A 230686-nucleotide genomic window follows, 5' to 3' on the forward strand; every position below is an offset into this window, starting at 1 on the left:
CGCCGCCGCTGTATCACAAGTTGTTCGACTTCGTGACGCCGTGGACAGGTGTGGATCTGTTCTTCGCGATCTCCGGGTTTCTCGTATGCAAGACGTTGATCGAGCATCTGGCACGTGAACCGAGGGCGTTCGCCTTCGCAAACTTCTGGCGCAGACGCTGCGCCAGATTGCTCCCGGCGCTGGTGTTCTGGGCCGTCGTTTCGATCGCCGTGGGCGCGCTGGTGGGGACGTCCGCGGTCCAGGGCGCATGGGACGCGACGAAGGGCGCGCTTGCAGGCGTTTTCGGCGTTGCCAACCTCTATTGGACCTATTGCGCACAGCACGGCGTGACTCGCTGCGTTCAAGCGGATTACAACAGTCACTTCTGGTCGCTTGCGCTCGAGTGGCAGTTGTACGTACTGCTCGCCTTGCTCGTCGCCTTTTTCCGGTTGAGGACGGCGATGGCAATATTCGCCGTGATTGCCCTGATCGCCTCAAGCTTTCCCGCGCCGAGTTTCAGCTATGCGTGGTCTTTACGTCCTCAGGCATTCTTTCTCGGCGCCCTCATCTTTGTCGTCGTGCGGGCGCATCCAGGATTGCTTGTTGGTCGCACGGTTCAAAGTACCTGGTTCAGACGCTCAGCGCTGTTTCTCGGGCTGCTCATGACGTTTTGCGCGCCCAATTATCTGAAAGAGCCGTACGTGATTCCGACGGTGAGCGTTGGCGCGGCCATCGCTTTGTTCTCGACGCTGAGTGTGGGGCTGACCTATCCCACGCTTGTGTCGCGCGTGCTCGAATGGATTGGCGAGCGTTCCTATTCCATTTACCTGTGCCATTTCTCCGTCATCTTTTGCCTGCGAAAGCTGACAGCCGCCATACCGGGATTCGGAAACCTGTCGTCCACGTGGACGTTCTTGCCCTGTGCGTTCGCCGTGGTGTTCATCTCTTTTGTGGCCTCGGACTTCAGCTATCGAAAGATCGAACTCCCGATGATCAAACGCTTCTCGTCGAAAAAGAAACCGCAAGCGCTGGACGGTCAGCCTCGTTTGTCCGACAACGCCACGCGCTGATTCCACGGGGCGTGGCGCGGATCGAGACGGCGGGTACGCCGCCCGCCCGCGCTCCATGAGGTAATGGCAGCGTCGTCGAATTACGTTGGGGTAGCGTCCGGAACGTCGATCACGAGGTCGGATTCGGCGACCGCGACACAAGGCAGGATAAAACCTTCCGCCTTCTCTTCCCGGCTCAGTCCGGGCCATTCAATCGTGTAAGAGACCGTGCCGCTGACCAAACGGCAGATGCACGTGCGGCACGTCCCATTACGGCACGAGCGCGGCAAACGCAGATTCGCAAAGCCGGCGGCTTCGAGAATCGTCAGCGAATCGGGCGCTTCGAAGCTGTAGCCGAGCGGCTCGACGCGAACGAGAGGCGGGCGGGGAGAGTCGGACATCGTGTGAGTCTGTGACGGATTGCGCCACACTTTACACGTTGCCGCTTCAGTTGCGTCTTCAATGAGTCGTGCCACCGCGCCGCAAATACCGGTACACCGTATTGCGCGCCAATCCCAACTCACGTGCCGCCGCCGACACATTACCGTCGAGCCGTTCGAGCGTTTGCGCAATCAGCGTGGCCTGCCATGCCTCCATCTTGCTGGTCGCCGGCTGCCCTTGCGTTTGCGACGCGGCGCGAACCTCATCGCAGAACTCTGAGCCTGCAAGCGCCGCCGGCGACTGCACGCATGGCTCGGCCGCGGTGTCGACGCAATCCTGCAAGAAGTCCTCGGGCAAATCATCGAGTTCGATCTGTTCCGCGCCTTCGGCCATGATGCTCGCCGTGCGCAACACGTTGGCCAGTTGCCGCAGATTGCCCGGCCAGCGGCATTGCGCGAATCGTTCGTGCACGTCGGCGGACACGCGACGCGGCAAGCGTTCGCCATCGGGCTGCAACTCGAGCATGCGCGTGACGAGCGCGCGAAGATCGGTGCGCTCGCGCAGCGCCGGCAAAGTCACGACGAGTCCATTGATCCGGTAGTACAGATCTTCGCGGAACGTGCCGGCTTCGATCATTGCGCGGAGGTTGCGGTGAGTCGCGCAGACGATGCGCAGATCCACCGGAATCGCCCGTGTCCCCCCGAGCGGAACGACGTTGCGCTCCTGCAGCACGCGCATCAGGCGCACTTGCTGGGCGAGCGGCATGTCGCCGATTTCGTCGAGGAACAGCGTGCCGCCGTCGGCCTGCACGATCTTGCCGACGTTGCCGCGCTTCTTCGCGCCGGTGAACGCGCCGTCTTCGTAGCCGAACAACTCGGCCTCGATCAGCGTATCCGGCAACGACGCGCAATTCAGCGCGATGAAGGGCGCGGCCCGGCGCGGCGAATCGTGATGGATGGCGCGCGCGAGCCACTCCTTGCCGGTGCCGGTCTTGCCGAGCACCAGAATCGGAATATCGCGGCCGCGCAGCTTGGCGACGCGCCGCAGGATCGCGGCGACTTGCGCGTCGCCGGTGTCGAGCGTTTCAAGCGTGGCAAGCGGTGCGGGATCGGCCCAGCGCGGCGCATGACGCGCGTCGCCGGACAACGGCCCACGTGCTGTGCCGGCGAGGCTCTCCGATGGCGCGACATAACGTGGCGGCGCATATTCGCCGCGCGCCACCACGCGCACACCGCTCGGCAGCGTCAACAGAATGCTCTCGCCGGGCGCGCGCGCGATCTGCTGCAACAGCCTCGAGAAGGCCACGCCGAACAACGCATCGAACGGTTGGCGTTGCAACTCCGCGAGCGGTTGCCCGAATTGAAACAGCGCACTGCGGTTGGCCGACAGAAACGTGCCGTCCGGCGCGAACGCCGCGAGCCCTTCGAACAGCGTGCCGATGAATTCCGCGCGCGCGTGAAAGTGAACGCGGATCGCGTCGACGAATTGATTGGAGAACAGATGATTTTCGATCATCTGCGCCGACATCCTCACGAGCGCGAGCGTGTGCTTATGAAAGCCGCGCGTGTCGCCGCTCACGTCGAGCGCGCCGATGGTGCGCCCGAACGGATCGGCAATCGGCGCGCATGAACAGGTAAGGATCCGGTTGGCGTGCAGGAAGTGCTCTCCCGCGTGCACGACGGTCGGCTGTCCATCGACGAGCGCGGTGCCGATCGCGTTGGTGCCGCGATCCGCTTCGGCCCACGACACCCCCGGACATAGCGCGACGCGATTGGCTTTTTCGACGAAGTCGCTGTCGCCGAGACTGTGCAGGATCACGCCGTGATTGTCGGTGAGCAGCACCATGCTCTGCGTATCGACGATCTGCGCATGCAGCGTCTCCATGACCGGAAGCGCATGCGTAAACAGCGATTGATTGCGATCGACGAGTTCACGCAGCGCAGGCCGGGGCAGCGGATGAAAGTCCGGCGTCTCCGACGCGCGCAAGCCGATTTCGAGCGAGCGGGCGTGAGCTTGCGCGATGACATCGGGCCGACTGATAGCGGGCGGCGTGGCGGAACGTTGGGTCAAGGCATGTCTCCGGGGAAACGGACACGGCGGGTACGTTGCCCTCCGCTCGATGCCGCAGCGCAACATACACGCACACGGCCGAACACCGATATTACAGGACGAAACGCGCCGCGCACGGCAGGGAAAAAACGGAGGCGGGCGGCGCGGGACGCCTCAAAAAAACGCGCACGGCACCAAAATCAGGCAAACGGAAAGGAAAACTTGCGCCGTGGCCGAACTCGTCTAAAGTGAATCAAATCACCTCCGCGGGCCGCGAACTATTCCGCTGCCGCAGTCAGGTGACGAGCCCGCGTCGTCAGCATTGGACAAGGAGGTTGACGCTAGCGACACGATCAGACGCAACCGGCGTGCGCACTACCAGGCTACACCATGCGCAGCACCTACCTTCCAGGTGAACACCCATGCAGATCCTATTCCCGAATGAAACTCCTGAATATTCAGGTCGCGAACTCACCTTGGCGTTCCCGGCGATGGTCGATGGGCAGAGGGTGGAATGCATGATCACGGCGGAGGCACTGGAAGACCACTACGGCGCCGCATCGCCGCGTCTGGAGGACATGGTCGGCGCATTCGACACGCATCGCGCACGGATCGAAGCCGCTACGCGGCGCCTGATATCGGAAACGAGAGCGCAATGTCTCGTGCTGAGAAGCGGCTATGTGCGCTTCTACGAAGCCAACTGGCGTAATTGACGGAGGGCGTTTCCGACCTTCGGTCGGTCAACGCCGCAGCAGGAAAGCCGCGCAAGAAGCAGAAGCCAGGGAAACCCACGCGCGGCATCGAAACCTTCAAACCGTCCGCGGCCAGCCGTGCCGCCGGCGTCCAAACTTGAGCGCGAACGCGCTCAGATCATCCGCCGCAGCGTCCGATCCTTGAACACCACGTGATGCGCGATCGCGGCCAGCGCGTGCAAACCGATCACCCAGTAAAACGCGTTACCGAGCCACTCGTGCGCCGTCTTAAGCAAGGGACGCGCGACAGGATCCGCGCCGACCAGCGTGTAGTTGATGTTGACCCACGCCAGCGTGACTGGATGTCCGCTGGTGTTGATCATCAGGATGCCGAGCAACGGTTGGACGAAGATGAAAATGTACAACGCGAGATGCGCGGCCCGCGCCAGAAAGGCGAGCAGCCGGTTGCTGTCCACTTCGGCGGGCGCGCCGGCCCATAGTCGCCATAGCAGACGCAGAGAGGCCAGCCCCAACACCAGTGTGCCGCACCAGAAATGCACGCTGCTCCAGAACGCGCGGCTGTCGCTGCCCTTGGGCCCGCGAATCTCGATCGCCAGATAAGCCAGCGCGATCAGCAGAAACATCGCCCAGTGAAAGAAAATGGCGGGCGCCGTATAGCGGTCCGAGGTGCGGCTGTAAGACATGTAGGGGACTCCCGTGTCCAGGTCAATCGTTTTTATGAATCGTCGGATGATAAACGGTGCCCGACCGGAATGGGCACCGCCTATAAAACCGTCGTTGATCCAGACCCGGGTTCGGCCCACGAGCGCCCCGTGCGCCTATTCGCTGCCGAGATAGAAATAGCGGAACAGGAAAATCGCCGCGATGATCCACACCACCAGCTTCACCTTGCGCGCCTGGCCGGTCAACAGCTTCAGGCCCGCATACGAAATGAAGCCGAACGCGACGCCATTGGCGATCGAATACGTGAACGGCATCAGCAGCGCGGTGAGCGCGGCCGGCACGACTTCCGTGGCGTCGTCCCACGGCAGGTCGACAATTTCGCGCAGCATCAGGCAAGACACGTAGAGCAGCGCCGGAGCCGTCGCATAGCCGGGCACCACGCCCGCCAGCGGTGCGAAAAAGAGCGCCGCGAGGAACAGCAGGGCCACGGTGATGGCCGTCACACCCGTGCGTCCGCCGGCTTGCACGCCCGACGCGCTTTCGATATACGCGGTGGTCGACGACGTGCCCAGCATCGAGCCGGCCAGAATGGCCGTGCTATCGGCGAGCAGCGCGCGGTTCAGGCGGTGCATCTTGCCTTCCACCAGCAGCCCGGCGCGATTGGCCACGCCCATCAGCGTGCCGGTGGCGTCGAACAGTTCGACGAGGAAGAACACCAGAATCACGTTCAGCACGCCGCTCGACAGCGCGCCGCGAATGTCGAGCTGGAACAGCGTCGGCGAAATGGACGGCGGCGCGGAGACGATGCCGTGAAACTGATTGCCGCCGAAGAAAAAGCTCAGCACCGTCACGCCGACAATCCCGATCAGGATCGCGCCGCGCACCCGCAGATGGTCCAGCGTCACGATCGCGAAGAAGCCGATCACCGCGAGAATCACGTGCGGGTTGTGCAGATTGCCGAGCGTCACGAGCGTGGCCGGGCTGCCGACCACCACGCCGGCCGACTTCAGCGAAATGATCGCGAGAAAGAGGCCGATACCGCCGGTGATGGCAATGCGTATCGAGTGCGGAATGCCGTTGACGATCACCTCACGCACGCGAAACAGCGTGACGACCATGAACAGGCAGCCGGAGATGAACACCGCGCCGAGCGCGGCCTGCCAGGTGAAGCCCATACCCTTGACGACGGTGTACGCGAAGTACGCGTTGAGCCCCATGCCCGGCGCGAGCGCGATCGGATAGTTCGCGTAGAGCCCCATGATCAGCGAGGCGAGCGCGGCCACGATGCAGGTCGCGACGAACACGGAGTCCTTCGGCATGCCGGCATCGCCGAGAATCGCCGGATTGACGAAGATGATGTAGGCCATCGTCAGGAAGGTGGTCACACCGGCGAGCACTTCAGTGCGCAGGTTGGTGCCGGCGGCTTCGAAGCCGAAGTAGAGTTTTATGGAGTCCATGAGGCGGGTCTCTCGTCGTTCAGAAAGCGTTTCTTGTGGTTGGGACGGTGAAGGCGCCGCGTCGCCGGGATGACGGGCGCTGTGGCTACGGCCGGATTGTAGTCAGGATTGGCGGCCGCGTGCCGCATTGTGTGGCTGAGCGGCGGTGTAAAGGCTCATACGGCGGGCGGCTCGTCGGGAGATTGTGGCGCCGGCGCATCAGGCTGCGGCCGTTGGCGCGCCAGCCAGCGGTCCAGTTCGCCCGCGAAGGTCTTGCTGTCGCGCTGGCTGAAGGCCGAGGGGCCGCCGGTATCGACACCGCTGCTGCGCAACTGGTCGAGCATCGAACGCATGCGCAGCCGTTCTTCGATTGTGCCGGGCGTGTACCAGTTGCCGCGCGGATCGAGCGCGTGCGCGTTTTTGGCCAGCACGGCGGCGGCGAGCGGGATGTCGGCGGTAATCACGAGATCGCCCGCGGCGACACGTTCGGCGATGAGGTCGTCGGCGGCGTCGAAGCCGGCCGGCACCTGGATCGCGCGGATCAGCGGCGAGGGCGGCACGCGCAGAAACGAATTGGCGACCAGCGTCAGCGTCGTGTTGGTGCGGCGCGCGGCACGGTACAGCATGTCTTTGATCACGACGGGGCAGGCGTCGGCGTCAACCCAGATTGACATGGTTCGGATTCCGGCTGCGGGTTGTCGAAGGGGCGAGATGATACCTTGCCAGCGCGCGGGGCGGCGCGGCAAGCGAATTTACGATGTTGGGGAAAGCGGGGAAGCGGAAAGGCATGTGGGGCCAACCGCGCCCACGACCGTTGCAGTCGCAGGCAGCCCCGCATGCCGCGCGGCGGCTGGCGCTTACTGCGTCATCGTCCCACCCGATTCCTGCGCACGCCGTGCCGCGACGATGCGGCCCGCGCGTTGCGCATTGCACGGATAGTCGATCCAGTCGAGCGGATCGTAGCCCGCGGCACGCCATTCGGCCAGATCGGCCTTCACCTGCGCGCGCGTTAGCGGCGCCGACGGGTCGTAGGGCCGCGCCGAAGTCTGCGCAAACGCGGTGCTCATGCTCACGGCGGCCAACAGCGCGCCGAGTCCAACTCGAGAAACGATTTTCATGACGAGCTCCCATGGAGCGGTTAAAAACGACCCCGACATTTTAGTTTTGGTATGCATTTCGAGTGAGGCGATTGAAGGCAATGCACCATTTCGCCCAGTGAATCAAACCGGGCAGAATGATTCTGTGACTCATGGTGCCGACGGCTTGCTGAAACGGTCCAACACGGCGCTCAAAAGGTCGATCGGCAACGGAAAAACAATCGTCGAATTCTTGTCGGCGGCAATCGTCGTGAGCGTTTGCAGATAACGCAACTGCATCGCCTGAGGCTGGCGCGACAGCGTCTGCGCCGCTTCCAGCAGGTGTTGGGATGCCTGCAATTCGCCTTCCGCGTGAATCACCTTGGCGCGCCGCTCGCGCTCGGCCTCGGCCTGACGGGCAATCGCGCGGATCATCGTTTCGTTGATATCCACATGCTTGATTTCCACGATCGACACCTTGATGCCCCACGCGTCGGTCTGCGAGTCCAGCACTTTCTGGATATCGGCGTTCAGCTGCTCGCGATCCGCCAGCAATTCGTCGAGTTCGTGTTTGCCGAGCACCGCGCGCAAGGTCGTCTGCGACAACTGGCTGGTCGCTTCGAAGTAGCGCGCCACCTGGATCACCGCTTTCTCCGGATCGACCACGCGGAAATACACCACGGCGTTGACCTTCACCGAGACGTTGTCGCGCGTGATCACGTCCTGCGGCGGCACGTCGAACACGACGGTGCGCAGATCCATGCGCACGGCCTGCTGCACGATCGGAATGATCAGGACGAGGCCCGGCCCCTTGACCTTCCAGAAGCGCCCGAGCATGAACACGACACCGCGTTCGTACTCCCGAAAAATCCGTATCGATGAAGCAATCAGCGCGGCCACCAGCAGAATCAGAATGCTGGTAAAGCCGAATGTGAAACCGATCATGAGCTTTCTCCTTGTTGTCGTGCTTCCGTGGGCACCACGGTCAACGTCAGGCCGCGCCGCGCGGTGACACGCACCGCATGACCCGCCGCGACCGGGGCCGCGCTGGACACCCGCCAGCGTTCCCCATGCACTTGTGCCCAACCGGCCAGCGCACCGTCCGCCGTGAGGTCCGCCGGCGACACGCCGCCGTCGAGCACCACGCCGACGCTGCCGATCAGCGCTTCCGAACCCGTCACCACCGGACGGCGCCGCGCACTCAGTGCGAGTCGCGATACGCCCAGCACGAACACCACGCTGAACACGGCGACGGCGGCGATCATCGGTAAAGGGATGCCGTAGCCGGGCACGTCGGTGTCGATCAGCATCAGCGCGCCGATCACGAATGCGACCACGCCGCCGAAGCCGAGCGAGCCGAAGGTCGGCAGAAACGCCTCGCCGATCAGGAACGCAATGCCAAGAAAGATCAGACCGAGGCCGACGTAGTTGATGGGCATCATTTGCATGGCGAACAGGCCGAGCAGCAGGCTGATCGCGCCGACCACACCGGGCAGCACGAAGCCCGGATTGGCGAATTCGAAGAACAGGCCATACATGCCGATCATCAGCAGGATCAACGCGACGTTGGGATCGGTGATCACGGCGAGGAAATGGCTGCGCCAGTCGGCTTCGAGCGTGACGATCGGGGCGTTGGCCGTGTTGAGCTTGACGCTGCCCGTGCTCGTGACGAGCGTGCGGCCGTCGACCTGGCGCAGCAGGTCGGGCACATCGCGCGCATTCAGGTCGACGACGTGCTGCGCGAGCGCGTCCGCCGCCGATAGGCTCACGGCCTCGCGAACCGCGCGCTCGGCCCAGTCGACGTTGCGTCCGCGCATCTGCGCGAGGCCGCGGATATACGCGGCGGCGTCGTGGACCTGCTTGCGCATTTCGGTCGATTGGGTGTCGAGCGGCAGGGCGCTGGGGGAGTCGGTGGGCGCGGATGCCGCGGGTTTTGCAGACCCGCCACCGCTGCCACCGCCGCTGCCGCCACCAATACCTGGCAAGCCCGGCGTTCCACCGCCTCCCGGCGGCTCGGCGCCACCGATGCCCATCTGGATCGGCGTCGCCGCGCCGAGATTGGTGCCCGGCGCCATCGCCGCGATGTGGCTTGCATAGACGATATACGTGCCGGCGCTCGCCGCGCGCGCGCCGCTCGGGGCGATGAACGTGGCGACCGGCACCGGCGAGCCGAGAATCGCCTTGATGATCTGCCGCATCGACGTGTCGAGCCCGCCTGGCGTATCCAGTTGCAGCACGGCGAGTTGCGCGCGATCGTCAGCGGCGCGCTGCAGGCTGCGCACGATGAAGTCGGCGCTGGCCGGACTGATCGCTCCATTCACCGGAATGACGACGACGCTGTTGGGGGCGACGGCCGCGCGCAGCGTCACATTCGATTCGCACGATGCGAACCCGAACGCCAAAAGCATGCCGAGCACGGTCATGCCGCGCATCAACCGGCCCGCCATATCGCCACGGATAAGCGACGTGCGCGAGCCGGACTGCCGGAACGGGAGACGTGGATACGTGCTCATCGCTGACGGCTGCCGCGCGCGGCCGACAGGTATCGGCCGGCGCGGGCCGATACCCCAAAAGAAGGCTGGCCTGCTCCTTACAGCTTAGTCCGATTCCGCCTTGCGCGTGAAGTCCGCGCGCGCCGGCCGGTAGTCGGTCGGCCGCATGCCGGTCCACTTGCGAAACGCACGATGAAACGCGCTCGGTTCGGCAAATCCCACGGAAGTCGCGATGTCGGCGACGGTACGGTCGGTGTCCTGCAGTTCGCCGATCGCGATGTCGCGTCGCAGGTCGTCCTTGATCGACTGGTACGTATAGCCTTCCTGTTTCAAGCGCCGCCGCATGGTGGCCTCGGCCATGTGCAGGCGTTCGGCGATCTGATCGGCGGCGGGCCAGCCGGCCATCGGCATCGCGCGCAGCATCTTGCGCACGCGCGCCGCGAGCGAGCCGGGATTGCGGTACTTGACGATGAAGCTGCCGGGCGCGTCGCGCAGGAAGGGTTTGACGGACTTCGTCGTCTGGATCACGGGCAGGTCGAGAAACACCGGCGCGAGGTCGACGTACGACTCGGCCTGCTCGAAGCTCATGTGATCGCAGAACATCAGCCGGTACTCGTGCGCAGCGGACGGTTCGGCGCAGCGAAAGCGCGCCTCGAGCAACGGAATGCGCCGCCCGACCAGCCAGCACAACAGCCCGTACACGACGATGAAGTAGGTCGCATAGGCGAACATGGCCGGCGGCGGCGCGCCGGCGTTTTCCACGAAGCGCAGGCGCACGCGCTGCGCGTCCGTTTCGATCTCCGCGCCGAGGTCGTCCAGCACGAGACGCATGAAACCCACCGCGCGCGCCAGCGCCTGCGCGCCGTTGCGCGCGGTCAGCGCCGTCTGCGTCATGGCGATGAAGCTGCCGCTTTTCATGCGATGCGAATCCTGGCCGAAGAACTCGTCGTCCAGCGCTCGGGCAATGGCGGCCCACAGCGCGCCGTATTGCGCCGACGACACGCGGCTTTTCGGCGACGCCAGCATCGGCGCCGCGATGCCGGCGGCTTCGGCAAGCGGCAGCGCGTCGAGGCCGCGCGAGCGCGCCAGCGCGAGCGCTTCTTCGACCATGCTGACGGAAATCGTGCCTTTATCGTTTTTCATGCGGGTCCGGTTTGACGGAGAATCTGGCAAAAGCGCTCAACGTTTTCCTTGTGGAGATTCGCCAAGTGCCTGAAATCGTGGGTATTTGTGGAATCATATCGTACTAGTATGGCAAATGCGCTCAGTCAGAATGATCGGGCTGAGCATCGAACCCGTGCGGCGGCTTGCCTACACTGGGCCTCAACCGATCGCGCTCGGCCTGCCTCGGGCGACGCCGCCACAAGGCGCGACACGAGCCGCCATCTGACGTACAGCACAGGACCGAGCGCCATGGACAGCTTCTACACCGACGAACAACGGATGATCCGCGACGCGGCTCGCGACTTCGCCACCGAACAGCTCGCGCCGCACGCGGGCCAATGGGATCGCGACGCGCAACTGCCCGCCGAGGTCGTCAAGCAGATGGGCGAGCTCGGTTTTCTCGGCATGATCGTGCCGGCGGAGTGGGGTGGCTCCTACACGGACTACGTGGCCTATGCGCTCGCACTCGAAGAGATCGCCGCCGGCTGCGCCGCCTGCGCCACGCTGATGAGCGTGCATAACTCGGTCGGCTGCGGGCCGGTTCTCAACTTCGGCACGGCAGCGCAAAAAGACCGCTATCTGCAGGACCTGGCGACTGGCCGCCGCATCGGCGCGTTCTGTCTGACCGAGCCGCAGGCCGGCTCCGAGGCGAACAACCTGCGCACCCGCGCCGTGCTGCGCGACGGCAAGTGGATTCTCAACGGCAGCAAGCAGTTCGTGACCAACGGCTCCCGCGCCGACCTCGCGATCGTCTTCGCTGTCACCGATCCCGACCGTGGCAAGCGCGGCCTGTCGGCCTTCATCGTGCCCACCGATACGCCGGGCTTCAACGTCGGCAAGCCGGAGCACAAGCTCGGCATTCGCGCTTCAGACACCTGTCCGATTTCGCTGGACGACTGCGCCGTGCCGGAAGCCAATCTGCTCGGCGAACCGGGCGAAGGCTTGCGTATCGCGCTGTCGAATCTCGAAGGCGGGCGCATCGGCATTGCCGCGCAGGCGGTCGGCATTGCGCGCGCCGCGTTCGATGCCGCGCGTCTCTATGCGAATGAACGCATCCAGTTCGGCAAGGCGTTGAGGGAGCATCAGACTATCGCCAATATGCTCGCCGATATGGCCACACGTTTGAATGCAGCGCGCCTGCTCGTGCATCACGCGGCGCGGCTGCGCACGGCGGGCAAGCCGTGTTTGTCGGAGGCTTCGCAGGCCAAGCTGTTCGCGTCGGAACTGGCCGAGGAGATCTGTTCGAACGCGATCCAGATTCACGGCGGCTATGGTTATCTGGAGGACTACGCGGTGGAGCGCCATTACCGCGACGCGCGCATCACGCAGATTTACGAAGGAACCAGCGAGGTGCAACGGATGGTGATCGCGCGGCATGTGTAGTTGCAAATGAAGTGGCGTTTGAGTGCAGAATAGCTTGCCGCAGGATAGAAAGCGGTGCAGCAGCGGGACAAAAAAGCGGAAGCGTATACCGCGCCATTAGGAGACGACGATGACTGCAGCGAAGGCCTTTTTCGACGCACGCGATCTGTTATTGCGCCATCGAACCGACTACGACCGTGCCTACCGCGAATTCGCGTGGCCGGCACTAGGCGAGTTCAACTGGGCGCTCGACTATTTCGACGTGATCGCGCGCGATAACGACAATCCCGCCCTGTGGATCGTCGACGATCCCGCCACCGACGGCCTGCGCCTGTCCTACGCGCAGATGTCGGAGCGCTCGGCGCGCATGGCGAATTTCCTGCACGGCGTAGGCGTGGGCCGCGGCGACCGCCTGCTGCTGATGCTGCCGAACCGCGTCGAACTGTGGGATGTGATGCTCGCGGCCATGAAGCTCGGCGCGATCGTGCTGCCCGCCACCACCCAGCTTTCCGCCGACGACGTGCGCGATCGCGTGCAGATCGGCGGCGCGAATTTCGCGGTAGTCGATAGCGCGGAGCTGGCCAAATTCGATACGCTCGAAGCGCCGCTCACGCGGCTGTCGGTGGGCGCGCCGCGCGACGGCTGGATCGATCTGGCCGCGGCCTATGACGCATCGCCGCAATTCACGCCCGAGGGCGTCACGCAGGCCACCGACCCGATGCTGCTGTACTTCACATCAGGCACCACCTCGAAGCCCAAGCTGGTCGAACATACGCATCAAAGCTATCCGGTCGGCCATCTGTCGACGATGTACTGGATCGGCCTGCAACCGAACGACATCCATTGGAATATCAGCTCGCCGGGCTGGGCTAAGCACGCGTGGAGCTGCTTCTTCGCGCCGTGGAATGCGCAGGCCTGCGTGTTCGTTTTCAACTTCCCGCGCTTCGTGCCGAAAGACACGCTGAATGCGCTGGTGCGTTTCAATATCACCACGCTGTGCGCGCCGCCGACTGTCTGGCGCATGCTGGTGCAGGAGCATCTGAGCGACTATCCGGTCAAGCTGCGCGAGATCGTCGGCGCTGGCGAGCCGCTGAACCCGGAGGTCATCGAGCGCGTGAAGCACGCGTGGGGCATTACGATCCGCGACGGCTTCGGCCAGACCGAGACCACCTGTCAGATCGGCAACTCGCCGGGCCAGCCGGTGGTGGCCGGTTCGATGGGGCGTCCGCTGCCGGGCTACACGATCGAGCTCATCGATGCCGACGACCATCCCGTCACCGAAGGCGAAATCGCGCTGCCGCTGGCCGAACGGCCGCTCGGTCTGATGACCGGTTACGCGAACAACGCCAACGCCACCGCGCAAGCCATGCGCAATGGCTTCTATCGCACGTCCGACGTTGCGCTGCGCCGTGACGATGGCTACTACGTCTATGTCGGCCGCGCCGACGACGTCTTCAAATCGTCCGATTACCGCCTGAGTCCGTTCGAGCTCGAAAGCGTGCTGATCGAACACGAGGCGATCGGCGAAGCCGCCGTGGTGCCGAGCGCCGACGCGCTGCGTTTGTCGGTGCCGAAGGCGTTCGTCACCGTGCGCCAGGGTTACGAGGCCGGCCCCGAACTCGCGCGCGCCGTGTTCGCGTTCTCGCGCGAAAAACTCGCGCCGTACAAGCGGATTCGCCGCCTGCAATTCAGCGAACTGCCCAAGACCATCTCCGGCAAGATTCGCCGCGTCGAATTGCGGCGCCGTGAAATGGAACGCGAGGCCGAGCCCGCGCGCCTGCCCGATGAGTATTGGGAAGAAGATTTCCCGGATCTGCGTTGATTCTTTTTGTCCCCAGTCACTGTCCGGCCGCCTCGCGGCCACTGCAGAGGAGTTTCAGCATGAGCGCAATTGCTGCCGTTGCCACCGTCAAGTTGCTGATCAACGGCGAGTTCGTCGAATCGAAGACCACCGAATGGCGCGATATCGTCAATCCCGCTACGCAAGAGGTGCTGGCGCGCGTGCCGTTCGCCACCGCCGATGAAGTGAACGAAGCGATCCGTTCCGCCCACACCGCGTTCAAGACCTGGAAGAACACGCCGATCGGCGCGCGTATGCGCATCATGCTGAAGTACCAGGCGCTGATTCGCGAGCATATGCCGCGTATCGCCAAGACCTTGAGCGCGGAGCAGGGCAAGACGATTCCCGATGCCGAAGGCGATATCTTCCGCGGCCTCGAAGTGGTCGAGCATGCGTGCTCGATCGGCACCTTGCAGCAGGGCGAATTCGCGGAGAACGTGGCGGGCGGCGTGGACACGTACACACTGCGCCAGCCGATCGGCGTGTGCGCCGGCATCACGCCGTTCAACTTTCCGGCGATGATCCCGCTGTGGATGTTCCCGATGGCGATCGTGTGCGGCAATACGTTCGTGCTGAAGCCTTCCGAGCAGGACCCGCTCTCGACCATGCAACTGGTCGAACTCGCGCTCGAGGCCGGCGTGCCGAAGGGCGTGCTGAACGTGGTGCACGGCGGCAAGGAGGTGGTCGACGCGCTTTGCACGCACGAACTGGTCAAGGCCATTTCGTTCGTCGGCTCGACGGCGGTCGGTACGCATGTGTACCGCCTCGGCAGTGAACACGGCAAGCGCGTGCAATCGATGATGGGCGCGAAGAACCACGCCGTCGTGCTGCCCGATGCGAACCGCGAGCAAACGCTGAACGCGTTGGCCGGCGCGGGATTTGGCGCAGCGGGGCAGCGCTGCATGGCGACGTCGGTGGTCGTGCTGGTGGGCGCCGCGCAGCAATGGTTACCGGATCTGGTGGCGAAGGCGAAGACGCTCAAGGTCAACGCGGGCAACGAACCGAACACGGACATCGGCCCGGTGGTTTCGCGCGCGGCGAAGCAGCGCATTCTCGGTCTGATCGAAACCGGTGTGAAAGAAGGCGCGACACTCGCGCTCGACGGCCGCGACGTGAAAGTGCCGGGCTACGAGCAAGGCAACTTCATCGGCCCGACGGTTTTTGCAGACGTCACCACCGAGATGGAAATTTACCGCCAGGAAATTTTCGGCCCGGTGCTGGTGGTGCTGAACGCGGCCACGCTCGATGACGCGATCGCGCTGGTCAACCGCAATCCATTCGGCAACGGCGTAGGGCTCTTCACGCAGAGCGGCGCGGCGGCGCGCAAATTCCAGAGCGAGATCGATATCGGCCAGGTCGGTATCAACATTCCGATTCCGGTTCCGGTGCCGTCCTTCAGCTTTACCGGCTCGCGCGGTTCGAAACTCGGCGACCTCGGTCCGTATGGCAAACAGGTCGTGCAGTTCTACACGCAGACCAAGACTGTCACCGCCCGCTGGTTCGACGACGACACCGTCAACGACGGCGTCAACACGACCATCAGCCTGCGCTGAGTCCATGCGTCCACGGGAGACATCATGAAAATAGGCTTTATCGGACTCGGCAACATGGGTGCGCCGATGGCGCACAACCTGCTCAAAGCCGGCCACGCGGTCAACGTGTTCGACCTCAACGCGCAAGCCGTGCAGGCGCTCGTCGATGCGGGCGCCAAGGCAGCCGGCTCGCCGAAAGCGGCAGTAACCGACGCGGAATGCGTGATCACCATGTTGCCCGCCGCTGCGCACGTGCGTAGCGTACTGACCGCGGACGACGGCATCTTCGCCGGCATCGCGAAGGGCGTGACCATCATCGATTCGAGCACGATCGATCCCGCGAGCGTCAAGGCGTTCGCCGAACTCGCGCGGCAGAACGGCAACACCTTCGTTGATGCGCCAGTTTCAGGTGGCACCGGCGGCGCGGCGGCGGGCACGCTGACCTTCATGGTCGGCGGCAGCGCGAGCGCGTATGAGCAGGTCAAGCCGGTGCTCTCGACGATGGGCAAGAACATCGTCCATTGCGGCGATACCGGCACGGGCCAGGTCGCGAAGATCTGCAACAACCTCGTACTCGGCATCACCATGGCGGGCGTCGCCGAAGCCATGTCGCTCGGCGAAGCGCTCGGCATCGACGCAAAAGTGCTGGGCGGCATCATCAATACGTCGACGGGACGCTGCTGGAGTTCGGACACCTACAATCCGATGCCCGGCGTGATCGAGACGGCGCCATCCACGCGCGGATACACAGGCGGCTTCGGCACGGATCTGATGCTCAAGGACCTCGGCCTCGCCACCGACGCCGCGAAAACCGCGCGTCAGCCGCTCTATCTCGGCGCGCTGGCGCAACAGCTTTACCAGACGATGAGCACGAAAGGCGCGGGACGTCTCGACTTTTCGGCGGTCATCAAGCTCTATCGCCAGGACAGTCAGGACGGCAAGGACGGAGGCGCGGCATGATCGAACTCGACTACGCGCACGACGGCACCGTCGCGCAACTCACGCTCAAGCGGCCACCCGCCAACGCGTTTACGCCCGAAGGCTTGCTGCAATTGCAGCAGACCGTCGAACGCCTGAACGGCGAGGCGCGCGTGCGCGCAATCGTGATTACCGGCGATGGCCCCAAGTTCTTCAGTGCGGGTGCCGACCTGAACACCTTCGCCGACGGCAACCGCGAAGTCGCGCGCACGGCGGCGGCGCGCTTCGGCGCGGCGTTCGAAACCTTGCAGAACGCACGGCCTGTGGTGATCGCGGCGATCAATGGTTATGCGATGGGCGGCGGGCTCGAATGCGCGCTGGCCTGCGATATTCGCATCGCGGAACAGCATGCGTTGCTGGCGTTGCCCGAGACCGCGGTCGGCTTGCTGCCCTGCGGTTGCGGCACACAGACGCTGCCGTGGCTGGTCGGCGAAGGCTGGGCCAAGCGGATGATTCTGACCGGCGAGCGCGTCGATGCGGCGACCGCGTTGCGCATCGGTCTGGTCGAAGAAGTGGTGGAAAAGGGCGCGGCGCGCGAGGCCGCGCTGGTCATGGCGGCGCGCGTCGCCACGTTGAGTCCGCAGGCGGTCGGTTTCAGCAAGACGCTGATTCATCAGGGCCGCAACGGCGTGCCGCGCGCGGCGGCGCTGGCGCTGGAACGCGAGCGCTTTGTCGATCTATTCGACGGCGCCGATCAGCGTGAGGGCGTCAACGCGTTCCTCGACAAGCGCACGCCGCGCTGGCAGGTGACGCAGGCCGCTCAGGCCGACGCCTCGCAGCAGGAGACGCGTCAATGAGCGCCTTGCAAAGCGTCGCGCACGATACGAGCCTCGAAGCGGAACGCGAGATTCTGTTTCGCGTGGTGAATCGCGTGGCGATCATCACGCTGAACCGGCCGGCCGCGCTCAATGCGCTTTCGCACGCAATGGTGCGCGAACTTGCCGTACTGGTCGAACATTGCCGCACCGACGACGGCATCGTCGCGCTCGTGCTGAAAGGCGCGGGCGCCAAGGGCTTCTGCGCCGGCGGCGATGTGCGCGAAGTGCAGCGGCTCGCGAAGAACAGCGACAGCCGCTGGCTCGCGTTCTTCGTCGACGAATACCGGCTCGACTACGCGCTGCATACGTTTCCGAAGCCGGTGGTCGCGTTGCTCGACGGCATTGCGATGGGCGGCGGCATGGGACTCGGCCAGGGGGCGCGGCTGCGTATCGTGACCGAGCGCAGCAAGATCGCCATGCCGGAGACGCGCATCGGCTTTCTGCCGGACGTCGGCGCGACGCGTTTTCTGAGCGTGATGCCGGCGGAGATCGAACTCTATGTCGGGCTCACCGGCGCGACCTTGTCCGGCGCCGACGCGTTGCGGCTGCAACTGGCGGATCTGTGCGTGCCGGCCGAATGGCTCGCCAGTTTCGAAGAGCGTCTGCAGCGCATGCCGCTCGAAGGCGATCTGATGGCCGCCTTGCGCGGTGTGTTCGAGCCGCCGTGCAATATCATTCCGCACGCGCCGCTGGCGGCGTTCACGCAACTGATCTTGCGGCACTTCGATCGGCGTTCGGGCATCGATCGGATGGTGGCGACGGTGCGGCACGACCTGGAGCGCGAGCCGCCGCGCGAGGTGAAGCAGTGGTTGCAATCCACCTACGACGCGCTGACCGGTCATTCGCCCACCATGCTTTACGTCACGCGTGAGGCGCTTTTGCGCGGCCGGCAGATGACCTTGGCGGAGTGCTTCCGCATGGAGCTGGGGATCGTCAAACGCGTGATCGAGGAGGGCGACTTTTGCGAAGGCGTGCGAGCCCAGTTGATCGACAAGGATCGCAAAGCCCGCTGGGCGCCTGCCACGCTCGCCGCGGTGCGGCCCGAGCGCGTCAGACATTTCCTCGCTTCGCCGTGGAAGCGCGAGGCGCATCCGCTGGCTGCGCTGGGCGCGGAGCAAGGCTAAAGTGGCATTGCGCTAAAGCGGGGTGGGCGCTGCGCCCGCTCCCCGCGTGCAAGCCGACGAACCGGGCGCCATGCCGCCCGCCGACGACAACGTCCTGCGCTCGCAGACGGACCGGCACGAGTTGCCGCAGATCATTTCGACCCCTACCCGGCGGCGCACCGCGCCGCAAAGCCTCGCAGCCTCGAAGTCGGCCTGTGCGTCGTCTTCGCGCGGCTTTTTTAGCGAGCGGACGGCGGCCGGGAACGAACCATGCTAGTGAGTTTCAGCTGACCTGACGCGGCTAGCGTCGGTGCACGTGAAAGAGGGCCGCAAGCCGCGACTCGATGCTCGGTAAACTGCGTTCCAATGCGCCAGGCGATCACGTGCATTCGCCGCTGTCGGTGTGGGCTGCGCCCGGGACAATGCAAGTTGTGCATCGAGCGCCGTCAGGGTTACCGCCGCGCTCGTTCAAGCACGACGCCCGGCGTTTTCCGTGCAATTCAACCATTTAAGGAAACCGTCATGGACAGGAATCGTGTCGAAGGTGCAGCGAAACAGTTCAAGGGTTCCGTGAAGGAAGCGATCGGCAGGCTCACCGGCAACCGGACGACGCAGGTCAAGGGCGCGGCGGAGAAACTGGCCGGCAAGGTGCAGTCGAAAGTCGGCGAGGCCGCCGATGCCGTGCGCAATCGCGTAAGGCGGTAGCAGTATCGACGGAAAGCAGGATAGAGCGCCGGCTCCCGCCGGCGACGGTTTGTTGACCCGGTTCAAAGGAGAATATCGATGAATTCAAACCAGTTCGAAGGTACGGTGAAGGATGCTGCGGGCAAGGTGCAGGGCGCCGTCGGCGGCCTGACCGGAGATGCGGAACTGCAAGCCGAAGGCAAGGTCCGCCAGTTCGCCGGCAAGGCACAGGCGAAATACGGCGAGAGCGTCGATCAGGTTGCCGAAACGACGCGCAACAATCCGATCGGCGCGCTGCTGATCGCGGTCGGCGTTGGATTTCTGCTCGGCAAGCTGATCTGATTACGTCGCGCGCCGCGCCGCCCGGTGCGTCTATTGGGTGCCCGGGCGCCGGCGCGTCATTTCTACCTCGCGTTTTACCCTGCCTCTCATTCCGCGGGCGCCTTGGCTCACCAACGCCCGCATTGTCTGCGATGCCTGTCCGATGTTCCCGGCGCGTTCGAGGTGCCGGATCTCATCGTCTATTCGAGGAAGGTTCATGCTGGGATTCGATGTTCGCACGGCCAGACAGGTCTGGACCGCGCTTCTGATCGGGCTGCTGTTTTTCTGCATCTATATGGCGTCGTCCACCGTGCTGGTGGTGGTGTTCGCGGTCTTCTTCAGTTATCTGATCTATCCGATGGTCGATCTCGTCGAGCGCATCCGGCCGCGTCGTGTGCCGCGGGTGGCGTCGATCGCGCTGGTGTTCGTGGTGGTCGTCGCGTTGATCGCGGTGGTCGGATCGATCTTCGGCGTGCAGTTGCAGGATCAGGCGACGCATCTGCTCGCGCAACTGCCTCAGTTGATGAAGTCCGATGTGCCCAATCGCTTTCCGTTGCCGCATTTTCTTGAGCCGTTGCGCGAGCGGATCGTGGATTTCGTGCGCGGCCAGATCGAGACCGGTTCCGACAAGGCCGTGCCGATGGCGCGCAGTGTCGGCCTCGGCGTGATGCACGCGGCCAGCAATCTGATCTACCTCGTGCTGATTCCGATTCTGAGCTTCCTGTTGATCAAGGAAGGTCCGCGGATGCGCGAAGACTTTCTCGATCTGCTGAACGACCGGCATCGCACGTTGTGGGCGGAGATCGTGACCGATCTGAACGTGCTGTTGTCGAAGTACGTGCGCGCGTTGCTGTTTCTGTCGCTGGCTACGCTGATCTGCTATGGCGTGGCGTTCTCGCTGCTCGGCGTGCCTTACGCGTTTCTGCTGGCGGTGAGCGCGGCCTTGCTGGAATTCGTGCCGTTTGCCGGGCCGCTCGGCGCTGTCGCGATCACGCTGGTGGTGGCCGTGTTCAGCGGCTATCCGCATCTGCTCTGGCTGGTGATTTTTATCGCGCTCTACCGGCTGTTTCAGGACTACGTGCTCAATCCCTATCTGATGAGCGAAGGCGTGGAGATCAGTCCGTTTCTTGTCATCGTCGGCTTGCTCGCCGGCGATCAGTTGGGCGGCGTGGCGGGGATCTTTCTGGCCGTGCCGGTGATTGCGATGCTGAAAATCATCATTGGGCGGGCACGCGTGTTCTATGCGGCTTCGCGCGATGAAGGCGAAGCCGCGCGCCGCGCGTTGACCGGCAAAAATGATTGACGCATTAGTCCGCGCGGCGCCTTGCAAGACAGCGCCGCGCGAGGCGTGCGCTCAACTTTCGCCGATCGCTTCACCGTGCATCATTCCCGGCGCGGGCGCATCGCCTTGCGCGCGGCGCACGCGGGAAACCCAGAACACGCCGGCCAGCGCGACTGCAACCGAGGCCCAGCCGACAGTCTCGTACCCCACGACCTGACCACCCGGCGAGCTGCTGAGCATCAAGCCGCCGATCCACGCGCCGCAGCCCGTGCCCAATGCCTGGAGCGCGCTGTTCGCGCTGAGAAAAGCGCCGCGCCGCGCAGGCTCCGGCACGGTGGTCAGCAGAGCCTGCATCGGCACCATCCGTCCAGACATCAGCACCATGAAGATCGGGAAGAACATCACCAGCGCGTAGAACGGCAGATTCGGCAGATGCGTGACGAACGGCACTGTCACGTTGCAGAGATGGTCGAGTAAGATCGAGTGATGAAAAATGCAAAATCGCTTTACCACGGTCATCGCTTTACGGCGGCGGTCATCAGTTGCGCGGTACGCTGGTATTTAAGGTTTCAGCTCAGTCTGCGTGATATCGAAGAACTGCTGTTCGAGCGCGGGGTTATCGTCAGCTACGAAGCGGTCCGACGCTGGTGCGATAAGTTCGGTGCGAGCTTCGGCCACCGTGTGAAAGCGGCGCGTCGCAGGCCCGGCACCACGTGGCACCTTGACGAAGTATTTGTGACGTTGCGCGCCGAGCCTTACCTGTTGTGGCGCGCCGTCGATCAACACGGTGCCGAACTCGATATCCTGCTTCAGAAGCGACGCGACAAGGCTGCAGCGAAGCGGTTTTTCAAGCGCGTGCTTGCTTCGTGTGCTGAGGTACCGCGCAAGATCGTGACCGACCAGCTGCGCAGCCATCCGGCGGCAAAAGCCGAGATTCCCGAACTTGCTAACGTCAAGCACGTCTTCGTCAAAGCCAGCGCGCGGATCAATAACCGGGCGGAAAACAGTCATCAGCCGACGCGCGAACGCGAGCGACGCATGCGCGGCTTCCGCGATCCTGAACGCACACAGGCTTTCTTATCGAGCTTCGGTCCGATCCGGCAGCACTTTGCGCTCAAGCGACATCTGCTACGCGCCTCACTCTATCGCAAACAGCTCGCCGCACGCTTTGCCACCTGGCATCGTTTCACTGAGGCCACCCAAGATCCGTCCGTTTTCTGAGCGAGCGTTTGTCCTCTCCGCTATTGCGCCGCGAACAATTTAACGTGACAGCGCCGGCCTTGTTAATGCTTCAAGTCTCCGCCGGTGAGATCGGCTCAAGCCGCAGTGCGCCCCAGCCAAGCGGTGCAAATACACGGCCGCCGGCCAGTTCGACCAGTTCCACAAATTTCTCGAGGGTCACGCCCGCGGCAATGTGAACCGGGGCGTTGCTGATGAAATCCTGCGTGCGCAACCATGGCGCGTCGCCTCGATTGATTTCGTTGACGCTGCGCGCGCAACCGTCGTAACCAGCGTCGGGCGGCAGGAGCGGCCCGTCAAACGCGACGGTCAGGATCTGTTGTGCCGCATCTTCGTAAGGCAGACCGGCGTGTTTTTCATAAGGCACGCGCTCCCATCCGTCGCCCCATTGCTGATCGAGCGGCAAACGCGTGAAATAAGCCCACGGCGCACGCACGAAACAGAGCCCGTAAGTGTGGCGGACGCCGTCCAGATCGGTTGTGAGTGCCATTGCGTTATCTCCCTGAGGTGCCAGTGAAGCCAACGCTTCACACGTCGTTGCGGGCGGCAAAAAGGCCGTGTTCCGGCTCTATCTGTTGACTGTCGATACACTGCACGTGCCAGTGGCCGGACATCAGGGTGCGCCCGCGTTCCGCGCACCACTGCGTGCGCCCGGTCTGGCCCTCGAACGGCCCGTCGGCGTCGTTCAGATCGAGTCCTTCGAGTACGCAAACCGGCATCGAGCCGTCCGCGCTGCACACAAGCGTATTGCCGCAATCCACACGCAGTGAGCCCCATTCGGGCAGATCGAGACCAAAATGACCTTCGCGCGACCACTGTCGCGTGTCCTTGTCGAGCCACAAGATTGCGAAGGCCATCGGATGAACACGGTCGAACGTGTCGAGGTGGACAGTGAGGCGCATGTGAATCTCCAGAATTTACGATGGTGTTAAACGAAGCCGGATCGCGGGGTGTTATTCCCGAGGAGGCGGCCTCACTGATTCAATACCCACTGCACTAGCGTATGCGCATCTTCCGCCGACAACGGGCCGCCGCGATCAGCTGGCAATGGCATTGCCATGTCCCCCCAGTGTGCTTTGCCGCCAAGCCGCAGCTTGTGTTCGAGCATGAACTGCGCATTCGGTGCATCTCGGTATCGTTCAGCGATTTGCTGGAACGACGGCGCGAGGAACGGGGCATCGCGCGTATGGCAAAACATACAGTGTTGCTGATCGACCAGAGCAGTCGGTTCCGTCTCGGCGTGCGCAGCAGAGGCAGTCAGCACAAACACGGCGCATGCCGCGAGAGAACTTTGGGATAGGATGTTCACGGCACCCGCTCCTTTGCAAGGGTAATGAGGTTAGTTTAGGGGCGGTTACCTGCTTGCCGTTGACCTCGGTCAACCGGAACGGAAGGTCTGAATTTGACGTAGCGCGCTAAGCTCCTATGCTGGTGACAGACGGGCGTCGCATTGAGCGGGTCGCCCTGAAGTGTGGTGCACGACGCGTAGGTGTGCAGACACGCCGCTGCGGCTCCCTTCCTGCGCGACAGAACGGGCGGTGGTTATGAAGATTTACTTTCCTGAGGAACATCCGGAATATTGCGCGCGCGATCTCGTCGTCGCGTTTCCTGCCGAGGTGGATGGCGCGCGCGTGCAGTGTGCCATCACTGCTGAAGCGCTCGAAGATCATTTCGGCGCCGCGTCACTGCGCGAGGATGATCTGATCACCGCATTTAACTCCAACCGGCATCCGATTGAACACGCAGCGAGAAGACTGTTTAGCGAGATCGGTGCCAAACCGGTACTGATGCACCGCGGCTACTTTCGTTTTTGCGGGTGAATCCATGGAGCGGCGGAGCGCAACGCCTCTTTCGACGCGCCACGCCAGCTTAAAGCCGGGTATTTGCGCTTGAGAGCGTTTGAGGAGATTCGATGCGCGCAATGGTATTCGACGGAAATGAGTCATTGCTGCGTGAACGGGAGATGCCAGATCCTACGCCCGGTCCCGGCCAGATCCTGGTCGATATTCACGCGTGCGGCGTGTGCCGCACCGATCTTCATCTGGTCGACCATGAGCTCAAGCATCCCAGGCTGCCTGTCATCCCTGGCCACGAAATCGTCGGCACCGTAGCCGGGCTCGGCGCGGGCGTAACGGGGTTCGCCGTCGGCGACCGGGTGGGGGTGCCATGGGTCGGCTACACGTGCGGGCACTGCCGCTACTGCCTGTCGTCGCGGGAAAATCTCTGCGACGAACCCGGCTTCACGGGCTATACGATTGACGGCGGTTACGCCGAGCGCACCGTCGCCGACAGCCGCTACTGCTTTCATCTGCCAGAGCAGTACACGGACATCGCGGCGGCGCCGCTGCTATGCGCCGGTCTCATCGGCTATCGCACTTTGAGCATGGCGGGCGACGCGCAACGGATTGGCATTTACGGTTTCGGTGCCGCCGCGCATATCGTCGCGCAGGTTGCGCGTCATCAGCAGCGCACGGTGTATGCGTTTACGCGCTCCGGCGATCAAGCAGCGCGCCAACTCGCGCTGCGTCGCGGTGCGGCGTGGGTCGGCGGCAGCGACGAGGCGCCGCCTGACGAACTCGATGCGGCGTTGCTTTTCGCACCGGTCGGCGCGCTCGTTCCGCAAGCGTTGCAAGCGATCGCGAAAGGTGGTGTGGTGGTTTGCGGCGGGATTCACATGAGCGATATTCCGTCGTTCCCTTACGCGTTTCTTTGGGGTGAGCGGCGCGTGGTGTCGGTGGCAAATCTGACGCGCGATGACGGGCTTGCCTTTATGCGGATCGCGGCTGAGACGCGTCTCACGATTGAAACGACGAGTTATCCGCTGGCGGAGGCCAATCGGGCGCTGAGCGATCTGCGCGATGGCAGGCTGACAGGTGCGGCGGTGCTCGTCATCCGATAGCGTGGTGAGTCTCGATCGTTGGACTCGTTCCACGATGGCGACGTTGAGCGCCGCGAGCCGAAATGCGAACCGATCCCGGCTTTAAATCCTCACCAGGCCTTCGTGATCTAGAATGCGGATGTCCTTGCCGCGTGCATCGAGCAATCCGTCGCGCTGGAATTTGGAGAGCATCCGGCTTACCGTTTCGAGCTTGATTCCCAGGTAGCTGCCAATTTCCTCGCGTGTCATGCGCAGATGAAATTCGGCCGGAGAATACCCGCGCATTCTCAGGCGGTCCGACAGATTCAGCAGGAACGTTGCGACCCGCTCTTCGGCGGACATGGTACCGAGCAACATCATCTGTGACGACTCGCGCACTATCTCGCCGCCCATCATCCGATGCACGTGTTGCTGGACGACTTTGACTTCGCGGCACATGGTTTCGAGCAGATGGAACGGGATAATGCAAACCTTGCTGTCCTCGAGCGCCACGGCATCGCAGCTATGGTAGCCTGAGCCGACGCCATCCAGGCCCAGCGAGTCGCCGGCGAGATGAAAGCCGGTAACCTGTTCGCGGCCGTCGCGATGCACGACGACGGTCTTGAACGAGCCGGCGCGCACCGCATAGATGCTCTGGAACGAGTCGTTCGCGCGATAGATCGTTTCGCCCTGTTTGATGGTCCGGGACGGGCAGACGAGCGATTCGAGTCTTTGCAAGTCCTCGGTTGTCAGTCCTTGCGGCATGCAGATGGAGCGCATTGTGCAGGTCGTGCAGCGCAATGCGTCCTTGCGCGGCGCGCGCACGCTTGCCGGCATTTGCCCGGCAGTCGGCGATGCTTGCGTACAGGCAAGCGCGGGCGAAATGACGGAGTAGGCGGTGACGTCAGACATGATGTGCTCCTGGTTGAAAAAGGGCGCGAGTGCGATGTTCGCCGGCGAGCCGCTGGATCGTGTTTCGCGCGAGATCGAACTCGCCGGTCTTGTCGAAGAAGTAGTGCGCACCACCCGTCAGACATGCGTGCCGGAACCAGGCACCGGAATGATTCGTCAGCACCATGACAATCACATGCGGCATTTTTCGTGCAAGCAACCTGAGCAACTCCATGCCAGTGCCGCCGCTCAGATGCAGCTCCGTCACGACGAGATCAGCCACGCGCGTGTCGATGCCCGCGAATGCCGCACCGGGTTCTTCAGCTTCGCCGACGATCTCTACCCCGTCGAGCGCGCCGAACAGTGCGGCCAAACGGCGGCGCACTGACACTGCATCGTCGACAAGAAAAACACGCAGGTCGGGGAGATTGGGGCTCGAGTTCATGGCTCGAAGTATCGGCCGCGCTGTCTCAAAATAGAATCGGCATGGAATGATCTTCGAGTAGGAGAGTGTGAAGGTCTGTAGGGCGTTTCCTACACGAACGTGATGTGGATCAGAACGATCGTGGCTGCGCTGCGTGCTGCTTGCGCGGCAGGTCGGAGCGCGGAGGCGGCTACCAGATCCTTACTGGTCGCCCGGAAGTGGGAGGCTGCGAAGGCGTTCAGATGTTGTCTTCTTCGTCATTCACCAGTTTGTGACGCATCGCATAGCGCACCAATGCCGCCTCGTGTGGCATCTGCATTTTTTCGAGGATGCGCGTCTTGTACGTGCTGACGGTCTTGCTGCTCACACACAGTTCGGCCGCGATCTCGGTGATGGTCTGACCCGCGGCAATGCGCTTCAGGACGTCGAATTCCCGGTCGGACAAACGCTGATGCGGCAGCACATCAGCCGGCTCGTTGAGGCTTTGTGCGAATCGCTCGGCCATCGCAAGGCTCACATACACGCCACCCGCGGCGACCTTTGTGACGGCCGACACCAGCTCGGCGCTCGCGCTTTCTTTCGTCAGGTAACCTGACGCGCCGGCCTTGAACGCGCGCACCGCGTATTGCTGCTCGGCGTGCATGGTCAGCACGAGGATGCGCAGCGCGGGCTTTTCTTCCTTGATCTGTTTGATCAGCTCGACGCCGTTGCGGCCGGGCATCGACAGGTCTAGCACGAGCACGTCGGCGACTCGCTCGCGGATCAGCGCGACGGTGCTGACGCTATCGTTCGCTTCGCCGACCACTTCGAAGCCGCTCGTGCTCTGGAGAATATGACGCAGACCGTCGCGCACCAGCGCATGGTCGTCGGCGATCAGCACGCGGGTCATGTGTGCATCTCCTGCATTTGTGCGGTCTGCGCCGGAATGGTGACGGTCAACACAAAGCCTTTGCCGTGCGCGGTATGAATGTCGACCGCGCCACCGAGCATGTGCGCGCGTTCGCGAACGCCGAGCAAGCCAAAAGACTTGGCCGCCGGCTCGTCCGTTCGATGCGCGCCCTGGCCATTGTCGGCGATGCTCAACACGAAGGTCTGATTCTTTGCGCACAGGCTGAGCGTGACCACCGTGGCGTCGGCATGGCGTACAACGTTCGTCAGCGCTTCCTGCACGATCCGGAACATCGCAGTGGCGCCCGCCGGGCAAAAGCGCGTGTCTCCGGTTTCGATGTCACGCTCCACGTCGATGCCGTAGCGGTTGGTAAAGTCGTTCGCGAGCCATTCGATCGCGGGAATCAGGCCGAGGTCGTCGAGCATGACCGGCCGCAGATCGGCGGCAATGCGGCGGACCGAAGCGACAGTTGCATCGATCAGCCGACGCATGCCTTGCAACTGCTCTAGAACCGGTACGCTTGCCGACGGCGCCAGCGCCTGCTCGACGGACGAGATGTCCATTTTCAGCGCGGTGAGTTGCTGGCCGAGATCGTCGTGCAATTCGCGTGCGATACGCGTTTTCTCGTCTTCGCGGACTTTCTGCAAATTGGCCGACAGTTCGCGCAATTCCTCGCGCGCCTGCCGTTGCGCACGCTCCGCTTTGACGCGCTCTGTGATGTCGCGCAGCATCACCGTGTAAAGCCGGGTGTCGCCATCGCGGATCTGCGAGATTGAGGCCTCGAGCGGAAATTCTTCGCCGTTGGCGCGCAAGCCAGACAGCACACGTTGCTTGCCCATTTTCCGGTCAGAGACGCCGGTCACGCCAAACTGGCCGACATGCTGCGCATGCGCCGCCCGGAATCGCTGCGGGATAAAACGGGCGAGCGGGGCGCCGATCACGTCCAACTCGGAGCAGCCAAAAACCTGTTCCGCCATCGGATTAAAGATGACCACCCGCTGCTGTTCGTCGATGCTGATAATCGCTTCCATCGACGAACGGATGATCGCCATCATTCGAGCCTCATTTACGGCAGACTGGCCAAGCCCGACGCTTGGCTCGTCGCGTCTGGAGGAGCCATCGCGACCCGCGAGCACGATCACGCTTGCGGCCAGCAGAACGGCGGCGACGACACAGATAAACAACGCGGGGTCGAACCAGCGCCGTGCGGCCAGCATGGCGGCCAGCGTTACAACGAACGCTGTCGCTGCCGCGCACTCGGGCCGCGCCGCAAACATGCGGCGCAGGCCGCGCAAATCGGCGCTGCGCGAAGTGGGCGGCTTACCGCTGACGGGCATGTGCGCCTCTCAGGAACGTCTACGAACTGGGTTGGGTCGCTGCTACCGCAGGCGTGTACTCGACGGCACGCGGGGCAGCACCGCAGTCCGACCGTGTTTGCTCCGGCCGAATTGCTAGGTTTGCACTTATTGTCCGTGAATCTGTCCGTGAATCGTCAGCTTCATGCCAGTGCGGCCGGGAGGCGTGCTTCTAGCCCTGAGTGCACACGCCAGCGCGCCAGCCCGGCTCTTGGCGCGCCACTCAATGCGCCATCAACACCGGCACGGTCATCGCCGCCAGCATGGTGCGCGTGACACCGCCAAGCAGCCGTTCCTCGACTCGCGCATGGCCATACGCGCCCATAACCAGCAGGTCAATGTGACGGTCGGCCAGCGCATTAAGCAGCGTGGCGCCGGTGTCGACGCCGGGCACCTTAGGCATCTCCGTGAAACTCGTCTCGATGCCGTGCCGCTCCAGCCAGGAGGCCACGTCGATGCCGGTCGGCTCGTCACGGCGCGGATGGCTCTGCACTTTCATGACGGTGACAAAACTGGCGCAGCGCAGGAGCGGCAACGCGTCAGTCGCGGCCCGCGCGCTTTCACGGCCGCCGTCCCAGGCGATCATAACGTTGTCCATCTGCGCGCGGATCGGGCCAGCATGGGGCAACACGATTGCGGGCCGCCCTGAACCCATGATGACGTCCTCGACGAACTGGCGGGCCACATACGCACCCGTGTCCTGCGGATCATGCTGGCCAAGGATGAGCAGATCGGCATGGCGTGCATGCAGAGTCGCTGCCGCCGTCGGCGGGCCGCCCGGCGCTCGCCACTCGACGCTGCCCCCGGCTCGTTCGGCGACGGCGAGAAACGCAGCTTGCGCGCTCTTCAGATTGTGGTCGCGCTGCGCCTCGCAGGCGGCGCTCCATCTGCCCTCGCCGTGCAGAAAGAGCGGCTTTGTCAAATCTTCACAAACTGCGTAAAGACCGATCAGATGGGCGTCGTGGCGTGCAGCCACGTCGAGAGCATAGTCGAGCCGGGCAGCACTATGGGTGCTGTCGTCGAGGTGCACCAGCAGGGTTCTGCAATTCATGACGGATCCTTGACAGGCTCTTGTACGGTTTGGGCGACTGTCGCAGCGGACGGCCCGCAATGCATGGAGATCAGCAACACAGGGCAATTGGCGATGCGCAGAAAATGTTCGGCGACGCTGCCGAGCACCAGCCGACGCACGCCGCGGCGCCCGTGGGTGCCCAGCACTACGACGTCCGCGTTGAATTCCTGCGCTGCGGCCCGGATGCGATGAGCGATGTCCTCGCCCGTGAGATCGGTTTCGACTATACGCGTCGCGCCTTTCACGCCTGCGCCGGCCATCAGTGTGGCGGCGTCGGCGAGCACGTGTCGGCCTTCCTCTACGAGAGCGTCGCGTACATAGGATGGGTCGTAGCCGGGCACGTCGTAGGACATCAACGGTACGTCCACCACGTAGAGCGGCTGCAGTTGCGCCTGCGACTCACGTGCCAATTCGATGGCGGCGGCCAGCGCGCGCGACGAAGTTTCGCTGCCATCGACCGCCACCAGAATCTGTTTGTACATGGTGAACACTCCTGAACGGGAAGAAATCGTGCCGCACCCGGCGCGACATTAGTGCGACATCAGCACAGGCACTGTCATCGAGCGGAGAATCGTGCGCGTGGCGCCGCCCATCACCAGCTCACGCCAGCGGGCGTGACCGTAGGCGCCCATCACCAGCAGGTCTGCGCCGTTGTCGGCCACCTGGGAGAGCAATATCTCGCCGACCGAGTCGCCCGCTCCCGTTTCGATGTCGGCGACCTCGACGCGTACACCATGCCGGGCGAGCACGGTGGCGATGTCCGCGCCGGGGATGCGGGCGCGCTCGAACTCGTGCACGCCGTTGACCGTGAGGATCGTGGTGTTTTCTGCGGTGCGCATGAACGGCAGCGCGTCGTGCACGGCGCGGGTGGCTTCGCGGCTGCCGTCCCATGCAACCAGAACCCGGCAGCCAGTCGACCTTTCATTGCTCGCATACGGCACGAGCAAGACCGGGCGGCCGCACGACAGAATGAGGTTTTCCGGAAAGAAGTCGCCGACATACGATTCCGGGTCCCCCGGATTGTCCTGGCCAGCCACGATGAGGTCGGCACAGCGGCCCGCACGCTGCACGGCGAGACTGGCTGGTTCGTCGATGGCGACCCATTCGCCCGGCACCTCGGCACGCCGCAGTTCGGCGTGAAACAGCCGTTCGAGCGCCGCGCGCCGCTCCGCGCGTAACTCCTCATGCGTCCTGTAATACTCCGCGGTCCCGGCCATCACGTAGAGAGAGCGCGGATCCGGGCTGAAGACAGCGAATGCGCCGGTCAGATGCGCGCCGAACTGTTTGGCCAGACGCAGCGCGATTTCAAGTCGCGGATGGGCGTTCGGGCTGGTGTCGAGATGGACAACAATGGTTTTGAAGCTCATGGCAGTCGCTCCTGGAAGGGACGGTGATGCGCGAATAAGTGAGCTTGAGTCTAGGAACGATGGCGGCGCCGCAGTTGATGCAGATCAACAGCGGCGCAGGCGCGCCTGCGTCAAAGCGTTGTTTGACCTGCGTCATGAACTGGCGCCCGCTGCCGCCTATGCTGCGGACATGCGTTGCGCCCGTTTGCGCGCCCGAGCGACAGCGATTAATGTTTCTACAGAAGGATCGAGCCATGTCTGACGCCCGCATTCTAGTCGTTTTCTTTTCGCGTACCGGCACCACGCGCGTGCTCGCATCCACGCTCGCCAGGATGCTGTCAGCCGACCTTGAGGAAATCTGCGATTGCACCGAACGACGTGGTGCAATGGGTTATATGCGCTGTCTTGTCGACTCGTGGCGCAAGCGACCGACCGAGATCGTCCCAGCGGGGCTTGATACCTCGCAGTACGACCTCGTGGTGGTGGGTACGCCGGTCTGGGCCGGCTCGGTGTCGGCGCCAGTGCGTGAGTATTTGCTCGAGAACCGGTTGAAGTTCCGGCATGTGGCGTTTTTCAGCAGCTTCGGCGGCTTGGGCAGTCAAGCGGCGTTCGACGAAATGCGTGCACTGGCAGGGAGAGCGCCCGTCGCGGAGTGCAACGTGCGCGCCACCGAGGTGCAGCGGGGCGTCGTGGCCGCGTCGCTGGCGCGTTTCGTCAGCGTGCTGAAACGTCATCTCGCGCATTACGAAGCGCTGGAGTGGGCCTGCTAACCTGCAGGCCATGTCTAGGCTGGCAGTAGCATCATCACGGCGGCCGCGCCCATCACCAATGTCGCGATCGTTCCGAGCGCGAGGAGCGGGCGGCTTGCGGTGAAGTCCCCCATCACCGCCCGCTTCGAGACGAGCAGCAGAATCACCACCATCAGCGGCACGGCCACCACGCCGTTGATGACCGCGCTCCAGAATAGCGCTTTCATCGGGCTGATCGACGAATACTGGATGGCCAGCGCGGCCAGCACGCTCACGGCGATGATGCCGTAGAAGCCGCGCGCATCGCGCAGGTTGCGCTCAAGTCCCTCCTGCCAGCCCACGGCCTCCGCCAATGCGTAGGCACCGGAGCCGGCCAGCACCGGCACCCCGATGAATCCCACGCCGAGTATGCCGAGCGCGAACAGCAGATAGGCGAAGTCGCCGGCCAATGGCCGCAGCGCGCTCGCCGCCTGAGCGGCTGTGGTGATGTCAGTCACACCGGCCGCGTGCAACGTCACGGCGGTCGCCAGCATAATGAACCAGGCGGTGAGATCGGAATAGAGCATGCCGCTCCACGTGTCCCAGCGGATGCGCCGCAGTTCCGCGCGCGCCAGGCGGGCGTCGCTGACGAGTGGTGCGCTGTCAGTATGCGCATGCAAGTCCTCGACTTCTTCCGAGGCCTGCCAGAAAAACAGATACGGGCTGATCGTCGTGCCGAACACGGCGACCACCATCGCCGCCGCATTTGCATTCACGGCCAGGTGCGGCCAGAGCGTGCGCAGCGCCACGTCGCGCCACGGCACATGCACGATGAACAGCACGGCAGCGTAGGCGAGCAGCGAAACAGTCAGCCATTTCAGAAAAAACACATAACGATGGTAAGGCACGAAAATCTGCAGCAGCAGCGTGGCGAACACGAAGCACACTGTCATAACGTGACGGTCGACGCCAATGACCAGTTGCGCGACTTCGCCCATTGCGGCCACATCAGCGGCAATGTTCAGCGTATTGGCCACCAGCAATAGGAGCACCACGCCATAGAGCACGACGGGCGGAAACGCGTCCTTGATGTTGGCGGCCAGACCCTTGCCGGTCACGCGGCCGAGCTTCGCGCACATAGACTGGACGGCCGCCATCAACGGAAACGCGAGCGGCATGGTCCAAAGCATGTTCAGGCCAAATTGCGCGCCGGCCTGTGAATAGGTGGCGATGCCGCTCGGATCGTCGTCGGCGACGCCCGTAATGAGGCCGGGTCCGATCCGCGCAAGCGGGTGTTCCTTTAAGCGCGCTAGAAGCGAGCCGCGGCGTTTCAGCGGTGTTCCGTCAAGATCCACGGCGTTTCTCTCAGCGTACGCGTGCCGCAGAGCCTGTCAGCGCATCGGCACGGGGCGCGAAAACTGTAACGGGATTAGTGGCTGTGCAGCGCCGAAGCCGCGCCGTACACCACGCGTGGGTCATGCTGGCCTTTGTACACCGCTGAAGCCGAGCGGTTCAACCCAAGCAGTGTGTACACAGCGGTCTGCGCGGAGCGCACCGAATATTCTACGGTGAACACGACGTCGTTCGGCAACTCGCAAAACTGCCCGACGAATGCGAGGTTCGCCCAGCCCTCGGGCACCACTTCCGGCCTGTCGCCGCGTTTGCGCCGCAGGAACTGGCTGGTGATGAACGGCATGAGGCATGGAATGCAGATCGCGTCGTCGAGAATCGGCGCCGCTTGCTCCTGAATGCGCAGATGGCCGAGAAGCTCCGTCAAGATTTCGCGGCCGGTGCATTCGATCATCGGCTTGCCGACGAAATTGCCCGGCCGGTCGACGAACAGCCCATAACCCCAGAACACCTCGACGTCCTTCGGCTGTCCCATGAAATGCGGCTGGTGCGGCAGGACGATCGAGGCGAGCCAGTTCGATTGAGCAAACGTGATCAGACCGCCTTCACCTGGCACGTTGCCGGTCAGGTCGCGGACCAGACGGGAAAGTGTCGGATCGTGCAGCGTCGCGGTAAAGGAGAGCCATCTGGATTCGTCGACGTGATCGGCGAAGATAGACGGATGGCCGAATTCGGTGCGCCCGGCGGCGATGGTTTTCCACAGCGCCCATGCGCCGCTGCTGTCGTCATGATTGAACGCGGCAGGGCGGTTCGTGCTGCCGAGGCTCGATCCTGCCGTCATTGAACCGAGCGTCACGATGACCTTGTCGTCTTCGCCGACCGGAATCTCGACACGGCGATTGTCCTGCTCGCAGACAATGCCCGCGACGCGGTTCAGTGCGCCACTTTCGTCATATCGCAAATCGATAACCCGTGTGTTGGCGCGAAATCGCACGCCGCGGTCATCGAGCCATTTGCGCAACGGCCGCACCATCGAGTCGTACTGGTTGTAGACGGTGCGCATGATGCCGTGCAACTGATTGAAGCCCGGCGTCATATGCGCGAAACGCAGCAGATAGCGGCGGAATTCGGCGGCGCTATGCCAGGGCTGAAAGGCGAACGTCGTGCACCACATGATCCAGAAGTTGGTTTCGAAAAAGGCGGGATCGAGATGGTCGGAAATCCGGCTGTTGCCGAGCAGCGCTTCGGGTTCGAGCGAAAGACGGCCAAGCGTGAGCAACTGCATCTCGGTGAGCCCGTAAGCGGGCGCGTCTTCGCGGCGGCCATCGCGCACGAGGCGCGCTTTCGATGAAGTGCGGATCGTCTCGTTCCAGTCGAAGATTTCCTTCGTGACGCTGCTGCGGCCGTCGAGCGTGGGGATCGAGTCGAACAGATCGTAGGTGCAGAGGTACTTGCTCTCGAGCATGCGGCCGCCTCGCACGACGTAGCCTTCCTGTGGCGAACCGCCGCCGTCGAGGCTGCCGCCCGGTTTGTCGAGCGCTTCGAAGATCGTGATCAGACAGCCGGGCACATCGGCGTCGCGAATCAGAAAGGCGGCGCCCGCCAACGACGCGATGCCGCCTCCGACAAGATAGAAATGCCCGCGTGATTGCGCTTGTTCCCGGGCCTGATCCGCGACCGGCTGCACGGCGGGATGTGCGGAATGCTTCATGTGGTGGTCCCCTGATGGCCGTGGAGGTGGTACCTAGACCATACTCGCGCGGCAGGAACGCCCGTTGAGTTGGATCAACGGACTGCGACTGGAGCCGTTCGTCCGGCGCCGGGAATCTTCCGGCCTGGCAAAACAGATGGACCGGCTTTACACGACCCACCACGCGAGCACGGCCGCGATCAGCACGACCGCCCACGACGGCACTCGCCACCACCCGAGCAGCATGAGCGCAATGACGACCAACGCGAAATCACTTCCGGTGTGTACTGCGCTGGTCCACACCGGGTCGTACAGCGCGGCGAGCAGAATCCCGACCACGGCGGCGTTGATGCCAACCATGGCGCGGCGCATCGGCGCGAACGCGCGCAACTCGCCCCACAGGGGCAGCGCCGCGCCGACCAGCAGGAAAGAAGGCAAGAAGATTGCCACGGTGGCGATCAGTGCGCCCGTGATGCCCGCCGGATGTCCGCTGCTGGCGGCGCCGAGAAACGCGGCAAACGTAAATAGCGGGCCCGGGACCGCCTGCGCCGCGCCGTAGCCAGCCATGAACGCGTTCGCGGACACCCAGCCGCGCGGCACGACGACCGCTTCCAGTAGCGGCAACACGACGTGTCCACCGCCGAATACCAGCGAGCCGACCCGATAGAAGGCCGTGAACAGATCGAGCGGATAGTTGTGGAGCCAGGCCGCTATCGCGGGTAATCCGAACAGCAGCAGGGCGAAGGCCGCAAGGCAAGCGAGCGCGCCGGTTTTGGACCCGGGCATGCCGAGCGGCACACTGGGCACCTCGGTCGGTGGCTTCAGGAATGCGATGCCAGCAATCCCGGCGGCGATGATGGACGCAAGCTGCCCGTGGGCCGCGCCGAGCAGGATCACGGTGATAGCCGAGGCCGCCGCTATCGTCGCGCGTGCGCGGTCGGGGCAAAGCATGCGTCCCATCGACCAGACCGCCTGGACGACCACCGCGACCGCCGCGATCTTCAGCCCCCGCAGCAGGTGAAGCGAAGCCGAATCCGACAGATGCGTGAAGCCCGACGAAAAAGCCACGAGCAGGAGCGCCGACGGCAGCGTAAAGCCGAGCCAGGCCGCTACCGCCCCGGCTATACCGCCGCGCAGCCGCCCGATTGCGATGCCGACCTGGCTGCTTCCCGGTCCCGGCAGAAACTGGCACAGCGCGACCAGGTCGCTGAACGTATGTTCGTCGAGCCAGCGTCGGCGCATGACGAATTCGTCGCGAAAGTAGCCAAGGTGAGCCGCCGGGCCACCGAACGAAGTCAGGCCGAGCCGCAGAAAGATGCAGAAGAGGGCCCACGGCGAACTATGTGCCGGAGCGGCGAGAGACGTCTTGATGTCCGCGTTGCGCATGAAAAGCTCGTGTAAGTAACTCTGTCATGGGCTTCGGAAAATAGCACGAGCCTGCCCTTCGAGGTGCAGCGTCGCATAATCGCGCTCGTAATAAACCGGTCGGACGCACGCTCAGGCCGACATTGCCGAGCTGTTGATGCAAGTCAACCGGCGAGTGCGAATCGCGTCGATGATCTATTCCTTGCGACCAAGGTTACCCGCGCAGAAGAACAATTTCGCATCGAGTTCACTATTCGTTGCGATCTGAGCATGGGAGCGGGTGCCCCGATCCCTACCGAGCTTCGATAGAGACGTGATCTCCACGTCGCAGAGTGAACTGTTTTCGCTGCGGCCGGACGGCTGATCGGGCGCGGCGTCGCGCGAATCCGCATTCCGGCGATCCTTCTATATTTTTGCAGGAGACAGTCATGTACTCGAACATTGTGGTGCGGCGGACGGTAGTAAAGCCTCGAAGCTTGCTCTCTGCGAAATCGAGACGGGAAAAATTTGCGATCGGCACTTCTGTATCGAAGCTCACTGTTCGCTCCATTTCTTCAGGGGAAAGCGGTTCCTCGTTTGCGAGTTGTCGGATCAGCACGAGCGGCCCGGCATCCGACTCCGTGTGAGAAACAGCGGCACGCGCCTGTACGCGCTGTTCAAGTTGACGAGCTCGCGCATGGAAATCGAGCAGGAACACGGGTATGCCAAGCGCCTGTGCGTGGGCGATGAAACGGGTGCGATGCCGACATTTGAGAAATGTCGCGTCGACCACGGCAGGATACCCGGACCGCAACACCTGTTGCACCAGTCGCAGCAACAGATCGTAGTGCAGATCAATCGCACTGGCCGAGTAGGCAGCCGCGGGAAGAGGCCGTGTATCCACCGCCGCGAAGGGGCGGGCGCGTTTGCGCTCGGCGTCGCTCGACAGTCGCACGGCGCCTAACAGATTCACGAGCGCTTCGCTCGCCACCGACTTGCCTGATCCGCAATAGCCATGGCACAGCAGCAGGTAAGGACTCGGCGGCATGATCAGACGCTCGACAAGTTTCAGGTATGGAGCGGCTGGCGCGAGGCCTGTTTCTTGAGGGTGATTGCGTGCTTTCAGCAATGCCACGAGGGCGCGCACCAGCGCGCGATAGACGATGTAGTAATGCACCGTCGGCAGCGCGGCGAAATCGCCGCTCTGCTGCAGCCAGACGTTCAACAGCCGCGCCGCGAGATCCTGCCGCCCGTGTGCCTGTAGATCCATGAGGGAAAAGCTCAGGTCGCTGGCGACGTCGATCCAGCGCAAGGCGTCGTCGAATTCAATGCAGTCGAACATGAGCACGCGCTTGCCGCGCCGCACGACGTTATCGAGGTGCAGATCGCCATGGCATTCGCGTACAAACCCGCTTGCACGGCGAGCATCGAAGTGGCCCGCAAGGCGTTGGCCTTCGTTCTCACACCAGACGGTGATTGGGATTGGCAAACGGGTCCCGCTTTCGCGCCGCATTCGCAAATTGGTGTCTCGAACGCAACGGAAAGCCGGGCACCAAGAACGCTGCGTCGCAATCCTTCCTCGATACAAAGGGCTTTAACAGAACGGCCGAGCCGAAGGTCGGGGATCTTGCTGTCTTCACCTGCTACGACCTGTCTGGAAAAACGATGGGTCTCGGTCATGTTGCCTTTGTCAAGACGCCTCCGGCAAACGGACACGTAGTGCTAGTCGGCGGCAACACGAGCTCGGGAGGGCACTCGAGTACTATTTGCGAGAAAGAATTTTTGACAGGGAGTACGAAAACGAGTCGTACTGTCGGCAACAAGCGTGTTCCGTGCGTCATGCGCTTAAACACATATATCCAGGCACCTTAGGTGATAGCCGTGAAGAGGCTCCTGCACGTATTGCTCTTTGTAACGAGTTCTGGTGCATTTGGTGTGACGCCAAGTGAAATAGTATCCATCAATTCACATGCTGTTGTGTATCTCGAAGTTGAGAATAGTGCCGGAGAAATGGTCACCCACGGATCTGGATTCATCGTTTCTCAAGATGGATATGTACTGACTGTCAATCATGTCAAGCCGCTCACCGGTCAGCAGCTGGTAGCCGTGATCGGTCAGAAATCAGGCACCAAATTTCCTGTCACGTTTCGTGATGCGGACGAGAATTCGGACATTGCCCTTTGGCAGCTACCGCAATCGGCGACGTGCCGTTACTCGGTTGCCGTAAGCGACAACGATGTGAAGGTGCTGGACCGTGTTGTTGCTCTGGGATTTCCAGAAAATGAAGGGCTTGCGCCGTCTCCCATATCAATCACCAACACGACATCGCAGCTGGGATTTTACAAGGCTGACGGTCTTCTCTCACCCGGCAACAGCGGAGGGCCTGTCTTCAATGAGTCTGGTTTCGCGATCGCACTGGTTGAGGGAGGGGGGATACCGGGATCGCAGAACAATGACCTGATACCCATTGCACCCGCAATAGCACTGCTAAAAAAACATAGTGTGCGCGCTGGATTTGATAAGCCAGTGATATTCGCGGATTCTTGCTACGCGAGCTGCCGCACCAGGGAAAATGGAATTGAATCGTGGAGGAGTCAGACGGAATGGCATGACAGTACGGGCTGGATGGACGGCGGCAGCGATCCGGTCAGGGAGTGCGACAAGCTGATGGCTGCCAGGCTGGTTGGGCATCTGGATAGCGAGATCGAGCTGTTTCCGGGGAAGAAGGGGAGGGACGAGGATTCCACGAAAGATCTGCTGGGACACGTGTCCTATATGTACAAATGTGGCGGAACGCTCAGATCTGGGCCAATCTATGTGCAGAAGCAATCTCCAAGCTGCGGGCTCTGGCAGTAGTCAGGGCAGGTAAGGGCGCATCTACTTCTTCACGGTCTCCGTTCCCGATAATGCGGTCAAAAAGCCCAGTTTGCTGTTTACCCTGGGAAGATTGGTTCTTAGCCCCGTCTTTACTATCGTGCTAGTACCGACCATGCGCTTCGATACCCAATGAGTCGGGATTTGCGCCTGGTGCGGTTGCGGTTCAGGCGCCCATTCAATATTCGTTCTCCGCAAAGGACGCGACCAATGGAGCAGATGCTTCGAGCGTTCGTAATCTGTTGGCTCGGCCTTTTCGTGACCGGCGCAATCGCTGACGATGACCCATCGTCTCTGTTGTCGGGCAGCTCTTCGCATGAGTGGATCTTTCAGCGAATCGTACTTTCAATGGGCGCTGGCGACGAATGTGCCGGTGGCGAGACGTACACGTTCTCGAAGAATCATCAGGTCGCGATCAGGCGCTGCACGAAAGGCCATCTGCTAACGACGCAGCGAAAGTGGTCTGTGTCGACCAAGGATGGAGATACATTGCTTCAGATTGACGGTGATGGTGCATCACCGTATCTGCTTCAATTTAAAACAGATGCTCAAGGGCGCCGCTTGATGCGGCTTCGAACAAAGCCGCCAGACCAGAATCGCCCCGTAGTGGACAAGGAGTTCAAGCTCAACGAGGACTAGCCCGCAATGGATGAGGATAAAAAGCGCAACTGGGACGTCTGGCTTGCGGCGCTTGCACCAGTGATCACGGTTGCAGGCATTCTGGTCGGCGTCTGGCAATTTAACGCCGGGGAACGGAACCGCGTTGTTCTCGAAAACGAACTTCTGACGAAGAAAGATGAGATTGAATTTCATCGCAAGCTGTGGCTTGAAAAGCTGGACACATACCGATCTATCGTTACTCTCGCGGGGAAAATAGCTGCTGCTACAGATTCAGGCCATGTCGACCAGAAGAACTTCAACGTCTTGATCTCACAGTTGGTAGCGGCCTACTGGGGGCAAAGTATTTTTGTAGAGGACAGTGATGTGGCCGACGCCTTGGGGGATTTTTATCGGGCGGCAGACTCTTATCGATCGGGTTGGTCGGGAACCGGTCAGTCCAAAGACAGCAAGCCGCTTAAGATCAAGGCCGACAGGCTGGCGCAGGCCTGCAAGGCATCAATAGCCCGGGATGCACCTCCCGGCGGAGCCGGGAAATGATTCGTCGCATTGTGTTTTTTGCGATAGTGTTGACTGCGATGGTCATCCCCGGCGCAAGGCTCTGGGCCCAGCAGGCTTTCCAGGTGTTCTTTCTTGCGGCGGGGTCTTCCTACTATTTTCTGCCGGCAAAGGCTGGCGAGCACGGATTTGAGAACCTGACTGGGGCGAATTCAAGTGCACGACGCGTGTCACAGATACTTCTCCAGCACGGGGCGATGTCGGGCGTTACGTTGGTTTCGGCCCAGGGCCATTACCTCACGAAGGGGGACTTCTACGCCGCACTGCAGGCTGTCGCCGGCCAGATAAAAACCAGACGTCCGACGAAGCCTCTGCTGGTTGTGTACTTCGCTGGTCACGGTGTCTCCGAAGGCGTCGCGTGGAATCATTTTTCGGTCCCCGGCGATTTTATATATGGGAGTCCAATGGAGAGACTGGACATCGAAGAGCTTGCGAAGCACACCATTTATGCGAGTGAACTGGTCGATACGCTCGAGTCGATGAAAATCCCATTCGTTCTGTTGCTTGACACCTGCTACGACGGAAAGGCGCGATCCTTCGAATCGCCGGTGCTGACCAGCCAGGCTTCACGGAGTCTCGCATCCGTGGCTGCGATCCTCCGGTTCCAGAACGAATTTCATGCTCCGAACCCTGTCATCTTTTCCGCCGAGCCAGGCACGAGGGTGCCTCTGGCGCCTGACCCAGCGAGCCCTGAAACTGATTCGTTGGCCCCGATCGCGCGCCGGCTTTATCTGGTTGACCAGGAGATGAGGAAATCGAACAACAGGCTATCGGTTGCTGACTTTGTCTCCAGGATAACGTCCCCGGAACTGGATGCGCAAACACGCCCACCTGTGACACACGTGAGCGGACCGAACAGCAAAGACATTTTCCTCGGGAAGGCAGTCGTCGATGCAACGCGGAACCAGAATATTCGCCAGGCGACAGGAACAACAGGGGCAATCTGTTGCACGCCTGCCGCATCTGTCGCGTCTCAGGCGGGGTGGAAGCAGGACCACCGGATATGCGGCAGCCTGAAATTCGAAGGACCAACTGGCGAATTCATTAGCGGAGGCCACAAGGTCGACATGTCCAGCTCTAATACCTGGATAAAAGTGAGCGAACCTGACACGCAGAGTATGGAAATCACATTCGACGGGAAAGATGGTTGGGAGCTCGATATCGCGGCACCTATGCATGAAAAACTTGCGACAAAGACGTATCAGCGCGCTCAGAGGTATCCGTTTCAGGACGATGGCAGGCCCGGGCTTTCGCTTTCCGGTTCGAGCCACGCTTGCAATGAAGTTGAGGGTAAATTCACAGTCAACGAGTTGGACCGCGATTCAGCCGGGGAAATTGCGCGTTTGAATATCACTTTCCAGCAGCGCTGTGTGGGCACCCCGCAATTTCTTCAGGGCACTGTTCAGCTAGGCGTCCATTGATAGGGGGGCGTGCGGAAGTCGCAGTGACCTCAAGACAAGTTACCTTTGAACCGCCGCATTCGCACTTTCGAGCGTGTAGCGTATTAGCGGGCGAGGGGTTAGCTGGGGGGGATAGACGGCTACGTGGAAGTCGGCATACGACGCGCGCCCATTTCTCGCCTCCAGTAGCGCGGGCATACGTCGATAGGACCTGGTACATCCTCATAACAGTGGCGCTATTCCTCCAATCCGGACCTGCCGATGTCTGGAAGTTGCCGCTAGGCTGAATGTAGAATCGGCGGAGATGACTGAGGTACCGATTCATTCAGTGCTTTAACGCCGCACTCGGACAGCTCGCGCACAGACTCTTTGAGGTAGATGCCAATCTCGTCAACTTCGTCACGTTGCTCAATCGGGAATTGCGTTCCTTGTGTTGGCCGTCTCCTGCGGAATGTCTCATAGGCCTGCTCGAGTCGCTGACGACCTGCGCCAAACCGGTTTCACGGGTATTCGACAAACAACGCTCCGTTGTTGAAAAGATAGAGCACGGCAACCCGGCTTCTGACGTCATCGAGATATCCAACGCTCGATGTGATTGGTAGGCGCAAAAGCCCATCCGAAAACGTTTCCGTCAAACGGCTTGTTCTCGGGCCTTGCTCTACGACTGTCCTCGCGTTGTCCGACACGAGCGATAGTGGGTCGTTCTCCCATCCGTCCAGGCCGGTGAAAATTAGGACCTTTCGCTCGCAGCATGCGTCTCCGATGATTGGGCGCAACAAATCCGTGTCAGCATAGTAGCGGTCTCCGGCATGCCATCGCAAAGAAAGCAGCCGAGTTAGCACTTCGTTGTCTGACGCCTTGATGAAGGCGTGCGGCAGAGCTCGCTTTTCACCAGCCGCGAGAATTGCCTTCGGCTGCAGATACCATCGTGTCATGAGTGTCTGCACCGCTTGTGCAAGACCGTAGTGGATGTACGCATCCCGAAGAAATTCGGGATAGTCATCGCATAGTTCAGAAAACTGCATGGAATATTCGGGGCTCGGTTTCAGCTCGGGGATACTTACTTCAAATATGCGGTGAACCCACTCGGCGGCGCAGCGCATTTTCGCAAGATGTCTGGAGAGCAGCTCGCGTATGTCCGAAAGGCCGGCACGTGAATTCAGGATGTTGGCCTTGTCAGGGTGGTCCTCGCGGAGCCAAACTTCCAGAGCGGTTGCATCAATGTTCTGCCAGAACTCAACGTTGTTATCCTGATGCAGCTCAAGCAGCGCCTTCGCGTTCTCAAAGAGCTTCAATACGTCGTCTCGCGGTACAAGGGAGTCGGTGTGGTTGAACATGATGTCAGATATCAGTTGGTGTAAGTGGTGAGTGGTTCATGCCCTGATTCAGAACGGGATGTCGTCCATCCAGACATCCAAACTTGGTTTGCCGACCGCAAGACCGGCGATTCGGTTGACCATGAATCGACACGGCAGGATGCCATCCAATGTGGCAGACACGAGGGCAGGGTCCCTACGTGCTTGTTGCTCGAGCAGTTCCGCCTCTTCCAGTCGCTTTTTTCCTAACGTCATCTGACTCCATGGATATTCGACGAAGAGCGCATGCTGTGGAAACACATAAGCCACTGCGAGATGACTGCGCACCTTCTTGAGCAGATTGCGATTCGCAACAATAGGGATGCGTAGCGCTCCACCTGCAAATGCCTCACATGCGACTGGATTCCCGTCAGTGTCTATGCGGAGGATGAGCCTCGAATCGGCGCGCTGCGTGAGTGCGGAAACGTCCAGGTCGCTGCATTTCTCGCAGGGAATTACTAGCACGAACTGCTCGTCGGTAAGTTCTCGAATTTGGTCGGGAAGCGCTTCATATGACACACGGTTGTATGTGCCGAAATGCAGTGGCGTCTCGGTTGGCTGAAAAAGGTCCGGCCAATCAGCAGGGCTGATTCGTGAATGTTGCGCTTGACGGGCGCTATCATGTTTGCGCACCCGAGTTTGATGCCTTCGGCGTTCAATAAGCGTCTGCGCAGCCTTGGATAAGCCAGGATATTTGAGGCAATCAATTGCGAGCTGGCGGTCTGAAGAAGATAGCGTCTCCAGCCCAGCCTCATCGTTCAGGAAGCGAACGCTGGAATCGTATGAGCGATTTGCATATCCTGACGCGCAGTGCATCACGGCGCAGTAATGCATCAGTATCTCGCGAACCAGAGACACATTCTTAGAGTGGTAAGGTTCAGGGTTGTCCCAACCTGTGCCGAAGACCCATTGACCTATCACTTCTACGTCAAGATGCTCGTAGTACTCGACAGTTCCGTCGTCGTGAATATCGATAAGTCGAGCAGAGTCAGCGAGCATCGCTTTCAGGTCACGTGACGGATAATCTGAGCAAAAGTCGTCGAGTGCCCGCATCGCGTCGTCGGTGTAACGATAGCGATACGATTCGCCATCGTCGTTGCTTGTTTCAATAGTTTGTGATTGCATCGTGATGCTGGATTTGAGTTGTTCGGTATTTGTCGTGTAGAACGCGTTTTTAGCTCAGAGACTGACGATTGAACACGACTCCTTGAACGGTCTCGTCAACTCGGCGTATGTCTGTGCGGTAGTGATTCAGCTTCATCCGGCCAAGCACGGCGGCGCGTCGTGCTTCGACGTACGTGCACAGACGCGACCACTGCGCCGGCTCAGCCTTCGGTCCCAGCAATGTGGCTCGCAACCCGTCATCCCTGACCTGTCCAGCGCCGAACATCGCGAGGTCGGGGACCCGGAACAGATGGGAAGCGGCACATGTGAGATCCGTCTGCTTGAGTCTAAGGAAGAAGTTGCCAGCTTTGGCGGGGCGAGATGGTCGACGTCGGGAACGACCCGTTTAATCTTGCTGCTCCCTTCGATTGATAGTCCGATTGTCCAGAACATGTACTCCCTGGTCTTCGGAATTGCTTGTGCGTCTCGCCTCTAGCTCCGCGAATGTCGGATGATTTTTAGACTGCGCGGTCAGGTCACAGATGCAGAGGTCTTCGTAAAGCTCCGGTGTAACGGGGATAGTCTCTAAAATCTTTGAGTCGTCAAACAGGTAGATGACGAGAAGTCTGCCAAGTTCTTGGTGTGGCCGAGCGTAAATCGGATGGAATGGTAGTGAGATTTTCCCATCACGAAGCGCCAGATTGGCTTGGCGTAAGTCGTCAGGTCGAGTCATGACGACAGCGCCGTATCTGGCGTTGCTCGCGGGAAATTCGGCTGCCTTTCTCCCGGGCACCGCCACGATAACGCAGCGCTCGTTCTGCAGGAGGTCCTCCGCTAGCAGAACGTCCTCCGCAAGGGCGTTAAACGAACACGGGTGATTGACCTCCGAAACATACTCTTGGATGAGCCACATCAGTTTCTGGTCAAGGTCGGCGTCGGACAGTTCTTTCTGGTTAACTCGCATTGTTTTCATCGTGTGTCTCGTTTGGAAAAAAGTTAAGCGTTGCCAGCGTGGTGCTGGTTGTTGAGGTGAGTTTTGTACAGAGCTTCGCCGATACGACGGACAAGTGGCACGACTAAGGCGTTACCCATGAGCATCGCTCGCGTGGTGTCGGATACTCCGGTATGAGATGTAAATCCACGAGGAAATCCATTCAGCGCTTCGAGTTCCTCGGGCACGAGGCGTCGAAGCCAACCAGTGGTCTCGCGGATTGCATGTTTTGTCCGCGTCGCGGTGGTCCCGCCTTCGGACGTGATGATTGTTCTTGATGGGCGGTCTAGCGGGTCGGGGAATGCCATCGCCCCTTCGGAATAGGTGTAAGTAAAGCCGTTCACGGTTCGGGGAATGCGCTTCGCTTCTTTGGCAGCGCGCCACTTTTCTTCATCTTCTGACTTGATGTAGAACGCTGTGGGGACTGCACCCGTCTTACTCACGATGTCTGCGAGCGTCAGCGGATGAGCGTGCCCTGTGAATTCGCTGAAATCATCAATGTCGGCTGCGTCGACGGTGAACGTTCTCACGGCGCCGTTAAGCATCAATCCGCAGTTGGCGAACCTCGACTTTCCATTCGAGAGAGGCTGATAATGAAACTGCTCGTCGAACGGGTCCGAGCGCAGGCTCAGGGCAGGTGCCGCGCCATCCAGCGGGTTCCGGGCGATGCAGGGCAGCGCTGCGTTAAGGACCGTGTGCGTGAGCCATCCCGAGGCGTCAGATGCGAGACCTTCGCCTTGCATCTTCTGGTAGGTCTCGGTGGACTTGTGATAAGCGACGATGAACACGCGCCGGCGACGCTGACCGTTCCCGTATTCGGCTGCATTGATGGTGCGCCACTCGACGGCATACCCAAGGGAATGCAGTGTAGAGAGGATGACAGAAAAATCTCGGCCTCGGCACGAAGCGGGACTTGAAAGTAGGCGGTCGACATTTTCAAGAATCAAATACTTGATTGGCTCCGCGTCGTGTACGCGCTGCTGGAGCAGTTTCGCGATTGCCCACCACAAGACGCCTTTTGTTCCTGCGAGACCATTCGATGCTGACAAGGGTTTCGCGACGCTGTAATCTTGGCAGGGAAATCCGCCAACCAGAACGTCTGGGCGCGCGTTCCTTATAGCCTTCACACCTTCGTCCGAGTCAAGTACCTTGAAGATGTCCTCGTTGATATGAACGCCGTCAGGCCAGTGAGCTTGATAAATTTCGCTTGCATGCTGTTTTTTTCTGGAAGGCTCGAATTGATTGCTGAGCACGACCTGGAAGGGGCCGCCGTGTACTGCTTCGAGACCCAAGCGGAATCCTCCTACACCTGCAAATAGCTCAACGACGCGAAGTTCGCCCGTCGGATTAATATTGTCCTGCGCTGACATCCTGTTTCCCGTTGGTGGTGGAAACAGGTACAGCGAACGGGTTTTAGCCTCTTACGAGAAAATTTTGAAACGTTGAACGCTGAACAGGGCGCTTCGAAATTCCCAACTACTGGTGCCAGCCAGCCAGCCAGCGAGCGGTTAGGTGAGGAAGTACGGATCTGATTGGCGCGTTGGGCGACACTTGGGTGTCGAGGTGGTTCGCGGCGTACGAAAAGCATGAAGCTGGTCGGACCTCTTCGTCGGCGTCACTTGTATGGCCGATGGGCCATGTGAACTGACGCAATTCTGCTCGAGCGAGGCTGTCACGGCCGCACCAACGAAACGGCGGACCAAAATGGTCCGCCGCGAATCGTTCATGTACCTTCGCGAGCGCTCGTTACTGAGACGCCTCAACGGCGGCCGAAACACAGCGGGGCACCTCGATATCATGTCCTTAGCTGCAGCCGTTCTTGAGGCTCGCGATCGGTCAAATGGGCCTAGCTGTGGGCCGCCTGCTGGGCGGCCATCGCAGACAATTGCTCAGAAAGATTGCGCCGGGCGATTAGCTGAATAAGTATCCGCCAAAGGGTTGGCGTGGATTCGGCCGCCTAGGTCGATAACTTGCTCTAGCATCGTCGGCTTAATTTGCGTCCCGTCAGGAAGCGAATCTAGACTTTTCTGTGCCAACCAATCCGTCCATGGGCCGTCTGAGATGTAGAGGGTGCTGTGATAACGGGGGTGCACATCCGTGATTCGTCGAAGGTCCGAAAAATGCTCGAACGGGTATTGAACCAGGATGCACTGCTGGTCGAATATGAACAAGACAGGAATGGCGCGCCGGAAACGAAAGAGTGTCGGCCACAACGCGTTGTATTCGCACCAAAAAACCCGACTTACAGACAGTTGAGTTTTGCAGACTTTTCCCGGCCCGGTCTCTTCGGAGAAGAAGCATTCAAGCCCGGGAGCTTCACCCAACGTTGGCGCAGTTTGAAGGCGCTCTTCAGGTAACCTCACTGCAAGGCATTGCCGTTCGCTGACCATTCCGCGAAGCGACTCTGGCAGATCGGCGCGGGAAATCAGATAGCAGGTATGTAGTGCATTCGGGGTATGTCGGATTTTTTCGGCGGCGTCGGACGTCTGGCGAGTTTCTACGATAGCAGTCATCCAATTTCGTTCCGCCGAGGCTTCTGCCGAGCCGCGACGCTTCAGCATGTTTCGAAGGAGCGAGGTCCATGCGGGTACTTCGTCCTCGGCAGTGTCATCGGCGCGCAAAAACTCTGCGATGACCAGCGACGCTGTCGGTTCGTCGGCGCGCAGCACCAGCGCACGGACAGTTTTTCCCATTGCATTCCAGATGTGCTCAACCTGTTCAGCGCAGTGGCGGAATCGGGCAAGTTGGTCGAAGAATGCTCCAGCCTGTCCGGCTGCTAACACCTCGGCTGCCTGCTCGGGCATATCCTCCTGTAACCAGGCTCCGAGGACGGACGTATAAACGTGAGCCCAATGCCTGCTTTCGCGGCCGTCGTCATTTGCGACGAGTTCGCGGCGGATATGCTTGAGTGCCGTTTCCAGCGGTTCGGCCATGTGCGAGTTGAGAGATGCCGACGTGTCATCTATGAGGGTCTTGAGTTGTTCGCCGGTGGGGAATAAACTCTTTGTGCCGAAAGGGAGCGGCTCGCCGAGGTCGCCGACCATTTCGTCCTCTTGATACGGCGTGGCACTGGAGGCGCGTAGGACCCTTCTGAAACAGAGGCGCGCTGAGAGGTCTGCTGGGCGCCAATCACCGTAGTCCAGAGCATATTGGATATCATGAAGTCCGAGATATCCTACGTCCTGCAAATCGGTGCATATTTCCGCTTCGGCGCGCAGATGGTTTTCGAATCTAAGTGGCTCGGCGAGGATGCGAAGTTCCTGATACTGGACGAGTCGCAGCCGAAACCTGTCGAGAAGGTCAAGCCCGCGCAGTTGCTGGATAAGCGACGGATTAATCTGTTCCAGGGTCCAGATGAAAACCTCCGGGATGAGCCGTACTCCTCCGAAGCCAGCAGTGCTGTCCATCTCTGCGAGAAGACCGACGGAGTAAATCAATGATGCTTCGATGGTCATGACGCGTGTACGGGCGATGTTTGTTTCCATGTTTGGCTCCAGGATGTGTTGTGGAACCTGTAGAAACTGGGTTTTAGCCGTTGGTCTGATGTCATGAAGTCCGGTGCTTGGCATGAGTCGATATCTGCGTTTGCCCTGCGACGAAAACGTACGTGTGCAGATTTGCGTGCGGCGTATTGGGCGATAAAGACAGAGATTGTTGCCGTTACGCAGATGGAAACGGTGGACTCGTCGGCTCGCCGCGAATCGGCTGGCGCCTGCCGAAACCCGACAGGCGCCACATCAAACCGACAAGTCGGAGCAGGAGCCTACCGCTCCCGAATGTTCTCACCGTTGGGCATCAACTCCATTCATGCCCATGAACTGCGTTTGCGTGACTGACTGCCGAAAATTCGGGTGCGTGGCAGAATCATTGTTCTAATCAACGAACAAAGCTGGAGACCACGTGATTCAAGGCATTGCCAGATTTTTTACTCAGGTCGTTCATCGCTTCCTGCCTGATCCGCTGATTTTCGCACTGATTCTTACTGCAATCACATTTGCATTAGCACTCGGTTTAACGCCACAGACGTCAACCGACCTCGTGTATATGTGGGGGAGCGGTTTCTGGAATCTGCTCGCCTTCACCATGCAGATGGCGATGATTCTGGTGACGGGCCATGCGCTCGCCACTTCTGGCCCTGTTAAGCGCTTCCTATCTGCACTGGGTGGGGTTGCGAACACGCCAGCGCAGGCGACAATGCTGGTGGCTTTCGTCAGCGCGGTGGCATGTGCGATTAATTGGGGTTTCGGGCTTGTGCTTGGTGCGATGTTTGCCCGAGAAGTGGCGCGGCGTGTCAAAGGTGTCGACTACCGTTTGCTCGTGGCGGCGGCCTACATGGGTTTCCTTACCTGGCACGGCGGTCTGTCCGGCTCGGTTCCCCTCGTGGCCGCTACCAAGGGCAACCCGATGGAGAAAATCATTGGGCTCATCCCGGTTTCCCAGACGCTGTTTACGGGCTACAACGCTTTTGTCACGCTTGCGTTGATTGTCCTGCTGCCGCTTCTGGTACGCGCGATGATGCCGAAGCCCGAAGATGTTGTCGCGATCGACCCCGCGCTCCTCATCGATGAGCCTGTCGCTGTAAGGAAAATCACCCGGCAATCGACGGCAGCAGAGCGCATCGAAGAAAGTCGAACGCTGTCGGTGCTGGTGGCATTGCTCATCGTCGCTTATCTCGTCATCCGCTTCGCAAAGAAGGGGTTTAGCCTCGACATTGATACCGTCAATATCGTGTTTCTTGCCGCCGGCATCCTGCTGCACGGTACGCCAATGGCTTACGCACGTGCCGTCGGTAACGCGGCGCGTGGCACGGCCGGCATCATGATCCAGTTTCCGTTCTATGCAGGCATACAGGCAACGATGGACCATTCGGGGCTGGCTGGTGTCATTACGAACTGGTTTATCACAATCGCAAACGTGCACACTTTCCCGCTTCTGGCTTTCCTGAGTTCGGCGGTCATCAATTTCGCGGTCCCGAGCGGTGGCGGACACTGGGTAGTGCAGGGGCCGTTCGTCATGCCCGCTGCGAAGGCTATAGGCGCAGATCTCGGCAAATCGGCGATGGCAATCGCTTACGGCGAGGCATGGACCAACATGGCGCAACCGTTCTGGGCGCTGCCGGCGTTGGCTATTGCGGGCCTCGGCGTACGGGACATCATGGGGTACTGTGTGACGGCGTTGCTATTTTCCGGCGTAGTGTTTATCGCTGGCCTTTACCTGTTCTGATTCAGGCAGCATGGTCGCTCACCTGTGAGGCTCTCGGCGTAACGATCACGAGCATTATTTAGTCGGCCCTGAACAATTCGTTTCCCGAGCGACCGACGTCACGCCATCATGTCGGCGGCAATGCAGCGGTTAAGGAAAGCCGCGAGAATGAAGACACAAAAAAGCCGCAGCCTCCTCAAGATCATGCGGAGGTTGTGGCCGGCCCCGCACAGTACCGCGTGCATCGCATCTCCGAGCGCGCCTTTGAGCCAGTTCCTATCGAGTTTTCCGTCTGTCTTCATGTGACCGATGGCTGGCTCGATTGCGCTGCGCCGTCTGATCATCGCACGTAGTCCGCGTGTGATGCCCCGCCGCAAACCCGGGTGGTAGATCTTCACGCCGTCGACGGCGACGCCCTTGTAGCCACGGTCGACGATGGCGACTTCCGGCGTGGCGTTGCACAGGATTGCTGCCTGTTCCAGCGCTTCAGCCAGCGTATGACCATCGTACGGATTGCCAGGCATCGAGCGCATGCCAACTACCAGTCCTTCCTTGTGAGTCGTCGTGATCGACACCTTCACGCCGAATTCGTACGGCTTGCGCGCCTTGCCTTTGGCCAGGCATTCGACTTCCGGCGCATGCAGCGCGTACAGCTTGTTCTTGTCCTTCGGCTTCTGCGACAGAATCCGCTTCGTCCTGGCGATCAGCTCCTGCAGCGCAGTACGGCTTGAGTCTGCCACCTGAGCGATCTGCCGCTCAACATCTCGCATGACGCGACCAACGCGCGAACGCAGCGTGCGCAATGCCTTCCTCATGCGCTTGAACTGCTTCGCGTGAGCGTAGCGGCCAATTTGCAACCCAAGACGCGGCGCCTCACGGTTGTAGTTCTGCCGCAGCTTCAGGCCGTGCCGCGCTGCGGCCTTCACCAGATGTTCGCGACACCGCTCGAGCAGCCGCGAATCGGTTGGATGGGAAATCGCCTTCTCCATGACCGTCGTGTCAACGATCACCCGCTTCACGCTCGCGGCCTTAATCACGCCAGCACGTTTTGCTGCTTCAATGGTCTCGGCCAGCAACTCCTCAACGCCGGCTTCGCCCAGTCGCTTCCTCCAACGCGTCAGGCTCGACGGGTCGATCGGCGGCTCCGTCTGCAGGTACGTTTCGCCCGTAAACACCTGCCAGTACGGGTTCTCCACCCATTGCCAGACGACTTCTTCGTCGGACAGATCGAACGCGTGCTGCAAATACAGCAGCCCCGCAATCAGGCGCGGTGAACTCGCCGGTCGACCCTTGTGCGACACGAAGCTCTCGCTCATCAATGCACCCAGCCGTTCCCAGTTGATCAGGTCAGTCAGGCGCACCAATGGATGCTTCAGGTTGATCTGTTCTCGCAGAGGTTGCCGGAAGAAATCTCCCTCCGTCACTGGCGTCTTCGGACCCATCTGCACCTCGTCGAAAAATGCAGGATTCTCGCGTTAATATGCCAGGTTCCTGCAATTCCCACAACCGCATTTCCAGCTCAAAGCCCCATACCGCGAGGCTTTGAACGTTGTTCAGGTCCGACTATTTACTACTGCGACGATTGTCAGGCATGGATTGACAGGGCAAAAAAGCGGAGGCACGCGCCTCCGCAAATTACTTGGATCAAATCGGTTGATCTGTCAATCTTCCGTAGCATCGAGAAGCTGATAGTCATCGAACATCAGCGCAGCTTTTTCCGCCTTCGCTTCGTCACGCGCTTCGTTGGAGCGCTTCCGAACCTGGAAAGTCATAGAAAACGCCCGGTCGATGTCGTTGTGGTAGAAGTACTCGCACAGCCTCGCGTTCGAGTTTTTGAACAACTAGAGAGTGACGAGACGGCCATCGTCTTCGTGCCATATCTCAGGAACGATATCGCTGGAAATGATAACGCGACCTCCTGCGAGAACAAGTGACGTCGCTTTTTTTCCATTTCGCTTGACCTGAACGTATACGCAAAAATATTCGCACTGGATTGGGATGTCTCGTGGCAATAGGTCGTCGACCACGATGACCACACACTTCTCCGAATCGTCGACTGAGTGACCAAACAATTCTGGCAGCGGCACGACAAACATCTGCGGCGAGTCGGGCTCTGCCGCACGACGTTGAACCCATTCGATGAACTCCTCGAGGATGTCCTCTTCGTCAAAGTCCTCTGTTTGTCGTCCGTCAACTAAAACTTCGATTGTCTGCATCATTGACCTTGCAAATTGCAATAACGCGAGGAGTGTCCACCGTCCTTCGGCCGGTATCGGTTGTCCACATTGTCTGCCGGCTGCTCATTGAGTCGGTATTTGAAAGATTCACATTTGTCAGCTACACCCTACGGAATAGGGTGGGCGGACCTTTCGAGTGCCACTATGATGGTTCAACCGCGACCACGATGTGCTCGAACACCTCGATGACCTGTTCATTGCTATGTGCTGGCGCTGCGGCCTCCCGGAGAGTGGAACAGGCACTGCTCTGGGCAACCTGTTGAGCGGCCTGCAGGTCCTCGATGTGTGTAGCCAAAATCGTGTACTCAGTGAACTCAAGGCTGTCCGCAAACATCCACGCAATGAGGAGCTGACCATTCATGTCGGCGCCTGCGGCCTGAATTGTTTGTCCGGATAGGGCCACAGCTCCGCCGGCGAGAACTACACATTCGGTGTCGGTTCCGTCGGGACGCGTTCGAACCGCGACGCAAATCTGCTGCGCAGCGTGGTCAATTTCCCCGGCCGGAATCTCCGGCAATGCAATCACGACGAACTTTTCGTTCGAGCGTGCAGGCGAGCGTTCAGGCATCTCAAGAATCTCAGACCGGGGCACGACGTAAGCGGTCCGGTCCGGGTTGGCTTTGCAGTGCTTGAGGATTGCTGCGGCCAACTCATCCTTGATTCCGGGCGCAGCGCAAAGGCTGTCATACATATCTCATTGTCCTTTCAGTTATAGCTAGCAGCGGTTTGCCGCTGTCGGTCTCTTGTCGTATAGCAACCTGCTCCCGTTGTGTCGTTCGCTGGTGATGCAATTAAACCGATTGTCGTTCCGTTAAATTAAGAATATCGAATGAGTCAGGAAAACTCAATAGGTTGCCAAAAATTTATTTTAAACGGGACATATCGAAGGCGCTGCTCATAAAAATTGAAAACATAAGAATTTATACATTTCTTGGGCCTGTATGATTTGATAATTGTTATCAAATGGATGACGAAGTAGATTTGGCGAAAAATGGTATAAAAGGCATGCCAGGCAAGGGTTGATGAAATCTCGTGTTGCTGAAGAATCAGGGCATCGGTCGAGACCAGATTGAATTTAATTATTTAAACTGGCTTAAATACTATGTTGCCTGTCTTGAATAACGTGGCTATGATTTGCGCAATTGCTGGGAACAGTGAATCACGTTGGCTCTACGAACTAGGATATACACGGTAATGGATTTCTCACACACTACATTGAAGGTCTTTGCGGATTATGTGAGCAGCGCGCTCGCGCAGCATGGATTCAGCTTGATTGTCCCGCAACTGGCGGAGCGCCGCGCACCAGGGATGCGACAGGGCGTCCTATTTGCGACTGAGGAAATGGCGGGTCGCGACTGGGTGAGCGTGCGCACATACTCAGTCTTCTGCCACGAACTGGACGACGGCCCGACACCTGACAAGCTCATGACTTATGACACCGTGGCAGGAGTTTGCTCGGGCAGCATGATGTCCGACGAAAGTGGTTTTTTGTCGACGCTCGAGATGACAATGGGAATTTTTCTGCCTGACATTCTGCGCTACGGAAGCGTCGATGCGATTGTTAAAGATGTCGAGAGTTACCCCGGCTCCGCGAGCCGTCACCTCGGAAGCAACCCTGTCGCCGCGAGGTTCAATCTCGCGCATTGCATGGAGACAATTGGACGGCAGTCGGAGGCGAAGACGTTGTACGTCGAAGCTGCAGAACAATTACAAGAGAGCGACGATGCTTTGGCACTGATATACGCTCACATGGCTCGACGACGCGCCGCGACGCTTGCTTGCGTCGGCACGATTCAGGCCTCTTCAGCGAAATCTGATGATGCGACGAACGCCCCCCGTGACCAATTGGCGCTCGCTGAGACGGACGAACCCTATCGACCGTTTTACGTGGGGTTGCTGCGATATCTGGAGAGTGTCCGCCAGAATCCGACGGCTAGTTACCCGTCGCTCCTGTTTCGTGCGATGGATGAGGTGTACGAGGCAGAAGCGCGGCCGGGGTTTTGGAAGTCGGTGTCCTCGAACGCAGTCATGAACGTTGTCAAACAATACGCGCCCAATTTCGAGCGAGAAATGACTGCTTCGTCACCGGACGAACTCACTGAGTATGTCGAGGACCTCGAGCTTGGTTTGTACATGCGGTCATTCGACGAACTCTGCGCCGAGCGGTTGCTGGCGCTGCCTCCAGATGTCCGGCCGGAGACGCGGGAGGATATCTACGACTGGTTGATGGCCGACTTTGACCACAGGGGTGAAGAAGACGAGTCGGAATATCTGGAGCGAGATGGTTTCAAGGGCGCAGATGGTGCCATCAGAGCAATGGAAATTCTGTCCGGAACGATTGCGCCGACTTGAGACGCGGACGCGTCGGATTGCGTTAGATAGCCAAGACCGCGTCGAGAGGGGCCACGCGGTTCCAATGTCGGTCCCAAGTCTGAAATCGCGTCGCAGACTTGACGACGGACTTGACAGCAACGAATCGAGCGGCGCTAGAGGCAGGTCGAACGTCGTGAGTCTTGGCATCCACCAATAGTCGTCAGTTCGACCCGCTAGGATATTCGACAGCTAGGGAATCTCTGCAAAAGTCCTGGCGTCGACGCGCGGGTGGACTATCCTGGAAGATAGGAAAGTTTAAGGGGTTCTTCAATGACGCAACTTGGCCTTGGTCTGGATCTGTCAACGAAACGTACGCGCAAACGGGAATTTCTCGATGAGATGAGACGCGTCGTGCCATGGTCGAGGTTGATTGCGTTGATCGAACCGCACTATCCGAAGGGAAAGACTGGACGGCCGCCGTTCCCCATTGCGACGATGCTGCAGATCCACTTCATGCAGCAGTGGTTTGGTCTGTCAGACCCGGCGATGGAAGAAGCGCTTTATGACGTACCACTGTATCGTGAATTTGCGGGGCTGGACGAGGGGATGACGCGTTTGCCGGACGAGAGCACGATTCTCCGGTTCCGCCACCTGCTCGAAACGCACGGCCTGGCTGTGCAGATGCTCACGTTGGTCAATGAGATCCTGAGCGAGAAAGGCTTGATGCTTAAAACGGGGTCGGCGGTCGACGCTACCTTGATCTCTGCACCCAGCTCGACGAAGAACGGCTCTGGTACGCGAGACCCGGAAATGCACCAGACGAAGAAGGGAAATCAATGGTACTTCGGGATGAAAGCGCATGTCGGCGTGGACGCAGAGTCGGGCCTGGTGCACACCGTCATCGGTACAGCGGCCAACGTTCACGACATCAATGCGGCCGAAGCGTTGTTGCACGGCGAGGAAACGGATGTGTACGCTGACGCCGCATATCGGGGTATCGAAAAGCGCTGCAAGGCAAAGACGGTTCGTTGGCATATCGCGATGCGGCCAGGCAGGCGTAGACAACTTGACCTGAATGATAGTCTGGACGCGATATTCGATCAGATTGAACGCCTGAAGGCTGGCATCCGCGCCAAGGTCGAACATCCGTTCCGAGTCCTCAAACAGCAGTTTGGCTACACGAAGACCCGGTACCGGGGTTTGATGAAAAACACCGCTCAGATCACGACACTATTTGCGCTGGGTAACCTGTGGATGGCACGTAAGGCTTTGCGCAAAGCGTGAAATGCTCCGAGATTGAGGCCACAAGTCTCAGCAAACAGGGGCGTCGCGGTTCTAAAGCCGGCCGATAAACCTGTCGGCAGATTCTCGTGGCTGACTTGGTTCAAGTGGCACAACGTCGGCGCTCTGAAAACGAGTTGTGCAGACGTTCCCTAGGTCCGGGTCGCTGACAACCCGCTCGCGCAGAGCGGAGCCGGAGCATTCGTCATCTCGTCATCGATATCGTGACCTTCACGGCCAGCCCTAAAAATGTGCATGTAGCTATCAGAAAGTCGATTCGCAGGGTATCGGTTCCGAACGTAATGGGCCCCCCGGGCCTGGCGACTGGCAGCTCGACATAGCGTTTTCCGACAGGCGCAAATGTCGGGTCGATGGCGGTGAGGTTGTCCACGAGGCGAGCCAGTTGTTTCATGTCTGCGGACGTCAAGGATGCGCTCGCGTCATGAGCTAGCTGGTTACGCATGCGGATAATCTGCTTAGCAACGGCTGCAAGTGGAATCGGGAAGTCGAGAAGCACCGCGACACCCAGTTATGTGGCAAACGTCCGTGGTTCCGCAACGAAGTCAGTCAAAGGACCTCTGAGTTTCGCATCGACGTAGCTGTTAAGAAGACGCTCAACCAGAAGATGCAGCCGAAGGACGCATCCGAGCTCATCTTCGGTCTCCGCTGCGGCGATGAAAACTGCCGGCGCCATCAGCTTGTTCAGGTCGAGGTCGTTGTCGCGTTTTTCTTTTGGCATCGCTTTCTACGTTTGCTAAGAAGTGGTATATCGAGATGAATCGTGGGCACCGTCACCACGGCTGGATAGTCATATTGACACCGTCCTGCCTAAGCAAGGTCGGAAGTCCAGTTGGCCCGACCATATGCAGCGCGCCGACAACTATCAGGCGCGGACCCGGATCGCGAATCAGGTCCAGGATTTGGGCATCCAACTCTCATTGCGTTTGTCCAACAGGACAGAGAAGGCCTGCGGCCAACGGTGTCGACGTTCCATGGCCATCTGCTCAAAGAAACCAATATCGCCGCGTGACCAACTGGCAACCATGGACGATATTTCGCTCGACCCCACGTCGTCTTGATGCAACAAGTAGTCGAGCAGCGAAATCTGCTCATCGTTTGGTGCGGCAGTCATAGCCGTCATTTGATCCGCAATCGTCTCTAGCGCATCACGAGACTTGACATCTCGCGTGGCACGGTCCCAGAAGTGACGGTCGACGCCGAGATCAGTCGAATAGCCATTTTTTGACGCTGCTGTCATTTGCGACGTTATCGCCACTATCGCCGGCTTGAGCATATCGATTCGCTCACGAGGGAGGCCAAGATTAAGCCAATGACCGACAGCTCGCTCATAAGTTGTCGCGGGGAGTATCTGGCTGAGTTTCATGCCAGACGGCAAAAACATTGGGCTTGGATCGACGGGAGCGTCCAAGTCCAACTCGAAGACCACAAATGTCGCTTCTGCAAAAGCCTTTTTCACCGGCATAGGGACTCGGAGATTCTTATGGTTTTCTAGAAAGATGACGAACGGAGTGTCTTCCTGTCTGGGGCACTGCTCTGCAGCGACGGCAGTCCTCTTGGTTGAAGGGCATCGTGAGCGGTATGGAAAGACGGTTGTTCATTTGGGCGTATCGGGAGTCGTCGTTATGTATATTCTTGCGGGAACCGTCACAGCATTCTGATGCCCTCAGCAGAGATCTGGTGTGCGGCAATTCTCGTGAGTCGCCCTGAGCTATTAGTGGACCGCAGCTAGATTTGGTGCCGAGTCATTGTTCGCTGACGTTCACTGTTCGGTTCGTAAGCACGATGATGGGCAGCGCGCTACTCTCCAAATCTACAGGGCCAAATATTGACTCCAGTTCTTCGTAGGAAGGGTGAGCTTTTGATTGGGAGCTCATCTCGTGAATCCACACTTCTTCCTGAAGCTCGTCGGTGTTCGGAACGATATCCAGGAACATGGCGTCGTCGAACATGTACAGAATCAGGAAGCGCTTCTGTAGATGTCTGAATACATGGGTTGGCACGCAAATTCGTTCCCGTCGCAGACGCACGCACGCATATCGGCCAAGCGGAGTGTTTTCAACGACAGCATCTGGCGGCGCACTTGAGGCGGGGAAGTTTGTTGACAGGTGACCGGGAAGGGCGACTACGACGCATTGTTCCTTCTCGGTGATTTCTTCGTGTAGTAAAAATGCTTCCGCTCGTACCTCGTACGAAGATGGTTCTCCAGAGGTGTGAAAGTCCTCCCGGAGGAGGTTGGCGAGCTCCTGGTCAATTTCGTCATCAGTGATAACGCGGGACACAAGGTTGGGGCTGCTTTCAATGACGGGCATGTCTGATTTTTTCTCGAGTGGAATGAACGGGTTCCGCATCAGATTGGACACGGCTCACCGTATGTAAATTTCAAGCCGGCGTCCTCTCCAGGTACGCTGGCGCGTGGTCCTCATGCAGATTTCGTTATCGAGTTCCGCGAATTACGTTGTTTGATCGGTGTCGCGCCGAGGGTCAGCGCACCTCGTAGCCGACGCGACATTTATAAATGTGCGCCAGTGACCATCCTGTCTCCTTGAACTGGCTTTGTGCGAACGCGCCAGGTCATTCGGACACCACGCCCTATGAGCGCGGGAGCGACTTGTCCATTTCTGCGATTACCCGTACGGCGATAACCATTGCGGTTTCAAGAACCTGTCGGTGACTGGATGCATCGGTAGCTCTTCGTCATGGAAAGGAGATTTGCGTGGAAAATATGTGTATGCAAATCTGTAGGCACCGGTTTTTATCTGCACTGTGCCCTGACATCACTCGCGTGCCGGTTCGACCGTCCGCCATGCACAAGAGCGCCAGATTGGCCGCGACGCAGGCCACTGCAGGTTGAGGGGCGAACGTGACTGATTGGCTCGGGTTGTGCTCTTTCGGCGGGAGGGGACGCATTGCTTCCGAGTGTGCCGACGCCGTCGCGACGTGGGCGACAGATCGGGCTATCTCAACGGGATAAATTGCGGGACTTCCACAGTGCCATCAGAGCGACGCCACCTCTGCTACAGGCCGACTGGCGGCACGGTTTCTCCGCGTTGCAGGGGAAACAGTTAAAGGTGAGATCTGTTCGTTGCTGTCGATCGCTGCGACTTCACCGCAAGACCGCCCGTCGAGGTTTTCCCGTCGGTTCAGTCGAATGACAGCGCATCGGCGGCAATGACGGCCCCATGATGCCGGAATACCTAGGCGCGAAAAATCTTCCAGTCGGTGATTCCCGCCTTCTCATGCGCGCAGTAAAGGCATTCGCTCGTGCTTTCGTGCATCGTCGCGTTTCTATGCACGTCGATGCCGAATCGTTTGCTAAATCGCGCCCAGCATAGTCTATCGTCTCCGTTGACCCAGAGAGTGTCTCCGTTCCCTGAAACGGCGACCTCGTATCGGTGCGCTTCAATCCCTTTGCCACCAATGTTCGTTCCCTTCGTTGGACGCCAACATTCTATATGCCTCCGCACGCCGCGCGCGACGATGGGCGCGGGCGACCGTGCGTGGATGCGATTTGTAGAGCGGTGAAATCGCGAAGTATCGACTTACGTCGTTATGCGGCTGTAGATCGCAATCGCGAAATTGACAGCCGGGGCTGCGTTCTACAAGTGAGTCGGGGACTGCGAGGGAGTTGGCGGAAGCTGGTGCAGCGACTCGGGAGCCAAAAGGTCGGCAACCCGACGTCGAGCGCGGTCGCAATTTTGTCCAGAAGGTCCAGCGTAAGGTCGAGGCTCTTGCGTTCAATCTGACTCGCATAGCCCCACGGGAGTCCGGCGCGTTTTGTCAACTCGTTTTGAGATATCTCACGCATGGTGCGGTATCTCTGAATGGTTGCCGCGACCGACGTACGGAATGTTTGTACGCGTTCTTCTGAAGGGGGCGGGTGGTCGTCTCGTCCGAAAAAATAACAGGGATCGACGCAGAGCGCGGCTGCGAGGCTCATGATCGTGCCAAGCCTGGCGTTTGCAGATTTGTTTTCAATTAGGTGGGGCGTATTTCTGCTGATGCCTGCTTTTTCACATAGAGCGTCGCCCGAAATGTTTTTTTCTTTACGGGTTGAGAGTATTGATTTTGCAAGCCGCTCTTTTGCGAGCAGCGGAGTCTCGGGCATATTGAAAAGTCGACGTGAGGGCGTAGCGAATGATAACGCGAGGAATTGCGTACGCGGCCAGAGGTCGGACATGTCGATCCATCGACATTGCCAAACTTCACAATGTCCGTCCCCGCAAACGCGTAGCCAGACTAGAAAAGTAGTATTTAGCAGGCGGGGGGCGATGTGATCTGCCTGGCGGATTGCGCGACGGCAAATTTACATTGATCCTATGGAGGCCGGGAGGTGAGCCACCGAGAAGTGGGCTGGCTCAATCACCGAGAGCAAAATCTCATGCACGCGATGTCATGCAGCAGTCCGACCTATCCGCAAATGAATTGGTGTTTTAAACCCATGGGTGTGCCATGGCGGGTAAATTTGACTCAAATAGTTGTCTTTCTGAGATGGAAGGTCGAGATCTCCTGCAATCTCGGAAGTTAGATTTGACACCAAATCAAATCAAACTCCGCGTAACAAGCCACACTCGAGCGGCAACTACTACGATACATCGAATCGGTGCCCGTGTAGCGTACAGGGTCGTGGCGACTTTAAACAAAAAGTTCGAAAGGAGGCGTGATTAGGACAAAGGCTAACGACGAATACAGTGAGATATCTTGTATTTAAAAGATAAACGTCTGTGCAGCCAAGGCGTGATGGCGAACGCGTGCATGATCTGCGGGCCGAGCGGCATCATCACCATGAAGTCCATGATGATGGTGAACTGCGTCAGCGCGAGCAGCCACAGCAGGCGGCGTTCGTGCTTTGCGCTTATTGAGTACATCGATCGATTCCTTGTTGTTGTTTTTAGAAGTACAGTGCTCGCGCGGTTCGTGCCGCCGTCTGCGGGATCCCGCACGCGGTAAGGCGCACGCAATCCCGCAGACGGCCGACGCTCAATCGTCGAGCGTTTCGTGCACCGCCTCGGCGCCCTGTTTCCAGTAGCTGGCCGCGCGAATGCGTGACTTGTCGACGCCGCGTTCCGTGCACAGGTGATAGCGCACTGCGCGCATGGTCGCGGCTTCGCCGGCTGCCCACACGTAGCCTTCGCCGTCCTCGGGCAGGTAGGTGTCGCGCACCGCCTGCAGTAACGCCTCACCGCGCAAACCCGCTTCGCTGCGATAGCGCCAGACGAGATGCAACTCGGCCTGCGTCGTGAATTCGATCTGCGCCGACGGATCGGCCACTTCGATCACGGCCGCGACGCGCGTGCCGGCCGGCAGTTCTTCGAGGCGCCGGGCGATGGCGGGCAACGCGGTATCGTCGCCGATCAGCAGATGCCAGTCGAAGCCCTTCGGTATCACGAGCGAACCGCGCGGGCCGCCGATACCGAGATACTGGCCCACTTTGGCTTGCGCCGCCCACGTTGCCGCGGGGCCCGCTTCGTGCATCGCAAACTCGATGTCGAGTTCGCGCGCTTCGCGATCGAAGCGGCGCGGCGTGAAATCGCGTGCAATCGGACGCGGCTGGCCGGCGGGAAACACCGGACCGTCGGGGCCCGCTTCCGGCAGCACCGGTTTGTCCGCGCCGGGTTCGGGGAAGAACACCTTGAGGTGGTCGTCGAACGAAGCGGAGACGAAGTCGTGCAGATCGTCGCTCGTGAAGGTGACGCGGATCAGATGCGGGGTCAGCGCGTGCACCTGCTTGACTTGCAGCAGACGGAATTTCAGCGGATGGCGCACGCGGTGGACGGCAAGGTCGGTCTGGCTGTTGGTTTGGTTCGCGGCTTGATGGTCTTTAGTCAGCATAAGAGTGCTTCTCCTGTTCGTTCGATGAGCGAGCGTTCGCGCGCAAGCGGGGCTCCCGGAGCGCACGAGCACCCCGGCAACGGGCAGTGCGATGTCAGGCGGCCGGATCGGCGTTGTCGCCGTTTTCGCTGCTGTCCGGTTTGACTTCGCTTTCGATTTCTTTGGCTGCGCGCATCAGAATTTCAGCGATGCGACGCTGTTCCGCCGCCGACGCGTTGTCACGGCGCAGCAACGCATGTTTCAGTGCGCGGCGCGCTTCGCTCAGCTCGGGCAGCCAGCCGCCTTCGCTGATGTCGGCCGGCTCTTCGCCGGCAAACGCGCGGCGCACCGAATCCATCTTGCGGGCGATATGGCTCAGCTTGGCCAGCATCAATTCGACGCGGTCGCGGTTGACGGCCAGATATTCGCGGCCCGTTTCCGACAGTTCGTAGCGCTTGCGGTTGCCTTCGAGTTGCACGGTCACGTAGCCGAGTTCTTCCAGATACGTGAGCGCCGGATAGACCATGCCCGGGCTCGGGCTGTAAAAGCCGTTCGAGCGCGTTTCGAGCGCCTTGATCAGCTCGTAGCCGTGGCTCGGCTGCGAGCCGATCATCGACAGGAGCAGCAGTTGCAGGTCGTCGGAACTGAATTTGCGGCCGCGCGGAAAACCGTCGCCGTCGCCGCCGAAGCCGCCCGGGCCGCCGCCGAAGCGCCCGCCACGCCCGCCACCGCGATGCTCGTGATGACGGCCGATGGCGTGCCACAGCGCGTGCAGCGAGAAGCGGTCGTAGCCGTGACGGCCTAGGCCGCCGCGCAGGTCGTCACGGAATTCGTCGCTGAATTCGTCGCGGTCATCGCGGCCGCGTTCGCCATGACGGCGTTCGAAGCCGTCACCGCGTGCTTCGCCGCCGCGTTCACCACGATGGTCGTGGTGATGGGCGAAGGCATGCCAGAACGCATGAAGTGCGCCGCGTCCGTGGCCGGTCTGGAAACTGTCGTCCGCCATGCGCGGGCGGGAAAAACGGTGATGATGACGCATGTTGGGTACTCCCGCTTGTGTCTTAAGATGTGTCTTAAGATATATATCTAAAGATAGTTTGTCAAATTCCTTTTTTGCAATGGTCGTCCTCAAAGGGTGCTGTTGCATGCCAAATCGTCATTGAATAAATGACATTCATGCTCTCGTGAAATTGATTGGAAACGCCGAGAATGCTTCTCAGCGCGGCATTGGCCGTAATCCAGGAGCGACGAACATGTTTGCAATTACCGGTGTAACAGGGCAGGTTGGCGGTGCGGTGGCACGCGCGTTATTGGACGCGGGGCATGCAGTGCGCGCCGTGTTGCGCGATGAGCGCAAGGCGGAGGAGTGGGCGAAGCGCGGTGCCGATGTGGCGATCGCGTCGTTCGAAGACGCCGACGCGCTCACCGCCGCGTTCTGCGGCACGGCGGGTGTCTTCGTGATGGTGGCGCCGAACTTCGCGCCGCAGCCGGGTTATCCGAACGCGCATGCGGCCGTGGCGGTGCTGAAGGAGGCGCTGACGAAGGCGAAGCCGGAACGTGTCGCGGCGTTGTCGTCGATTGGCGGGCAGCGCGAGTCCGGCCTCGGCCTGATTACGCAAGTGCATATTCTCGAAACGGCGCTCGCCGGTCTGCCGATTCCGACGGCGATCCTGCGGCCCGCGTGGTTCATGGAAAATTCGCTATGGGATATCGCACCAGCCCGCGACACGGGCGTGATGCCGAGCTTTCTGCAACCGCTCGAGCGCGCATATCCGATGATCGCCACCGCGGATATCGGCCGCGTGATCGCCGGCACGCTGACGCAGTCGTGGCAGGGCCGTCGCGTGATCGAGATCGAAGGTCCGCAGCGCTACACGCAGCATGAGATCGCCGCGCTGCTCGGCGGCGTGCTCGGGCGGCCGGTGAAGGCGCAGGCGGTGCCACGCGAACAGTGGGAAGCGCTGTTTTTGGCGCAAGGTACGGCGTGGCCGGCGCCGCGTATCGAGATGATCGACGGGTTCAACTCGGGGTGGATCGATTTCGAGGATGGGGTGAATGAGCGGGTGATAGGGGCGATGGGGTATGAGGCGGTACTGGCGGAGTTGGTGAGGCGGGTGGGGTAGGTCGCGATAGGGGGTGTGGTGAGCGCCGCGCGCTCACCCGTCCATCACACTCAAAAAATCGACTGCCCCGTATAAGTCGTCAGCCACTCGAGCGCCAGCACCCCCGCCGCCGAGTTCCCATTGCTATCCAGCGCCGGCGACCACACACACGCCGCCATCTCGCCCGGCAGCACGGCAACGATCCCGCCGCCCACGCCGCTTTTCGCCGGCAAGCCGACCCGGTAGACGAAATCGCCCGCCGCGTCGTAGGTGCCGCAGGTCAGCATCAGCGCGGAAAGACGCTTGGCTGAACTCGTGTCGAGAATCCGTTCTCCAGTGGCCGGCGCCACGCCGTGATTGGTCAGGAACAGCGCCGCCTTGGCCAACTCGACGCAGCTCATCGAGATCGCGCATTGACGGCAGTAAGCATCGACCACCACCTCCGGCGGCATCTCCATGTTGCCGAAGCTCGCCATGAAATGCGCCATCGCACGGTTACGGTGAGCGTTTTGCAACTCCGATTGCGCGACGCGCAAATCGTAGTCGATGCTCGTTTCGCCCGTCAGCCGGCGCATGAATTCGACTAGCGCCGTCTCGGCTTGCACGAAGCGGCGGCACAGCACATCGGTAACGACCAGCGCGCCCGCGTTGATGAACGGATTGCGCGGTTTGCCGCGCTCGCTTTCAAGCTGGACGAGCGAATTGAACGCGGTGCCCGACGGCTCTCGGCCGACGCGTTCCCACAGTGCGTCGCCGAGCAATTGGAACGCGAGGGTGCAGGCGAATAGCTTGGAAATGCTCTGAATGGAAAAGCGCGTGTCGGCGTCGCCGGTGCGGAAGACCTCGCCCGATGCCGTGACGATCGCCATGCCGAAACTGTCGGCGGGCACCGTGGCGAGTTCGGGAATGTAATCGGCCACTTTGCCGGTGCCCAGATAAGGCTGCAGATCGCCGTGGATCTGTTCGAGGATGGATGCGTAGTTCATTGGGCCTGGACCGTTGGAGCCGCGATTCTACTGGCAAGCTGGAGCGAATTGTTCGTCCGCACAGCGACGTGCGCCGCGACCTGGCACAAGCGACGTTCGACGAGCGTCCCTGACCGGCTATGCTAATCTTGCTGCCTTTCTGGCAACAACCGGGCAAAACGGACTCCACGATGGAGACTTTTGATCCAGACGGCGTCGAGCAACCGGTCTTCGTGATCGGCGAGCGGTACGAGACGCTGGACGAACCGTTGGGCGCCTACCGTCGCGCGCGGCTGATCCACGTGAGCGCCGGGGTGCTGATCGTGCGCACCGAGACCGAGCGCTGGGTGGTGCCGCCGGGTCACGCGGTCTGGATGCCCGCAGGTTTTCTGCACCGCTTGTCCGCCACCCGTCCCGTCGAATTTCATTCGCTCTTTGTCGCGCTGGACGCCGCGCCGCTTCCACCTCACAGCGGCGCCGTCGTGCCCGACTCGCTGGCTGCGGCGTTGCTGATCGCCGCAGCCCAACTGCCGCACGACCAACCGTTCGACGAACCGGCCGCGCGTCTCGTACAAGTGTTGCTGGACCGGCTGCCGGGTCTGCGCACTGCGCCGTTAGGGTTGAACTGGCCGTGCGATCCGCGCGCCCAGCGGATCGCCGACGCGCTGAGCGCCAATCCGGCGGACGCCGCGGTACTCGAAGACCTGGCCGCGGCCGCCGGCGTAACGGCGCGCACGGCGGCGCGCCTGTTCGTCAAGGAAACGGGGCAAACCTTCGGACAGTGGCGCCAGCAACTTCGCCTGCTGGTGGCATTGGAACACCTCGGCGCCGGCGCGAGCGTCACGCAGGTAGCGCTCGAGGTGGGCTACAGCGACGTGTCGTCGTTCATTGCGGTGTTCCGGGACGCGTTCGGCGACACACCCGCACGGTATTTCCGCTAACGCATCGCCGTCGCCCACGGTAACAGGCTGCTCACGCCAGCCTTAAAAGACACCCGTCGCGCTCAATGCGCGCCCGCCGCATCCGGGCCACCCCCGCCCTTGGCCGGCCGCGTAATCCAGATCAGCGGAATGATCAGAATGAAGATGACTGCCGAGATGAAGAAGATATCGTTCAGGCCCATCATGGCCGCCTGCGTGTTCACGGTGAAATCGAACAATGCATGGGCCGATTGCGGATTCAGATGCAGCAGCGACTGGGTCGAATCGATCTGCTGATTGAACGCCGGGTTGTTGATGGAAGCCTGCTCGGTAAGCCGTTCGTGATGCAGCACCGTGCGGTTGTTCCATTCGTTGCCGGCGATCGAAGTGCCCACCGCGCCGCAAAACACGCGGGCGAAATTAGACAGACCCGCCGCTGCGGGAATCTTGCCTGGCGGCTGGCCGGACAGGATGATCGCGGTCAGCGGCACGAAGAACAGCGCCATCGGAATGCCTTGCAGCAGCGTCGGTATCACCAGATGCCACGTGTCGATCTCGATCACGTATTTCGAGCGCATGTAAAACACGATCGCGAAGCCGACGAACGCCAGCGTGGCGATCACGCGCGCATCCGAGCGCGGCAGCACGCGGCCCATCACCGGCGCGAGCAGCACCGCGAATATGCCGAGCGGCGCGGTCACGAGACCAGCGTCGACGGAACGGTAATTTAGATACTCCTGCATCCATTGCGGCAGCAGCACGAGGTTGCCGAAGAACACGCCATACGCGACCGAAATCGCAATCGTGCCGCCGAGAAAATTGCGCTGCTGAAAAAGCCGCAAATCGACGATCGGATTTTCCTCGGTCAATTCCCACACGAGGAAGAACGCGAAGCTGATGAGCGCGGTGATGCCGAGAATCACGATCACCGGCGACGAGAACCAGTCGAGATCCTTGCCCTTGTCCAGCATGATCTGCAACGAGGCGACCCACGTGACCAGCAGGCCGAGTCCGACCATGTCGATGGGCGGCTTGCGGGTCGGCGACTCGCGGGTGCGGTAGATCATCCACGTGACGCCGGCCGCGAAAATGCCAACTGGAATGTTGATGTAGAAGATCCATGACCAGCTATAGCTGTCGGTGATCCAGCCGCCGAGCGCCGGGCCCGCAATCGGGCCGACGGTCGCGGTCATCGCCCATAAGGAAAGCGCGGTCGAGGATTTCTCCTTCGGATACGAGCCGAGCAGAATGGCTTGCGACAGCGGAATCAGCGGGCCGGCCACGGCGCCCTGGAAGATCCGCGCGAGCAGCAGGATCGGCAGCGTCGGCGCAATGCCGCACAACCACGATGCCAGCACGAACATCAGGATCGCGCCGACGAACAGCTTCACCTGGCCGATGCGTTGCGTGAGCCAGCCGGTGAGCGGAATCGACACGGCATTGGCCGCGGCGAACACGGTGATGACCCACGTGCCTTCATCGACCGAGACGCCGAGGTTGCCCGAAATGGTTGGAATCGCAACGTTCGCGATCGACGTGTCCAGCACGTTCATGAAGGTGGCGAGCGCGACGGCAATCGTGGCCAGCACCAGTTGGCCGCCCTTCAAAGGCGGCGGTGGTGCGGGCGGCGCCGAGGCGGGCGCGGAAGTGGGCTGGCTCAAGCGGTTCTCCGGATCGGTGTGCCGCGGGCATGCTGCGTTGACGTTGTATTTCGTGCCCGCGCGATGGGTCGGGCCGCAGATCCGCTGAATGCTCGCAAAAGCATACCTGTATTCACGTTTGGACGTCATCGGCGCGTGCAAGGGCGACGGCGAAAACAAATCCGGCAGCGTATGCTCGCGGCTGAGGCTGCACGCAGCGGCACGGCGCGATCCATCGCCGCGCCGTGCACGGCGCGTGCGGAATGACCATTCACGAATCGACAGAAAGAAGGAAAAGAATATGGCCTGGGAGCAATTCGAACACGGCTGGCGGCGCGCGCCGGTGAGCGCGCCTGCCAAAGGGCTGGTGGTGCTGATGCATGGCGTCGGCAGCAACGCGCGCGATCTGATGCCGCTGGCGGACATCTGGAGCGAGAGCCTGCCCGATGTGGCCTTCACCTCGCTCGACGGCACCGACGCCTACGACGGCGGCTTCGGCGGACGCCAGTGGTTCAGCCTGCGCGACGTCAACGAAGGCAATCGCGAGGCCCGCGTCGCCGCAGCCTATCCGGCGTTGCGACGTATGCTCGAAACCGAACTCGCGCACTGGCAGGTGTCGTTCGGGCGCCTTGCGCTGATCGGTTTCTCGCAAGGCTCGATCATGGCGATGCACCATGTGGCGACCAGCGCGGAAGGCGCGGCCGGTGTGGTCGCGTATTCGGGGCGGCTGGCCTCGGTGATCGTCGCGCAGAACGGCACGCCGCTCACGCTGATCCACGGCGAAGACGACGAAGTGATCCCGGTGCAGGAACTCGAATACGCCGCCGACGCATTCAACAACGCCGGCTATACCGTCGACGCCTATGCGCTTCCGGGCATTGGCCACACGATTAACGCCGACGGCGTCGGGCTCGGCCAGGAGGCGCTGGAACACGCGTTGGGCGCTTTGTCGCGCGATTGACACGGTCTTGAAGAAAAGCGGCTCTAAAGATTCTGATCTGCTTGCCGTTAAGGGTTCATGAGCATGAAAATCACCCCCGCCGCGCGGACCGCGCAGCGCCCTACTGGGCGTACCAAGCGGCTCGGGTGACCGGGGGCGCATTTTCCAGACTGCCCGGGTACGGGCGGATAACGACACATCAGAGCCTTCCTATGGCCAAACCGACGCCGCATTACCCGCTTTTCGATCGCTTGTTCCGGCAATCCGTGACGGTGGATCTCGGCACGGCCAACACTCTTATCTACACCGACAACGGCGGAATCGTGCTGAACCAGCCGTCCGTCGTGTGCTTCCGGAAAGACACCTCCGACCGGCCAAAACGCGTCGCCGCGGTCGGCACTCAGGCGCGCCAGATGCTGGGCCGCGCGCCGGTCAACCTCGAAGCCGTGCGGCCGATGCGCCACGGCGTGATCGCCAACTTCTCCGCCGCCGAACACATGATCAAGCAATTCGTCGAGATGGCGCGCCCTCGGCCGCTGTTCAGCCGCCGCGCCGCGTTCACCTTGTGCGTGCCGGCCGGCGCGACCCAGGTCGAGCGTCGCGCGATCAAGGAAGCGGCCGTGGCGGCCGGCGCATGGAAGGTGAGCCTGATCGGCGAATCGCTGGCGTCGGCGGTTGGCGCGGGTTTGCCGGTATCGGAGGCGACCGGTTCGATGGTGGTCGATATCGGCGGCGGCACGACGGAAGTCGGCGTGATCGCGCTCGGCGGCATGGCGTATAGCGGTTCGATTCGCGTGGGCGGCGACAGCTTCGACATGGCGATCGTGAGCTACGTGCGCAATCTGTACGGCGTGCTGATCGGCGAACAGACCGCTGAGCACGTCAAGAAAAGCATCGGCTCGGCCATGCGCGACGTGCCGCGCGAGCATATGAACGCGACCGGCCGCAGCGTCGACGACGGCTTGCCGCGCACGGTTCAACTGAGCAACCACGATATCGCCGATGCGATCGAGGGGCCGCTGCGTCAGATGATCGGCGCGGTCAAACGCGGGCTCGAAGAGGCGCCGGCCGAACTGGTGACCGACATCGCCAACAACGGCATCGTGCTGACGGGCGGCGGTGCGCTGCTCGGCAACCTGAGCCGTCGCCTGACGGACGAAATCGGCCTCGACGTGCGCGTCGCCGATGAACCGCTGACCTGCGCAGTGCGCGGCGCGGGCACGGCGGCCACCGCCGGTCTGCTGGACGAATTCGCTTACGAATGATTTTGCGCGGAGCTTGCCGTGCTACTGCCGTCGTCGGAACGGTCGCGTCCGTCCGCTGAAGCAGGCTGCCATGCCGATCGACCGGCTATGTGACAATACGCTTCACGTCCCAAATTCAGGGACGCGTACGCGATTCCTTTCCCCATTCCATTTCGAGCCGACAGCGCTGCACTCATGCGTTGCCGCGCTGTCCGTGACCACTCGTGAATCAATCTGTGTCCGCTTCGCCGACTTCGGCATCTTCTGCATCTTTCATCGAACTGCGAAGCGGTTTGCGCATGCCTTACGTGGAAGCCGGGGAGGGCGAACTGCTGCTGTTCGTGCATGGCTCGTTGTGCGACTACCGCTACTGGCAACCGCAACTCGCGGGCCTGTCGAAGCACTACCGCTGTGTCGCAGTGAGTCTCACGCACTACTGGCCGGCGACCGATACCGATACCGATGCCGAGCCCGGCCTGCCGTTCAGCTGGAGCGAGCATGCGAACGAAGTGGCGCAATTCATCGAGCGGTTCGGCGTGGGGCCGGCGCACGTGGTGGGACATTCGCGCGGCGGTTGCGTGGCGTTTCATTTCGCGCGGCGCTATCCCGAGCACGTGCGGACGTTGACGCTCGCCGACCCGGGTGGTCCGTTGCAGATTGCCGGACGCCCGCCCGCAAGTTTGCCGGAGACGGTCAACGCGTTGCGCGCAAAAGCGGCGCAACTGATCGAAAGCGGGGATGTGGAGGCCGGCTTGCAGCTGTTCGTCGACTCGGTCAGCCGGCCCGGTTTCTGGGCGATGAGCACGGCGGGTTTTCGCCGGATGGCGACCAACAATGCGCACACGCTCGCGCGGCAATTCCGCGATCCGTTGCCCGCCTATGTTCCCGAGGAAGCCACCGAGGTGCGTTGCCCGGTTCTGCTGATCGACGGAGAAAAGAGTCCCGACATGTTTCGCCGTACCGCGGCCGCGCTGCAAAACTGGCTGCCGGATGGACGCCGCGAAACGGTGCGCGGCGCATCGCACGGAATGAACCTCGCGCATCCGTCGGCGTTCAATCGCTACGTCGACGAATTCATTCGTTCAGTGAGCGAGCAACGAGCGCAATGAGCACGTAATAAACGTGCAATCAATGCACGACGACGCCGAGCCGGGTGGCTCGCGCTCGCGGCGATGATCCGCGGGCTGGCTCAACCCCGGCGACGCTTCAAACGCTCGACCTCATGCCTTACGATGCGCGTCTTTATCGAGCGCGCGTTCCGCCGCTTCGCCAACGAGGCCGTGATAGTACAGATGCACGCCGATCGCGAGCGAGTCGTTGCGAATTTCGTGGAACGCTTTCCACGCTTTCACGGGGTCTTTGAACAGCAGATAGTGGGCTTCCTGCGCGATCAGATCCGCGACTTCATGCAGGCCGTGGCCGTGCAGCACATCCACGAGCGCATCGAGGCTGCGATGGGTGCGCGCGTCGGTACGCGGGTAGAGCATATGCAACACCGCCACGTCCTGCGTCTTCAGCGCCGCCGACAGCGCGACGACGATGTCCTGGTGATTCAGCGCGGTGACGATGTTCTCGTCGGTGTGGACGTGATCCGGAAACAGCGTTTCGAGCGAGGCGTTCATGAGGTCCTTCCTGTTCTTCTGGCTGATTAAAAAAGCCCGCCGCAGGACGGCGGGCCAAACACAGCGATGTGTTCGCAGGGGAAGCAAAACACGAATGCAGTATCGCAGATGCACCCTTGCCTCCGCAGCCTGACTGCCGCAAAACATTGTTGCAGTAAGTGTTCAGCTTTCATTTTGCTGGCAGTGCGTGCGGACGAGGCGCAGCCGGTTTCCCCGCGACGTCAAGCCTTGTAGGAGGAAACGCCGGCAACGAATGTTGCGCCAGCCGAGATGCATTGTTGCGATCAATCGTCGCAATTGGAGGCCCGCGGGACCTTAAAATGCGAAGCGGAGCCTGAGCATGCCAAAGCGCATATGACGATCGAGCATGCCGGCACGTGTGCGATGTGAAAGTAAAAGGAACGTGTAGATGAACTCGAAGACACACGCAACGCTGAGCTTTTCCGACAGCGACCAGACTATTGATTTGCCGATTTATCAGGGCACGCTCGGACCGGATGTGATCGACATCCGCAAGCTATACGGCCAGACCGGCAAGTTCACGTACGACCCGGGTTTCATGTCGACGGCGGCATGCAACTCCGAAATCACCTATATCGACGGCGACAAAGGCGAGCTGCTGTACCGCGGTTATCCGATCGATAATCTGGCGCAGAACGCCGACTTCCTCGAATCCTGCTACCTGCTGCTGAAGGGCGAATTGCCGAATGCGCAGCAGAAGGAAGAGTTCGTCAAGACCGTCACGCAGCATACGATGGTGCACGACCAGATGCACTTCTTCTTCCGCGGCTTCCGTCGCGACGCGCACCCGATGGCAATTCTGGTCGCCGCGGTCGGCGCATTGTCGGCGTTCTATCACGACTCGCTCGACATCAACAATCCGCTGCACCGCGATATCTCCGCGATCCGCATGATCGCGAAGCTGCCGACGCTGGTCGCGATGGCGTACAAATACACCGTCGGTCAGCCGTTCGTTTATCCGAAGAACGACCTGTCGTACAGCGCGAATTTCATGCGCATGATGTTCGCCAATCCGGCGGAAGAGTACAAGGTCAACGACGTGCTGGTGCGCGCGCTGGACCGTATCCTGATCCTGCATGCGGACCACGAGCAGAATGCATCGACGTCGACCGTGCGTCTCGCCGGTTCGTCGGGCGCGAATCCGTTCGCGTGTATCGCGGCCGGTATCGCGTGTCTGTGGGGCCCGGCGCACGGCGGCGCGAATGAAGCGGCGCTGAACATGCTGGAAGAAATCGGCTCGGTCGACAACATCCCCGAATTTATCGCGAAGGTGAAGGACAAAAACTCCGGCGTGAAGCTGATGGGTTTCGGTCACCGGGTCTACAAGAACTACGATCCGCGCGCGAAGCTGATGCGCGAAACGTGCTACGAAGTGCTGGAAGAGCTGGGCCTGCACGACGACCCGCTGTTCAAGCTCGCCATGGCGCTGGAAAAAATCGCGCTGGAAGACGACTACTTCGTGTCGCGCAAGCTGTACCCGAACGTCGACTTCTACTCGGGTATCGTGCAGCGCGCGCTGGGCATTCCGACGGCCATGTTCACGTGTATCTTCGCGATGGCGCGCACGGTCGGCTGGATTGCGCAGTGGAACGAAATGATCGCCGATCCGGAACAGAAGATCGGCCGTCCGCGTCAGCTGTTCGTCGGCGAATCGCAACGCGAAGCCACGCCGCTGGCCAAGCGCTAAAGCGTCGGGGCGGTCACCCGCCTCACGCCCGCGCGGCGCTCTCACGAGGAGCGCCGCGCCATCCCTCTGCACGTCCTGTGCCACTGAAAAAAAACCGAAACTCCTCTGTGATAAGTTCGTCTGACGCGGACAGACCCTCTACAATCGGAAGCGACTCAGGTAGCAACCGGATCTGGACCGAACGCAAAAGCGTGAACGCAGCAGCGAACCCATAGGAGTGACCCTGATGCAGCAGCCAGAAGCCCTCGGCGGCCTTTCGGGCGGAATCGATCACCGCGAACCCGAGCCGGACGGCGTATTCATCCCGACAGAAAACCTCAATGTCGCGAGCGCCACTCAGCATGTGCTGAAGTCGGGCGACACCTTCATCGTCAACGATCCGCTCGGCGATATCACCGGCCACGACGACGGCCTGTTCGTCAACGACACACGTGTTCTCTCGCAACTGCGCCTCACCTTCGGCGGGCGTGCGCCTTCGCTGTTATCGGGCAGCGTCAGCAGCGACAACACCTCATTCACCGCGCATCTGACCAACCGACCGTTGCCGCCGCTCGGCGGTGTCAGCACGCCTGAAGGCGTGATCCACGTCGAGCGCGTGCGGGTGCTGTCGGGCACCGTGCTCAACGAAGCCATCGAACTCACCAACTACGGCACGAGCGATGCCGTGGTGCCGCTGTCCATCTCGTTCGCCAGCGACTTCCGCGACATGTTCGAAGTGCGCGGCCTGAAGCGCGACAAGCAGGGCCGTGTCGAACCGGCGCGCGTCGAGCACGGCGAGGTGCTGCTCGGCTATGTCGGTCTCGACGACGTGGCGCGCAATGTGCGGATCGCTTTCTCGCCGGAACCGGACAAGCTTTTCGCCGACCGAGCCGACTACACCGTCAAGCTGCCGGCTCAGGCCTGCGTGTCGATCTATCTGTCGGTGGCGGTGCAGGTCGTCGCGCAGACGGACAAGCCCATCGCCGGCGTCTCGCAGCCCACGCACGCGTTGAGCGAAGCGCACCTGTCGCAGATCGACGCGGAGCGCCCGCGCGTCGGACGCGCTGCCGTGCGCGCCGCGCTCGTCGACGCCCACCTCGTGATGCGTGAGCGCCGCCGCGTCACCGCGCGCGTGCGTTCCAGCAATCCGCTTTTCAATGCATGGATCGACCGCTCGCTCGCCGACCTCGGCCTACTGACCACGGACCTCGTGACCGGCCCGTATCCGTACGCCGGCATTCCGTGGTTCTCCACGCCGTTCGGCCGCGACGCCATCATCACGTCGCTCCAGACGCTGTGGCTGCAACCGCAACTGGCCGCGGGCGTGTTGCGTTTTCTCGCCGAACATCAGGCGCGCGAGAACTCGCCGTTTCGCGACGCCGCGCCAGGCAAGATCATGCACGAGATGCGGAAGGGCGAAATGGCCGCCACCGGCGAAGTGCCGTTCGCGCTGTACTACGGCGGCGTCGACACCACGCCGTTGTTCATCGTGCTGGCCGGCGCGTATGCGGCCCGCACGGGCGACCTCGCGTTGATCGACGAACTGTGGCCAGCGCTCGAGCGCGCGGCGCAGTGGGTCGCGGGCGTGTGCGACAAGAACCGCTACGGCCTGTTGGACTATCAGCGCGAATCGGACGGCGGTTTGGCGAATCAAGGCTGGAAGGACAGTCACGATTCCGTCTTTCACGCCGACGGCCGCTTCCCCGACGGTCCGATTGCGCTCGTCGAAGTGCAGGCTTATGCGAGCGCCGCCTTCGACACCATGGCTCACTTCTCGAAGCTGCGCGGCCTGCACGATTCGGCCACGCAATACAGCGAACGCGCGAAGAAGATCCGTCAGTGCGTCGAAGAAAAGTACTGGATGGACGAGGCCGGCTTCTACGGCATCGCGCTCGACGGACACGGCGAACTGTGCCGCGTGATGGCCTCGAACGCGGGTCACCTGCTGGCCTTCGGTCTGCCCTCGCGCGAGCGTGGCGAATCGGTGGTGCGCGCGCTCGACTCCACACTGTTCCACACCGGTTGGGGCGTGCGCACGCTGGCCGCGAGCCAGTCACGCTTTAACCCCATGGCGTATCACAACGGCTCGGTCTGGCCGCACGACAACGCGCTCTGCGCGCGCGGCCTGTCGCGCTACGGCGGCAAGGCGGCGGCCGTGCGGCTGTTGCAGGCGTTGTTCCAGGCGGCGGTCAACTTCGACATGCGCTTGCCCGAACTCTTCTGCGGCTTCCCACGGCGGCGCGGCGAGCCGCCCACCGCGTATCCGGTCGCCTGTTTGCCGCAGGCATGGGCAGCGGGCTCGCCGTTCATGATGCTCGAAGCGTGTCTGGGCATCGCGATCGACGCCGAGCGGCGCGAAGTGGTGATCGAGCAGCCGATGCTGCCCGAAGGCATCGACTGGCTCGAAGTGGGCGATCTGCGGGTGGGCGATGCTTCGGTGTCGATCACGTTCCGCCGCATCGGCGATAAGGTCGTGGCCTCGACGGAACAGGGCGACGTGCGGGTGGTGGCGCTTCTTTAAACAAGCGCTGAAAGCACGCTGAGCACGCCGGAACTGCTGTTGGATGCGAGGTGCCGGGTGGTAACATTTGTTGTCATCCTTATCGACCGTTCGCCCGGTACATTCGCATGCCTGACAGTTTCGACCAGCTCGCCGCCCTGATCCGGGCGCGCTTTTCCGAACTGAGTCCGCAGTTCCAGATGGGAGCGGGTTTCCTGCTCGATCATCCCGACGAGGTCGCGGTCTCGTCCATGCGCAAAGTGGCGGAAAGGGCGCAGGTGCAACCGGCTTCGCTGGTGCGCCTGTCGCAGCAACTCGGTTTCCCCGGCTGGAACGAATTGCGCAACCTGTTCGTCGCACGCGTGCGCACGCGGCCCGAGCCGCTCACGAGCCGCGCCCGTTCGCTCGTCAAATCGAAAGATGCGCTGGCAAACGACCTGCTGGTCGCACAGCAGCACAATCTCGAGGTCACCGCCGCGCACAACGGCCGCGTGATCGTGGAAGCGGCGCGTTTGCTGCGGCGCGCGCCGCATGTGCATGTGGCCGGCTTCCGGTCCTGTTACGCGGTGGCGTTCGGTCTCGTGTACGGTTACCGGCTGTTCCGTTCCTCGGTGTCCTTGCTCAACGGCGAGGCCGGCACGCTGGAAATGCAGTTGCGCACGATCGAGCGCGATAGCGCGACCATCGTGATCAGTTTCGCGCCGTATTCGGTGGAAGCCGCGCGCGTAGCCGAAGCCGCGCTGGAAAAGGGCAGCAAGCTGATTGCCATCACCGACAGCGCCGTCTCGCCGATCGCCTTGAACGCCGACAAGGTGCTGATCTTTTCGCACGAGAGTCCCTCGTTCTTTCCATCGCTGGTGGCGGCTACGGCGCTGGCCGAGTCGCTGGTCGCGCATCTGCTCGCGCTGGAAGGCGCGGATGCGGTCGAACAGCTCGCCATTGCAGAGCAGTCGCTGCATGCGAAGGGCGCCTACGTGCCTTGAACATTCCTGTCTGACTGGCCAGAGGTCTTGCGTGAAAGCAGGACCGCTCTATCTGGATCGGCGTTCCGTCGTTTGACAACAAATGTTGTTTTAACGTATAAATGCGTACCGATTGTTGAGTGAGTGTGATGGTGACGTCGAAGCAGGGTTTGAGTCTTTTGCAGGTGAGCGGCGAGCCGTATGACCTCGGCTACCGGCTGGGTGAACTCGCGCGGCCGGTTTTCGCCGACTACATGAATCAGAGCAACGCATGGGAGGCGGTTCGGCGTTGGCGCGGTGCTCCGTTCGTGCAGGCACTGCGCGATGCGGCGCATGCGCATTTCCCGACGTTGCTCGCCGAGCTCGACGGCATGGCGGCGGGCCTCGGCTGGGCGGCAGAAGACGTGTTTCTCTGGAACTGCCGCGGCGAACTGATTCACAACGCGCCGGACGGTTGCACCACGCTGGCAGCGGTCGTTGGCGACACGCGCTTCATCGCGCATAACGAAGACGGCGCCCCGTTTCTGCGCGAGCGTTGCGCGTTGGTCGAGGTGCAGCCGGCCGGCAAACCCGGCTTCGTGAGTTTCTATTACCCTGGATCGCTGCCGGGACATACCTTCGCCGCGAGCCGCGCCGGCGTCGTGCAGGCGATCAACAATTTGCGCATTCGCTCACCCGTCGCCGGCGTGCCGCGCATGCTCCTCGCGCGGGCCGTGCTCGACGCCGCCTCGCTCGATGAAGCGTTGCAGATCTTGCGCGACACGCCGGCCGCGAGCGGCTTTCATCACACGCTCGGCTGCGCGGGCGACACGCGCGTCTTCAGCGTCGAAGCCAGTGCGCAGCGATGTTCCGTGCAAACGGTGGCGAACCTCTACGGCCACGCGAACCACATGATTCATCCAGGCTGCGAGGCCGAAGCGCAAATCGTCACGGATTCTTCGCGAGACCGTCAATTGCGCGTGGATACCTTGTTGCCTGCGATCACGCGCCCGTTGCAACCCGCCGCCTTGCTCGACGTCTTGCACGATCGCGCGCCCTCGGGCCTGCCGATCTACCGCGACGACCCGCGCGATCCGGACGACGAAAACACGCTCGCCTCGGCGCTCTTCGACATTGGCAACGCCGGTGTGTCGATGAAAGTTTACCGGCAGGGGCAGTGCGCATTCGACACCTTCATCGCCCGCACGGCATCTGAACGAGGCGGCGCTTAAGCGCTTGCTGCCACCACAGGAAACCGAACACCATGTCCACCGTTTTTCATCGAACGCCTAAACAGTCGCTGCCGGTCGCCGTCGCGGGCGATGGCATCGAGATCATCGATTCCACCGGCAAGCGCTATATCGACGCGTCCGGCGGCGCCGCCGTCTCGTGTCTCGGTCACAGCAACCAGCGCGTGATCGACGCGATCAAACGGCAATCGCAGCAGTTGCCATACGCGCACACGTCGTTCTTCACCACCGCGCCCGCCGAAGAACTCGCCGACCGTCTGGTGGCGAGCGCGCCGCAAGGGCTCGACCATGTTTATTTCGTGTCGGGCGGTTCCGAGGCGATCGAGGCGGCGCTGAAACTCGCGCGCCAGTATTTCGTGGAGAAGGGCGAACCGCAGCGCCGCCATTTCATCGCGCGTCGGCAGAGCTATCACGGCAACACGCTGGGCGCGCTGGCGATCGGCGGCAACGCGTGGCGTCGCGAACCGTTCCTGCCGATCCTGATCGAAGCGCATCACGTGAGTCCGTGTTACGCGTATCGCGAGCAGCGTGCCGACGAAACCGAAGAGGCCTTCGCGCAGCGTCTCGCCGACGAACTCGAGCAGAAGATTCTCGAACTCGGCGCGGACACGGTCGCCGCCTTCGTCGCGGAAACGGTGGTCGGCGCGACGGCCGGCGCGGTGCCGCCGGTGCGCGAGTATTTCCGCAAGATTCGCGCGGTATGCGATCGCTACGGCGTGCTGCTGATTCTCGACGAGATCATGTCGGGCATGGGCCGCACCGGCTACCTGTACGCCTGCGAGGAAGACGGCGTGGCGCCGGATATCCTGACCATCGCCAAAGGGCTCGGCGCGGGCTATCAGCCGATTGGCGCGACGCTCGTGAGCGACCGGATCTATCAGGCGATCGTCGGCGGCTCGGGGTTCTTTCAGCATGGCCATACCTATATCGGCCATGCCACCGCTTGCGCCGCGGCGCTCGAGGTGCAACGCGTGATCGCGGAAGACAAGCTGCTGCCCAACGTGCTGGCGCGCGGCGAACAGTTGCGTGGCCGGTTGCGCGAACACTATGCGCAGCATCCGCACATCGGCGACGTGCGCGGCCGGGGGCTGTTCGTCGGCGTCGAACTGGTCAAGGACCGCGCGAGCAAAACACCGTTCGACGCCCGGCTCAAGCTGCATGCAGCGATCCGGCGCGAGGCGTTCGCGCGTGGTTTGATGGTGTATCCGATGGGCGGCACCGTCGACGGCCAGATCGGCGATCATGTGCTGCTGGCACCGCCGTTCATCTGCACCGAGCGCGACATCGACGAGATTGTCAGCCGGTTCACTGATGCGGTCAGCGGCGCGCTCGCCGCCGTTTGAGCATTCCGACACCACTAATCACGAGAGCGATCATGACCGAGCGTTTGCCTCACTTCGACCCGTCCGCCGCCACGCCGGTACAGAAAGCAGTGCTCGACGAAATTCTGTCCGGCCCGCGCGGCAATCTGAACGGGCCGTTTCTCGGCTGGATTCATAGTCCGGAACTGGCCCAGCAGGCGCAGCGTCTGGGCGCGTTTTGCCGCTATCGGACGGGTTTACCGCTGCGCCTGTCGGAACTTGCGATTCTGGTGACCGCGGCGCGCTGGCAGGCGCAGGCGGAGTGGTACATCCATTATCCGATCGCGCTGCAAGCCGGCGTGTCCGAAGCGGATGCCGAGACGATTCGCGTGGGAAAGCGCCCGGATTTCGCGGACGCCGACGACGCGTTGATCCACGACTTCGCGAGCGAGTTGTACGACACGAAGCGCGTTTCGGACGCGATCTATGCGAAGGCGGTCGAACGCTTCGGACATCAGGTGGTCATCAATCTGGTGGGCCTGCTCGGCTATTACGCGTTGGTGGCCATGACGCTGAACGTGTTCGGCATGCGCGCGGTCGGGCAGGAGAGCTTGCCGTTCGCTGAATAGGCGGGCAGCATGGCGGCGCCGTTGTGCAATTGCGCGGGCGCTGCGAGAGCCAACTTTAGCGCGGCCGGCTTCGGCGCGATCAGCATCGAGACGCGGCCGGGTTCGGCATCGAACGCAGCCTCTTTTACAACGCATTCGCCCAACTTTTCCGCCGCACAAGACAAAGCGCCCGATTTGCGAACTTCGCAACCGGGGCGCTTTTTCCTGCGACTACACCTTCACCTTCCATGCACTGCCTGCACCGGCAAGAGCCGCGCCGCGAACCGCGCGGCTTACCGGCTTATTGACCGCGATACGTCGAGAACAGGCCTTGCTGCACTGCGTCTCGCGCGCCGGCATCCGACGAAACCGCCTTGACGCCGCCGATGTCCTGCGAACCCTGCGCCACGGCGGCCACTGTCGTTGCGCTTTGCGGCACGGTCTTCGGATAGTCGGTGTCGTTCTGATTCAGGAGGCCCGCTTTTTGCGCGGCAACCAGTTCAGCGCGCACTTGAGCGCGGGTCACCGGACCATTCGCCTGCTGGGCGAACGAAACAGCCGGGACGATGAGCGCCGATGCAATAACGACTGCGGAAATAAGCGATTTCATGATGACCTCCAGTATTCGATTGTTGGTCAGATCGGTTGACTGCTGTGTCCCGACCCGTTGAAGCCAGTCTATTTCTTCCGAGGTCGGTGAAAAAGCCGCTTTCGGAGTAAAGATTATTACTGTTATTGAAATAGTTTCTGAGGCGGCTTCTGTTTGGTCGATTGCCGGCATCGTCACGACGCTGGCACACGGAAGCGCCTATGATGAAGTTCGGTCCACGCCCGCGCCGGCGACGCCGCGCGACACTCGCGACCGATGCCGAAACCGCAAACCATCCGGGCGGGACCGTTGCGGCGGGCATCAGATTCGGTCGCGCAGCGCGCGCAGCAGGCAAAAACAGGAGAGAGCGATGAAGCGCAAGGCATCAGCAGTCTGGCAAGGCGGCCTGCAAGACGGCAAGGGCTCGATTTCCACCGACAGCGGCGTCCTCAAGGAGACCCAATACTCGTTTTCGACACGCTTCGCGGACGGCATCGGCACGAACCCGGAAGAGCTGATTGCGGCTGCGCATGCGGGGTGTTTCTCGATGGCGTTATCGGCGGAATTGGGCAAGGCCGGCATTACGCCCGAACGCATCGGCACGACGGCCACCGTCACGCTCGACAAGGACGGCGGTGGTTTCTCGATCACCGCGGTGCATCTCGACGTGGCCGTGAAAATCCCCGGTGGCGACCAAGCCGCCTTCGACAAGGCGACCGCCGACGCCAAGGCCGGTTGCCCGGTGTCGAAAGTGTTGAACGCCACGATTACATTGGACGCGAAGCTCGAAACCTGAGTTCGCGACTTTCCTTGGTGATTCACAAGCGATAAAGCCGGCGCACGGGTCAAGCTCGGCGCCGGTTTTTTGTTTGCTGGCTTTTGTTTGCTGGCCTTGGAGACGCCGGTGACGTCGCACCTTCGCCTTCTCGCAGCGCTACGAAACCGGCCCGGCGCGAAGACGAGCCGACTTCATCCGGCTCGATCATATAAGGCGCATCAAAGCGTTTTCCCCTCGGCCTGCTGAACGGTGTGCATGGCGGCGGGCGTTCCTTTGACCCGGCTCTTCACGAGCTTGTCGAGATCGAAAGTGGAAGTCTTGCCGACGCTCGGCAGGCAATCGCGCACCCATGTGTCGGCCGCGGCATGGCCCGCCTGGCGCAAGGCGCGGAAAAATTCGATGGAGGGCGTGTTCTTCGATGCGGCGCCGATCTCGTCCATGAAGCGGTCGGCGCGAATCACGTGAAAGCGCTTGGGCGTGTACGGTTTTCCGTGGTGGACGAGGCCAGGGTTTTCAGAAGCGAGTTCGTTGATCAACTGGATCTGACGGACCTCCGTGACCCACGACGCGCCGAAGCTGACTTCGTTGATCCGGTTGTTGATCTCGCTGGGGCGTTCAGGCGGCCCATGCTTCGTACAGAGCGGATCGATGAGAACGCTCAGAATGTCATCAGCCCACTCGACGAGCGGCGCGAGCGCCGGATTGGCCATGTAGCCGCCGTCCCAATAGAACTCGCCATCGATTTTCACCGCCTCGAAGAGCGTGGGAAAGCATGCGGAGGCCATCAGCGCCTTCGCCGAAATTTCGCCTGGACCGAAGATACGCAACGCGGTCAGGTTGACGTTGGTCGCGGCCACGTAGAGTTGGGGCACGCCGTCTTTCGGGTGATTGACGACCCCGAAATCCGGAATCACCGTTTCCATGATGGAGCCGATGGAATTGGTCAGCCACGGCATTGCATACGGAGAGCTTAACGGCTCCAGCATGCTTTGGGCGAGCACCACCGGATTGAGATCCACATTCCAGCGCTCGGGAGACTTCAGAAGGCTCGTGGGGAAGTTGTAGAACGGCTGCCATTTCGACGCGGCGCCGACCAGCGTCCATAGTTGTTCGAGTGCCCGTTTGGCATCGGTCGGACTTCGGCTCAGCCCGTAGGTGCAGGCCGCGGCGTTGAGCGCTCCGCCGCTCGCGCCGCTGATCGCGAGAATCGACAGTGTGCCGCGCTCGACTTCGTCGAGCAGGCGGTCGAGCACGCCCCACGTGAACGCCGCGTGCGCGCCACCGCCCTGGAGGGCGAGACCGATCGTGGGAATGTCTTTTTTCGTTGCCATCCTGACCTCCGTTGTGCGGTCGCTCAGCAGTCGTCGAACTCATAGGGGAAAACGAAAGTGCCGACGCGGTTTTAACCGTTGTACTGCACCGCACGAATTTGTGCCATGCCGCTTTCTGGACGTGCCTTCGCGCCGCCCTTACGGAAACTTGTCTTGCTTTGTTGAACGCTTAGTCATAATATCAGCTGCATGAAGCAATCAGGCGATTCGAAACAATCCGCGAAGAAAGCCGGCGAGGTCTGCTCTCGGGGCCGGCCGCGCGAGTTCGACACGGACACGGTATTGGCAAGCGCGAGCCAGGTGTTCTGGAACCACGGCTACCACGCCACGTCGATCGACGACCTGTGCAAAGCCACCGGCCTGTTGCGCGGTAGTCTCTACGGCGTGTTCGGCGACAAGCACGGCATCATGCTGGCCGCGCTGGATCACTACGCGGAAGGTTCGGTCGCGCGGCTCGCCGAGCGGCTGAACGCCCCGGTGCCGCCGGAAGAGGCGCTGCGCAACGCTTTGCTGCATTACGCGCGGGTCGCGTGCGCGCTGACCGGCGAACGCAGTTGTCTCATCACCAACACCACGCTGGAGATGCAGCCGGGCGACGAAGAACTGCGCTCCCGCGTTGCCGCGATTCAGCGCCGCATGGCCACGCTGCTGGCGGCGTCGGTGATACGTGGTCAGGCGAGCGGCGCCTTCAACTCCACGCTCGACGAAAAAGCCGTCGGCGATTTTCTGCTCTGTGTCATGCAAGGTCTGCGCGTACTGGGGCGGGTCGCCCATAACGAAGACGCGCTGACCGGAATCGTGGACGTCGCCTTGCGCGCGCTCGTCTAAATTTTTTTGCGGAATTTTTGAACGATCAGTCATGAACAGTGAAGCGATCAAGTCCGCTCCGGCGGCATTCGTTGGACCCCAAGGCGCCGCAGCCTCAGCGGTGACCTGTCCTGGCCCCGCGGCCGCGAGCCTGGCAACGGACGCGGCAACATCGATCGACAAGTCCCAGCCGCGCTTCGAACGGCAAGGGCTTGCGCTGGCGGTGCTATTCGTCGGCGCCTTCCTCGCGCCGCTCGACTACTTCATCGTCAATCTCGCGCTGCCCTCGATTCACACCGGCCTGAACGCCACCGACGCGCAATTGCAACTCGTCGTCTCCGCCTATGCGTCGGCGTACGCGGTGCTGTTGATCACGGGCGGGCGGCTCGGCGATCTGTTCGGCCGCCGCCGCATGTTCATGACGGGCATGGCGGCGTTCGTGGTCGCCTCGGCGCTGTGCGGCTTCGCGACCAGCGGGCACATGCTGGTGATCTCGCGGATCGTGCAGGGCATCGCCGCCGCCGTCATGGCGCCGCAAGTGCTCGCGACGATTCGCGCGGTCGTGCCGCTGCATCAGCAGACCAAGGTGATGAGCCTGTATGGCTTCGTGTTCGGCTTGTCGTCGATCGTCGGCCAGTTGGGCGGCGGCGCGCTGATCACGTATCACCCGTTCGGGCTCGACTGGCGCATCATTTTCCTGATCAACATTCCGATTGGCATTGCGGCGTTTATCGGCACGTGGAAGTTCGTACCGGAGAATCAGCCGGCCGCCCGCACCGGCATCGACGTGAAGGGCGTGGCGCTGCTGTCCGCCGTGCAGCTGCTGGTCATCTACCCGATGACGCACGGCCGCGAAGCCGGCTGGCCGGCGTGGACCTTCGTGATGTTCGCGCTTGCCGTGCCGGCGTTCGCGCTCTTCGTGATGACCGAGCAGCGCGTCGAGCGCGGCGGCGGCCATCCGCTGGTGGACCTGCAATTGTTCCGCAACCGGGCCTTCGCGCTGGGTCTCGTGCTCGCGTTCCTGTTCTACTGCAATAGCGCGTTTTTCCTGACCTACGGGATCTTCCTGCAAACCGGTTTGCACTGGACGCCGCTCGCCTCGGGCATGGCGATCATGCCGTTCGCGATCGGTTTCGTCGTCGGGCCGCTGACCTCGCCGGCGGTGGTCAAGCGCATCGGCGGCCATGTGCTCACGCTCGGTTTTTCGATGATGACAGTCGGCTTTACGGTCACGGGCTGGTCCGCCACCCAGTCGGCCACGCCGGATCTGCTGTTCTATTGCGGGCTGGTGTGCGCAGGCGTCGGTCATGGCCTGCTGCTGCCGTCGATCATGCGCATCGTGTTGCTGGAGGTCGTACCGGAGAAGGCCGGGCTTGCTTCGGGCGTGGTGTCGTCGACGCTGCAGATCGGCTCGGCGTTCGGCACGGCAGCCATCAGCGGTGCGTTCTTCGGCGCGATCGGCGGCCGCGCGGCACCGGGCGACTACGCGCACGCGTTCCAGATCAGCCTCGCGATCAACGCGCTGCTGATGTTCGTGTGCATCGGCTTGAGCGTGCTGCTCGTGCGGCACCAGCAACTCGCGCTGCGCCGCCCGGCGCAGCCGGTTTGAAAATCCGGCGGCGGCAATCGTTTCAACAAAGTTGCCGGAAATTATTAGGCGGTTTTTTAAACGCGGCCGATTATAAGCATTCAACATTTACCGGTGAGTTCGTTATTCACAGGTAATTCTGCTGTGGCGCATCAGAATAAACCCTGAATAGCTGTCTGCTGACGCATTAGATATGACGAAACCGCATTCGCATTTTCTACGCGTGGCGCCGGCATTCCGCAGTCAGTCTCGCGATCGTGCAGTGCGGCATGAAGGGGCGGCCTGACAGTGCATTGAAGGGTTTTCCCGATTTTTCCCCTTCCACAGCCGGCAGTGGAAGCCATTCCACTGCCGATGAAAACGGTATCAATAAAAAGCACTTGCAGCCATTAATTTCGATTGTTAATCTTGCCAAACCTTTTAGAGCTTTCCTTCAGCAGGTCTAAAGTCGAAAAAGCCGGCGCAATGACTTAAATACCGTTCAACGGTTCCGTAGGGGGATGAATATGCTGACCGCTACCATTGACGCATTCCAGACACCGCTCACCGCCCAGTTCAATACCGGCGACGTCGTCACGCTGAAGGAAGGGGGCTCGCGCATGACGGTAACCTACGCAGGCCCCGTGGCGCTCAATCCCGGCGACTGGCTGATTTGCGAATGGTTCGATGAACACGGCGAACTGCGCCGCGAGATGTTTTCACCCACCAGCGTACGCGTCGAACCGCGCTCGATTCCCGCCGGTTCCGTGCTGTGGAACCGCATGAGCCGCGCGGCCTAATAGCCCGCGTGGTCGGCCGGTGCTTCGGCCGGCCAGTCAGTTTTCCGCCTCGCCACACCACGCCTGATTTACTTGTCCGAGCGATCCCGCGCGCTTGTGCGTCGTTGCACGCGCACCAGCAGCGCGGACGAAAACGCTCGCATCCTCACGAGCTTGCGCGTCTCCACGACCTCGCCCGCGATGTTCTTTGGCGGGTTCGGTTGCAACGACCAGTAGAGCGCGAGCAGCCAGCCGAACACGGTCCAGCCGAGACAGGCGTTGAAGAGCGCCAGCGTCAGCACGTCATGACGCTTGCGCCGGTCCGCCAGTACGGCCGGCAAAAAATAGAGCGCCAGCGCCAGCACCGCGGCGATGGCCTGCACGACGACGTTGCCCCCCATGAAGCGGCTCCCTCCCAATAGGCGATCTATGCCGCGATTGTCGCGCGATTGTTTTGTTTGCGTAAGCGCGTCGCAAAGGCGTTGCGACGCGCGTGAGAAGGCTGCCACGGGCAGTTCGCCCCCGGTCGTTCAGCGAGTCCGATGCACTGCGAGGGGTTCAGCCAATCCCGCATCGGGACTATCATGATCGTTTCGACAGAACATATCCCCACGGACCGCCATCATGATCTCCGACGATACCCAGCAGACTCAACGCATCAACCCCGAGACGCTACGCGAATTCGTGGACCGCAAGTGGAACGACGAGATCGTGCCCGCGCTGACGGACTACATCGCGGTGCCGGCCAAGAGTCCGGCGTTCGATCCCGAGTGGGTCAAGCACGGCTATCTGGAGCGCGTGATCACCGACGCGGCGCAATGGGCCGAACAGCAGCCCGTGCGCGGCCTGAAACTTGAAATCATCCGCTTGCCGGGCCGCACGCCGGTGATCTTCTTCGAGTCGGCGGCGACGCGTTCGGGCAGCGAGGAAACCATCGTGCTGTACGGCCACCTCGACAAGCAGCCCGAGTTCGACGGCTGGCGCAACGACCTCGGACCGTGGACGCCCAAGCTCGAGAACGACAAGCTCTACGGCCGCGGCGGCGCCGACGACGGCTATGCGATCTACGCAAGCATCACCGCGCTCGCCGCGTTGGATGCGCAAGGCGTCGAGCGTCCGCGTTGCGTCGGTCTGATCGAAACCTGCGAGGAGTCGGGCAGCTACGATCTGCTGCCTTATGTCGACGCGCTGCGCGAGCGGCTCGGCAAGGTCGGTCTGGTCGTGTGCCTGGATTCGGGCGCGGGCAACTACGATCAGCTGTGGCTCACCACGTCGTTGCGCGGCCTGGTCGCCGGCGACCTCGAAGTGCAGGTGCTCGACGAAGGCATTCACTCGGGCGGTTATGGCGGCATCGCGCCGTCGAGCTTCCGCATCATGCGGCAACTGTTCGACCGTCTCGAAGACTCCGCCAACGGCACGCTGCTGCCGAAGGGTTTCCATGTCGAGATCCCCGCAGACCGTCTGCGGGAAGCGGAAGCCACCGCGCAAATTCTCGGCGACGACGTCTGGAAAAAGCTGCCGTGGGCGTGCGGCCAGGACGGCCGCCAGGTGCTGCCCACCACGACCGATCCGCAAGAGGCCTTGCTGAATTCGACGTGGCGTCCGTCGCTATCGGTGACCGGTGCGGCCGGCTTGCCCGCGTTGGCCGATGCCGGCAACGTGCTGCGTCCGCGCACGGCGTTCAAGCTGTCGCTGCGTCTGCCGCCGATGATCGAGGCGGAGAAGGCCGTCGCCGAACTGAAGGCGCTGCTCGAAGTCGATCCGCCGTACAACGCCCGCGTGACGTTCAAGCCGGACGCGGGCGCGGCGAGCGGCTGGAGCGCGCCCGATCTCGCCCCGTGGCTCGCCACCGCGCTCAACGACGCGTCGCGCCAGCACTACGGCGCCGACGTCGCCTATATGGGGCAGGGCGGCACCATCCCGCTGATGAACGTACTGAAGGCAGGCTTCCCGAAATCGCAGTTCATGGTGTGCGGCGTGCTCGGACCGAAGTCGAATGCGCACGGGCCGAACGAGTTCCTGCACGTGCCGTACGGCAAGAAGCTCACGGCCGCGGTTGCCGAGGTGATCGCCGCCGCGCCTTGAGCGTTTCCTTCAACTGTCGTTTGCCCTGAACCCGTCACGTCCGCCGACCTTGTGAATGACCGATAACTCGACCGCTCAACCCGTCACGCCCCGGATTCCGGCCGATCAATTGCATGCCTATGTGAGGGCGATCTGGGAGCAGGCGGGTAGCACGCCACGCGAAGCGGAACTGGTCGCCGATCATCTGGTGGGGGCGAATCTGACGGGGCACGATTCGCATGGCGTGGGGATGATTCCGCGCTATGTGGCGTCGCTCGCCGACGGCGAGCTTCAACTGAACCTGCACGCCGACGTGGTGAAAGACGTGGGCGCCGTGCTGACTGTCGAAGGCGGCAGAGGCTTTGGCCAGGTGGTGGCGTTCGAGGCCATGGAGCAGGGCATCGGGCGCGCCAAACGCCTCGGCATCTGCGCGGTCGGCTTGCGTGGCGCGCATCACATCGGGCGCATCGGTCATTGGGCCGAACAGTGCGCGCGTGCGGGTCTCGTGTCGTTCCACTTCGTCAACGTGGCGGGCGATCCGCTCGTCGCGCCGTTCGGCGGCGCGGACCGGCGCATCGGCACGAATCCGTTTTGCGCCGCGTATCCGCGGCCCGGCAAGCCGCCGCTCGTGCTCGACTTCGCGACCAGCACGGTGGCGTATGGCAAGACGCGCGTCGCCTATAACCAGGGCAAGCAGGTGCAGCCGGGCGCGCTGATCGATCACGAGGGCCGCGCCACGCTCGAACCCAAGGTCATGCACGAAGCGCCGTTCGGTTCGCTGACGCCGTTTGGCGGACATAAGGGCTTCGGGCTCGCGGCCATGTGCGAGATCTTCGGCGGCGCGCTGTCGGGCGGCTTTACCACGCACTCGACCACGCTCGGCACGACTAACGCGATCATCAACTGCATGCTGTCGGTGATCGTCGATCCGGCCGCGTTCGACGCTCCCGATGCGCAAGCCGAAGCCGACGCGTTCATCGACTGGGTGAAGGCCTCGCCGCTCGCGGCGTCCGCCGACCGTATCTATGAGCCCGGCGAACCCGAACGCGTGACGCGCGCGCAGCGCGAGGCCGAGGGTATTCCCGTGGATGCGGCCACGTGGGCGCAGATTCTCGCCGCGGCGCTCGCCGTCGGAATGAGCGCGGAAGAAGCCGGCCGCTGGTCCGCGCGTCTGCAATAAACGACTCTGATGCAAAGCCGCGGGCGCGATGGGTCGCCCGCGTATTGATCGTGCGAAGCGGATACACCGTCTGTTAGCCCACCCGTCACAGAAAGAATCATTCGCCGCTCATCATTTTCGATTGCATTTTCTAATCGAAGACTATTTCTCTCTCTTGCCAGTCCGGCAAGAAATTCAATCCTCGGCCGTGCGCAAATTGATTCCCGTCGCGCGCCTATTTGTGGGTCAATTTCGCTCATCTTCGGTGCGCAAGCGTTTGCGTCGATGCGACATGCCGCCGAGCGTTCTCTTTCCCGCAGAACGCCTGCTGGCGGGCTTTTGAACGCGGCTTGCATTCATCTGTTGGTTACCCCGCTCCCATCCGATTCCGGTCTGCTTTAGGCTCGCATTGCAATACCAGTGTTTAACCTTAAAAGGACCGATCAAAATGAATCTGCATAACCATCACGCCTGCCGTCCGTTCCTCGAAGCCGGCAATCTTTCGCAAATTTCGGCTTACTACGAAGAAGGCCGCAACGTCATGTGGATGATGTTGCGGGCGCAGCCGCGTCCCTGTTTCAATCTCGATCTGGTCCATGACATCCTGGAACTCGCGCAGGCAGCACGGGAGTCGGGATTGCCGATCGATTTCTGGGTCACCGGTTCGTTGATTCCGACCATGTACAACGTCGGCGGCGATCTGGATTTCTTCGCGGATGCGATCCGCGCTGGCAAGCGTCAGGCGCTGATGTCCTATGCGCGGGCCTGTGTGGATTGCGTGCACGCGGCGTCGCGGGGATTCGACACGGGGGCGATTTCGATCGCGATGGTGGAGGGCACGGCACTTGGTGGGGGCTTCGAGGCCGCGCTGGCGCATCACTTCCTGCTTGCGCAGACCGACGCACGGATGGGCTTCCCCGAGATCGCGTTCAATCTGTTCCCGGGCATGGGCGGTTATTCACTGGTGGCGCGCAAGGCCGGCATGCGGCTCGCGGAGGAGCTGATCGGCGTCGGCGAATCGCATACGGCCGAATGGCACTACGGCAAGGGTCTGGTCGATCAGTTGTTCGAACCCGGCGAAGCCTATATGGCGACCCGTACTTTCATCGACACGCTCAAGCCGAAAATGAACGGCATCCGGGCGATGCTGCGGGCGCGTCAGCGCGTGCTGCAACTCTCGCGCGCCGAGCTGATGGAAATCACCGAGGATTGGGTCGACGCCGCCTTCACGATCGAGGAGAAGGATCTCGCCTTCATGGAGCGGCTGGTGATGCTGCAGAACCGTCGTACCTCGAACCTGCGTCAGACGGCGAGCGCTGCCAACTTCGCCTGAACTGACCGGGGGTCGACCACAATAAGCCGCAAGGGGGGGCGGCGCCGGAAGCTCAGGCAATCAGCCTGAGCTTCTGTCTAGCCTGCAACCAGCGCTCGAATTCAGCCGCCGGCATGGCCTGGCCGTACAGGAAGCCCTGCACGTAATCCACGCCCAAGCCCTTCATGAACACTTCTTCCGACTCGGTCTCAATCCCTTCGGCGACCACCTTGAAATTCAACTCTTGCGCGACGGCCACCATGGAGCGCACCAGTGCCTGCGCTTTTTTGTCGGCGTTGATCGAGCGCACGAAGCTGCGGTCGAGCTTGATGACATCGAGCGGAATCCGGCCGAGCTGCGAGAGCGACGAATAACCCGTGCCGAAATCGTCCAGATGAACCTGCGCGCCGAGCTGGCGGAACTGCTTGATCAGATCGATCGCGGCCGTTTCGTCTTCAATCAGGCAGCTCTCGGTCAGTTCGAGATCGATCAGGCACGGGTCGAGCTTGGCGTTCTGCAGCGCCTCGCTGAAATGGCGGACCACGGCCGTATCGACCAGTTGCCGCGCCGACACATTGATCGCGATGCGCAGGTTGTAGCCGTCCGCCTTCCATTTGGCGGCCTGTTTCGCGGCCGTTTCCATGACCCAGCGGCCCAGCACGCCGATCAGCCCGGACTCTTCCGCGTAACGGATGAACTCGGTGGGCATGATCTGCCCGCGTTCCGGCGAATTCCAGCGCACCAGCGCTTCGACGCCCTGCACCACACCGGTGGCGAGCGACAGTTTCGGCTGGTAGTGCAGCGTCAGCTGGCCTTCTTCGAGGCCGCGCCGCAGGTTGGTGTCGAGCCACATGTACTCGGCGACGCGGCGGTTCATTTCCGGCGAGAACACGCGGTGCGTGCGTTTGCCTTCGTCTTTGGCGACGTACATGGCCGTGTCGGCCGAACGGATCAGCGATTCGAGGCTGTCGCCGTGTTCCGGATACAGCGCGATGCCGATCGAGCAGCCCGTGTAGACCTCCACGAGCCCGAGGGCGAACGGCGTGCGCATGCGTTCGAGAATGCGCTGCGCGGTGGCTTCGAGTTCGTGCGCCATGCCCTTGCCGGCGAGCACGATGAATTCGTCGCCACCGAGGCGCGCGAGCGTATCGCCTTCGTTCAGGCACTCGCTGATGGCCGCCGACACGTCGCGGATCAGGCGGTCGCCGAAGACGTGGCCGTAGTGGTCGTTGACCTTCTTGAAGTTGTCGAGATCGAGGAACAGCACGCCGACTGCTTCGCCGGGGGCGGCGTCTTCGATGGCGGTGCGGATTTTGTCCTGGATCGCGTTGCGGTTCGCGAGGCCGGTCAGCGAGTCGGTGTTCGCCAGTTCGGTGAGGCGTTCCTGCGCGAGCCGTTCCTCGGTGATGTCGGTGCCCGAGCAGATCAGGAATTGTTCGTCGATGCCGCTGCCGCTCTGGACGAACTTATTGCGGAACAGAAACAGCCGTTCGCCATGCACTGTCTTGACGCGCCGCTCGACCTCGTACGACACGCCGCGATTGAAGAAGCCCGCAATGTTCTGGCTGGAGGCCGCGCCGTCTTCGGTGGACATGAACAACGCCCACACGTTGCGGCCAACGATGTTCTCTTCCTTGACGCCCGTGAGTTCTTCGGCAAGACGGTTGAAGCGCTGTATTCGACCATGCCGGTCGACGATCACGACGACCGAATTCACTTCGGACACGACCTGTTCGGCGAACGAGAGGCCGTGGACCAGATCGCGAGCGACGGATTCGGTGTCGTCATAGGCCGAGGCGGTGCCGGCCCAGCTGTTGCTGCTGAGCTTTTTACCGACGAGATGCAAACGCAACGGTTCGCCGAACAGCCGCACGTCGAGGACAAGATGCGAGGTGACGCCAGTGAGGCAGCGAATTTGCGAAGCCTGCTGAGGATTCAGCGGAATGGCGACATTGGCCGGCACGTCGCCAGTTACGGGCGTGAGTTCAAGCGCGTTGCTGTCGTTCGACAGACGCCAGCATGGGCTGCTTGTGCCGAACTGGGCATATAGCACCTGCTCGTGTTGGTCGTCGTTCATGAGATCCCCGGGCGGTGTGTGCCGGTGGCCGCCTTGAAGGCGGAGTCGGCAAACAGTCTTCATCATACTTAAGACTGTCCCCATTGTAGCGAAGCGATTGGAATTACGGCTTATAAACATTAACGGTCAGTAAGACTCCCGCCTTTAGGCTTTTTTATATCCTTTTTTACGTGTTCTTTTTCGGCCATGCGCAGGCAATTTACGGCAACCCGCGCGCATTCTAATAGCTAAAACCGCCGCGCCAGCCACGTGCGAGCCTTTTCCCTTTCGACGGGAACCGCTTCCAGCGACGGTTCGAACCAGAAAGTCCCCGCCACGAGCGTGGCCGCCACGACGCCGTCGCGATACAGAATCCGGTTTCCTGCTACTGCGGGCACCCGTTCGCCGACCAGCAAAGTGCCCGCGAGATTCAACGGATCGGTCCCGGCGACACAGACAAAAGCACCGTCGTTCGCATGCCGCCGAACTTCTCGCAGGACGGGAATCGCTTCAGGGAGAGCAAATTGTTCGCCGGCGAGGCCATTCACAAAGCGCCCACCGCGAATCACGCCACGCGCTTCGAGCCGCTGAAAAACGCGCAGCAGGTCTCGCCACGGCGGCAGCCACTCGGCTTCGCGTTCGAGCAGACGCCAGAACACCACGCCATAACGGCGCAATAGCGTCATCGCGACATGTTCCAGCACTTCAGGTGGCAATGGCCGGCGGCGCTCCGGCACATTCTCTGTTGCAGCAGCAGCAGCAGCGGCGGTGGGCCGGCTGACCAGCGCCCAGCGTCCCGCGTCGTCCATGCCGCCGATCAGTGCGCTCGACCGCGCGCGCCGGTTGCTGGAAAACGCGTTGCGTTTGGCGACCGGCTTCAGCAGGGCGCGCAAGCCGGCGAAACTGTCGGAGTTCACGAGACCCGCGGCTACCAGTTCGCCCAGCGCGCTCTCCAGTTCCATACGCAATACGCGAACTTCGGCGAGCAATTCGTCGAAGAACATCGCGCCGTGTTGCGCGAGCGCGTCATACACGCTTTGCGCGCGCGCCGACAACTCCGGTTGCTTCGACGGATCGAGCAACGCGCTCCACACGCGCACTTGCGCACGCGGCAGCAGCACGATCGGCGTACTGCGGATCGGCCCGGTAGCGCCGCGCGCGCGTTCCGTCAGGCGGGTCCAGACTATCTTGCCGGCCCGGCATAGTTCGTCGAGCGAAGTATTCGCGTAGGCCTTCACGCGCGCGGGCAGAATGTCTTCCTCCCACGCGCCCGCCGCGGCCTGGAATCCTTCGAGCTGTTCGAGGACTGCGGCCAGCGCGTCGCGCCCCTCGCTGCGCGTGTCCGGCGTCAGATGCTGCCACTCGAACAGAAAACGCATGAAGTCGTGCCGTTCCACCGGCCCGATTTCGCGCCGTAAGCGTTTCACGGTGTAACGGTGGATCCGCGCGAGGAGATGTCGTTCGCACCATTCTTCTTCGGTGGCTTGCGGCGTGAAGCGGCCGCGCATCACGTAGCCTTCGGCTTCGAGGCGCATCAGGCTCTGTTCGACCGATGCCGCGGGCAGCGTCAGCGCTTGTGCAATCGCCTGGACCGGCAATGGGCCAAAGCCGGTCAGACGCGCTCGGAGCACGTCGATCAGGGCGTCATCGGCAGTCCAGGTGTCCGTGTAGCCTTTCGGCGCGGTGAGCGGCGGCGCAAAGCGGGCGTCGGGATAGAGCGACTGAAAACAGGTGAGGCGTTCGACGGGCAGCCACACGGCGGAGTCACCGGCGAACTGCAGGCGGGTGGCGCGGCCGGAGTCGGCCAACGACGCGAGCCAAGCCGGCCAGCCTTCGTTGCGGCGCGCTTCGGTCTCGGTGACGCAGGCAAGGCCGGTCAGCGCTTCGTGCATCTCGTCGGCGTTGCGCGCCTGCGGCCACGCTTCGTCGCGCACATTTTCGATGGCTTCGGCATCGAGCGCGCCGAGATCGTCGGCACTCGACGGATCGGTCCAGCGGCGGTTCAGCACGGCTTGCGTGCGGCGTTCCTCGATCGGCGCGTCGTCGAGATAGGCGTACGGTTTCGCGTTGAGGATTTCGGCGGCGAGCGGCGAGGGCGCCGGCAAATCGCGCGCGACCAGTTGCACGTCGCCCTGTTCGATACGGCGCAGCAGCGCGAGCCAGCGTTCGCTGTCCATTGCTTCGTGCAAACAGTCGTCGACGGTTTGGTCCACTAACGGATGATGCGGCAGTTCGCGTTCGCCGACCACGTTCTCAAGACACGCGGCCTGTTCGGGAAACACGTTCGCCAACAGATCCTCGCTGCGCATGCGCTGCAATTGCGGCGCGGTCTTGCGGCCACCGGTGTAGCGCGGCAGGCCGAGCGCGGTGGTCGCGTTCCAGCGCCAGCGCACGCCGAACAGCGGCGCATCGAGCAGCGCCTGAATCAGCAGATGCTCCGCGCTGTTCGAATGCAGATAGCGCCACACGTCGTCCAGTACGAAGGCATGGCTGCCGGTCAGCGACAGCACGATCGCGTCTTCGGTGGCGGCGGCTTGCAGTTCGAAGTTGAAAGTCCGGCAAAACCGCTTGCGCAGCGCGAGGCCCCACGCGCGGTTCACCCGGCTGCCGAACGGCGCATGAATGACGAGTTGCGTGCCGCCGGATTCGTCGAAGAAACGCTCCATGACCAGCGTGTTTTGCGTGGGCAGCACGCTGAGCGCGGCGCGCGCACGGGCGAGATAGTCGACGATCTGGCGCGCGGCGGCTTCGTCGAGTTGCAGATTGTCGACCAGCCAGTCGATCGCGTGGTCGATGCGGGCGGGGAGGGTTTCGACTTCGGCGCCGCCTTCGTCCGCCGCCGCGTTTTTTTCGGCGAGAAGACGCCCGATCTGTTCGCGCAAACGCGCGACGCCGAACGACAGTTCGTCGCTGCGCCCCGGCGCTTCGCCGAGCCAGAAAGGAATATTCGGCGGCTGGCCTTGCGCGTCCTCGACTCGCACGCGCCCGCTCTCGATCCGCAGAATCCGGTACGACGCGTTGCCGAGTTGAAACACGTCGCCGGCCAGACTTTCTACGGCGAAATCCTCGTTGACGGTACCGATATTGATCGCCTGCGGTTCGAGCACCACGGCATAGTCGGCATTTTCGGGAATCGTGCCGCCCGACGTGACCGCGACCAGCTTGCCGCCGCGGCGGCCGCGCAGCGTGCCGCTCACCACGTCGCGATGAACGTAAGCGCCGCGCGGACCGTTGCGGCTCGTGTAGCCTTCGACGAGCATGCGCAGCACGGCGTCGTACTGCCCACGCGTCAGGTCTGCGTACGGGGCGGCGCGCCGCATGAGATCGAACAGCGCGTCCTCGTTCCATTCGGCGCTCGATACTTCCGCGACGATCTGCTGGGCGAGCACATCGAGCGGCGCACGCGGAATGCGCAGCGCGTCGAGCTCGCCGCGCCGCACGCAATCGAGCAGCGCGGCACATTCGATCAGATCGTCGCGCGAGTTCGGAAATAGCCTGCCTTTAGGCATCCCGCCGACATGGTGGCCCGAGCGTCCGACCCGTTGCAGGAACGGAGCGATCGCACGGGGCGAACCCATCTGGCAGACCAGATCGACGTCGCCGATATCAATGCCGAGTTCCAGCGAAGCCGTGGCGATCAGCACGCGCAGTTCGCCGCGTTTCAGGCGCTGCTCGGCGTCGAAACGATGCTCTTTCGCGAGGCTGCCGTGATGCGCGGCGACCACGTCCTTGCCTAACCGCTCGGTCAGATGACGCGCGGCGCGCTCGGCCATGCGGCGCGTGTTGACGAAAATCAGCGTGGTGCGATGCATCGCCACCAGTTCGGCGAGACGATCGTAGACGCGCTCCCACACCTCGTTGGGCATCACCGCTTCGAGCGGCACGGGCGGGATTTCGAGCGCGAGATCGCGTTCGCGAATATGACCCACGTCGACGATCGCGCAATCGGCGGGAATGCCGCTGTCGATACGGCCGCCGCCCACCAGAAAGCGCGCCACCGCGCTTACCGGCTTTTGCGTCGCCGACAAGCCGATCCGCGGCAAGCGTCTTTGGCATAGCGCGTCGAGCCGCTCCAGGCTGAGCGCCAGATGGCTGCCGCGCTTGCCGCCGGCGAGCGCGTGAATTTCATCGACGATCACCGTGCGCACGGTCGAGAGCATACGGCGGCCGGAGTCCGAACCGAGCAGCACGTAAAGCGACTCCGGTGTCGTCACGAGAATATGCGGCGCGCGCTTCTTCAACGCGTTGCGCTCCTGCTGCGTGGTGTCGCCGGTCCGCACGGCGGTGCGGATATCCAGCGGCGGCAAGCCGCGCGCGTCGAGTTCCGCAGCGATGCCTTGTAGCGGCAGTTGCAGGTTGAGGCGGATGTCGTTGGAGAGCGCCTTCAGCGGCGACACGTAGACCACCAGCGTTTCGTCGGGCAGTGCGCCGCCGTTGGCGAGGCCTTGCTGGACCAGATCGTCGAGCGCGGACAGGAACGCGGTGAGCGTTTTGCCCGAACCCGTCGGCGCCGCCACCAGCGTGGAGCGGCCGCGACGAATCTGTGGCCACGCGGCGGCTTGGGCGTCGGTCGGCGCGGGGAAGGTCTTGAGGAACCAGCTCGCGACCGCGGGATGGAAATCGGCGAGCGCGCCGGCCGTCGAGAGACCGATGGCGGGCGTTGCGACGGATGCGGCGGCGGGCGCCGCGCCCAAGGCAGCAGTAGTGGAAGCCGAAGTCATGCTTGCATAGTTGGGGGCGGGGCGTGCCATATCCAGAGGGCGGCGAAAGCAGCTGGTTGCAAGGATCAGGAATCAGTCTGGCAGGTTTCCTCCGGTCTTGCCGACGGCTGCAGGTCGGCATTTATGTCGCGATCGAAAGCCGCGCTGCGGAAATTTTTGCCGCGTGACGCGCGCCTGGGTCACGCGCTGCCGGATTCCGCCAATTGCAGTACTCTCTACGCCTCACCCATCCACGAACCACGATGGAGTCTCGACGATGCGATACAACCAGTTGGGCCGTACCGGTGTGTTTGTTTCAGAGCTATGTTTGGGCACGATGACCTTCGGCGGCGGCGGGGGCATCTGGAAGCAGATCGGCGATCTGCAGCAGGGGGACGCGGAGCGGCTGGTCGGCCGGGCGCTCGACGCGGGCATCAATTTCATCGACACCGCCGACGTCTACTCGGAGGGTCTGTCCGAACAGATCACGGGCCAGGCGCTGAAAAACCTCAAGGTGCCGCGCGACAAAGTCGTGGTAGCCACCAAGGTCTTCGGCCAGACAGGCGAGTTTCCCAATGCGCGCGGCGCTTCGCGTTATCACATCATCGACGGCGTGAAGGCGAGCTTGAAGCGTCTGCAACTCGATCACGTCGACCTGTATCAGATCCACGGTTTCGATCCGGCCACGCCGATCGAGGAAACCATGCGCGCACTCGACACGCTGGTGCAGCACGGCCATGTGCGCTATGTGGGCGTGTCGAACTGGGCCGCGTGGCAAATCGCGAAAGCGCTCGGCATTTCCGAGCGCCTTGGGCTCGCGCGCTTCGAAACGCTGCAGGCGTATTACACGCTGGCGGGCCGCGATCTCGAACGTGAACTCGCGCCGATGCTGCACAGCGAAGGCCTCGGCCTGATGGTGTGGAGTCCGCTCGCGGGCGGGTTGCTGAGCGGCAAGTATGGGCGTGAGCAGCAAGGCGAAGCGGGCAGCCGTCGCACGACGTTCGATTTTCCGCCGGTCAATCGCGAGCGCGCTTATGACTGTATCGACGTGATGCGCGATATCGCCGAGGCGAAGCAGGTGTCGGTCGCCCAGATCGCGCTCGCGTGGCTGCTGCATCAGCGGGTCGTGACGACGGTGATCGTCGGCGCGAAGAAGGTCGAGCAGCTCGACGACAATATCGCCGCGACCGGCGTCTCGCTTACCGCGGATGAGCTCGCGAAGCTCGATCAGGTCAGCACGCTACCCGCGGAATATCCGGGCTGGATGCTGGAACGTCAGGGCGAGCCGCGCCGCAAGCAGCTTGAAGAGGCGCGGCATCCGGCGGCGTAGTGGCAGCGGTTAGCGAAAGCAGCCGCAGCCAACCGGGCGGGCTGCGCGCCGTGTGGGAAGAACACGGGCTGTGAACGCGGTGCCCGGCGCAGTGCTCAATCGCGGCATCCTGCCGACGGGGAACAGCGGGTCGATGAGCGCAACGGGGCGCGAATGTCGGAGCGGACGCCTATTCGGCTGCCGCTCCGGCCACCTGCGCCGCTTCAGCTACACAAGCATCTCGCGGTGCCGCCGCTCATTCCGCAGCAGCCTGCGCCGCATCAGCCGCCTGCACGGTATAAGCCGCAGCGGCATCCATCGTGCGAGCCGAGTACACCATCGCGGCGCCGGCATTGATGGCGACCGCCACGCCCAGCGCTTCGGCGATTTCCTCGCGCGTCGCGCCATGCTTGAGCGCTTCGGCGGTGTGCACGGTAATACAGCCGTCACAACGCAGGCTGACCGCCACGGCGAGCGCAATCAGTTCGCGCGTCTTGGCGCCGAGCAGGTCCTTCTTCTGGCCGGCGGTCGAGAGCGCCTGATAGCCCCTGACGGTATCCGGCGACAGCTTGGCAATCTCACCGATACGGCCGACCAGTTCCTGACGGTAATCGATCCAGTTCAACATGGCAGTGCTCCTTGGTCTGATGCGCGTCGGCGGGTGCCGGCGTCGTGAGACAAGTATTGCGCCGCTCCGCGATATCCTGAATACTCGATTCGCTCAACTTTTAGCGCGATCGTCTCATGGATACGCTCAGCCGACTGATCGACCTTGCCCGGCCCCAGGCCAGCCTCGATCTGCGTTGCCTGCTTTCGGGCGCTTTCGATATCGATCATGGCCCGCTGGAAGCGGGCATTGCCCCGTTTCATCTGGTGCTGGACGGCGCATGCGTCGTCGAAACAGCCGACGGCGCGCAGCGTGCGTTACGCGCGGGCGACTTCATGCTGTTTCCGCGCGGCGCGGCGCATCGTGTGCGCGATGTCCAGCGCTCGGCCGCCACTGCACCGTTGACGCAAAGCCATGACGGCATGCTGCCTTTGCGACGCAACGACGGCCACGACGACGCGCGCATCCCTGCCGACCTCGATCTTCTCTGCGGCCGCTTTGTCTACTCGCCCGGTTCGTCGGCGTTGCTGCTGAACGCGTTGCCCGATCCGTTCCATGTCTCGCTGAGCGGCATGGAAAGGCTGGGCTCGTTGCAAACGGTGATCGGACTCATGCGCAGCGAGGCCGAACGACGCCAGGCGGGCGCGCTCGCGATCGTCACTGCCTTGAGCCACGCGCTGCTCGCCATCGCGCTACGGGTGCACGGCGAGCAGAACGCATCGGCCTCAGGCGTGCTCGCGCTGCTTGCCGACGCGCGCCTCGGTGCTTCCGTGCAAGGCATGCTGAGCGAGCCCGAACGGGCATGGACCATCGCCGAGCTCGGCGATCTCGCCGCCATGTCGCGCGCGACTTACGCGCGTCATTTCAATGAGCGCGCGGGCATGACGGTGATGGACTTTCTCACGCAGATCCGCATGACCATCGCGTGCGATCTGCTGCGCCGCACGCAGCGCAGCGCCGCCGAGATCGGCGAGGCGGTGGGCTATCAATCGGAGGCCGCCTTCGGCAAGGCGTTTCAGCAAAGTGTCGGCGTGCCGCCGGGACGCTACCGGCGTCGTCCGCAAGAGAACGATGGGGCGGAAAACTAGTTACGGCTTGCCCGGTTTGCCGAACCAGCGACGCTCGATCCACGACATCAGAAAGGCCACCAGCAACGCGCAGATCGTGCCGAGCGTCACTTCGCCGAGGCGCATCAGGGCTTTGTCCCACGCGGGCCCCATGCCCGGCACCAGCAGCATGATCGTCGCCGTAATGCCGCCGAGACGTGCCGCGCTGCCGACGTTCAGGGTCCAGCACAGGGCAATCGCCACGCCCACCGTCGCCGCATAGGCCGCGAAATAGCCGGCGCCGAACGTGGCGCCCAGCAGTCCGCACAAGCCGCCGACCATCGCGCCGATAAACTGGTCGCGCGACAGGTTGCGGGTGTCGACATAGCTATGCTGGCTGACCGCGATCGCCGTGATGGCGGCCCAGAAGCTCTGCTCGGTATGCAGCAGGCGGCCGATGGCAACCGCGAGACTCGCGCCGGCGACCGCCTGCACGGCCATGAAGCTACCTTCGATCAGGCGCTCGCCGAGCGGCAACGACTTGAGAAAGGCAAACAGCGAGTTGGCGGCGCTCGCCCGTGCCGTGCGTCGGGAATCGTCGGGTGGGGTCATCGAATGTGAGAAGCCTTGTTGCAGCATGAAGGTCCCGTATTCTAGCGACTCCAATTGACGGTCGAGCTAACCTTCATGACTGCGCAGCCGGCGATACCAGCTCATCAACGGTGTCGCCGAGACCCCGTGAATTACCACGGACGCCGCGATCACCGCCAGCGTGAGCGGCACGAGTGGGGCGACGTCGGCAGCGGCGCCGTTTTCGAGTGCGTACGCGAGGTAGTAAAACGAACCGATGCCGCGTATGCCGAACCAGCTCATCAAACGGCGCTGCGTCGGCGTCGCGCTCGACCCGAGCAGCGACAACTCCACCGATACCGGCCGCACGAGCACGAACAGCGCGGCGGTTAGCGCGATGGTTTGCCAGGTAAAGAGCGGCGTGTGCATCGTGGCGAGCACGTTGCCGACCATCGCCATGACGGCGACCTCGGCGATGCGTTCGAGTTCGATCGTGAAGCCGAGCACCGACTCCGTCATATACGCGTGCGCCTTGCTTGGATTCGCCGCGGTCGCTTCGACGTCTTCGGAATCGACGGTGCCGATGGTCTTGCGAGGCGACTCGCCGCCGCTCGCGCGATGTTCGACCCGGCGCATCGCAACGCCGGCCGCGAACACGGCCAGAAAACCATAGGTATGCGCGAGCTGCGCGGCGCCGTACGACAGCACGATCAAACCAAGCGCGAAGAAACCCTCGAGCCCAAGCGCCTGCGCGTGGCGGGTGCGCAGCCATGCCACCGCGTGGGTCGTGGCCCAGCCGAGCGCGCCGCCGATCGCGATCGCGCCCGCCACGCCCCACACGATGCTGCCCGCGAGTGCCAGGCTCAACAGATCGCCCGCGTCGGCGGCGGGCGCCGCGCATAAGGCCAGGCCGAGCATCGCGAAGGGCAGTGCGATGCCGTCGTTCAGCCCGCCTTCGCCTGAGAGCGCGAAGCGCAGCAGGTCGTGGTCGCCGGGGTTGTGCACTTGCACATCGTGGGCTAGCACCGGGTCGGTCGGCGCGAGGATCGCCGCCAGCAGCAAGGCCGGCCCCCAGCCGAGATGCAGGACATACACACCGAACAGCGTCAGCAGCGGAATGGTCGCGAGCATCGCGAGGAAGCCGAGACGCAGCGGCACGGTCCAGAGTTTTTCGAGCATGCCGAGCCGAAGCCGCAGGCCGATGGCAAACAGCGAGACGAGCAGCGCGACTTCGGTGACGATACGCAGCAGACGCGCGTCGGCGATCATATCGAGGCGCAACAGGCCGATACCGGGCGGCCCGAGAAAGTAGCCGATCGCGAGATAAACCATGGCGGCGCTGACGGGCAGCCGCCGTAGCGTCGTTGCCGCAAGGCCCATGAAAACGAGCACGGCGCCAACGATGAGAAACCACAAAGTTTCGTGCATGAGCATCCGGTGAGGGCCCGCATGCGCGTGCTGCATGAGTGGCCGGTTGAAGAAAGGTGCGCCCGGACGCGTCAGTCACTGACGCGTCATTTAAGGCGCGCGTCCGAATGCTTCGCGCAGCTTGCGCTTCGCTTGCTGCAAGGTGTCGCGGCGCGCTTTCGGCAGGTTCCTGCCGGCGCGATTGATATAGAAGTTCAGCATCGACATGGCCGACTGGAACGGCGTGCCTTTGCGGCGGCGGCTTTTCGTGGACGAGCGTTTGAGCGATTGTGCGATCGACTCCGCGCTGCCGGTTTTGAACACATCGTGCTCGATATCCATCGCGTCACTGGTTTCCATCACGTGATGCGACCACTTCTTCGGACTGCTGGCGCGATGCGCCGCGTGTGCCTGAGCGTGCCGCTGGCGCGGCGGCCGGCCCGACTTGCCGCGCGCAACGGGGCGTTTGGACTTGCTGGTGGGTTTCCGGGTGGCCAAGATGCCGCCTCCTCATCGGGTCGTGCGCGCGCTGATCGCGCTTATTGTGCGCTCAAAGTGAATCGCGCCGGCTGCCGCGATGGCGGCATGCCGGCGCATCGGTATCAGCACGCGGTGGCGGCTTACGGCCACGCGCGCCCACCATGAGCACGCGTTACAACTTCAGCCCGCCAGCCTCCGGCGCGTCCGACGACGCGGGCGGAATGTCGCCCACGCCGTAGTCGTCGCGACGCGAATACGAGTCGCGGCCCCAGTAGGGCTCGCTGCCGTAGTACTGATGCACGGACGTGGCCCACGTCTGGTCCGCCATGGATGGCCAGTGATCCTTGTCGAAGCCCGGTGCGTTCTTCACGCGTTCCGCAGTCATGTTCAGCACGAAGCACTTCCGGCCGGTATCGAGCGTCAGTGCATGCCATGGAATGGCGAGCAACTTGTCGCCGATGCCGAGAAAGCCGCCGCTCGAGAGCACGGCATACGCAACGCGGCCCGAGCCGACGTCGAGCATGATGTCCTTGATCTTGCCGATGTCCTCGCCGTCGGTGCTTAGCACCTTGTTGCCGTCGAGAGTGGACGCGGCCATCACGTCCGGGCCCGGGCCGTCCACGGTCGCGCTGCCCTCGCCGACGATCTGGGCGCCCTGATCTTGCCGCATGCCGGCTTGCGTTTGTGTCTGGTTCAGCATGATGAGGCTCCTCTACAGGTTAGGTGTGTGCAAGATTAAGCAACCGGCGTTCCTTCATGCGTCGGAAGGCATGCACCCAATGCCGCTGTCGGTTACGCATGCTCGCGAATGCGTGCGTTTGCACGGAGCATGCGTGGAACGTCACGCTAAACGCGTAAAGCGTGCTGACGCGATTGAAAATATTTCGTCCGGATAGAGGAGGACAACTGAGGAATAGGCGTTGGTGAGCTGGGCGGCGACGAGTTACGCGGTCAGGATGGCGACATGCCCTTGCCATGAGGCATAGCCCTTGCGGGATGTTCAACCAGCAGCGCGAACAATCACATACGTGCGCTGTCCATCTATCCTCGGAGACTTTGATGAAACATACAAAAGCATTGCTGGTGTCGGCACTCCTCGCGATGTCGGGCGCGGCGTTCGCACAAGCGGGTGGCGGCAACGGTAACGGCGGCGGCGGGGGCACCGGCGGCTCGGGTAACGCTCACGGCGCGGCGACCGCGGCACCGACCACGGATGGACAACCCACCTCGGGAGCGATGAGTTCCAGTGGCTCCAAATCGCATCACATGTCCAAGTCGAAGACCAAGAAGCCGATGGCCGATTCGACCAATACGCCGGGCGCGGACGCAAGCAGCGCGACGAAAGGTCAGTGAGCGCGCGGTGAAGCGGCGGGGCCAACGTGACGAGTCAAGAAGTGCGACGACCCCCTGAACTGTGATCTTTCTAAGGCGCCGTCTGTTTCGCCGCACGCGACGCACCCGCCGCGCGCCCGCCCGCAACCCGAGGTGCAGCCGCTCGCCGTGCAGCTTGCGCACCAGTCTTCGCGTCGACCTTCGCGGCCATCGCTTTGCGCACCACGCGCGACTTCTTCAGCAAACTCGTGATCGAATCGTCGATGCTCTCCGCCATCGCCGATTCGCGCGCCTTGCGCCCTGTCGCGCCCGCCTGCCGCGCGAGCTTCGCCGCGCGTTTGTCAGCCTGAGCGAGCAGCGTAGCTAACGCGACTTCGTCCACTCTCAGCCCGCGGCGCGATTCAGCGGGCGCGAGGCGCTGCAATTCGTCCGCTTCGAACGATCTGATCACCGCCGGGTGAATGTAGCAACGCTTGCATACGGCCGGCGTATTGCGCAGTAATGCTGCCACATCCTTCACGGTCGCGACGATATGACGGCGCGCTTCCGCCGCACTGCTGCACATCAGGCGGCGCAGCGCGGCCAGGGCATAGACGCTGCCGGCCCACGTGCGATAGTCCTTGGCCGTGAAATCCGCACCGCTCGCGCGGCGCAGATAGTCGTTGATATCGGCCGAGCCGACGGTGCGGCGCGTGCCGTCATCGTCGAGATACTGGAACAGGTCGTGGCCTGGCAGTTCGGCGCAACGCCGCACGATACGCTTGACGCGCGGATTGTTCACCGTCACGTCGTGTTCGATGCCGCTCTTGCCGCGAAACCTGAAGCGCAACCGGCCGGCTTCGATCTTCACGTGCTTCTTGCGCAGCGTGGTCAAACCATACGACTGGTTATCGCGCGCATATTCGACGCTGCCGATGCGAATCAACGTCGTATCAAGCAGCTGCACGATCGCGGCGATGACTTTGTCGCACGGCATGCCCGGCAGATTCAGGTCGCGCGCGACACGGGCGCGGATCTTCGGCAACGCGTGGCCGAACTCGGCCATTCGTTCGTATTTGTCGGCGTCGCGCGTTTCACGCCAGCGCGGGTGATAGCGGTATTGCTTGCGGCCGCGCGCATCGCGGCCGGTCGCCTGGATATGGCCGCGCGCATCCGGGCAGATCCACACGTTTTCATACGCCGGCGGAATGGCGAGTGCGTTGATGCGTTTGATTTCGTCTTCATCGTCGATGCGTTTGCCCGCCACGTCGAAATACACAAAGCCGCCTTTTTCGCGCTGACGCGTGATGCCGGGTTTCGTGTCGTCGGCATGGCGCAAGCCTGGCGGCATGGCGGCAGGCGTGGCCTGTTTTGCGCTGTCGTCGTCCGTGCGCTCAGGGCGGCGTTGAATCGGAGTGGTGGTGGCAGCCATCGTCGCAGGTAGAAATTTCAAGCAAAAGGCGCGTGACGCCGGTGACCGTGCCTGCAAGCAAAGGCAATGCCCGGCGCTGGCGTTGGCACGGCGTGGATGGTTGCTTCGGGTTGCTTCGCGGCTGAGCGGAACAGTCCTTGCGAACGCTCGCTATGGGTAATGAACGAACCGAATTGACCAAGGAGAGCGCCATGAGCAGCACCCTGAATCCTGATGAAGAGCCGCAACAGGTCGTCAAACAAACCGCCGGCACGACCGGCGCGCTCGGCCCAAGCGATTCGTCCGATAGCGGCAGCGACGTCGCCGGTGCGAAGCGTCATGAGTTCGACGTGGATACCGAACTGGACAATCACGCGCTCGAAACCGGCGACAGCGAACTCGGCAGCGATACGGATCGTGCCGGCACAGGCGAGCGCGCCGCTGCCGACGGCGATTCGACACTGGTGCCGAATGCCGATATCGAGCCCGACCGGGTTATCGACCCGCTGGCGAACGACGATGACGGCCTCGACGATGACCCGCAAGGTCTGTAACCCCGGTTTCCGGCCGGTATTCGATGAGCGTATGGCCGGGCAGGTCAACCGGGCGCGTGGGCACGTCTTTTGCTGACCGAAGGCTAATGAAGAAGGGCCGAGTCACGCAACACGCCCGGCCCAGCGCTTAAACGCCGGAGCGTACGTATTTCGCTTCGATGTATCCGTCGACCTGGGAGAAAGTGCATGAAATTCCGGTATTCCCTACAAGCCATGACTGTCGCGGTGAGTTTGAGCGCGGCGTCCATCGGCATGGTCTACGCGCAAGCGAGCGACGCCCCGGCGAGCGATGCGCCGGTCAGCGGCACGAAGCTTTCGCCCGCCGATCAGCAATTCGTGCAGGACGCCTCGCAGTCCGACGCCACCGAAATCGCGGCCAGCAAGGTCGCGCTGAAGAATTCCAGCGATCCGCATGTGAAGAAATTCGCGCAGCAGATGATTACGGATCACACGAAACTGTCGCACGCGATGGCGGCGCTCGTCTCGCAGAAGGGCTTCACCTCGACGCCGTCGGCGGATTCCGCGCTGGTCGGCAAACTCCAGACGCTCAAGGGCAAGGAATTCGATCAGGCCTACGTCGAGCAGGTCGGGGTGGAAGCGCATCAGCGAGCGGTCGATCTGTTCCAGCAGGAAAGCACCAGCGGCACCGATGCGCAACTCAAGGCGGCGGCCCAGCATGCGCTGCCGACCATCAAACATCATCTCGCGATGGCGCAGCAACTCGCCGGCGCAATGAAGGGTTCGCCATGAACGCGATCCTGCCGCGGCCGGCCTATGAGGATTCCCTTATGCAGATCACTTTTTCCGACGACAAGCCGGTCTTCGACGGAGCGAATCTGACCGTGCGCTTTATGGCGCGGGTGGACGGCGATCCGGTCGTATGCACGATTACCGCCGAGGCGCTCGAGGATCATTTCGGCGCCGATTCCGCCCTGGAAGCCACACTGATGTCGGCCTTCGACAAAGGCCGTCAACGTATCCGTTCGGTTTGCGCGGAAGCACTCGACCAGAACGACGGTGAAGGCGTAGTGTTGCATAGCGGACTGTTCCGAGTGGAAGGCATGGAACCGGATCGCGGCACCACGGCGTAGTGCCGGCGCGTGCCCTCGCTCGCTCGCGTGCGCTGTGCGGCGCGGCGAAATGCGGCGGCATGGTCCGCAAACGCTATCCAACGATGCATGGAGGCCTCATGTCACTCATCGTCGCAGCACGCTTTACGACTTTTCCCGCCGCAGAAGACGCGGCGGCAAAGCTCTTCAACGCAGGTTTCGTCGAGGAAGACGTCACGCTGTTCTTCGTCAATCCGCGCGGTCAGCATGCGCGTTATCCGATCGGCGGCGACACCGGCACCGATGCCGGCGCGAAGGATGCGCCCAAAGGTGCCGGCATGGGCGTCACGATCGGGGCGGTAGTCGGCGCCGTGGTGGGCGTCGGGATCTTCGCGGCGTTCTCCGCGCCGATCATCGTATCGTTGATAGCGGCGGGTGTCGGCGCGTATGTCGGCTCGCTGATCGGGGCGATGTTCCGTACGCGCGACGCCGGCCACGCGGGCCATCGTTCGGCATTCCATGAGGAGACGCGCGATTCCGGTGTGCTGGTCGCCGTGCACGTCTCGCCGGACAATCAGTTCGATGCCGCGCGCGTGCTGCGCGAAGCCGGCGGCTCGGCGATCGAGCGGGCGAGCGGACGCTGGCAGCAGGGGCGCTGGGCTGACTTCGATCCGTTGAAAAAACCGGTGCCGCTCGGCGAGTTCAGCGAGAAGAGCGCTTGAGTCGTTGAATGTTTTCGTTGCGGTAATTAGCAGAACGGCCCGACATCAATCGGGCCGTTCTTTTGTGCCTGTCTTTTTGTGCCTGTCTGGCAGTACGCAAACCTCTGCTCAAACCCAGATTTGCGGCGCATCACGTTGCGGCTGGGGTGCGCGATCCACCTGACGTTTGTCGCGCGTCGGCTCGCAAGCGGCCGGCACGAATCCATCATGCGTCACGCCGCACGAAGGCGACGTAGCCTGCGCATTCGAGGACGGCGCTTCCTGCGCCAGCACGTGTTCGCGAATCTGCATTACGGCCGCCGAGCTGATGATCGCGACGGCGGCCAGAAATTCTGCGCTTCTGATCTTCATGGTGGTACTCCCTGTCGTTGTTGGCTGCCTATTGTTTTCAATGCATTGGCACGTCTTGCAGTGTGTTGTTGCGTTGCACGCGTGCTGGGGCGGAGCGTATTAAGCAACCGCTGTGCCATCGACCGGAAGCCCGCTGTGCGGGGCTTTGCCAGCAATCGCGACGCGTGGCGGCGGGCAACATTTACGCGTGTTGGCAAGATTGGACGTGCCCGTCGACGCAGCGCGCAAACGTCCATAGCGATGTGCGCCGGGCACGCCTCGTGCGGATAGATCGATGAACTCCATCGTCGGAGGGCGAGCGCCTCGCAATAGGACAACCCATCTCCGGCGGCAGATTCCATGACTAACGAAACCCTTGGAGGTATTGAATGGCTACGAACGTTGTTTCCGTGCTGAACGATCTGGTCGAGACGTCGAAGGATGGCGAGAAGGGCTTTCGCAAGGCAGCCGATGATGCGCACGACGCGCAGCTGAAAACGCTGTTTCTATCGCGTGCCGAAGACTGCACGCGCGGCGCGCGCGAGTTGCAGGACGTGGTTCAAGGACTGGGTGGCAAGCCCGAAACGGGCGGCAGCATGAGCGGCGCGCTGCATCGCGGCTGGGTCGACGTGAAGTCGGCCGTGACGGATCGCAGCGACCACGAAATTCTGGCCGAATGCGAGAAGGGCGAAGACGTCGCGAAGAAGCGCTATCACGATGCACTCGAAAAGGAGTTGCCGGCGGATGTGCGGGCGATCGTCGAGCGGCAGTATCAAGGCGTGCTGCAGAATCATGACCGCGTGCGTGATCTGCGCGATCAATATGCGGCGGCGAAGCGTTAAGAGCAGGTGAGCAATCGGCGCTCGACAGGGCGCCGGTTGTTTGTTGCCCGTACTCGATTGCAACGGGCTCAATTCCATACCGAGCCGCACGTAAAAAAGCCATCCGCAATGCGGATGGCTTTTGTGTTTCCTGAAGCAGGAGTTCCGGGAAACGCCAACCGAGGCCGACGCTTCCCGGACAGACCGGCCGATTTTAGTCGGCGGCGATCTTCAGATGGTTCTTCACGCTCGACACACCCTTCACGGCCTCTACGACTTCCCCGGCCGCAGCCTTGTCGTCGGCGGAAGGCACCGTACCCGTGAGCCACACCACGCCCTTGCGGGTCTTCACGTGGATGTGCGTCGACTTGACGTTCGTCGCGGCCAGCAGATCCGCCTTGGCCTTAGTGGTGATGGCGCCGTCGTCGACATGCTGGCCGACGGTTTCCGATGCCGCCGACGGAGCGCTGCTCTGCGCCATGGCGTTCGTAGCGTTCAGTGCGAAAGCGACACAAGCGATGCTACCTGCGGTCTTCAGAAGTTGGATGGTCTTCATGGTTTCTCCTTCGGGTGTTGATGAAAATTGCGGTCTTGTTGCCTGCGGTCGATCGCGGTCGAAACCGCTGATGACACGCGTGGGATCGTTGCCGCTACGGTTCCGTCAGGGCCCGTTATCGACACCGGCCGACGGTCTGTGCATGCGTTTCGCTTCCGTGTTGCTTCTGCGTTTCGCGTGCAAAGACCGGCGTCCGTCCACATAGTGCAAGGACGCAAGCGGTGTGCCCGACATGGCGGCAAAAGACTGCCATCACGGAAAAGCCGTTACGACACAGGTATTTAGGCTGAGGAATAAGACGTCGCGAAGCATCGACGCAAGGCGGGACGGCTCGCGGCGGCAGGGACCGGAATTTGCCGGGTCCTTGTAAAAAAGGCGCCCGGCGGCCTGCGCAATTGGCGGGCCTGAAAACGCAAAGCCTAGAAAAAACAGGGCGTTGCGCGAGTTGGTACGACAGTTGCTCTAGACGGGCTATTCACCATTTTTCGGCTATCAACGGGACCTCACTACAATGCCTTCCATTGAACTACGCACAAGGCAGTCTCTCGCACTCACGCCGCGTCTTCAGCAATCGGTGCGTCTGTTGCAGTTGTCGTCTCTGGAGTTCCAGCAGGAGTTGCGCACCGCGCTCGACACCAATCCGTTCCTCGAGTACGACTCGTCGGAGACGGAAGACGTGGCGCTAGCAACCGCAACCTCTGGCGAAGACGGCGGCGCGCTGCCCGCCACCGACACGGTCGCCACCGCCGAGCCCGATGCGCTGCCGGCTGAATCCGGCGCCAACGATACACTGGAAAGCGCGGGCCAGGACGACATGCCGGGCGACTTCTCCGGCGACTACAGCAGCCGCAGTTCGACGCGCCAGAACGGCGACTCGGACAGCAGCGACCCGGCCGAATGGGCGCGCTCGCAGCCGACCTTGCGCGAGCAACTGCACGATTCGCTGCGCCTCTATCGACTCGACGACCGTGATCGCGCGGTGGCGCGCTTCATCATCGAGGCGCTCGACGACGACGGCTATCTGCGTCAGGAACTCTCCGATCTCGCGGACAGCGTCGATCTCGAACCCGAACTGACCGAAGAAGAATTGCTGGTGGCGCTGCGTCTCGTTCAGTCGCTCGATCGCCCGGGTCTGGGCGCGCGCTCGTTGTCCGAATGCCTGTCGCTGCAGGTGAATGCCTTGCCCGCTGAGACGCCGGGGCGCGATGTCGCGCGGCAAGTCGTCGAACATCATCTGGAACGGCTCGCGCGCCGCGAGCAGGCCGAACTGCAAAAGCAGATCGGCTGCAGTGCGGAAGAGTTGCGGGTGGCTTGTGCGCTCGTGCGCAAGCTCGACCCGAAACCGGGCAACAGCTACGGCCGCACCGAAGACAACTACGTGGTACCGGACGTGATCGTGCGTCAGGTCCGCAACAAGTGGGTCGTGACGATCAACCCGGCGGTGCAGCCGCGCGCGCGCATCCATCGCATGTATGCGGAACTGTTCGCGCAGTCGGCCGGCGCAAGCCGCTCGCCGCTCGCGCAACAACTGCAGGAAGCACGCTGGCTGATCCGCAATGCCCAGCAGCGCTTCGATACGATTCAGCGCGTGGCCGAGTGCATCGTCGCGCATCAGAAGGCCTTCTTCCAGTACGGCGAAATCGCGCTCAAGCCGATGGTGCTGCGCGATGTCGCCGACGAACTCGGCCTGCACGAATCCACCATCTCGCGGGCCACCGGCAACAAATATATGGCCACGCCGCGCGGTATTTTCGAATTCAAGCATTTCTTCCCGCGCGAACTGGGCACGGAAAGCGGCGGCACCTGTTCGGCCGCGGCGGTGCGCGCGCTACTCAAGGAAATGATCGCCGCGGAAAACACGCGCGATCCGCTTTCGGACGTGACGCTCGCCAAGATGCTCGCCGATCAGGGCGTGCTGGTGGCGCGCCGCACCGTGGCGAAATACCGGCATCTGATGAAGGTGCCGCCGGCGGAGTTGCGCCGCCAGCTTTAAACGCGCCGCGCCCCGCAGAGTCGGGGCAGCGCTCAAGCGCCACGCGAGACGGTCCGTCCGCGTGGCGCTTTTTCGTATCTGGACGTTTCGCGCGCGCCCCTTTACATTGGCGGGTCCATGGGAAACGGGGTGCAGTCAATGAAGTACTCGAATCTGGTCGAACGCTTGCAGGGCCGGCGCACCTCCGCGTGGGAAATCCATCGCGTCGCGCAACAGGCGGAGGCGAGAGGTGAAAACGTGATCGTCCTGAGCGTGGGCGATCCGGACTTTGCGACGCCCGCGCCGATCGTCGAGCGTGCAATCGAGGCCTTGCGCGGCGGCGATACGCACTACAGTGCGGTGTCCGGCCGCGAGCCGGTGCGCGCGGCGATCGCCGCGGAACACACGCGCATGACCGGCTGCGCCGCGAGCGCCGCCAACGTGATCCTGACCGCGGGGGCGCAGAACGGCGTGTTCGCTGCGTCGCTGTGTCTGCTGGAAGCGGGCGATGAAGTGATCGTCCCCGAGCCCATGTATCTGACCTACGAGGCCTGCGTGCGCGCGGCCGGCGCCACGCTCGTGACGGTGCCGGTCGATCGGGCGCGGGCGTTTCACGTCGACTGCGATGCGCTCGAAGCCGCCGTCACGTCGCGCACCAAAGCCATCTTCTTCGCGACGCCGTGCAATCCGACCGGCGTGGTGATGCAACGCGCCGATCTCGAACGTATCGCGCGGCTCGCGTGCCGGCACGACCTATGGGTACTCTCCGACGAGGTCTACGCCGAGCTGACGTTCGAACGCGAGCACGTGAGCATTGCCGCACTGCCCGGCATGGCGGAGCGCACCGTGACGCTCGGCAGCCTGTCGAAATCGCATGCCATGGCGGGTTGGCGCGTGGGCTGGGCGATCGGGCCCACGGAGCTGATCGAGCATATGGGGCGGCTCGCGCTTGCCATGCTCTACGGCTTGCCCGGCTTCATCCAGCAGGCTGCATTGACGGCGTTGCAGCACAAGGCCGAGATCGCCGCCGAGATGCGTGAGATCTACCGGCGCCGGCGCGACGTGGTGTTCGAGCGTTTGCATCGTGTGCCGGGCTTGCGATGCCTGTTGCCCGAGGCGGGCATGTTCATGATGGTCAATGTGAGCGGCACGGGCCTCGATACGGTCGACTTCACCTGGCAGCTGTTCCGCGCACAGGGCGTGTCGCTGCTCGACGCGAGCGCCTTTGGCGAGACGGCGAATGGTTTCGTGCGACTGGGTTTCGTCGTCGACGAAGCGCGTCTGATCGACGCGTGCGAGCGCATCGCTGCATTCGTCGGCGCATTGCCGGGTCGTTGAGTCTTTCGCCAACGTTTCGTTTGCTTTTCGATTGGCGTAACGCGGCGATGCGTCGTGGGAGGAATCCGCGTCGTCGCCAGTTTTCGATTGACGCCGCAAATGCTTGCGTCAAAAATCGAGCGCCGAGTTCGTCTTAAGCTTTGACCTTCGGGACATCGGCGCCTATCGACTCTCGGTTGGAAACCCCATGGGCCTTCGCTACACCTTCTGGTTGCGCCAATCCTTGATGGCAGGATCGATGGCGGCCGCGCTCGTGGCGATGGCGCTCGTGCTTGTTGCGCTCGCCACGTTCAGCACGATGTGCGCGGCGGCTGAACCAGACGACTCGCCGGAAGCCGCCGCAAGCGCCGATACTGAGGCATGGGCGCCGGACGCGCCTCGCGTCGTGAGCGGCCAGCCCAAACAACGTGCGGAGCCGAACGGCCAACCGCAGCAGGATTCGCACGCGGCCGCAACACGCACACCTCGGCAGCCGCGCCCGGGCGCAACGGCGCAGAACGAAGCGTCGGGCAGCGCGGCGCAGCGCAACGCGAAACCGGAGCCGGCGGCGATCCCCGTGCCGCCGGAAACCTCGGCGGTCACGCAGCATTCGATCCGGCTCGATGGCCGCAAGATCGACTACACGGCCACCGCCGGCAACCTGCTGCTGCGCGACAAGACAGGACAGGCCAACGCGAGCGTCTTTTACGTTGCCTACACCGTCGCCAGCAAAACGCCGCAGGCGCGGCCCGTTACGTTTCTTTTCAACGGCGGGCCGGGCGCCGGCACTGTCTTTCTGATGATCGGATCGTTCGGGCCGAAGCGAGCGCGTACCGCGAGTCCCGATATCACGCCGCCCGCACCGTATACGCTCGCCGACAATCCCGACAGCCTGCTCGACAGCACCGACCTCGTATTCATCGACGCCGTCGGCGCGGGTCTGTCGAGAATCGTCGGCCGTGGCACGGGCAAAGACTTCTGGGGCGTCGACAAGGATGTCGACGCGTTTTCGCAATTCATCGACCGCTATCTGACGGTGAACCAGCGCTGGAATTCGCCGAAATATCTGCTCGGCGAATCGTATGGCACCGCGCGCGCCGCGATGCTCGCGTATCAGTTGGGGCAGAACAATATCGCGCTCAACGGCGTGATCCTGATGTCGTCGGTGCTCGATTCGGCTGCGTTTTCGGCAGGCTCGGATTTCAAAAGCGAAAGCTATCTGCCGAGCTTCGCGGCGATCGCCTGGTATCACGACAAGATCGTGCCGAAGCCGGCCAGTCTGCCGGCTTTTCTCGATGAAGCGCGCGCGTTCACACGCGGCCCCTATGCGCAAGCCCTCGCACAAGGGGATGCGCTGTCCGACGCCGAGCGCGACGCGATCGCCGCGCGCGTCGCGCAATTCACAGGGCTAGATGTCGCCTACGTGAAGCGTAGCCGGCTGCGTCTTTATCCGTCGCGCTATCGCAGTGAATTGCTGCGCGATCAGGCGCGCAGTATCGGCCGTTACGATGCGCGCTTCGAAGGCATCGACTTCGACAGCGTCTCTGAGCGCCCCGATTACGACGCCTCGGTGAGCAGCGTGTCGAGTGCTTTCGACGCGGCGCTGCACCAGCATTTCGCTGAGGACTTGCACTTCACGCCGGCCGACCGCTACCGCGTGTTCAACGATGAAGCGTTGACCCAATGGGACTGGAAGCATCGCGAATGGTGGGGCGAGCATTTGCCCGTACCGTATGCAGCCGGCGATCTGGCTGAAGCGATGCGGCAGAATCCGCAATTGCGCGTGATGTCGGTGAACGGCTATTTTGATCTGGCCACGCCGTTCTACGCGACCGAATATGCGCTCGCGCATCTGGGCGTGGACGGCCCGCTGCGCGCCAATGTGCGAATCGCCTACTATCCGACCGGTCACATGATCTATCTCGACGACGCGGCATTGCACACGCTCAAGCGCGATCTGGCGAGTTTCTATGCGGCGGGTGCGCGCTAGCCGGTTCCGAACAACTCGCAACGCGGTCGGGGCTTGCCCGATAGCCGGATTCGGCGTGTTCCGTTGAACGGTATAATTCGTTGCAACGTCGTGGCATGACCGCGACGTTGCAACGTATCGTGCCTGGACGCTTATCCACCGCCTCAAAACCGCTCGCTCAACCGGCTTCACTTACCGCTGCCCATGCCATTTCTCCCGATCCAGTCCTTCACGCGCAAACGGCTGTCCGACGTGGTGTCCGACCAGATCAAGCAACTGATCTCGGACGGCACGCTGATGCCCGGCGACCGCTTGCCGGCGGAACGCGATCTGGCGACGCAACTCGGCGTGTCGCGGCCGTCGTTGCGGGAAGCGCTGATTCGGCTGGAGGCGGACGGCTACATCGAGACGTCGGGGCGGGGCGGTTTTACGGTGGTCGATGTCACGGCGCCGATCATCTCCAAGCCGCTCGCCGAGTTGCTGCTGCAGAATCCGCGCACCAGTGCCGATATTCTGGAGTTGCGTCAAGGGCTCGAATCGATTTCGACGGTGTATGCCGCGGAGCGCGCCACGGCCGCCGACCTGAAAAAGATCAGCGTGGCGTTCGAGGCATTGAAGGCCGGCTCGCAGTCGCAGGATCGCGTGAACCTCGCGGAACTGGACGCCGCGTTTCATCTCGCGATCGCCGACTCCACGCACAACATCGCGCTCGCGCACGTGATGCACGGCATCCATACGCTGATTCGCGAGGGCATGCGCCAGTACCATCGGCTGATCGATTACGACGACGCGATGGAAAAGCAGTTGATGAGCCAGCATCAGGCCATCTACGACGCCGTCATGGCACGCGACGCGCAAAAGGCGCGCAAGGCCGCCGAGCGTCATTTGACCTTCGTGCGTGAGATGTACAAGGAAGACGCGGCGAAGCCTTCGTCGAGCGTGGTTTCGTGATTGCGTGAATGTTGTCTGGGCGCTAACCAGGCGGCCGTGTCTTTGCGGTTTCAACTCTTCGCTTTTAATCCCCTTCAGTTCTAATTCATTGTCGCGGATGCCTGCGCGCGACGCGGCATCCCTGCCATCCCGCGATTGACACCGTTTCGCAACTTCCTTATATTCTTGGTCAGACCAACCTTACCAGTCTGACTGACGCGGCGAAAACCCGGTCAATCGAGCCATGGCGGCACGACGCCAAACTGGTTCCCCCATGCGATTCCGCAGTAGAGTAGGCGAATCGCCGGCTGCGCTTTTTTCTTTCAAAGAGCTTATGAAAGTCGCCCTGTTCATCCCGTGCTTCATCGACGCGTTCTATCCCGAAGTGGGGATCGCCACGCTCGAATTGCTCGAACGCTTCGGCATCGAGGTCGACTATCCGCAGGAGCAAACCTGCTGCGGCCAGCCGATGGCCAACAGCGGCGCGCATGCCGAGGCCGCCGGCACCGAGCGTGTGTTTGCGCGCAACTTCGCGGGTTATGACTACATCGTCGGGCCGTCGGCGAGTTGCATTCATCACGTGCGCGAGCATCTGACCGCGCTCGAACAAACCGACGAAGTGAAGAAGGTCCGCGCGAACGCCTACGAGCTCGTGGAGTTTCTACACGACGTGGTCGGCGCGCGTGAATTTCCGTGGGCGGAGTTTCCGCATCGCGTGGGATTGCACAACAGTTGCAGCGCGTTGCGGCATCTGAAAGAAGCCTCGATTTCGGAAGTGGCGGGCACGCCGTTTTCGAAGCCGCGCACCTTACTCGAAGGCGTGAAGGGCATCGAGTTCGTCAGGCCGGTGCGGCCCGACGAATGCTGCGGTTTCGGCGGCACGTTCTCCGTTACCGAAGAGCCGGTGTCGGTGCGCATGGGGCAGGACAAGGTACGCGATCATCTGAACGCGGGCGCCGAATACATCGTCTCGGGCGACATGTCGTGCCTCATGCATCAGCAAGGCTGCGCGGAACGCATGAAAGCCGACGCGCGCTTCATCCATATCGCGCAGGTTCTCAATGGAGCACGCGCATGAGCAACCGGATCGATCACGCGAAAGCCGCGGGCGCTTTCATCGACAAGACCGAGCATGTGGCGTTTCATGACAAACGCCTGTGGGATTTGCGTGAGAAGCGCGATGTGCAGGCGCACGGCATTGCCGAATGGGAGACGATGCGTGAACTCGCGTCGGGTATCAAGGAACACACGCTGTCGAATCTGTCCGCGTATCTCGAACAGTTCGCGGCGGCGGCGGAGGCGAACGGCGTGACGGTCCATTGGGCCGCCACCGCCGAAGAACACAACGCGCTCGTGCACCAGATCATGTCGGAGCGCGGCATGACCACGCTCGTCAAAAGCAAGTCGATGCTCACCGACGAATGCAAGATGCGCGAGTATCTCGAACCGCGCGGCATCTCGGTGATGGAAACGGATCTGGGCGAACGCATCCAGCAACTCGATCATCAGGATCCGAGCCATATGGTGGTGCCGGCGGTCCATAAACTGCGCGCCGATGTCGCCGAACTGTTCGGCCGTACCATCGGCACCGATCCGAAGAACAGTGACATCCACTACCTCGCGGAAAGTCAGCGGATGAATACGCGGCCGTACTTTGTGCGCGAGAAAACCGCCGGCATGACCGGCTGCAATTTCGCGGTGGCAGAGACCGGCACGGTCGTGGTGTGTACGAACGAAGGCAATGCGGATCTGTCGGCGAATGTGCCGCCTTTGCATATCGCGTCGATCGGAATTGAGAAGCTGATTCCGAAAGTGTCGGACCTCGGCGTGTTCATCCGCATGTTGTCGCGCAGCGCGCTCGGCTCGCCGATCACGCAGTACACCTCGCATTTCCGCGCGCCGCGTCCGGGCACGGAGATGCATTTCATCCTCGTCGATCACGGCCGCTCGGAGCGGCTTGCGATGGAGGACTTCTGGTATTCGCTCAAATGCATTCGCTGCGGCGCGTGTATGAATACGTGTCCCGTGTATCGGCGCAGCGGCGGGCTGTCGTATGGCGGCACGTACTCGGGGCCGATCGGCGCGATCATCAATCCGACTTTCGATCTGAAGCGCTATAGCGCGTTGCCGTTCGCGTCGACGCTCAATGGCAGTTGCACCAACGTGTGTCCCGTGAAGATCAATATTCACGAGCAGATCTACAAATGGCGCACGGTCATCGCCGAGCGCCATGAAGTGCCGTTCGTGAAGCAGGAAGTGCTGAAAATGGCGGGGCGGCTGCTGGCGAGCCCGACCTTGTATCGCGCGACAGTGTCGTCGATGAGCAGCGCGCTGCGGCGGCTGCCGAATTTCGTGCTGTATAACCCGCTCAACATCTGGGGCAAGCAGCGCGAGTTGCCGGAGGCGCCGAAGCTGACCTTCCACGCCTGGTACAAGAAGAATCGCGGAGACGGCAATGGCAACGCGTGAAGCGTTTCTCGACAAGGTGCGGCAGGCACAGCCACCGTCGCGGCCACGGCCCGAGGTGCCGCTCTTCGACGCGGCGGGTGGCGATCTGCGCGCGCGCTTCACGGCGGCCTTGCAGGCGATGGGCGGCACCTGCGTCGAAGCCACGTCCGCGACCGACGTGAGTGGGCTGATTCGCGAGCGGTTTGGCGCTGACGCATCGGTGGCTTCGGCGACCGCTGAAGTGCCGGGCACGCGCGCGCTCACCGCCGACACGGAACCCGCATCGTTGCAGGACATCGACGTGGGCTTGGTGCGGGCACGTTTCGGCGTCGCCGAAACCGGCTCGGTGTGGTTCAGCGAACGCGAGTACGTGGTCAACGCGTTGGGCTACATCGTGCAGCATCTGGTCGTGCTGCTCGATCCGGCGCAATTGATCGACGGCTTGCAGGACGTGTACCGGCGCGACGATTTCCGCGACGCGCGTTACGCGGCGCTCGTCACCGGACCTTCGGCGACGGCGGATATCGAGGGCGTGCTGATTCGCGGCGCGCAAGGCGTGCGTTCGTTGACGGTGGTGTGGCTGGCGGCGCAATGAAAATGCAGTAGCGGCGGCACGATCGAATGGCACAATGCGGCATCCCGTTCGATAAGCCTGCCACTCTGCTGACATGGAACTCCGGCATCTCCGATACTTCGTCGCCGTTGCGGAACACGCGAGCGTGCGCGGCGCCTCCGAGCAGCTTCATGTGACCCAGCCGGCCATTTCGCGGCAAATCCAGGACCTCGAGGAAACCTTGGGCGTCGCGCTATTCGAGCGCACGCCGCGCGGCCTCAAGCTGACGCTGGCGGGCGACGCCTATCTGCGCGAGGCGCGTGGCATTCTGAAGCAGGTCGAGTCAGCCGCGCGCGTCGCGCAACGGATCGCGGCGGGCGTGTCCGGCCATGTGCGCATGGGGTTCGTCGAAAACGCGGTCTGGGGCGGCCTCGTGCCGAACGCGCTGCAAGCATTCCAGCAGGCGGCGCCTCAGGTCGGCATCGAACTCACGCCGATGAACACGCCCGAGCAACTGGGCGCGATCGACGCGGGCCAACTCGACGGCGGCTTTATCTATCACTTCGGCGCGCTGCCCGAGCAGTTCGTCAGCTTGCCCTTGCTCGAAAACGGCGTCGTGCTGGCGGCGCCGGTCGCATGGTCGTTCGGCCGGCGCAAGAGCGTGCGCGCCGCGCAACTGGCCGGCAAGCCCTTCATCACGTTTCCACGGCGTGTCTATCCCGCGTACTACGACCGCCTGATCGGCGCGTGCGAGCGCGCCGGTTTGACGCTCGACGTCGTGCAGGAAGTGTCGACGGAAGCCGCGATTCTCTCGTTGGTCTCGGCGGGTGTGGGCGCGGCGATCGTCAACTCGGCCAATCGCGAGCGGCCGCCGGCGCTGGTGCAATTCCTCGCGCTGTCCGATCTGTCGATCGCGCTGCCGCTTCATTTTGCGTATCACGAGCAGCACCGCAATCCCGCGCTCGCGCAGTTCATCGCCTTGCTCAAGGCGCAGAATTGAACGGCTGGCGATGCCTCGCCGCGATGCCTTCAAGGCATCGGCTTCCCTAAAAATCGGCATTGGCGCTGGTTTTTTGCCTCGACGATATTGAATGCACGACTACGGCGCGTCATCCGACGACGGCGCCGTGGCCCGCTTTCTTATCGGGAGACAACCATGCCGTCCACATCATCACTGATTTCCACCGACATCGACTACGAGCGCCACGGTCTGCAGAACGGCACGTTGCGCGTGCCGTATTCGCACGATCGCTCGGCGTACGGGCACATTCCGATTCCGATCGCCGTGCTCAAGGGCTGTGACGGTCCCACGGTGTTACTCACAGGCGGCAATCACGGCGACGAATACGAAGGGCCCGTCGCGTTGATGAAACTGATCCGGCGCATGCCCTCGATGTCGATCAAAGGCCGGCTGATCGTCGTGCCGGCGCTGAATTTCCCGGCTTTTATCAACGGCTCGCGCACCTCGCCGATCGACAAGGGCAATCTGAACCGCGTTTTCCCCGGCGCGCGCAACGGCCACATCACCGAAATGATCGCGCATTATACGGATACCGAACTGTTTCCGCGCGCCGACGTGGTGATCGATCTGCACGCGGGCGGCGCGTCGTTCAATCATCTGCCGACCTTGCTCGCGGCGCCCCCAGCCGACGCGTCGCGTCGTGCCGAATACCGGCGGCTGGTGCAGGCGTTTGCCGCGCCGCAAACCATGCTCATGGATCTGCTCGGCGAGGACCGCACGTATGGCGCGGCCGTCGAACGGCACGGCAAGCTGTTTTTGAGCGGTGAATTCGGCGGCTATGCGGCCTGCGATCCCGACGGCGTCGCGATCGTCGAGGACGGTCTGCGGCGCGTGCTGCATACGCTAGGTGTCACGCCTGACGATCGTCCGCCGGCGCCACGGCACGACACACGCTGGTTGAAAGTGGACGGCGCGCGGCACTACGTGTTTGCCTCGCGGGCGGGCGTGGCCGAACCGGTGTTCGCGCTCGGCGATCAGGTCAAAAAGGATCAGTTGGCCGCAAGGGTATTCGATCCGTACGCGCCGTGGAGCGAACCGCAGGAAATCCGTTTTGCGGGCGACGGTGTGGTGGTGTGCATGCGTTCATTCGCACGCGTCGAGCCGGGCGACTGTATCGCCGTGCTGGCCGCGGATGCGCAATGGCAATGACCCAGTCGCTTGAACCGAAGCCAGCCGGAGATTCGCCATGAATGTAGTCACCACCGTGTCCGGTGCCGACGACGCCGATACGCGCCGTGGGCACAGCTACGTCGTCGTCCTGTTCTTTGTCTGCTTTGCGTTTTCGTATCTCGACCGGCAGATCGTGAGCATTCTCGTGCAACCGATCAAGGAAACGCTGGCGCTCACCGATACGCAAATCGGCTTGCTGCAAGGGTTTTCGTTCACGCTGTGCTACGCGACGGCGGGCGTGTTCATCGCGCGGTTGATCGACCGTTCCAATCGCGTGCGTCTGATCGCCGTGTGCGTGGCGATCTGGGCCGTCTCCACGGCGCTGTGCGGCTTTGCGCACAATTTCGGCGAGTTGCTGGCGGCGCGCGCGGGGACGGCTATCGCGGAAGCGGGCTTGAGCCCTGCGGCGCTGTCGATCTTCAGCGATCTGTATCCGCCGCGCAAAGTCACGCGGGCAAGCAGCGTGTTCATGCTTGGACCGTACATCGGCGGTGGCGTCGCGCTGTTCGGCGGCGGCATGCTGCTCGGTTCGATCGAGCACGGCGCGGGCGCTGCGTGGCTCGCGGGCACCGGCTTGAACGGATGGCAGGCGGTGTTCGTCGCGGTCGGATTGCCGGGGCTGGCGCTTGCGGCGATCGTCGCGTTGTCGGTGCGGGAGCCGCAACGGCGTGGTTTGTCGCCCGCACTTGGGGCGACCGCCGCCGAGCCGGCCGCGCGTGGTGTCGTTTCGACTGACCATGCGTCATCAGTCGCTTTCGTAGCCGAGGCCGCGCAGGACAGTACGCCGCCGCTGAAAGACGTGCTGCGCGAACTGTTCGTGAAGAACCGCTTCTGTCTCCCGTACTTCGCCGCCTACGTCGCGCTGATCACGCTGTTCTACTCGCACGCGGCGTGGTTTCCGACGCTGCTGATCCGTCATTTTCATCTGACGCCGCGCGAAGTCGGACAGATGGCGGCGCCAGCCTATATGTTCGGCGGCATACTCGGTGTGCTGAGCGCGGGCTGGCTGGCCGGGCGCGTCAGCGATGCCGCCGCCGTGCGCAAGGTGCTGGCGCTGTCAGCGTCGGCGGCCGTGTTGCTGGTGCCGGCCGCCGTTGCGATGCCGCTCGTCGGCGACGTGCATATCGCCGTGGTCCTGTATGGCGCATGCGCGTTTGCGGCGAGTGTCGCGATGGCGTTGGCGCCGGTGCCGATCCAGATCGCGATTCCGAATCGTATGCGCGGACGTTCGATTGCTTTGCTGGTGTTTCTCACCAACGCGATCAGCGGCGGAGTCGGACCGTTCGCGGTCGGCTTTATCAATGAGCGGCTCGGCGGGCAGAGCGCCGGTTTGGGTGTGGCGCTGGCGTGCGTCGGCGGCGTGGCGGCCGCGCTCAGCGCGCTGCTGTACGGCGTGGCCGCTCGCCGGACGCCCGTGTTGGCTCGTGCATGACGCAGTTTGCGTGGCGATGTCTGCGTGAACCGGAGCATGGTGCGGCTTGCGTGGCGGCGCCCGAGTGAATCGGAGCATGACGCAGCTCACATACCGATGCCCGCAAGGCATCGCCACGCGCAGAAAACGGCATTGGCCGGCAAGCCACGGATTTGCGATAGTGAAGCCATTCATCGCGGCAGCGTGACATAACCCATCCATTCGCTGCCGCCGCACTTTTCACGGAGTCACATCATGCCGACCGAGGTTCTTACGCACCGGGTAGGCGACGCGCGCATTACCCGCGTCAGCGAAACCTGCTTTCCGTTGGCGCCCGCCGTGCTTTATCCCGAATGGGCGCCGTCCGCAGCCGATGAATTGAGCCGCCGTCTGTCGACGGCAAGTCTCGATCTCGAACGCAACGAAGTGACGCTGAGCGTGCACACCTGGGTCGTGCAGATGGACGGCCTGACCGTGCTGATCGATACCGGCATCGGCAATTTCAAGGAGAGGCCGTTCAGCAAGCTGTTCCATCAACTGAACAACCCGTACCTGGAGCGTCTCGCCGACGCGGGCATCCTGCCCACGCAGGTGGACGAGGTGCTGCTCACTCATCTGCACGCGGACCACGTCGGCTGGAATACGCAGTGGCTCGATGGCCGCTGGCAGCCGACTTTCCCGAACGCGAAATACGTGTTTCCGCAAGCGGAGCAGGATTTCTTCGCGACCCCGGCGGGCGACAGCCGCCGCATGGTCTTCGAAGACAGCGTCGTGCCGGTGATCGAATCTGGCCAGGCGGTGACGATTCCTGCCGAGGGTGGCACATGGCGCGAAGGTATCGTGTTTCATCCCACGCCGGGGCATAGCGCCGGACATATGTCGATTTCGATTCGCTCGCGCGGAGAAGAGGCGCTCTTTACCGGCGATGTGATGCATAACCCCATCCAGGTTTACCGGCCGGAATGGAACTCGACGTTCTGCCTCGACGCGGCGTCGGCGCGAAGCTCGCGGCACTGGTTGCTCAACTACGCGGCCGATCGCGACGCGTCACTCTTTACTGCGCATTTCCCGCAGACATCGGCGGGGCGGGTGAAGCGGGGCGCGGACGGATTCGAATGGGAGTATGTCGACGTCGCGCCATGACGTTGCCTTAAGGCAATCTGGCCGGGCTCGCCACGGATTTTGCTATCATCACTGTATAAACATACAGGTTTCATGAAAGTGCCGTGGCAACGACTGCCTCTCCCTACGCCCTCTACTATCTGCTGAACTTCGAGCGCGCCCTGGCGTGGCTCGCGCAGCGTTACGACGATCTGTTCGACGCGCACGAGCAAGCGTTCCTGCGCGAGTTCGCCGCGTTGCCGCAGTCATCGCGCGCGCTGCTGGTTCGCATGCTGATGCGCAAAGGCACGCTGTTCCGCGCGAGCCGCCTGTCCTACGACGAGATCGGCTGCCCGTCGCAGGCGGCCGCGCCGATCGCGGCGCTCGGCTGGGTCGACACCGAACCGGGCCTCACACTCGACGAACTGTTCGCGCTCACCACGCGCGCCGAGTTGATGGAGATTTTCGCGGACGCCATCGCGTTGATTCCGGGCGCAAGGAGCCTGCGCAAGCCGGATCTGCTGGAAACACTTCGCCCGTTTTATGCAAGCGAGAGCGACGAGGAAGACGCCACGGCGCGCCCGCTTTCGGCATGGCACGGTCGAACTGAGGACCGCGTTTTTCACGTGGCGATCGCGCCGCTTTGCGAACGTTTGCGTCTGATGTTCTTCGGCAATTTGCAGCAGGAGTGGTCGGAGTTCGTGCTCGCCGACCTCGGTGTGTTCCAGTACGAGAAAGTGGCGTTCGCGCCTTCGTCGCGCGCGTTCCAGCAGCGCGCGGACGTCGACGTCTATCTCGCGTTGCACGTATGCCGTGAAGCGCTCGAATGGCTGCCCAGCGGCGAGACCGAAGCGGTCGCGGTCGACGAACTCGTCGCCACGGTCGCCGCCATTGAAACTGCCAACCCCTGGCTTGAAACACGGCGCGCGAAACTGTTGTTCCGCATCGGTTACCTGTGCGAGCGTCGGCAGAACTGGTCGGCCGCGCTCGCCGTTTATGAGCGTTGTGCGTGGCCCGGCGCGCGTCATCGGCGCATGCGCGTGCTCGAACGCAGCGAGCGTTTCGACGATGCCTTCGCGCTGGCCTCGCAAGCCGCCGCCGCGCCGGAAAGCGAAGAAGAGGCGCAACGCATCGCGCGCATGCTGCCGCGTTTGCAGCGCAAGCGCGGCGAACCGGTCGCGCGGATGCCCGCCGCTCGCCCGGTCGAGCGCAACATGCTTGTGTTGCCGCGACCCGAGGCGCCGATGCCGGTCGAATACGTCGCCCGCGATCATCTGACGTGCGAGACCGCGCCGGTGCATTACGTCGAGAACGCGTTGATCAACTCACTGTTTGGGCTGTTGTGCTGGGAGCCGGTTTTCGCGGCGTTGCCCGGCGCGTTTTTTCATCCGTTGCAGCGCGGTCCCGCCGATCTGCACGCGCCGGATTTTCATGCGCGCCGCGCTGAGCACTTCGCCGCGTGTCTCGCGCAACTCGACAGCGGTGTCTATCGCGAGACGATTTTGCGGCATCTGCATGGCAAGGCAGGGCTGCAATCGCCGTTCGTGTTCTGGGGGCTGCTCACGCCAGAGCTCGTTGCATTGGCGCTCGACTGTCTGCCGGCCGCTCATCTGAGGTTGTGGTTCGAGCGCTTGTTGCGCGATGTTCGTGGCAATCGTTCCGGGTTGCCGGATCTGATCCGCTTCTGGCCTGCTGAGCGCCGCTATGAGTTGATCGAAGTGAAAGGCCCAGGCGACCGCTTGCAGGACAATCAGATCCGCTGGCTTGCGTATTGCGCGCAGCATGGAATGCCGGTGCGCGTGCTCGATGTGCGCTGGGCCGATGAAGCTGTAGTCGCGGAAGGTGGTGGCGCGGTTGAAGCTGCTACCGAGGTCGACGCTGAGGCCGGCGCTGAGGCCACCACCAAAGCCGCCGAGGCCGCCGCATGACCTACGTGGTCGCCGTACGGGCGATGTGCGAGTTCACCGCGAGGCGCGGCGATCTCGATCTGCGCTTCACGCCGGCGCCGACCTCGCTCGAAGGCATGGCGGGCCACGTGACGGTCGCCGGCCGGCGCGCGAGCGGCTACGAAACCGAAATCACGCAGACGGGCACGCATCGCAGCCTGACCGTGCGCGGGCGCGCCGACGGCTACGACCCGCAAGCGAACCGGCTGGAAGAGGTCAAGACGCATCGCGGCGATCTCGAACGCATGCCCGCCAATCACCGCACGCTGCACTGGGCGCAGGCGCTCGTCTACGGACATTTGCTGTGCCGGACGCGGGAGCTAACGGAGCTGACTGTAGCGTTGGTGTACTTCGATATCGGCACGCAGAAAGAGGTGCTGTTGACGCAAACGCATACCGCGCGCGAGCTGGAGATTTTCTTCGTCGAGCAATGCGAGCGGTTTCTCGATTGGGCGGTGCAGGAAGAGGCGCATCGGGCCGCACGCAACGCGGCGCTCGACGCGCTGCAGTTTCCGCACGGGCAGTTTCGCAGTGGGCAGCGCGAACTGGCGGTGTCGGTGTATCGTGCGGCGCGCGACGGCAAGCCTTTGATGGCGCAGGCGCCAACCGGCATCGGCAAGACGCTCGCGACGATTTTTCCCTTGCTCAAGGCTTGCGCATCGGACCAGATCGACCGGATGTTCTTTCTGACCGCCAAGACCCCCGGCCGCGCGCTGGCATTGGACGCGATCGAAACGCTCCATCAAGGCGCCACGCGTCTGCCGCTAAGAACCCTCGAACTGGTCGCGCGCGACAAAGCCTGCGAGCATCCCGACAAAGCCTGCAATGGCGAATCCTGTCCGCTCGCGCGCGGTTTCTACGACCGGCTCGACGCGGCCCGCAGCGCGGCGCTGGCCGGTCCGCGCCTCGACCGCGCGGCGGTGCGCGAAGCGGCGCTCGCCAACGACGTCTGTCCGTACTATCTGGCGCAGGAACTGGCGCGCTGGGCCGACGTGGTGGTCGGCGATTACAACTACTACTACGACAGCAGCGCGATGCTATACGCGCTTACGCAGATCAACCAGTGGCGCGTGGGCGTGCTGGTCGACGAGGCGCACAATCTGCTCGACCGCGCGCGGCGCATGTACAGCGCGTCGCTCGATCAGGCGGCGTTCCGGCTCGCGCGCAAGACCGCGCCGGCCACCTTGCGCAAGCCGCTTGAACGGCTGCAACGCGAGTGGAACGCCGTCAAGCGCGCGCAGACCGCGACCTATCAGGTCTACGCCGACGTCCCCGGCAAACTGCTCTCGGCCGCGCAGAATCTGATCGGCGCGGTCACGGATCAACTGGCGGAAGCGCCGCTTTCCATCGACGAAGCGTCGCTGCGCTTTTTCTTCGACGCGATGCATTTCGTCGCGCTGGCCGAGCAGTTCGGCGAGCATTCGATCTTCGATATCACGCTCACCACAGACCGTTACGCGCCGCGCGACAAAACGAATGCCACGCTGTGCGTGCGCAACGTGATTCCCGCGCCGTTTCTCGCGCCTCGCTACGCGGCCGCGCGCACCACGGTGATGTTCTCCGGCACGCTCAACCCACATCATTTCTATCGCGACACGCTGGGCCTGCCCGAACAGACCCAATGGCTCGAAGTGGAAGGGCCCTTTCGCGCCGAGCAGTTGCAAGTGCGCGTGGCCGGCAACGTATCGACGCGTTGGCGCGACCGCGAGCGTTCTCTCATGCCGATCGTCGATCTGATCGCGAAGCAATACGCGGCGCAGCCGGGCAACTATCTGGGCTTTCTGAGCAGCTTCGAGTATTTGCAGCGGGTGGTCGCGCTGATGCGCGAACGGCATCCGGATTTGCCGGTCTGGGCGCAGGAACCCGGCATGGACGAAACGGCGCGCGACGCGTTTCTCGCGCGCTTTCGCACCATGAACCAGGGCGTGGGCTTCGCGGTGCTCGGCGGCGCGTTTTCGGAAGGCGTCGACCTGGTCGGCCGGCAATTGATCGGCGCGTTCATCGCCACGCTCGGTTTGCCGCAGATGAACGAGATCAACGAACAGATGCGTCGCACGATGGAGACGAAGTTCGGCAACGGCTACGACTACATGTATCTGTACCCTGGCTTGCAGAAAGTGGTGCAGGCGGCAGGGCGCGTGATCCGCACGGAGCAGGACCAGGGCGTGGTGCATCTGATCGACGACCGCTATCGGCGGCCGGAAGTGCGGCGGTTGCTGCCGCGCTGGTGGGACGTGCAATAGCGGGGCAGCCCGGCGCTTCGTCAGCGTGTCTCTTTACCTCTCAGGTAATCGACCTGCCTACCGCCGCCCGGCACAGTGGCGGCACGGCATCACGATTTCCACTTGAGGCAAGGAGAGACTTCCATGAACGCAACCGCCCCGTATCTCGCCGACGAACCGAACACCATCCGCACCGCCGACAACACACGTCTTTTCTTCCGCGACTGGGGGCAGGGCACGCCGCTCGTATTCCTCTCAGGCTGGACGCTGAACTCCGACATGTGGGCGTACCAGATGGAACCGCTGTCGCGCCTCGATTGCCGCTGCATCGCGTACGACCGGCGCGGGCATGGCCGTTCGAGCGACCCGGGCCGCGGCTACGACTTCGACACGCTCGCCGGCGATCTGGAAAGCGTCTTGAGCGCGCTTGATCTGACCGGCGTCACGCTGGTCGCGCATTCAATTGCGAGCGGTGAAGCGGTGCGTTACCTGACGCGTTACGGTTCGGCGCGCGTCGCCCGGGTCGCGTTCGTCGCGCCCGCTGCCACGCCGTATCTGCTGAAAACCGACGACAACCCTAACGGTATCGACGCCGCGTTGTTCGAGCAGGGCCGCCTCGCGCTGAGCCGCTCCTTTCCCGACTGGATCGAGGCGAATGCGCCGCCGTATTTCGGGCCCGGCGTGTCGCGCGCGCCGATGGACTGGACGATCCGCATGATGATGCAAACCTCGCATCAGGCGATGCTCGAACTGGCCCGCGTCCAGACCATCACCGATTTTCGCGCGGAACTGGCACGGATCGAGGTGCCGTCGCTGGTTCTGCATGGCGACCGTGATGCGTCGGCGCCGCTCGAACTGACCGGGCGGCCCACCGCGGCGCTGATACCCGGCGCGTCACTGCATGTCTACGAAGGCGCCGGTCACGGTTTTTACTTCACTCATGCGGAGAGGTTGAACCAGGATTTGCTGGCGTTCCTGGGCCGCCAGCCGGCTTAGGATCGACGGGCAACTGGTCTTCCACCGGCGCGTCGGCTTTGCCGGCCGCGTCGTCGGACGGCGCAGCGGCGGGCGGCTCGTCCTTCGCTGCGTCAGGTGAGTCAGGTGCGTCTTTGCTCATGTCATCCGCTTCGATCCTGGCCGGCGCGCTTTCCGGATCCCACGTCAACAGGTGGCGCTGCGGGTTCGCGATCTCGATGCCTCTCTCCTGGAACTGGAAGAGAATGCGCCGGTTGAATTCGCGCTGCACGCCCCAGCGCGCGCTGTCGCGGCACTGAATCTGGCCGGCCAGCGTGATGGCCGAGCCGTCGAGCGCATCGACGCCCCAGAAGCTGAAGTCCGACAGAATGCCGTCCTTGAACTTGTCGTCCTCGCGCAAGGCGGCGCCGATTTCCTTCAAGGTGTCGATGGCGAGATCGACATCCTGGCCGAACACGATGTTGACCTTCACCGCCGCATTGCCGATGCCGCGATTCGTGTTGTTCACCGTCGACACCGAACTGAACGGCACGATGTAGAGCGAACCGTCGCCGCCACGCAGCCGCACGGTGCGGATCGACAGATATTCGACGGTGCCGGACACGCCCGCGAGCGTGACCCAGTCGCCGACCTGCATCGCGTTTTCCATCAACAGGAAAATGCCGGTGATGAAATCCTGCACCAGTTTTTGCGAGCCGAAACCGAGCGCCACGCCGAAGATACTCGCACCTGCCAGCAGCGGCCCGATGTTCACGCCGAGTTCGCTCAATCCAGTGAGCACCACCACCAGCGCGATGACGCAGAAGAGCGCGCTGCGCAGCATCGGCAGCAGGGTGCGCAAGCGCGCCGCGCGCACGAGGTCGCCGCTAGTGGTCCAGCGGTCCAGCCGCTGTTCGACGGACACATTGACGCCTTCCCACACCAGCAGCGCGATCACGGCTGCCACGCCGATCGTGATGATCGCCGATGCGAGCCGGTGCCCGATCGTGCCCGTCCGGAACAGGTCGACCACATGGACGCCCCACACCTGCAACAGCGCGAGCGCGGTCACGATGCCGATGATCCACGCCACCACGCGGCGCAGCAGCGGGTAATAGCGGTACGCGTGCAGATGCACGAGCGACTTCGTTGCGTCGCCCTCGACATTGAAGAGCCGCGCCAGCGCGCCGAACAACACGATCGACACGACCCGCGCGCCCACCAGCACCGCCAGCGAAATGCCGCCGAGGTGCAGCAGCGTGTGATAGCCATTCTGCACGTCGAGCGCCCAGATGAACCACAGCGCCATGACGACGAACACCGCGGCCCACGCCCAGACCTCGGCGAAGACATTGCCGACGATCTCCAGCGATTTGCGCTCGGCGACGCGCTTGCGGATCAGTTCGCCGACCGGGTTCGCGCATTGCAGCAGCAGGATCGAAATCAGGACGTGGCCGGCGAGCGCGACCACTTTCATCAAGGCGAGATGCGCCGCGTCGTTCAGGCCGAGCGACTGCGCGATCTCCGCGACCGCGGAACCCGCGCCCACCACGCTGACAATTCGCACCACCCAGCGCTGCACGAAGGCGGCCCACGCATCGCTCATACGGAGCAGACGCAGACGTGGCGCGGCCGGTTGCAGGAAGAAACCGCTGACGATCACGATCACCCGGCACAGCACGTAGATGTCGACCAGTGAATCGAGCGCGCGGTCTTGCGGCGTGCCGTCGTCGGTGAAGATCGACATCAGCGCGCTCGCCGCGCCGACGAACACCACAAGCGGCAACAGCCGCAGCACCATGGTCAGGAGTGCGCGCGGCAGGCGCCGCAGGAGCGTCCAGTGATGTTTGGCGTTCTGCTTGCCTTTGGCTTCGGTGACCTTGCCTTTGGCCTTCGTAGCGGCCGAGGTGCCTGATGGCACGGCCTCGGCTTGTGCCTGCGCCGCACTCACCGGCGAAGCCGGCGACACGGGCAAGGGCGGCGCGGCGTTCGGCGCGTCGGCGGGTTGAGGCGCGACGTCGACGGGCAGATCGGCTTGCGCGGCGTCGTCTTCGTCTTCCCGTTCGCGGCGCGCGGCCAGCGCCCTGTAGGCGCGGCGCAGCAGGTGGCGCGCGAGCCATTCGAGCACGAGCGCGGGGATCAGCGCGGCCAGCAGCGACCACGCGACGTGGCCCAGCACGGCACGCGCTTGATGGTTGGTCGATTGCCAGTTCCACCAGGCACGGACCGATGCAACATCCAGCAGCGCGGCGACCGAACTGCTCAACGACGTGCCGAGGTGGACCGCCCAGTGCGCGCCCTGGCGGGCCAGTTGCGAGGCGAGGCCGTTGGACTTGAACGCCGCCGGCACGATGGCGCCGGCGCCGCTCGCCGCAGCGGGCGCCGAGGCGGCGGCGGGCGCGGAAGCGGGCGGGGCGCTCAGCGCGCCGGCGGCGGCGATGGCCTGCAGCGTGTCGGCGACTTGCGCGCGGCGCTTGGGATCATTGAGAACGGCGAGCGCCTGGCGGGCCTGCTCGGGAGTCAGCGTGACGCCGACGCCGGAGGCCGACGATGCGGGCGTAGCCGGCGCGGTGGCGGCGAAAACCGGCGCGGCGATGAAAGCGAGAAGGAAGAAAAACCAGATTGGGAATAATTTGCGCATAGAGTGTAAAGCGGGGGACAGATGCGGAAGGCTGTGCCGATACGTACGGACCGGTTCGGCGGCGTGACCATGAACCGACACGCGTTTGGTCGTACAAGTTCCTTGGGCGGCCTTGGCGCGAGGTGCCGGAAAGCCGGCGAGCCCCGTGCGGCGGCACCTTGCAGTAGCAAAAAACCTGCCTGTCGGACAGCACCGGATTGTCCCATGCCGGCTGCGACGCGTAAGAATTCCCCCAACTTCCGCCTCTGCGGGTGCTTCCGGGACTGCAAAGCCTCTGCAATCGCAACCGCTCCGACTCCGCAAATGCCGCCGCACCGCACCCGCACCCGCCTCGCAATCACTCCGTCGCCGCTGCCCTACGCACCTGCGGCACACCCAGGGTGCCTTCCACGACTTCAGTGAAGGTGCGCTCCTCGCGCAGAATGAAGCGCTTCGTTTGGGCTAGCTTGAAATTGTCGCGTGCCTCGGCATCGGCGCGCAGCCTCGCCCGATACGCTTCATAGGCCGCGAGACTGTCGAACGCGATCAAACCCCACGCGATGTCGTTGGTCCCCTCGTGCGGCAGGAAATAGCCGATCAGATGGCCGCCGCAGCGCGGAATAATGCGGCCCCAGTTGCGGGCGTATTCGTCGAAGGCGTCGCGCTGGAAAGGATCGATCTGATAGCGGATGAAGCAGGTAATCGCCATGTGCAAGCTCCCGGGTTATTCGAAGGTCGTGGTGTGAAGCACCGTGACTGCAATATGGCGCGCGCCGGGCAGCGATGTTTCAACGCGGTCTGAACTATGGATGGGTGGCCGTGCGCAAGGCGTGAATCAGGCGCCACGCATCTAAAGCGGCCGTTGCGAGCGGATCGTCAAAAACGCCAGCGCTGCACCGGCCAGCGCGCACAACGCCGACACCAGCGCTACCGCGCGCAACGCCGCGCCGAGCGCGTCGGCTTGTGCCCGCGCCACTTCGGCTTGCGCTTGTGCCGTATCCACGTTTGTTTGGGCCGCGTCGGTTTCCGCGTGCGCCGCCGTCGTATCTGCCCGCGCCCCACCCACTTTCCCCTCCGACGCACCGGTCCCAGCGGCCGGCGACGCAGCGCCCGAATCCATGCCAACCTGCGCCAGGCTGGCCGCTGCGCGCGTCGCCGGCGGCACATGCAGCGCATCCAGTCGCGCATCGAGTGCCGCATCGTGCGACCACACGAACACGATTCCCAGCACCGCGATCGCCAGCAGGCTCGCCACCCGCGCCACCGCGTTATTGATGCCCGAAGCGACGCCCGTGCGCGCAGCGGACACCGAAGTCATCACCGTCGTCGTCAGCGGCGCGACGGTAACGGTCATGCCAAGTCCGAGCACGGCCAGCGCGGGAAGAAAGCCGCGCCAGTACTCGCCGCGTACCCACGGCAGCGCGAGCATCGCGAAGCCGGCCGCGGCGACGACCGGCCCCGCGGTCAGCAAGGCCCGCGCGCCATAGCGGCTCGTCAGGCCGCCGGTGAAGCGCGACAGCAGGCCGATGGTCACCGGCACCGGCAGCAACGCCGCGCCCGCCTGAGTCGCGCTGTAACCATAAGCGCGGATCAGCGTGAACGGCAGGAAGAACAGCGCCCCGCCGACCCCAAAGTAAAGCAGCAGCGTGACGAGATTGGCGCCGACGAAGTCGCGTGAACGGAACACGTCGAGCGGCATCATCGGATTGCGGGTTTGGGCTTCGAGCGCGACGAAAGCGATCAGCACCAGCAGCCCGCCGAGGATCGACGCCAGCACCCAGCGGTCGCCGAAGCCGCGCGCCGAGGCAAGGGTCAGGCCGTAGGTCAGGGCGGCGAGTCCGGCGGTGACCGTGGCCGCGCCCGGCCAGTCGAGTCCGGCCGCCGCATGTCCGGTGGTCCCGCTGGCGAGCGTGGACGAATTCCCATCATCATTCTGCCGGCTATCCGGCACAGCCATGACCGCCAGCGCGACGGTCGCGCACGCAATCGGCACGTTCAGGAAGAAGATGGCCCGCCACGAAAACGCATCGACGAGCCAGCCGCCCGCCACCGGCCCGAGCGCCGAGGTAATCGCGCCGACGCCGGCCCAGGTGCCGATCGCCTGGCCGCGCTCCTTGTCGTCGAACACCGCGCCGATGATCGAGAGGCTGCTCGGCACCAGCAGCGCCGCGCCCACGCCTTGCACGGCGCGTGCCGCGATCAGGGCGCCGGCGCCCGGCGCGAGGCCGCAGCCGATCGAGGCCAGCGTGAACAGCCCGATTCCCGCGATGAACACCGTGCGCCGGCCGAGCTTGTCGCCGAGCGAGCCGCCCACCAGCACCAGCGCGCCGAGAAACAGCAGATAGGCGTCGACGACCCACTGGATCGCCGCCACGCTCGCGCCCAGTTCGCTCTGGATGGACGGCAAGGCGACATTGACCACGGAGCCATCGATGAAGGCCATGCTCGAGCCGAGGATGGTCGCGGCCAGCGCGAGTTTTTTACGCCGGCACGGGTGGACGAGACTGAGAGGCTGCGTGCGGATGACGAGCGCGTCGCACGGGCTGGCCTGAGCGGGCAGGACGGACGAGGAACGGCGCTCGAGCGCCGGTGCGTGCGGGTCGGCCAAGTCCGCTCCCGGAGGATGGATGAACGGCCTTCAGCATAGCAATGCGGGCGCATCGGCGAAAGGCGCGAGGGATGTGGGCGACGCTGCCAACGCACCATGCCACGTCATTTCGCGCCATGGTGCGCGCGAAGTGGCGGCGCGCGCGGCCGATCAACTTCCAGCCGGCGAAGTCCAAACTGGACCCGCCAGAGTCAGGCGAAGCAAAAGCGACGCCGAACTTACCCGCTCACACCAGCGAAGGTGCCCGCCGCTCCGCCTCGCCGTCGGCATCCGCGCCGCCGGCCGCGTTCGACGCGCGCCCGGCCGCCGGCTCCTGGTGCAACCGGTTGGCGTGCATCAGCCGATACAGCGTGGCCCGCGAAATGCCAAGTTCGGCCGCCGCCTCGGACAACTTGTAGCCATGCCGCTGCAAAGCGTGTTCGATCGCGTCTTTCTCGGCCTTGCTGCGGATTTCCGCCAGCGTCACGGCCGGCCCGTTGTCGGCTTCCGGCAGGCCCAGATCGCTGGCCGTGATAAAGCGGCCCTCGCTCATCACCACGGCGCGGCGCACGCAATTGATCAGCTCGCGCACGTTGCCCGGCCACGGATAGTTCGACATGGCGACGATCGCGTCGCTCGACAGGCCGCGCAGTTTGCGTGCGCCGTCCTGTTTGTACATGCTGAGCGCATAGTTGGCGAGCAGCTTGATGTCGCCGCCGCGCTCGCGCAACGGCGGCTCGACGAGACGCAGCACGCATAGACGGTGATACAGGTCGGAACGGAAGCGCCCGTCTTCGACCGCCTTGTCCAGATCGACGTGGGTCGCCGAAATCACCCGCGCATTGACGTTGATCGGGCCGTTGCCGCCCAGCCGCTCGATCGTGCCTTCCTGCAGGAAGCGCAACAGGACCGCCTGGCATTCATGCGGCATATCGCCGATTTCATCGAGAAAGAGGGTGCCTTCATGGGCGCTCTCGATCCGGCCGATCTTGCGCTGGAGCGCGCCGGTAAAGGCGCCGCGTTCGTGGCCGAACAGTTCGGCTTGCAGCAGGCTCGGCGGAATTGCCGCGCAATTGATCGCGACGAAGGGGCGGCCGATGCGCGGCGAGCGTTCGTGAATCGCCTTGGCGGTCAGTTCCTTGCCGGTGCCGGATTCGCCGGCGACGAACACCGGCGCGTCGGTCACGCCGCATTTGTCGATGCGCCGGTACAACTGCTGCATCGCCTCGCATTGCCCGACCATGCCGTGCCGGCCGGCCGAAGGCTCCGGCGCGACTTCCACATGCCGCAGGCTCGACAGGCCATGTGCATGGCCGAGCGCGAACACGAGCCGCTCGTTGAGCCACGGCCGTGTGACGAAGTCGAAGCAGTAGTCGAGGATAAAGCGGCTGACCAGTTCGTTTTCCGCCTGCCCCGGCGCGATCTGGGCGACCCAGTTGGTCTCGACGCGCCGCATGCAGGACGCCAGCGCGGACAAATGTTGGGATGTGCAGTCGCCCGGCAGTTCGACCAGGCCGACCTTGATATTGCCGCGCTCGAGCATACGCTCGGCGACGGCCGTGCTTTTGGCATGCACCGCTTGCCAGCCAGAAGCCGCCAGAAAAGCGGCGAGTTTCTGGTCCGGCGAATTCGACACATACAGAACGGTACGTTCCGTGTCGACAGGCGTGCAAGTCGTATTCATGTTACCCCCGGTTTGATGCAACTCTCAGGACTGTTCTGCGACGTACGCGACAGACCGGCACGATGCCGGCTTCCGGCCAACTGAGCCAGCCGGTCCGCTTGCGCGGGCCCGGACATGGATTGATCCACCGCTTTGGGGTTCTGCTCCTCCCAGCCCGGCGGTCACGATTCACGGCAGCGGCAATCTCGGGGGGCATGGAGCGGGCGGCGCAAACCGCGAGGTGCTACATATCGGACGAATGGCGGGAACGGTGTTCACCGTTGTAACCGTCACACGATCTTTTCCCCGAATCACTCAAACCGTTTTTAACCTCGTTGGCCTGATACAGGCGCTCTTGTTGGCGCATGGGCTTAACGATAAGCGAAACCGCTTTCGAGCGCCATACAAACAAGTCTGGATTCAGAAACGTTTTCCACGTCACCCCATTGTCCTTGCGGTTCAAAAATGGTCGGTCAAGTCCCGCTATGGGCGGCATCCCACATAGCGCTTCAATTCGTTTTACGGCAAATGCGAAACAGAACTGTAGTTCGAGATTTGTCTTGTCTCACGCGTGCGACACATCGGGCATGGGTGCTCCGGCCACCAGGTAGGGTTCCGAAGCATCGGCATATTTGACCGGGATGCGACGCAACGCCCGGCCACGCGCGGAACGTGCGGATTTTCCCGTGAGCAGACGGTCACCAACAGCTTGCTGCGGCGCGTCGGCGACCGCGCGAGCACGTGTCGAATTCGAATCAACGCGTGCTGCGAAGGAGGCCCGGACCGGGTGCGGCGCAGCAACGATCACGGTGGCATAAGGGTTTGAGGGTGCATGGCATAGCCGTTGCAATAAGCACTTCACAGCGAGTGCTGTTGCCGCCCGGTCCCAGGTTCAAGGAAGCCAGAATAAGAAGAGACCGGCGGCAAAAAGACTTCGTAGGCGCGGCCGGGGAAGCCAATGCGTTCTACGAGAGTGCGGCGGGGCCACTGAAAAACAGATGTCATAAAAGAACGGCGCAATGATCGGTACAACGTACCGGTCATTGCGACCGGACGATGCAAAGGTCGACCTCGCCACTTTTTCCGTCTGTTCCGGCGGATGTGAAGGGGATGGCAAAAACAACACGTACCGCGCTCGTGGAGTTGGCGAGCGAACGCTACGCACAACAGCAAGAAAACAGCGAAAGAACAGCGACGGGGCAGCGCGCGGTCGAGGACCAACCGGGCGCGATGAAGCGGGGAGGAATGGCCAGAGTCTCCATAGAGAGGCGCGGGTTACGAGGTGGACCGGGCGCCGTGTCCGCGAAGTTGCGGACACGGCTCACCTGGACAGGGCAGTAAAAGAAGCACATCTTTTCGGGGGTTGTCATGACCAGACAGATCACCAAACCGGCCGGCACAGCACGGACGGATCGTCAAACCACGACTCACTCAGTGGGCGTCTCCTTTCAACGACATATCGCCGCGCCGCGTGCCTTGTTCGCCGCGCCGCCGGTCGATCTGACGACGCTGGTGATCGCCGAGGCGATCAAACGCCGGGCGCAAGCGGAGATCCAGCGCGAGGCGCTGCGCGACTCGGTGTATGAGATGCCGGTGTCGCAGGAACGAAACTACGAACGCGGTGCGGACATTCGCCCGTCCTATTCCGACGAATAAATAGAACATTGACCGCTATCGAGGTGGCCTCGCCAACCGAACGGCGTCAGACCGGCGGAGAGCCGACATGATCGACATCTTCCTGATTTCATCCAGCATGGAGCGTGCGCCGCAAATCGTCGCTCGCCTCGAGGCAAGCGGCGTGGCTTACCGGTTGCGCACCGCTCAGGGCACGGCCCGGCAAGTGCGGGCGCACGACCGTGCGATTCAGAGCGCCGATATGCTGATCGTCGACGACGCCGATCTGAGCGCGCGCGATCTGGACGGCGTCGAGGAAGCGCTGGCCTGCACGCCGGCCCTGCATTGCGTGCTGGTTACTGCGGCGCCGTCCACCGCCTTGCTGGGTGTGGCGATGCGCGTCGGCGTGCGGCACGTGCTGTCGTGGCCGGTCGACGCCGACGAGATCACCACCATTCTCATCCAGGCCGACGCGCGGAAAAACGCCATTGGCCGCCGCGCCGGCCGTGTCGTCTCACTCGCCTCGAGCAAGGGCGGCAGCGGCACGACGCTGATCGCCGTAAATCTCGCGTATTCACTTGCCGCGCTGAGCAACCGGCGTGTGCTGCTGATCGACCTGAGCCAGCAATTCGGCGACGCCAGTCTGCTCATGGCCGACAAACCGCCGCCCACCACGCTTGCCGATCTCTGCTCCCAGGCGGAGCGTCTCGACGCCGCGCTACTCGAATCATGCGTGATGCATGTCCACGCAAATCTCGATGTGCTGGCGGGTGCAGGCGATCCGCTCAAGGCTGCCGAACTGCTGCCCGCGCAGTTGGAGTGCATTCTCGCGCTGGCGCGCGAGCGCTATGACGCGGTGCTGATCGACATCGGGCAGAGCCTGAATCCGATGACGATCCACGCGCTCGATCGCAGCGACGCGATCTGCATGGTGGTGCGCCAGAACCTGCTTTACCTGCACGGCGGCCGCCGCATGCTCGATATCTTCAGGGAACTGGGCTATCCGGCCAGCAAGGTGCGGGTGGTGGTGAATCACTACGACAAGAACGCCCAGATCAATCTGTCGAAGCTCGAACAGACGCTCGGCGCGAAGGTGGCGCATCAGCTTCCGCGCGACGACAAGCAGGCCAACGACGCGCTCAGCCGCGGTGTGCCGCTGGTGACATCGGCGAGAGACAGCACGCTTGCACAAGGCATCAGCCTGCTGGCGGACATGCTATGGCCGTGCAGCGCCGAGCGCCGCAAAGGTGTGCTCGGCCGGCTGTTCGCTTCGCGGCCGAACGTGCCGCCGCAGCTCAAGCCGGGGCATTGAAACCGTCCTGTCAAGCGGGACAGACTCGTCAGAAGCGAATCCGCGCGTCCGTGGCCTGATCTGGACAGCGGGCCCGTGCCGCTGCTACGCTGCGACACTGGGAGGCCGGCAGCCCCTGGCGTAGCCGGCTCGAATAATAATTCGCATATCGAAACGAGTCGGCAATGACATGGACCACTCCGCCGCCAAGGCGTCATGGCGAGCATTGTCCTGCGAAAAATGCGAGCGGTGAGCCGGACAGTGTGGCGGATCGCGTCGACGCACAGTCGCGCGCTATCACGGCGAGCGGCATGCGCAAGGCCTCGGTGGAAGTGCTTGCGCGTTGCGCAGCCGCGCTCATGTTGAGTCTCTTCGCCTATGCGGCGATCAAGCGTTGGCAGGAAGAGCCGAATCGCATCACCTTGCTGTTGCTGGTGGTGGGCGCGTTCGTCACGCTAGGCTTGTCGCTATTTGCGCGCGTGCCGTTCCGGCGCGACTGGACGCCGTTCGCTTTCATCTGCGCGGTAGGCGGCACGTTCTATTTTCTGGCGGTGCGCTTATCGAAGCAAGGTGCGGTTTCGCGTGATTCCCGGCGTGTTTTGACGGTGTATCGTGTCGTTGTGGCCGGCTATATGCGCGGCCCGTCCGCTTACTTTTCAGAGCGCCTGTGAGCGCAGCATCGTCCATGCAAAACGAGTCCAACGGTCTCAACGATATCGCGTCGATCCTGTCCAATCCGATTCTCAACACGGATTCGTACAAGGCGTCGCACTACCTGCAATATCCGCCCGAAGCGTCGGCGATGTTCTCGTACATCGAATCGCGCGGCGGCCGCTACGACTGCACGCTGTTCTTCGGCCTGCAGATGCTGATCAAGGAATATTTGTGCCGCCCGATCACGCCGGCCATGATCGGGCAGGCCAAGGCGTTCTTCACGGCGCACGGCGAGCCGTTCAACGAAGCAGGCTGGCGCTACATCGTCGAACACCATGGCGGCTATCTGCCGGTGCGCATCCGCGCGGTGCCGGAAGGCTCGGTCGTGCCGACGCACAACGTGCTCGTCACGGTCGAATGCGACGATCCGCAGGTGTTCTGGCTGGCGTCGTATCTGGAGACCATGCTGCTGCGCGTGTGGTATCCGATTACGGTCGCGACGCAAAGCTGGCATCTGCGCAAGACGATCCGCGGCTATCTGCTAAAGAGTAGCGACGACCTCACGCAATTGCCGTTCAAGCTGCACGACTTCGGCGCGCGTGGCGTGTCGAGCGCGGAGTCGGCGGCGATCGGCGGCGCGGCGCATCTCGTCAGCTTCATGGGCTCGGACACCGTGCTCGGCGTGGTCGCCGCAAACCACTACTACAACGAGACGATGGCGGCGTTTTCCGTGCCGGCGGCCGAGCACAGCACGATCACCTCGTGGGGCCGCGAGCGCGAAACCGACGCGTTTCGCAACATGATCGCGCGGTTCGGCAAGCCAGGCGCGATCGTCTCCGTGGTGTCCGACTCCTACGATCTGTTCGCCGCACTCGACGCCTGGGGCACCGAGTTGAAGCAGGCGGTGCTCGACTCCGGCGGCACGCTGGTGATCCGGCCCGACTCCGGCGATCCGCAAACCATCGTGTTGCAAACCCTGCGGGCACTTGAGGCGTCGTTCGGATCGGTAGTGAACGGCAAAGGGCGGCGCGTGCTCAACAATGTGCGGGTGATTCAGGGCGACGGCGTCAATCCCGATTCGATCGAAGCGATCCTTGCCGCCATAGACGAAGCCGGCTTCGCGGCGGACAACATCGTGTTCGGTATGGGCGGCGCGCTGTTGCAGCAGATCAACCGCGACACGCAGCGCTTCGCGATGAAGTGTTCCGCGATCCGGTTAGGCGACGAGTGGCACGACGTGCTCAAGGATCCTGTCACGGACGCCGGGAAGCGCTCGATGAAAGGGCGGCTGACGCTGCTGAAGAATCGCCACACGCGCGAGTATCGAACGACGACGCTGCCCGTTGCGTGGGACGAGCGCACAGTCGAGGGCGATTGGGAAGAAGCGCTGGTGACGGTGTTCGATTCCGGCAAGTTGCTGGTCGATATGTCGCTTGCCGAAATCAGGAGTCGCGCTCACGCGCACGAAGGCTAGTGCGCCGCGTTGCTCGCTTCCCAGACTGCAACACCTGAAGCGCGGATATTGATCCGGCACGGTGCGTCTTCGCGCAAGTGGGTATCTTCATTGGCAATGTCGAACCGGACGCCCGCGATATTCACTCGGACATAGCGCTCGCCGCGCCGTAATTCGACTGCGTCGACCACACCGGCATGCGTGCCGTCTTGCTCGACAACAATCGCATGCGACGATACGCGCCACATGACGCGCTCGCCGGCGCGCAGACCGAGTCCACTGTCGCTGATTCCGATCACGAAGCCCGGCGCGATCTCGACTTGCCCCGACGCGCTCATCACGCCTTCGCCGACGTTATGCAAACCGAGCAGCCCGGCCACGCGCATCGACGCTGGCCGTTCAAACACGGCATCGATAAACCCCGCTTGCAACACGCGGCCCTGTTCGACGACCAGGACTTCATCAGCCAGCAACGCGGCTTCATCCGGATCGTGCGTGACGATGATCGTCACCGCGGCGATCTCGCGCTGCAAAGCGCGCAACGACTGCTGCAAGCGGCGCCGCCGCGGCGTATCCAGCGCGGCGAACGGCTCGTCGAACAGCAGCAGTTCGCTATGCCGTGTCAGCGCGCGCGCAAGCGCGACCCGCTGCCGCTGGCCAAACGACAGTTGATGCGGCAAACGCGCGACGAGTTGCGCGAGACCCAGATGGTCGAGCCAGTAATGCGCGCTGGCGGGATCGGCATCGACGGGAAAGGCCAGTTGCTGCGCGACCGTCATATGGGGAAACAGGCCGTAGTCTTGCGGCATATAACCGATCTGCCGACGCTCGGGCGGCAGCGTATTCAATGGCGTCGCACCGAGCGTCACGCTGCTCGACGCGTTGGATTCGAGCCCCGCGATCAGACGCAGCGCCAACGACTTGCCCGATCCCGACGGCCCGATGATCGCGAGGCGCCGCGTGGCCGGCGTCCATGCGAGGTCGAGATCAAAGGCGCCCAGCCGGCGTTGCAAATGGAAAGCGAGGCGCAGATTGGCGGGTTCGCTGCGGCTCGCCGTCAGGTCCGCGCCGGGTTCGAGCGCGTCGTCGCCGTTTTCGGTCTGCTCGAGCGCGGTCTTTTGCCGAAGGCTGTAAATCGACAGCGCCGCGCAGACGATCGCGATGGCGAGCGTCGGCAGCAGCAGGGGCATCATCGCCGGCAGCCCCTGGCCGCCGAAGACAACGTACGTATAGACCGGCAACGAATACGGGTGATAAGCCACCATCACGGTCGCGCCGAATTCGCCGAACGCGCGCAGCCACGCAAGCGCGAGTCCCGCGCGAATCGCCGGCCATGCGACCGGCAACATGACGCGGAAAAAGCGGCTGCCGGCGTGATGGCCGAGCGTCGCGGCGACGTCGTCGAGCACGGGGTCGACGGCGCTGAACGCGGACTTGGCGGCGATGATCAGGAAGGGCGCGGCGACGAAGACTTCCGCGAGCACGATGCCGGCGAACGAATCCGTCAGCATGCCATTGGTGAAGCGGCCGACCCAGCTATACGGGCCGAGCAGAAACAGCAGCAGCACGCCGCTCGTGAGCGGTGGCAGCGCCAGCGGCAGTTGCACGACAAAGCCGAGCAATGCCACCTTGCGCGAGTTCGAGCGCGCCAGGAAATAGCCGAGCGGCACGCCGCCTAGCAGGATCGCGAGCGAGGCGACGCTCGCGCTTGCCGCCGAGATGCCGACCGCCGACCACGTCGCGCGCCAGTCGACATTCGCCCAGTCCGCTGCGCCGAGCTGCGGCACGCTCGCGACAAATGGAGCGCACAGATAGACGGCCAGCAGCGCCGCCAGCCACAGCAGCGGACGCGCAGCGGTATGTTTCACCGCGCTTACTGCGCGGCGGCGTCGATCACGGCTTGCACCGAAGGCGGCATAGCCTGCACGTTGCCGCTCACAGTCGGTTTGATGACGTCCACGCCATGTTGTTTGAGCAGCGCGCGGCCTTGCGTGCTCAACAGGAAGTCCACGAAGCTGCTCGCGCCTTCACGATTCGGCGCGTCGTTGAGAATGGTCAGCGTATAGCTGGCCTTGGCCTGCAATTCGGGCGCCGGGCGGATCGCCGGAATCTTCAGGTCGGACGTCTCGGTGGAATAGAAAAAGCCGGCGTCGAGCTGGCCGGATTGCAGACGGCCCACCAGCGTTTCCTCGGGCAAAACCTGCTCGGGATTCTCCGCCGCGCCGAGCGTTTTCTCGACGAGGTCCGGCTGATGGTAGAGATCGGCCGCCTTGGTCACCATCTCGACGGTGAACGCGCCCTTGGGGTCGAGCTTCGGATCGGTCCGGCCGATGCGGATGCCCGGCTCCTGCAGCACCTGATCCCAGCGCTTGCTCTTGAACTGTGGCGCGAACTTGCTCTGCGGGTTGTAGCCGATCATCAACGGCGATTCGGCGAAATTCACATACCACGTGACGTGATCGCCATTCGCGGCGCCCATCAAGCTGTCATTCACCTTGGGGCTCGCGCTGATGAACACGTCGCCGCGGCGCAGCTTGCCCTTGATCTCGTTGGCGATCTTGTTCGAGCCCGCCGCGTAGCCGCGGAAATGCTGGCCGGTGGCCTTCTCGAATGCCGGGCCGATGCTGCGCTCCATCAGATTGACGAGCGAGCCGGCGTATAGCACGTTGACCGTGTTGTCCTGCGCGAAGGCGGGCACGGCCGTCACGATGCCGGAGACGACCACGAGAGAAGCGAGCAGCTTGCGAATCATGCGATAACCCCGATACGTTATTAAGAGCGCTATATTACGACGTCATCGCATGGCGTTGTGTGACGACGTCGCTGCGCTTCAGTTGAGCGGAAAGCTGCGCACGTAGCTAGTGCCGCTCGCGCTGGCGGCGCGGTCGATCGCGTAGAGCTTGCCGCGTGGCGTGTCGACGGCTACGCCGCGGGCGTCCTGAAAGTCGTTTGCAAGCACGCTGATCGTGCCGTCCGGCGCGATCCGGCACAGGCCGGTGGCATTGCACTTGGTGTACAGCTTGCCGCCCGCGTCGACGGCCATCAGATCCGGGCTGTTGATCTGCACGAACGCGCCGCTCGGCGCCACGGCCCGCGATCCGCCGAGCAACGTGCTCAGACTCGCTTTGACGATGTCGTTGTTGGCCTGGTCCGAGACGTAGACCGCGTCGCCCGACACGGCGATCCCGACCGGCTTGCCGAGTCCGCTCAGCAGATCGCGCTCGACTGCCGTATGCGCGGCCGGATCGTACGTGATGAGGCTCAGCCCGCCTTGAAGCGGATTGCTGCCGATTTTGACGAACCACGTCGACAGCAAACGGTTGGAGCCGATCGAGATCAGCCCAAGGCGGCGGCGCGCCGGATCGGGGCCGCTCAGCGCCGCGATCGCATCGACGCCCGTGATGCTGAACACCGCGCTCGCCGTGCCGAAGCCGAAGCGTTCGATCATCAGCGTGGACGCATCGGCGAAGCTCAACTGGCTCAGGCTGTTCGACTGGCCGGCCACCACCGGCACGCTCGCGTAGTGCGCGAAAGTGCGGCCGTCGGGCGAGGAGAGCACGCTGTTGGTCTGGTCGTCGGTGATGAAGACGGCGCCGTCCGCGGCGCGCACCGCGATGCCGTTCGGCGACGCGCTGACCGCGATCTTTTGCGGCGTGACGGTGACCTCGTCGCCGCCGCAACCGGCGAGCGCCGCGACCAGGCCGAGGGAGACGAAAGCGAGACGCGTGGTGCGTTGCCAGGCGGGTGAGAAGCGCATGTGATCTCCTGAGTGGGCCGCCTGCGCACCGGCTGGATGCCGGCGCGCCCACGCGTGCCGTGATTGTTATGAATGCGGATGTGGCCGGCCGAGTGGCCGATTCGTCCGATATGTCCGGCGATATAGTGCGTATCGACGCAGTTTTGCGCGCAAGCCGCCATCGCAGCGTAATATACACACGGACATAACGTGTGAACAAGCCGCTCAGGCACACATGCTGGAGATAAACGGATATGGATAGTGTGAATGTGATTGCCGCGCCCGCTGTGGACTGCGCGCTCGTCCTGAGCGGACGATTCCAGCGGCCGCTTTCATTCGACCTCGATGAACTCAAACGCTACGAAAGCGTGACGGCGACGCCGTTCGATCTGCGTTGCTATACGACCAACCGCTTTATCCGCAGCGTCGAGCCGTATCGCGGCGTGCGCCTGATGACGCTCATCACGGAAGCAGGCCTGCCGAATAGCGTGCCGGGCGAATTCAAGCGGACGGTGTTCGTCGCGGTGGGGCACGACGGCTATGTCGTGACGTTTTCGTGGCATGAACTCTTCAACACGCCGATCGGCGAGAACGTGATGGTCGCCTATGAATGCGGCGGCCGCGCGCTCGACGCTGAAGATGGTGCGCCGATTCTGTTTTCCGGTTCGGACATCCTGCCTGCGCCGCGTCATGTCAAACGGCTCGCGCGGATCGAGGCGCATGTGTTGGGGCCGTTGGTATAGGTGGGCGCGAGCCGCGGCCGGCAGGCGTAACATGGTCCGCTGGTCCACGTTGCATCGCCGCCATGTCTGACGATCCGCTTGCACGCGCTATAGGTATTGCCGCATCGGGCGCGGGAGCGCCGCTGTGGGCGCTGTCGTTGCCGCAGGATGTGCAGGCTGCAACGCGCATGGCGCATTGGCTGGACGCAGCCGCGAACCCCGCATCGCCCGATACGCAACTCTTCGCCAAACTGATCGCCGCGCGCGACGCGCGCAACGAACTCGCGCTGCTCGGGCTCGAACAGCCGGCGTGGCGCGCGCTGCTGGCGCGGCACTTTGCGCGCGCCGCCGTTCCGGCCGCGCTGCCGTTCGCGGTCACTTCGAGCGAGCACGCGGCTTTCGTCCGCACGCTTCACGCGCTGTTGCTCACGCACGCCAGCGCCACGGTCCATGCGGACGACGCGAAGTGTCTCGCGGCGATCATCGCCCATGCCTGTTTGCGCCCGGATCATCTGTGGCGCGATCTCGGTCTGGCCGGCCGCGACGAAGTCACGTGGATGCTGACTCGTTATTTCCCCACGCTCGTCGCGCTGAATACCGTCAACTTGCGCTGGAAGAAATTCCTCGCGGAACAACGCGCGTTGTCGTTGGGTCTGCAGCCAGGTCCGGCACCAGGTTGTCCGGGCTGCGAAGACTACGGGCATTGCTTCTCGGAGCTTCATACAGGGTAGTGTTGGCCGTTCGGCCAGGGTGGCAGCGCGAGGCGCTTCGTGTATGCTTTCGCGCATGGCTGACACCCCAAAAACCACACCCGCGCCCGCGGCAAAAAAAGCCGCGAAGACGCGCCCCGAAGTGCGCTTCAGAATGCGCATCCGTAGCGGAGACGCGGTCGCGCTCGGGCCGGGCAAAGTCGAACTGCTCGAAGCCGTGCGCGAATTCGGCTCGATCTCGGCGGCGGCGCGCAGCCTCGATATGTCGTACCGGCGCGCCTGGCTGCTGATCGACGAACTGAACCGTTCGCTCAAGTCGCCTGCCACGCATTCGGAGCAGGGCGGCCAGAGCGGCGGCGGCTGCACGCTCACGCCCGTGGGCGAAACCATCATTCGCCTTTACCGCGACGTCGAAGTCGAGGCGCAGCGCAGTTGCGCGAAGCAGATCGCCGAGTTGACCAGGCTGATCCGCTCCTGAGCGGCCGGGTTCCTGAACAGGGCGCGCTCAACCGTGCCGCAGGCAAAACGCCGAAGGCGGCGGATTGCCCAGTTGCGCAAGATTCTCCGGGTGCAGGCGCGCCATCAATTCGACGAAGCTCGCCACGCTTGCCGTGCGCAGCGGGTGATAACCGATCTGATGGCGCTCGCAGACGCGCTTGAGCGTATTCGTCGAATCATGGTCGATGCAGTCGACCGGAAACACGACGAGATCCGCGCCCGGCAACGCCGCGGCAAGCAGGCCCTTGCGATCTTCCACGCCGCCGTCGTGCACGATGAGTTCGCCGCCTACCGCTTCCACCAGCCGTTTGAGCGCGGCATTGGAGCCCGGCCTGCCGCCCACGTACACGACCCGTTTGCCTTGCACGCTGTCGAGGCTTGCCCGGCGCGTGCCGGCTCCGCTCGCCGCGTCGGCTGCATCCACCGTCGCGCGTTCGAGAGCGTCGCATTCGCTTTGCACCAGCTTAAGCAGCGTCAGCGTCTGATCGTGGCTCCGGCGTAGCGCGAGTGCCGCGTCCTGTTCCTGGAGCGCGCGCTGTTCCGCGGCCTCGCGGCGGCTCGTATGCAGGGCGACGCGCTGATCGGCGTCGGCCAGTTTGTCGCGCAGCCATTGCGCTTCGGCTTCGAGACCGGCGGCGTCGGCGGGTATCTGGCGGGTTGAATGCGCCGTGAGTTGGGCGATCTGCTCGTCGAGCGCCGCGATCGACGCGTCGCGCTGCAGGCTAAGTTCCTGCAAGCGGCTCTGCTGACGCTCGATCTTTTCTTTCAGGGCGGCGTTTTCCTCTTCCAGCGCGACCAGGCGGCGAATGTCCGCGCGATTGGCCGCGCCCACCAGATGCGACAGCATGTGCAATTCGCCGAATGCTTTCTGGCGCACGGGCATGGTCGCAAACGGATGCGTCATCAACGCCCAGTAGGCGGGCGGGATGTCGCCGCTCTTCAGCGCTTCGTCCCAGAGCTTGAGCAGATCGACGTCGTCGGCGGCTTGGTCGAAGCGGCGGATCGCACCCGCATAGTGTTCGTCGAGCAGTTTGTGCAGCGCTTTGGCGGCTGCGCCGCCTTCGATCGCGAGTTCGACCGCCGAATGATGAATCTCGAGATCGCTCGCGTCGCGGCGGTCGAGTCCCTTGAATTTGGGCACCAGCTTGCGCAACTCATGCGTGCTCAGACACGTGCCGATGATCGAGCAATGCAGATGGCTGTCGAGTTCGGCGAGACGAGCGCGCCGTTTGGTGTTGGTGAACGACACGTTGGCGGGCGCGCAGCACGCGTCGGCGGCGTGCATGCCGGTGCCGGCAAGCTCGTCGCCGGACAGTTTTAGACGCGTGGGCTGGGCGAGACGGAACGGGGGGGTGTGCATGGGAATCTCGAATCCGGTTCGGTGTCAGGCGGGTTGAACGTGCCTGTGAAGCTCATGGCGCACATTCGCCTCACGAGCGCGGTCGGCGATATATTCGAAAAGATATAACGACGGGCGAGAGAGAACGTTCATCTGCGGTTGTCGCGAATCAGTCGTTGGAGGGGGCGAGGGCGGGCTCGGCGACGCGTGCTTTTCGCCGGGCCGCCGTGCCGCCGGCTGAGCTTCGAACAGTGGCGGGGCGCTGGCTGGCCACCGGACTCGTCTCACTCGCCGCGCGTGCGTGCCGTTCGAGCACATGCCCGACGCACAGGCCCACGAAGGCCGCGTCGAGCCGTTCGAGTTCCGCGACCACCTTGCGCAGCGCGGCCAGGTCGTTGCTGAACGTGTCGGAAAAGATCGCGTCGCGCAGTTGTTCGGCGGAGCGCGCTTCTTCGATCGCCGCTTTCAGGTCGCGCAGACGCGCGAACGCCGCGGCTCTCGCCCGCTCGGCGAGAATCGACAGCAACTGGTTCAGCGAATGCGAGCCGGACGTGCCGACCGAGGCGAAATTCAACTGATCATCGGTCAGCATCAGCACGAAACGCTGCACGCTGCCGTAGAGACGCCGGTAGGCGTCGACGACATCGCGGATCGATTCGGCGCGGCCGCGCTCGGACGCCGACTTCACCGCGACGATGGTCGACGAAAGCTCGTTCGGCAAGCGCCCGAGGCGTCCTGCCGGGGCGGATGAAATGGATCGACTGCGCACCGCTACTGGCTCCTGCTGGCTCGTTTCGCCTCGTCGGGCGCGGCTCACGGACGCACCGAAGGCGCGCCGCCACGCACCACGAAGCCCACCGTGATATTCGGCAGGATATAACGAAAAGCGGCCCGCGTGTTGAACAGAAGCCGTTTCCCGGCCCGTGGGACTAGCGTCGGACCGGTGTCACTTGCGCCGTGCGAAGTCGAGGAAAGCCTTGACGGCCGGAGCCCGCTCGTACTTGCGGAAGGCAATCGCGATCTCCGAAGCGATGGATGGCCCGGCGATGTCTCGGTACACCACACCCGGCAACGCGATGCAGTCGGCCAGCGTATGCGGCACGACGGCGACGTAGCCGCCCAGCGACACGCAGGCCAGCACCGAGGCGAGCGTGCCGGGGCGCGGTCCGAGGCGCGCGGAGAAGCGTCCGCGGCGCGCCACTTCGAAGGTACCGGCTTCCTGTTCCGGCAGCACGAAGCACTGGTCGCGCAGTTGCGCTGGTTTGACGCTCGCCGAGGCCGCCAGCGCGGAATCGGCCGGCAGCGCGAGGACGAACTGGTCGCGATGCACGGTCGTGGCCTGAATGCCGTCAGCCAGCAGCATGGGCGGGCGCAAGTAGGCGGCGTCGAGCAGGCCGTCGCGCAGCATGGCGGCAATGTTGTCCATCGGCACCTCGCGGATCGAGATGTCGACGCCCGGATGCGTGCCGCGAAATCCGCCGACGTCGCGCTGCAACACGCCCGCATAAGCCGCCGACGCCACATAGCCGACTTCGACGCGCCCGAGCTCGCCACGCTCGGCCAGCACCGCGCGCTCCTCGCCGCGCGCGAGGTGGTCGAGCGCGACGAGCGCCTCGGCGAGATAGGCGCTACCCGCCGCGCTCAGCGCCACCGAGCGCTTGGTGCGATGAAACAGCCGCACGCCGAGCAGCCGTTCCGCTTCCTGGATCAGCTTGGTCAGCGACGGCGCCGCGATCCCCAGTTCGTCGGCGGCGCGCGAGAAATGAAGCTGTTTCGCGACGCAAACGAAGGCGTGGATGTGGCGGAGTTCGAGTTGCCGCATGGTTTTCTGTATTTCCATTGGCGTTAATTATTTTGTGATTCTATGCCAATGACAGGCAATACACGGGTCGCTACGATGAGGTGACTTCGACTCACCGCCATTTGCCTCCCTATGCCGCCTCCTTCCCCACACCAGCGCCCAACACCCGTCAACCCTGCGCTCGTGCTGGCCACCGCCTCGGCCACCTGCGCGCTGATCGTGCTGGACACCAATGTCGTGGCGGTCTCGCTGCCGTCGATCGCACGCGCGTTCCACGCGAGTTTCGCCGATGTCGAATGGGTCGTCAGCGCATACATGGTCGCGTTCGCGTCCTGCCTGCTGCCCGCGGGCGGTCTCGCCGACCGCGTCGGCCGCAAGAAAATGCTGCTGATCGGGCTGGCGGTGTTTTTTCTGGCGTCGCTCGGATGCGGCGCGGCGCCCACGGCCGCGGTGCTGAACATCGCGCGGGCGGTCAAGGGCGTCGGCGCCGCGATGCTGCTCACCGCCGCGCTCGCCGTGATCGCGAACACGTTTCACGAAGGCCCCGCCCGCGTGCGCGCGTGGGCCGTGTGGGGCACCTGCATGGGCCTCGCGACCACGGTGGCGCCACTGGTCGGCGGCGTCATCACGCAATGGTTCGGCTGGCGCTGGATCTTTCTGCTGAATCTGCCGGTGTGCGCAGTGCTTGCGTGGTGCGCGTCGCGCGCGATCGTCGAGTCGCGCAATCCGAAACCCGGTCCGCTCGATCTCGCCGGCAGCGTGTTGTTCGGCAGCGCGCTCGCGCTCGGCATCTGGGCGCTGATCGAAGTGCCGGCCGATGGCCTCGCAAGCTGGCCGACCGTCGCGCGTCTCGCAGCCTGCGTGCTGTTGTTCGCCGCCTTCGTTCAGGTGCAACGAGTACGGGCACATGCGATGGTCGATCTCGCGCTGTTCCGGCAACCGCGCTTTGTCGCCGCCGTGCTTGCCATGTTCGGCTACGCCGCCTGCGCGCAAGTGATGATGACGTTCCTGCCGTTATATCTGCAGAACGCGTTCGGTCTGTCGGCGGTGGCGGCGGGCGTCGGTATGCTGCCGTTCGCGCTGTCGATGGTGATCGGGCCGTACATCGGCGCCGCGCTCGGCAGGCGTGTGTCGAGCATGGCCGTGCTGTCGGCAGGCTTGCTGCTGATCGCCCTCGGCAATCTGCTGACGGCGTTGGTTGCGGGCGACGAACGCTATGCGCTGGTCGCGCTCGGCATGATCGTGACGGGGCTCGGCGCCGGCATTCTGAACGGCGACACGCAGAAGGCGATCATGGCCTGTGTGCCGCCGGATCGGACCGGCATGGCCTCCGGCATCAGCACGACGACGCGCTTCACTGCCATCGTCACGTCGGTCGGGGTGCTCGGCGCGGTGCTCGCGGCGCGCACCCACACGGCATTTCTCGCGGCGGCGCCGTTGACGCCCGAGGTGAAAACCGCGCTCGATGCCGGCTTCATGTCGCGCGTGCTGGCCGGCGACACGGTGCAGGCCACGGCTAGCCTGCCGCCCGCCGTGCGAGCCACGCTGATGTCGGCCGCGCACGCGAGCTTTGCAAGCGGCTTTGCCGCCGCGCTGGGTCTGGCCGCTGTCATTGCGGTGTCGATCGCGGCCGGCGTGTGGTTGCTGGCCGGCAGATGCGAGGCCGCGCGGATGCGTGGCGCGGCGTCGAACGGATAGGCACGCCGCGTCGCCCGTTGGGCGCGGTTTTCCGATATCGTGTGCGGCGTGCCCGCCGTCGAATGATCGCCGGGCGCCTTTTCCGGATCGACTTCAAAAACGGCCAGCGCACGACATCAAAACAATGAGCCATCCCAACGCCAACACCAACACCGAACTGATCCAGCGTTTCTACACGGCGTTTCAGCAGCGCGACGCTGAAACCATGGTGGCCTGTTACGCGGACAACGTCGTCTTCAGCGACCCCGCGTTCGGCGAGCTGCGCGGCGAGGAAGCGCGCGATATGTGGCGCATGCTGGTGGCGCGCGCGCAGGACTTCTCGTTGACGTTCGAGGGCGTCGAAGCGGACGACCGTAGCGGCCGCGCCCGCTGGGTCGCCAGTTATCTCTTCAGCCAGACGGGGCGCGCGGTGGTCAACCGCATCGACGCACGTTTCGTGTTCCGTGACGGCCGCATCGTCGAACATCGCGACAGCTTCGACTTGTGGAGCTGGACGCGCCAGGCGCTGGGCCTCAAAGGCACGCTGCTCGGCTGGTCGCCGCTCGTGCAGCGCGCCATCAGGGCGCAGGCAAGAAAGGGCCTCGACCTCTACCGGCGCCGCCAGCAGCGCGGCTGAACCGCGGGCGACCGTCGGAGCCGGCGCCCCTGCGCTTGCTATCATTCAGCCACGTGATGCTGAATTTCTTCAAGCGGACGAATGAGGAATGCTATGCCAGTAGTGGATGCCGCATGGGAAGAGTGGCTGAGCAGCAACGTGGCGCGCGGCTGCAGTCCCGATTCGATGGTCGACGCCATGGTGCAGGCCGGTTTCGCCACCGACGCCGCGCGCGCCGCCGTGCACAAGACCTTCGGCCAGGACCCGGCTAACCCGGCGAATCCGGCCTTTGCCGCGGCGGCCGCGACCGAGGCGGCGCTCGCCAAAGCCGCGCCGCAGACTTATCACTACGACGATCCGCCCGTCGCGCGCGGCAACGTGATCCGCGCGCACGATCGCGACGTGCGGGTGCTGATGCGCTGCGAGCGTCCTCAGGTGATCGTGTTCGGCGACGTGTTGTCGCCGGACGAATGCGCCGAGATGATCGAGCGCTCGCGTCATCGGTTGAAGCGTTCCACCACGGTTAATCCCGATACCGGCAAGGAAGACGTGATCCGCAACCGCACCAGCGAAGGCATCTGGTATCAGCGCGGCGAAGACGCGTTCATTGAAAGGATGGACCGGCGCATTGCGAGTCTGATGAACTGGCCGGTCGAAAACGGCGAAGGGCTGCAGATTCTGCACTACGGCACGACCGGCGAATACCGACCGCATTTCGACTACTTCCCGCCCGATCAATCCGGCAGCGCGGTGCACACCGCGCAGGGCGGCCAGCGCGTCGCCACGCTCGTGATCTATCTGAACGACGTGCCGGACGGCGGCGAAACCATCTTCCCCGAAGCGGGCATATCGGTCGCGGCAAGACAGGGCGGGGCGGTGTATTTCCGCTATATGAACGGCCAGCGCCAACTCGATCCACTGACCTTGCATGGCGGCGCGCCGGTGCTCGGCGGTGACAAATGGATCATGACGAAGTGGATGCGCGAACGTGCTTACGGCTGACGTCAGCCGATTCTATTCAGCCGGCTGGCCGGCGGTCGCGTTGCCCGGCGAGCCGGCGAACAGTTGCTTCAACGCGCCGCGGCCGCTTGCGTAGCCCATCCGCATGATCATCAGGCCGATCGCCGCGCCGGCGATGTGATCCAGCATCGGCATGCCGGCCAGACTGCCGGCGAGTCCCAACGTCGCCACCAGCGCCGACACCGCGTCGACGCGCGCGTGCCACGCGCTGGCCAGCAGAATCGCCGAACCGGTGCGGGCGCCTTCGGCGCGCATATAGCGAAACAGGGCTTCCTTGGCGAGCATCACGAAGCCGCTCACGGCCAGCGCACCGATATGCATCGCGGTGCCGCCGCTTAGCGTCGAGGTTTGCGCGACGCTGGTCCAGAGCATCTCGGCGGCGGTGATCATCAATACGGCGGCGATGAACAGCGTGGCCAGCGCCTGCTCGATGGCGGCGTCGGCGCTGGTTTTGGCAGCACGCGGGTGTCTTGTGGTGAGATACAGCACGATCAGCACGACGCCGTCGGCGGCGAGGTCGCTCAAGGTGTGGACGCCGTCGGCAAAGAGCCCGTCCGAATGCGCCATGAGGCCGATGGCGATCTGCATCGCCGAAAGGAAAGCGTTGAGCAGCGCGCTGGCGGAGGCGGCCTTAAACAAGGCAGCCGCCTTCGACGGAATTGCTGCGGGGCTCGCGCGCGGAATGCTGTGGCATGGGCTGGGGACGGTTTTTGCTGTTTGTGCGGCTTCTGTTCCCGCAGCAAATTAACCGTCCAACGTGGCACGCCGATGACAGCGCCGCGAGGGTTCGCGACGCGCGCCGCGCTCAGGCCGTCTTGTAGACGTCCGGGTTGTGCCGCTCCATATAACGCTCCGGCGTCGCGAGCCCGGTGAAGCCGTGCGGCTCGTACACGCGATGCGCGTCCGTCGTCACCAGCACGATTCTTCGCAAGCCCTGCAGCGAGGGGCTGGCGAAAACGTGCTTCATCAGCGCGGACGCATATCCGTTGCCGCGATAGTCAGGCAGCACGAACACGTCGCACAGGTACGCGAAGGTCGCCTCGTCCGTGATCAGGCGCGCGAACGCGATCTGCTTGCCGTCGATATACCCGCCGAAACACAACGAGCCCGCGGCGGCCCGCTTGAACGTCTCGCGCGGCATGCCCTTGGCCCACGGGGTTTCTTGCGACAGGAACGTGTAGACCATCTCCATGTCGAGAGCGGCCTTGTCATTCGAAAACGTCAGTTCGTGTGCTTGCAACGCGTCTCTCCAGCCGTTTATCAACGTGCTTTTTCGTCAACCCTTCGCCGGATCTTCGCTGCCGCGCGAACCGCCGCCGATGCTCTGGCCGGCATCGCGTGCGAGACCCATGTAGCCGATCACGGATGCCAGCGTCACTACGCCCGCGAACAGAAACGCGAGACGGAAATCGTCGAGCGTGAACACGCGGCCCGTGATCTCGCCATTGAAGAACGCCGCCGCGCGCAGCGACACCGCGCCGAATGCGATGCCGAGGCCGATCGTCATCTGCGCGGCCGCGCTCCACAGCGTGCTGGCCGCGCTCATCTGCGGTTGCGCGACGTCGGCATAGGCGAGTGTGGCGAGCGTCGAGAATTGCATCGAACGCGCCACGCCGTAGATGAACACGACGAACAGCACCAGCGCGAGCGGCACGTTCGGGCTCAGCAATCCGCACGCGATGATGAACACGCCGGCCACCGTCACGTCGACGATCGCCACCATGCGGAAACCGTAACGTTGCAGGATGCGCGTGGTCAGCGCCTTCATGCCGAGGTTGCCGAGCGCGCTCGCGAGCAGCAACAGCCCCGACTTGAACGCCGACAAGCCGAAGCCCACCTGGAACAGCAGCGGCATCAGATAAGGCACCGCGCCGATGCCGATGCGCGTGAACGAGCCCGTCACCACCGTCACGGAAAAGGTGGGGATTTTCAACGTCGAGACGTCGATGAGCGGATGCGGATGACGCTTTGCATGCTGAAACGCCACCACGCCCACCAGCAAACCGCCGAGGATGATCGCCCCGGCGATCCACGGATTCTCGCCGGGCTGGCTTGCCAACTCCGCGCCGTAGAGAATCGCCGTCAACGCCGCGCCGCTCAGCAGCAGGCCGACCACGTCGAGCGGCTTGCGTTCGGTGCCGCGCAGGTTCGGCACCAGCGCGAGCGCAACGGCCATGGCCGCGAGGCCGAACGGCACGTTGAGCAGAAAGATCCAGCGCCACGACGCGTAGGTCGTGATGAAGCCGCCGATTGGCGGGCCGACCACCGGCGCGGCAATCGCCGGCCACGTGATGGTCGAGATCGCCTGCATCATGCGGCTTTTTTCGGTGCTGCGGACCACGATCAGGCGACCCACCGGCACCATCATCGCGCCGCCTATGCCTTGCAGGAGACGGGCGGCGGTGAACTCGACTACGTTCTGCGACAGGCCGCACAACACGGAAGCCACGGTGAACACGCCGATTGCGCTGAAGAACACCGTGCGCGAACCGCAGCGGTCGGCGACCCAGCCGCTCGCGGGGATGAAGATCGCCAGCGCCAGCATGTAGGCCGTCATGCCGAGACTGAGGCTGTTGGGACCGACGCCGAACGAGCGCGCCATCTGCGGCAACGCGGTCGCGATCACCGTGGTGTCGAGATACTCCATGAAGAAGGTGGCCGCGACGATATACGGCAGCCAGCCGACGTGCGCGTTGCGTGTCTCGCCGGCGCTCATTGCGCGGCTCCCGTCGCGCTGCTTGCCGTGTCGTGCGAGCGCCTGTCAGCGCCGATGCAGTGCCGGCGCTTCGCGCGCGATGGTTGGGCCTTCATGTTCTTGCGACTACCTTTTGAAAACGTGTTTCCGGCATCCGGACGAGGCGGACGAGCGACGGGATCGTGGCGGCAGTTGACGCGTCGGCGAAGCCATCGAGGATGGCGCGCCGGCAATGGCAAAACGACTGCTAGCCCTGAATGCTAACGCAATAAGTGGCGCCATACCGTCGACGACGGCAGGCGCTGCGCAAGGCGAGCGGCGCACGTGATGCACCCGCGGGGCGGCACGCCGGCAAGTCCGCAAGCCCACAAGCCCGCAAGCCCACAAGCCCGCAAGCCCGCAAGCCCGCAAGCCCGCCCGCCCGTTTGCCCACCCACCGGAAACACAGTTTCCTGAACACCACTCACTCTTTCGCGGCGTACTCGCGATCCAGCTTGTCGTACAGCGGCTTGTTGACGAGCCGCTGACGTTCGCTGAACGGCGCGACCAGCGTGGCGTCCTCGTCGAGGCGCCCATTGCTCTTCAGCGTGCCGAGCGCGCGCTGCATGCCGAGCACCGCGCCTTGCAGCGCCGCGTTCGCATACAGCACGATGCCGTAGCCGAGCTTGGCAAGCGCCTCGCGCGATTGCACGGGCGTCTTACCGCCGATCACGATATTGATCAGTTGCGGCTTGTCGAACAGCCCCGGCAGACGTTCGATGTCGGCGAGCGATTCGGTCGCTTCGATAAACAGGATGTCGGCGCCGGCTTCGATGAAGCGATGGCCGCGCTCGATCGCGTCCTCGATGCCGTGGACCGCGGCCGCGTCGGTGCGCGCCATGATCTGCAGATTGCCGTCTTCGCGGGCATCGACTGCCGCGCGGATCTTGCCGACCATTTCGCTTGCGCTAACCACTTCCTTGCCGGAGAAGTGGCCGCATTTCTTCGGCATGATCTGGTCTTCGAACTGGATCACGTCGGCGCCGCTGCGCTCGAGCACGCGCACCGTCTGGCGCACGTTCAGCGCGTTGCCGAAGCCGGTGTCGGCGTCGACGATCAGCGGCAGCGCGACCGCGTCGCGAATCCGTGCCGTATGTTCGGCGACTTCGGCAAGGCCGATGAAGCCGAGGTCGGGCAGGCCGAGCGACATATTGGTGACGCCCGCGCCGGTGATGTAGATCGCTTCGAAGCCGGCGTCCTCGATCACGCGGGCGCTCATCGCATTGAAGGCGCCGGGCACGAGCAGCCCTTGGCGTTCGTTGACTTTGGCGCGGAAGGCCGCGCGGCGGGTGGCGGATGTGGTCATGACAATGTGTCTCCAGAAGGAAAGGTCGAATATAGAACGCGGGCGTGATTTTGCAGGAAGCGTGCCATTTCGCGGGCTCGGTGGTTTGTCCCAAACAATCAGCAAGTTAGCGGGGGAAGCGGCGGCGCGGCGTTCCATGGCACAATGAGCGTACTGTTCCATGAAACGTTTCGTGGAACGTTTCAACCTAGACCGGAGCGCCGCGGTGTCCACTTACACGTCGTCCCTTGCGAATTCCGATCCGGGCCGTCCAGGCATTGCATTGGTGAGTATCAGCCGGTTGCAGTCGCTTTGCGAGACCGTCGCGCCGCGCTATGCCAGCCGCGCGAAATTCTTCTCGGTCCGGGAAGGCTACGGCGCCGCCGTCACCGCCTTGCAGGCCTACGTGGACGCAGGCTCGGTCGACGTCGTGCTGGCCGCCGGTTCGAACGGCGCCTACCTGCGCGACAACCTGAACGTGCCGGTCGTGATGGTCAAGGTGAACGGCTTCGACGTGCTGAGCGCGATCACCCGCGCCACGACCACCTCGCCGAACGCGCAGATCGGCCTCGTGCTGCACGAAACGATCTCGCACGAACTGGCCGACCTGAGCGCCTGGCTGAAAGTCAGCCTGAAACAGCGCGCCTATCGCTCGATCGACGAAGTGCGACTCGCGGTCGACAGCCTCGCCGCCGAAGGTTGCAGCGTCATCATCGGACCCGGCATGGCTTGCGACTTCGCCCAGCAGGCCGGCCTCGCGAGCGTTTTCCTGTACTCGCTCGGCGCGGTCGAAGAAGCGTTCGAGCGCTCGGTCGAACTGGCGCGCGTGAGCCGCCAGAAGGAATCGAAGCGCGTGCGCCTGAACACGATCGTGGCGCATCTGCGCGACGGCGTGGCCGCTTTCGACGACGCCGGCCAGGTCGAAGCCGTCAATCCGGCCATGCTCGACTTGCTGGGTCTCGACCGCGAGCAGGACGTGCCCGCGCAAGTCGAGCGCGCCGTCGGGCCCTTGCTGCGCGAAACGCTCGAGCACGACCTGCCGATCGAGGAGCGTATCGAGCAGATCGGCGGCCGGGCGCTGATCGTCAATTGCGTGCCGATCGTGGAACAAGGCGTACGCTCCGGCTCCGTGATCACCTTGCAGGACGCGCTGGTCGCGCAGCGGATCGATCGGTCGCTGCGCACTAGTCAGCGGCCGAAGCATCTGGTCGCGCGGCATCAACTCGACGATCTGATCGGCAACTCGGCGGCGCTCGAACGCGTGCGGCGGCTGGCGCGCGCCGGCGCCGCGCACGATGCCACCGTGCTCCTGAGCGGCGAAAGCGGAACCGGCAAGGAGCTGGTCGCGCAAGGCATCCACAATGCGAGCCGGCGGCGCGGCAATCCGTTCGTCGCGTTCAATTGCGCGGCGTTGCCGGAAGGGCTGATCGAAAGCGAACTGTTCGGCCACGAGGAAGGCGCGTTCACGGGCGCGCGGCGCGGCGGCAAGCCGGGGCTGTTCGAAATCGCCCACACGGGGACGATTTTCCTCGACGAAATCGGCGAGATGCCGGCGGCGCTGCAAAGCCGTCTGTTGCGGGTCCTGCAGGAGCGCGAGGTGATGAAGCTCGGCTCGGGACGCGCCACGCCGGTCGACGTGCGGGTGATCGCCGCCACGCACCGCGATCTGCACGCGCTCGTCGAGCAGGGCGCGTTTCGCGCGGATTTGTATTTTCGTCTGAACCTGCTTCAGTTAAAATTGCCGCCGCTGCGCGAACGGCGTGACGATGTGCCGCAACTGGCGCGTCACCTGTTAAGCCGCAGTGCGCTCGAATATGGCTTGTCGGAGAGTGCGCTCGAGCGGGTGCTGGCGTTTCTCGCACCCCTGTTCGAGCACTACGCGTGGCCCGGCAATGTGCGGGAGCTGGAAAATCTGCTGACGCGCGCCGCGATCTATCTCGGCGATGCAGCCGGCGTTGCTGGTCAGGATTGGCAGGCGATGTTTCCGGAATTCGGCCGCATGAAGCAGGCGGTGGCCGTCAAGGCGAGTGCGAACGGCACAAACGGCACAAAAAACGGCACAAACGGCGCGAATGCCGCCGCTGAACCGGCCCAGAGCCGCATCAGCCCGACCCGCGAGGACGTGCTCCACGCCCTCGAACAGGCCGGCGGCAACCGCGCCGCGGCGAGCCGGGCGCTGGGAATCGGCCGCACCACCCTCTGGCGGCTTCTGAAGGACTGATCCACGGTGCGATAGGCAGAAGTAGCGAGGTAAATAGTGTCAGACTATCGCTATCATTAAAACACAACGCTTTACCTATTAAGCGTCGTCTGACATACTGACTCCACTTTCCAACCACTCCGAAAGAGGACTCAGCAAAATGCCGATCATCAACAGTCAAGTCAAACCGTTTAAGGCACAGGCTTTTCACAATGGCGATTTCCAGACCGTCACTGAACAGAGCCTGAAGGGCAAATGGTCGGTGTTCGTTTTCTACCCGGCTGACTTCACCTTCGTGTGCCCGACCGAACTGGGCGACCTGGCCGATCGTTACGCCGAATTCAAGAAGCTCGGCGTCGAAATCTACAGCGTATCGACCGATACGCACTTCACGCACAAGGCATGGCACGACACGTCGGACACGATCCAGAAGATCAAGTACCCGATGATCGCTGACCCGACGCTGGCAATCTCGCGCAACTTCGACGTGCTGATCGAAGAAGAAGGCCTGGCACTGCGCGGCACGTTCGTGATCAATCCGGAAGGCGAAATCAAGCTGGCCGAAATTCACGACAACGGTATTGGCCGTGACGCCGGCGAACTGCTGCGCAAGGTGCAAGCTGCGCAATACATCGCCGCTCACCCGGGTGAAGTGTGCCCCGCCAAGTGGACGCCGGGCGCTGAAACGCTGACCCCGTCGCTGGACCTGATCGGCAAGATCTAAGGTCTCACGACCTTGCGCAGTTAGCGCCTCACGGCGCATCACCGTGCGGACCGCTTCTTACAGTGGTTCGCGCGTCCCCGGGCCGCACACGTTCTATCCGGATGCGTGCGGCGCCGGGAACCCAACACCCATCGTCACGGAATCGAATAGCCATGCTTGATGCCAATCTCAAGACTCAGTTGAAAACGTACCTCGAAAAGGTTAGCAGGCCTATCGAGATCGTCGCGTCGCTCGACGACAGCGCAAAATCGCAAGAGCTGCTGGCATTGCTGAACGATATCGCGACGTTGTCGGAGCGCGTCAGCGTGATCGAGCGTCGTGGCGACGCCGAGCGTAAGCCGTCGTTTTCGATCGGCGAGCCGGGCAAGGACACGGGCATCCGTTTCGCCGGCATTCCGATGGGGCATGAATTCACGTCGCTGGTGCTTGCGCTGTTGCAGGTCGGCGGCCATCCGGTCAAGCTCGAAGATGCCGTGATCGAACAGATCCGCAATCTCGACGGCGACTATCAATTTGAAACGTATTTTTCGCTGTCATGCCAGAACTGCCCGGAAGTCGTCCAGGCACTGAACGTGATGGCGCTGATCAACCCGCGCATCCGCCACGTGGCGATCGACGGCGCGCTGTTCCAGAACGAAGTTGAAGCGCGCCAGATCATGGCGGTACCGACCATGTTCATGAACGGCGAAGTGTTCGGCCAGGGCCGCAGCGGCGTGAAGGAAATTCTGGCGAAACTCGACACCAACGCCGGTGCGCGTGCAGCAAAGGAACTGGAAAAGAAGCCGGTGTTCGATACGCTGATCGTCGGCGGCGGCCCTGCGGGTGCGGCTGCGGCGATTTACTCGGCGCGCAAGGGTATTGCGACGGGCGTGGTAGCGGAACGCTTCGGCGGTCAGGTGCTCGACACGCTGGCCATCGAAAACTTCGTCTCCGTGACGGAAACCGAAGGACCGAAGTTCGCCACGGCGCTCGAGCAGCACGTGAAGAGCTACGAAGTCGACATCATGGACGTGCAGCGTGCTGAAGCGCTGATCCCGGGCCGCATCAACGAAGTGCGTCTGGCGAACGGCGCGGTGCTCAAGGCCAGGACCATCATTCTGGCGACGGGCGCGCGCTGGCGCGAAATCAACGTGCCGGGCGAGCGCGAGTACCGCAATCATGGCGTGGCGTACTGCCCGCATTGCGACGGTCCGTTGTTCAAGGGCAAGCGCGTCGCGGTGATCGGCGGTGGCAATTCCGGCGTCGAGGCGGCGATCGATCTGGCGGGCATCGTACGAGAAGTGACGCTGTTCGAGTTCGGTGCCACGCTGCGTGCCGATGAAGTGCTGCAACGCAAGCTGCGCAGCCTCGCGAACGTGACGATCGTCACGCAGGCCCAGACCACGGAAATCACCGGCGACGGCAAGAAGGTCAACGGTCTGGTCTACAAGGATCTGCGTTCGGGCGAAGTGAAGCAGATCGAACTGGAAGGCGTGTTCGTGCAGATCGGTCTCGTGCCCAACACCGAATGGCTCAAGGGTACGGTCGAGTTGTCGAAGCACGGCGAGATCGTCGTCGATGCACGCGGCGCGACGTCGGTGCCGGGCGTGTTCGCCGCCGGCGATGTGACCACGGTGCCGTTCAAGCAGATCGTGATCGCCGTGGGCGAAGGCGCGAAGGCATCGCTCTCCGCGTTCGATCATCTGATCCGCAATAGCGAAGAAGTGGAAGTGGTTGGTGAAGCCGAGGTTGCAGTCGCGGTTTGATGCAGTTGTGTGAGCAGTGGACGGCGGCCTTTGGGTCGCCGTTTTTGTTTGGCCTTCGCGCCGCTACAAAAACCAACGGCCACCTGTCGGTGGCCGTCGCATGCGGGATTCCCTGTGTGCCTTATCGCACAGTTTCCAGCAACTTCAACGCCGATCGATCGAATACTTCCCGGCGCCCGTCACACACAACAGCAACAGTCCGCCGATGATGCTGATGTTCTTGTAAAAGTGAATCATATTGTCGTACTGCACCGCGCCGGTCATGTTCCAGTAATGGTGGCCGATAAACGCGGTGCCGAGCGTATAGACCGCGAGCAGCAAGGCAAGCGGCCGCGTAAAGAAACCGACCAGCAACGCGATGCCCACGACAAACTCCATCACCACGGCGATCACCGCCGACAACTCGGGCACCGGCGCGCCGCTCGATGTCATATAAGCCACGGTGCCGGAAAAACCGGTGAGCTTCGACCAGCCGAACGTGACGAACAGCACCATCAACAGAACGCGGGCGACGAGGATGACCGCGTCTTTCTGATTTTCAAACAGCGTATAGCGCATGATTTTTTTCTCAACAGGGTAAGAAGAGGGTGGCTCGCCGGAATGTCTCCGGCGAGCCCGTACTTAGCTCATTCGGCCGCTTAAGCCCACAACTCCGACATCTCGATGTTGCGCAAGTCGAACACCAGGACTTCCGCGTCGTGACCTTGCGTGAAAGTCAATGCTTCTTCGCCGCGAACACGCGCACCGTCGCCTTCCTTGAACTCGACGCCGTTCACCGTCACGCTGCCGCGCGCCACGTGGACATACGCATAGCGATTGCTCGCCAGTTCGAGCCGCGCCGTTTCGTCGCCGTCGAACAGGCCGGCATAGACCCGCGCGTCCTGTTGCACCGTCAGCGAATCGTCCGCACCGTCCGGCGAGAGCACGAGACGCAACACACCGCGCTTCTGGTCCGCGCCGAAGTGACGCTGCTGATAGCGCGGCGGCGTGCCCTTTTGCCCCGGCGCGATCCAGATTTGCAGGAAGTGCACCGCGTCGCTCTTCGACTGGTTGTATTCGCTGTGCGCGACGCCGGTTCCGGCGCTCATCAGCTGGATGTCGCCGGGCACGATCACCGAGCCGGTGCCCATCGTGTCCTTGTGTTCCAACGCGCCTTCCAGCACGTACGAGAAGATTTCCATGTCGCGGTGCGGGTGCTTGCCGAAACCTTGGGCCGGCGCGACACGGTCGTCGTTGATCACGAGCAGGTCGGAAAAGCCGTTCTGCTTCGGATCGTGATAGTTGGCGAAGGAAAACGTATGACGCGAACTGAGCCAGCCGTGCTCCGCGCGGCCGCGTTGATTGGCGTGTCTGATTTCAAGCATCTTTTTTCTCCTTGGGTTGTGCGATCCGGCCAGATGTTTGTCCGCGATCCATGAATGAGAGTGTAGGTCAATCCACATCGGTATAATCGCCATGAAATCGGAAACACTGTCACTGTGGAGTGGACAATACGATGCAGCTCGATGACATGCGGATCTTCGTCGCCACGGTCGACGCGCATAACTTCACGACGGCCGCCAACCGGCTGTCGCTGTCGAAGCAGTTCGTCAGCCGCCGGGTGATGGCGCTGGAGGAAACGCTCGGCGTGCAGTTGCTGATCCGCAATACGCGCAAGCTGGCGGTGACCGACCTCGGGCAGGAGTTTTACGAGCGCGCCAAACGCATCCTCGGCGAAGTGGAAGACGCCGAGCAGGCCATGTCGCTACGGCGCGCCGGGCCGCGCGGCCTGCTGCGCGTGAGCGCGCCGATGTCGTTCGGCATGGCGCATCTGTCGCCGCTCGTGGCGATGTTTCTGCGCGAGCACGGCGACGTGCGCTTCGAGATGGAATTGAGCGACCGCACCGTCGACGTGGTCGGCGAGGGCTTCGACATGGCGATCCGGATCGGCACCTTGCCGGATTCCACGCTGATCGGGCAGAAGCTCGTGGAGATCCGGATGGTGGCCTGCTGCAGTCCCGGTTATGTGCGGCGCCGTGGCGCGCCCAAGGTGCCCGGCGATCTGGAGCGCCATTCGTGTCTGTTATACGGACACGGCGGCGCGGTGAGCTGGGAGTTCGTCGTCGATGGCGTGACGAAGGGCGTCGAGGTCCACGGGCCGTTGCGCGCCAACAATGGCGAGCTGGTGCGCGATGCGGCCGTCGCGGGTCTGGGGATTGTTCGGCTTCCTGATTTTATCGTCGCCGATGCGCTCAAAAGCGGTCAGCTCGTGCCGGTGCTCGACGCATTCCTGCCTACCGCGACGAGCGTCTACGCGGTATATCCGCAGCACAGGCAAAGCTCCCTCACGATCCGGGCGTTCGTGGAATTCCTGAGGGAGCACTTGAGCAAGCGCCTGGTTTAGCCGTTGCGGAAAATGAAGCTGTAGCCGTTCAACGCCGGCACGCCGCCGAGGTGCGCGTACAGCACGCGCGAACCTTCGGGGAATTCACCGTTGCGCACCATCTCGATCATGCCGTGCATGGATTTGCCTTCGTAGACGGGATCGGTCAGCACGCCCTCCAGGCGCGCGCACAGGCGGATCGCTTCCAGCGTGCCGTCATTCGGCAAGCCGTATTCCGGGCCGCCGAAGCGCTCGTCGAGCACCACGTCCTTGCTGGTGATATCGCGTCCCAAGCCGACTTGTTCCGCGGTTTGCTTCGCGATGCGGATGATCTGCTCGCGCGTCTGCGCGGGCTTCGCCGACGCGTCGATACCGATGACGCGCTCAGCGCGGCCGTCTTCGGCGAAACCCACCACCATGCCGGCCTGCGTGCTGCCGGTTACGGAACACACGACGATGTAGTCGAATTTGAAGCCCAATTCCGCTTCCTGCTGGCGAACCTCCTCCGCGAAGCCGACGAAACCGAGCCCGCCGAGCGGATGGTCGGAGCAGCCGGCCGGAATCGCATACGGCTTGCCGCCGGCGGCCCGCACGCTTTCCAGCGCGTCTTCCCAGCTTTTGCGAAAGCCGATGTCGAAGCCGTCGGCGACGAGCCGCACGTCGGCGCCGAGAATGCGCGACATCTGGATGTTGCCGACCCGGTCATAGACCGCATCCGAGTAGTTGACCCAGTTCTCCTGCACCAGCACGCACTTCATGCCCAGATGCGCCGCCACGGCCGCCACCTGACGCGTCTGATTCGACTGGATCCCGCCGATCGACACGAGCGTGTCGCAACCCTGCGCGAGCGCTTCGGGGATCAGGTATTCGAGCTTGCGCGTCTTGTTGCCGCCGAACGCAAAGCCGCTGTTGCAGTCTTCGCGCTTCGCATACAGATGCACTTTGCCGCCGAGGTGGTCGCTCAGGCGCTTGAGCGGCTGGATCGGCGTCGGCCCAAAGGTCAGCGGGTAACGAGGGAATCGTTGCAGGTTCATGGCAGCTCCGTGGTCGGGTAGGTGGGACGCGAACGGCAACCGGTCGCGTTGATCAAATGGTAGGGAAAACAGCTGGAAATGAGCTTGCGAAAAAATTGGCTTCGGCATACTTTTGCAAAGCTATAGCCGTTATCTGCTTAAGAAAACGACCGCATAGGAACTCATGAACGCAACAAAAATTCGTAGAACTCCGACAGCGGTGGCAGCCTCCGCCACCGTGCCGGCCGATCCGCTGCAGGCGCTCGACCGCATCGACCGCGCGATCCTGCGGCAGTTGCAAACCGATGCGTCGATTTCGAACGTCGCGCTCGCGGCGAAGGTCAAGCTGAGTGCGCCGGCGTGTTTGCGGCGGGTGGAGCGGCTCAAGGAGTCCGGGCTGATCCGCGGCGTCGTGGCGTTGATCGACCCGAAGGCGGCGGGGGCGGGGATGCTGGTGATCATCGGCGTGGTGCTGGATCGGTCCACGCCGGAGTCGTTCGCTGAGTTCGAGAAAGCGGCGCAGCAGGTGGCCGGCTGCATGGAGTGCCACGTGGTGACCGGCGAATTCGACTATTTCATGACGATCCGCACGCGCGACAGCGACAGCTTCAATCGCCTGCACGCGGAGCAGTTGCTCTATCTGCCGGGCGTCCGGCAGATCCGCTCGTTCATGGTGCTCAAGGAAATCCTCTCGACCACGAAATTTCCGCTGTAATTGCCATCGCGGCGGCCGCCGTGGCACAAAAAGACGCGCATGCTGTCATTTATCCCGCTCTCGTGCGACCAAGCATCGGGACCACTCGCGGGCGGCGCGATCAGCGCCGGAACGGGTGAACGGTACGGACTTTCCGGAGCGATCATCATGGCTTGCAACAGACGGATATTCTTCAGGTTAATCGGCGCGCTGTCGCTGGCCGGCGGCGCCTCGATGTGGCGCACGGCGCGCGCGGCGCAGCCGGCTCAAGCGGCTCAAGCGACAAACGGCAGCGCGGCAGCCGCCTACGAGGTCACGCACAGCGACGCCGAATGGCGCAAATTGCTGACCGACGCGCAATACCGCGTGCTGCGCGAGGCGGGCACGGAGCGCCCGTTCACCAGTCCGTTGAACGACGAGCACCACGCGGGCACGTTTGCATGCGCCGGGTGCAAACTGCCGCTTTTCTCATCGAAGACCAAGTTCGACAGCGGCACCGGCTGGCCGAGTTTCTGGCAACCGCTTGACCATGCGGTCATCACGCATACCGACAAGTCGTTCGGCATGACGCGCGACGAAGTGCTATGCCGGCGCTGCGGCGGCCATCTCGGCCACGTGTTCGACGACGGCCCCAAACCGACCGGCTTGCGCTATTGCATGAACGGTCTGGCCATGACATTTACGCCCGCATCGGGCGCGTGATCCGAGCGAATCAGGATGGACCTCATGAACTTCTACAAACGCATTGACGGCAGGCCGGCGCGCTCGCGCGTGGCGGCGATTTCACTCTCGGTCGGATTCGGCGTGCTCGCGCTGCTGCTGGCGCAGCGCATGGCCTTTTCATCGGAGGCCGCCGTCGTGATCGCGCCACCGGCGCTCGACGAACCGGTGTCCGCCACGACCGCGCATGAAGAAACCGCGGTATTCGCGGGCGGCTGTTTCTGGGGCGTGCAGGGCGTATTCCAGCATGTGCGCGGCGTCACGAAGGCGGTCTCAGGGTACTCGGGCGGCCAGCGCGACACCGCGCAGTACGAGACGGTCAGCGGCGGCGAGACGGGGCACGCGGAGTCGGTGCAGGTCACGTTCGATCCGACCAAGGTCACTTACGGCCAGTTGTTGCAGGTGTATTTCTCTGTGATTCAGGACCCGACCCAACTGAATCGCCAGGGGCCGGACAGCGGCACGCAATACCGCTCGGCGGTGTTTCCGCTGAACGACACGCAGCGGCGCGTCGCGCAAGGCTATATCGCGCAACTCGACAAGGCGCGCGCCTTCCCGGCGCCGATCGTCACGAAGACCGAGCCGTTCAAGGGCTTCTATCCGGCCGAGTCGTATCACCAGAACTACCTGACGCTGCATCCCAATTCGGCGTATATCGCGATTAACGACATGCCGAAGGTCGCCAACCTGAAGCGCCTGTTCCCGAATCTGTATCGCGACAAGCCGGTGCTGGTCGAAGCATCGCAGTAGGCCCACGCGCGTGCCCGGCGCCGCGTCGTGCGGTGCCGGCCGTGTCTTGTTCTTCGCATCCCCATACCTGCGTTTCGTCGTCGTGGTGTCCCGCGTGGCGCATTCGCGTCTTTGTCTTCAGCCAATCCGAGCCCGTTCTCCAGCGACTAGGCCCGCATTTTGCACCTGTGCGTCCATCGGCAAATCTTTCGTACCGCTCTGTTCAGACAAATGCCCCAATTTGCGGGCTTCTGATTGGATGTGGGTCGAGTGATCTGCCGAGCGGTGCGTGTCATTCGCCGAAAAAATTACATGCCGTAAGTAGCAACGCGGCGGTCGCCCGGGTGCTTTTTATCCTGTGCGGACCCGGGCGAGAACATAACCCTCTTCGCGATACGCGAGATCGGAGGCTTCTGGTGTTTAACAGCCGTAGAAAGCGGGGCGGCAAGCTCCGCAATCAACAAACAAGCATCGCGGCAACTTCCCTTGTCGCCGTGGCCATCGGCGGCGTCGCCGTCCTACCGGACTCGGCCTCGGCCCAAACGCCTTCGCCGCTGGGCGAATGGCAGTACTCGGTCGGCATTCCACTGCAGAAGATGTGGCAGCCCAATATCCCGGACTGGCAGGTGCGGGTCGGCGCGGCAACGTCGTTCCAGCCGCGCTATGAGGGTTCCGACCGGTATCACCTGATGGCCGGACCGAGCATCGACGTGCGCTACAAGGATCTGTTCTTCCTCTCGAGCGGCGAGGGTCTCGGGGTCAACTTCGCGCAAGGCGAGAACTGGCGTGCGAGTCTTGCCGCCGTCTACGATCTCGGACGCCGCGGCCATGACGACCCGCAAGAGTTGGACGGCCTCGGCAATATCAACCTGGCGCCGGGCGTCAAACTGTCCGGCGAGTATGTGATCTCGAAGGATTTCCCGCTCGTGCTGCGTGCGGACGTCAGGCGCTATTTCGGCGGCTCGAACGGCTGGATCGGCGATCTCGGCGCGTATATGCCGATGCCGGGCAGCACCAAGAAGTTCTTCTGGTTTGCCGGTCCGAACGTGACGCTAGCGGACTCCACTTACATGAATAGCTGGTTCGGCGTGAATCCGACTCAGGCGGCGAATTCGAAGTACTCGCAGTACCACGCGAGCGCGGGCTTCAAGTCGGTGGGCTTCGGCATCAGCGCCGTATGGCTGTTCGACAAGCACTGGTTCGCCACCGCGGACGGCGCCTTCGAACAACTGGTGGGCAGTGCGGGCAATAGTCCGGTCACGCACCGCAAAGCCAATGGCGTAGCCGATATTTCGATCAACTACCGCTTCTGATCGCGCGCTTTGGCGCTTCCATGGATGGACGGCGGCGCGCAATCCGCGGCGCGCCCGCCGCATCGCCCGCTCAGCATCGCTCCTGTATCAGCAATCGTGATTAGCGATGAGCCCACGCGGGTACATCGATTGCTGCCTTGTTTCGGTGCGTCAGACCGGATTTCCCCACCGGCACGCCCCCGAACGCAAGGAGCAGATTCTCATGGCAGGTAAAACGAATACGCAGAAGCCCGCAGCGAAGAACGCGCAGGCGAACAATCCGCAATCGGATCCGAAATCGAAGGATCTCGACCAGTTTCGAGTCAATCCGGAAGGCCAGGCGCTGAGAACCAATCAGGGCGTCAAGATCTCCGACAATCAGAACAGCCTGCGCGCGGGTCCGCGCGGCCCCTCGTTGCTCGAAGACTTCATCATGCGTGAAAAGATCACGCACTTCGACCATGAACGCATTCCCGAGCGCATCGTGCATGCGCGCGGTTCGGCGGCGCACGGCGTGTTTCAGGTGTACGAGTCGATGAAGGAGTACACCAAGGCCGGGTTTCTACAGGACCCCGCGGTCCAGACGCCGGTCTATGTGCGCTTTTCCACGGTGCAGGGTCCGCGCGGTTCCGCCGACACGGTGCGCGATGTGCGCGGCTTCGCCGTGAAGTTCTACACGCAGGAAGGTAATTACGATCTGGTCGGCAACAACATGCCGGTGTTCTTCATTCAGGACGCCATCAAGTTTCCCGACTTCGTGCATGCGGTCAAACCAGAAGCCCCGAACGAAATGCCGACCGGCGGCTCCGCGCACGACACCTTCTGGGACTTCGTCTCGCTGGTGCCCGAGTCCGCGCATATGGTGCTGTGGACCATGTCGGATCGCGCGATTCCGCGCAGCCTGCGAACCATGGAAGGTTTCGGCATTCACACGTTCCGTTTCGTGAATGCGCAAGGCAAGGGACGCTTCGTCAAATTCCACTGGCGTCCGGTGCTGGGCTCGTATTCGCTGCTGTGGGACGAAGCGCAGAAACTGGCCGGCAAGGATCCGGATTTCCATCGGCGCGATCTATGGGAGTCGATCGAACTGGGCAACTTCCCCGAGTTCGAACTCGGCGTGCAGATCATTGAAGAAGCCGACGAGCACAAATTCGATTTCGACCTGCTCGATCCGACCAAGCTGATTCCAGAAGAACTCGTGCCGGTCAAGATCATCGGCAAGATGACGCTCAATCGCAATCCGGACAACTTCTTCGCCGAGACCGAACAGGTGGCGTTCCATCCGGGCCATATCGTCCCGGGTATCGATTTCTCGAACGATCCGCTTTTGCAAGGCCGTTTGTTCTCATACACGGATACGCAGATCAGCCGGCTAGGCGGCCCGAACTTTCACGAGATTCCGATCAACCGGCCGGTGTGCCCGTTCAATAACAATCAGCGCGACGCGATGCACCGCCAGGCGATCAATGTCGGCCAGGCTTCGTATGAGCCGAATTCGGTGGGCGGCGGCTGGCCGAAGGAGACCGATCCGGCGCCGTCCGACGGCGGCTTCGAAAGTTATCAGGAGCGCGTGGAAGGCACCAAAATCCGCGTGCGCAGCGAATCGTTCGCCGATCATTTCTCGCAGGCCGCGCTGTTCTATAACAGCATGTCGCAGCCTGAGAAAGACCACATCGCCGCGGCGTATCAGTTCGAACTCGGCAAGGTGACGAAGCCGGAAATTCGTGCGCGCGTGGTGAACGAGATTATCGCCAACTTCGACGCGGGACTCGCGGCGCAGGTGGCGGAAGGGCTCGGTTTGCCGGCGCCGATGAAAGGCACGGCGAAGCTGACCGGGCCCAAGGAATCGCCCGCGCTGAGCCTGCTCAACCGGGTGCAGCCGGGCATCAAGACCCGCAAGATCGCGTTGCTCGCCGCGCCGGGTTCCGATGGCGCTGCCATCAAGAAGCTGCAGCAGGCGCTGCAAGGCGAAGGCGCGGCGCCTATGCTGATCGCGCCGACGCTCGCCGCGATCGACGGCATGGCGCCGGACGCCACGATTGCCGGCTTGCCGTCGATCATGTTCGATGCGGTGATCGTCGTGGGCGGCGACAAGGGTGCGAAGACGCTGGCGCAATCCGGCGACGCGCGGCATTTCGTGCTCGAGGCGTTCAAGCATCTGAAGGCGATTGCGGCGATCGGCGCGGGACGCGACGTGCTCGCTGCCGCGCACTTGCCGGACAATGCCGACGGCGTCGCAACCGGCGACGACAAGCAGGCCGCCGACGTGTTGAAGGCGTTCATCAAGGCGGCTGAGCAGCATCGCGTGTGGTCGCGGGCAAAGCAGGCTGAGACTGTGCCGGCTTGAGCGTGCGGTGAGTCGTTCAACGACCTGGCCAGTTCGCACTGGCCAGGTCTTTTATGTTGCAGCGTAAAGAGCGTTAAGGATTCACCCGCGTGCCATGCAGCCGATGCGTATTCTTCGGCGCGGCGGCCGCGGAAGCCGCGGCCGCCGACACGCCCGCCGGACCTTCGGGAATATCGCTAGGACGCGAGGCTTGCACCGTCTGCGGATACAGCACGAGCAACGCGCGCAGCACGCCGTTGGTCCAGCCGAAGCCATCCTGCAGCGGATACTCGCCACCCCCGGCCGAGACGCCAGGCGCGGCTGCGTCGATATCGTATTTCTCGACGAGCTTACCCGTGTGCTGGTAGTACGACACATTGGTCTTGATCCAGCGAGTCGCGATGGTTTGCGCGAGCGCCGCTTCGCTATAGCGCCGCAAGCCGATCACCGCCAGATACTGCAACGGCGCCCAGCCATTCGGCGCGTCCCATTGCTGGCCCGTCGCCGCTTGCGTAGTGGCGAGTCCACCCGGGCGAAGCAATTCGCGCTGCAACGTAGCGGCGACGGTCTTCGCTTGCTGACGGCTGGCTATCCCCGTATACAACGGATAGACCGTCGCGGCAGTGAGCGTGTGCGTCAGCGTGTGATGCACGAAGTCGTAGTCGCCGAATGCCTGCAACTGCGGGTCCCACAGCACGCGGCGAATGGCTTCGGCGCGCGCGGCGGCGCGCTGCTCCATATTTTCCGCATGCGTGACGTCGCCGCGTAAACGATAGGCCTTGGCCAGCGTGCGTTCCAGATCGGCCAGCAGGCAATTCAGATCGACAGGCACGAGCGAGGTCACGTCCACCGTGGCGAGCGTCTTGCCGTCCGCAAACCAGCGCGAGCTGAAATCCCAGCCGGTTTCGCCGCCTGCGCGCAGATTGCGCCACAGATCCGCGGAATCGCGTTGCGGCGTCTGCCGCGCGGTGAGGACGTCTTCGCGATACGACTCGTCGCGCGGCGTGGCGCGTTCGTCCCAATAGCGGTTGAGCAACGTGCCGTCCGGCAGGCGCACCACATGCCGGTTGGCGTGGCCGGCGGCAAGGCCATCGCTGCCGTCCATCCAGTAGGCGTACTCGCGCTGCAACTCGGGCAGGTACTGCGCGTAGACCGCGTCGCCGTCTTTTTCTGCGACGAGCCGCACCATCTGCGCGAAGAACGGCGGTTGCGAGCGGCTCAGGTAGTAGGTGCGATTGCCGTTCGGAATATGGCCGTACCGGTCGATCAGGGTTGCGAAGTTTTTCATTTCATCGACGACCAGCGCATGCTGTCCGCTCTGTTCGAGGCCGAGCATGATGAAGTACGAGTCCCAGTAGTAGATCTCATCGAACCGGTCGCCCGGCACGATATACGCGTAGGGCAGCGGCAACAGCGAAGACCACGGGCTCGCGGTCGCATCCGGCTCGCGGCGCAGCACGTTCCAGAGCGTATCGATATGGCCCACCACATCCTGATTTGGATCGGAGACATAGGCCTTCGCCGTGCGCGTGGGCAGCGTGAAGTTGTGCTTCACGAAGTCGGCGAGATTGAAGTTGGGCTGTTGCTTCGCGGCGTTGTACGCGGCCGCGATCTGCGCGGGCGCTGAAAGCGGCACCATGTCCGCGAAGGTTTTGCTGTCGGGATAGAGATGCGCGAGCTGCACGTCGCGATAGAGCGTCGGGTATTGCTCGGACGGCGGCACGGGCACGACCGGCGAAGCCTGCGTGGGCGCCTCGACGTGCACGGTGGCGGCCACGATGCCGCCGTGTGCCGCGGGCGGCTCGGCAACCTGCGCCGCGCCGCTCAACGAGGCATGCCACATGAACGCGGCGGCGAGGGCGATACGCAAGGGCGCGCGGGAAAAATCGGTGAAGGCGTGAGAAGGCATCGGCTACCGGTAGAAAGTGGACGGCGATCGGATGATCGAAGAGCGGATCTGCATTCCTCGCACGATTGACCTACGTGAGTGCGCAAGGTTGCGTAAGTCGGCAACAGCCCCGTCCAGCAAGCCTAAACCGCTCAGGTGCGCGTCTCAAAAACAAACCCCATCCTGTATGATTACGCGCGTCGCATCGCGACAGAAGGAATCACGCGAAATACCTGAAAAATATTCCGAATCGACTCGATTCGCCACGCCGAAGACAGAAAAAATGACCGCATCCCAGGCCGTCGACCAGAATCGTTTTCGCAGCATCCTTCGCCGCAATATCGCCTTGCCTCTGGGTGTCGGCCTGGTCACGATGGCCGTCTTCGTCGGACTGATTGCTTATCTGGTCTCGACCATGAACTGGGCCGAGCATTCCGAGCGCGTGATCGGCCAGGCCAATGAAATGCTGCGTCTCGCGGTCGATCGCGAATCGTCGATGCGAGGCTTCCTGATCACGGGCGACGAGAGCTTCCTCACGCCTTTTGAAAACGGCGGCCCGCGCTTCAAGACGCAAATCGAGGCCTTGCAGGAGCTGGTCTCCGACAACCCGCCGCAAGTCGAAAAGCTCAAGCAGATCCAGGCAATCCAGCAACGCTGGAGCCGTTTTGCCGAAGAGATGATCGACGCGCGCCGTCGCAATCAGAATTTCGAAAGCGCGGTGGCGAGCGGTCGCGGCAAGCTCGAATTCGACGAAACGCGCCGTGAATTCGGCGATTTTCTCGATGTCGAATTGCGCCTGCGCCAGGAGCGCAGCGAAGCGACGCGCCGTGTCACGACTACGCTGGTCAGCGTGTTCCTGCTCTTCAGCCTGAGCGTGAGCGCCCTGCTCGCATGGATGGGGCGCCGCGAATTGATGAGCCTGTCGTCCACGTATGATGGCGCGCTGCGCCAGCAGGCCGAACAGACCGAGATGCTGCAAGAGCAAGTGTGGTTGCGCTCCGGGCAGCGCCTGCTTGCCGAAAAGGTGGTCGGTCAGACTACTTCGCCGCTGGTCGGCCGCGCGATGCTCGACTTTCTCGCGCAATATCTGGACGCCGTCGTGGCCGCGCTCTATGTGCGCGATAAGCATCACGGCACGCTGCGCCGGATCGCAACTTACGGTTTTAGCCGCGAAAGCGAGCAGGCCACCGCGCGCAACTTCGCCGAAGGCGAGACGCTGATCGGCCAGGCGGCTTTGGCGCGCCGCACGCTGGTCTTGCGCGATGTGCCGGCGGACTATGTGCAGGTGGTGTCCGCGACCGGCAAGAGCGCGCCGAAGAACCTGCTCGTCATGCCGATCGAAAACGACGGGCAGGTCAACGGCGTCGTCGAACTGGGTTTCATTCGCGAGTTGGGCGTGCGCGACCAGGAGTTCATGGAACTGGTCGCCAGCAGCATGGGCGACTTCGTCGAAGCCGCGTTGTATCGCGAGCGTCTGCAGGACGCGCTGGCCGAAACGCAGCAGTTGAACGAAGAACTGCAGGTGCAGCAGGAAGAATTGCGCGTCTCCAATGAAGGACTCGAAGAACGCGGCCGCGCGCTGATGGAATCGCAAACGCGTCTGGAAGCGCAGCAAGCCGAGCTCGAACAGACCAACGTGCAGCTCGAAGAATATGCGCAGCGTCTCGAGCGGCAGAAGTCCGATCTGCTGCGCGCGCAGGACGATCTCGCGGCCAACGCGGCGCGCCTTGACCAGTCGAGCCGCTACAAGTCCGAGTTCCTCGCCAACATGTCGCACGAACTGCGCACGCCGCTGAACAGTTCGCTGATTCTCGCCAAGCTGTTGCAGCAGAACCGTACCGGCAATCTGACGGAAGAACAGGTGCGCTACGCGGAAACGATCCACGCATCGAACAGCGACTTGCTGGTGCTGATTAACGACATTCTCGATCTGTCGAAGGTCGAAGCCGGGCAGGTGACGGTCGAACTCGAAACGGTGTCGATCGACGCGACCCTGCAGGCGCTCGAAGAAATGTTCAAGCCATTGGCCGGCGCCAAACATTTGCGCCTTGCGTTCGACCGCTTGCCGGGCACGCCGGATACCTTCATCACCGACGGCCAGCGCGTCACGCAGATTCTGCGTAACCTGCTTTCGAACGCGGTGAAATTCACCGAACGCGGCGAGGTGGCGGTGTCTGTCGCGCCGGCTGAAGACGGCATGCTGCGCATCGACGTGCGCGACTCCGGAATCGGCATCGCGGCCGACAAGCTGGACATGATCTTCGAGGCGTTCCAGCAGGCCGACGGTTCCACCAGCCGTCAATACGGCGGCAGCGGCCTGGGTTTGTCGATATCGCGGGAGTTTTCGCGCTTGCTGGGCGGCCGGATCACCGTCGCCAGCGAAGTTGGCAAGGGCAGTGTGTTCACGCTGTGGCTGCCGCTCGATGCCGAGGCGGCCTTGAACGCAAACCAGGGCGCGCAGCATACGCCGGCGCCGGCTTTCGCCTCGGTTCAGACACCGGCCGTCGCCGAATCGATCACGGAATCGCTGCTGGTGCGACCGTCTTCGGGCGATAGCCAGCCTACGGTGATCACGCCGGCCAATGGCCTGACTAGCGGCTTGACCCATGGCAACGCGCCCGAAACCACCAACGGCCCGATTGCCGACGACCGCGACAACCGCACCCGCGCCGGCCGTCTGATCGTCGCTGTGGAGGACGATCTCGCCTTCGCCGAAATCCTGCGCGATCTGACCCACGAACTCGACTTCGACTTCGTCCACGCGAGCAGTGCCGCCAGCGGTCTCGCCCTCGTGCGCGACATGCGCCCGGCGGCGGTGCTGCTCGACGTCGGCCTGCCGGACCGTTCCGGCCTGACCGTGCTGGAGTGGCTGAAGAACGATCCGCTCACGCGTCACATTCCCATCCATATCGTCTCGGCGACCGATCACGCCGACAAGGCGCTGCACCTCGGCGCCATCGGCTATACGCTCAAGCCGACCGCGCGCAGCACGATGGAAGCCGCGATCCGCCGCCTCGAAGCGCGTCTGCAGCAGCGCCTCAAACGCGTGCTGGTGATCGAGGACGACGCGCCGATGCGCGAAAGCATCCGCGCGCTTCTGCAAAGCGAGAACACCGAGATCGTTGCAGTTGCAACCTTGGCGGAAGCGCTGGAGCATCTGGGGAAGTTCAGCTTCGACTGCGTGGTGACCGATCTCGCGCTGCCCGACGGCACCGGCTACGATCTGCTCGAACGGCTCGCCGCGAACACCGCGCATGCCGCGTTGCCGGTGATCGTCTACACGGGCCGCATGCTGTCCGACGAGGAAGAGCACCGGCTGCGCCGCTATTCGAAGTCGATCATCATCAAGGGCGCGAAGTCGCCCGAACGCCTGCTCGACGAAGTGACGCTGTTCCTGCACAGCGTGGAGTCGTCGCTCGCGCCCGAGCAGCAGCGCATGCTGCGCACGGTGCGTCAGCGCGACAATGCCTTCGAGGGCCGCACGATCCTGCTGGCCGAAGACGACGTCCGCAATATTTTCGCGCTCTCGCACGTGCTGGAGCCGCTCGGTGCGAAACTGCAGATTGCGCGCAACGGTCGGGAAGCGCTCGAAGCGCTGGCAAACGGCCCTGAAGTGCATCTGATCCTGATGGACATCATGATGCCGGAGATGGACGGTTTGACCGCGATGGGCGAGATTCGCCGCGATCCGCGTTTTGCTCATCTGCCGATCATCGCGCTGACGGCGAAGGCCATGGCGAACGACCGTACCCGTTGCCTCGAAGCCGGCGCGGACGACTACGTCTCGAAGCCGATCGACGTGGACAAGCTGGTCGCGCTGTGCCGCGTCTGGTTGCGGCAACGGTAGAAGGAGCATGGGAACACGATGAGTCAGTCCGAATTCGACGCACCGCAACGCATCAGCGACTTCGACATCGAGTTGAAGCTGCTGCTGGAGGCGGTTTACCTCAAGTATCAGCACGACTTCCGCCACTACGCGATGTCGTCGCTGCGGCGCCGCCTGTCGCAGGCGCTGGAGGAGTTCGGGCTGAAGACGCTGTCGCAGTTGCAGGACCGCATCATGCGCAACGGCGACGAGTTCTCGCGGCTGTTCCAGTACCTCACGGTGCAGGTCAGCGAGATGTTTCGCGACCCGTCGTATTTCCTCGCGCTGCGCGAACACGTTTTGCCGCGTCTGCGCACCTATCCGTCGATCAAGGTGTGGGTGGCGGGATGCAGCACGGGCGAGGAACTGTGGTCGCTGAAAATCCTCTTCGACGAGGAAGGGCTGACCGAACGCACGCTGTTCTACGCGACCGACATCAACCCGGACGCGCTCGCGCGCGCCGAGTCTGGCATCTACGCGCTGGACCGGATTCAGGGCTTCACGCAAAACTATCTGGCGGCCGGCGGCAAGCGTTCGCTGTCCGACTACTATCATGCGGCGTATGGCGGCGCGCGCTTTGCGGGCTCGCTGAAAGAGCGCGTGGTGTTCGCCGACCACAGCCTGTCCACCGACGAAGTCTTTCTCGAAGCGCACCTGGTGTCGTGCCGCAACGTGCTGATCTATTTCGATCGCGGCTTGCAGGATCGCGCGCTGGGTCTGTTCGAGAACGCGCTCGTGCGGCGCGGATTCCTGGGTTTGGGCAGCAAGGAAAGTTTGCGGTTTTCCAACCACTACGAAGCGTTCGACGAATTCCGTCCGACCGAACGCATTTATCAGAAGCGCTAGACCGGTCATGATGCCACGCCCAACTGTCCAGCCAACCGTCGATGCCGAAGCGCGCGCCGCAGCGGCGCGCGGCTACGAACTCGTCGTGATCGGCGGCTCGGCGGGCGGCATCGAAGTGCTGAACACGCTGCTCGGCGCGCTGCCCGCGGGCTTTGCACCGGCCGTGATGATCGTCACGCACCTGCCGCCCGATTCGCCGAGCTATCTCGTGCATGCGTTCGCACATCGTTGCGCGTTGCCGGTGCTCGAGCCCGATGCGGGCGAGCGCATCATGCCGGGCCGCGTGCACATTGCGCCGCCGGGCTATCACATGCTGGTGGAAGTGGACCGCACTGTTGCGCTGTCGACCGACGCCGCCGTGCGTTTTTCGCGTCCCTCGATCGACGTGCTGTTCGAATCGGCCGCCGCCGTGTATGGCGAACGGCTGCTGGCGGTGCTGCTGTCGGGCGCCAACGACGACGGCGCGCAAGGCCTAAAGCGTGTGCGCGCGTTGGGCGGCACGGCCTGGGTACAGGCGCCGGACACTGCTGCTTCCCCCGAAATGCCGCGCGCCGCGATTGAACGCGGCGCCGCGGATTTTATCTACACTCCCGAAACCATGGCCCGGCGGCTTGCTGCATTGCCGGCCTCTTTCTGACCCGATGCCATGACGAACTCACCTGTGAACATTCTGATCGTCGACGACATCGTCCACAACATCACGGCGCTCGAAGCCTTGCTGGCCCGGCCGGATCTTGCCGTGCTGGTGGCCGACTCGGGCACGGCGGCGCTCGACCTGCTGCTCAAGCACGAAGTCGCGCTGGCGATTCTCGACGTCAACATGCCCGGCATGAACGGCTTCGAACTGGCCGCGCTGATGCGTGGCAGCCCGCGCACCTCGCATGTGCCGATCATCTTTCTGACGGCAACGGCGCAAGATGCGTCGCGCACGTTCCGCGGCTATGAGGCCGGCGCGGTCGACTTTCTCTACAAGCCGTTCGATCCGCGGATTCTGCAATCCAAGGTCGATGTATTCGTGCAGCTCGAACAGCAGAAGCGTCAGCTTGCGGCGCAACTCGTCACCACGCGGCAGATGCTCGAAGCCAACGAAATGCTGATGGCCGTGCTGAGTCACGATCTGCGCACGCCGCTCGGCGCGGTGCTCGCGTCGGCGGAATATCTGATGCGCACGGCGGCCGACGAACAGTCGGTGACGGTGGCCGCGCGCGTGAAGAACAGTTCGCTGCGCATGGCGCGCATGGTCGATCAGTTGCTCAATCTCGCGCGTTTGCAGGGCGGGCGCCTGCCGTTGCAGCCGCGCTCGATCGAACTGGCGACGCTGTGCCGCTCGGTGATCGACGAATTCGCTTCGCGTGAGAACGGCAAGCAGATCGTGTTCGCGAGCCGCGGCAATACGTCGGGCGCGTGGGATACCGACCTCGTCTGGCAAGCCGTGTCGAATCTGGTGAGCAATGCGCTGCATCATGGCGCGCCGGGTGGCGATATCGGCGTCGAGGTGGATGGCGAAGCGGTCGAGTCCGTGCGTCTGAAGGTCGCCAATCGCGGCACGATTCCGGCCGAGGTGTTTCCGCATCTGTTCAAGGCGTTTGGCCCGAACAACAGCGGTGCGCGCTCGCGCGAAGGGCTGGGGTTGGGCCTGCATATCGTGCAGGAAATCGCGCGCATGCACGGCGGCAACGTCAGCGTGAATTCCGACGAAACCGTAGGCACGGTCTTTACGATCGAGTTGCCAAGAATGGTGACGTTCCAGCGCGGGTCGTTTACGGGGAAGTAAGCGGCGCTACGCGCGGCGTTGCGCGGCCTGTGAAAAACTTGCCGCAGGTTCCGCTGTGCTACGCTTGCCGAACCGAACTACAGCACGGCGACCCGACTTCCATCATGCGTTCCTGGCGCATTTCTCCACCGCATCGCAGCGAACAGATCAGCACCTTGCGCGCGACCGAGCTCGTCATGTCGATTTCGCATGCGGATGCCGATGCGCTCGCCACGAGCATTCTGAAAACGGTCGGCGATACGTTGCCGGTCTCGCAGTGCACCATCTTCGCCTATGAATTCGACGCCAGGCCGCGCACGGTGTCCGCCGCCGATCATCGCGGTGGCCGCTTTCTGCGCGACGTCGCCGATCGCTACGCCACGCATTTCTATGCGCTCGACGGCAACCGCGCGATCATCGGCCGGCCGCACGACAAACCGGCACGCGACGCATTGGTGCTGCACCAGCAACAAAGCGAAGAGATCGAAAACGAAGCCTATCGCGCGGCCTGTTACGCGCAGCCAAACGTGTCCGACCGGTTGTCGCTGCTCGTGCAACCTATGGAAAGCGTCTGGCTGTCGATCAATCTGTATCGCGACCGCGCCTATGGTGTGTTTCAGCCGGGCGAACTGGAGCGCGTGGAAAGCCTCGCGCACTTGTTCGCACACGCGGCGAAGGGCCATTACGCGCTGAATGGACAGCATCAGCAGGGCTCGGCCGCCGCGATGCTGGCGCGGGTCAGGCGCGCTTGCCCGGCTCTCACGCCGCGCGAACTCGATGTGCTGCGCGGCACGCTCGAAGGCGCCAGCGCCGCTGAAATCGCGCTGCAAATGGGCGTCAAGCCTGCGAGTGTGATTACCTATCAGAAGCGCGCTTACGCGCGGCTCGGCATCTCGAACCAGCGCCAGTTGTTCGCGCTGTGCATGGTGCCCGAGCGGGGCTGAGCCGCCGGGCTCAGCAGTCACCCGTCAGCCGTCACGCACGCCTGAGCCGCACTTCGGCCTGCGTCTCGCGATCCCAGCGCTTCAACCACGGCATGATGAAATCCGCGAAACCGTCGGCGGGCGGCGACAGCGCGCGCTCGGTGGAGCGATACACGCACACCTCGCGGATCGTTTCGGGATCGACGATGCGCTTCATCACCAGCCCGAAGGTGCGCGCCAATGGCGCGACATAAGCCGGCGCGAGCGTGATGGCCAGCCCTTGTGAGGCGAGGCCGAACGCCGTGGTGACGTTGTCCACCACGTCCACCGGAATGATGCGGGCTTCCACCGGGAGATTGGCCAGCATTTGCCCGACCGCGCGTTCGTGGTCGCGGCCGGTGGCGACGATCGGCACGTCGCGCAAATGCGGCCACTGCACGCGACGGCGCGTGTTCAACGGATGGGTCGGCGCGCACCACATCACCCACGGACTCGCGAACGCCGGATCGCAACGCACGCGTGTGCCGCTTTGCCGGTCAGGGCCGATCGCGAGATCCACGTCGCCGCTTTCCACGCGTTCCACCAGTTGCTCGACCACGGTGTCGCAAATGCGCACGACCACCTTCGGCTTGTCGCGCGCATATTCGGCGATGGCCGCGGGCAGCGCGGTCGCCGCCAGCACGAGCGGTGCGCCGATCCGCACGATGCCGGCGGCGCGGTTGCGGATGTCGTCGGCGGATTGAGCGGCGGCGCGCACGTGGCGCAACACCGATTCCGCCGACGATAGAAAATCCTGCCCCGCGCTCGACAGATTCACGCGCCGCGTGGTCCGGTCGAAGAGGCGGAAGCCCAGTTCCTTTTCGAGGTCGGCGAGCAACTGGCTGACCGCCGAAGAAGTCAGGCCGAGCCGGTCCGCCGCCGCGCCGATGCTATGCAGATCGACGATGGCGAGAAACGCTTCGAACTGACGGATGGTGACGCGTGTGAGTGGCATTGGGCGATTCTAAAGAAAAACTAACGAATCGTGAAAAATCGATTGATTGTGCAGCGTGCCGCATGCGCGGAGACTTGTCCCAATCGACGCACCCAGCCAAACCCGCTTAGACTTCCGTCTCGCTAGTCTGAGTCAAGCCGGTTCACGCGGGCTGTCGTTTCGCCACACGCGCGCCATACCGGGCGCCACACCGAGGCCGCAGCGCGGCCGCATTCAAGGAATTGCCATGTTCGACCACATTCCCGCTTATCCAGGCGACCCGATTCTGAGCCTGAACGAAGACTTTCAACTCGACCCGCGGTCGAACAAGGTCAATCTGAGCATCGGCATCTATTTCGACGACGCCGGCAAGCTGCCGATGATAGACGCGGTGCGCCGCGCCGAAACCGCGTTGCTCGATTCGATCGGCCCGCGCTCCTATCTGCCGATGGCCGGCCTGCCGCTCTATCGCGATACGGCGCAAGCACTCGTATTCGGCGCGGACAGCGAGGCGCGCAAGGCGGGGCGGATCGCGACGCTGCAAACCATCGGCGGATCGGGCGCGCTCAAAGTGGGCGCCGATTTCCTGAAGCGTTATTTCCCCGGCTCGCAGATCTGGATCAGCGACCCGAGCTGGGAAAACCATCGCGTCGTGTTCGAAGGCGCGGGGCTGACGGTCAACACCTATCCGTATTACGACGAACACACCGGCGGCTTGCGTTTCGCCGACATGATCGAGACGATCGGCCGCTTGCCGGAACAAAGCGTCGTGCTGCTGCACGCGTGCTGCCACAATCCGACCGGCGTGGATCTGAGCCCGGCGCAATGGGCCGAACTGGTGCCGGTATTGCAGCGCCGCAAGTTGATCGCCTTCGTCGATATGGCTTATCAGGGTTTCGGAGCCGGTCTTGAAGAGGACGCCGCTTGCGTGCGTCTGCTGGCCGACGCGGGCATTCCGTTGATCGCCGCGAATTCGTTCTCGAAGAATTTCTCGCTGTACGGCGAGCGTGTCGGTGCGTTGAGCGTGGTCTGCAAGAGCGCGGAAGAGGCCGGCCGCGTGCTCGGCCAATTGATGTCGACGGTGCGCGCGAACTACAGCAATCCGCCGACGCACGGCGCGCGGCTCGTCGCCAACGTGCTCGCGGATGCCTCGTTGCGCGCTTCGTGGGAAGCGGAACTCGCCACCATGCGCGAGCGGATTCTCGCCATGCGCGGCACGATTCACGCCGGACTCGCGGGCCGTGTGGATGAAGTGATGCGCGCGCGCTACGTCGCACAGCGCGGCATGTTCACCTATACGGGCTTGAGCGAAAGCCAGGTGGAGCGACTGCGCAGCGAATACGCGGTGTATGTGCTGCGCTCCGGGCGTATGTGCGTGGCCGGTCTGAACGAACGCAACGCGGAGTATGTGGCGTCGTCGATCGCGGCCGTGGTGTCGGGCGCGTAAGCGCGCCTGTTCGATCAACATAACGATAGCAGCGGTCGACAAGGGAGACCCCAATGACCACCCTCGATATACAAGCGCCGAGCGCGCCGAAGGCCCACGCGATGCATCCGGATGAATGGCATGCGCGCGTGCAGCTTGCAGCGTGCTACCGGATCTTCGACATGCTCGGCTGGACCGAGATGATCTACAACCACATCACGCTGCGCGTTCCCGCCAGCGTGAGCGGCGGCGAGCGGCAGTTCCTGATCAATCCGTTCGGGCTGCACTACAGCGAAGTGACCGCGAGCAACCTCGTGAAGATCGACGCACAGGGACGCGTGCTCGATCACTCGCCGTATCCGGTGAATCCGGCCGGCTTCGTCGTGCATGCGGCGATTCATGAAGGCTTGCCCGACGCGCACTGCGTGATGCACACGCACACCACGGCGGGCGTCGCCGTGGCCTGTCTGGAAGACGGTCTGCAGCAGACCAACTTCTACAGCGCGCAATTGCACGACCGCATTGCGTATCACGACTTCGAGGGCATCACGGTGCACGCGGACGAAGGCCCGCGCCTGCTCGAACATATCGGCAACAGGCAGGCGGTGATCTTGCGCAACCATGGCCTGCTTGCGTGGGGCCACACCTTGCCGCAAACTTTCGCGGTCCTGTGGACGCTCAACCGCGCCTGCGAAATCCAGATGGCGACGTTTGCGATGGGCCGCGCGCGGCCGGTGCCGGAAGACGTCGCGATTCGCTGCTCGCGCGACGCGTTGCAGTTCGATCCGCGTCACGGCGCGGGCCAGGATGTGTTCGATGCGTTGGTGCGGCGAGTGGACCGCATCGATGCCAGTTACAAGGATTGAAACGATGAAAGTAGCTATCTACGGTGCGGGCGCGATCGGCGGCTGGATGGGCGTGAAGCTCGCGCAGGCCGGCCATGACGTGAGCGTGGTGGCGCGCGGCGAGACGCTGAATGCGCTGCGCGAGCACGGCCTGCGTTTGATCGAAGGCGGCGTCACGCATGCCGTCAAGGTGAACGCGAGCGAGAAGCCCGCGGATCTCGGCGTGCAGGATCTCGTCGTGGTCGCCGTCAAGGGCCCGGCGATGGCGTCGGTGGCCGCGCGGATCGCGCCGCTGCTTGGCGCGCGGACCATCGTATTAACCGCGATGAACGGCGTGCCCTGGTGGTTCTGCGACGGACTCGGCGCGGACTTCGCCGGCAAGCGGCTGAAGTCAATCGATCCCGATGGCGCGATTGCCGCCGCGATTCCGAGCGCGCAAACGGTGGGCTGCGTGGTGCACGCCAGCTGTCTCGTCGAAGCGCCGGGCGTCATCCGGCATCATCAGGGTAACGGGCTGATTATCGGCGAGGCGTCGGGACAGCCGAGCGAGCGCGTCGCGGCGCTCACGGCCACGCTCGCGGCGGCCGGCTTCAATGCGTCGATGTCGGCGCAGATTCAGCGCGACGTCTGGTACAAGCTGTGGGGCAACATGACGATGAATCCGATCAGCGCCATCACCGGCGCGACCACCGACCGGATTCTCAGCGACGAGCTGGCCCGCAACTTCGTCACGAGCATCATGCTGGAGGCCAAGGAAATCGGCGCACGCTTCGGCATTCCTATCGACCAGGAGCCGGCGGATCGCCACGAGGTCACGCTGAAACTCGGCGCGATGAAAACCTCGATGCTGCAGGACGTGCAGGCGGGTAAAGCGGTCGAACTCGACGCGCTGGTGGCCGCGGTGCGCGAACTGGGACAACTGACAGGCGTCGCTACGCCGTATACCGATGCGTTGCTCGGTCTCGCGCGCCTGCATGCGAGCACGCTGGGTTTGTATCCGAAGCAGTAACAGTCCTCAAGGGAAAGCCGCCGCGCCTCACATGGCGCGGCGGCTTTTTTTACGCCTTATGCCGTTACCGCAGTCGAAGCCGGCAGCCGTGCCGCTTCGATCAACGACAACGCGCGCCGCGGGTTGTCGAGTTCGGTCAGGCACAGCATCGCAAGGCGGCCCAGATACAACGGCGCGTGAGCTTCACCTTCGTTCGTGAGGGTCTTGCAGAGCGTCGTGTAGACGAGGTCGAGATCGCTATCGGTCATGATGCTTGCCTCCTTTGTATTAGAGCGTCAGCGCCGCGCTGATGGCGCGCTGCGTGGCCGCGGCGCTGCCGTCGCGCCAGCGGGCGAGTACATGGCCATCGGGACGAACCAGATAGACCGTGCCAGGCGTGGCGTCGAGCATGTCGTGCAGACGGCCGGTGTGATCGACTACGTTTGAGCTCGTGGCGTTTTGCGTGTCGTTCTTCACCAACGTGACGGCTTTGAACGGAATCCCGTGGTCGGCAAGCGTGCTTTGCAACTGCTGCCACGCGCTGTCCTGCGTCGAGTCCACGTTCGCGTTCGCGTTTCCGTTCGCGCCGAAGCGCAGCGCGGTGAAGCAAGGCCCGAGCAGATCCGTCAGATGAATATCGACGACCACGTCCTTGTCCCTACGTTGGAGCCGGCATTCCGGCAGCACGGTGCCGGGCGCCGGGCCTTGCTTGAAAGCGCCGGCCGCGTCGCCCGCGGCTTCGTTGAGCGGCGACTGCGCGTAGGCAATCGCATGCGTCTGCCGCGGATTGATCAACGGACGCACCGCCGCATGATGCTCAGCGAGACTGAGGACGGCCCGGCGCATCAGGTCGAAGGCGAACGAGGGCGGTGCCATGAACTCTGTACTCTTCATGCCGTAGCTCAGGTTCTCGCGCGCGGCGAACACGCGCTCGTCGCTGTAGCTGTCGAGCAGACGCGGCGACGCCACGCCGTTCACCACGCAGGCCAGTTTCCAGCCGAGGTTGTCCGCGTCGTCGATACCGGAGTTGGCGCCGCGCACGCCGAAAATCGGCACGAGATGCGCGGCGTCGCCCGCGAACAGCACCGGGCCGTGCCGGTAGCGTTCGAGCGTCAATGCGTTGGCCTTATAGACGGTGATCCAGATCGGCGACCATGCGCCGGTTTCGCCCATCGAGTCGAGCACGCTCTGCACGCGTGGCATGACGTTCTCGGGCTGCACGGCGGCCTCAGGGTCTTCGTCGTCGCGAAGCTGGTAGTCGATGCGCCAGACGTTGTCGGGCTGCTTGTGCACCAGCACCGTCGAGCCGGGATTGGACGGCGGATCGAAATAGGCGAGGCGCTCGGTGGCGCGCGCGCTGTCCAGTTCGATATCCACGATCACGTAGCGGCCTTCGTACGTGGTGCCGGTGAGCTTGAGACCGAGCGCCTCGCGAATCGTGCTGCGGCCGCCGTCGCAGGCGACCACCCAGTCGGCGTGCATTTGCCATGCGGTGTCGCCGGTGCGCAGTGCGAGCGTTGCGCTGGCTATGCTGTCCGCGCTGTCGAGGTTTGCGCGGCCGCCTTCGGCCGTATGTTGTTCAATGCCGGTCACGCGCGTCTGCCAGCGGATCTCGATCAGGTCGGCATGCCGTTCCACTTCGTCGAGCAGCAACTGTTCGATCTGATATTGCGCGATGTTGATCATCGGCGGCAGCGATTGCTCGTCGTCCTGATGCATGGCGAAGCGGAACACTTCGCTATCGCGGTAGAAGCTGCGGCCGCCTGTCCACGGCAAGCCTTTTTGCAGGAAGCCATGCACGACGCCGAGTCGCTTGAAGATTTCCAGACTGCGCCGCGAGATGCAGATCGCGCGGCTGCCGGTGCAGACGCCGTCGTCGGCTTCGATCAGCACCGAGCGCACGCCCTGGCGAGCCAGCGCGAGCGCCAGCGTCATGCCGACCGGCCCGCCGCCGACAATCGCCACGGGCCGCCTGACAGGATCCCGCCCATCGACGAGCGGTGGCACCACGCCCTCATAGTGACGAGGCGAAAACGGATAGGGTTTGAAGGGGCGGCTCATGCGTGTCTCCTGGATCTTCGATGCCGGGGATCGCCCGCCGGGGCTGGTTAGCTCTTGGAGGCGGTGCGAATCGATAGCGAAGTATGAAGGAGGGGGCGCGCATGGCTGTCCTCATTTTGGGTACAGCGGCGTCGGGCGGCTGTACCGACAGCGAAGGCGTTTAGTCCGCTCCGCCCACATGCGAAGGGTGGCGCGCGTGCGGCAAGCTCGACGCCGCCTGGCATTCCTCGATCATCGCGCGGAAGGTGGGGGCCGCGTGCGAAGCGCCGGTCGCGCCCATCTCCGGGCCGCCTTCCGGCGCGCCGCCGACGCCGACCACCAGCGTCGCCCGCGGCCGCCATTCGCGCGTGCGCCGCAGCATGTTGCGCAGATACGGCGGCGATTCGGGCGCATCGAGCGAGACGATGCAGATGATCGGCGCGTCCTTGAAATTCGGTTCGTCGGCGCGCGCACTGCGGTAGCCCGAGTGCGTCGCCATCATCGGCGCGAGACCCTGACGGCCGAGCAACTGCACGGCGATCGCGGTGGTGACTTCGTCGAACGAACCGCGTCCGGGTACGCACAGCACGGACGTTTTTTCTGCTTCACGGTGTGTCTGTGGGTGCGCCGAGATGTGGCTGTCGTGCCGCTCGGAAAGATCGGCCGAGGCCGAAGCGAGCAGCGCGCTCGCGGTATCGGCGGGTTCGCTGCGCGCCATACGGTCCGGCAAGCCATCCGCGATTTCCAGGTTTTCGACGATGTCCACCAGCGCGTCGTTGATACGCTGTAACTGGTCCGGCATCAGCACGCCGCGCATTGCATCGTTACGGGCGAGCTTGAGGCCTTCGAGCGCGACCTTGTCGTAGTAGTCGATCAGCGACATCTCGCGCAAAAGGCGCTCCGCTTGCACGATCGCCTCGTGCGGATCGTCCGCGAGCAGCCGCTGATAAAAGTTCTGCGCGGGCGTGAGCGCGGGCTGATCGCCCAGCAGCACCGTGAGAAAGTTCAGCCGGTCGGCGTAGCGGCCCAGCGTGACCACGCACAACGTGAGCGGTGTCGACAGCACGAGGCCGATCGGCCCCCACAGCCAGCTCCAGAAAATCGCCGCCACCACCACCGCGAGCGGCGACAGGCCGGAACGGTGGCCATACAGCAGCGGCTCGGCGATCTGCCCGGCCACCACGTCGACGACGATGAACAGGATCAGCGTATAGACCGCCATGGTCCATTGCGGCTGAATCGCGGCCGCGAGAAACACGGCGAGAATCGCGGCGATCCAGATGCCGATATATGGCACGAAGCGCAGCAACGCGGCGATCACGCCGAACAGCAGCGCACCCGGCACGCCGATGATGGCGAGCCCGATGGCGATCACACCACCTGCGCTCAGATTCACACCCAGTTGCGCGACGAAGTAGCGGGACAGCCGCACGGCGGCGTCGTTGATCGCGGTGGTGGTGCGGTGCAGATCGCGCGAGCCGAACAGGCTGATCAAACGGTCGCGCAAATCCTCGCGTTGCAGCAGGATGAAAATCGTCACGACCAGCACGATGAAGGTCGTTTCGATCGGCGCGATGGCCGGCGACAACGCACGTTGCGCGAGTTGCATCGGCGTGGGCGACGGCTCGTGCACTTCGACTGGCTGCGGCACGGCGGGCGCATTGCGCGCGGCGCGTCCGGTGGGACGCGGCGGGTTCGGTTTGGGCGGGGCCACGCGCTGCAGAGCGACGGCGGCGCGGCTCATCAGCGAATCGGCGCGGCCGACGGTTTTTTCCTGCACCGTTTCGATCTTCTGCTCGATCGCCTCCTGATACTGCGGCAGGTCGGCCGCGAGTTGCACGAGTTGCGCGGTGATCAGCGCACCTACGGCGAGCAAGCTGGCCAACGCGAACAACACGGCAATGAAGATCGACGGCAATTGCCCCATATGGAAACGCCGCAACATCTGCACGAGCGGGGCGAGCAGGAAGCTGAGCAACACCGACAGCGTGATCGGAATCAACACCGCGCGGCCGAAGTACAAGCCGCACACCACCACCACGCCGGTAATCACCGACGCGAGGCCGTGCAGACTCGGCGTGCCCGGCGGGTAAACGCGGTTCGGCCGCCCAGACGGCGGTAACGAGATTTTCATGAGCACACTTTCCGATTGAGACGCGCTGTCGTTTTTATACGGGCCGCTCGCGGACAGGGAGAGGACGTCCGGGCACAGCGCATGAGCAATTCATATGCCCGGATTGTAGGCGCTTTGATGCAGGACGGCCTATTGCTCATCCCATGTGCAGACGCAGCAAGCCCAGCAATTGCGAGCTCGCATACAGCAGCAGGCCGATAAAGCCGCCCACAATCGTCCCGTTGATGCGGATGTATTGCAGATCCTTACCAATGTTCAGTTCGATCTGCCGTGACATCTCATGCGAGTCCCAGTTCTTGACGGTGTCGCTGATGTGGCGCGTCAGGAACCGCGCGAAGTCCGGCGCCATAGAGCGCGCGGCTTCTTCGAGGTGATCGTTCAGCGACTGGCGCAACGCCGGGTCGTGCGCGAGCTCGCGGCCGACCCATTGGCCCATCGCCACCACGCGCGCGTGCAGGGCGGAGTCGCTGCTTTGCAGATCGCGCTTGAGCCACGCGCGCAATTCGCCCCACATGTCTTTCACATACGAACTGAGCGCGTCGCCTTCCACCAGATAGCGTTTCAGTTCCTCGCCTTTTTGCAGGAACGCGGGATCGGTTTTGAGCTTGACGATCAGCTTGTGCGCGGCGTCGTCGAACTTCTGGCGAAGCTCATGCGTGGGGTTCTCGCTGATCTGTTCGAGCATGCGATTGACCGCGTTGGCGATGGCTTCGGCGCCTTTCTCGCTGAGCCATGCCGAAGGCAAAATCTTCTCCATCGTCGGGTACTCGCTCTTTACCCAATCGACGATTCGTTCGGCGATGAACTCGCGCGCGCGCGGTTCGCGCAGCAGCGCCACGACCTGTTCGATGCCGGCGTCGAGCAGTTCCTGATGACGGCCGTCTTTGGTTAGCGTGTCGAGAATCGAGCCCATCGATTGCGACAGATCCACCTTGGCCAGCACGTCGCGCAGCGCGTCCTTGATGAAAACCTGAATGCGTACGTCGTCGGTCAATTCGAGAATGCCGCTGGTGAGTTTGACGACGTAGTCGCCCAAACGCGCGGTGTTTTCCGGCTGCGTCAGCCACGCGGTGATGCTGCGCGCCGGGTCGTGCTTCTGGATCAGACCGACCAGCGAAGGCACATCCAGAAACTTGTCCTGCACGAACACCGCGAGGTTGTCGGCGATCTTATGCTTGTTCCTCGGGATGATCGCGGTGTGCGCGGAGACGACCGGGATCGGCACGCGGCGAAACAGGGCGGCCACCGCGAACCAGTCGGCGAGCGCGCCCACCATCGCGGCCTCGGCGATTGCCTTGATGCCGTCCACCCAGATGCCGGGCGTCATGAACGCGGTCACCACGAAAACGCAGGCGGCGGCGAACAACAGCAGGAGCGGGGTGCGCTTGGCCTTCTTCAGTTCGATTGCTTTGTTCATCGGCGGCAGGGCAACGGGTCCAGGTCGATTGAGGGATGCGGTGCGCTTGGCTCTCGCGTCCGGAAACGCGAGTGTAGCGCCGCTCGTCAGCGCATGGGCCAGGTCGCGCCGGCCGTCAAGGACTAGCTTTGCCACGCGAGCACGGTAACATCTGCGGTTAGACTGCGCAGCCTAGCCCCGCGAGGCAGATTGCGATTGAACAGAATGAAACGGAAGGGAGGCACAGTGATCAGGTTTCTGCACACCGCGGACTGGCAGATCGGCACGCAATTCGGCCAGTTCGAGCCGGATGAAGCGGCGCATCTTGCCGAGGCGCGCTTCGAGACCGTGCGCCGGATCGCCGGCGAAGCCGCCGCGCGCAATGTCGATGCGGTGCTCGTGGCCGGCGACGTATTCGATCTGCAAACCGTCTCCGATACGGTGATCCGCCGTCTGTTCGGTGCGCTGCAAGCCTTCGCCGGGCCGTGGATCATGCTGCCGGGCAATCACGATGCCGCGCTCGTCGAGAGCGTCTGGACGCGCGCGCAGCGCCTGAACTGCATCGCGCCGAATGTGCGCGTGGTGCTCGAACCTGGCGTGGTGCTGCTGGACGACTGCCGGTGCGCGTTGCTGTGCGCGCCGCTCACGCAACGCATCACTTACGACGACACCACCGGTTTCTTCGACAGCGCGGAGACGCCACTTGGCTATCACCGCGTCGGCCTTGCGCACGGCAGCGTGAGCGGAATTCTGCAGGAAGGCATCGACTCGTCGAATCCCATTGCGCCGACGCGTGCGGCGAGCGCGCGTCTCGACTATCTGGCGCTCGGCGACTGGCACGGGCATCTGCGTGTCGATGAGCGCATCTGGTACGCGGGCACGCACGAGCAGGACCGCTTCCGTGCTAACGATCCGGGTTTCATGCTCGACGTGACGCTGAGTGAACCGGGCGCGTCGCCGGTGGTCGAGCCGGTGCGGGTCGGTCAATATCAATGGCATCGTTGGGACGAAACCATCGCCGTGCCGACTGACGTTGATTCACTCAAGGCGCGTCTGGCCACGCTGGGCAGCCACGACGTGCTGCGCGTGACGGTCGATGGCACGGCAGCGCTGGCCGACGCCGAAGCGCTTCACGTCGCCGTGGAAGAAGCCCGCGCACGCGTGCGGGCCTTGCGCGTCGACTTGAGCGGCCTGCAAGTGCTGCCCACCGACGACGACCTCGCTGAACTTGGCGCGCAAAGCGGTTACCTCGCGAAAGTGGTGGCGCGTCTGCGTGGCTTGCAGGAGGACCCGCAGTCCGACCCGCAAGAGGTCAAGCGCGCGGCGGAGGCCTTGCTGCTTCTGGCGCGTTTTCAACGTGAACTGCCGCGCGAAGCGAGGTCCGCATGAAGCTGCAAAGTATTGCGATTCAGGAGTTCAAGCAGTTCACCGGCAAGCTCGTCATCGACGATCTGCAGCCCGGGCTGAATCTGTTCGTCGGTCCGAACGAGGCCGGCAAGAGCACCATCGCCGAAGCCGTGCGCGCCGTGTTTCTGGAGCGCTACAAAGCCTCGCATCTGAAAGACCTGTTGCCGTGGGGCAAGGCGAGCGGGCAGCCGTCGGTCGAAGTGAGTTTCGAGCTGGACGGTATGGCGTGTCGATTGTCGAAGCAGTTCGTCACGCGGCAGCGCTGCGAGTTGAGGATCGGCCAGAGCGCGTTCGGTGAGGATGAAGCCGAAGACAAGCTCGCGGCCTTGCTCGGTTTTTCACGCCCGGCGCGTGGGCCGTTGAAGGCCGAGAACGCGGGCGTTCCCGGTTTATTGTGGGTGCAGCAAGGCGGCACGCAGGAGATGCGCGATTCCACCGGCCATGCGGCGCAGTATCTGCGCGATGCGCTGTCGCAACTCTCGGGCGGCCGTGAATCGGCTGGAGAGGATGCGTTGATCGCCGCCGTGCAGCGCGAGCTTCGGCAACTGCTCACCGCGCGCACGCAGAAGTCCACTGGGCCGCTCGCCGAGGCGGAACAGACGCTAGCCAGGTTGATCGAAGAGCGTGGGGATCTTGAGCAGCAGCGTCAACAGTTCGAGGCGAACATTGCAAGTCTCGCCACGCAGCAGCAAACCTTCGACGAAACGCAACGCAAGCGCCCTTGGGAGCTTCACGAGCAGAAAGCCGTGCAGGCGCAATTACGCGCCGATGCCGTCGTGCAACTCGAGGGCAGCCTCAAAGGACTTGAGCAGTCGGTGAAGGCGAGCGAAGCGGAACTGGCACTGCCGTTACAACAGGAGCAGAACGCGCTCGAACTGGAAGCGGCCGTGGCGCGCGAGCGTCAGCAACTCGATGCGCTGCGGGCGAGCGTGGCGGCGGTCCAGGCCGAACACGCGCAAGCCGCGGCCAGCGTGACGCAATTCGAGCAGGCTTTCGCCGATGCCAATCGCGCGCTCGAACTGGCCAACGCGGCAGTGACCGCGGCCGATCTGCGCAGCCAGATCGGCCTCTATCGCGCCGAGAGCGAGCGGCTCGAAGCGTCGATCGCAGCTGCCAGCAAGGCGAACGATGCCGTGCTCGAAGCCGCGCGCGAAGCGGCCACGCTCGAAATCGACGAGGCGAAGCTGAAGCGGCTCGCCACGCTCGGCAGCGAGCTGACCGTGCTGCGCGCTCGGACCGAAGCCGCGATGACGCGCATCGAATACCGCTTGAACGGCGCGATTACCGTTGACGAAAAACCGGTGAGCGGCGAGGGCGTGCTGCGTGTGGACGAAGAGAAGCGGATCGGCCTCGGCGCGCTCGGCGAATTGCGGGTGATTCCGGGTGTCTCCGATCTGCCAGCGCGTTTGTCCGAACTCGCGTCGCTCGAAGCCCAGCATGCGCAGTTGTTGCAGGCGCTCGGCGTCGCGTCGCTCGGCGAGGGCGAAGCGCGGCACGAGCGGTGGAAGACGGCGGTCGCGCAACAGAAGAGCCAGGCGAAGATTCTTGACGTGCACGCGCCGCAGGGCATTGAGGCATTGCGCGCAGCGTCGGCGACGGCTGCGGCGCGCATGCAGGCCGCCAATGAGCGGCTGACAGGTCTGCCCGACGTGTCGGCTGCATCACCGCTTGACGAAGCGCGCCGCAATGCCGAGATCGCGCGCGACGCGTTGGAAGCCGCGCGAAAAGTGCTGACCCAGGCGGCCGATAAAAAATCGACCGGTACGGCCAATGCCGAATCGCTCTCGGCTCAGTTGCAGCGCAAGGAAGCGCAGTTGAACGACGAAGTGTTCTGTCGCAACCGTGCGCAGTGGCAAGCCAAAATCGTCGAACAACGCGTGCAGGTCGAGGCATTACGCAAGCAGCGCGAAGGGCGCGAGCGTGAACTGGAGGCGGCACGTCTCGACGATCCGGCGGCTGAGGCGAAGCGCTATCGCGCGTCGGCGGAACTCGCGCGCGGCGAGCAGAACGAGCGGCAGGTGAAAATCGCGGGATTGCGCAGTCAACTGGAGACGGTCGGCGCGTCCGGTCTCGGCGAGCGTCTGGCGGCGGTGCAGGCCAAGGTCGAACAGGCCACGCGGCGCAAGGACGAACTCGGCTTGCGCGCGAGCGCGTTGAGTCTGCTCGACGAAGTGCTGGTCGACGAACGCGACGCCGCGGTCGCGCAATTGCGCGCGCCGTTGACCGAGCGGCTCGGGCATTATCTGAAGCGGATTTTCCCGCAATCGACGATCGCACTCGGCGATGATCTGAGCCCCGCCACGTTGGACCGCTTTGGCCGCGCGGACACGCTTGATGCGCTGAGCTTCGGCACGCGCGAACAACTCGGCATTCTGACGCGGCTCGCCTACGCGGATCTGCTGAAGGCATCGGGCCGGCCGACCTTGCTCATGCTCGACGATGCGGCGGTGCATACCGATGCCGCGCGGCGCGACGCGATCAAGCGCGCGCTGATCGACGCTGCCACGCGGCATCAGATTCTGGTGTTCACGTGCCACCCGGAACTGTGGGATGACCTCGGCGTGAAGCAGCGGGCGATTGAGGATTTGAAGGTGGCGGCTTAGGTGTGCAACGCGCGGCGTGGCGTGATCGATGCAGATTGCATGGACGACGTCACGCCGCCGATGAATCAACGTGAATTTGCAGAAAGATCCGTCTTCACGGATCAACATTTCCCCCGAAACTATTGATTCGAGTCTTCGCTGCGGTCTGAGCCTTTCGGCAACAGTAGTCAAATCTGCTTGTGCCGAATGCCTGTGCCTGTCCGCGTGACGACCGTCTGAACAGTCGCAAATGTCACGGGGATAGTTAATGGCGCAGGATACGTTCATCAAGATTAACGGGATCGACGGCGAATCGCAGGATGCCTCGCATCTGAATGAAATCGACGTAATCGGTTGGCGCTGGAAGGTTTCACAGGATTCGACCATGATGTCGGGCTCTGGCGGTGGCGCGGGCAAGGCTACCGTTTCAGATCTTGAGTTCACGCACAAGTTGGACCGCGCCAGTCCGAATCTGGCCAGATATTGTTTCACAGGCAAGCATGTCGATCAGGTGAAGCTGACTGTGCGAAAGGCCGGGGGAATGCCATTCGATTACCTCAAGATCACGATGTACGACGTGGTCGTCACCCAGGTGGAGCCGATCGGCGGCGGCGACGAGTGCCACGAAGAGGTTCACCTGTCTTTTTCTACGATGAAGCATGAGTACTTCGTGCAAAACGCGCTGGGAGGAAGCGGCGGTGCGGTGACCGCGACGTTGTATATCAAGAACAACACGACGAATTGACCGAGCGGGGGCAGAGGATATGCCGGTTAAATGTAGTTTTGTTCTCAATGGGCAGACGGACTCGGTTTTTTCGTGCGAGGGGACAGCGTCCGTTGCTGCCTTCTCGGGAACTGGTCATGGCAGAGATAACCCAGATGACACGGCCGTGGAAAACGTTGGACCGATTCCGAAAGGGACCTACTATCTCGTCGATCGCCAGTCGGGGGGCTTGGTGGGTTTTCTGTACGATTGGTGGTATGCGACCGACTCCGTCTCTACCGACCGTCGAAAGTGGTTCACGCTCTGGAATCCGGCGACGGGAGACACGACCAATATCAATGGCATCAAGCGCGGTAACTTCCGACTGCATCCAATGGGGCATTTGAGGTTGAGTCACGGATGTATCACCGTCGTGAACCCTCAGGAATTCGATCGACTTCAGAAATACATTCGTTCGCGGGGACAGACTGTGCCCGTGCCAGGCGCAGCTTTACGAGCCTATGGAACCGTTGACGTGAAATGAAAAAGCAATTCGCAATCAATTTTCGATTTACACCGCTTTGATAGGGATATCGATCATTGCTGGTTGGCAGACAACGTATCTTCTCGACATGCTTCCGGTCGAGATGCCTAGCAGCGTAGAAGCATTTATTCGATTCTCGCTACACTGCACGGGCACTGAATATCTGGAAAATCCTGACGATATGGAAGTGCTTGCGTGGCTGCTCTACTGGTTTGTTGCTACGTTATTGATTGCTTTTGCTCTGGCGAAATTCAAAGGGTGGCTGTCTCGCTATCTCGTTGCAAGAAGGAGTGGCGAGAAGACGCCTAAGATGCCTTTTTCCGTAACCCTCATTGCATCTTTACTTGCGCTTCTCGCCATTAGTGATTTTGGATGGTACCTGCAGAGTCCGTTCACAACATACCCGTTGCATATACCGTCCTCTGTCAGCGCGATAATCAGACTCTGGCTGTCAGTCACGGGTCAAGGCAGTAAGGCAGGTAACGAAGGCGATATGCTGGACTATGTCATGAACTTGTATTGGGCAGTAGCCACGCTGCTTATCGGCGCACCCGTGCTTCTCTGCTGCCTCGCGATACGCCGGTTCATACACAAAAAAACACCATAACCACCACCTGCCCACTCACTCATACCACCGCGGCGTATAAACCCACTCGGTGCCGCCAGCGCTACCGCCAAACCGCCGCGTGGTCGACGACCCCACGATCACCATCGTCCGCATATCCACATCGGACGAACGCAATTCGCCTAGCGTGATCGTGCGCAGCGTGCTGCCTACGCGGCCAATATCGCGGCCCAGCACCACCTGAGTCTGCGCCGCGCGATACTCCCGCACGATATCCAGCGCTTTATCCAACTGCCACGGCCGCGCCCGCGAAATCGGGTTATAAAACGCCATCACGAGATCCGCTTCGGCGGCATGCCTCAGACGCTTTTCGATGATCGTCCAAGGCTTCAGATTGTCGGACAGCGACAGCATGCAGAAGTCGTGACCCAACGGCGCACCCGCTTGCGCCGCCGTTGCCATCGCCGCCGATACACCAGGCACGATCGCCAGTTCGACCGCAGCCCAATCCGCGTTATCCGACGACTCCAGCGCTTCAAGCACCGCCGCCGCCATCGCAAACACCCCCGGATCGCCCGAGGACACCATCACCACGGAACGTCCCTCGCTCGCCAGTTCGAACGCATGCCGCGCGCGTTGCATTTCCTCGCGATTGTCCGTGCCGTGCACGCGCTGGTCGGCGCGCAACGGGCCGACCATTTTCACGTAAGTGTCGTAGCCGAGAACATCGGTGGCCTCGTTGAGCGCCGTGCGCGCGGCCGGCACCATCAGATCGGCGCTGCCGGGGCCGAGGCCGATCACGGTCAGACGGCCGCGCGCGCGGCCGATGGTGTCCGGATCGATGGCGAGCGGCGCCAACGCCAGCGCGACGCCTGCCGTCGCATCGTTGTGCAGCGTCTCGTAGGGAATGCGCAGCGCGGCATGCAACAGGTTGCCCGGCGGCTCGCCATCTTCGGGACGTGTCAGCGCGAAGCGCAACGGCACGTTCAGGTTCGCTGCAGCCTCGGCAAGCGCCGGGTCGGCCATGCGCTCAGAAGAAGCCAGCAATGCCGCGAGCGACAGCGGCGCGAGACCCTGCGCGTCCAATGCCTCGCGCACGCGCGCCACGATGTCGCCATCCACGGCCGCCACCGCCGCGACCACGCTGCGTGGATGAATCACCAGTTCATCTTCGCGTCCGTCCCATGCACGCGGCGTCACGCGAATCGCGAGACGCGCCGAGGCGGAGCGGGGCAGTTGCGCGTCGTCGAGCCACGGCGCTTCGCCTTCGATGCGCGTGCTCTCACCGGCCAGCAGATCCGACACGAAGCGCTTGCCTTGCCCAATATCGGCGAGCGTATAGCCGTCGGGCGGATTCAGCACGCAGGTGCCGAAACGCAATTCGCCGCTCGTCGTGATGGCGGCCGGCACGGCCAGCATGGCAGCAATTTCTCGCGCCATCACGTTGACGCCGGCGAGACCGCCGAGCAGCGGCACGACCGCGCTGCCGTCTTCGGCGACAGCGAGCACCGGCGGCTCGACCCCCTTTTTCGACAACGACGGAGCGACACATCGAATCACGATACCCGCCGCGCACAACGCGACGATCGGCGTGCCGCGCGCATACAGTTCCCGCAGATGCGCGCCGAGTTCGCTATACGACACGTCCGCCTCGACGCGTCCCTGCAACGCATGCACCTGGCTACCCGCGTACAGCGCCTGAATGCGCCGCGCCGTCGCCAACGCGCCCGCGCCGAGAATCACGATCGCGGGTGCGCTCATCCTTGCCATTTTTCCCCCGGCACCACTAGCAGCGAAAAATACGGCGACGCCATCGGATCCACTTCGGCGAGCGGCACGATGCGTTGATTGCCCATCGTCGCGCGTTCGACGTAGAGCGCGCGGTCCGCGAGACCGAGTTCGCCGAGCACGCGCCGCACCTTGTCGAAATTGCGGCCGAGTTTCATCACGACGGCGGCGTCGGCATCGGCCAGACGGCGGCGCAATTCGTCTTCGGGCAACACGCCCGAGAGTACCGACAAGCTCTGATTGCGATACACCAGCGGCGCGCCGAGCACGGCGGCGCCGCCGAGCATCGAGCACACGCCGGGCACCACTTCGCTTTCGTAGCGCGCGGCGAGCCGGTCGTGCAGATACATGTACGAGCCGTAAAAGAACGGATCGCCTTCGCAGATCACGGCGACGTCGCGGCCCGCGTCGAGGTGAGCGGCGACGACTTCCGCAGCGGTGTCGTAGAAGTCGGCGATGATCGCTTCATACGATAGCGGCGGTTCGAGCGCTTCGGTGGTGACGGGATAGACCAGCGGCAGATGCTGCTGGGCGTCGTGCAAATGCGCCTCGATGATGCTGAACGCGTTGCCTTTCTTGCCCTTGGCGACGAAGTACGCGACCACCGGCGACGCCTTCAGCAAGCGCAGCGCCTTCAGCGTGATGAGTTCCGGGTCGCCGGGGCCGACGCCGAGTCCGAACAACCGTCCTTGCGCCGTCATTTATTCGACCTCCGTGGCCAGCGCGTTCACGGCGGCGGCCGCCATCGCGCTGCCGCCGCGCCGGCCATGCACCACGACGTAGGGCACGCCGCGGCTGTCGTCTGCGAGCATGGCTTTCGATTCGGCTGCGCCGACAAAACCCACTGGGAAGCCGAGAATCAGCGCGGGTTTGGGCGCGCCGGCGTCGAGCATATCGAGCAGATGAAAGAGGGCGGTCGGCGCATTGCCGATCACGACGACGCTGCCCGCCAGATGCGGCCGCCACAATTCGAGCGCGGCCGCCGAACGCGTGTTGCCGAGTTCGCGTGCGAGCGACGGCACGTCCGGATGCGCGAGCGTGCAGAGGACCTCGTTGTTCGCCTGCAGCCGCGCGCGCGTGATGCCTTGCGCGACCATGCCGGCATCGCACAGGATCGGCGCGCCTTGCGCGAGCGCCGCGCGGCCCGCCGCGCCCGCGCCTGCGGAAAACCGCAGATCGTCAATCACATCGACCATGCCGCACGCGTGGATCACGCGCACCGCGAGTTTTTCGAGGTCCGCGGGAATGCGCGACAAGTCGGCCTCCGCGCGGATCGTCGCGAAGGATTGGCGATAGATCTCCTGACCGTCGCGAATGTAATCAAGCATCGGTGTCACTCCGGACCAGGCGTTCGAGCATGTCGGCGGCCTGGTCGATCGTCAGTTGGCGCGCGACGCACTGGCCGAAGCCGGGCTGGCCGTCGCGTCGATAAAAGTCATAGAGGCCGGGCGCTGTGGCCAGCAAAGTGTACGGTGCGCAATGCGCGGCGGCGCACGAGCGCGAGCAGCCGCTCAGATGCACGTCGACGCCGGCAGGCAGGCGGGCGGCGAGGCGCAGCGCGTCGGCCTTGGTGTCGGCGAGGCCCTTCGCGCAGCCGCTCGATCCGGCGCAGGCGATCAGGTGTGTGATCGCTTGCGCCGGATCGCAGGCGAGACCGAGTGCCTTCAGGCCGGACAACACGGTCGGGACGGCGTGTGTGGCGATGTCGGGTAATAGCACGCTTTGCCAGGGTGTCAGGTGAAGCGTGGCGTTGCCGTGCTGTTGCGAAAGCGTGGCGAGGCCACGCAGCGTGTCGGCGTCGAGGCGTCCCAGCGGTGGCTGGCCGCCTGCGTGCCAGGTTCCGCTCACGCGTTGAGCGTGGGCGCCGAGGCGGAGGCTGGGGTCGGCGGGTGTAACGCGATGCCAGTCGGCCAGCGTCGCGTTTTGCGTCAGCGGGAAGTCGAGATATCGCTGGGCGTGATGCAATACCGCATCGACGGAATGCGCGGCCAGCAGGTGGCGCATGCGGGTGGCGTCGGCGGCGGCGAGGTCGAGGAATGTGAGGAGCAGCGCGCCTGCTAGTGCCGGGACTTGTGAAGGCAGGATCGCGGCTAGTGCCCTTGTGTCGTCGGCGCGGGGTTTTTCAGGCGCGGTGCGCTCGCTTTGCGTGAGTGAGCCAGCATTGGCGCCCACAGGCGGACAACCCGCCAACCCGAACACGAACCGCACGCCTTCCGCTTCTTGCGATGCCGCCAGCCACACATCGTGCGGATGATCGACTCTCGCAAGCCGCTCGCCGCCGTCCAGCAGCAGCGCGAATTTCGGCGATAGCGCCGCGAAACGCGCTTCGCTTTGCAGCATCGTGAGCAATTCGGCGCATAGCGAGCGCGTGTCGAATAGCGCGAATGGATCGCGTCCGGCAGCGGGGCTGATCATGACGTTGCGGACGTCGTCGGCGGTGGTGGCGGTTGCGACTGCGGCGGCGAGCGTGCGGGCAGCGTTGGAGGCGTTCTCGGCCACTGCGTCAGTTGCTATTGCATCCGCATTCTCGGCCACTGCGTCAGTTGCTATTGCATCCGCATTCTCGGCCACTGCGTCAGTTGCTATTGCATTCACAACTTTCCAGGCGTCTACATCCGCTGCGCTACCAGCGCACGTCACCGGCATCGGCCCAAGACCCGCATCGAACAAAGCCGCGATCAACGCCGCCTCTTCACCGCGCTTCACGCCACGCACCTGCACATTCGCGCGATTGGTCAACTCGATCACCCCGGCCGCGTGCCGCGCGCTAGCCTCCGCGATGGCCCGAGCCTGCGCCGCGCTCAATTCACCGCCGGGCAGTTTGATCCGGCAAATTCCGCCGTCGCGCGCGGCGACGATGCGCAGCAGCCCCGGACACGCCGAGGGCCGCAGCGTGACAGCCGCGTCGGATAAAACGGTGGAAGGCGAAGCTTGATTCAAGACGGACACCGGGTTTAGCGTCGCGCGACGGCCCGAGCAAGCCGTGAGGCGGGCATTGCTGCGGCATCGGTACACCCCGCCCGATGTTGGCTGGCACGAACAGTCTCGCCGGCAGGTCTCCTGGCTGGCAGGTCATGGTCCGCCGCGGCCTTCCCGGTCGAACCAGTGGCGTGGAGCGCAGGCGGACTCGCTGCATACAGTTGCGGGGGCAGCCACAGCGGCACTGTGTTCCCTCTTCGGCCCCGAAGGGCACCGGCGGCTGTATTATGCCTTTTTTCGAACAGCACAACGAGGCTGGACGCTTTGATCGGCGTGGCACAGCGCATTATTTGAAGACACAGAATGAGGATGAATGCATGCCCGCGTGGCTGACGGTGGTGGGCATAGGCGACGACGGCTTTGCCGGTTTGGGGAGGCCCGCGCGGCGCGCTTTGCTGGAAGCATCGGTGGTGTACGGCGGTGAACGTCATCTGGCGATGCTGCCCGCGCGTGTCACCGCGCGCCGTGCCGCCTGGCCGCGCCCGTTCGATCTCGCGCCGTTGCTGGCCGAGCGCGGCGCCGCCGTGTGCGTGCTGGCGAGCGGCGACCCGATGCTGTTCGGCGTCGGCGCGACGCTCGCGCGGCAATTGCCAGCGGAGGAGTTGCGGGTGCTGCCGGCGCCGTCGTCGTTGTCGCTGGCGGCCGCGCGGCTCGGCTGGCCGTTACAGGATGTCGCGACGGTGTCGCTGGTGGGGCGGCCGTTGCCCACGCTGAATGCGCATCTGCACGACGGCGCGCGCGTGTTCGTGCTGAGCGCGGACGGGCGCACGCCCGCGGCGCTCGCCGAGCTCCTGAACGCGCGCGGTTTCGGGGCGACCCGCATGAGCGTGCTGGAACACCTGGGCGGCGAGCTGGAGCGGCGCATCGACGGCCGCGCGGATCAGTGGTCCGCGGGCGACGTGGCCGCGCTGAATCTGATCGCGCTCGAGTGCCGTGCCACCGAAGGCGCGCCGCGTCTGCCGCTGACCTGCGGTTTGCCCGACGATGCGTTTCGTCACGACGGCCAGTTGACCAAGCGCGACGTCCGCGCCATCACGCTCGCGCGCCTCGCGCCGACGCCCGGCGAATTGCTGTGGGATGTGGGCGCGGGCAGCGGCTCGATCGGCATCGAATGGATGCGCGCGCATTCCACCTGTCGCGCGATTGCTATTGAAGGGCATGCGGAGCGGCAACGCTTTATCGAACACAATCGCGATGCGTTGGGTGTGCCGGGGCTGCAACTCGTCGCGGGTCGCGCGCCCGAAGCACTGCAGGGATTGCCGGTGCCGGATGCTGTGTTCATCGGTGGCGGCGTGACGGCGCCGGGCGTGCTGGAGGCCTGCTGGGCCGGTCTGCGCGAGGGCGGCCGGCTGGTTGCCAATGCGGTCACGTTGCAAGGCGAGGCGGTGTTGGTGGCGTGGCGCGAGCGGCATGGCGGGACCTTGACGCGGATCGCGCTGGCGGACGCGCAACCGCTTGGCGGCTTCGATACGTGGCGGCAGGCGTTGCCGATCACGCTGCTGGAGGTGACGAAGCAAGTCGGTGGCGGGCGTGAACCTCATTGGAACCAATGCCGTGATTAACGCCACCAACGCCACCAACACCGACTCATCGCCAGAACCCTGATGCGCGAAGAAACGCCCGAACGACCCGCGCCGCTTCGTAGCGGCTACACGACCGGCAGTTGCGCCACCGCGACGTCGCTGGCGGCGGCGCGTCTGTTGCTCGCGGGTATCGTCAGCGAAGTCGCGGAGATCGTGTTGCCGAAAGGCCAGCATGTGCCGATGCCACTGGTGTTCTGCCGCCTGATCGGGAATGGCGATGAAGGCGCCGAAGCCGGCACGATCAAGGACGCCGGCGACGATCCCGACGTTACGCACGGCGCGGTCGTCTTCGCCCGTGTGCGCCTCGTCGCCGAACCGGGCGTGATATTTCGCGCGGGGCCGGGCGTCGGCACGGTGACGCGCGCGGGGCTGACGCTGCCGGTCGGCGAACCCGCGATCAACCCGGTGCCGCGCAGAATGATGACCGAGCATCTCGCCGAACTCGCGGCGGAGCATGCGTATGGCGGCGGCTTTGAAGTGACGATCGGCGTGGAAGGCGGCGAAGCGCTCGCGCTGAAAACGATGAACCCGCGCCTCGGCATTCTCGGCGGCCTGTCGATCCTCGGCACTACCGGCATCGTGCGTCCGTTTTCGTGCTCGGCGTATATCGCGTCGATTCATCAGGGGATCGACGTCGCGCGCGCGAACGGCTACACCCATCTCGCCGCCTGCACCGGCAACGCGAGCGAGGACGCGATGCGCGCGCATTACGGCCTGCCGGATATCGCGCTGATCGAAATGGGCGACTTCGTCGGCGCGGTGCTCAAGCATATGAAGCGCGCGCCGGTCGAGCGTCTGAGCGTGTGCGGCGGCTTCGGCAAGCTCAGCAAGCTGGCTGCGGGGCATCTCGATCTGCATAGCCGCAATTCGAGCATCGACCTCGAACGGCTCGCGCAATGGGCCGCCGGGCATGGCGCGGACGACGCGCTTCAGTCAGCGATCCGCGCGGCCAACACCAGTCAGCAGGCGGTCGCGTTGGCGCACGCGCAGCAGGTGCCGCTCGGCGATATCGTCTGCCGGCATGCGCTGGCAGTGGCGCGCGAGATCGTGCCGCCGCAGGTCAAAGTCGAAATGTTCGCGATCGACCGCCAGGGCAAGCTGATCGGAGCCGCACAATGAAAATGAAGCGGATTCTGCTGCTCGGCGGCACCGGCGACGCATTGCGGATCGCGCGGCAACTCGGCCCTGAGCACGTGTATAGTCTCGCCGGCCTCGGCAAGGTGCCGGACGATCTGGCGTGCACGGTGCGCGTCGGCGGCTTCGGCGGCAGCGAGGGCATGGCGCGTTACATCGCAAGCGAAGGCATTGGACTTGTGATCGACGCGACGCATCCCTATGCCGCGCAGATCAGCGCGAACGCGGCGCAGGCGAGCCACGCCGCGCGCGTGCCGTATTGGGCACTGCACCGTCCGGCCTGGCAGCCGCAAGCCGGCGACGATTGGCGCATGGTCGACGACTGGCACGAGCTCACGGATGCGTTGGCGCCGTTCAGAAAGCCGCTCTTCACACTCGGCCGCGAACCGCTCGCGCATCTCGACGAGATCCCGCCGCATCAGTTCTGGACCGTGCGTTGTCTCGAAGCACACGAAGACACGGCACGTGCGCGGATACTTGCGGCGCGCGGTCCATTCACGCTCGAAGGTGAACGTGCGCTATTCGCCCTGCAAGCCTTCGACGTGGTGGTCAGCAAAAATAGCGGCGGCCAGGCGACCGAGGCAAAACTCGAAGTCGCGCGTGAACGCGGGTTGCCGGTCGTGATGCTGCGCCGTCCTGAGTTGCCGGCGGCAGAGAGGGCGTTCGAAAACGTGACCGACCTGCTTGACGCGTTGCAAGTTGCGGATTGAGCTTCCGCCTGAATGGAATCGCACATGCGTACCATGCCGCCTCAACGAATCATGGAGTAGTGAATGACGGTGTTTTTTATCGGCGCGGGTCCTGGCGATCCGGAACTGATCACGGTGAAAGGGCAGCGCCTGGTGCGCAGTTGCCCGGTGATCCTGTACGCGGGTTCGCTCGTGCCGGCCGCGGTGCTCGAAGGTCACGCGGCGGAGCAGGTCGTCAACACCGCCGAGCTCGACCTCGATCGGATTATCGCGTTGCTTGCGGCCGCGCATGCCAAAGGCCAGGACGTGGCGCGTGTGCATTCCGGCGATCCTTCGCTGTATGGCGCGATCGGTGAACAGATCCGCAGACTGCGCGAACTGAAGATTCCCTACGAGATCGTGCCGGGCGTTACCGCCACGGCGGCGTGCGCGGCGACGCTAGGTTGCGAACTCACGTTGCCCGATATTTCGCAGACGCTGATCCTCACGCGCTTCGCAAGCAAGACCAGCATGCCCGAAGGCGAACAGCTCGCCGACCTCGCCCGTCATCGCGCGACGATGGCGATTCACCTTGGCGTGCGGCACCTTGCGCGGATCGTCGATGAATTGCGGCCGCATTACGGCGGCGCGTGTCCGATCGCGGTGATCTATCGCGCGAGCTGGCCCGACGAGGAGAAGATCACCGGCACGCTCGACGATATCGTCAGCAAGGTGCAATCGACATCCATCGAGCGGACCGCGCTGATTCTGGTCGGAAAGGTGCTCGACGCGGAAGGCTTCGCCGACTCGACACTGTACGCGAAAGACTGAACCGGCCTACGTAAAAAAACCCATCCGCGCACCCTGACACAGTGCGCGGATGGGCGATCAACATCAGATCAACAGCGAATCCTTTACGCTGTCAATTCATCCGGCTGCTTCGCCGCCAGCTTGACGCGCAATGCCTTGGCGGCCCGAACCATATTCGTCAGCGCCGCTTCCGTTTCCGGCCAGCCGCGCGTCTTCAGCCCGCAATCCGGATTGACCCACAGACGTTCGGCGGGAATCACCTCGCACGCGCGTTCCAGCAGACGTTGCATGGCTTGCGCATCCGGCACGCGCGGCGAGTGGATATCGTAGACACCCGGGCCGATTTCGTTCGGATACGCGAAGGCACCGAAGCCGTCGAGCAGTTCCATTGCCGAGCGCGAGGTCTCGATGGTGATCACGTCGGCATCCATGGCGGCGATCGACGGCAGAATGTCGTTGAACTCCGAATAGCACATATGCGTATGAATCTGCGTTTGATCGGCGACGCCCGCTGCTGAAATGCGGAACACGCGCGTGGCCCATTCCAGATACGTGGCCCAATCGGCACGACGCAACGGCAAGCCTTCACGGAAAGCCGGCTCGTCGATCTGGATGATGCGAATGCCGGCCTTTTCCAGATCCACGACCTCGTCGCGGATCGCGAGCGCGAGTTGCAGCGCGGTGGTCGAGCGCGGCTGGTCGTCGCGCACGAACGACCATTGCAGCATCGTCACCGGACCGGTCAGCATACCTTTCATCAGACGCTGCGTGAGCGATTGCGCGTAGCGTGTGGTCTCGACCGTCATCGGTTCGGGACGGTAGACGTCGCCGTAAATGATCGGCGGTTTTACGCAGCGCGAACCGTAACTTTGCACCCAGCCGTTTTCCGTGAACGCATAGCCCCACAACTGTTCGCCGAAATATTCGACCATGTCGTTGCGTTCGGCTTCGCCGTGCACCAGTACGTCGAGGCCCAGCTCCTCCTGCTTGCGCACGGCGATCTCGATCTCGGCGCGCATGCGCTGCAGATAGTCGAGCGCGCGCAGTTCGCCGCGCTTGTAGGCGGCGCGCGCCTGGCGGATTGCCGGCGTTTGCGGGAACGAGCCGATCGTGGTGGTCGGCAGGAGCGGCAGGCCGAGCGCTTCGCGCTGCAGGCGATTGCGTTCGGCGAACGGGCTTTGCCGGTCGGCCATCGCGCTGCTCACCGCGGCCACGCGTTTTTGCACGAGCGCGTTGACCACCGCGTTGGAACTGCGGCGTGCTTCGAGCGCGCGGTCGGCGGCGGCGAGCGTTACTTCGGCCGCGGCGGGGTCACGCAAGGCGAGGGCGAGTGTGGCGACTTCGTCGAGTTTTTCGGTGGCGAAGGCGAGCCAGGATTTCAGATCGGCGTCGAGTTTTTTCTCCGCGTCGAGCGAGACCGGCACATGCAGCAACGAGCACGACGACGATACCCACAGGCGCTCGCCGAACTCCTCATGCAAGGCCTGCAACGATTCGACGATCTCGCCGAGATCCGCGCGCCAGATATTGCGGCCATCGATCACGCCGGCCGACAACACCGCGTGCGCGGGCAACGCCGCGCGCCACGCGTCGAGTTGCTGCGGGGCGCGCACAAGGTCCACATGCACGCCAGCGACGGGCAGCGCAGCCACACGCGGCGCGTGCTCCGCGGCGCTTTCGAAGTACGTGGCCAGCAGCACTTTCACGCCCGACGTGCCGAGCACGTCATACGCGGCGGAAAAGGCTTCGACCCATTCGGTGGGCAGATCGACGCACAAGGCCGGCTCGTCCAACTGCACCCATTCGATGCCGCGCTGCTTGAGCGTGTCCAGCAGACAGCCGTAGCGGATCACGAGCTTCGGCAGCAACGACAAACGGTCGAAGCCCGCGACATGGCTCTTCGACAGCCACAGATAAGTGATCGGCCCGATCAGCACCGGCTTGACCGGCAGATTCAGCGCGAGCGCTTCATCGATCTCGTCGAACAGCCACTCGACGCCGCCGTCGAAACTCGTCTGCGGTCCCAGCTCGGGGACCAGGTAGTGGTAGTTCGTATCGAACCATTTGGTCATTTCCATGGCCGGTTGCGCGGCGTTGCCGCGCGCGAGCTCGTAGTACTGGGCAAGCGACAACGTCTTCGGATCGAAGCCGAACCGCTGCGGCAATGCACCGAGCAGCGCGCTCAGATTGAGCATCTGGTCGTAGTACGCGAAATCGCCGACGGTGACGAAATCCAGCCTGGCGTCCTGCTGCAATTGCCAATGACGGGCGCGCAGTTCACGCGCGACGCCACGCAGATACTGTTCGTCCGATTCGCCGCGCCAGAACGATTCCTGTGCGAATTTCAGTTCGCGCTGCGCGCCGATGCGAGGAAAACCGGGAATATGCGTGCGGGCCATGTGAAGTCCTGTTGTTCGTTGTGTGAATTGGCGCCCAGTGTGAAAGTCGCGCTATGATTCATCAAGCGACATGTTTTCACCAATGTATGAGCCAGATTCATATCAAACCTTATTCGTTCAAAGCGGAGCCATTCCATGCTTGAGCTTCGTCACTTGCGTTCACTGATTGCCATTGCCGAGTCGGGCAAATTGGTAGCGGCTGCCGAGCGCGTGCATCTGAGCCAGTCCGCGCTCTCGCATCAGATTCGCGATATCGAGGCGCACTATGAGGTGTCGCTGTTCGAGCGCACCAAACAGGGCTTGCGCTTCACCGCGGCCGGCGAGCGGCTGCTTGCGCTCGGCCGCGAAACGATCGCGGCGGTGAGCGCGGCGGAGCGCGATCTCGTGCGCCTGAAGGGCGATACGCGCGGCGAGTTGCGCATCGTGCTGGAATGCCATACCTGCTTCGACTGGCTGATGCCGGTGATGGACGAATTCCGCCGGCGCTGGCCGGAAGTCGAAGTGGACCTCGTCGCCGGGTTCCACGCGGATCCGTTGCGTTTGCTGAGCGACGGCAAAGCCGATGTGGTGATCGGCTCGAAACCGGCCACGCGGCGCAACCTGCATATCGCGCCGCTGTTCCGCTTCGAGATTCTGGTGGTGATGGCCAATGAGCATCGGCTGCGCAACAAGCGTCGGGTGGCGTCGGACGATCTGCGCGACGAGACGTTGATTACCTATCCGGTGCCCGAGGCGCGCATCGATCTGATCCGGCAGGTGCTGGAGCCGGCCGGCATCAAACTCGAACGGCGCACGGCGGAACTGACCATCGCCATCATGCAACTGGTGGCGAGCCGCCGCGGGATCGCGGCGCTGCCGAACTGGGGCGTGAAAAACTACGTCGATCACGATTACGTGCTGGCCAAACGCGTCGGCACGGAGGGACTGTGGAGCGAACTGTACGCGGTGGCCGCGAAAGGCTTCGCGAACCGGCCTTATTTCGATGATTTCGTCACGATCGTGCGCGACACCTGCGCCGCGCAACTCGACGGCATCGAGTTGCTGACGGCGGAAGGCCAGGCGGCCTGACGAGCGCGCGGCTCGCTCAACGGCGCTTCAAGAACCCGATTTCAACTGCGCCCACAAACGGCCTTCCAGTCGCTTGATCTGCGCGGGCAAAGGCTTGAGCAGAAACAGCGTTTTCAGCACGGGCTCCGGCGGATACACGGTCGGGTCGTTGAGAATTTCCGGCCGCACGAATTTGCGCGCGGCGGCATCCGCGTTCGGATAGAACACGGTGTTGGTAATGTCGGCGTGCACTTCGGGTCGCTCGATATAGTTGATCCAGTCGAGCGCCGCTTCGGGATGCGGCGCATCTTTCGGGATCGCCATCATGTCGAACCAGACCGGTGCGCCGCCTTGCGGAATGAAGTACTTGACCTCGTAACTCTTGCCGGCTTCACGCGCGCGATGGCTTGCCATCGACACATCGCCCGACCAGCTCAGCGCGAAGCAGATATCGTCGCCCGCCAGATCGTTGATGTAGCTCGTCGCGTTGAACTGCGTGATATAAGGGCGGATCTTTTTCAGCGCGTCGTACGCGGCCTGATAGTCGGCCGGATTCTCGCTGTTCGGGTCGCGGCCGAGATAGTGCAGCGCGACCGCGAACACATCGGACGGTGCGTCGAGCACGGAGACGCCGCAACTTTTCAGTTTGCTCAGGTACTCGGGCTTGAACAGGATGTCCCAGTTATCGAGGGGCATCTCGCTGCCGAGAAGTTTCTTCACGCGGGTGACGTTGTAGCCGAGCCCCGTCGTGCCCCATGCCCACGGCACCGCGTACTGATTGCCGGGGTCCGCGTCGGCGACGAGTTTTAGCAGATTGCGGTCGAGGTTCACCAGATTCGGCAGCTTCGATTTGTCGAGCTTCTGATAGATGCCGGCTTCGATCTGCTTGGCGAGAAAGTTCGAGGTCGGCACCACGACGTCGTAGCCGGTCGAGCCGGTCAACAGTTTGGCCTGCAAGGTTTCGTCGCCGTCGTACACGTCGTAGCGCACGTGAATGCCGGACTCTTTTTCGAAGTTCGGCACGGTGTCTTTCGCGATGTAGTCAGCCCAGTTGTACAGGTTGAGCTGTTTTTCGTCGGCGTGCGAGGCGGCGCTGAATGCGCCGAGCAGCAAGGCGGCCAGAAGCGGTTTCATCGTGGTGCGGAGCATGGTGGGTGATCTCATCCGGAAAGGGTTCAACGGGTCGTGGGCGCGCTTATAGACGCGTGAGGCGTTGCAGCTTCTGATTGCGCATCAGGCACAGCATGTCCGACGCGAGATGCGCGGCGGCGAGAGCGGTCACGTCGCTGTGGTCGTAGGGCGGCGACACTTCCACCACGTCCGCGCCCACCAGGTTCACGGCGCCCAGCGCGCGTACGATCTCCAACGCTTGCGCCGAACTCAGGCCGCCCGCCACCGGCGTGCCCGTGCCGGGCGCGAACGCCGGGTCGAGACAGTCGATATCGAAGGTCAGGTAAGTGGGCGCGGTGCCGACAATGGACAGCACTTCGTCGATCGTGGCTTGCGTGCCGTTGCGATGGACCCACGGCGCATCGAGAATGCGCACGCCCATGAAGTCGTCGTTCCATGTGCGAATGCCGATCTGCACCGAGCGCGCGGGATCGATCAGCCCTTCACGGATCGCCTTGTAGAACATCGTGCCGTGGTTCAGCGAGTCGGGGTTGTCGTCCGGCCAGGTATCGCAATGCGCGTCGAAATGGATCAGGCTCAGCGGCTTGCCGTATTTCTCGACGTGCGCGACCAGCAGCGGATACGTGATGTAGTGGTCGCCGCCGAACGTCAGCATGCGCGTGCCGGTGGCGAGAATGCCGCGGGCGTGCGCGATGATCGCGTCGCGAATGCCCGACGGGTTGTGCGCGTCGAACCAGCAGTCGCCGTAGTCGACCACGTTCAGATGGTCGAAAGGATCGACGCCCCACGGAAACGCGCCGAGTTCCGCGAGTTGCACCGAGGCGGCGCGCACGCCCGCCGGGCCGAAGCGCGTGCCGGGACGGAAGGTCGTGGCGAGATCGAGCGGAATGCCGGAGACGGCGACGTCCACGCCGGTGAGGTCGCGCGAGTAAGGGCGGCGCATGAAAGACAGCACGCCCGCATAGGTCGGCGCGGCTGGTTGGCCGCCGTCTTGGGCGGGGCTTTTGAGGTAAGGGTGCAGCGCGTTCAGATTCAGGGTCATACGGAGCGATCCAGTCGGTTTGAATGAGGCGCCCGTCGCACAAATATTTCTCATGTCTGCAAGAGTTAGCGAAGTACCGGCGAGATATGCGTGACGGGCAACTGGAGCTATGATTGCGGGGAAAAATTCTCGCGAAAAGCGAAGAATCTTGCTGGAAGTATCGATATTTCTAATATCTCACCCAACCAGACGATGCGCAGACTCCCACCCTTGCAAGCCTTGCTCGCCTTCGACGCCGCCGCGCGTCTCGGTAGCTTCACGCGCGCCGCGCAGGAACTGGCGCTGACGCAATCGGCGATCAGCCATCAGATCCAGCAACTCGAGGAATGGACCGGGCAGCCGCTGTTTCGTCGCATCGGCCGCGGCGTGGCGCTGACGGCCGCTGGCACGCTGTACGCGCAAACCGTGACGACGGCGCTCGCCACGCTCGCCGACGGGCGCGATCGCATCGAGCCGTATGGCAATCCGGATTCGGTGATTCTCGTGTGCGCGCCGCAATTCGCCTCAGGCTGGCTGATGCCCCGCATGCGAGCGTTCGCCGAGGCGTTGCCCGCGCTGGAGCTTTGGCTCGTGACCGGTGAGGAGGTCAACGAGATTGACCGTGTGGATGTCGATCTGGTCGTGTCGTCGAAGGCCATTCGTACGCCGGAAGTGGTGTGCGAGCCATTGCTGGAAGAAGCGGCCGTGGCGATCTGCGGACCGGTGACGGCGCGCCGTCTGCGCGACGCGCCGTTTCCCGATGTCTTGACGCAAGCGCCGTTGCTGGTGCACGAGGCGCATCCCGAATGGGCGCCGTGGCTGCCCGAATTGAAGCGCGGCGGCTTGCGCACGCGCCGGGCGATCACGGTCAGCGATCCGCGTTTTCTCGTAGCCGCCGCGGAGCAGGAAGCGGGCGTCGCGATGGTGTCGCGACTCGACGCGGGCGATGCGTTGACGAACCGCCGCGTCGAAGTCCTGCCGCAAGTGCCGGGCTTCGCGCTCGCGCCGCTCTGGCTGATGCGCTCGGCGCAGCCGGCGCGCTCGGCCGCAGTGGATGCGGTTCACGCGTGGATGATCGCGCTGTGCCGCGACGTGCAATGAGCGCGCTGTCGATCGACGGCGTGACAGGGAAAGAGCATGATGCATCGCCGGTGCGCACCGCCTGAAATTTCGCAAGCTCTGCACCGTCTTGCGGCCGCGATGCCGCTATCCTAGCGCCATGATGAAGCCCAGCACCGAACGTGATTACCGCCGACGGATCGCCCGCGTGGTCGAGGCGATTCTGCTCGAACCCGGCGCGCACCACACGCTGGAGAGCCTCGCCGCGGTGGCGCTTCTGTCGCCGTTTCATTTTCATCGCGTCTACCGGGCGCTGACGGGCGAGAGCGTCGTGGAGACCGTGCAACGTCTGCGGCTTGCGCAAGCGGCGCAACGGCTGACCGATGCCGCCGCTTCGGTCACCACGGTCGCGCACGATGCCGGCTACAACAGCCCGCAAGCTTTCGCGCGTGCGTTTCGCGGCTTCACCGGCGTCTCGCCGAGCGAATTCAAGGCACGGCAGAAACGTCTGGCCGAGCCATGCATGGGCCGGACGGCGGACGCACAGCTCAGCGCGTCGAGGAACGACGCCCCGGCTCCGGCGTTGCCTGCCGTCGAACTCACGGAGATCGCGCCGTTCGATGTGCTCAGTCTTCGGCACGACGGGCCGGTCGCGACCATCGGCCAGACCTTCCGCTCGCTCATCACGATGCTGCGCTGCGACGAAAACGCTGTGATGGATCAGCGCGTGGGCGTCTGCGTGCGCGATCCCGCGGTGAAGGATAGCTTCAGCTATCGCGCGGCGATTGTCGCTGGGCCGCATGACGTGCCGGTCGAAGCGAGCGAGGCAGTCGAACCTTTGCGGCTCGAAGGCGGACTGTATGCGGTGCATCGGCTGATCGGCCCGTATGCGCTGGTCTCGCCGACCTTTCGCGCACTTTACGGCGGCTGGCTGCCGCAAAGCGGCTTTCTGCGCGACCGGCGTCCCGCTCTGGAGCTGTATCGCAATCCCCTGGTCGCCGGTCTGCAGCAGACGTGCGTGACCGACCTGATGATTCCTATCCGCAAGGACTGACCATGTTTCGTGTGAGCTGTGCCGTCATCGCCGCCATGGCGTGCACGGCGGTGTTGTGCTGGGCAGACGCCGTGTCGGCGGATCAGGCCGACTTGCATGTGGGCGAGACGACGCGCGTGTTTCATCCTGCCGTGGCCCGCAACTGGCGTGGGGCGAAAATTGAGGCGCTGGTGACGCGCATCTGGTATCCGGTCGATACGTCGGTGCCGCAGACGCCGCGCGAGATCGGCGCGCCCGGTCAGCCGATCTTTCACGGCCACGCCGCCGCCGACGATGCGCCGCTCTCGACCGCGCGCCCCAGCTATCCGCTGCTGGTGCTCTCGCACGGCACGGGTGGCACCGCCGACAGTCTCGACTGGCTGGCCGCGGCGCTCGCCGCGCAAGGCTATATCGTGGCCGGCACCAATCATCCGGGCAACACCGCGGCGGCGCCGATGACGCGCGACGGCTTCATGCTCTGGTGGGAGCGCGCCACCGACGCGAGCGAAGTGCTCGACGGCGTGCTCGCCGATCCGATGCTCGGGCCGCATGTGGACCGCGAGCGGATCGGCGCGGTGGGGTTCTCGCTGGGCGGTTACACGGTGCTCGAACTGGCGGGCGCGCGGACCAATCTGCAGGCGTTCGAGCGCTTCTGCACATCGCCCCAGGCCGACGCCATCTGCCATCCACCGGAAGCGGCGCGGATCAGCGATGCATCAGGCGCAGCGCTCTTGACGCTCGACGATCTTTCGCCGGAGGCCAAGGCGTCGCGCGCACGCTCCGGCGCGTCGTATCGGGATCCGCGCGTCAAAGCTGTGTTCGCCATGGCGCCCGCGCTCGGCGAAGCCTTTGACAGCAACTCGTTTGCCGACGTGACGATTCCCGTCTCGCTGCTCGCGGGTGAGGCCGACGTCACCGCGCCGGTGGCCACCAATATTCACCGCATCGCAGGGTTGATGCCCAAAGCGCATGTCGAGATGGTGCCGGGCGCGTCGCATTACACGTTCATGGACACCTGTCTCGCCGACGTGGTCGCGCATCTCGCGGGCATTTGCCAGGACGGACCGGGCGTCGATCGCGATGCGGTGCATGCGCTGGCCGCTGACCGGGCGATCCGATTTTTCGCGGCGACCTTGCCCGCGCGCTGACGCTAACAGAAGTGCGTGAGCGCTATCGAACAGAGCGTGGCAGCGGGCAGTACGCCGCCGCGCCCACCACGCATCTCAATCCTCCAGCGGCGCCAACGCTTCGATCGGCATCGTCCTCTCACCGCCGATTCTGATCGTCGGCACGAACAGCAGCAGCGCGACTACGAAGATCGCGATGACGAAGAGCGAAATGAACGTGAGGTGCAGCGACTGATGCAGCACCGTGCGGATCATGTCGCTGTCGCCGAGACTGGCGGCCTGATTCTGCAGCAGCGCCTTCAACTGATCCGACGTGACCACGGCCACGCCCTTCGAATGACTGAGCCCGAAGTTGAGCACCGCGCCGAACAGCGTCGCGCCCAACGTGCTGCCGAGATTGCGCGAAAACAGATTCGACGCGGTCGCGCTGCCGCGTTCGTCCATGCGAACGATCTCCTGAATCAGAATCAGGCAACTGACGCTCGACGTGCCCATGCCGAAGCCCATGATCAGCGAGCCGAACGCGGCGACGAGCGGCGAGCCGCCGGGCGACAGAAACAGCAGCAACAGCGCGCCGAGCGGAATGAACGCGCTGCCGCCGATCAGAATGCGCCGCAAGCCGAGGCGGTGAAACGACTTCGCCGCGAGCGTGGCGCCGGTCGGCCAGCCCACCATCATCATCGTCAAGGCGAGGCCGGCGATCACCGGCGAGCGATGCAGCACGCCCTGCACATACATCGGCAGGAACGTGGTGGCGCCCATCAGGATCATGCCGGACAGCAAGGTCGCGCCGTTGGAGGCGGCAATCGGCCGGCGGCTCCATAGCGCGAAGGAGATCATCGGTTCAGCCGCGCGGCGCTCCTGCCACACGAACAGCAACACGCACAGTACAAAGACGGCGCCCGCCATCGAGGCTTGCGCGACACGGTCGTCGCCGGCGTAAGTGAGCGCCGTCATGAGCGCGGCGATCGCCGCCATGAACAGCGCCGCGCCGCCAAAATCGATCGAGGGGCGCGCATGCCGTTCCGATTCGCGCAGGAACGCGATGAAGCCCGCCGCGGAGGCGAGGCCGATCGGCACGTTCATCCAGAAGATCCATGCCCACGACATGTTGTGAATGATGAAGCCGCCGACCATCGGGCCCACCACCGCGGAAATCGCCCAGACGCTCGCGAGGTAGCCTTGCACCTTGCCGCGTTCGCGCGCGGGATAGAGATCGGCGACGATGGTCAGCGTGACCGGCTGGATCGCGCCCGCGCCGACGCCCTGAATCAGACGGAACGCGATCATCGCCGGCATCGACCACGCGAAGCCGGCTAGCACCGAGCCGATCAGAAAGATCGCGATGCCGGCCAGCATGACCGGCTTGCGGCCGTACAGGTCGGCGAGTTTGCCGAAGACCACGGTCGTCGCGGTCTGGGTGAGCAGGAACGACGAGAAGACCCAGCTATACAGATGCAGATCGCCGAGTTGCGTGACGATCTGAGGCATGGCGGTGGAAACGATGGTGGCTTCGATGGCGACCATCGCCATGGACGCCATCACGGCGGCAATGACGAGAGGACGCGACGATTGCGGGTTGCGGGACATGGGCCAGGAGTTAGTATTAGGATATAAGGCACGTCGGGCAGCGTGGCCATGGGCGGCCAAGCCGTGACGCATCAGCACGACCGTACGAGGACGGCCGGTGTCGAGTATGCACCCTGCTGAGAATGTGCGCTAACCCCGGGCGGCCTTGCGGACCACGTCGCCTTGGCACAGCGTTTGCGCGTTCGAAGCTTTCTTTCGACAAATGGAGGGTCATCATGAGGATCGAATTCACCGGACGCCGTGAAGTGGTTGCAGCGGCACGCGTCGCCTTCGAAGCCAATGTCGACGGGGCCGACGTCTGGTGTAGCGTGTCGCTGGATGCGTTGAACGACCATTTCGGCAACGACGGCCCTTCGGCCCATAACCTTGTCAACACGTTCGAGGCGAATCGCGCGCGGATTGAAAACGCTACACGCCGGGTCCTCGAAAAAAACGGGGGACAGTCCGTGGAACTCGAGACTGGCGATTTCAACAAGTCCTGAGCGGCCCGGTTTCTGATTGACGATGAGTCCGGCGTGCGCGCCGGGCTCGCAAGCGACTCAACGGCTGTTGTTCACACGCAACCCGTTCATTCCGCGCAGACCCACGGTCGCGCGCCTTTAGCTTTCAAAACACCTCGTCAAAGCGCAGCGCTTCACGATTGTTGCGTGTAGATGACGGATTCTTCCAGATTCCATAAAGGACTGCTCCAGGGTGCGGGCATTCGTTTTCGATGCCCGCGTTTCTATACTCGCGTCGCTGTTCAACCTGACATTTCAGCTACGCAGGAGCATTGACGTGAAAAAGATTTCCGCCGCGGTCGCGGCGTTCGCAACACTCGCCGCCGCCACGGCGCATGCGCAAAGTTCGGTCACGCTGTACGGCCTCATCGACGCCGGCGTGATGTACACCAACAACGTGAAGAAGGGCGGCTCGCAGGGCGCGCTGGTTCAGGCGACGAGCGGCAACATCAACGGCAGCCGCTTCGGTTTGCGCGGCGGCGAGGACCTCGGCGGCGGCTTGCAGGCGATCTTCGTGCTGGAGAACGGCTACAACGTGCAGAACGGCAAGCTCGGCCAGAACAACCGGCTGTTTGGCCGCCAGGCGTTTGTCGGCTTGAGCAGCAAGCAGTACGGCACGTTCACGCTCGGCCGCCAGTACGATTCGCTGGTCGACTTCGTCGCGCCGCTCTCGGGCACGGCGGGCACCTTCGGCGATACCGGCTTCGCGCATCCGTTCGACAACGACAATCTCAATCACTCGGTACGCATGAGCAACGCCGTGAAGTACACGAGCGCGAACTATGCCGGTCTGAAGTTCGGCGGGATGTACGCGTTTTCGAACAACACGGATTTTGCGGTCAATCGCGCCTATAGCGCGGGCGTGAGCTATGTCAACGGTCCGTTCAAGGCGGCGGCGGCCTATTTGCAGATCAACGGTTCGAACTCGACCGCCAACACGGCCGGCGCGGTCGACCTCGGCGAATCCGCGGCCAACGGCACGGGCGGCTTCCAGCTCGGCGCCGATGTGCAGCGCACGGCCGGCGCCGCGTTGAGCTATGGCTTTGGTCCCGTGACGGCCGGCTTCGTCTATACGCACAGCCAGTTCCAGAACACCGCATCGTTCGGCGCCACGCATGGCTCGATGCGCTTCGATAACTACGAAGTGAATGGCAAGTACGCTGTGACGCCGGCGCTGAGTCTCGGCGCGGCCTACACCTATACGAACGCGCATGTGGGCGGCACGTCGAGCTTCGGCTCGGATCCGAAATGGAATCAGGCGAACCTGCAGGCCGTCTATGCGCTGTCGTTGCGCACCGACGTGTATGCCGAAGCGATGTACCAGCACGTGAGCGGCAAGGGCTACACGGCGTTTATCAACACGGCGGGCGGCGCGTCGTCGACGGGTAATCAGGTGGTCGGCACGGTGGGGATCCGCACGCGCTTCTGAGCGTGATTTCTCCAGATTCAGGAACAATCCCTTCGACGCCGGGTCGTTATTCTATGAGGATTCGACGCCTATATTGACTTCAGCGGTTGCGCGGAGAGTGATTCGAAGCGCTGCTGACCATCAATTATCGGAGGTGTTTCCATCATGAAGTCCCTGATCAAGGCTGTCGTTATCGTCGCTTCGTTGGCGGCTTCGGCCACCGTATTCGCCCAATCGAATTCCCGCATCACGCGCGAGCAGGTGCGCGCGGAGCTGGTTCAACTGCAGCAGGCCGGCTATCACGTCGGCGACGGCGATCAGGCGCGTTACCCGGAAGCGATTCAGGCCGCGGAAGCCCGCGTCGCCGCGCGCAACGGCGAGACCAGCGGTTATGGCGGCAGCGTGGCGGGTTCGTCGGAAAGCGGCCGCCCGGCTGTGTCCGCAGCGGACTGGAATGCGATGTATAGCCGTTGATTCGACGCGTCCGATGCAGTGTGGGTCGGGCCGCGTTGGAAGGGACTCTTCCAGCATGGCGTATATATTCGCTTCGTCGGTATCGGTAAAGTAGTCAGGCACGCACGGTTTCCGGTGTGCGAGCGAGAGAGTTGGCCCCGGCTGGTAACAGCCGGGGCTTTTTTTTAGTGCGCTGCGGTGAGGCATCAAGATGTTCTGATGATGGCGCCTCGTTGCCGCTCGCGCCTGCCGGTTCATCGAGTTCACGGCTGCGGTATAGTCGCGCGAATAGATCGCATGTATGCTCCCGGCTTTCATATTGTCGCGAGCATTGCAGGCTCAATCTTCGATTTATCTGGAGAACAACCGTGCAGGAAATCATCGAGGGTCTCATTCGCTTTCAACGCGAAGTCTTTCCGCAGCAGAGTGCATTGTTTAAGCGTCTGTCGATGGCGCAAAGTCCCAGTACGCTTTTCGTGACGTGCTCGGATAGCCGTGTCGTACCGGAGCTGCTCACGCAGACCGAGCCCGGATCGCTGTTCGTGATCCGCAATGCGGGCAACATCGTGCCGTCTTATGGTCCGGAGCCGGGCGGCGTGTCGGCAACCGTCGAGTACGCGGTGGCCGTGTTGGGCGTGCGCGATATCGTGATTTGCGGCCACTCGAATTGCGGCGCGATGACCGCGATCTCGACCTGCAAAAACCTCGACCATCTGCCGGCGGTGGCGGGCTGGCTGCGTCACGCGGATGCGGCCAAGGCCATCAACGCATCACGCACTTACCATTCGGACGCCGAGTGTCTCGAAGCGCTGGTCAAAGACAACGTGATTGCGCAACTTGCGAACATTCGCACGCATCCGTGCGTCGCGGTCGGACTCGCGAACCAGACGCTGCGGCTGCACGGCTGGATCTTCGACATTGAAACCGGCACGATGCTCGCGCTCGACGGGCGCACGGGCAAGTTTTTGCCGCTGGCGGACAACCTCGACATCTACGCCGTCTAACTTGATGTTTGAACGTGAGAGGCGCACGATGAGACGTCGCGTGCGCGACCAACTTTCACGGCTCATGCCGGTTCGAACGGCACCCGCTGGGGCGTTGCTCATGACATAGGAGGCGAGCCATGTGCGGCCGTCATCTGTCTTCCCCCATGCGGCGCAATCTGCTGCTGGCCGGTGCGTCGTCGATCACGTTGGCGGGCTTGTCGCGGCACGTTGCCGTGGCGGCGGAGCCGGTGTCCGGCACTGCACCGAATTCGATTCCACCTGCTGAAGCGCTCGACCGCTTGATGCAGGGTAACGCCCGCTACGCCGCGAATACCCCTTCAAACAGGGACTATTCCGCTGGCCGCGTGGCGCGTGTCGCAGCGCAGTATCCGATTGCCGCCATCGTGGGCTGCGCGGATTCGCGGGTCGCGCCGGAGCTCGCCTTCGATCAGGGACCGGGCGATCTGTTCGTAGTGCGCGTGGCCGGCAATTTCGTCAACGACGATATTCTCGCCAGCCTCGAATATGGCGTCGAGTTCCTCGGCGTGCCGCTCATCATGGTGCTCGGGCATACGCAGTGTGGCGCGGTGACCGCCACGGTCAAGGCGCTCAAGGACGGAGTTCATTTGCCCGGCCATCTGCCGGAACTGGTCCGCGCGATCAAGCCCGCCGTGCAGATGGCGCAAGTGGCGAAAGGAGATCAAGGCGAGGATCTCGTTGCGCGAACCACGATCGAAAACGTCAGGTTGAATACCAACCGGCTGATCGTATCCAGACCGCTCATCGGGCCGTATGTGAAGAGCGGCAAGGTCAAGATTGTCGGCGGCATCTACGATCTGGCGACCGGCAAGGTCACGCTGCTCTGACGCGCCGCGCTCCCGGAATGTCACGCCGACTGATTCCGTGCATGTCGGGCATGGGCGGTTCGAAGCAGTGAAGCCAGAACCGCTGCTCGCGCTGGTCAACCGCTGAAGCAGCGAAACGCGAGGCTGATGCGCGGCTCCGTCACGCCCGCAAGCTTGGGAATGCCGTGCTCATGCGTGAATTGCGACGCATAGCTCATGACAAGACAACTGCCGGCCTCCAGTTCGACATGCACGATCCGTGCGGCGCCGGCGCCAACTTTCGGCCGGATCGACATACGGCGGCTCGCGCCGAGCGAGACGATGGCAATCGGCTGTGCGGGCACCAGCTTCTCTGTCTTGTCGCTGTGCAGCGCGACGCTGTCGCTGCCGTCGCGATAGAGATTGAGGCCGACGCGATTGAACGGCGCGCCCACGAGCGCGCGCACGGCTTCGAATGCTTCGCCCAAGGGCGCGGGCAGGTCGCCGGCATCACGCGCGAAGGTGGCGAGCAGACGCGGCACGGCGACTTCGCGGTCGTACATCATGCGCTGCTGACTGAGCCAGCCGACATTGCGCAGCGCTGTCTCGAACCACGCCTGCGCCGTGGCAGCCGGGATCGACTCGGGCAGATAGCGGATTCCGCCTTCCTCGTCATGGAGAAGGGCTACGGGCTCGAGCGCGAATAGGGCTTGCTGGGACACCATGATTCCGACGTGGGCTGGGCGCCGCGCGGTCAGGAAACGAAGGGCGGCTCGGGCAAATCATTATACTGTGTTTTTATACAGTGTTCATGACCTGCCGCGACCGCCAGACCGCCCTCCGCGCCAACTCACTCGCCCGGGCTGTACAGATCGAGCAGCTTGAGCGTCACGCCATTGGTCCAGCCGAAGCCGTCCTGCAGCGGATATTCGCCACCGCCGCCGCCGCCCGTTCCCGCGCCTTCCACCACGTATTTCTCGACCAGTTTCTGATCGGACGCATAGACGCCTTTGACGTCGGTAAGAAAACGCGTGCCGATCTGTTGCGCGAGCGCGTCCTGGCCATAACGCTTCAGGCCCTGAAGCGCCGCCCAGTGCAGCGGCGCCCAGCCGTTCGGCGCGTCCCACTGCTGCGTCGTGTTGTAGGTCGTCGTGACGAGGCCGCCCGGTTGCAACAAGGTCGACTGCACCTGTTTTGCTGTCTTGAGCGCGCGATCCGGCCACGCCGCGCCGACGAATAGCGGAAACACCATCGCCGCGGTCTTGTTGTCGCGCGGTTTGGCGAGCTGCCAGTCATAGTCGCCGTAATAGCCGTTGGGATTCCACAGATAGCGGTTGATGCCGAGCGCGCGCTTCGCGGCGCGTTGCGCGAATTCGCCGACGCAGCGGAAATCGCGCGTCTCGCCGCAACCCTTGGCGATGGTGATCTCGAGGTGGAACATCAGGCTGTTCAGATCGACCGGAATGATCGACGTGGTGCGCACCGTCGCGAGCGTCATGTTGTCGCCGAACCAGCGCGAGCTGAAATCCCAGCCGCTTTCGGCGGTCGCCCGCAACTCGCGGTAGACGTCGTTCGGATTGCGGCCGCTCGCCTGTTGCGCGGTCTGGATGTCCTCCAGATACGATTCGTCGCGCGGCGTGTCGAGTTCATCCCAGTAGCGGTTGAGCACCGTGCGATCCGGCATCACGACGACATTGCGCGTGGCCGAGCCGGGTTGCGTGGTGGTCTCGCCCTGCATCCAGTACGCGTATTCCTTGCGCAGCGCCGGCAGGTACTTCTGGTAGACGCCGTGGCCTTCCACCTTCGCGGCGAGCTCCACCATGTACGAGAAAAACGGCGGCTGCGAACGGTCGAGATAGTAGGTGCGATTGCCGTTCGGAATATGGCCGAAGGTATTGATCTCGTAGGCGAAGTTGTCGAGCATGTCGTCGACGAGATTTTCGTTGCCCGATTCCTGCAGCCCAAGCATCGTGAAATACGTGTCCCAGTAGTAGCCTTCGCGAAAACGGCCGCCCGGCACCACGTACGGTTTCGGCAACGGAATCAGCGAGCTGTTCGGCGGCGCGCTCGTGGTGGTGCGGGTCAGCGCGGGCCACAGCCAGTTGATGTGTTCACGCAGCGTCTGGTTGGCGGGCGGCGTGATGACCGGCTCGCTCGGCGGCGTGAAATATTGGTTGACGAAGTTCGCCAGCGAAAAACCCGCGTTGTTCTTCTGCTGCTCGTACAGTTGCACGATCGCGGCGGGATCGGCATTCGGCGTTGCGTCGACGAAGGTCTTCTGGTCCGGATAGATCTGCGCGGTTTGCACGGCAACGAAGAGATCGCCGTAGAGTATATCGGGAGCGGGCGGAAGCGGGCCGCCGACCTGGGTGTCGGCGTGGCAGACGCCGGCGAGATTGATCAGGAAAACGAAGCTCGAAGCGGCTGCTATGCGGTGCAGCCTGGTGGATTCAACGCTACGGAAAGCGGTGCGAGATGCGATATTGGCGCGCCCGAAGTTGCGCAATTGCGATGACTCAATCATGTCTCCTCCAGAGGAATGGACAACAGGATTGGTCTGCCTCGCGCCCACTGTTTCTTCTTGGGATGACAGGGCGTGGCTAGCATCGCACAAATCACAGGGCGTTACAAACGGCTATGCGAACGGCATGCGCGGGATGCGCATGCCGCTGCGCTGCACAAGTCGGGCCGGTGGTGTGCTCTTGCTGCCGGCCCGCTGAGTCTGACTACCTTCAGTTCGACGTCACGAGCGAATCGGACGGCACGATCCGCAGAGCGTTCGGATTGCTCGCCGCCGGGTTCGACCACAGCAGATGCATGCTCGCCGGACCCGTGCCGTGCACATACTCGACCTTGATCGACGCGCGCTGCTTCGCGGCGAGCCAGGTCTTGCCGCTGACGGTGGCTTGCGCCGAGGTCTTCTTGTCGATGATCTTCACGCCGTTGATCCACAGGCGCGCAACATTATCGCTGTCGATCGAGAACGTATAGAGCCCGTCCTGCGCCGCCTGGATCGCGCCGCTCCAGCGCACGCCGTAGTGAGTCGCGTTGATGCCCGCGGAGGCGTCAGGCGAATCGGTGCCGCGCTCGGTGTTCAGATCGAAATCGATCAACGGCGTAACCGACGTCTTGACCGGCGCGCTCGCGAACGTCGGATCGTTGTAGTAACCGACCTGCAGCACCGGCAGCTTCACATTGAAGCCACCTGTCAACGCCTGTGTCTCCGAGGTCTGCCACGGATGGCCGTCCGGATAGATCGTCCCCTGGAAGGGCGTCGCCGGTTCGACCGTGGCGGGTGCGCCCGGCACCTGGCCCCAGTGGAAGCGCGTATTGGTGCGGCCGATCATCAACTCCCACACGATGAACCCCGTCGACCCGCCGTAGTTCGACACAATGCCCGGCATGGTTTGACCCGTCGTGCCTGGGAAGCCGCGTTGCAGCGTTTCGGAATTCAGCGCGCTGACATTGCTGCCATTTACCGGACCCGTGTACGGGTTGCCGTAGGGATGGAACGCGTAGAAGTCGGAGAAGTACGTGCCTTCGTCTTCCTGCACTTGCGGCGCGTTGATCGGCTGCGCTGCGCCCGCGTTCAGGATGGCGATGCGCGCGTCGTTCATCAGCACCGCGCGGGTTTCCTGCAAGGCGCCATTGCCGCTGCAACCGGGTTCGTTCATCGTCTCCCAGAAGATGATGCGCGGATCCTTGCGGTGCGGGGCGACGAAGTCGGTGATGTAGCTCGCGAGACTCGCCTTATACGTGACGGCGGAATTGGACGCCGTCGGCTGGAAATACGCCTGTTCCACCGGCGTGCCCGGCGACTGCACCCACTGGCTGTTGTGCACGCCCCAAACCGGCGCCGCTTGCGGGCCGTATTGCGGCGTCGGGTTCCAGCAGTCGTCGTAGAAGATCGGCGAGACCTTGATGCCATGGCGCGTGGCGATTTTCAGCAGGTTCTCGAACTTGCTCAGGAATGCCACACGATCGTTCGCCCACACCAGGTAATGCAGGTAGACCGCGATCGTGTTCATGCCGTAGGTCTGCGCGTACGTCAGTTCGCGATTGACGATCTCCGGATCGTAGTTCTGCCAGAAGTCGATCGCGTTCACCGCGTTGGAAGGCGTGTAGACCGCGCCGACCACCTTAGAAAAATCATAGCTCGGCGACGTCACGGCCGGGTACGTGCGGATCGTGATGTTGCTGAAGGTCGCGCCGACGCCGAAGCGCCGCAGCCCGAAGCTGCCCGCCTGGAACACGGCGGGCAGGGCGTTGGTGGCATCGTTCACGCTGATCACGCGCTGCTGGTCGAGATCGACGGTGATGGCCGTGCCGCTCGTCGTGACCTTCAGGTGATGCGTGCTGCCGCCGACGATCGTGCTGACCGGATACGCGATGAAGTTGGTCCAGTTGTTGTTCTGGCGGCCGACCACCAACGAATGCGTACCCGTATCGAGGCCGATGAAGTAGCCGGTCAGGCTGTCAGGGCCGCCGGCCGTCGGGTTCGTCACGCGCACGATAAAGCCCGCGTTGGCCGCGCCGTTGCCGACCGGTGCGCTGACCGTCACGTCCGCTTCATACGACGCCGTGGCGTAGGTGCTGGCGAGCGCCACCGCTTTGTCGCCTGCGCCGGTGCCGTTGGTGGCCGGCGCGGGAATGGTGATGGTCGAGTTGTTGGCGCCGGGGCCCCAGCCTTGGGTCGATCCCGGCGCGAGGTAGTTCGTGAAGTCGCCGAAAGAAAGGGTGGTGGTGGACACCGGAGCGGGCGGCGCCGGCGGCGTGTAGGGCGGAAGGTCGAGGGTGGGGTCGGCGATCACGAGCGGCGGGGTCGTCGTCTTCATCCCTACGGGAATGGCCCTCGCGGCTCTGAATTCGCTTTCGACGTTGGCCGTGTCGGCCAGCGCCGCCGCCGAAGCGGCCGAAGCCGCTGCGGAATCGACCGCGGCCACCTGCTTGTCCGCCGACGCCGTGGCGCCCGGCGAACTGTCATTGCCACCGCAAGCGCCCAGCATGGCGAGCGCCGCAAGTACAAGGTAATTGCGCACCTGTATCTCCTGAAGTCCCCGCTTAATTGACGGTCATAATTATTATTAATTCTGCATAGGGCTAGATATAGTGCGTTGTAGCCTTATGAATTCGGAAATTGATATGAATAATATTATTAGTTTCGCCGGTCTGTATCGGTACTACCCCGGATTGTTGGACGGCGAAGATCGCGCTAGGCGAAGTGGCAACCGGTCGCGAGGACGATGCGGGTCGAGTCAATGTCATGCGCCGCGTCGATCCTTCACGGCGCCGCAGGCATAATCCGTTTTCCACCGATGCGAGCCGCGCAGCCGGCACGCGAAACCGGGGCGACGCGCTGTTTCGCGCGCTCTGAGGAAAGTCCATGCCGCCGATCACCGCCGTCCGCACGAGCGCCGTGCCACTACGCAGCGTTGCGCTGATCCTCGTGTCGATGTTCTGTTTCGCGCTGGTCGATGCGCTCGCCAAATCCGTGGCGCTCGCTTATCCGGCCAACGAAGTGACGTTCTTTCGCATGCTGTTCGGCCTGGTACCTGCCGTGGCGGTGTGCCTGCGCGGCAAGCCAATCACCGAGCGGATCAGGCACATGGACGTGCGCGGGCAGACCCTTCGTGCGCTGACGCTGCTCGGCGCCTCGGGTCTCTTCTTCGCCGGTTTGCCATACATGCCGCTTAGTGAAGCGGTGGCGATCGTCTACTCAGAGACCTTGCTGGTGATCGTGCTCGCGCCGCTGTTGCTGAAGGAGGCCTTGAAGCCGCGCGATGCGCTGGCCGCCGCGGTCGGCTTTGTCGGCGTGCTGTTCGTGGTGCGTCCGGACGGCTCGCATTCGACTTGGCTCGGTCCTGTCCTGCTGATGTCTAGCGCGTTCTTCGGCGCGCTATCGATCATTCAGATCAAGCGCATTCGCGCCTCCGACGATTCGGGCACGACGGTGCTGTATTTCACGGTGATCGGCACGCTCGTCACCGGCGCTTCACTGTTTTTCGCGTGGCGCACGCCCACGCTCCAGGCGCTCGCGGTGATGGCCTTGCTCGGCGGCTTCGCCACGGCCGGGCAATTGCTGATGACCATGGCGTTTCGCCAGGCCGAGGCCGGCGCGCTCGCGCCGTACAACTACACGAGCATCGTGTGGGCGGCCCTGTTCGGCTATGTGGCGTGGGGCGAGACGATCGGCGCCATGTCGTTGCTCGGCATTGCATTGATTGTCGGCAGTTCGATTGCCGTTGCGATGCGTGGGAAGCAGGAAGAAGGGCCGCTCGTATAGATACGCGTGATAGGTCGGCGAACACGTTTCGGCGTTGCCGGATTGCTTCGCAGTTCCAACCATCGTCGGGAAAAAATACGCATCGAAGCTGGCTTTTTCGGCCAACGGGGCATGCACAATCGGACGATTCGACGCCTGAAGAATATAAATAGAAAATGGGCGCATCCAGTTCGCGTGCGCCTTCGTACGAGACTTGATCGGTCGAACCCGCGGCCGAAGCCGCGGCCCGCATTCGAGGTCATCGCAGCGGCGTCGAATACACCCATTCGCCGCTAACCTTCTGATGAATCCGGGCACGCTTGTGAAGCCGCGGACGCGCACGTAACACGACTGGAAGGGGGAGACGTCATGTATAGCGAACCCAGGAAGATCGTTCTCGCAAGTCTTGTCGTCAGCGCGGTTGCAATTGCTGCCTACGTGTCGCAGGCCGGCAAACCCTGGCAGGCGACGGACGAATTCGGTTCGGCGCGTGGTGATGCGCCGGCTTACCGCACGCGCGGCGACACCATCAGCGGCGCGGTCATATCCGGTCCGGTCACCGCTCGCAGTGATTCGAGCAGTGCGATGGCCGGCAGCCTGCAGGCGGCGCGCAGTAGTCTGCAACGCAACGATCTTGCCGCCGCGCAGGCGCAACTGGATGCGGTCAGTTCCGCTTATCAGGACGACGATCAGGTGCGCGCGTTGCAAAAGGAAGTGCAGGCGCGCGCGGATAACGAGCAGCGTGCAGTGAACACGGCGCGAGCCGAGAAGACGCCGCAACCTGCTGCGAAGCCGGCGCGGATGTCTTCGTCGACGCAACATGGCCGGTCGCGTGAAAGCCGCGCTGCGGCCCGCGAACAGACGAACCGCGAGACGAACCGCGCGTCGAGTTATGCGGAGAGTCAGGCGGCGTTGGACAACCTGGTAGCCCGCGTCGACAGCAATAGCGCGCCGAACGTGAGAACGCCAGTGAGTGGCGGACCAGTTATGGCGAGGCAAGCTTCGCCTATTCAGGCCGGGATGAAAACGATGCAGAGCGCGAGCAGCGCGCCGGTCGTCGTGACGCCGCCGCTGGTCCAGCAAGTGCCGCAGAAACCGCCCGTGGTCTCAACCATGCCGACGGAGCCGCAAGCCGACCTGACCACGCAAGCCACGTTGCCGTCGGCGCCGTTGGTCCAGTCCACGCCGTCCGGCGGCGCGGTGGTGAGAACGGAAGACGGCCCGAAAACACGCTCGCAGGTGCGCGCGGAAATCGTCCGCGCCCGGCAGAACGGCGGACTTCCCGCGTTCGGCAATCCCGACCCCGCGGGGCCAGGCGGGGCGCCGAGCCTCACCGGCGCGCCGCGTCCGTAACGCTGCGCAAACGGGCGATTGGCAGAAAGCCAGCCAGAGGTTTAACCCAGCGAAGCCGCGAGCCGCGCGAAGGTGGGCTCGTCGGTGCGGTCGAAAGCGAGCGGCGTGACGGACACGCGCCCCGACGCCACCACGGCCGTTTCGCTATCGGGATCGTTCGCGCGCGCGCCACGTTGAAAGCGCAACCAGTGATACGCCATGCCGCGCGGATCGACTTGCGGCAACACGTCGATATCTTCGACGAGTCCAACGCCCTGGCGAGTCGGCGTAAGCGGACCGGCAAGCGCCGCGTCGACATCGGGAAAGTTGATGTTCAGGCAGGTGGGCGCTGCCTGCTCGATTGCGAGCAACTGGCGGATCACGCCGGGCGCGAGCGCACGCGCGGTGTCCCAGCGCACGTTGTCGCGATTGCTGAAAGTCTGGCTCAGCGCGAACGACGGCAAGCCGAGCAACAGGCCCGTCATGGCGGCGCCGACGGTGCCTGAAAACATCGTTTCAACACCGAGATTGCCGCCGCGATTGATGCCGGAAAGAATCAGCGTGGGCGGCGTGTCGCGCATCAGGTGGCGCACGCCCATCACGACGCAATCGCCGGGTGTGCCGGCCACGCCGAAACGCCGCTCGCCCTGGCGGCTCACGCGCAACGGCGAATGCAGGCTGATCGAATGCGACGTGCCACTCTGATCGTGCTCGGGCGCGACCACCCAGACTTCGTGCGCGATCTCGGCGGCCACGGCTTCGAGTACGGCGAGGCCGGGCGCGTCGATACCGTCGTCGTTCGTCAACAGTACCCGCGGCACTTTGGGTTCATAGGCAGACATCGCGGCAAACTCCTCTTGATGGGTGGGGAAGGGATGCCTCATTATCCAGCCATCGGCCAGTTCGTGCCTCGATGCAATCCGCGCAGCGCCTTTTCCCACCGGAGACAATTTGCTTTACGCGGTTTTTTGGCAACTTTTAAAATAAGAAAAGAATAATTGCGATTCGAGCAATAATTGCTGAATTAATTTATATTGCTGACGCGTGATTACTTATTCTATCGAGCGGAAACTATATGCAATGGTAAATTGAGATTTACGATCTGTACGGGTGAAAGCGGTGTGCTATTCTTCGTTCGCCTGGCTCTCCGGGAGCGTTGTCAAATCAGGCACTTGGGGTGTACTCGCGAGAGGAGTACGCCCCATTTCATTTCCACGACTTCTACAACGCGCAATTCCATATAAAGTGAAATGATCGGAAAGTTAAAACTCGTCGACGTCGTATAGGCGCAACGCTGTAATTAACTGAAAAACAGTCTTTCGCTTTGTGGGCTATTCTCCGCCGCTCGATAGCATTCGCTATTCGAGTTAGGAGAGAAATCAATGAACAAATTCGTCCTGTCGAGCCTCTCGCTCGCTCTTATCGGCACCGCGAGTGCCGCTCACGCACAAAGCTCGGTCACGCTGTACGGCCTGATCGACACCGGGCTGACCTACACCAGCAACGCGGGTGGCAGCAGCAACTTCCAGCAAGCCAGCGGCATGCTGAACGGCAACCGTTGGGGCCTGCGCGGTTCGGAAGATCTGGGTGGCGGCCTGAAGGCGATCTTCGTCCTCGAAAACGGCTTCAACCTCTCGACCGGCAAGCTGGGTCAGAACAGCCGCGAGTTCGGCCGCCAGGCATTCGTCGGCCTGTCGAGCGACCAGTACGGCGCGGTCACGCTCGGCCGCCAGTACGACAGCGTGGTCGACTATCTCGGCCCGCTCGCGCTGAACGGTACGCAATACGGCGGCACGCTCGCCTCGCATCCGTACGACAACGACAACCTGAACAACTCGGTGCGTATCAACAATGCCGTGAAGTTTCAGAGCGTCAATTACGGTGGCTTCAAGGTCGGCGCACTGTATGGCTTCTCGAACGCGGCGGGCAGCTTCGCGGACAGCCGCGCGTATAGCGTCGGCGCATCGTATGTGTTCGGCGGCCTGAAGGTCGCGGCAGGCTACCTGCAACTGAACGGCGGCGGTTCGAGCACCAACACGAGCGGCGCGGTAGCAAGCGGCGACTCCACCTTCAACGCGGCGCGTCAACGCACCTATGGCGCGGGCGTCAACTACGCGTTCGGCGCGGCCAATGTCGGGCTCGTGTTCACGCAAACGCAGTTGAACGGCGCGACGGCGATCGGCTCCAACGCATCGGGCACGACGAGCGGCCTGACGCTGAATAGCGGCAGCGCACGTTTCACAAACTATGAAGTGAACGGCCGTTACGCGTTCACGCCGGCATGGACGGTGTCGGGCGCTTATACATTCACGGACGCGCGTCTCGACGGTGCCAGCCCGAAGTATCACCAGATCACGTTGCAGACGGACTATGCGTTGTCCAAACGCACCGACGTCTATGCTGAAGCGGCTTATCAGCATGTCGGCAGCACGGGCAATTCGGGTATCACGGCTGATATCGTCGGCGTGAGCGCTTCGTCGACCGACTCGCAGGTGGTCGGCACGGTGGGTATCCGTCACCGCTTCTAAGCGGACGGTTTGAGCAGAACGCAGTAGAAAGGCCCGCAATTTGCGGGCTTTTCTGTTTGCTGATGGCGCAGCAATTCGAGCGCGGTCGGCTCGATTGCATCGGCGGTCTGTGGGCGCAGCATGATGAAGCCGACCAACAGCAGCATGCCGATCACCGGCCCGGGCACCGGCAAATGGAACACGTACGACACACCTTCGCCGAGGCACTGAAAAGTGAGCAGGGCGGTGAGCGCTTGAAGCATGGCAGTCTCCAGAACGCGAAACAGAAAATGCGCCATTGTGTACCATGCAGATTGCCTCGTGCTGGCTCGCTGCCTGAGCCAGGCGTGGGCTTTGCTGTTTGAGGCAGATGCGCACGTCAACCAACACACCGTCCCGGACGAGTTGCCATGCAGACACAAGCGTTTAAGATTGCAATCGACGATCACGATATCGACGATCTTCGCCGGCGAATTCGCGCGACCCGTTGGGCACCGGCGACGCCGTCGCCGGCCTGGCAACAGGGCGCCGATGCCACATGGCTGCGTCAACTGGCTGAGTATTGGGCCGAGCGTTTCGACTGGCGCGCGGCCGAGCGCGGCTTGAATCAGCAGCCGCAATTTCTCGCCGATGTACAAGGGCAACGCGTGCATTTCGTCCATCGGCGCGGCGCAGGACCGGCTCCGTATCCGCTCGTGATCACCCATGGCTGGCCCGGCTCGTTCTTCGAGTTTCATGCGTTGCTCGACCGCTTATGCGACCCGGCCGCGTCCGGCGGCGATCCTGCCGATGCCTTCGATGTCGTCGTGCCTTCGCTGCCTGGCTTTGCGTTTTCGCAGGCGCCCGCGCAATCCGGCATGTCCGCGTTTCAGGTGGCGGATTTGTGGGCCTCGCTGATGCAAGGCCTCGGTTATCAGCGCTTCGGCGCGCAAGGCGGCGATCTCGGCGCGGGCGTATCGATCGCGCTCGCCGCGCGGCATCCGCAAGCCGTCGACGGCATTCATCTCAACTTCCTGCCGAGCTCGTATGAGCCGGCCATCGGCGCGGCGCAAAAACCGCTTACGCCGGCAGAAGAAAATTTCCTGCGGGAGAAAAACGAGTGGGCCGCGCTCGAAGGCGGTTATGCGCACATGCACACCACCAAACCGCAGACGCTCGCTGCGTCGCTCAACGATTCGCCAGTGGGACTGGCTGCATGGATCGGCGAGAAGTTTCGCGCGTGGAGCGATTGCGAAGGCGACGTGGAGCGTGTGTTTTCTAAAGACGAGCTGCTGACCAACATCTCGCTCTACTGGTACACGCAGTGTATCGGCCCGGCGATCCAGATGTACTGGGAAAACCGCTTGCAGCCGATGCGTTTCGCAGAAGGACAACGCGTCGCGCCGCCGGTCGGCTTTGCGCACTTTCCGAAGGAGATCAATCACCCGCCGCGCAGTTGGCTCGAAAGAACGTTCGACGTCGTGCAGTGGAGCGACATGCCGGGCGGCGGACATTTCGCGGCAATGGAAAAGCCCGATTTGCTCGCCGCGGAAATTCGCCAGTTCTTCCGGCCGCTGCGGCAGCCGCGGAGCTAGTCAAAACGCGGCCGCGCTGCCGCCGCCAGGCAGCGTTGGAACCAATGCACCAGGCCGAGCTGCACACCGCGCGCATCCGCGCCGGGATAGGCCAGTGCGAGACCCGCATTGGCGACGCCGGCCAAGGCGATCGAACTCGCGCTGCAGCGCCATCGCGGCCGCCCCGGCGACGCCGCGCGCGAACTCAGCATCTCGCGCACCACGCTTTATCGTCTGCTCACTTCACACGGCATGCAATACGGAGATGAACCGGACGCGGCGGAATAGCGCTTTTGTCTGTCGCAAAGTTGCGAGCGCGTGGGCATGCAAATGACGTGTCTGCCAATCGTAAGCACATCGACGGAATCGCAACGAGTAAGTTATTCGCGACGCTCCATATCGCATCCGCAATTATTGCGCGATGCCGATGATCCGCATGAGCCTGCGACAGCGCCACGTCATGTCTCTCTGCGTTTTGGCGGAAAGGCAATGCAAGGACGTGAAACGATAGACCAACCCTGATGACTGCGCCCCGGTTCATCCGACTCCATCGCCGCAGATCAGCGTGCCCGGCTCGAATGTGACGCCACGATGGCACGATTCGCGATTTCAAATGTCGCGCACCTTGCGGGTGCTTTCGCGCCCCAGGCAAGAACATGTGGATCAACCTCCGACAGTAACGGCATCGCTAAAAGGCGATCCGTCGCTCACGCGCGCTGAGGAGCAACGTGAATCTTTTTCCGTGCACTCTCGTTTATGTCGATGCCGATGCGAAGCCGGGTCCCAACTCGACGAATCGCGATCCGCTCTCGTACGTGAGCCAGGCGATCTGCCTGAATAACAGCTTGCGGCGCGTGGGCATGCCGACCTT

201 protein-coding genes, 4 pseudogenes and 1 riboswitch (2 of these 206 running past the window's edge) are annotated in these 230686 nt (G+C 63.1%); of the genes and pseudogenes, 114 read left to right on the top strand and 91 right to left on the bottom strand.

Annotated features, from left to right (window positions below; genetic code table 11):
* Positions 1-1049, top strand: the 3' portion of a protein-coding gene (locus tag HF916_RS17825) for an acyltransferase family protein (protein ID WP_240975661.1). Its footprint begins 31 nt before the window's first position; the window shows 1049 of its 1080 coding nt (coding positions 32-1080); its start codon lies beyond the left edge, outside the window; the stop codon is at positions 1047-1049.
* A gap of 80 nt (positions 1050-1129) precedes the next feature.
* Here the strand turns inward: HF916_RS17825 and HF916_RS17830 are convergent, their stop codons facing one another.
* The gene (locus HF916_RS17830; protein ID WP_168790187.1) at positions 1130-1429 is read right to left on the bottom strand and encodes a 2Fe-2S iron-sulfur cluster-binding protein; all 300 of its coding nucleotides are present in this window, start codon (positions 1427-1429) and stop codon (positions 1130-1132) included.
* 58 nt (positions 1430-1487) lie between these two features.
* Positions 1488-3479, bottom strand: a complete 1992-nt coding sequence (locus HF916_RS17835; protein WP_168790188.1) for a sigma-54-dependent Fis family transcriptional regulator — start codon at positions 3477-3479, stop codon at positions 1488-1490.
* A 401-nt stretch (positions 3480-3880) separates the two neighbouring features.
* Here HF916_RS17835 and HF916_RS17840 point away from each other — a divergent pair, with 401 nt between their 5' ends.
* Positions 3881-4171, top strand: a complete 291-nt coding sequence (locus tag HF916_RS17840; RefSeq protein WP_012427513.1) for a DUF1488 domain-containing protein — start codon at positions 3881-3883, stop codon at positions 4169-4171.
* A gap of 152 nt (positions 4172-4323) precedes the next feature.
* Here HF916_RS17840 and HF916_RS17845 read toward each other — a convergent pair whose 3' ends face one another.
* The 7 genes from HF916_RS17845 to HF916_RS17875 all read right to left on the bottom strand — a co-directional run bounded on the left by HF916_RS17845 (position 4324) and on the right by HF916_RS17875 (position 10981).
* Positions 4324-4854: a cytochrome b gene (locus HF916_RS17845; protein WP_168790189.1), complete on the bottom strand. Its 531-nt coding sequence runs from the start codon at positions 4852-4854 to the stop codon at positions 4324-4326.
* Positions 4855-4989: 135 nt separating this feature from the next.
* Positions 4990-6291, bottom strand: a complete 1302-nt coding sequence (locus HF916_RS17850) for an NCS2 family permease (protein WP_168790190.1) — start codon at positions 6289-6291, stop codon at positions 4990-4992.
* A gap of 155 nt (positions 6292-6446) precedes the next feature.
* Entirely contained in the window at positions 6447-6944 is a 498-nt protein-coding gene (locus tag HF916_RS17855) for a YaiI/YqxD family protein (protein WP_168790191.1), read from the bottom strand.
* Positions 6945-7127: 183 nt separating this feature from the next.
* Positions 7128-7388, bottom strand: a complete 261-nt coding sequence (locus tag HF916_RS17860; RefSeq protein ID WP_168790192.1) for a DUF4148 domain-containing protein — start codon at positions 7386-7388, stop codon at positions 7128-7130.
* A 129-nt stretch (positions 7389-7517) separates the two neighbouring features.
* Positions 7518-8291, bottom strand: a complete 774-nt coding sequence (locus HF916_RS17865) for a slipin family protein (protein ID WP_168790193.1) — start codon at positions 8289-8291, stop codon at positions 7518-7520.
* Positions 8288-9859, bottom strand: a complete 1572-nt coding sequence (locus tag HF916_RS17870; RefSeq protein ID WP_168790194.1) for an NfeD family protein — start codon at positions 9857-9859, stop codon at positions 8288-8290. Before HF916_RS17870 ends, HF916_RS17865 begins: the two co-directional genes overlap by 4 nt.
* Positions 9860-9943: 84 nt before the next feature.
* Positions 9944-10981 carry an AraC family transcriptional regulator gene (locus tag HF916_RS17875; RefSeq protein ID WP_168790195.1) on the bottom strand — a complete coding sequence of 346 codons (1038 nt, stop codon included), beginning with the start codon at positions 10979-10981 and terminating at the stop codon, positions 9944-9946.
* A 270-nt stretch (positions 10982-11251) separates the two neighbouring features.
* Between HF916_RS17875 and HF916_RS17880 the strand changes: the two genes are divergently transcribed.
* The 9 genes from HF916_RS17880 to HF916_RS17920 all read left to right on the top strand — a co-directional run bounded on the left by HF916_RS17880 (position 11252) and on the right by HF916_RS17920 (position 20943).
* Positions 11252-12385: an acyl-CoA dehydrogenase gene (locus tag HF916_RS17880; protein WP_168790196.1), complete on the top strand. Its 1134-nt coding sequence runs from the start codon at positions 11252-11254 to the stop codon at positions 12383-12385.
* A gap of 109 nt (positions 12386-12494) precedes the next feature.
* The gene (locus HF916_RS17885; protein WP_168790197.1) at positions 12495-14186 is read left to right on the top strand and encodes an AMP-binding protein; all 1692 of its coding nucleotides are present in this window, start codon (positions 12495-12497) and stop codon (positions 14184-14186) included.
* Positions 14187-14245: 59 nt separating this feature from the next.
* Positions 14246-15757, top strand: a complete 1512-nt coding sequence (locus tag HF916_RS17890) for a CoA-acylating methylmalonate-semialdehyde dehydrogenase (protein ID WP_168790198.1) — start codon at positions 14246-14248, stop codon at positions 15755-15757.
* Between the two features lie 24 nt (positions 15758-15781).
* Positions 15782-16696, top strand: coding sequence for a 3-hydroxyisobutyrate dehydrogenase (mmsB, locus tag HF916_RS17895; protein WP_168790199.1), 915 nt, complete (start codon positions 15782-15784; stop codon positions 16694-16696).
* Complete coding sequence (locus tag HF916_RS17900; protein ID WP_168790200.1) at positions 16693-17511, top strand: enoyl-CoA hydratase; 819 nt, start codon at positions 16693-16695, stop codon at positions 17509-17511. Before mmsB ends, HF916_RS17900 begins: the two co-directional genes overlap by 4 nt.
* The gene (locus tag HF916_RS17905) at positions 17508-18656 is read left to right on the top strand and encodes an enoyl-CoA hydratase/isomerase family protein (RefSeq protein WP_168790201.1); all 1149 of its coding nucleotides are present in this window, start codon (positions 17508-17510) and stop codon (positions 18654-18656) included. The genes HF916_RS17900 and HF916_RS17905 overlap by 4 nt, the downstream gene beginning before the upstream one ends.
* A gap of 501 nt (positions 18657-19157) precedes the next feature.
* Positions 19158-19340, top strand: a complete 183-nt coding sequence (locus HF916_RS17910; protein ID WP_168790202.1) for a CsbD family protein — start codon at positions 19158-19160, stop codon at positions 19338-19340.
* A gap of 78 nt (positions 19341-19418) precedes the next feature.
* Positions 19419-19661, top strand: coding sequence for a CsbD family protein (locus tag HF916_RS17915; protein ID WP_168790203.1), 243 nt, complete (start codon positions 19419-19421; stop codon positions 19659-19661).
* A gap of 196 nt (positions 19662-19857) precedes the next feature.
* Positions 19858-20943 (top strand): AI-2E family transporter, encoded by a 1086-nt coding sequence (locus tag HF916_RS17920; protein ID WP_168790204.1) that lies wholly within the window; start codon positions 19858-19860, stop codon positions 20941-20943.
* A 51-nt stretch (positions 20944-20994) separates the two neighbouring features.
* Here HF916_RS17920 and HF916_RS17925 read toward each other — a convergent pair.
* Positions 20995-21372, bottom strand: a pseudogene (locus HF916_RS17925) (MFS transporter); the annotation flags it as partial.
* Positions 21373-21408: 36 nt separating this feature from the next.
* Between HF916_RS17925 and HF916_RS17930 the strand changes: the two are divergent.
* Entirely contained in the window at positions 21409-22143 is a 735-nt protein-coding gene (locus tag HF916_RS17930; RefSeq protein ID WP_168790205.1) for an IS6 family transposase, read from the top strand.
* Positions 22144-22213: 70 nt separating this feature from the next.
* On the opposite strand, the gene HF916_RS17935 is transcribed toward HF916_RS17930, so the two are convergent.
* From HF916_RS17935 to HF916_RS17945, 3 genes are all read right to left on the bottom strand, one after another.
* The gene (locus HF916_RS17935; protein WP_168790206.1) at positions 22214-22651 is read right to left on the bottom strand and encodes a hypothetical protein; all 438 of its coding nucleotides are present in this window, start codon (positions 22649-22651) and stop codon (positions 22214-22216) included.
* A 37-nt stretch (positions 22652-22688) separates the two neighbouring features.
* Positions 22689-23063, bottom strand: coding sequence for a DUF3564 domain-containing protein (locus HF916_RS17940; RefSeq protein WP_168790207.1), 375 nt, complete (start codon positions 23061-23063; stop codon positions 22689-22691).
* A gap of 71 nt (positions 23064-23134) precedes the next feature.
* Entirely contained in the window at positions 23135-23470 is a 336-nt protein-coding gene (locus HF916_RS17945) for a c-type cytochrome (RefSeq protein ID WP_168790208.1), read from the bottom strand.
* Positions 23471-23705: 235 nt separating this feature from the next.
* On the opposite strand from HF916_RS17945, the gene HF916_RS17950 reads away from it, so the two are divergent.
* Together HF916_RS17950 and HF916_RS17955 are read left to right on the top strand one after the other, a co-directional pair.
* Complete coding sequence (locus HF916_RS17950; RefSeq protein WP_168790209.1) at positions 23706-23981, top strand: DUF1488 domain-containing protein; 276 nt, start codon at positions 23706-23708, stop codon at positions 23979-23981.
* 92 nt (positions 23982-24073) lie between these two features.
* Positions 24074-25060 carry a zinc-dependent alcohol dehydrogenase family protein gene (locus HF916_RS17955; RefSeq protein ID WP_168790210.1) on the top strand — a complete coding sequence of 329 codons (987 nt, stop codon included), beginning with the start codon at positions 24074-24076 and terminating at the stop codon, positions 25058-25060.
* A gap of 81 nt (positions 25061-25141) precedes the next feature.
* Here the strand turns inward: HF916_RS17955 and fnr are convergent, their stop codons facing one another.
* The 7 genes from fnr to HF916_RS17990 all read right to left on the bottom strand — a co-directional run bounded on the left by fnr (position 25142) and on the right by HF916_RS17990 (position 31016).
* Positions 25142-25930 carry a fumarate/nitrate reduction transcriptional regulator Fnr gene (gene fnr, locus HF916_RS17960; protein WP_168790211.1) on the bottom strand — a complete coding sequence of 263 codons (789 nt, stop codon included), beginning with the start codon at positions 25928-25930 and terminating at the stop codon, positions 25142-25144.
* Positions 25923-26354 carry a response regulator gene (locus HF916_RS17965; protein ID WP_168790212.1) on the bottom strand — a complete coding sequence of 144 codons (432 nt, stop codon included), beginning with the start codon at positions 26352-26354 and terminating at the stop codon, positions 25923-25925. Before HF916_RS17965 ends, fnr begins: the two co-directional genes overlap by 8 nt.
* Positions 26355-26571: 217 nt before the next feature.
* The gene (locus tag HF916_RS17970; protein ID WP_168790213.1) at positions 26572-27222 is read right to left on the bottom strand and encodes a response regulator; all 651 of its coding nucleotides are present in this window, start codon (positions 27220-27222) and stop codon (positions 26572-26574) included.
* A complete protein-coding gene (locus HF916_RS17975) occupies positions 27219-28559 on the bottom strand; it encodes a PAS domain-containing sensor histidine kinase (protein ID WP_168790214.1) in 1341 nt (446 codons plus the stop codon). The genes HF916_RS17970 and HF916_RS17975 overlap by 4 nt, the downstream gene beginning before the upstream one ends.
* 241 nt (positions 28560-28800) lie before the next feature.
* Entirely contained in the window at positions 28801-29628 is an 828-nt protein-coding gene (locus HF916_RS17980; RefSeq protein WP_168790215.1) for a universal stress protein, read from the bottom strand.
* Positions 29625-30131, bottom strand: coding sequence for a universal stress protein (locus HF916_RS17985; protein ID WP_168790216.1), 507 nt, complete (start codon positions 30129-30131; stop codon positions 29625-29627). Before HF916_RS17985 ends, HF916_RS17980 begins: the two co-directional genes overlap by 4 nt.
* Positions 30132-30179: 48 nt before the next feature.
* Positions 30180-31016: a universal stress protein gene (locus HF916_RS17990; RefSeq protein WP_168790217.1), complete on the bottom strand. Its 837-nt coding sequence runs from the start codon at positions 31014-31016 to the stop codon at positions 30180-30182.
* Positions 31017-31249: 233 nt separating this feature from the next.
* On the opposite strand from HF916_RS17990, the gene HF916_RS17995 reads away from it, so the two are divergent.
* The gene (locus HF916_RS17995; RefSeq protein WP_168790218.1) at positions 31250-31765 is read left to right on the top strand and encodes a flavodoxin family protein; all 516 of its coding nucleotides are present in this window, start codon (positions 31250-31252) and stop codon (positions 31763-31765) included.
* A gap of 14 nt (positions 31766-31779) precedes the next feature.
* Here the strand turns inward: HF916_RS17995 and HF916_RS18000 are convergent, their stop codons facing one another.
* The 4 genes from HF916_RS18000 to HF916_RS18015 all read right to left on the bottom strand — a co-directional run bounded on the left by HF916_RS18000 (position 31780) and on the right by HF916_RS18015 (position 37473).
* A complete protein-coding gene (locus tag HF916_RS18000; protein ID WP_168790219.1) occupies positions 31780-33078 on the bottom strand; it encodes an NRAMP family divalent metal transporter in 1299 nt (432 codons plus the stop codon).
* A 74-nt stretch (positions 33079-33152) separates the two neighbouring features.
* Positions 33153-34784, bottom strand: coding sequence for an oleate hydratase (locus HF916_RS18005; protein WP_168790220.1), 1632 nt, complete (start codon positions 34782-34784; stop codon positions 33153-33155).
* A 147-nt stretch (positions 34785-34931) separates the two neighbouring features.
* Positions 34932-36149, bottom strand: coding sequence for a chromate efflux transporter (chrA, locus tag HF916_RS18010; RefSeq protein WP_168790221.1), 1218 nt, complete (start codon positions 36147-36149; stop codon positions 34932-34934).
* Positions 36150-36420: 271 nt separating this feature from the next.
* Entirely contained in the window at positions 36421-37473 is a 1053-nt protein-coding gene (locus tag HF916_RS18015; protein WP_240975577.1) for a bifunctional aminoglycoside phosphotransferase/ATP-binding protein, read from the bottom strand.
* A gap of 116 nt (positions 37474-37589) precedes the next feature.
* Between HF916_RS18015 and HF916_RS52060 the strand changes: the two genes are divergently transcribed.
* The 5 genes from HF916_RS52060 to HF916_RS18040 all read left to right on the top strand — a co-directional run bounded on the left by HF916_RS52060 (position 37590) and on the right by HF916_RS18040 (position 41578).
* Entirely contained in the window at positions 37590-37979 is a 390-nt protein-coding gene (locus tag HF916_RS52060; RefSeq protein ID WP_168790223.1) for a CHAP domain-containing protein, read from the top strand.
* 9 nt (positions 37980-37988) lie between these two features.
* Positions 37989-38963: a S1 family peptidase gene (locus HF916_RS18025; protein ID WP_168790224.1), complete on the top strand. Its 975-nt coding sequence runs from the start codon at positions 37989-37991 to the stop codon at positions 38961-38963.
* Positions 38964-39191: 228 nt separating this feature from the next.
* Positions 39192-39620 (top strand): hypothetical protein, encoded by a 429-nt coding sequence (locus HF916_RS18030; RefSeq protein ID WP_168790225.1) that lies wholly within the window; start codon positions 39192-39194, stop codon positions 39618-39620.
* Between the two features lie 6 nt (positions 39621-39626).
* Positions 39627-40139: a hypothetical protein gene (locus HF916_RS18035; RefSeq protein WP_168790226.1), complete on the top strand. Its 513-nt coding sequence runs from the start codon at positions 39627-39629 to the stop codon at positions 40137-40139.
* Positions 40136-41578: a hypothetical protein gene (locus HF916_RS18040; RefSeq protein WP_168790227.1), complete on the top strand. Its 1443-nt coding sequence runs from the start codon at positions 40136-40138 to the stop codon at positions 41576-41578. Before HF916_RS18035 ends, HF916_RS18040 begins: the two co-directional genes overlap by 4 nt.
* 479 nt (positions 41579-42057) lie before the next feature.
* On the opposite strand, the gene HF916_RS18045 is transcribed toward HF916_RS18040, so the two are convergent.
* From HF916_RS18045 to HF916_RS18065, 5 genes are all read right to left on the bottom strand, one after another.
* Positions 42058-42894, bottom strand: coding sequence for a hypothetical protein (locus HF916_RS18045; protein WP_168790228.1), 837 nt, complete (start codon positions 42892-42894; stop codon positions 42058-42060).
* Positions 42895-42942: 48 nt separating this feature from the next.
* The gene (locus HF916_RS18050) at positions 42943-44037 is read right to left on the bottom strand and encodes a hypothetical protein (protein ID WP_168790229.1); all 1095 of its coding nucleotides are present in this window, start codon (positions 44035-44037) and stop codon (positions 42943-42945) included.
* A gap of 385 nt (positions 44038-44422) precedes the next feature.
* Entirely contained in the window at positions 44423-44989 is a 567-nt protein-coding gene (locus HF916_RS18055) for a hypothetical protein (protein ID WP_168790230.1), read from the bottom strand.
* 23 nt (positions 44990-45012) lie between these two features.
* Entirely contained in the window at positions 45013-46377 is a 1365-nt protein-coding gene (gene dcm / locus HF916_RS18060; protein WP_168790231.1) for a DNA (cytosine-5-)-methyltransferase, read from the bottom strand.
* A 519-nt stretch (positions 46378-46896) separates the two neighbouring features.
* Positions 46897-48492: a hypothetical protein gene (locus HF916_RS18065; protein WP_168790232.1), complete on the bottom strand. Its 1596-nt coding sequence runs from the start codon at positions 48490-48492 to the stop codon at positions 46897-46899.
* Between the two features lie 415 nt (positions 48493-48907).
* On the opposite strand from HF916_RS18065, the gene HF916_RS18070 reads away from it, so the two are divergent.
* The gene (locus tag HF916_RS18070) at positions 48908-50230 is read left to right on the top strand and encodes a TIGR00366 family protein (RefSeq protein ID WP_168790233.1); all 1323 of its coding nucleotides are present in this window, start codon (positions 48908-48910) and stop codon (positions 50228-50230) included.
* A gap of 98 nt (positions 50231-50328) precedes the next feature.
* Here HF916_RS18070 and HF916_RS18075 read toward each other — a convergent pair whose 3' ends face one another.
* The 3 genes from HF916_RS18075 to HF916_RS18085 form a co-directional block, all read right to left on the bottom strand.
* Positions 50329-51651 (bottom strand): IS5 family transposase, encoded by a 1323-nt coding sequence (locus tag HF916_RS18075; RefSeq protein ID WP_168790234.1) that lies wholly within the window; start codon positions 51649-51651, stop codon positions 50329-50331.
* Between the two features lie 399 nt (positions 51652-52050).
* Positions 52051-52428 carry a hypothetical protein gene (locus HF916_RS18080; RefSeq protein WP_168790235.1) on the bottom strand — a complete coding sequence of 126 codons (378 nt, stop codon included), beginning with the start codon at positions 52426-52428 and terminating at the stop codon, positions 52051-52053.
* A 160-nt stretch (positions 52429-52588) separates the two neighbouring features.
* Complete coding sequence (locus tag HF916_RS18085) at positions 52589-53137, bottom strand: hypothetical protein (protein ID WP_168790236.1); 549 nt, start codon at positions 53135-53137, stop codon at positions 52589-52591.
* A 503-nt stretch (positions 53138-53640) separates the two neighbouring features.
* On the opposite strand from HF916_RS18085, the gene HF916_RS18090 reads away from it, so the two are divergent.
* Both HF916_RS18090 and HF916_RS18095 read left to right on the top strand, forming a co-directional pair.
* Positions 53641-54798 carry a hypothetical protein gene (locus HF916_RS18090; RefSeq protein ID WP_168790237.1) on the top strand — a complete coding sequence of 386 codons (1158 nt, stop codon included), beginning with the start codon at positions 53641-53643 and terminating at the stop codon, positions 54796-54798.
* A gap of 291 nt (positions 54799-55089) precedes the next feature.
* On the top strand, positions 55090-56043 hold the full coding sequence (locus tag HF916_RS18095) for an IS5 family transposase (RefSeq protein ID WP_168787489.1): 954 nt from the start codon (positions 55090-55092) through the stop codon (positions 56041-56043).
* A gap of 526 nt (positions 56044-56569) precedes the next feature.
* On the opposite strand, the gene HF916_RS18100 is transcribed toward HF916_RS18095, so the two are convergent.
* The 7 genes and pseudogenes from HF916_RS18100 to HF916_RS18135 all read right to left on the bottom strand — a co-directional run bounded on the left by HF916_RS18100 (position 56570) and on the right by HF916_RS18135 (position 62908).
* Complete coding sequence (locus HF916_RS18100) at positions 56570-56779, bottom strand: hypothetical protein (protein WP_168790238.1); 210 nt, start codon at positions 56777-56779, stop codon at positions 56570-56572.
* A gap of 52 nt (positions 56780-56831) precedes the next feature.
* Positions 56832-57523: pseudogene (locus HF916_RS18110) on the bottom strand (TraB/GumN family protein).
* A gap of 280 nt (positions 57524-57803) precedes the next feature.
* Entirely contained in the window at positions 57804-58421 is a 618-nt protein-coding gene (locus HF916_RS18115; protein WP_168790241.1) for a hypothetical protein, read from the bottom strand.
* A 1187-nt stretch (positions 58422-59608) separates the two neighbouring features.
* A complete protein-coding gene (locus tag HF916_RS18120; protein WP_168790242.1) occupies positions 59609-60238 on the bottom strand; it encodes a helix-turn-helix domain-containing protein in 630 nt (209 codons plus the stop codon).
* A 553-nt stretch (positions 60239-60791) separates the two neighbouring features.
* Positions 60792-60926 (bottom strand): annotated as a pseudogene (locus HF916_RS18125) (MFS transporter); the annotation flags it as partial.
* Between the two features lie 112 nt (positions 60927-61038).
* Positions 61039-61890 carry a siderophore-interacting protein gene (locus tag HF916_RS18130; protein WP_168790243.1) on the bottom strand — a complete coding sequence of 284 codons (852 nt, stop codon included), beginning with the start codon at positions 61888-61890 and terminating at the stop codon, positions 61039-61041.
* A gap of 94 nt (positions 61891-61984) precedes the next feature.
* Positions 61985-62908: a PadR family transcriptional regulator gene (locus tag HF916_RS18135; protein ID WP_168790244.1), complete on the bottom strand. Its 924-nt coding sequence runs from the start codon at positions 62906-62908 to the stop codon at positions 61985-61987.
* 214 nt (positions 62909-63122) lie between these two features.
* Between HF916_RS18135 and HF916_RS18140 the strand changes: the two genes are divergently transcribed.
* Positions 63123-63992 carry an NmrA family NAD(P)-binding protein gene (locus tag HF916_RS18140; protein WP_168790245.1) on the top strand — a complete coding sequence of 290 codons (870 nt, stop codon included), beginning with the start codon at positions 63123-63125 and terminating at the stop codon, positions 63990-63992.
* 50 nt (positions 63993-64042) lie between these two features.
* On the opposite strand, the gene HF916_RS18145 is transcribed toward HF916_RS18140, so the two are convergent.
* On the bottom strand, positions 64043-64957 hold the full coding sequence (locus tag HF916_RS18145) for a glutaminase (protein WP_168790246.1): 915 nt from the start codon (positions 64955-64957) through the stop codon (positions 64043-64045).
* A gap of 170 nt (positions 64958-65127) precedes the next feature.
* Here HF916_RS18145 and HF916_RS18150 point away from each other — a divergent pair, with 170 nt between their 5' ends.
* Positions 65128-65877, top strand: coding sequence for an AraC family transcriptional regulator (locus tag HF916_RS18150; protein WP_168790247.1), 750 nt, complete (start codon positions 65128-65130; stop codon positions 65875-65877).
* A gap of 62 nt (positions 65878-65939) precedes the next feature.
* Here the strand turns inward: HF916_RS18150 and HF916_RS18155 are convergent, their stop codons facing one another.
* Entirely contained in the window at positions 65940-67517 is a 1578-nt protein-coding gene (locus HF916_RS18155; RefSeq protein WP_168790248.1) for a DHA2 family efflux MFS transporter permease subunit, read from the bottom strand.
* Between the two features lie 280 nt (positions 67518-67797).
* Here HF916_RS18155 and HF916_RS18160 point away from each other — a divergent pair, with 280 nt between their 5' ends.
* From HF916_RS18160 to HF916_RS18170, 3 genes are all read left to right on the top strand, one after another.
* Positions 67798-68457, top strand: a complete 660-nt coding sequence (locus HF916_RS18160) for an alpha/beta hydrolase (RefSeq protein ID WP_168790249.1) — start codon at positions 67798-67800, stop codon at positions 68455-68457.
* A 191-nt stretch (positions 68458-68648) separates the two neighbouring features.
* Positions 68649-69701 carry a rod shape-determining protein gene (locus tag HF916_RS18165; RefSeq protein ID WP_168790250.1) on the top strand — a complete coding sequence of 351 codons (1053 nt, stop codon included), beginning with the start codon at positions 68649-68651 and terminating at the stop codon, positions 69699-69701.
* Positions 69702-69904: 203 nt separating this feature from the next.
* Entirely contained in the window at positions 69905-70789 is an 885-nt protein-coding gene (locus HF916_RS18170; protein WP_431311428.1) for an alpha/beta fold hydrolase, read from the top strand.
* Positions 70790-70900: 111 nt separating this feature from the next.
* Here the strand turns inward: HF916_RS18170 and HF916_RS18175 are convergent, their stop codons facing one another.
* Entirely contained in the window at positions 70901-71302 is a 402-nt protein-coding gene (locus HF916_RS18175) for a hypothetical protein (RefSeq protein ID WP_012427389.1), read from the bottom strand.
* A gap of 409 nt (positions 71303-71711) precedes the next feature.
* Between HF916_RS18175 and gltA the strand changes: the two genes are divergently transcribed.
* The 6 genes from gltA to HF916_RS18205 all read left to right on the top strand — a co-directional run bounded on the left by gltA (position 71712) and on the right by HF916_RS18205 (position 79610).
* Complete coding sequence (gene gltA / locus HF916_RS18180; RefSeq protein WP_168790251.1) at positions 71712-73010, top strand: citrate synthase; 1299 nt, start codon at positions 71712-71714, stop codon at positions 73008-73010.
* Positions 73011-73236: 226 nt separating this feature from the next.
* Positions 73237-75510 (top strand): amylo-alpha-1,6-glucosidase, encoded by a 2274-nt coding sequence (locus tag HF916_RS18185; RefSeq protein ID WP_168790252.1) that lies wholly within the window; start codon positions 73237-73239, stop codon positions 75508-75510.
* A gap of 107 nt (positions 75511-75617) precedes the next feature.
* Entirely contained in the window at positions 75618-76472 is an 855-nt protein-coding gene (locus HF916_RS18190; protein ID WP_012427335.1) for a MurR/RpiR family transcriptional regulator, read from the top strand.
* Between the two features lie 128 nt (positions 76473-76600).
* Positions 76601-77662, top strand: a complete 1062-nt coding sequence (locus tag HF916_RS18195; RefSeq protein ID WP_168790253.1) for a C45 family autoproteolytic acyltransferase/hydolase — start codon at positions 76601-76603, stop codon at positions 77660-77662.
* Positions 77663-77694: 32 nt separating this feature from the next.
* Positions 77695-79023 carry an aspartate aminotransferase family protein gene (locus HF916_RS18200; protein ID WP_168790254.1) on the top strand — a complete coding sequence of 443 codons (1329 nt, stop codon included), beginning with the start codon at positions 77695-77697 and terminating at the stop codon, positions 79021-79023.
* Between the two features lie 32 nt (positions 79024-79055).
* Positions 79056-79610, top strand: coding sequence for a carboxymuconolactone decarboxylase family protein (locus tag HF916_RS18205; RefSeq protein ID WP_168790255.1), 555 nt, complete (start codon positions 79056-79058; stop codon positions 79608-79610).
* A 280-nt stretch (positions 79611-79890) separates the two neighbouring features.
* On the opposite strand, the gene HF916_RS18210 is transcribed toward HF916_RS18205, so the two are convergent.
* Positions 79891-80199: a DUF4148 domain-containing protein gene (locus HF916_RS18210; RefSeq protein ID WP_168790256.1), complete on the bottom strand. Its 309-nt coding sequence runs from the start codon at positions 80197-80199 to the stop codon at positions 79891-79893.
* Between the two features lie 349 nt (positions 80200-80548).
* Here HF916_RS18210 and HF916_RS18215 point away from each other — a divergent pair, with 349 nt between their 5' ends.
* Positions 80549-80974 carry an OsmC family protein gene (locus HF916_RS18215; protein ID WP_168790257.1) on the top strand — a complete coding sequence of 142 codons (426 nt, stop codon included), beginning with the start codon at positions 80549-80551 and terminating at the stop codon, positions 80972-80974.
* Positions 80975-81174: 200 nt separating this feature from the next.
* Here HF916_RS18215 and HF916_RS18220 read toward each other — a convergent pair whose 3' ends face one another.
* Positions 81175-82287: a patatin-like phospholipase family protein gene (locus tag HF916_RS18220; protein ID WP_168790258.1), complete on the bottom strand. Its 1113-nt coding sequence runs from the start codon at positions 82285-82287 to the stop codon at positions 81175-81177.
* 189 nt (positions 82288-82476) lie between these two features.
* Between HF916_RS18220 and HF916_RS18225 the strand changes: the two genes are divergently transcribed.
* The 3 genes from HF916_RS18225 (at position 82477) to HF916_RS18235 (ending at position 85461) form a co-directional block, all read left to right on the top strand.
* On the top strand, positions 82477-83115 hold the full coding sequence (locus HF916_RS18225; RefSeq protein WP_168790259.1) for a TetR/AcrR family transcriptional regulator: 639 nt from the start codon (positions 82477-82479) through the stop codon (positions 83113-83115).
* A 31-nt stretch (positions 83116-83146) separates the two neighbouring features.
* On the top strand, positions 83147-84703 hold the full coding sequence (locus HF916_RS18230) for an MFS transporter (RefSeq protein WP_168790260.1): 1557 nt from the start codon (positions 83147-83149) through the stop codon (positions 84701-84703).
* Between the two features lie 485 nt (positions 84704-85188).
* The gene (locus HF916_RS18235; RefSeq protein ID WP_168790261.1) at positions 85189-85461 is read left to right on the top strand and encodes a YodC family protein; all 273 of its coding nucleotides are present in this window, start codon (positions 85189-85191) and stop codon (positions 85459-85461) included.
* Between the two features lie 68 nt (positions 85462-85529).
* Here the strand turns inward: HF916_RS18235 and HF916_RS18240 are convergent, their stop codons facing one another.
* Positions 85530-85841, bottom strand: a complete 312-nt coding sequence (locus tag HF916_RS18240) for a superinfection immunity protein (protein WP_168790262.1) — start codon at positions 85839-85841, stop codon at positions 85530-85532.
* A 223-nt stretch (positions 85842-86064) separates the two neighbouring features.
* On the opposite strand from HF916_RS18240, the gene HF916_RS18245 reads away from it, so the two are divergent.
* The 3 genes from HF916_RS18245 to HF916_RS18255 all read left to right on the top strand — a co-directional run bounded on the left by HF916_RS18245 (position 86065) and on the right by HF916_RS18255 (position 89996).
* The gene (locus HF916_RS18245) at positions 86065-87525 is read left to right on the top strand and encodes a M20 family metallopeptidase (protein WP_168790263.1); all 1461 of its coding nucleotides are present in this window, start codon (positions 86065-86067) and stop codon (positions 87523-87525) included.
* A 55-nt stretch (positions 87526-87580) separates the two neighbouring features.
* Positions 87581-88684 (top strand): malate/lactate/ureidoglycolate dehydrogenase, encoded by a 1104-nt coding sequence (locus HF916_RS18250; RefSeq protein ID WP_168790264.1) that lies wholly within the window; start codon positions 87581-87583, stop codon positions 88682-88684.
* 427 nt (positions 88685-89111) lie between these two features.
* Positions 89112-89996, top strand: coding sequence for a crotonase/enoyl-CoA hydratase family protein (locus HF916_RS18255; protein ID WP_168790265.1), 885 nt, complete (start codon positions 89112-89114; stop codon positions 89994-89996).
* A gap of 52 nt (positions 89997-90048) precedes the next feature.
* Here HF916_RS18255 and pdeR read toward each other — a convergent pair whose 3' ends face one another.
* Together pdeR and HF916_RS18265 are read right to left on the bottom strand one after the other, a co-directional pair.
* The gene (pdeR, locus tag HF916_RS18260) at positions 90049-92052 is read right to left on the bottom strand and encodes a cyclic di-GMP phosphodiesterase (protein ID WP_168790266.1); all 2004 of its coding nucleotides are present in this window, start codon (positions 92050-92052) and stop codon (positions 90049-90051) included.
* A gap of 227 nt (positions 92053-92279) precedes the next feature.
* Entirely contained in the window at positions 92280-96752 is a 4473-nt protein-coding gene (locus tag HF916_RS18265; RefSeq protein WP_240975578.1) for a DEAD/DEAH box helicase, read from the bottom strand.
* A 256-nt stretch (positions 96753-97008) separates the two neighbouring features.
* Here HF916_RS18265 and HF916_RS18270 point away from each other — a divergent pair, with 256 nt between their 5' ends.
* Positions 97009-98061 (top strand): aldo/keto reductase, encoded by a 1053-nt coding sequence (locus tag HF916_RS18270; RefSeq protein ID WP_168790268.1) that lies wholly within the window; start codon positions 97009-97011, stop codon positions 98059-98061.
* 235 nt (positions 98062-98296) lie between these two features.
* Here the strand turns inward: HF916_RS18270 and HF916_RS18275 are convergent, their stop codons facing one another.
* On the bottom strand, positions 98297-98668 hold the full coding sequence (locus HF916_RS18275; RefSeq protein WP_168790269.1) for a carboxymuconolactone decarboxylase family protein: 372 nt from the start codon (positions 98666-98668) through the stop codon (positions 98297-98299).
* Positions 98669-98784: 116 nt separating this feature from the next.
* On the opposite strand from HF916_RS18275, the gene HF916_RS18280 reads away from it, so the two are divergent.
* Entirely contained in the window at positions 98785-99735 is a 951-nt protein-coding gene (locus HF916_RS18280; RefSeq protein WP_168790270.1) for an AraC family transcriptional regulator, read from the top strand.
* Here HF916_RS18280 and HF916_RS18285 read toward each other — a convergent pair whose 3' ends face one another.
* The 4 genes from HF916_RS18285 to HF916_RS18300 form a co-directional block, all read right to left on the bottom strand.
* Complete coding sequence (locus HF916_RS18285) at positions 99736-100305, bottom strand: FUSC family protein (RefSeq protein ID WP_168792058.1); 570 nt, start codon at positions 100303-100305, stop codon at positions 99736-99738.
* A 66-nt stretch (positions 100306-100371) separates the two neighbouring features.
* A complete protein-coding gene (locus HF916_RS18290; protein ID WP_168790271.1) occupies positions 100372-101691 on the bottom strand; it encodes a cation:proton antiporter in 1320 nt (439 codons plus the stop codon).
* Between the two features lie 90 nt (positions 101692-101781).
* A complete protein-coding gene (locus HF916_RS18295) occupies positions 101782-102168 on the bottom strand; it encodes a DUF3175 domain-containing protein (RefSeq protein WP_168790272.1) in 387 nt (128 codons plus the stop codon).
* A 154-nt stretch (positions 102169-102322) separates the two neighbouring features.
* Complete coding sequence (locus HF916_RS18300; RefSeq protein ID WP_168790273.1) at positions 102323-102850, bottom strand: PRC-barrel domain-containing protein; 528 nt, start codon at positions 102848-102850, stop codon at positions 102323-102325.
* 359 nt (positions 102851-103209) lie between these two features.
* Between HF916_RS18300 and HF916_RS18305 the strand changes: the two genes are divergently transcribed.
* On the top strand, positions 103210-103503 hold the full coding sequence (locus tag HF916_RS18305) for a hypothetical protein (RefSeq protein WP_206001908.1): 294 nt from the start codon (positions 103210-103212) through the stop codon (positions 103501-103503).
* A 70-nt stretch (positions 103504-103573) separates the two neighbouring features.
* Here HF916_RS18305 and HF916_RS18310 read toward each other — a convergent pair whose 3' ends face one another.
* Positions 103574-104893, bottom strand: coding sequence for a DNA topoisomerase IB (locus HF916_RS18310; protein WP_168792059.1), 1320 nt, complete (start codon positions 104891-104893; stop codon positions 103574-103576).
* A gap of 191 nt (positions 104894-105084) precedes the next feature.
* Between HF916_RS18310 and HF916_RS18315 the strand changes: the two genes are divergently transcribed.
* The 4 genes from HF916_RS18315 (at position 105085) to HF916_RS18330 (ending at position 107197) form a co-directional block, all read left to right on the top strand.
* Entirely contained in the window at positions 105085-105426 is a 342-nt protein-coding gene (locus tag HF916_RS18315; RefSeq protein WP_168790275.1) for a chemotaxis protein, read from the top strand.
* Positions 105427-105612: 186 nt separating this feature from the next.
* A complete protein-coding gene (locus HF916_RS18320) occupies positions 105613-106176 on the top strand; it encodes a DUF4142 domain-containing protein (RefSeq protein WP_168790276.1) in 564 nt (187 codons plus the stop codon).
* A complete protein-coding gene (locus HF916_RS18325; RefSeq protein WP_168790277.1) occupies positions 106173-106517 on the top strand; it encodes a DUF1488 domain-containing protein in 345 nt (114 codons plus the stop codon). Before HF916_RS18320 ends, HF916_RS18325 begins: the two co-directional genes overlap by 4 nt.
* A gap of 98 nt (positions 106518-106615) precedes the next feature.
* Positions 106616-107197 (top strand): hypothetical protein, encoded by a 582-nt coding sequence (locus tag HF916_RS18330; protein WP_168790278.1) that lies wholly within the window; start codon positions 106616-106618, stop codon positions 107195-107197.
* A 108-nt stretch (positions 107198-107305) separates the two neighbouring features.
* Here the strand turns inward: HF916_RS18330 and HF916_RS18335 are convergent, their stop codons facing one another.
* On the bottom strand, positions 107306-107548 hold the full coding sequence (locus tag HF916_RS18335; RefSeq protein ID WP_168790279.1) for a hypothetical protein: 243 nt from the start codon (positions 107546-107548) through the stop codon (positions 107306-107308).
* 368 nt (positions 107549-107916) lie between these two features.
* On the opposite strand from HF916_RS18335, the gene HF916_RS18340 reads away from it, so the two are divergent.
* Positions 107917-108369 (top strand): PA2169 family four-helix-bundle protein, encoded by a 453-nt coding sequence (locus HF916_RS18340; protein WP_168790280.1) that lies wholly within the window; start codon positions 107917-107919, stop codon positions 108367-108369.
* Positions 108370-108562: 193 nt separating this feature from the next.
* On the opposite strand, the gene HF916_RS18345 is transcribed toward HF916_RS18340, so the two are convergent.
* Positions 108563-108904: a BON domain-containing protein gene (locus HF916_RS18345; RefSeq protein ID WP_168790281.1), complete on the bottom strand. Its 342-nt coding sequence runs from the start codon at positions 108902-108904 to the stop codon at positions 108563-108565.
* Positions 108905-109415: 511 nt separating this feature from the next.
* Here HF916_RS18345 and HF916_RS18350 point away from each other — a divergent pair.
* The 14 genes from HF916_RS18350 to HF916_RS18415 all read left to right on the top strand — a co-directional run bounded on the left by HF916_RS18350 (position 109416) and on the right by HF916_RS18415 (position 127960).
* On the top strand, positions 109416-110897 hold the full coding sequence (locus tag HF916_RS18350; protein ID WP_168790282.1) for an RNA polymerase factor sigma-54: 1482 nt from the start codon (positions 109416-109418) through the stop codon (positions 110895-110897).
* 138 nt (positions 110898-111035) lie between these two features.
* Positions 111036-112214 carry a pyridoxal phosphate-dependent aminotransferase gene (locus tag HF916_RS18355; RefSeq protein WP_168790283.1) on the top strand — a complete coding sequence of 393 codons (1179 nt, stop codon included), beginning with the start codon at positions 111036-111038 and terminating at the stop codon, positions 112212-112214.
* Between the two features lie 187 nt (positions 112215-112401).
* Positions 112402-114183, top strand: a complete 1782-nt coding sequence (locus HF916_RS18360) for a S10 family peptidase (RefSeq protein WP_168790284.1) — start codon at positions 112402-112404, stop codon at positions 114181-114183.
* A 183-nt stretch (positions 114184-114366) separates the two neighbouring features.
* Positions 114367-115113, top strand: a complete 747-nt coding sequence (locus tag HF916_RS18365; protein ID WP_168790285.1) for a FadR/GntR family transcriptional regulator — start codon at positions 114367-114369, stop codon at positions 115111-115113.
* A 313-nt stretch (positions 115114-115426) separates the two neighbouring features.
* Positions 115427-116170, top strand: coding sequence for a (Fe-S)-binding protein (locus tag HF916_RS18370; RefSeq protein WP_168790286.1), 744 nt, complete (start codon positions 115427-115429; stop codon positions 116168-116170).
* Complete coding sequence (locus tag HF916_RS18375; RefSeq protein WP_168790287.1) at positions 116167-117561, top strand: lactate utilization protein B; 1395 nt, start codon at positions 116167-116169, stop codon at positions 117559-117561. Before HF916_RS18370 ends, HF916_RS18375 begins: the two co-directional genes overlap by 4 nt.
* Entirely contained in the window at positions 117548-118135 is a 588-nt protein-coding gene (locus HF916_RS18380; protein ID WP_168790288.1) for a LutC/YkgG family protein, read from the top strand. The genes HF916_RS18375 and HF916_RS18380 overlap by 14 nt, the downstream gene beginning before the upstream one ends.
* A gap of 73 nt (positions 118136-118208) precedes the next feature.
* Entirely contained in the window at positions 118209-119093 is an 885-nt protein-coding gene (locus tag HF916_RS18385; protein ID WP_168790289.1) for a LysR family transcriptional regulator, read from the top strand.
* A gap of 156 nt (positions 119094-119249) precedes the next feature.
* On the top strand, positions 119250-120263 hold the full coding sequence (locus HF916_RS18390) for a succinylglutamate desuccinylase/aspartoacylase family protein (RefSeq protein ID WP_168790290.1): 1014 nt from the start codon (positions 119250-119252) through the stop codon (positions 120261-120263).
* A gap of 37 nt (positions 120264-120300) precedes the next feature.
* Complete coding sequence (locus HF916_RS18395; RefSeq protein ID WP_168790291.1) at positions 120301-121716, top strand: MFS transporter; 1416 nt, start codon at positions 120301-120303, stop codon at positions 121714-121716.
* A 234-nt stretch (positions 121717-121950) separates the two neighbouring features.
* On the top strand, positions 121951-122838 hold the full coding sequence (locus tag HF916_RS18400; protein ID WP_168790292.1) for an MBL fold metallo-hydrolase: 888 nt from the start codon (positions 121951-121953) through the stop codon (positions 122836-122838).
* A gap of 83 nt (positions 122839-122921) precedes the next feature.
* Positions 122922-124724 carry a VRR-NUC domain-containing protein gene (locus HF916_RS18405; RefSeq protein WP_168790293.1) on the top strand — a complete coding sequence of 601 codons (1803 nt, stop codon included), beginning with the start codon at positions 122922-122924 and terminating at the stop codon, positions 124722-124724.
* Positions 124721-126985, top strand: a complete 2265-nt coding sequence (locus HF916_RS18410; RefSeq protein ID WP_168790294.1) for an ATP-dependent DNA helicase — start codon at positions 124721-124723, stop codon at positions 126983-126985. Before HF916_RS18405 ends, HF916_RS18410 begins: the two co-directional genes overlap by 4 nt.
* Before the next feature lie 123 nt (positions 126986-127108).
* Positions 127109-127960, top strand: coding sequence for an alpha/beta fold hydrolase (locus tag HF916_RS18415; RefSeq protein WP_168790295.1), 852 nt, complete (start codon positions 127109-127111; stop codon positions 127958-127960).
* Here the strand turns inward: HF916_RS18415 and HF916_RS18420 are convergent.
* The 4 genes from HF916_RS18420 to HF916_RS18435 all read right to left on the bottom strand — a co-directional run bounded on the left by HF916_RS18420 (position 127899) and on the right by HF916_RS18435 (position 134809).
* Entirely contained in the window at positions 127899-130559 is a 2661-nt protein-coding gene (locus HF916_RS18420) for a mechanosensitive ion channel family protein (RefSeq protein WP_168790296.1), read from the bottom strand. The two genes, HF916_RS18415 and HF916_RS18420, sit on opposite strands and share 62 nt — an antisense overlap.
* Positions 130560-130896: 337 nt before the next feature.
* Positions 130897-131247: an NIPSNAP family protein gene (locus HF916_RS18425; protein ID WP_168790297.1), complete on the bottom strand. Its 351-nt coding sequence runs from the start codon at positions 131245-131247 to the stop codon at positions 130897-130899.
* Between the two features lie 141 nt (positions 131248-131388).
* Complete coding sequence (locus HF916_RS18430) at positions 131389-133146, bottom strand: MFS transporter (protein WP_168790298.1); 1758 nt, start codon at positions 133144-133146, stop codon at positions 131389-131391.
* 226 nt (positions 133147-133372) lie between these two features.
* Complete coding sequence (locus HF916_RS18435) at positions 133373-134809, bottom strand: sigma-54-dependent transcriptional regulator (RefSeq protein WP_168790299.1); 1437 nt, start codon at positions 134807-134809, stop codon at positions 133373-133375.
* 1347 nt (positions 134810-136156) lie between these two features.
* On the opposite strand from HF916_RS18435, the gene HF916_RS18440 reads away from it, so the two are divergent.
* The 4 genes from HF916_RS18440 (at position 136157) to HF916_RS18455 (ending at position 139821) form a co-directional block, all read left to right on the top strand.
* Complete coding sequence (locus HF916_RS18440; protein ID WP_168790300.1) at positions 136157-136444, top strand: hypothetical protein; 288 nt, start codon at positions 136157-136159, stop codon at positions 136442-136444.
* Between the two features lie 67 nt (positions 136445-136511).
* On the top strand, positions 136512-137714 hold the full coding sequence (locus HF916_RS18445; protein ID WP_168790301.1) for an AAA family ATPase: 1203 nt from the start codon (positions 136512-136514) through the stop codon (positions 137712-137714).
* Between the two features lie 164 nt (positions 137715-137878).
* Positions 137879-138364, top strand: a complete 486-nt coding sequence (locus tag HF916_RS18450) for a hypothetical protein (RefSeq protein ID WP_206001909.1) — start codon at positions 137879-137881, stop codon at positions 138362-138364.
* A gap of 14 nt (positions 138365-138378) precedes the next feature.
* On the top strand, positions 138379-139821 hold the full coding sequence (locus HF916_RS18455; protein ID WP_168790302.1) for a nicotinate phosphoribosyltransferase: 1443 nt from the start codon (positions 138379-138381) through the stop codon (positions 139819-139821).
* Here the strand turns inward: HF916_RS18455 and HF916_RS18460 are convergent.
* The 3 genes from HF916_RS18460 to HF916_RS18470 form a co-directional block, all read right to left on the bottom strand.
* Positions 139818-141668, bottom strand: coding sequence for an ABC transporter ATP-binding protein/permease (locus HF916_RS18460; RefSeq protein ID WP_168790303.1), 1851 nt, complete (start codon positions 141666-141668; stop codon positions 139818-139820). The two genes, HF916_RS18455 and HF916_RS18460, sit on opposite strands and share 4 nt — an antisense overlap.
* A gap of 5 nt (positions 141669-141673) precedes the next feature.
* Entirely contained in the window at positions 141674-142552 is an 879-nt protein-coding gene (locus tag HF916_RS18465) for an extracellular solute-binding protein (protein WP_168790304.1), read from the bottom strand.
* A gap of 78 nt (positions 142553-142630) precedes the next feature.
* Positions 142631-143557, bottom strand: a complete 927-nt coding sequence (locus HF916_RS18470) for a hypothetical protein (protein ID WP_168790305.1) — start codon at positions 143555-143557, stop codon at positions 142631-142633.
* Between the two features lie 233 nt (positions 143558-143790).
* Between HF916_RS18470 and HF916_RS18475 the strand changes: the two genes are divergently transcribed.
* The 3 genes from HF916_RS18475 (at position 143791) to HF916_RS18485 (ending at position 145446) form a co-directional block, all read left to right on the top strand.
* Entirely contained in the window at positions 143791-144279 is a 489-nt protein-coding gene (locus HF916_RS18475) for a molybdopterin-dependent oxidoreductase (RefSeq protein ID WP_168790306.1), read from the top strand.
* A gap of 167 nt (positions 144280-144446) precedes the next feature.
* Entirely contained in the window at positions 144447-144989 is a 543-nt protein-coding gene (locus tag HF916_RS18480; protein ID WP_168792060.1) for a nitrogen fixation protein NifQ, read from the top strand.
* Between the two features lie 55 nt (positions 144990-145044).
* On the top strand, positions 145045-145446 hold the full coding sequence (locus HF916_RS18485; protein WP_240975579.1) for a winged helix-turn-helix domain-containing protein: 402 nt from the start codon (positions 145045-145047) through the stop codon (positions 145444-145446).
* 27 nt (positions 145447-145473) lie between these two features.
* On the opposite strand, the gene HF916_RS18490 is transcribed toward HF916_RS18485, so the two are convergent.
* From HF916_RS18490 to HF916_RS18500, 3 genes are all read right to left on the bottom strand, one after another.
* Positions 145474-146826: a DUF2325 domain-containing protein gene (locus HF916_RS18490; protein ID WP_168790307.1), complete on the bottom strand. Its 1353-nt coding sequence runs from the start codon at positions 146824-146826 to the stop codon at positions 145474-145476.
* 148 nt (positions 146827-146974) lie between these two features.
* Positions 146975-147574, bottom strand: a complete 600-nt coding sequence (locus HF916_RS18495) for a hypothetical protein (RefSeq protein WP_168790308.1) — start codon at positions 147572-147574, stop codon at positions 146975-146977.
* Between the two features lie 177 nt (positions 147575-147751).
* Positions 147752-148627 (bottom strand): LysR family transcriptional regulator, encoded by an 876-nt coding sequence (locus HF916_RS18500; RefSeq protein ID WP_168792061.1) that lies wholly within the window; start codon positions 148625-148627, stop codon positions 147752-147754.
* Positions 148628-148738: 111 nt separating this feature from the next.
* On the opposite strand from HF916_RS18500, the gene HF916_RS18505 reads away from it, so the two are divergent.
* The 3 genes from HF916_RS18505 (at position 148739) to HF916_RS18515 (ending at position 151901) form a co-directional block, all read left to right on the top strand.
* The gene (locus tag HF916_RS18505; protein WP_168790309.1) at positions 148739-150304 is read left to right on the top strand and encodes an MFS transporter; all 1566 of its coding nucleotides are present in this window, start codon (positions 148739-148741) and stop codon (positions 150302-150304) included.
* A 124-nt stretch (positions 150305-150428) separates the two neighbouring features.
* Positions 150429-150920, top strand: coding sequence for a nuclear transport factor 2 family protein (locus tag HF916_RS18510; RefSeq protein WP_168790310.1), 492 nt, complete (start codon positions 150429-150431; stop codon positions 150918-150920).
* Between the two features lie 93 nt (positions 150921-151013).
* Positions 151014-151901, top strand: coding sequence for a 2OG-Fe(II) oxygenase (locus HF916_RS18515; protein WP_168790311.1), 888 nt, complete (start codon positions 151014-151016; stop codon positions 151899-151901).
* Positions 151902-151913: 12 nt separating this feature from the next.
* Here HF916_RS18515 and HF916_RS18520 read toward each other — a convergent pair whose 3' ends face one another.
* From HF916_RS18520 to HF916_RS18535, 4 genes are all read right to left on the bottom strand, one after another.
* Positions 151914-152558 carry a cation diffusion facilitator family transporter gene (locus HF916_RS18520; protein ID WP_168790312.1) on the bottom strand — a complete coding sequence of 215 codons (645 nt, stop codon included), beginning with the start codon at positions 152556-152558 and terminating at the stop codon, positions 151914-151916.
* 166 nt (positions 152559-152724) lie between these two features.
* Positions 152725-153159, bottom strand: a complete 435-nt coding sequence (locus HF916_RS18525) for a GNAT family N-acetyltransferase (RefSeq protein ID WP_168790313.1) — start codon at positions 153157-153159, stop codon at positions 152725-152727.
* Positions 153160-153195: 36 nt separating this feature from the next.
* Positions 153196-154635, bottom strand: coding sequence for an MFS transporter (locus tag HF916_RS18530; protein ID WP_168790314.1), 1440 nt, complete (start codon positions 154633-154635; stop codon positions 153196-153198).
* A gap of 442 nt (positions 154636-155077) precedes the next feature.
* Complete coding sequence (locus HF916_RS18535; protein ID WP_168790315.1) at positions 155078-155959, bottom strand: isocitrate lyase/PEP mutase family protein; 882 nt, start codon at positions 155957-155959, stop codon at positions 155078-155080.
* Positions 155960-156119: 160 nt separating this feature from the next.
* Between HF916_RS18535 and prpR the strand changes: the two genes are divergently transcribed.
* The 3 genes from prpR (at position 156120) to ahpF (ending at position 160607) form a co-directional block, all read left to right on the top strand.
* Positions 156120-158159: a propionate catabolism operon regulatory protein PrpR gene (gene prpR / locus HF916_RS18540; RefSeq protein WP_240975581.1), complete on the top strand. Its 2040-nt coding sequence runs from the start codon at positions 156120-156122 to the stop codon at positions 158157-158159.
* A 139-nt stretch (positions 158160-158298) separates the two neighbouring features.
* A complete protein-coding gene (ahpC, locus tag HF916_RS18545) occupies positions 158299-158862 on the top strand; it encodes an alkyl hydroperoxide reductase subunit C (RefSeq protein WP_168790316.1) in 564 nt (187 codons plus the stop codon).
* Between the two features lie 152 nt (positions 158863-159014).
* Positions 159015-160607 carry an alkyl hydroperoxide reductase subunit F gene (ahpF, locus tag HF916_RS18550; protein ID WP_168790317.1) on the top strand — a complete coding sequence of 531 codons (1593 nt, stop codon included), beginning with the start codon at positions 159015-159017 and terminating at the stop codon, positions 160605-160607.
* A 144-nt stretch (positions 160608-160751) separates the two neighbouring features.
* Here ahpF and HF916_RS18555 read toward each other — a convergent pair whose 3' ends face one another.
* Positions 160752-161165, bottom strand: coding sequence for a DoxX family protein (locus HF916_RS18555; protein WP_168790318.1), 414 nt, complete (start codon positions 161163-161165; stop codon positions 160752-160754).
* 80 nt (positions 161166-161245) lie between these two features.
* Entirely contained in the window at positions 161246-161971 is a 726-nt protein-coding gene (locus tag HF916_RS18560; protein ID WP_168790319.1) for a pirin family protein, read from the bottom strand.
* A gap of 131 nt (positions 161972-162102) precedes the next feature.
* Between HF916_RS18560 and HF916_RS18565 the strand changes: the two genes are divergently transcribed.
* The gene (locus HF916_RS18565; protein WP_168790320.1) at positions 162103-162990 is read left to right on the top strand and encodes a LysR family transcriptional regulator; all 888 of its coding nucleotides are present in this window, start codon (positions 162103-162105) and stop codon (positions 162988-162990) included.
* Here the strand turns inward: HF916_RS18565 and HF916_RS18570 are convergent.
* Positions 162987-164003 carry a 1-aminocyclopropane-1-carboxylate deaminase gene (locus tag HF916_RS18570; protein ID WP_168790321.1) on the bottom strand — a complete coding sequence of 339 codons (1017 nt, stop codon included), beginning with the start codon at positions 164001-164003 and terminating at the stop codon, positions 162987-162989. The two genes, HF916_RS18565 and HF916_RS18570, sit on opposite strands and share 4 nt — an antisense overlap.
* Before the next feature lie 163 nt (positions 164004-164166).
* Here HF916_RS18570 and HF916_RS18575 point away from each other — a divergent pair, with 163 nt between their 5' ends.
* The 5 genes from HF916_RS18575 to katE all read left to right on the top strand — a co-directional run bounded on the left by HF916_RS18575 (position 164167) and on the right by katE (position 169764).
* The gene (locus HF916_RS18575; RefSeq protein ID WP_168790322.1) at positions 164167-164697 is read left to right on the top strand and encodes an Lrp/AsnC family transcriptional regulator; all 531 of its coding nucleotides are present in this window, start codon (positions 164167-164169) and stop codon (positions 164695-164697) included.
* Positions 164698-164844: 147 nt separating this feature from the next.
* Entirely contained in the window at positions 164845-165378 is a 534-nt protein-coding gene (msrB, locus tag HF916_RS18580; protein WP_168790323.1) for a peptide-methionine (R)-S-oxide reductase MsrB, read from the top strand.
* A gap of 24 nt (positions 165379-165402) precedes the next feature.
* The gene (gene msrA, locus HF916_RS18585; RefSeq protein ID WP_168790324.1) at positions 165403-166146 is read left to right on the top strand and encodes a peptide-methionine (S)-S-oxide reductase MsrA; all 744 of its coding nucleotides are present in this window, start codon (positions 165403-165405) and stop codon (positions 166144-166146) included.
* Between the two features lie 395 nt (positions 166147-166541).
* On the top strand, positions 166542-167438 hold the full coding sequence (locus HF916_RS18590) for a MipA/OmpV family protein (RefSeq protein ID WP_168790325.1): 897 nt from the start codon (positions 166542-166544) through the stop codon (positions 167436-167438).
* A gap of 202 nt (positions 167439-167640) precedes the next feature.
* Positions 167641-169764, top strand: coding sequence for a catalase HPII (katE, locus tag HF916_RS18595; protein ID WP_168790326.1), 2124 nt, complete (start codon positions 167641-167643; stop codon positions 169762-169764).
* Between the two features lie 73 nt (positions 169765-169837).
* On the opposite strand, the gene treF is transcribed toward katE, so the two are convergent.
* A complete protein-coding gene (gene treF, locus HF916_RS18600; RefSeq protein ID WP_168790327.1) occupies positions 169838-171652 on the bottom strand; it encodes an alpha,alpha-trehalase TreF in 1815 nt (604 codons plus the stop codon).
* A gap of 262 nt (positions 171653-171914) precedes the next feature.
* Here treF and HF916_RS18605 point away from each other — a divergent pair, with 262 nt between their 5' ends.
* The 5 genes from HF916_RS18605 to HF916_RS18625 all read left to right on the top strand — a co-directional run bounded on the left by HF916_RS18605 (position 171915) and on the right by HF916_RS18625 (position 179039).
* A complete protein-coding gene (locus tag HF916_RS18605) occupies positions 171915-175478 on the top strand; it encodes a response regulator (protein ID WP_168790328.1) in 3564 nt (1187 codons plus the stop codon).
* An 18-nt stretch (positions 175479-175496) separates the two neighbouring features.
* Positions 175497-176342, top strand: coding sequence for a CheR family methyltransferase (locus HF916_RS18610; RefSeq protein WP_168790329.1), 846 nt, complete (start codon positions 175497-175499; stop codon positions 176340-176342).
* Between the two features lie 10 nt (positions 176343-176352).
* Positions 176353-176979 carry a chemotaxis protein CheB gene (locus HF916_RS18615; RefSeq protein ID WP_168790330.1) on the top strand — a complete coding sequence of 209 codons (627 nt, stop codon included), beginning with the start codon at positions 176353-176355 and terminating at the stop codon, positions 176977-176979.
* Positions 176980-176988: 9 nt separating this feature from the next.
* The gene (locus tag HF916_RS18620; protein WP_168790331.1) at positions 176989-178116 is read left to right on the top strand and encodes a hybrid sensor histidine kinase/response regulator; all 1128 of its coding nucleotides are present in this window, start codon (positions 176989-176991) and stop codon (positions 178114-178116) included.
* 104 nt (positions 178117-178220) lie between these two features.
* Complete coding sequence (locus HF916_RS18625) at positions 178221-179039, top strand: helix-turn-helix transcriptional regulator (protein ID WP_168790332.1); 819 nt, start codon at positions 178221-178223, stop codon at positions 179037-179039.
* A 31-nt stretch (positions 179040-179070) separates the two neighbouring features.
* Here the strand turns inward: HF916_RS18625 and HF916_RS18630 are convergent, their stop codons facing one another.
* The gene (locus HF916_RS18630) at positions 179071-180012 is read right to left on the bottom strand and encodes a LysR family transcriptional regulator (protein ID WP_168790333.1); all 942 of its coding nucleotides are present in this window, start codon (positions 180010-180012) and stop codon (positions 179071-179073) included.
* A 226-nt stretch (positions 180013-180238) separates the two neighbouring features.
* Between HF916_RS18630 and HF916_RS18635 the strand changes: the two genes are divergently transcribed.
* Genes HF916_RS18635 through HF916_RS18645 form a run of 3 tightly spaced genes read left to right on the top strand, consistent with a single transcriptional unit; the run spans position 180239 to position 183271 of the window.
* Entirely contained in the window at positions 180239-181438 is a 1200-nt protein-coding gene (locus HF916_RS18635; RefSeq protein WP_168790334.1) for an aromatic amino acid transaminase, read from the top strand.
* A 53-nt stretch (positions 181439-181491) separates the two neighbouring features.
* Complete coding sequence (locus HF916_RS18640) at positions 181492-182283, top strand: class II aldolase/adducin family protein (protein WP_168790335.1); 792 nt, start codon at positions 181492-181494, stop codon at positions 182281-182283.
* Positions 182284-182287: 4 nt separating this feature from the next.
* Entirely contained in the window at positions 182288-183271 is a 984-nt protein-coding gene (locus HF916_RS18645; RefSeq protein WP_168790336.1) for a 2-dehydropantoate 2-reductase, read from the top strand.
* 56 nt (positions 183272-183327) lie between these two features.
* Here the strand turns inward: HF916_RS18645 and HF916_RS18650 are convergent, their stop codons facing one another.
* From HF916_RS18650 to HF916_RS18665, 4 genes are all read right to left on the bottom strand, one after another.
* Entirely contained in the window at positions 183328-183519 is a 192-nt protein-coding gene (locus tag HF916_RS18650) for a hypothetical protein (RefSeq protein ID WP_168790337.1), read from the bottom strand.
* 19 nt (positions 183520-183538) lie between these two features.
* Entirely contained in the window at positions 183539-185311 is a 1773-nt protein-coding gene (locus tag HF916_RS18655) for an FAD-dependent oxidoreductase (RefSeq protein ID WP_168790338.1), read from the bottom strand.
* 160 nt (positions 185312-185471) lie between these two features.
* Positions 185472-187424, bottom strand: a complete 1953-nt coding sequence (locus HF916_RS18660; RefSeq protein WP_168790339.1) for an AI-2E family transporter — start codon at positions 187422-187424, stop codon at positions 185472-185474.
* A gap of 136 nt (positions 187425-187560) precedes the next feature.
* Positions 187561-188841 (bottom strand): DUF445 domain-containing protein, encoded by a 1281-nt coding sequence (locus tag HF916_RS18665; protein ID WP_168790340.1) that lies wholly within the window; start codon positions 188839-188841, stop codon positions 187561-187563.
* 225 nt (positions 188842-189066) lie between these two features.
* Here HF916_RS18665 and HF916_RS18670 point away from each other — a divergent pair, with 225 nt between their 5' ends.
* From HF916_RS18670 to HF916_RS18690, 5 genes are all read left to right on the top strand, one after another.
* Positions 189067-190209, top strand: a complete 1143-nt coding sequence (locus HF916_RS18670; protein WP_168790341.1) for a metallophosphoesterase family protein — start codon at positions 189067-189069, stop codon at positions 190207-190209.
* A complete protein-coding gene (locus tag HF916_RS18675; protein WP_168790342.1) occupies positions 190206-192830 on the top strand; it encodes an AAA family ATPase in 2625 nt (874 codons plus the stop codon). Before HF916_RS18670 ends, HF916_RS18675 begins: the two co-directional genes overlap by 4 nt.
* Before the next feature lie 247 nt (positions 192831-193077).
* Complete coding sequence (locus HF916_RS18680; RefSeq protein WP_168790343.1) at positions 193078-193554, top strand: Hcp family type VI secretion system effector; 477 nt, start codon at positions 193078-193080, stop codon at positions 193552-193554.
* A gap of 19 nt (positions 193555-193573) precedes the next feature.
* Positions 193574-194056 carry a DUF2778 domain-containing protein gene (locus HF916_RS18685; RefSeq protein WP_168790344.1) on the top strand — a complete coding sequence of 161 codons (483 nt, stop codon included), beginning with the start codon at positions 193574-193576 and terminating at the stop codon, positions 194054-194056.
* A gap of 88 nt (positions 194057-194144) precedes the next feature.
* Positions 194145-194663, top strand: coding sequence for a hypothetical protein (locus HF916_RS18690; protein WP_240975582.1), 519 nt, complete (start codon positions 194145-194147; stop codon positions 194661-194663).
* Between the two features lie 15 nt (positions 194664-194678).
* Here the strand turns inward: HF916_RS18690 and cobJ are convergent, their stop codons facing one another.
* The 4 genes from cobJ to cobG are packed head-to-tail and all read right to left on the bottom strand — an operon-like array spanning position 194679 to position 199358.
* Positions 194679-196382: a precorrin-3B C(17)-methyltransferase gene (cobJ, locus tag HF916_RS18695; protein ID WP_206001910.1), complete on the bottom strand. Its 1704-nt coding sequence runs from the start codon at positions 196380-196382 to the stop codon at positions 194679-194681.
* Positions 196379-197110, bottom strand: a complete 732-nt coding sequence (locus HF916_RS18700) for a precorrin-2 C(20)-methyltransferase (RefSeq protein ID WP_168790346.1) — start codon at positions 197108-197110, stop codon at positions 196379-196381. The genes cobJ and HF916_RS18700 overlap by 4 nt, the downstream gene beginning before the upstream one ends.
* Positions 197111-197737, bottom strand: a complete 627-nt coding sequence (locus HF916_RS18705) for a precorrin-8X methylmutase (protein ID WP_168790347.1) — start codon at positions 197735-197737, stop codon at positions 197111-197113. It abuts the gene before it with no gap.
* Positions 197730-199358, bottom strand: a complete 1629-nt coding sequence (gene cobG / locus HF916_RS18710; RefSeq protein WP_168790348.1) for a precorrin-3B synthase — start codon at positions 199356-199358, stop codon at positions 197730-197732. The genes HF916_RS18705 and cobG overlap by 8 nt, the downstream gene beginning before the upstream one ends.
* Positions 199359-199442: 84 nt before the next feature.
* Positions 199443-199621: riboswitch (cobalamin riboswitch) on the bottom strand.
* An 84-nt stretch (positions 199622-199705) separates the two neighbouring features.
* Between cobG and cbiE the strand changes: the two genes are divergently transcribed.
* The 4 genes from cbiE to cobM all read left to right on the top strand — a co-directional run bounded on the left by cbiE (position 199706) and on the right by cobM (position 203604).
* Complete coding sequence (gene cbiE, locus HF916_RS18715) at positions 199706-200950, top strand: precorrin-6y C5,15-methyltransferase (decarboxylating) subunit CbiE (protein ID WP_168790349.1); 1245 nt, start codon at positions 199706-199708, stop codon at positions 200948-200950.
* 42 nt (positions 200951-200992) lie between these two features.
* Positions 200993-202090, top strand: coding sequence for a cobalt-precorrin-5B (C(1))-methyltransferase (locus HF916_RS18720; protein ID WP_168790350.1), 1098 nt, complete (start codon positions 200993-200995; stop codon positions 202088-202090).
* Between the two features lie 2 nt (positions 202091-202092).
* Positions 202093-202815, top strand: a complete 723-nt coding sequence (locus HF916_RS18725; RefSeq protein ID WP_168792064.1) for a cobalt-precorrin-6A reductase — start codon at positions 202093-202095, stop codon at positions 202813-202815.
* A gap of 63 nt (positions 202816-202878) precedes the next feature.
* Entirely contained in the window at positions 202879-203604 is a 726-nt protein-coding gene (gene cobM / locus HF916_RS18730) for a precorrin-4 C(11)-methyltransferase (RefSeq protein ID WP_168790351.1), read from the top strand.
* A gap of 83 nt (positions 203605-203687) precedes the next feature.
* On the opposite strand, the gene metE is transcribed toward cobM, so the two are convergent.
* Positions 203688-205982 carry a 5-methyltetrahydropteroyltriglutamate--homocysteine S-methyltransferase gene (gene metE / locus HF916_RS18735; protein WP_168790352.1) on the bottom strand — a complete coding sequence of 765 codons (2295 nt, stop codon included), beginning with the start codon at positions 205980-205982 and terminating at the stop codon, positions 203688-203690.
* Between the two features lie 135 nt (positions 205983-206117).
* On the opposite strand from metE, the gene HF916_RS18740 reads away from it, so the two are divergent.
* Positions 206118-207050, top strand: coding sequence for a LysR family transcriptional regulator (locus HF916_RS18740; protein WP_168790353.1), 933 nt, complete (start codon positions 206118-206120; stop codon positions 207048-207050).
* 27 nt (positions 207051-207077) lie between these two features.
* Here the strand turns inward: HF916_RS18740 and HF916_RS18745 are convergent, their stop codons facing one another.
* Positions 207078-208163, bottom strand: coding sequence for a polyamine ABC transporter substrate-binding protein (locus HF916_RS18745; RefSeq protein ID WP_431311432.1), 1086 nt, complete (start codon positions 208161-208163; stop codon positions 207078-207080).
* Between the two features lie 61 nt (positions 208164-208224).
* Positions 208225-209202: an agmatinase gene (speB, locus tag HF916_RS18750; RefSeq protein ID WP_168790354.1), complete on the bottom strand. Its 978-nt coding sequence runs from the start codon at positions 209200-209202 to the stop codon at positions 208225-208227.
* Positions 209203-209394: 192 nt separating this feature from the next.
* On the opposite strand from speB, the gene HF916_RS18755 reads away from it, so the two are divergent.
* From HF916_RS18755 to HF916_RS18765, 3 genes are all read left to right on the top strand, one after another.
* Positions 209395-210282: a LysR substrate-binding domain-containing protein gene (locus tag HF916_RS18755; RefSeq protein ID WP_168790355.1), complete on the top strand. Its 888-nt coding sequence runs from the start codon at positions 209395-209397 to the stop codon at positions 210280-210282.
* 118 nt (positions 210283-210400) lie between these two features.
* Complete coding sequence (locus HF916_RS18760; RefSeq protein ID WP_206001911.1) at positions 210401-211294, top strand: helix-turn-helix domain-containing protein; 894 nt, start codon at positions 210401-210403, stop codon at positions 211292-211294.
* Between the two features lie 2 nt (positions 211295-211296).
* Complete coding sequence (locus HF916_RS18765) at positions 211297-212421, top strand: alpha/beta hydrolase family protein (RefSeq protein WP_168790357.1); 1125 nt, start codon at positions 211297-211299, stop codon at positions 212419-212421.
* Positions 212422-212496: 75 nt separating this feature from the next.
* Here HF916_RS18765 and HF916_RS18770 read toward each other — a convergent pair whose 3' ends face one another.
* On the bottom strand, positions 212497-213990 hold the full coding sequence (locus HF916_RS18770) for an MDR family MFS transporter (protein ID WP_168790358.1): 1494 nt from the start codon (positions 213988-213990) through the stop codon (positions 212497-212499).
* A gap of 215 nt (positions 213991-214205) precedes the next feature.
* Here HF916_RS18770 and HF916_RS18775 point away from each other — a divergent pair, with 215 nt between their 5' ends.
* The 5 genes from HF916_RS18775 to HF916_RS18795 all read left to right on the top strand — a co-directional run bounded on the left by HF916_RS18775 (position 214206) and on the right by HF916_RS18795 (position 218203).
* Positions 214206-214472 (top strand): DUF1488 domain-containing protein, encoded by a 267-nt coding sequence (locus HF916_RS18775; protein WP_168790359.1) that lies wholly within the window; start codon positions 214206-214208, stop codon positions 214470-214472.
* 295 nt (positions 214473-214767) lie between these two features.
* A complete protein-coding gene (locus HF916_RS18780; RefSeq protein ID WP_168790360.1) occupies positions 214768-215919 on the top strand; it encodes a porin in 1152 nt (383 codons plus the stop codon).
* A 144-nt stretch (positions 215920-216063) separates the two neighbouring features.
* Positions 216064-216372: a DUF4148 domain-containing protein gene (locus HF916_RS18785; RefSeq protein ID WP_168790361.1), complete on the top strand. Its 309-nt coding sequence runs from the start codon at positions 216064-216066 to the stop codon at positions 216370-216372.
* 347 nt (positions 216373-216719) lie between these two features.
* Positions 216720-217355, top strand: coding sequence for a carbonic anhydrase (locus HF916_RS18790; protein ID WP_168790362.1), 636 nt, complete (start codon positions 216720-216722; stop codon positions 217353-217355).
* Positions 217356-217474: 119 nt separating this feature from the next.
* Positions 217475-218203, top strand: a complete 729-nt coding sequence (locus HF916_RS18795) for a carbonic anhydrase (protein WP_168790363.1) — start codon at positions 217475-217477, stop codon at positions 218201-218203.
* 95 nt (positions 218204-218298) lie between these two features.
* Here the strand turns inward: HF916_RS18795 and HF916_RS18800 are convergent, their stop codons facing one another.
* The 3 genes from HF916_RS18800 to HF916_RS18810 all read right to left on the bottom strand — a co-directional run bounded on the left by HF916_RS18800 (position 218299) and on the right by HF916_RS18810 (position 223200).
* On the bottom strand, positions 218299-218886 hold the full coding sequence (locus HF916_RS18800; RefSeq protein WP_168790364.1) for an alpha-ketoglutarate-dependent dioxygenase AlkB: 588 nt from the start codon (positions 218884-218886) through the stop codon (positions 218299-218301).
* Positions 218887-219011: 125 nt separating this feature from the next.
* Positions 219012-220685 (bottom strand): alpha,alpha-trehalase TreA, encoded by a 1674-nt coding sequence (gene treA / locus HF916_RS18805; protein WP_168790365.1) that lies wholly within the window; start codon positions 220683-220685, stop codon positions 219012-219014.
* 208 nt (positions 220686-220893) lie between these two features.
* Entirely contained in the window at positions 220894-223200 is a 2307-nt protein-coding gene (locus HF916_RS18810) for a PA14 domain-containing protein (RefSeq protein WP_240975585.1), read from the bottom strand.
* Positions 223201-223544: 344 nt separating this feature from the next.
* On the opposite strand from HF916_RS18810, the gene HF916_RS18815 reads away from it, so the two are divergent.
* On the top strand, positions 223545-224444 hold the full coding sequence (locus tag HF916_RS18815) for a DMT family transporter (protein ID WP_168790366.1): 900 nt from the start codon (positions 223545-223547) through the stop codon (positions 224442-224444).
* 348 nt (positions 224445-224792) lie between these two features.
* The gene (locus HF916_RS18820) at positions 224793-225776 is read left to right on the top strand and encodes a DUF4148 domain-containing protein (protein WP_168790367.1); all 984 of its coding nucleotides are present in this window, start codon (positions 224793-224795) and stop codon (positions 225774-225776) included.
* A 41-nt stretch (positions 225777-225817) separates the two neighbouring features.
* Here the strand turns inward: HF916_RS18820 and surE are convergent, their stop codons facing one another.
* Positions 225818-226597 (bottom strand): 5'/3'-nucleotidase SurE, encoded by a 780-nt coding sequence (surE, locus tag HF916_RS18825; protein WP_168790368.1) that lies wholly within the window; start codon positions 226595-226597, stop codon positions 225818-225820.
* 540 nt (positions 226598-227137) lie between these two features.
* On the opposite strand from surE, the gene HF916_RS18830 reads away from it, so the two are divergent.
* Entirely contained in the window at positions 227138-228283 is a 1146-nt protein-coding gene (locus tag HF916_RS18830) for a porin (RefSeq protein ID WP_168790369.1), read from the top strand.
* Between the two features lie 62 nt (positions 228284-228345).
* Here HF916_RS18830 and HF916_RS18835 read toward each other — a convergent pair.
* Positions 228346-228525, bottom strand: a pseudogene (locus tag HF916_RS18835) (CidA/LrgA family protein); the annotation flags it as partial.
* A 147-nt stretch (positions 228526-228672) separates the two neighbouring features.
* Here HF916_RS18835 and HF916_RS18840 point away from each other — a divergent pair.
* The 3 genes from HF916_RS18840 to HF916_RS18850 form a co-directional block, all read left to right on the top strand.
* Complete coding sequence (locus HF916_RS18840; protein ID WP_168790370.1) at positions 228673-229836, top strand: epoxide hydrolase family protein; 1164 nt, start codon at positions 228673-228675, stop codon at positions 229834-229836.
* 108 nt (positions 229837-229944) lie between these two features.
* Complete coding sequence (locus HF916_RS18845) at positions 229945-230103, top strand: helix-turn-helix domain-containing protein (RefSeq protein ID WP_431311429.1); 159 nt, start codon at positions 229945-229947, stop codon at positions 230101-230103.
* A 440-nt stretch (positions 230104-230543) separates the two neighbouring features.
* Positions 230544-230686: the 5' end (the start) of a hypothetical protein gene (locus HF916_RS18850; protein ID WP_168790371.1), read on the top strand. The gene runs 817 nt beyond the window's last position; only the first 143 of its 960 coding nucleotides appear in the window; its start codon is at positions 230544-230546; its stop codon lies off the right edge, out of view.

Source organism: Paraburkholderia aromaticivorans, from assembly GCF_012689525.1.
Taxonomy (GTDB): Bacteria; Pseudomonadota; Gammaproteobacteria; order Burkholderiales; family Burkholderiaceae; genus Paraburkholderia; species Paraburkholderia aromaticivorans_A.

Bases quoted from the DNA above. Each gene is read 5' to 3' on its own strand.
- HF916_RS18675 (WP_168790342.1), top strand. From the start codon at position 190,206: ATGAAGCTGCAAAGTATTGCGATTCAGGAGTTCAAGCAGTTCACCGGC.
- HF916_RS18140 (WP_168790245.1), top strand. From the start codon at position 63,123: ATGTTTGCAATTACCGGTGTAACAGGGCAGGTTGGCGGTGCGGTGGCA.
- HF916_RS18635 (WP_168790334.1), top strand. From the start codon at position 180,239: ATGTTCGACCACATTCCCGCTTATCCAGGCGACCCGATTCTGAGCCTG.
- ahpF (WP_168790317.1), top strand. From the start codon at position 159,015: ATGCTTGATGCCAATCTCAAGACTCAGTTGAAAACGTACCTCGAAAAG.
- HF916_RS18150 (WP_168790247.1), top strand. From the start codon at position 65,128: ATGGAGACTTTTGATCCAGACGGCGTCGAGCAACCGGTCTTCGTGATC.
- HF916_RS18240 (WP_168790262.1), bottom strand. From the start codon at position 85,841: ATGGGGGGCAACGTCGTCGTGCAGGCCATCGCCGCGGTGCTGGCGCTG.
- HF916_RS18420 (WP_168790296.1), bottom strand. From the start codon at position 130,559: ATGCGCAAATTATTCCCAATCTGGTTTTTCTTCCTTCTCGCTTTCATC.
- HF916_RS18630 (WP_168790333.1), bottom strand. From the start codon at position 180,012: ATGCCACTCACACGCGTCACCATCCGTCAGTTCGAAGCGTTTCTCGCC.
- HF916_RS18185 (WP_168790252.1), top strand. From the start codon at position 73,237: ATGCAGCAGCCAGAAGCCCTCGGCGGCCTTTCGGGCGGAATCGATCAC.
- HF916_RS18050 (WP_168790229.1), bottom strand. From the start codon at position 44,037: ATGCAATCACAAACTATTGAAACAAGCAACGACGATGGCGAATCGTAT.
- pdeR (WP_168790266.1), bottom strand. From the start codon at position 92,052: ATGAACGACGACCAACACGAGCAGGTGCTATATGCCCAGTTCGGCACA.
- HF916_RS18640 (WP_168790335.1), top strand. From the start codon at position 181,492: ATGACCACCCTCGATATACAAGCGCCGAGCGCGCCGAAGGCCCACGCG.
- HF916_RS18215 (WP_168790257.1), top strand. From the start codon at position 80,549: ATGAAGCGCAAGGCATCAGCAGTCTGGCAAGGCGGCCTGCAAGACGGC.
- HF916_RS17980 (WP_168790215.1), bottom strand. From the start codon at position 29,628: ATGAATTGCAGAACCCTGCTGGTGCACCTCGACGACAGCACCCATAGT.
- HF916_RS18765 (WP_168790357.1), top strand. From the start codon at position 211,297: ATGTTTCGTGTGAGCTGTGCCGTCATCGCCGCCATGGCGTGCACGGCG.
- HF916_RS17950 (WP_168790209.1), top strand. From the start codon at position 23,706: ATGAAGATTTACTTTCCTGAGGAACATCCGGAATATTGCGCGCGCGAT.
- HF916_RS18300 (WP_168790273.1), bottom strand. From the start codon at position 102,850: ATGCTGAACCAGACACAAACGCAAGCCGGCATGCGGCAAGATCAGGGC.
- HF916_RS18425 (WP_168790297.1), bottom strand. From the start codon at position 131,247: ATGGCGATTACCTGCTTCATCCGCTATCAGATCGATCCTTTCCAGCGC.
- surE (WP_168790368.1), bottom strand. From the start codon at position 226,597: ATGTCTGCCTATGAACCCAAAGTGCCGCGGGTACTGTTGACGAACGAC.
- HF916_RS17920 (WP_168790204.1), top strand. From the start codon at position 19,858: ATGCTGGGATTCGATGTTCGCACGGCCAGACAGGTCTGGACCGCGCTT.
- HF916_RS18340 (WP_168790280.1), top strand. From the start codon at position 107,917: ATGGCTACGAACGTTGTTTCCGTGCTGAACGATCTGGTCGAGACGTCG.
- HF916_RS18360 (WP_168790284.1), top strand. From the start codon at position 112,402: ATGGGCCTTCGCTACACCTTCTGGTTGCGCCAATCCTTGATGGCAGGA.
- HF916_RS17830 (WP_168790187.1), bottom strand. From the start codon at position 1,429: ATGTCCGACTCTCCCCGCCCGCCTCTCGTTCGCGTCGAGCCGCTCGGC.
- HF916_RS18175 (WP_012427389.1), bottom strand. From the start codon at position 71,302: ATGAACGCCTCGCTCGAAACGCTGTTTCCGGATCACGTCCACACCGAC.
- HF916_RS17965 (WP_168790212.1), bottom strand. From the start codon at position 26,354: ATGAACTCGAGCCCCAATCTCCCCGACCTGCGTGTTTTTCTTGTCGAC.
- gltA (WP_168790251.1), top strand. From the start codon at position 71,712: ATGAACTCGAAGACACACGCAACGCTGAGCTTTTCCGACAGCGACCAG.
- HF916_RS18315 (WP_168790275.1), top strand. From the start codon at position 105,085: ATGAGCAGCACCCTGAATCCTGATGAAGAGCCGCAACAGGTCGTCAAA.
- HF916_RS18035 (WP_168790226.1), top strand. From the start codon at position 39,627: ATGGATGAGGATAAAAAGCGCAACTGGGACGTCTGGCTTGCGGCGCTT.
- HF916_RS18355 (WP_168790283.1), top strand. From the start codon at position 111,036: ATGAAGTACTCGAATCTGGTCGAACGCTTGCAGGGCCGGCGCACCTCC.
- HF916_RS18570 (WP_168790321.1), bottom strand. From the start codon at position 164,003: ATGAACCTGCAACGATTCCCTCGTTACCCGCTGACCTTTGGGCCGACG.
- HF916_RS18190 (WP_012427335.1), top strand. From the start codon at position 75,618: ATGCCTGACAGTTTCGACCAGCTCGCCGCCCTGATCCGGGCGCGCTTT.
- HF916_RS18250 (WP_168790264.1), top strand. From the start codon at position 87,581: ATGACCGATAACTCGACCGCTCAACCCGTCACGCCCCGGATTCCGGCC.
- HF916_RS17870 (WP_168790194.1), bottom strand. From the start codon at position 9,859: ATGAGCACGTATCCACGTCTCCCGTTCCGGCAGTCCGGCTCGCGCACG.
- HF916_RS17865 (WP_168790193.1), bottom strand. From the start codon at position 8,291: ATGATCGGTTTCACATTCGGCTTTACCAGCATTCTGATTCTGCTGGTG.
- mmsB (WP_168790199.1), top strand. From the start codon at position 15,782: ATGAAAATAGGCTTTATCGGACTCGGCAACATGGGTGCGCCGATGGCG.
- HF916_RS18085 (WP_168790236.1), bottom strand. From the start codon at position 53,137: ATGTATGACAGCCTTTGCGCTGCGCCCGGAATCAAGGATGAGTTGGCC.
- HF916_RS18145 (WP_168790246.1), bottom strand. From the start codon at position 64,957: ATGAACTACGCATCCATCCTCGAACAGATCCACGGCGATCTGCAGCCT.
- cobJ (WP_206001910.1), bottom strand. From the start codon at position 196,382: ATGAGCGCACCCGCGATCGTGATTCTCGGCGCGGGCGCGTTGGCGACG.
- HF916_RS17995 (WP_168790218.1), top strand. From the start codon at position 31,250: ATGTCTGACGCCCGCATTCTAGTCGTTTTCTTTTCGCGTACCGGCACC.
- HF916_RS18310 (WP_168792059.1), bottom strand. From the start codon at position 104,893: ATGGCTGCCACCACCACTCCGATTCAACGCCGCCCTGAGCGCACGGAC.
- HF916_RS18395 (WP_168790291.1), top strand. From the start codon at position 120,301: ATGAATGTAGTCACCACCGTGTCCGGTGCCGACGACGCCGATACGCGC.
- HF916_RS18265 (WP_240975578.1), bottom strand. From the start codon at position 96,752: ATGACTTCGGCTTCCACTACTGCTGCCTTGGGCGCGGCGCCCGCCGCC.
- HF916_RS18450 (WP_206001909.1), top strand. From the start codon at position 137,879: ATGACATGGACCACTCCGCCGCCAAGGCGTCATGGCGAGCATTGTCCT.
- HF916_RS18330 (WP_168790278.1), top strand. From the start codon at position 106,616: ATGTCACTCATCGTCGCAGCACGCTTTACGACTTTTCCCGCCGCAGAA.
- HF916_RS17855 (WP_168790191.1), bottom strand. From the start codon at position 6,944: ATGTCAATCTGGGTTGACGCCGACGCCTGCCCCGTCGTGATCAAAGAC.
- HF916_RS18500 (WP_168792061.1), bottom strand. From the start codon at position 148,627: ATGCGGCAACTCGAACTCCGCCACATCCACGCCTTCGTTTGCGTCGCG.
- HF916_RS18280 (WP_168790270.1), top strand. From the start codon at position 98,785: ATGGATACGCTCAGCCGACTGATCGACCTTGCCCGGCCCCAGGCCAGC.
- HF916_RS18690 (WP_240975582.1), top strand. From the start codon at position 194,145: ATGCTTCCGGTCGAGATGCCTAGCAGCGTAGAAGCATTTATTCGATTC.
- HF916_RS18575 (WP_168790322.1), top strand. From the start codon at position 164,167: ATGAACGCAACAAAAATTCGTAGAACTCCGACAGCGGTGGCAGCCTCC.
- HF916_RS18615 (WP_168790330.1), top strand. From the start codon at position 176,353: ATGCCACGCCCAACTGTCCAGCCAACCGTCGATGCCGAAGCGCGCGCC.
- HF916_RS18480 (WP_168792060.1), top strand. From the start codon at position 144,447: ATGGCGCATTGGCTGGACGCAGCCGCGAACCCCGCATCGCCCGATACG.
- HF916_RS17985 (WP_168790216.1), bottom strand. From the start codon at position 30,131: ATGTACAAACAGATTCTGGTGGCGGTCGATGGCAGCGAAACTTCGTCG.
- HF916_RS18350 (WP_168790282.1), top strand. From the start codon at position 109,416: ATGCCTTCCATTGAACTACGCACAAGGCAGTCTCTCGCACTCACGCCG.
- HF916_RS17935 (WP_168790206.1), bottom strand. From the start codon at position 22,651: ATGGCACTCACAACCGATCTGGACGGCGTCCGCCACACTTACGGGCTC.
- HF916_RS17840 (WP_012427513.1), top strand. From the start codon at position 3,881: ATGCAGATCCTATTCCCGAATGAAACTCCTGAATATTCAGGTCGCGAA.
- metE (WP_168790352.1), bottom strand. From the start codon at position 205,982: ATGGCCCGCACGCATATTCCCGGTTTTCCTCGCATCGGCGCGCAGCGC.
- ahpC (WP_168790316.1), top strand. From the start codon at position 158,299: ATGCCGATCATCAACAGTCAAGTCAAACCGTTTAAGGCACAGGCTTTT.
- HF916_RS18365 (WP_168790285.1), top strand. From the start codon at position 114,367: ATGCCATTTCTCCCGATCCAGTCCTTCACGCGCAAACGGCTGTCCGAC.
- HF916_RS18760 (WP_206001911.1), top strand. From the start codon at position 210,401: ATGATGAAGCCCAGCACCGAACGTGATTACCGCCGACGGATCGCCCGC.
- HF916_RS18560 (WP_168790319.1), bottom strand. From the start codon at position 161,971: ATGCTTGAAATCAGACACGCCAATCAACGCGGCCGCGCGGAGCACGGC.
- HF916_RS18535 (WP_168790315.1), bottom strand. From the start codon at position 155,959: ATGACCACATCCGCCACCCGCCGCGCGGCCTTCCGCGCCAAAGTCAAC.
- HF916_RS18335 (WP_168790279.1), bottom strand. From the start codon at position 107,548: ATGAAGATCAGAAGCGCAGAATTTCTGGCCGCCGTCGCGATCATCAGC.
- HF916_RS17890 (WP_168790198.1), top strand. From the start codon at position 14,246: ATGAGCGCAATTGCTGCCGTTGCCACCGTCAAGTTGCTGATCAACGGC.
- HF916_RS18345 (WP_168790281.1), bottom strand. From the start codon at position 108,904: ATGAAGACCATCCAACTTCTGAAGACCGCAGGTAGCATCGCTTGTGTC.
- HF916_RS18725 (WP_168792064.1), top strand. From the start codon at position 202,093: ATGAAGCGGATTCTGCTGCTCGGCGGCACCGGCGACGCATTGCGGATC.
- HF916_RS18770 (WP_168790358.1), bottom strand. From the start codon at position 213,990: ATGTCCCGCAACCCGCAATCGTCGCGTCCTCTCGTCATTGCCGCCGTG.
- HF916_RS17910 (WP_168790202.1), top strand. From the start codon at position 19,158: ATGGACAGGAATCGTGTCGAAGGTGCAGCGAAACAGTTCAAGGGTTCC.
- HF916_RS18660 (WP_168790339.1), bottom strand. From the start codon at position 187,424: ATGAAAATCTCGTTACCGCCGTCTGGGCGGCCGAACCGCGTTTACCCG.
- HF916_RS17970 (WP_168790213.1), bottom strand. From the start codon at position 27,222: ATGACCCGCGTGCTGATCGCCGACGACCATGCGCTGGTGCGCGACGGT.
- HF916_RS18775 (WP_168790359.1), top strand. From the start codon at position 214,206: ATGAGGATCGAATTCACCGGACGCCGTGAAGTGGTTGCAGCGGCACGC.
- fnr (WP_168790211.1), bottom strand. From the start codon at position 25,930: ATGTCTGACGTCACCGCCTACTCCGTCATTTCGCCCGCGCTTGCCTGT.
- HF916_RS18095 (WP_168787489.1), top strand. From the start codon at position 55,090: ATGACGCAACTTGGCCTTGGTCTGGATCTGTCAACGAAACGTACGCGC.
- HF916_RS18705 (WP_168790347.1), bottom strand. From the start codon at position 197,737: ATGCTTGATTACATTCGCGACGGTCAGGAGATCTATCGCCAATCCTTC.
- HF916_RS18755 (WP_168790355.1), top strand. From the start codon at position 209,395: ATGCGCAGACTCCCACCCTTGCAAGCCTTGCTCGCCTTCGACGCCGCC.
- HF916_RS18380 (WP_168790288.1), top strand. From the start codon at position 117,548: ATGGCAACGCGTGAAGCGTTTCTCGACAAGGTGCGGCAGGCACAGCCA.
- HF916_RS18375 (WP_168790287.1), top strand. From the start codon at position 116,167: ATGAGCAACCGGATCGATCACGCGAAAGCCGCGGGCGCTTTCATCGAC.
- treA (WP_168790365.1), bottom strand. From the start codon at position 220,685: ATGATTGAGTCATCGCAATTGCGCAACTTCGGGCGCGCCAATATCGCA.
- HF916_RS18235 (WP_168790261.1), top strand. From the start codon at position 85,189: ATGCTGACCGCTACCATTGACGCATTCCAGACACCGCTCACCGCCCAG.
- HF916_RS18275 (WP_168790269.1), bottom strand. From the start codon at position 98,668: ATGTTGAACTGGATCGATTACCGTCAGGAACTGGTCGGCCGTATCGGT.
- HF916_RS17875 (WP_168790195.1), bottom strand. From the start codon at position 10,981: ATGAAAAACGATAAAGGCACGATTTCCGTCAGCATGGTCGAAGAAGCG.
- HF916_RS18075 (WP_168790234.1), bottom strand. From the start codon at position 51,651: ATGGGTCCGAAGACGCCAGTGACGGAGGGAGATTTCTTCCGGCAACCT.
- HF916_RS18325 (WP_168790277.1), top strand. From the start codon at position 106,173: ATGAACGCGATCCTGCCGCGGCCGGCCTATGAGGATTCCCTTATGCAG.
- HF916_RS18080 (WP_168790235.1), bottom strand. From the start codon at position 52,428: ATGATGCAGACAATCGAAGTTTTAGTTGACGGACGACAAACAGAGGAC.
- HF916_RS18820 (WP_168790367.1), top strand. From the start codon at position 224,793: ATGTATAGCGAACCCAGGAAGATCGTTCTCGCAAGTCTTGTCGTCAGC.
- HF916_RS18685 (WP_168790344.1), top strand. From the start codon at position 193,574: ATGCCGGTTAAATGTAGTTTTGTTCTCAATGGGCAGACGGACTCGGTT.
- HF916_RS18800 (WP_168790364.1), bottom strand. From the start codon at position 218,886: ATGGTGTCCCAGCAAGCCCTATTCGCGCTCGAGCCCGTAGCCCTTCTC.
- treF (WP_168790327.1), bottom strand. From the start codon at position 171,652: ATGCCTTCTCACGCCTTCACCGATTTTTCCCGCGCGCCCTTGCGTATC.
- HF916_RS18370 (WP_168790286.1), top strand. From the start codon at position 115,427: ATGAAAGTCGCCCTGTTCATCCCGTGCTTCATCGACGCGTTCTATCCC.
- HF916_RS18840 (WP_168790370.1), top strand. From the start codon at position 228,673: ATGCAGACACAAGCGTTTAAGATTGCAATCGACGATCACGATATCGAC.
- msrA (WP_168790324.1), top strand. From the start codon at position 165,403: ATGAACTTCTACAAACGCATTGACGGCAGGCCGGCGCGCTCGCGCGTG.
- msrB (WP_168790323.1), top strand. From the start codon at position 164,845: ATGGCTTGCAACAGACGGATATTCTTCAGGTTAATCGGCGCGCTGTCG.
- HF916_RS18815 (WP_168790366.1), top strand. From the start codon at position 223,545: ATGCCGCCGATCACCGCCGTCCGCACGAGCGCCGTGCCACTACGCAGC.
- HF916_RS18270 (WP_168790268.1), top strand. From the start codon at position 97,009: ATGCGATACAACCAGTTGGGCCGTACCGGTGTGTTTGTTTCAGAGCTA.
- HF916_RS18090 (WP_168790237.1), top strand. From the start codon at position 53,641: ATGGATTTCTCACACACTACATTGAAGGTCTTTGCGGATTATGTGAGC.
- HF916_RS18485 (WP_240975579.1), top strand. From the start codon at position 145,045: ATGGCTGACACCCCAAAAACCACACCCGCGCCCGCGGCAAAAAAAGCC.
- HF916_RS18195 (WP_168790253.1), top strand. From the start codon at position 76,601: ATGGTGACGTCGAAGCAGGGTTTGAGTCTTTTGCAGGTGAGCGGCGAG.
- prpR (WP_240975581.1), top strand. From the start codon at position 156,120: ATGAAACGTTTCGTGGAACGTTTCAACCTAGACCGGAGCGCCGCGGTG.
- HF916_RS18740 (WP_168790353.1), top strand. From the start codon at position 206,118: ATGCTTGAGCTTCGTCACTTGCGTTCACTGATTGCCATTGCCGAGTCG.
- HF916_RS18290 (WP_168790271.1), bottom strand. From the start codon at position 101,691: ATGCACGAAACTTTGTGGTTTCTCATCGTTGGCGCCGTGCTCGTTTTC.
- HF916_RS18530 (WP_168790314.1), bottom strand. From the start codon at position 154,635: ATGAGCGCCGGCGAGACACGCAACGCGCACGTCGGCTGGCTGCCGTAT.
- cobM (WP_168790351.1), top strand. From the start codon at position 202,879: ATGACGGTGTTTTTTATCGGCGCGGGTCCTGGCGATCCGGAACTGATC.
- HF916_RS18210 (WP_168790256.1), bottom strand. From the start codon at position 80,199: ATGAAATCGCTTATTTCCGCAGTCGTTATTGCATCGGCGCTCATCGTC.
- HF916_RS18745 (WP_431311432.1), bottom strand. From the start codon at position 208,163: ATGAAACCGCTTCTGGCCGCCTTGCTGCTCGGCGCATTCAGCGCCGCC.
- HF916_RS18065 (WP_168790232.1), bottom strand. From the start codon at position 48,492: ATGGAAACAAACATCGCCCGTACACGCGTCATGACCATCGAAGCATCA.
- HF916_RS18245 (WP_168790263.1), top strand. From the start codon at position 86,065: ATGATCTCCGACGATACCCAGCAGACTCAACGCATCAACCCCGAGACG.
- HF916_RS18160 (WP_168790249.1), top strand. From the start codon at position 67,798: ATGGCCTGGGAGCAATTCGAACACGGCTGGCGGCGCGCGCCGGTGAGC.
- dcm (WP_168790231.1), bottom strand. From the start codon at position 46,377: ATGTCAGCGCAGGACAATATTAATCCGACGGGCGAACTTCGCGTCGTT.
- cbiE (WP_168790349.1), top strand. From the start codon at position 199,706: ATGCCCGCGTGGCTGACGGTGGTGGGCATAGGCGACGACGGCTTTGCC.
- HF916_RS18285 (WP_168792058.1), bottom strand. From the start codon at position 100,305: ATGACCCCACCCGACGATTCCCGACGCACGGCACGGGCGAGCGCCGCC.
- HF916_RS17940 (WP_168790207.1), bottom strand. From the start codon at position 23,063: ATGCGCCTCACTGTCCACCTCGACACGTTCGACCGTGTTCATCCGATG.
- HF916_RS18605 (WP_168790328.1), top strand. From the start codon at position 171,915: ATGACCGCATCCCAGGCCGTCGACCAGAATCGTTTTCGCAGCATCCTT.
- HF916_RS17915 (WP_168790203.1), top strand. From the start codon at position 19,419: ATGAATTCAAACCAGTTCGAAGGTACGGTGAAGGATGCTGCGGGCAAG.
- HF916_RS17930 (WP_168790205.1), top strand. From the start codon at position 21,409: ATGAAAAATGCAAAATCGCTTTACCACGGTCATCGCTTTACGGCGGCG.
- HF916_RS17885 (WP_168790197.1), top strand. From the start codon at position 12,495: ATGACTGCAGCGAAGGCCTTTTTCGACGCACGCGATCTGTTATTGCGC.
- HF916_RS18620 (WP_168790331.1), top strand. From the start codon at position 176,989: ATGACGAACTCACCTGTGAACATTCTGATCGTCGACGACATCGTCCAC.
- HF916_RS18470 (WP_168790305.1), bottom strand. From the start codon at position 143,557: ATGCGCTTCTCACCCGCCTGGCAACGCACCACGCGTCTCGCTTTCGTC.
- HF916_RS18390 (WP_168790290.1), top strand. From the start codon at position 119,250: ATGCCGTCCACATCATCACTGATTTCCACCGACATCGACTACGAGCGC.
- HF916_RS18465 (WP_168790304.1), bottom strand. From the start codon at position 142,552: ATGATTCGCAAGCTGCTCGCTTCTCTCGTGGTCGTCTCCGGCATCGTG.
- HF916_RS18645 (WP_168790336.1), top strand. From the start codon at position 182,288: ATGAAAGTAGCTATCTACGGTGCGGGCGCGATCGGCGGCTGGATGGGC.
- chrA (WP_168790221.1), bottom strand. From the start codon at position 36,149: ATGCGCAACGCGGACATCAAGACGTCTCTCGCCGCTCCGGCACATAGT.
- HF916_RS18785 (WP_168790361.1), top strand. From the start codon at position 216,064: ATGAAGTCCCTGATCAAGGCTGTCGTTATCGTCGCTTCGTTGGCGGCT.
- HF916_RS18700 (WP_168790346.1), bottom strand. From the start codon at position 197,110: ATGACGGCGCAAGGACGGTTGTTCGGACTCGGCGTCGGCCCCGGCGAC.
- HF916_RS18385 (WP_168790289.1), top strand. From the start codon at position 118,209: ATGGAACTCCGGCATCTCCGATACTTCGTCGCCGTTGCGGAACACGCG.
- HF916_RS18100 (WP_168790238.1), bottom strand. From the start codon at position 56,779: ATGCCAAAAGAAAAACGCGACAACGACCTCGACCTGAACAAGCTGATG.
- HF916_RS18005 (WP_168790220.1), bottom strand. From the start codon at position 34,784: ATGAAGCATTCCGCACATCCCGCCGTGCAGCCGGTCGCGGATCAGGCC.
- HF916_RS18515 (WP_168790311.1), top strand. From the start codon at position 151,014: ATGCCAGTAGTGGATGCCGCATGGGAAGAGTGGCTGAGCAGCAACGTG.
- HF916_RS18440 (WP_168790300.1), top strand. From the start codon at position 136,157: ATGACCAGACAGATCACCAAACCGGCCGGCACAGCACGGACGGATCGT.
- HF916_RS18255 (WP_168790265.1), top strand. From the start codon at position 89,112: ATGAATCTGCATAACCATCACGCCTGCCGTCCGTTCCTCGAAGCCGGC.
- HF916_RS18475 (WP_168790306.1), top strand. From the start codon at position 143,791: ATGGATAGTGTGAATGTGATTGCCGCGCCCGCTGTGGACTGCGCGCTC.
- HF916_RS18565 (WP_168790320.1), top strand. From the start codon at position 162,103: ATGCAGCTCGATGACATGCGGATCTTCGTCGCCACGGTCGACGCGCAT.
- HF916_RS18720 (WP_168790350.1), top strand. From the start codon at position 200,993: ATGCGCGAAGAAACGCCCGAACGACCCGCGCCGCTTCGTAGCGGCTAC.
- HF916_RS18130 (WP_168790243.1), bottom strand. From the start codon at position 61,890: ATGCTGACTAAAGACCATCAAGCCGCGAACCAAACCAACAGCCAGACC.
- HF916_RS18455 (WP_168790302.1), top strand. From the start codon at position 138,379: ATGCAAAACGAGTCCAACGGTCTCAACGATATCGCGTCGATCCTGTCC.
- HF916_RS17905 (WP_168790201.1), top strand. From the start codon at position 17,508: ATGAGCGCCTTGCAAAGCGTCGCGCACGATACGAGCCTCGAAGCGGAA.
- HF916_RS18320 (WP_168790276.1), top strand. From the start codon at position 105,613: ATGAAATTCCGGTATTCCCTACAAGCCATGACTGTCGCGGTGAGTTTG.
- HF916_RS18165 (WP_168790250.1), top strand. From the start codon at position 68,649: ATGGCCAAACCGACGCCGCATTACCCGCTTTTCGATCGCTTGTTCCGG.
- HF916_RS18120 (WP_168790242.1), bottom strand. From the start codon at position 60,238: ATGTCCGACCTCTGGCCGCGTACGCAATTCCTCGCGTTATCATTCGCT.
- HF916_RS18220 (WP_168790258.1), bottom strand. From the start codon at position 82,287: ATGGCAACGAAAAAAGACATTCCCACGATCGGTCTCGCCCTCCAGGGC.
- HF916_RS18795 (WP_168790363.1), top strand. From the start codon at position 217,475: ATGTGCGGCCGTCATCTGTCTTCCCCCATGCGGCGCAATCTGCTGCTG.
- HF916_RS18055 (WP_168790230.1), bottom strand. From the start codon at position 44,989: ATGAAAACAATGCGAGTTAACCAGAAAGAACTGTCCGACGCCGACCTT.
- HF916_RS18410 (WP_168790294.1), top strand. From the start codon at position 124,721: ATGACCTACGTGGTCGCCGTACGGGCGATGTGCGAGTTCACCGCGAGG.
- HF916_RS17880 (WP_168790196.1), top strand. From the start codon at position 11,252: ATGGACAGCTTCTACACCGACGAACAACGGATGATCCGCGACGCGGCT.
- HF916_RS18205 (WP_168790255.1), top strand. From the start codon at position 79,056: ATGACCGAGCGTTTGCCTCACTTCGACCCGTCCGCCGCCACGCCGGTA.
- HF916_RS17975 (WP_168790214.1), bottom strand. From the start codon at position 28,559: ATGCCCGTCAGCGGTAAGCCGCCCACTTCGCGCAGCGCCGATTTGCGC.
- HF916_RS18665 (WP_168790340.1), bottom strand. From the start codon at position 188,841: ATGAACAAAGCAATCGAACTGAAGAAGGCCAAGCGCACCCCGCTCCTG.
- HF916_RS18030 (WP_168790225.1), top strand. From the start codon at position 39,192: ATGGAGCAGATGCTTCGAGCGTTCGTAATCTGTTGGCTCGGCCTTTTC.
- HF916_RS18555 (WP_168790318.1), bottom strand. From the start codon at position 161,165: ATGCGCTATACGCTGTTTGAAAATCAGAAAGACGCGGTCATCCTCGTC.
- HF916_RS18305 (WP_206001908.1), top strand. From the start codon at position 103,210: ATGAAACATACAAAAGCATTGCTGGTGTCGGCACTCCTCGCGATGTCG.
- HF916_RS18435 (WP_168790299.1), bottom strand. From the start codon at position 134,809: ATGAATACGACTTGCACGCCTGTCGACACGGAACGTACCGTTCTGTAT.
- HF916_RS18650 (WP_168790337.1), bottom strand. From the start codon at position 183,519: ATGACCGATAGCGATCTCGACCTCGTCTACACGACGCTCTGCAAGACC.
- HF916_RS18625 (WP_168790332.1), top strand. From the start codon at position 178,221: ATGCGTTCCTGGCGCATTTCTCCACCGCATCGCAGCGAACAGATCAGC.
- speB (WP_168790354.1), bottom strand. From the start codon at position 209,202: ATGACCCTGAATCTGAACGCGCTGCACCCTTACCTCAAAAGCCCCGCC.
- HF916_RS18400 (WP_168790292.1), top strand. From the start codon at position 121,951: ATGCCGACCGAGGTTCTTACGCACCGGGTAGGCGACGCGCGCATTACC.
- HF916_RS18200 (WP_168790254.1), top strand. From the start codon at position 77,695: ATGTCCACCGTTTTTCATCGAACGCCTAAACAGTCGCTGCCGGTCGCC.
- HF916_RS18610 (WP_168790329.1), top strand. From the start codon at position 175,497: ATGAGTCAGTCCGAATTCGACGCACCGCAACGCATCAGCGACTTCGAC.
- HF916_RS18445 (WP_168790301.1), top strand. From the start codon at position 136,512: ATGATCGACATCTTCCTGATTTCATCCAGCATGGAGCGTGCGCCGCAA.
- HF916_RS17900 (WP_168790200.1), top strand. From the start codon at position 16,693: ATGATCGAACTCGACTACGCGCACGACGGCACCGTCGCGCAACTCACG.
- HF916_RS17850 (WP_168790190.1), bottom strand. From the start codon at position 6,291: ATGGACTCCATAAAACTCTACTTCGGCTTCGAAGCCGCCGGCACCAAC.
- HF916_RS18505 (WP_168790309.1), top strand. From the start codon at position 148,739: ATGCCGCCTCCTTCCCCACACCAGCGCCCAACACCCGTCAACCCTGCG.
- HF916_RS17990 (WP_168790217.1), bottom strand. From the start codon at position 31,016: ATGAGCTTCAAAACCATTGTTGTCCATCTCGACACCAGCCCGAACGCC.
- HF916_RS17860 (WP_168790192.1), bottom strand. From the start codon at position 7,388: ATGAAAATCGTTTCTCGAGTTGGACTCGGCGCGCTGTTGGCCGCCGTG.
- katE (WP_168790326.1), top strand. From the start codon at position 167,641: ATGGCAGGTAAAACGAATACGCAGAAGCCCGCAGCGAAGAACGCGCAG.
- HF916_RS18045 (WP_168790228.1), bottom strand. From the start codon at position 42,894: ATGTTCAACCACACCGACTCCCTTGTACCGCGAGACGACGTATTGAAG.
- HF916_RS18040 (WP_168790227.1), top strand. From the start codon at position 40,136: ATGATTCGTCGCATTGTGTTTTTTGCGATAGTGTTGACTGCGATGGTC.
- HF916_RS18680 (WP_168790343.1), top strand. From the start codon at position 193,078: ATGGCGCAGGATACGTTCATCAAGATTAACGGGATCGACGGCGAATCG.
- HF916_RS18230 (WP_168790260.1), top strand. From the start codon at position 83,147: ATGAACAGTGAAGCGATCAAGTCCGCTCCGGCGGCATTCGTTGGACCC.
- HF916_RS18415 (WP_168790295.1), top strand. From the start codon at position 127,109: ATGAACGCAACCGCCCCGTATCTCGCCGACGAACCGAACACCATCCGC.
- HF916_RS17955 (WP_168790210.1), top strand. From the start codon at position 24,074: ATGCGCGCAATGGTATTCGACGGAAATGAGTCATTGCTGCGTGAACGG.
- HF916_RS18830 (WP_168790369.1), top strand. From the start codon at position 227,138: ATGAACAAATTCGTCCTGTCGAGCCTCTCGCTCGCTCTTATCGGCACC.
- HF916_RS18135 (WP_168790244.1), bottom strand. From the start codon at position 62,908: ATGCGTCATCATCACCGTTTTTCCCGCCCGCGCATGGCGGACGACAGT.
- HF916_RS18225 (WP_168790259.1), top strand. From the start codon at position 82,477: ATGAAGCAATCAGGCGATTCGAAACAATCCGCGAAGAAAGCCGGCGAG.
- HF916_RS18510 (WP_168790310.1), top strand. From the start codon at position 150,429: ATGAGCCATCCCAACGCCAACACCAACACCGAACTGATCCAGCGTTTC.
- HF916_RS17845 (WP_168790189.1), bottom strand. From the start codon at position 4,854: ATGTCTTACAGCCGCACCTCGGACCGCTATACGGCGCCCGCCATTTTC.
- HF916_RS18490 (WP_168790307.1), bottom strand. From the start codon at position 146,826: ATGCACACCCCCCCGTTCCGTCTCGCCCAGCCCACGCGTCTAAAACTG.
- HF916_RS18655 (WP_168790338.1), bottom strand. From the start codon at position 185,311: ATGAGCCGCCCCTTCAAACCCTATCCGTTTTCGCCTCGTCACTATGAG.